The organism is Streptomyces tirandamycinicus (assembly GCF_003097515.1).
Taxonomy (GTDB): domain Bacteria; phylum Actinomycetota; class Actinomycetes; order Streptomycetales; family Streptomycetaceae; genus Streptomyces; species Streptomyces tirandamycinicus.
Genome location: NZ_CP029188.1, coordinates 5,979,360 through 6,210,045, shown reverse-complemented (window position 1 = coordinate 6,210,045; position 230,686 = coordinate 5,979,360). Strand labels below are relative to the sequence as shown.

192 protein-coding genes, 1 tRNA gene and 3 pseudogenes (1 of these 196 running past the window's edge) are annotated in these 230,686 nt (G+C 73.0%); 89 read left to right on the top strand and 107 right to left on the bottom strand.

Annotation, left to right across the window (positions count from 1 at the left end; genetic code table 11):
* Positions 1-266: the final stretch of a sphingomyelin phosphodiesterase gene (sph, locus tag DDW44_RS27110; protein WP_108908091.1), read on the top strand. It extends 736 nt beyond the left edge of the window; only the last 266 of its 1,002 coding nucleotides appear in the window; its start codon lies beyond the left edge, outside the window; the stop codon is at positions 264-266.
* Between the two features lie 92 nt (positions 267-358).
* Positions 359-1,384 carry a cation diffusion facilitator family transporter gene (locus DDW44_RS27105; RefSeq protein WP_108908090.1) on the top strand — a complete coding sequence of 342 codons (1,026 nt, stop codon included), beginning with the start codon at positions 359-361 and terminating at the stop codon, positions 1,382-1,384.
* Positions 1,385-1,625: 241 nt separating this feature from the next.
* On the opposite strand, the gene DDW44_RS27100 is transcribed toward DDW44_RS27105, so the two are convergent.
* The gene (locus DDW44_RS27100; protein WP_167455536.1) at positions 1,626-2,192 is read right to left on the bottom strand and encodes a hypothetical protein; all 567 of its coding nucleotides are present in this window, start codon (positions 2,190-2,192) and stop codon (positions 1,626-1,628) included.
* A 276-nt stretch (positions 2,193-2,468) separates the two neighbouring features.
* On the opposite strand from DDW44_RS27100, the gene DDW44_RS27095 reads away from it, so the two are divergent.
* The gene (locus DDW44_RS27095) at positions 2,469-3,224 is read left to right on the top strand and encodes a MerR family transcriptional regulator (protein ID WP_018888969.1); all 756 of its coding nucleotides are present in this window, start codon (positions 2,469-2,471) and stop codon (positions 3,222-3,224) included.
* Between the two features lie 36 nt (positions 3,225-3,260).
* Here the strand turns inward: DDW44_RS27095 and DDW44_RS27090 are convergent, their stop codons facing one another.
* The 6 genes from DDW44_RS27090 to DDW44_RS27060 form a co-directional block, all read right to left on the bottom strand.
* The gene (locus tag DDW44_RS27090) at positions 3,261-3,884 is read right to left on the bottom strand and encodes a hypothetical protein (RefSeq protein WP_244224122.1); all 624 of its coding nucleotides are present in this window, start codon (positions 3,882-3,884) and stop codon (positions 3,261-3,263) included.
* 999 nt (positions 3,885-4,883) lie between these two features.
* Positions 4,884-7,082 carry a 3-hydroxyacyl-CoA dehydrogenase NAD-binding domain-containing protein gene (locus DDW44_RS27080; protein ID WP_108908088.1) on the bottom strand — a complete coding sequence of 733 codons (2,199 nt, stop codon included), beginning with the start codon at positions 7,080-7,082 and terminating at the stop codon, positions 4,884-4,886.
* Positions 7,083-7,125: 43 nt separating this feature from the next.
* Positions 7,126-8,340, bottom strand: coding sequence for an acetyl-CoA C-acetyltransferase (locus DDW44_RS27075; RefSeq protein ID WP_108908087.1), 1,215 nt, complete (start codon positions 8,338-8,340; stop codon positions 7,126-7,128).
* A gap of 151 nt (positions 8,341-8,491) precedes the next feature.
* The gene (locus DDW44_RS27070; protein ID WP_108908086.1) at positions 8,492-9,634 is read right to left on the bottom strand and encodes an acyl-CoA dehydrogenase family protein; all 1,143 of its coding nucleotides are present in this window, start codon (positions 9,632-9,634) and stop codon (positions 8,492-8,494) included.
* Positions 9,631-10,818, bottom strand: a complete 1,188-nt coding sequence (locus DDW44_RS27065; protein ID WP_244224121.1) for a CaiB/BaiF CoA transferase family protein — start codon at positions 10,816-10,818, stop codon at positions 9,631-9,633. Before DDW44_RS27065 ends, DDW44_RS27070 begins: the two co-directional genes overlap by 4 nt.
* Before the next feature lie 567 nt (positions 10,819-11,385).
* Positions 11,386-11,769, bottom strand: a complete 384-nt coding sequence (locus DDW44_RS27060; protein WP_170814584.1) for an MmcQ/YjbR family DNA-binding protein — start codon at positions 11,767-11,769, stop codon at positions 11,386-11,388.
* 95 nt (positions 11,770-11,864) lie between these two features.
* On the opposite strand from DDW44_RS27060, the gene DDW44_RS27055 reads away from it, so the two are divergent.
* Positions 11,865-13,055: a saccharopine dehydrogenase family protein gene (locus DDW44_RS27055; RefSeq protein WP_108908083.1), complete on the top strand. Its 1,191-nt coding sequence runs from the start codon at positions 11,865-11,867 to the stop codon at positions 13,053-13,055.
* Between the two features lie 95 nt (positions 13,056-13,150).
* Here the strand turns inward: DDW44_RS27055 and DDW44_RS27050 are convergent, their stop codons facing one another.
* Complete coding sequence (locus DDW44_RS27050) at positions 13,151-13,834, bottom strand: endonuclease V (protein WP_018888963.1); 684 nt, start codon at positions 13,832-13,834, stop codon at positions 13,151-13,153.
* Positions 13,835-13,870: 36 nt separating this feature from the next.
* On the opposite strand from DDW44_RS27050, the gene DDW44_RS27045 reads away from it, so the two are divergent.
* Positions 13,871-14,170 (top strand): YciI family protein, encoded by a 300-nt coding sequence (locus DDW44_RS27045; protein ID WP_026281520.1) that lies wholly within the window; start codon positions 13,871-13,873, stop codon positions 14,168-14,170.
* 478 nt (positions 14,171-14,648) lie between these two features.
* Here the strand turns inward: DDW44_RS27045 and DDW44_RS27040 are convergent, their stop codons facing one another.
* Positions 14,649-15,746, bottom strand: coding sequence for a WD40/YVTN/BNR-like repeat-containing protein (locus DDW44_RS27040; protein WP_208648015.1), 1,098 nt, complete (start codon positions 15,744-15,746; stop codon positions 14,649-14,651).
* 307 nt (positions 15,747-16,053) lie between these two features.
* On the opposite strand from DDW44_RS27040, the gene ssgD reads away from it, so the two are divergent.
* From ssgD to DDW44_RS27010, 5 genes are all read left to right on the top strand, one after another.
* Complete coding sequence (gene ssgD, locus DDW44_RS27035) at positions 16,054-16,470, top strand: spore wall synthesis regulator SsgD (protein ID WP_017944250.1); 417 nt, start codon at positions 16,054-16,056, stop codon at positions 16,468-16,470.
* A gap of 373 nt (positions 16,471-16,843) precedes the next feature.
* Positions 16,844-18,484: an ABC-F family ATP-binding cassette domain-containing protein gene (locus DDW44_RS27025; RefSeq protein WP_206307352.1), complete on the top strand. Its 1,641-nt coding sequence runs from the start codon at positions 16,844-16,846 to the stop codon at positions 18,482-18,484.
* Between the two features lie 483 nt (positions 18,485-18,967).
* Positions 18,968-19,744: a dimethylargininase gene (gene ddaH, locus DDW44_RS27020; RefSeq protein ID WP_108908080.1), complete on the top strand. Its 777-nt coding sequence runs from the start codon at positions 18,968-18,970 to the stop codon at positions 19,742-19,744.
* A 186-nt stretch (positions 19,745-19,930) separates the two neighbouring features.
* The gene (locus DDW44_RS27015) at positions 19,931-20,905 is read left to right on the top strand and encodes an acyl-ACP desaturase (RefSeq protein WP_018888958.1); all 975 of its coding nucleotides are present in this window, start codon (positions 19,931-19,933) and stop codon (positions 20,903-20,905) included.
* A gap of 415 nt (positions 20,906-21,320) precedes the next feature.
* Entirely contained in the window at positions 21,321-22,190 is an 870-nt protein-coding gene (locus DDW44_RS27010; protein WP_037756782.1) for a chitosanase, read from the top strand.
* 94 nt (positions 22,191-22,284) lie between these two features.
* Here DDW44_RS27010 and DDW44_RS27005 read toward each other — a convergent pair whose 3' ends face one another.
* Entirely contained in the window at positions 22,285-22,551 is a 267-nt protein-coding gene (locus tag DDW44_RS27005; RefSeq protein WP_018888956.1) for a WhiB family transcriptional regulator, read from the bottom strand.
* A gap of 102 nt (positions 22,552-22,653) precedes the next feature.
* Positions 22,654-23,469 carry a VOC family protein gene (locus DDW44_RS27000; RefSeq protein ID WP_108908079.1) on the bottom strand — a complete coding sequence of 272 codons (816 nt, stop codon included), beginning with the start codon at positions 23,467-23,469 and terminating at the stop codon, positions 22,654-22,656.
* 1,024 nt (positions 23,470-24,493) lie between these two features.
* On the opposite strand from DDW44_RS27000, the gene DDW44_RS31810 reads away from it, so the two are divergent.
* Positions 24,494-24,700, top strand: a complete 207-nt coding sequence (locus DDW44_RS31810; RefSeq protein ID WP_134407154.1) for a hypothetical protein — start codon at positions 24,494-24,496, stop codon at positions 24,698-24,700.
* Positions 24,701-24,737: 37 nt separating this feature from the next.
* Here DDW44_RS31810 and DDW44_RS26990 read toward each other — a convergent pair whose 3' ends face one another.
* The gene (locus DDW44_RS26990) at positions 24,738-25,718 is read right to left on the bottom strand and encodes a DUF1214 domain-containing protein (protein ID WP_244224120.1); all 981 of its coding nucleotides are present in this window, start codon (positions 25,716-25,718) and stop codon (positions 24,738-24,740) included.
* Between the two features lie 286 nt (positions 25,719-26,004).
* A complete protein-coding gene (gene ligD, locus DDW44_RS26985; protein WP_108908077.1) occupies positions 26,005-27,126 on the bottom strand; it encodes a non-homologous end-joining DNA ligase in 1,122 nt (373 codons plus the stop codon).
* Positions 27,127-27,178: 52 nt separating this feature from the next.
* Between ligD and DDW44_RS26980 the strand changes: the two genes are divergently transcribed.
* Together DDW44_RS26980 and DDW44_RS26970 are read left to right on the top strand one after the other, a co-directional pair.
* Complete coding sequence (locus DDW44_RS26980; protein ID WP_108908076.1) at positions 27,179-28,252, top strand: ATP-dependent DNA ligase; 1,074 nt, start codon at positions 27,179-27,181, stop codon at positions 28,250-28,252.
* Between the two features lie 694 nt (positions 28,253-28,946).
* Complete coding sequence (locus DDW44_RS26970) at positions 28,947-29,201, top strand: hypothetical protein (RefSeq protein WP_017944261.1); 255 nt, start codon at positions 28,947-28,949, stop codon at positions 29,199-29,201.
* A 423-nt stretch (positions 29,202-29,624) separates the two neighbouring features.
* Here DDW44_RS26970 and DDW44_RS26965 read toward each other — a convergent pair whose 3' ends face one another.
* Positions 29,625-30,284, bottom strand: a complete 660-nt coding sequence (locus tag DDW44_RS26965) for a TetR/AcrR family transcriptional regulator (protein ID WP_108908074.1) — start codon at positions 30,282-30,284, stop codon at positions 29,625-29,627.
* A gap of 48 nt (positions 30,285-30,332) precedes the next feature.
* On the opposite strand from DDW44_RS26965, the gene DDW44_RS33255 reads away from it, so the two are divergent.
* The 3 genes from DDW44_RS33255 to betT all read left to right on the top strand — a co-directional run bounded on the left by DDW44_RS33255 (position 30,333) and on the right by betT (position 33,866).
* Positions 30,333-30,461, top strand: coding sequence for a hypothetical protein (locus tag DDW44_RS33255; RefSeq protein ID WP_279634817.1), 129 nt, complete (start codon positions 30,333-30,335; stop codon positions 30,459-30,461).
* 35 nt (positions 30,462-30,496) lie between these two features.
* The gene (locus DDW44_RS26960) at positions 30,497-31,186 is read left to right on the top strand and encodes a haloacid dehalogenase type II (RefSeq protein ID WP_108908073.1); all 690 of its coding nucleotides are present in this window, start codon (positions 30,497-30,499) and stop codon (positions 31,184-31,186) included.
* Positions 31,187-31,730: 544 nt separating this feature from the next.
* Positions 31,731-33,866, top strand: a complete 2,136-nt coding sequence (gene betT / locus DDW44_RS26955) for a choline BCCT transporter BetT (RefSeq protein WP_108908072.1) — start codon at positions 31,731-31,733, stop codon at positions 33,864-33,866.
* A gap of 211 nt (positions 33,867-34,077) precedes the next feature.
* Here the strand turns inward: betT and DDW44_RS26950 are convergent, their stop codons facing one another.
* The 3 genes from DDW44_RS26950 to DDW44_RS26940 form a co-directional block, all read right to left on the bottom strand.
* Positions 34,078-34,503 (bottom strand): YchJ family protein, encoded by a 426-nt coding sequence (locus tag DDW44_RS26950; protein ID WP_108908071.1) that lies wholly within the window; start codon positions 34,501-34,503, stop codon positions 34,078-34,080.
* 547 nt (positions 34,504-35,050) lie between these two features.
* Positions 35,051-35,464, bottom strand: a complete 414-nt coding sequence (locus DDW44_RS26945) for an RNHCP domain-containing protein (protein ID WP_108908070.1) — start codon at positions 35,462-35,464, stop codon at positions 35,051-35,053.
* Between the two features lie 26 nt (positions 35,465-35,490).
* The gene (locus DDW44_RS26940; RefSeq protein ID WP_108908069.1) at positions 35,491-35,862 is read right to left on the bottom strand and encodes an RNHCP domain-containing protein; all 372 of its coding nucleotides are present in this window, start codon (positions 35,860-35,862) and stop codon (positions 35,491-35,493) included.
* Positions 35,863-36,441: 579 nt separating this feature from the next.
* On the opposite strand from DDW44_RS26940, the gene DDW44_RS26935 reads away from it, so the two are divergent.
* Together DDW44_RS26935 and DDW44_RS26930 are read left to right on the top strand one after the other, a co-directional pair.
* Entirely contained in the window at positions 36,442-37,770 is a 1,329-nt protein-coding gene (locus tag DDW44_RS26935) for a 6-phospho-beta-glucosidase (RefSeq protein WP_108908068.1), read from the top strand.
* 10 nt (positions 37,771-37,780) lie between these two features.
* Entirely contained in the window at positions 37,781-40,912 is a 3,132-nt protein-coding gene (locus tag DDW44_RS26930) for an alpha-mannosidase (RefSeq protein ID WP_108908067.1), read from the top strand.
* A gap of 243 nt (positions 40,913-41,155) precedes the next feature.
* Here DDW44_RS26930 and DDW44_RS26925 read toward each other — a convergent pair whose 3' ends face one another.
* From DDW44_RS26925 to DDW44_RS26915, 3 genes are all read right to left on the bottom strand, one after another.
* On the bottom strand, positions 41,156-41,965 hold the full coding sequence (locus DDW44_RS26925) for an SAM-dependent methyltransferase (RefSeq protein WP_018888939.1): 810 nt from the start codon (positions 41,963-41,965) through the stop codon (positions 41,156-41,158).
* Between the two features lie 125 nt (positions 41,966-42,090).
* Positions 42,091-42,327 carry a DUF397 domain-containing protein gene (locus tag DDW44_RS26920; RefSeq protein WP_017944273.1) on the bottom strand — a complete coding sequence of 79 codons (237 nt, stop codon included), beginning with the start codon at positions 42,325-42,327 and terminating at the stop codon, positions 42,091-42,093.
* Positions 42,328-43,188: a helix-turn-helix domain-containing protein gene (locus tag DDW44_RS26915; RefSeq protein ID WP_108908066.1), complete on the bottom strand. Its 861-nt coding sequence runs from the start codon at positions 43,186-43,188 to the stop codon at positions 42,328-42,330.
* Positions 43,189-43,427: 239 nt separating this feature from the next.
* Here DDW44_RS26915 and DDW44_RS26910 point away from each other — a divergent pair, with 239 nt between their 5' ends.
* From DDW44_RS26910 to DDW44_RS26875, 8 genes are all read left to right on the top strand, one after another.
* The gene (locus tag DDW44_RS26910; protein ID WP_244224119.1) at positions 43,428-43,892 is read left to right on the top strand and encodes an ATP-binding protein; all 465 of its coding nucleotides are present in this window, start codon (positions 43,428-43,430) and stop codon (positions 43,890-43,892) included.
* A gap of 5 nt (positions 43,893-43,897) precedes the next feature.
* Complete coding sequence (locus DDW44_RS26905; protein WP_017944276.1) at positions 43,898-44,302, top strand: hypothetical protein; 405 nt, start codon at positions 43,898-43,900, stop codon at positions 44,300-44,302.
* Between the two features lie 337 nt (positions 44,303-44,639).
* Entirely contained in the window at positions 44,640-45,200 is a 561-nt protein-coding gene (locus DDW44_RS26900; protein WP_017944277.1) for a nucleotide triphosphate diphosphatase NUDT15, read from the top strand.
* Positions 45,197-46,936 (top strand): sigma-70 family RNA polymerase sigma factor, encoded by a 1,740-nt coding sequence (locus DDW44_RS26895; protein WP_108908064.1) that lies wholly within the window; start codon positions 45,197-45,199, stop codon positions 46,934-46,936. The genes DDW44_RS26900 and DDW44_RS26895 overlap by 4 nt, the downstream gene beginning before the upstream one ends.
* Before the next feature lie 548 nt (positions 46,937-47,484).
* Positions 47,485-47,712, top strand: a complete 228-nt coding sequence (locus DDW44_RS26890; RefSeq protein WP_026164727.1) for a hypothetical protein — start codon at positions 47,485-47,487, stop codon at positions 47,710-47,712.
* Between the two features lie 94 nt (positions 47,713-47,806).
* Entirely contained in the window at positions 47,807-48,745 is a 939-nt protein-coding gene (locus DDW44_RS26885; RefSeq protein WP_108908063.1) for an HlyD family efflux transporter periplasmic adaptor subunit, read from the top strand.
* A gap of 200 nt (positions 48,746-48,945) precedes the next feature.
* Positions 48,946-51,063, top strand: a complete 2,118-nt coding sequence (locus DDW44_RS26880; protein ID WP_244224118.1) for an NHLP family bacteriocin export ABC transporter peptidase/permease/ATPase subunit — start codon at positions 48,946-48,948, stop codon at positions 51,061-51,063.
* A 1-nt stretch (position 51,064) separates the two neighbouring features.
* On the top strand, positions 51,065-53,935 hold the full coding sequence (locus DDW44_RS26875; RefSeq protein ID WP_108908061.1) for an NHLP bacteriocin export ABC transporter permease/ATPase subunit: 2,871 nt from the start codon (positions 51,065-51,067) through the stop codon (positions 53,933-53,935).
* 312 nt (positions 53,936-54,247) lie between these two features.
* On the opposite strand, the gene DDW44_RS26870 is transcribed toward DDW44_RS26875, so the two are convergent.
* Positions 54,248-54,592, bottom strand: a complete 345-nt coding sequence (locus tag DDW44_RS26870) for a hypothetical protein (protein WP_108908060.1) — start codon at positions 54,590-54,592, stop codon at positions 54,248-54,250.
* Between the two features lie 118 nt (positions 54,593-54,710).
* Positions 54,711-55,145, bottom strand: a complete 435-nt coding sequence (locus DDW44_RS26865; protein WP_018888930.1) for a VOC family protein — start codon at positions 55,143-55,145, stop codon at positions 54,711-54,713.
* 204 nt (positions 55,146-55,349) lie between these two features.
* Between DDW44_RS26865 and DDW44_RS26860 the strand changes: the two genes are divergently transcribed.
* Both DDW44_RS26860 and DDW44_RS26855 read left to right on the top strand, forming a co-directional pair.
* Positions 55,350-56,669: a VWA domain-containing protein gene (locus tag DDW44_RS26860; protein ID WP_108908059.1), complete on the top strand. Its 1,320-nt coding sequence runs from the start codon at positions 55,350-55,352 to the stop codon at positions 56,667-56,669.
* Positions 56,669-57,451: a hypothetical protein gene (locus DDW44_RS26855; protein ID WP_108908058.1), complete on the top strand. Its 783-nt coding sequence runs from the start codon at positions 56,669-56,671 to the stop codon at positions 57,449-57,451. The genes DDW44_RS26860 and DDW44_RS26855 overlap by 1 nt, the downstream gene beginning before the upstream one ends.
* Before the next feature lie 478 nt (positions 57,452-57,929).
* On the opposite strand, the gene DDW44_RS26850 is transcribed toward DDW44_RS26855, so the two are convergent.
* The 4 genes from DDW44_RS26850 to DDW44_RS26835 are packed head-to-tail and all read right to left on the bottom strand — an operon-like array spanning position 57,930 to position 61,924.
* Entirely contained in the window at positions 57,930-58,490 is a 561-nt protein-coding gene (locus tag DDW44_RS26850) for a GTP-binding protein (protein ID WP_108908057.1), read from the bottom strand.
* A 16-nt stretch (positions 58,491-58,506) separates the two neighbouring features.
* Positions 58,507-58,872: a DUF742 domain-containing protein gene (locus DDW44_RS26845; protein WP_108908056.1), complete on the bottom strand. Its 366-nt coding sequence runs from the start codon at positions 58,870-58,872 to the stop codon at positions 58,507-58,509.
* A complete protein-coding gene (locus tag DDW44_RS26840; RefSeq protein ID WP_017944288.1) occupies positions 58,872-59,276 on the bottom strand; it encodes a roadblock/LC7 domain-containing protein in 405 nt (134 codons plus the stop codon). Before DDW44_RS26840 ends, DDW44_RS26845 begins: the two co-directional genes overlap by 1 nt.
* Positions 59,273-61,924, bottom strand: coding sequence for a sensor histidine kinase (locus tag DDW44_RS26835; RefSeq protein ID WP_108908055.1), 2,652 nt, complete (start codon positions 61,922-61,924; stop codon positions 59,273-59,275). Before DDW44_RS26835 ends, DDW44_RS26840 begins: the two co-directional genes overlap by 4 nt.
* Before the next feature lie 272 nt (positions 61,925-62,196).
* Between DDW44_RS26835 and DDW44_RS26830 the strand changes: the two genes are divergently transcribed.
* Together DDW44_RS26830 and DDW44_RS26825 are read left to right on the top strand one after the other, a co-directional pair.
* Positions 62,197-62,976, top strand: coding sequence for an N-formylglutamate amidohydrolase (locus tag DDW44_RS26830; protein WP_108908054.1), 780 nt, complete (start codon positions 62,197-62,199; stop codon positions 62,974-62,976).
* A gap of 287 nt (positions 62,977-63,263) precedes the next feature.
* Positions 63,264-63,611 carry a VOC family protein gene (locus DDW44_RS26825; RefSeq protein ID WP_108908053.1) on the top strand — a complete coding sequence of 116 codons (348 nt, stop codon included), beginning with the start codon at positions 63,264-63,266 and terminating at the stop codon, positions 63,609-63,611.
* Positions 63,612-63,865: 254 nt separating this feature from the next.
* Here the strand turns inward: DDW44_RS26825 and DDW44_RS26815 are convergent, their stop codons facing one another.
* From DDW44_RS26815 to DDW44_RS26790, 6 genes are all read right to left on the bottom strand, one after another.
* Entirely contained in the window at positions 63,866-65,038 is a 1,173-nt protein-coding gene (locus DDW44_RS26815; protein WP_108908051.1) for a hypothetical protein, read from the bottom strand.
* 202 nt (positions 65,039-65,240) lie between these two features.
* Positions 65,241-65,669, bottom strand: a complete 429-nt coding sequence (locus tag DDW44_RS26810; protein WP_108908050.1) for a hypothetical protein — start codon at positions 65,667-65,669, stop codon at positions 65,241-65,243.
* 305 nt (positions 65,670-65,974) lie between these two features.
* Positions 65,975-67,168, bottom strand: a complete 1,194-nt coding sequence (locus DDW44_RS26805; protein WP_108908049.1) for a globin domain-containing protein — start codon at positions 67,166-67,168, stop codon at positions 65,975-65,977.
* 102 nt (positions 67,169-67,270) lie between these two features.
* Positions 67,271-67,711 carry an RrF2 family transcriptional regulator gene (locus DDW44_RS26800; RefSeq protein ID WP_017944297.1) on the bottom strand — a complete coding sequence of 147 codons (441 nt, stop codon included), beginning with the start codon at positions 67,709-67,711 and terminating at the stop codon, positions 67,271-67,273.
* 171 nt (positions 67,712-67,882) lie between these two features.
* Positions 67,883-69,049, bottom strand: a complete 1,167-nt coding sequence (locus DDW44_RS26795) for an AI-2E family transporter (protein WP_108908048.1) — start codon at positions 69,047-69,049, stop codon at positions 67,883-67,885.
* A gap of 193 nt (positions 69,050-69,242) precedes the next feature.
* Positions 69,243-70,469 (bottom strand): DUF418 domain-containing protein, encoded by a 1,227-nt coding sequence (locus tag DDW44_RS26790; protein WP_108908047.1) that lies wholly within the window; start codon positions 70,467-70,469, stop codon positions 69,243-69,245.
* Between the two features lie 764 nt (positions 70,470-71,233).
* On the opposite strand from DDW44_RS26790, the gene DDW44_RS26785 reads away from it, so the two are divergent.
* On the top strand, positions 71,234-74,134 hold the full coding sequence (locus tag DDW44_RS26785) for a Pls/PosA family non-ribosomal peptide synthetase (protein ID WP_108908046.1): 2,901 nt from the start codon (positions 71,234-71,236) through the stop codon (positions 74,132-74,134).
* A gap of 203 nt (positions 74,135-74,337) precedes the next feature.
* On the opposite strand, the gene DDW44_RS26780 is transcribed toward DDW44_RS26785, so the two are convergent.
* Complete coding sequence (locus DDW44_RS26780; protein ID WP_167455591.1) at positions 74,338-75,585, bottom strand: cytochrome P450; 1,248 nt, start codon at positions 75,583-75,585, stop codon at positions 74,338-74,340.
* Between the two features lie 419 nt (positions 75,586-76,004).
* On the opposite strand from DDW44_RS26780, the gene DDW44_RS26775 reads away from it, so the two are divergent.
* Positions 76,005-76,634 carry a GAP family protein gene (locus DDW44_RS26775; protein WP_244224117.1) on the top strand — a complete coding sequence of 210 codons (630 nt, stop codon included), beginning with the start codon at positions 76,005-76,007 and terminating at the stop codon, positions 76,632-76,634.
* A 107-nt stretch (positions 76,635-76,741) separates the two neighbouring features.
* On the opposite strand, the gene DDW44_RS26770 is transcribed toward DDW44_RS26775, so the two are convergent.
* A complete protein-coding gene (locus tag DDW44_RS26770; protein ID WP_108908043.1) occupies positions 76,742-78,889 on the bottom strand; it encodes a SpoIIE family protein phosphatase in 2,148 nt (715 codons plus the stop codon).
* 398 nt (positions 78,890-79,287) lie between these two features.
* Between DDW44_RS26770 and DDW44_RS26765 the strand changes: the two genes are divergently transcribed.
* Complete coding sequence (locus tag DDW44_RS26765; RefSeq protein WP_017944304.1) at positions 79,288-80,190, top strand: SigB/SigF/SigG family RNA polymerase sigma factor; 903 nt, start codon at positions 79,288-79,290, stop codon at positions 80,188-80,190.
* A gap of 103 nt (positions 80,191-80,293) precedes the next feature.
* Here the strand turns inward: DDW44_RS26765 and DDW44_RS26760 are convergent, their stop codons facing one another.
* The 5 genes from DDW44_RS26760 to DDW44_RS26735 all read right to left on the bottom strand — a co-directional run bounded on the left by DDW44_RS26760 (position 80,294) and on the right by DDW44_RS26735 (position 84,653).
* Positions 80,294-81,313, bottom strand: a complete 1,020-nt coding sequence (locus DDW44_RS26760) for an SPFH domain-containing protein (protein WP_108908042.1) — start codon at positions 81,311-81,313, stop codon at positions 80,294-80,296.
* A 3-nt stretch (positions 81,314-81,316) separates the two neighbouring features.
* Positions 81,317-81,745, bottom strand: a complete 429-nt coding sequence (locus tag DDW44_RS26755) for an NfeD family protein (protein ID WP_017944306.1) — start codon at positions 81,743-81,745, stop codon at positions 81,317-81,319.
* 273 nt (positions 81,746-82,018) lie between these two features.
* Entirely contained in the window at positions 82,019-83,086 is a 1,068-nt protein-coding gene (locus DDW44_RS26750; RefSeq protein WP_108908041.1) for a cation diffusion facilitator family transporter, read from the bottom strand.
* Positions 83,087-83,452: 366 nt separating this feature from the next.
* Positions 83,453-83,818 (bottom strand): MmcQ/YjbR family DNA-binding protein, encoded by a 366-nt coding sequence (locus DDW44_RS26745; protein WP_108908040.1) that lies wholly within the window; start codon positions 83,816-83,818, stop codon positions 83,453-83,455.
* 223 nt (positions 83,819-84,041) lie between these two features.
* A complete protein-coding gene (locus tag DDW44_RS26735) occupies positions 84,042-84,653 on the bottom strand; it encodes a hypothetical protein (RefSeq protein WP_167455535.1) in 612 nt (203 codons plus the stop codon).
* A gap of 476 nt (positions 84,654-85,129) precedes the next feature.
* Here DDW44_RS26735 and DDW44_RS26730 point away from each other — a divergent pair, with 476 nt between their 5' ends.
* From DDW44_RS26730 to DDW44_RS26720, 3 genes are read left to right on the top strand one after another with little or no spacing between them, the layout of a single operon-like run.
* The gene (locus DDW44_RS26730; RefSeq protein ID WP_108908039.1) at positions 85,130-85,699 is read left to right on the top strand and encodes a 2Fe-2S iron-sulfur cluster-binding protein; all 570 of its coding nucleotides are present in this window, start codon (positions 85,130-85,132) and stop codon (positions 85,697-85,699) included.
* Positions 85,696-86,691 carry an FAD binding domain-containing protein gene (locus DDW44_RS26725; protein ID WP_108908038.1) on the top strand — a complete coding sequence of 332 codons (996 nt, stop codon included), beginning with the start codon at positions 85,696-85,698 and terminating at the stop codon, positions 86,689-86,691. The genes DDW44_RS26730 and DDW44_RS26725 overlap by 4 nt, the downstream gene beginning before the upstream one ends.
* Positions 86,688-88,913 carry a xanthine dehydrogenase family protein molybdopterin-binding subunit gene (locus DDW44_RS26720; protein WP_108908037.1) on the top strand — a complete coding sequence of 742 codons (2,226 nt, stop codon included), beginning with the start codon at positions 86,688-86,690 and terminating at the stop codon, positions 88,911-88,913. Before DDW44_RS26725 ends, DDW44_RS26720 begins: the two co-directional genes overlap by 4 nt.
* A gap of 60 nt (positions 88,914-88,973) precedes the next feature.
* Here the strand turns inward: DDW44_RS26720 and DDW44_RS26715 are convergent, their stop codons facing one another.
* Both DDW44_RS26715 and DDW44_RS33020 read right to left on the bottom strand, forming a co-directional pair.
* Complete coding sequence (locus tag DDW44_RS26715) at positions 88,974-89,258, bottom strand: YkvA family protein (RefSeq protein WP_027734871.1); 285 nt, start codon at positions 89,256-89,258, stop codon at positions 88,974-88,976.
* Between the two features lie 67 nt (positions 89,259-89,325).
* Positions 89,326-89,439 (bottom strand): annotated as a pseudogene (locus DDW44_RS33020) (DUF6086 family protein); the annotation flags it as partial.
* A 554-nt stretch (positions 89,440-89,993) separates the two neighbouring features.
* Between DDW44_RS33020 and DDW44_RS26705 the strand changes: the two are divergent.
* The 3 genes from DDW44_RS26705 to nhaA all read left to right on the top strand — a co-directional run bounded on the left by DDW44_RS26705 (position 89,994) and on the right by nhaA (position 94,995).
* Complete coding sequence (locus tag DDW44_RS26705; protein ID WP_108908035.1) at positions 89,994-91,055, top strand: PucR family transcriptional regulator; 1,062 nt, start codon at positions 89,994-89,996, stop codon at positions 91,053-91,055.
* Positions 91,056-91,916: 861 nt separating this feature from the next.
* On the top strand, positions 91,917-93,452 hold the full coding sequence (locus DDW44_RS26700; protein WP_018888904.1) for an alanine/glycine:cation symporter family protein: 1,536 nt from the start codon (positions 91,917-91,919) through the stop codon (positions 93,450-93,452).
* A 226-nt stretch (positions 93,453-93,678) separates the two neighbouring features.
* Positions 93,679-94,995 (top strand): Na+/H+ antiporter NhaA, encoded by a 1,317-nt coding sequence (nhaA, locus tag DDW44_RS26695; RefSeq protein ID WP_018888903.1) that lies wholly within the window; start codon positions 93,679-93,681, stop codon positions 94,993-94,995.
* Positions 94,996-95,292: 297 nt separating this feature from the next.
* On the opposite strand, the gene DDW44_RS26685 is transcribed toward nhaA, so the two are convergent.
* Positions 95,293-95,946: a DMT family transporter gene (locus DDW44_RS26685; RefSeq protein WP_240800692.1), complete on the bottom strand. Its 654-nt coding sequence runs from the start codon at positions 95,944-95,946 to the stop codon at positions 95,293-95,295.
* Between the two features lie 144 nt (positions 95,947-96,090).
* A complete protein-coding gene (locus tag DDW44_RS26680) occupies positions 96,091-96,996 on the bottom strand; it encodes an NADP-dependent oxidoreductase (protein ID WP_108908034.1) in 906 nt (301 codons plus the stop codon).
* Between the two features lie 200 nt (positions 96,997-97,196).
* On the opposite strand from DDW44_RS26680, the gene DDW44_RS26675 reads away from it, so the two are divergent.
* Positions 97,197-98,099, top strand: a complete 903-nt coding sequence (locus tag DDW44_RS26675; protein ID WP_108908033.1) for a helix-turn-helix transcriptional regulator — start codon at positions 97,197-97,199, stop codon at positions 98,097-98,099.
* Between the two features lie 176 nt (positions 98,100-98,275).
* On the opposite strand, the gene DDW44_RS26670 is transcribed toward DDW44_RS26675, so the two are convergent.
* Entirely contained in the window at positions 98,276-98,872 is a 597-nt protein-coding gene (locus DDW44_RS26670; protein WP_108908032.1) for a TetR/AcrR family transcriptional regulator, read from the bottom strand.
* Positions 98,869-100,002 carry a saccharopine dehydrogenase gene (locus tag DDW44_RS26665; protein ID WP_108908958.1) on the bottom strand — a complete coding sequence of 378 codons (1,134 nt, stop codon included), beginning with the start codon at positions 100,000-100,002 and terminating at the stop codon, positions 98,869-98,871. Before DDW44_RS26665 ends, DDW44_RS26670 begins: the two co-directional genes overlap by 4 nt.
* 424 nt (positions 100,003-100,426) lie before the next feature.
* Between DDW44_RS26665 and DDW44_RS26660 the strand changes: the two genes are divergently transcribed.
* The 8 genes from DDW44_RS26660 (at position 100,427) to DDW44_RS26620 (ending at position 113,278) form a co-directional block, all read left to right on the top strand.
* On the top strand, positions 100,427-102,376 hold the full coding sequence (locus DDW44_RS26660; RefSeq protein ID WP_108908031.1) for a protein-arginine deiminase domain-containing protein: 1,950 nt from the start codon (positions 100,427-100,429) through the stop codon (positions 102,374-102,376).
* Between the two features lie 237 nt (positions 102,377-102,613).
* The gene (galT, locus tag DDW44_RS26655) at positions 102,614-103,822 is read left to right on the top strand and encodes a galactose-1-phosphate uridylyltransferase (RefSeq protein WP_425275665.1); all 1,209 of its coding nucleotides are present in this window, start codon (positions 102,614-102,616) and stop codon (positions 103,820-103,822) included.
* A 112-nt stretch (positions 103,823-103,934) separates the two neighbouring features.
* Positions 103,935-105,098 (top strand): galactokinase, encoded by a 1,164-nt coding sequence (gene galK / locus DDW44_RS26650; protein WP_108908029.1) that lies wholly within the window; start codon positions 103,935-103,937, stop codon positions 105,096-105,098.
* 495 nt (positions 105,099-105,593) lie between these two features.
* On the top strand, positions 105,594-106,958 hold the full coding sequence (locus DDW44_RS26640) for an ABC transporter substrate-binding protein (protein WP_244224116.1): 1,365 nt from the start codon (positions 105,594-105,596) through the stop codon (positions 106,956-106,958).
* Between the two features lie 69 nt (positions 106,959-107,027).
* Positions 107,028-107,996, top strand: coding sequence for a carbohydrate ABC transporter permease (locus tag DDW44_RS26635; RefSeq protein WP_018888891.1), 969 nt, complete (start codon positions 107,028-107,030; stop codon positions 107,994-107,996).
* Positions 107,993-108,904 carry a carbohydrate ABC transporter permease gene (locus tag DDW44_RS26630; RefSeq protein WP_108908026.1) on the top strand — a complete coding sequence of 304 codons (912 nt, stop codon included), beginning with the start codon at positions 107,993-107,995 and terminating at the stop codon, positions 108,902-108,904. The genes DDW44_RS26635 and DDW44_RS26630 overlap by 4 nt, the downstream gene beginning before the upstream one ends.
* Positions 108,901-110,940, top strand: a complete 2,040-nt coding sequence (locus tag DDW44_RS26625; RefSeq protein WP_108908025.1) for a beta-galactosidase — start codon at positions 108,901-108,903, stop codon at positions 110,938-110,940. The genes DDW44_RS26630 and DDW44_RS26625 overlap by 4 nt, the downstream gene beginning before the upstream one ends.
* A gap of 175 nt (positions 110,941-111,115) precedes the next feature.
* Complete coding sequence (locus DDW44_RS26620) at positions 111,116-113,278, top strand: alpha-galactosidase (protein WP_108908957.1); 2,163 nt, start codon at positions 111,116-111,118, stop codon at positions 113,276-113,278.
* Positions 113,279-113,453: 175 nt separating this feature from the next.
* On the opposite strand, the gene DDW44_RS26615 is transcribed toward DDW44_RS26620, so the two are convergent.
* Positions 113,454-113,657, bottom strand: coding sequence for a DUF397 domain-containing protein (locus DDW44_RS26615; RefSeq protein WP_108908024.1), 204 nt, complete (start codon positions 113,655-113,657; stop codon positions 113,454-113,456).
* Positions 113,654-114,502, bottom strand: a complete 849-nt coding sequence (locus DDW44_RS26610) for a helix-turn-helix domain-containing protein (RefSeq protein WP_425275704.1) — start codon at positions 114,500-114,502, stop codon at positions 113,654-113,656. Before DDW44_RS26610 ends, DDW44_RS26615 begins: the two co-directional genes overlap by 4 nt.
* A 168-nt stretch (positions 114,503-114,670) precedes the next feature.
* Between DDW44_RS26610 and DDW44_RS26605 the strand changes: the two genes are divergently transcribed.
* The gene (locus tag DDW44_RS26605; protein WP_208648062.1) at positions 114,671-115,075 is read left to right on the top strand and encodes an ATP-binding protein; all 405 of its coding nucleotides are present in this window, start codon (positions 114,671-114,673) and stop codon (positions 115,073-115,075) included.
* An 87-nt stretch (positions 115,076-115,162) separates the two neighbouring features.
* Here the strand turns inward: DDW44_RS26605 and DDW44_RS26600 are convergent, their stop codons facing one another.
* From DDW44_RS26600 to DDW44_RS26590, 3 genes are all read right to left on the bottom strand, one after another.
* Complete coding sequence (locus tag DDW44_RS26600; protein WP_146207060.1) at positions 115,163-116,083, bottom strand: hypothetical protein; 921 nt, start codon at positions 116,081-116,083, stop codon at positions 115,163-115,165.
* Positions 116,084-116,158: 75 nt separating this feature from the next.
* On the bottom strand, positions 116,159-116,554 hold the full coding sequence (locus DDW44_RS26595; protein WP_134407125.1) for a hypothetical protein: 396 nt from the start codon (positions 116,552-116,554) through the stop codon (positions 116,159-116,161).
* 419 nt (positions 116,555-116,973) lie between these two features.
* Positions 116,974-117,058: transfer RNA gene (locus tag DDW44_RS26590), tRNA-Leu, on the bottom strand.
* Positions 117,059-117,268: 210 nt separating this feature from the next.
* Here DDW44_RS26590 and DDW44_RS26585 point away from each other — a divergent pair.
* Positions 117,269-118,576, top strand: coding sequence for a DUF2254 domain-containing protein (locus DDW44_RS26585; protein WP_108908019.1), 1,308 nt, complete (start codon positions 117,269-117,271; stop codon positions 118,574-118,576).
* Between the two features lie 263 nt (positions 118,577-118,839).
* On the opposite strand, the gene DDW44_RS26580 is transcribed toward DDW44_RS26585, so the two are convergent.
* The 3 genes from DDW44_RS26580 to DDW44_RS26565 all read right to left on the bottom strand — a co-directional run bounded on the left by DDW44_RS26580 (position 118,840) and on the right by DDW44_RS26565 (position 122,992).
* Positions 118,840-119,139, bottom strand: coding sequence for an antibiotic biosynthesis monooxygenase (locus DDW44_RS26580; protein WP_108908018.1), 300 nt, complete (start codon positions 119,137-119,139; stop codon positions 118,840-118,842).
* 118 nt (positions 119,140-119,257) lie between these two features.
* A complete protein-coding gene (locus tag DDW44_RS26575) occupies positions 119,258-121,846 on the bottom strand; it encodes a SpoIIE family protein phosphatase (protein ID WP_108908017.1) in 2,589 nt (862 codons plus the stop codon).
* 201 nt (positions 121,847-122,047) lie between these two features.
* The gene (locus DDW44_RS26565; RefSeq protein ID WP_017944349.1) at positions 122,048-122,992 is read right to left on the bottom strand and encodes a beta-ketoacyl-ACP synthase III; all 945 of its coding nucleotides are present in this window, start codon (positions 122,990-122,992) and stop codon (positions 122,048-122,050) included.
* A gap of 451 nt (positions 122,993-123,443) precedes the next feature.
* On the opposite strand from DDW44_RS26565, the gene fdhD reads away from it, so the two are divergent.
* The 6 genes from fdhD (at position 123,444) to DDW44_RS26535 (ending at position 131,005) form a co-directional block, all read left to right on the top strand.
* Positions 123,444-124,283: a formate dehydrogenase accessory sulfurtransferase FdhD gene (gene fdhD, locus DDW44_RS26560; RefSeq protein WP_108908016.1), complete on the top strand. Its 840-nt coding sequence runs from the start codon at positions 123,444-123,446 to the stop codon at positions 124,281-124,283.
* A 427-nt stretch (positions 124,284-124,710) separates the two neighbouring features.
* Entirely contained in the window at positions 124,711-126,510 is a 1,800-nt protein-coding gene (locus DDW44_RS26555) for an AMP-dependent synthetase/ligase (RefSeq protein WP_108908015.1), read from the top strand.
* A gap of 558 nt (positions 126,511-127,068) precedes the next feature.
* Entirely contained in the window at positions 127,069-127,905 is an 837-nt protein-coding gene (locus DDW44_RS26550) for an aldo/keto reductase (protein ID WP_108908014.1), read from the top strand.
* Between the two features lie 269 nt (positions 127,906-128,174).
* A complete protein-coding gene (locus tag DDW44_RS26545) occupies positions 128,175-129,080 on the top strand; it encodes a LysR family transcriptional regulator (RefSeq protein ID WP_026281501.1) in 906 nt (301 codons plus the stop codon).
* Positions 129,081-129,398: 318 nt separating this feature from the next.
* Positions 129,399-129,962: a cysteine dioxygenase family protein gene (locus DDW44_RS26540; protein WP_017944355.1), complete on the top strand. Its 564-nt coding sequence runs from the start codon at positions 129,399-129,401 to the stop codon at positions 129,960-129,962.
* Complete coding sequence (locus DDW44_RS26535; RefSeq protein WP_108908013.1) at positions 129,959-131,005, top strand: YeiH family protein; 1,047 nt, start codon at positions 129,959-129,961, stop codon at positions 131,003-131,005. The genes DDW44_RS26540 and DDW44_RS26535 overlap by 4 nt, the downstream gene beginning before the upstream one ends.
* An 84-nt stretch (positions 131,006-131,089) precedes the next feature.
* Here the strand turns inward: DDW44_RS26535 and DDW44_RS26530 are convergent, their stop codons facing one another.
* Positions 131,090-132,019: a class I SAM-dependent methyltransferase gene (locus DDW44_RS26530; protein ID WP_108908012.1), complete on the bottom strand. Its 930-nt coding sequence runs from the start codon at positions 132,017-132,019 to the stop codon at positions 131,090-131,092.
* A gap of 140 nt (positions 132,020-132,159) precedes the next feature.
* Positions 132,160-132,465 (bottom strand): 4a-hydroxytetrahydrobiopterin dehydratase, encoded by a 306-nt coding sequence (locus tag DDW44_RS26525; protein ID WP_108908011.1) that lies wholly within the window; start codon positions 132,463-132,465, stop codon positions 132,160-132,162.
* A 48-nt stretch (positions 132,466-132,513) separates the two neighbouring features.
* Between DDW44_RS26525 and DDW44_RS33015 the strand changes: the two are divergent.
* Positions 132,514-132,638: pseudogene (locus tag DDW44_RS33015) on the top strand (transcriptional regulator); the annotation flags it as partial.
* Positions 132,639-132,932: 294 nt separating this feature from the next.
* On the opposite strand, the gene DDW44_RS32205 reads toward DDW44_RS33015, so the two are convergent.
* The 5 genes from DDW44_RS32205 to DDW44_RS26495 form a co-directional block, all read right to left on the bottom strand.
* On the bottom strand, positions 132,933-133,097 hold the full coding sequence (locus tag DDW44_RS32205; protein ID WP_018888871.1) for a hypothetical protein: 165 nt from the start codon (positions 133,095-133,097) through the stop codon (positions 132,933-132,935).
* A gap of 128 nt (positions 133,098-133,225) precedes the next feature.
* Positions 133,226-133,570: a hypothetical protein gene (locus DDW44_RS26510; RefSeq protein ID WP_017944360.1), complete on the bottom strand. Its 345-nt coding sequence runs from the start codon at positions 133,568-133,570 to the stop codon at positions 133,226-133,228.
* A gap of 82 nt (positions 133,571-133,652) precedes the next feature.
* Positions 133,653-135,101, bottom strand: a complete 1,449-nt coding sequence (locus DDW44_RS26505) for an amino acid permease (protein WP_108908010.1) — start codon at positions 135,099-135,101, stop codon at positions 133,653-133,655.
* Positions 135,102-135,167: 66 nt separating this feature from the next.
* Entirely contained in the window at positions 135,168-137,336 is a 2,169-nt protein-coding gene (locus tag DDW44_RS26500; RefSeq protein WP_108908956.1) for a phage holin family protein, read from the bottom strand.
* Positions 137,337-137,607: 271 nt separating this feature from the next.
* Entirely contained in the window at positions 137,608-138,024 is a 417-nt protein-coding gene (locus tag DDW44_RS26495; RefSeq protein ID WP_018888868.1) for a recombinase family protein, read from the bottom strand.
* Between the two features lie 181 nt (positions 138,025-138,205).
* Between DDW44_RS26495 and DDW44_RS26490 the strand changes: the two genes are divergently transcribed.
* Complete coding sequence (locus DDW44_RS26490) at positions 138,206-138,979, top strand: MBL fold metallo-hydrolase (RefSeq protein WP_108908009.1); 774 nt, start codon at positions 138,206-138,208, stop codon at positions 138,977-138,979.
* Positions 138,976-139,614 (top strand): DedA family protein, encoded by a 639-nt coding sequence (locus DDW44_RS26485; protein WP_017944365.1) that lies wholly within the window; start codon positions 138,976-138,978, stop codon positions 139,612-139,614. Before DDW44_RS26490 ends, DDW44_RS26485 begins: the two co-directional genes overlap by 4 nt.
* On the opposite strand, the gene DDW44_RS26480 is transcribed toward DDW44_RS26485, so the two are convergent.
* The 3 genes from DDW44_RS26480 to DDW44_RS26470 form a co-directional block, all read right to left on the bottom strand.
* Positions 139,594-140,577 carry an MBL fold metallo-hydrolase gene (locus DDW44_RS26480; RefSeq protein WP_108908955.1) on the bottom strand — a complete coding sequence of 328 codons (984 nt, stop codon included), beginning with the start codon at positions 140,575-140,577 and terminating at the stop codon, positions 139,594-139,596. The genes DDW44_RS26485 and DDW44_RS26480 overlap by 21 nt on opposite strands.
* Positions 140,578-141,061: 484 nt before the next feature.
* Positions 141,062-142,279, bottom strand: a complete 1,218-nt coding sequence (locus DDW44_RS26475; RefSeq protein WP_108908008.1) for an aminotransferase class I/II-fold pyridoxal phosphate-dependent enzyme — start codon at positions 142,277-142,279, stop codon at positions 141,062-141,064.
* A gap of 546 nt (positions 142,280-142,825) precedes the next feature.
* Positions 142,826-143,398 carry a TIGR03086 family metal-binding protein gene (locus DDW44_RS26470; protein ID WP_108908007.1) on the bottom strand — a complete coding sequence of 191 codons (573 nt, stop codon included), beginning with the start codon at positions 143,396-143,398 and terminating at the stop codon, positions 142,826-142,828.
* 298 nt (positions 143,399-143,696) lie between these two features.
* On the opposite strand from DDW44_RS26470, the gene DDW44_RS26465 reads away from it, so the two are divergent.
* From DDW44_RS26465 to DDW44_RS26450, 4 genes are all read left to right on the top strand, one after another.
* Positions 143,697-145,328 carry a bifunctional phosphatase PAP2/diacylglycerol kinase family protein gene (locus DDW44_RS26465; RefSeq protein ID WP_108908006.1) on the top strand — a complete coding sequence of 544 codons (1,632 nt, stop codon included), beginning with the start codon at positions 143,697-143,699 and terminating at the stop codon, positions 145,326-145,328.
* Between the two features lie 165 nt (positions 145,329-145,493).
* Entirely contained in the window at positions 145,494-146,306 is an 813-nt protein-coding gene (locus DDW44_RS26460; protein ID WP_108908005.1) for a class I SAM-dependent methyltransferase, read from the top strand.
* 383 nt (positions 146,307-146,689) lie between these two features.
* A complete protein-coding gene (locus DDW44_RS26455; RefSeq protein WP_108908004.1) occupies positions 146,690-147,079 on the top strand; it encodes a VOC family protein in 390 nt (129 codons plus the stop codon).
* Between the two features lie 603 nt (positions 147,080-147,682).
* Positions 147,683-148,168: a DUF4232 domain-containing protein gene (locus DDW44_RS26450; protein ID WP_027732357.1), complete on the top strand. Its 486-nt coding sequence runs from the start codon at positions 147,683-147,685 to the stop codon at positions 148,166-148,168.
* A gap of 226 nt (positions 148,169-148,394) precedes the next feature.
* Here DDW44_RS26450 and DDW44_RS26445 read toward each other — a convergent pair whose 3' ends face one another.
* A complete protein-coding gene (locus DDW44_RS26445; RefSeq protein WP_208648013.1) occupies positions 148,395-149,063 on the bottom strand; it encodes a GNAT family N-acetyltransferase in 669 nt (222 codons plus the stop codon).
* Between the two features lie 534 nt (positions 149,064-149,597).
* Between DDW44_RS26445 and DDW44_RS26440 the strand changes: the two genes are divergently transcribed.
* Entirely contained in the window at positions 149,598-150,347 is a 750-nt protein-coding gene (locus tag DDW44_RS26440; RefSeq protein WP_108908001.1) for a GntR family transcriptional regulator, read from the top strand.
* 353 nt (positions 150,348-150,700) lie between these two features.
* Positions 150,701-151,807 carry an adenosine deaminase gene (locus tag DDW44_RS26435; protein WP_108908000.1) on the top strand — a complete coding sequence of 369 codons (1,107 nt, stop codon included), beginning with the start codon at positions 150,701-150,703 and terminating at the stop codon, positions 151,805-151,807.
* Between the two features lie 200 nt (positions 151,808-152,007).
* Here DDW44_RS26435 and DDW44_RS26430 read toward each other — a convergent pair whose 3' ends face one another.
* From DDW44_RS26430 to DDW44_RS26410, 5 genes are all read right to left on the bottom strand, one after another.
* Positions 152,008-152,964, bottom strand: coding sequence for a S66 peptidase family protein (locus DDW44_RS26430; RefSeq protein ID WP_208648012.1), 957 nt, complete (start codon positions 152,962-152,964; stop codon positions 152,008-152,010).
* A gap of 5 nt (positions 152,965-152,969) precedes the next feature.
* Entirely contained in the window at positions 152,970-154,970 is a 2,001-nt protein-coding gene (locus DDW44_RS26425) for a prolyl oligopeptidase family serine peptidase (protein ID WP_108907998.1), read from the bottom strand.
* Between the two features lie 11 nt (positions 154,971-154,981).
* On the bottom strand, positions 154,982-156,316 hold the full coding sequence (locus DDW44_RS26420; RefSeq protein ID WP_108908954.1) for a M20/M25/M40 family metallo-hydrolase: 1,335 nt from the start codon (positions 156,314-156,316) through the stop codon (positions 154,982-154,984).
* 76 nt (positions 156,317-156,392) lie between these two features.
* Positions 156,393-157,226 (bottom strand): M55 family metallopeptidase, encoded by an 834-nt coding sequence (locus DDW44_RS26415; RefSeq protein ID WP_018888853.1) that lies wholly within the window; start codon positions 157,224-157,226, stop codon positions 156,393-156,395.
* Between the two features lie 156 nt (positions 157,227-157,382).
* Positions 157,383-158,084, bottom strand: coding sequence for a PAS domain-containing protein (locus tag DDW44_RS26410; protein ID WP_108907997.1), 702 nt, complete (start codon positions 158,082-158,084; stop codon positions 157,383-157,385).
* A gap of 447 nt (positions 158,085-158,531) precedes the next feature.
* Between DDW44_RS26410 and DDW44_RS26405 the strand changes: the two genes are divergently transcribed.
* On the top strand, positions 158,532-159,728 hold the full coding sequence (locus tag DDW44_RS26405; protein WP_108907037.1) for an IS110 family RNA-guided transposase: 1,197 nt from the start codon (positions 158,532-158,534) through the stop codon (positions 159,726-159,728).
* 227 nt (positions 159,729-159,955) lie between these two features.
* Here DDW44_RS26405 and DDW44_RS26400 read toward each other — a convergent pair whose 3' ends face one another.
* From DDW44_RS26400 to DDW44_RS26390, 3 genes and pseudogenes are all read right to left on the bottom strand, one after another.
* A complete protein-coding gene (locus DDW44_RS26400) occupies positions 159,956-162,382 on the bottom strand; it encodes an MFS transporter (protein WP_108907996.1) in 2,427 nt (808 codons plus the stop codon).
* Between the two features lie 495 nt (positions 162,383-162,877).
* On the bottom strand, positions 162,878-163,321 hold the full coding sequence (locus DDW44_RS26395) for an SRPBCC family protein (RefSeq protein ID WP_017944381.1): 444 nt from the start codon (positions 163,319-163,321) through the stop codon (positions 162,878-162,880).
* A 219-nt stretch (positions 163,322-163,540) separates the two neighbouring features.
* Positions 163,541-163,774, bottom strand: a pseudogene (locus DDW44_RS26390) (VOC family protein); the annotation flags it as partial.
* A gap of 85 nt (positions 163,775-163,859) precedes the next feature.
* Here DDW44_RS26390 and DDW44_RS26385 point away from each other — a divergent pair.
* The 3 genes from DDW44_RS26385 (at position 163,860) to DDW44_RS26370 (ending at position 166,853) form a co-directional block, all read left to right on the top strand.
* Positions 163,860-164,189 carry an SCO4225 family membrane protein gene (locus tag DDW44_RS26385; RefSeq protein ID WP_108907995.1) on the top strand — a complete coding sequence of 110 codons (330 nt, stop codon included), beginning with the start codon at positions 163,860-163,862 and terminating at the stop codon, positions 164,187-164,189.
* A 146-nt stretch (positions 164,190-164,335) separates the two neighbouring features.
* Positions 164,336-164,794, top strand: a complete 459-nt coding sequence (locus DDW44_RS33605) for a hypothetical protein (RefSeq protein ID WP_425275703.1) — start codon at positions 164,336-164,338, stop codon at positions 164,792-164,794.
* 469 nt (positions 164,795-165,263) lie between these two features.
* Positions 165,264-166,853, top strand: a complete 1,590-nt coding sequence (locus tag DDW44_RS26370; RefSeq protein WP_108907993.1) for an alpha/beta hydrolase — start codon at positions 165,264-165,266, stop codon at positions 166,851-166,853.
* Between the two features lie 135 nt (positions 166,854-166,988).
* On the opposite strand, the gene DDW44_RS26365 is transcribed toward DDW44_RS26370, so the two are convergent.
* Positions 166,989-167,564, bottom strand: coding sequence for a HEAT repeat domain-containing protein (locus DDW44_RS26365; protein WP_017944385.1), 576 nt, complete (start codon positions 167,562-167,564; stop codon positions 166,989-166,991).
* Between the two features lie 619 nt (positions 167,565-168,183).
* Between DDW44_RS26365 and DDW44_RS26360 the strand changes: the two genes are divergently transcribed.
* From DDW44_RS26360 to pssA, 9 genes are all read left to right on the top strand, one after another.
* Positions 168,184-169,965, top strand: a complete 1,782-nt coding sequence (locus DDW44_RS26360; protein WP_018888848.1) for a 3-hydroxyacyl-CoA dehydrogenase family protein — start codon at positions 168,184-168,186, stop codon at positions 169,963-169,965.
* Between the two features lie 295 nt (positions 169,966-170,260).
* Positions 170,261-171,091, top strand: a complete 831-nt coding sequence (locus DDW44_RS26355; RefSeq protein WP_240800488.1) for a TetR family transcriptional regulator — start codon at positions 170,261-170,263, stop codon at positions 171,089-171,091.
* A gap of 950 nt (positions 171,092-172,041) precedes the next feature.
* Positions 172,042-173,379, top strand: coding sequence for a crotonyl-CoA carboxylase/reductase (ccrA, locus tag DDW44_RS26350; protein ID WP_018888846.1), 1,338 nt, complete (start codon positions 172,042-172,044; stop codon positions 173,377-173,379).
* Between the two features lie 16 nt (positions 173,380-173,395).
* Complete coding sequence (locus DDW44_RS26345; protein WP_108907991.1) at positions 173,396-175,408, top strand: protein meaA; 2,013 nt, start codon at positions 173,396-173,398, stop codon at positions 175,406-175,408.
* Entirely contained in the window at positions 175,405-176,370 is a 966-nt protein-coding gene (locus DDW44_RS26340) for an HpcH/HpaI aldolase/citrate lyase family protein (RefSeq protein WP_017944390.1), read from the top strand. Before DDW44_RS26345 ends, DDW44_RS26340 begins: the two co-directional genes overlap by 4 nt.
* A 3-nt stretch (positions 176,371-176,373) precedes the next feature.
* Positions 176,374-176,898: a MaoC family dehydratase gene (locus DDW44_RS26335; protein WP_017944391.1), complete on the top strand. Its 525-nt coding sequence runs from the start codon at positions 176,374-176,376 to the stop codon at positions 176,896-176,898.
* Between the two features lie 2 nt (positions 176,899-176,900).
* Entirely contained in the window at positions 176,901-178,115 is a 1,215-nt protein-coding gene (locus tag DDW44_RS26330; protein WP_018888843.1) for an acyl-CoA dehydrogenase family protein, read from the top strand.
* Between the two features lie 183 nt (positions 178,116-178,298).
* Positions 178,299-178,946, top strand: a complete 648-nt coding sequence (locus tag DDW44_RS26325) for a phosphatidylserine decarboxylase (RefSeq protein WP_026164739.1) — start codon at positions 178,299-178,301, stop codon at positions 178,944-178,946.
* On the top strand, positions 178,933-179,802 hold the full coding sequence (gene pssA / locus DDW44_RS26320) for a CDP-diacylglycerol--serine O-phosphatidyltransferase (RefSeq protein ID WP_170813617.1): 870 nt from the start codon (positions 178,933-178,935) through the stop codon (positions 179,800-179,802). Before DDW44_RS26325 ends, pssA begins: the two co-directional genes overlap by 14 nt.
* A gap of 414 nt (positions 179,803-180,216) precedes the next feature.
* On the opposite strand, the gene DDW44_RS26315 is transcribed toward pssA, so the two are convergent.
* Positions 180,217-180,762, bottom strand: coding sequence for an ATP-binding protein (locus DDW44_RS26315; RefSeq protein WP_108907990.1), 546 nt, complete (start codon positions 180,760-180,762; stop codon positions 180,217-180,219).
* A gap of 166 nt (positions 180,763-180,928) precedes the next feature.
* On the opposite strand from DDW44_RS26315, the gene DDW44_RS26310 reads away from it, so the two are divergent.
* A complete protein-coding gene (locus DDW44_RS26310; RefSeq protein WP_018888842.1) occupies positions 180,929-181,162 on the top strand; it encodes a DUF397 domain-containing protein in 234 nt (77 codons plus the stop codon).
* A 92-nt stretch (positions 181,163-181,254) separates the two neighbouring features.
* A complete protein-coding gene (locus DDW44_RS26305) occupies positions 181,255-182,157 on the top strand; it encodes a helix-turn-helix domain-containing protein (protein ID WP_206307287.1) in 903 nt (300 codons plus the stop codon).
* 125 nt (positions 182,158-182,282) lie between these two features.
* Here the strand turns inward: DDW44_RS26305 and DDW44_RS26300 are convergent, their stop codons facing one another.
* Both DDW44_RS26300 and DDW44_RS26295 read right to left on the bottom strand, forming a co-directional pair.
* On the bottom strand, positions 182,283-183,095 hold the full coding sequence (locus DDW44_RS26300) for an SAM-dependent methyltransferase (protein WP_108907988.1): 813 nt from the start codon (positions 183,093-183,095) through the stop codon (positions 182,283-182,285).
* A 241-nt stretch (positions 183,096-183,336) separates the two neighbouring features.
* Positions 183,337-184,470 (bottom strand): glycerate kinase, encoded by a 1,134-nt coding sequence (locus DDW44_RS26295; RefSeq protein WP_208648010.1) that lies wholly within the window; start codon positions 184,468-184,470, stop codon positions 183,337-183,339.
* Positions 184,471-184,798: 328 nt separating this feature from the next.
* Between DDW44_RS26295 and DDW44_RS26290 the strand changes: the two genes are divergently transcribed.
* The 3 genes from DDW44_RS26290 to DDW44_RS26280 all read left to right on the top strand — a co-directional run bounded on the left by DDW44_RS26290 (position 184,799) and on the right by DDW44_RS26280 (position 187,347).
* Complete coding sequence (locus DDW44_RS26290) at positions 184,799-185,875, top strand: ADP-ribosylglycohydrolase family protein (protein WP_108907986.1); 1,077 nt, start codon at positions 184,799-184,801, stop codon at positions 185,873-185,875.
* Positions 185,876-185,986: 111 nt separating this feature from the next.
* On the top strand, positions 185,987-186,478 hold the full coding sequence (locus tag DDW44_RS26285; protein ID WP_027732338.1) for an NUDIX domain-containing protein: 492 nt from the start codon (positions 185,987-185,989) through the stop codon (positions 186,476-186,478).
* 152 nt (positions 186,479-186,630) lie between these two features.
* Positions 186,631-187,347: an SIR2 family NAD-dependent protein deacylase gene (locus DDW44_RS26280; RefSeq protein ID WP_027732337.1), complete on the top strand. Its 717-nt coding sequence runs from the start codon at positions 186,631-186,633 to the stop codon at positions 187,345-187,347.
* A 108-nt stretch (positions 187,348-187,455) separates the two neighbouring features.
* Here DDW44_RS26280 and DDW44_RS26275 read toward each other — a convergent pair whose 3' ends face one another.
* The 6 genes from DDW44_RS26275 to DDW44_RS26250 all read right to left on the bottom strand — a co-directional run bounded on the left by DDW44_RS26275 (position 187,456) and on the right by DDW44_RS26250 (position 194,758).
* Positions 187,456-187,950 (bottom strand): methylated-DNA--[protein]-cysteine S-methyltransferase, encoded by a 495-nt coding sequence (locus DDW44_RS26275; RefSeq protein WP_108907985.1) that lies wholly within the window; start codon positions 187,948-187,950, stop codon positions 187,456-187,458.
* Between the two features lie 45 nt (positions 187,951-187,995).
* On the bottom strand, positions 187,996-189,477 hold the full coding sequence (locus DDW44_RS26270; protein WP_206307290.1) for an AlkA N-terminal domain-containing protein: 1,482 nt from the start codon (positions 189,475-189,477) through the stop codon (positions 187,996-187,998).
* A gap of 263 nt (positions 189,478-189,740) precedes the next feature.
* Positions 189,741-191,138 (bottom strand): LCP family protein, encoded by a 1,398-nt coding sequence (locus DDW44_RS26265; protein WP_244224115.1) that lies wholly within the window; start codon positions 191,136-191,138, stop codon positions 189,741-189,743.
* A gap of 375 nt (positions 191,139-191,513) precedes the next feature.
* The gene (locus tag DDW44_RS26260) at positions 191,514-191,897 is read right to left on the bottom strand and encodes a hypothetical protein (RefSeq protein WP_027732335.1); all 384 of its coding nucleotides are present in this window, start codon (positions 191,895-191,897) and stop codon (positions 191,514-191,516) included.
* A gap of 714 nt (positions 191,898-192,611) precedes the next feature.
* The gene (locus DDW44_RS26255) at positions 192,612-193,130 is read right to left on the bottom strand and encodes an O-acetyl-ADP-ribose deacetylase (RefSeq protein WP_108907983.1); all 519 of its coding nucleotides are present in this window, start codon (positions 193,128-193,130) and stop codon (positions 192,612-192,614) included.
* A gap of 209 nt (positions 193,131-193,339) precedes the next feature.
* Positions 193,340-194,758 carry a phytoene desaturase family protein gene (locus DDW44_RS26250; protein WP_108907982.1) on the bottom strand — a complete coding sequence of 473 codons (1,419 nt, stop codon included), beginning with the start codon at positions 194,756-194,758 and terminating at the stop codon, positions 193,340-193,342.
* A gap of 84 nt (positions 194,759-194,842) precedes the next feature.
* Between DDW44_RS26250 and DDW44_RS26245 the strand changes: the two genes are divergently transcribed.
* On the top strand, positions 194,843-195,643 hold the full coding sequence (locus DDW44_RS26245) for a nucleotidyltransferase family protein (protein WP_108907981.1): 801 nt from the start codon (positions 194,843-194,845) through the stop codon (positions 195,641-195,643).
* Positions 195,644-195,855: 212 nt separating this feature from the next.
* On the opposite strand, the gene DDW44_RS26240 is transcribed toward DDW44_RS26245, so the two are convergent.
* The 3 genes from DDW44_RS26240 to DDW44_RS26230 all read right to left on the bottom strand — a co-directional run bounded on the left by DDW44_RS26240 (position 195,856) and on the right by DDW44_RS26230 (position 198,990).
* Complete coding sequence (locus DDW44_RS26240) at positions 195,856-196,713, bottom strand: inositol monophosphatase family protein (protein ID WP_017944410.1); 858 nt, start codon at positions 196,711-196,713, stop codon at positions 195,856-195,858.
* Between the two features lie 223 nt (positions 196,714-196,936).
* Complete coding sequence (locus DDW44_RS26235; protein ID WP_108908953.1) at positions 196,937-197,557, bottom strand: TetR/AcrR family transcriptional regulator; 621 nt, start codon at positions 197,555-197,557, stop codon at positions 196,937-196,939.
* Between the two features lie 5 nt (positions 197,558-197,562).
* Complete coding sequence (locus DDW44_RS26230; protein ID WP_108907980.1) at positions 197,563-198,990, bottom strand: amidase; 1,428 nt, start codon at positions 198,988-198,990, stop codon at positions 197,563-197,565.
* A 56-nt stretch (positions 198,991-199,046) separates the two neighbouring features.
* On the opposite strand from DDW44_RS26230, the gene DDW44_RS26225 reads away from it, so the two are divergent.
* Positions 199,047-199,841: an SDR family NAD(P)-dependent oxidoreductase gene (locus DDW44_RS26225; protein WP_108907979.1), complete on the top strand. Its 795-nt coding sequence runs from the start codon at positions 199,047-199,049 to the stop codon at positions 199,839-199,841.
* A 148-nt stretch (positions 199,842-199,989) separates the two neighbouring features.
* Here the strand turns inward: DDW44_RS26225 and DDW44_RS26220 are convergent, their stop codons facing one another.
* The 8 genes from DDW44_RS26220 to DDW44_RS26185 form a co-directional block, all read right to left on the bottom strand.
* Positions 199,990-201,531, bottom strand: coding sequence for an NCS1 family nucleobase:cation symporter-1 (locus tag DDW44_RS26220; RefSeq protein WP_108908952.1), 1,542 nt, complete (start codon positions 201,529-201,531; stop codon positions 199,990-199,992).
* 56 nt (positions 201,532-201,587) lie between these two features.
* Positions 201,588-202,589: a TIGR03842 family LLM class F420-dependent oxidoreductase gene (locus DDW44_RS26215; protein WP_017944415.1), complete on the bottom strand. Its 1,002-nt coding sequence runs from the start codon at positions 202,587-202,589 to the stop codon at positions 201,588-201,590.
* 30 nt (positions 202,590-202,619) lie between these two features.
* Positions 202,620-204,023: a dihydropyrimidinase gene (gene hydA, locus DDW44_RS26210; protein ID WP_108907978.1), complete on the bottom strand. Its 1,404-nt coding sequence runs from the start codon at positions 204,021-204,023 to the stop codon at positions 202,620-202,622.
* A gap of 19 nt (positions 204,024-204,042) precedes the next feature.
* Complete coding sequence (locus tag DDW44_RS26205; RefSeq protein WP_108907977.1) at positions 204,043-205,323, bottom strand: aspartate aminotransferase family protein; 1,281 nt, start codon at positions 205,321-205,323, stop codon at positions 204,043-204,045.
* Positions 205,320-206,162, bottom strand: a complete 843-nt coding sequence (locus tag DDW44_RS26200; protein WP_018888825.1) for a nitrilase-related carbon-nitrogen hydrolase — start codon at positions 206,160-206,162, stop codon at positions 205,320-205,322. The genes DDW44_RS26205 and DDW44_RS26200 overlap by 4 nt, the downstream gene beginning before the upstream one ends.
* Before the next feature lie 167 nt (positions 206,163-206,329).
* Positions 206,330-206,782 carry a hypothetical protein gene (locus DDW44_RS33010; protein WP_341867082.1) on the bottom strand — a complete coding sequence of 151 codons (453 nt, stop codon included), beginning with the start codon at positions 206,780-206,782 and terminating at the stop codon, positions 206,330-206,332.
* Positions 206,783-208,282: 1,500 nt separating this feature from the next.
* Complete coding sequence (locus DDW44_RS26190; protein WP_017944420.1) at positions 208,283-208,672, bottom strand: PPOX class F420-dependent oxidoreductase; 390 nt, start codon at positions 208,670-208,672, stop codon at positions 208,283-208,285.
* 187 nt (positions 208,673-208,859) lie between these two features.
* Positions 208,860-209,111: a helix-turn-helix domain-containing protein gene (locus tag DDW44_RS26185; RefSeq protein ID WP_017944421.1), complete on the bottom strand. Its 252-nt coding sequence runs from the start codon at positions 209,109-209,111 to the stop codon at positions 208,860-208,862.
* 51 nt (positions 209,112-209,162) lie between these two features.
* Here DDW44_RS26185 and map point away from each other — a divergent pair, with 51 nt between their 5' ends.
* Positions 209,163-209,930 carry a type I methionyl aminopeptidase gene (map, locus tag DDW44_RS26180; protein ID WP_017944422.1) on the top strand — a complete coding sequence of 256 codons (768 nt, stop codon included), beginning with the start codon at positions 209,163-209,165 and terminating at the stop codon, positions 209,928-209,930.
* A gap of 220 nt (positions 209,931-210,150) precedes the next feature.
* On the opposite strand, the gene DDW44_RS26175 is transcribed toward map, so the two are convergent.
* The 5 genes from DDW44_RS26175 to ggt all read right to left on the bottom strand — a co-directional run bounded on the left by DDW44_RS26175 (position 210,151) and on the right by ggt (position 216,038).
* Positions 210,151-211,389, bottom strand: a complete 1,239-nt coding sequence (locus DDW44_RS26175) for a cytochrome P450 (RefSeq protein ID WP_108907976.1) — start codon at positions 211,387-211,389, stop codon at positions 210,151-210,153.
* Between the two features lie 28 nt (positions 211,390-211,417).
* The gene (locus DDW44_RS26170; RefSeq protein WP_108907975.1) at positions 211,418-212,812 is read right to left on the bottom strand and encodes an NAD(P)/FAD-dependent oxidoreductase; all 1,395 of its coding nucleotides are present in this window, start codon (positions 212,810-212,812) and stop codon (positions 211,418-211,420) included.
* The gene (locus tag DDW44_RS26165; protein ID WP_027732320.1) at positions 212,802-213,032 is read right to left on the bottom strand and encodes a ferredoxin; all 231 of its coding nucleotides are present in this window, start codon (positions 213,030-213,032) and stop codon (positions 212,802-212,804) included. Before DDW44_RS26165 ends, DDW44_RS26170 begins: the two co-directional genes overlap by 11 nt.
* Positions 213,033-213,321: 289 nt before the next feature.
* Positions 213,322-213,960, bottom strand: coding sequence for a hypothetical protein (locus DDW44_RS26160; protein WP_027732319.1), 639 nt, complete (start codon positions 213,958-213,960; stop codon positions 213,322-213,324).
* A 257-nt stretch (positions 213,961-214,217) separates the two neighbouring features.
* A complete protein-coding gene (ggt, locus tag DDW44_RS26155; RefSeq protein WP_206307315.1) occupies positions 214,218-216,038 on the bottom strand; it encodes a gamma-glutamyltransferase in 1,821 nt (606 codons plus the stop codon).
* A gap of 226 nt (positions 216,039-216,264) precedes the next feature.
* Between ggt and DDW44_RS26150 the strand changes: the two genes are divergently transcribed.
* Complete coding sequence (locus tag DDW44_RS26150) at positions 216,265-217,014, top strand: hypothetical protein (protein ID WP_017944428.1); 750 nt, start codon at positions 216,265-216,267, stop codon at positions 217,012-217,014.
* A gap of 152 nt (positions 217,015-217,166) precedes the next feature.
* On the opposite strand, the gene DDW44_RS26145 is transcribed toward DDW44_RS26150, so the two are convergent.
* Complete coding sequence (locus DDW44_RS26145) at positions 217,167-218,501, bottom strand: cytochrome P450 (protein ID WP_108907973.1); 1,335 nt, start codon at positions 218,499-218,501, stop codon at positions 217,167-217,169.
* Entirely contained in the window at positions 218,498-219,268 is a 771-nt protein-coding gene (locus DDW44_RS26140) for an alpha/beta fold hydrolase (RefSeq protein WP_108907972.1), read from the bottom strand. The genes DDW44_RS26145 and DDW44_RS26140 overlap by 4 nt, the downstream gene beginning before the upstream one ends.
* A 585-nt stretch (positions 219,269-219,853) precedes the next feature.
* On the opposite strand from DDW44_RS26140, the gene DDW44_RS26135 reads away from it, so the two are divergent.
* On the top strand, positions 219,854-221,440 hold the full coding sequence (locus DDW44_RS26135; protein ID WP_108907971.1) for a CocE/NonD family hydrolase: 1,587 nt from the start codon (positions 219,854-219,856) through the stop codon (positions 221,438-221,440).
* Between the two features lie 252 nt (positions 221,441-221,692).
* Here DDW44_RS26135 and DDW44_RS26130 read toward each other — a convergent pair whose 3' ends face one another.
* The 7 genes from DDW44_RS26130 to DDW44_RS26100 all read right to left on the bottom strand — a co-directional run bounded on the left by DDW44_RS26130 (position 221,693) and on the right by DDW44_RS26100 (position 228,679).
* On the bottom strand, positions 221,693-222,133 hold the full coding sequence (locus DDW44_RS26130; protein ID WP_026281488.1) for a DUF6278 family protein: 441 nt from the start codon (positions 222,131-222,133) through the stop codon (positions 221,693-221,695).
* 84 nt (positions 222,134-222,217) lie between these two features.
* The gene (locus DDW44_RS26125; RefSeq protein ID WP_017944434.1) at positions 222,218-222,997 is read right to left on the bottom strand and encodes an exodeoxyribonuclease III; all 780 of its coding nucleotides are present in this window, start codon (positions 222,995-222,997) and stop codon (positions 222,218-222,220) included.
* Positions 222,998-223,123: 126 nt separating this feature from the next.
* Entirely contained in the window at positions 223,124-223,756 is a 633-nt protein-coding gene (locus tag DDW44_RS26120; protein ID WP_108907970.1) for an MBL fold metallo-hydrolase, read from the bottom strand.
* A 183-nt stretch (positions 223,757-223,939) separates the two neighbouring features.
* A complete protein-coding gene (gene pcaDC / locus DDW44_RS26115; RefSeq protein WP_108907969.1) occupies positions 223,940-225,253 on the bottom strand; it encodes a bifunctional 3-oxoadipate enol-lactonase/4-carboxymuconolactone decarboxylase PcaDC in 1,314 nt (437 codons plus the stop codon).
* 28 nt (positions 225,254-225,281) lie between these two features.
* On the bottom strand, positions 225,282-225,791 hold the full coding sequence (locus DDW44_RS26110) for a hypothetical protein (protein ID WP_018888811.1): 510 nt from the start codon (positions 225,789-225,791) through the stop codon (positions 225,282-225,284).
* A 65-nt stretch (positions 225,792-225,856) separates the two neighbouring features.
* Positions 225,857-227,044, bottom strand: coding sequence for an ROK family glucokinase (locus tag DDW44_RS26105; RefSeq protein WP_018888810.1), 1,188 nt, complete (start codon positions 227,042-227,044; stop codon positions 225,857-225,859).
* Positions 227,045-227,344: 300 nt separating this feature from the next.
* Positions 227,345-228,679, bottom strand: coding sequence for a DUF2254 domain-containing protein (locus tag DDW44_RS26100; protein WP_240800509.1), 1,335 nt, complete (start codon positions 228,677-228,679; stop codon positions 227,345-227,347).
* Positions 228,680-228,791: 112 nt separating this feature from the next.
* Between DDW44_RS26100 and DDW44_RS26095 the strand changes: the two genes are divergently transcribed.
* A complete protein-coding gene (locus DDW44_RS26095) occupies positions 228,792-230,669 on the top strand; it encodes a glycoside hydrolase family 15 protein (protein WP_108907967.1) in 1,878 nt (625 codons plus the stop codon).
* Positions 230,670-230,686 lie beyond the last annotated feature (17 nt).

The following is a 230,686-nucleotide window of genomic DNA, read 5'->3' as shown; positions in this document are numbered from 1 at the left end:
GCGGGCTCGCCGGCGCGGACAGCCGGACCGGTCATGCGTACTCCTTCGACACCCGGGACAACTCGATCGCGGCCGACCGCTATCCGGGCGAGCCGCGCGAGGACCTGGACTACGTCCTGCACCGAGCGGGTCACGTCCGCCCGGCAGGCTGGCGCAACGACGTGATCAAGGAGCAGAGCGCGCCCTGGACGGTCACCAGCTGGGGCACCGCCTACACCTACACCAACCTCTCGGACCACTACCCGGTCGCCGCCTCCGGGCAGTAGCCGCGAGGAGGCAGTCGCGAGGCCTTCGCAGCTGGTCAGGACCCGCTTTTCGACAGTGGCTGCAACCCTGTCAGGCTGCCATGGTGGTGTCCATGACGAGTCAGGGACACCACCACGGGCACACGCACGGGCACGGGCACGGGCACGCGGAGGACCATGGCCGTGGACACCACCATCATCACCACCACGGTGAACGCATCGACAACGCGCTCGAAGGATCGGCCGAGGGGCTGCGGACGCTCTGGTTCTCCTTCGCCGTGCTGGCCGCGACGACCGTCGTCCAGGCGGTCATCGCGGCCCTGTCGGGGTCGGTGGCGCTGCTCGGCGACACGGTCCACAACGCCACCGACGCGCTGACCGCGCTGCCGCTGGCCCTGGCCTTCGTGCTGGGCCGCCGCGCCGCGACCCGGCGCTACACCTACGGCTTCGGCCGCGCCGAGGACCTGGCCGGGGTCTTCGTCGTCCTGGTGATCGCCGTCTCCGCCGCCTTCGCCGGGTACGAGGCAGTCAGGCGGCTGCTCGACCCGCAGGACATCACCCACCTCCCGGCGGTCGCCGCGGCCGGGCTCGTGGGGTTCGCGGGCAACGAGTGGGTGGCAAGGGCCCGGATCCGCACGGGGCGCCGCATCGGGTCCGCCGCGCTCGTGGCGGACGGACTGCACGCCCGCACCGACGGGTTCACCTCCCTCGCCGTGCTGCTCGGCGCCGGCGGCGCGGCACTGGGCTGGCGGTACGCGGACCCGCTCATCGGTCTCGTCATCACCGGGATGATCCTCCTCGTGCTGCGCGGCGCGGCGCGCGAGATCTGGCACCGGCTGATGGACGCCGTCGATCCGGCCCTGGTGGACGCGGCCGAGCAGGCGCTCTCCCGCGTCGAGGGGGTACGGAAGGTGGGTGTTGTGAGGATGCGGTGGCTCGGTCACACACTGCGTGCCGAGACCTCGGTCGAGGTCGACCCCGGCCTCACGGTCGTGCAGGCCCACGCCGTGGCGGTCGCCGCCGAGCACGCCCTGCTCCACGCGGTGCCCCGGCTGACGGGCGCGACCGTGCACATCGACCACGCGGACGCGGCCGGCCAGGACGCGCACGCCGCTCTGCACCACCACCTCGCCCGCTGACCGAAGACCCGTTGGCCGAGGTCTCGGGGGCCGAGGACCCACTGACCGAACAACCACTGGCCGAAGACCCACTGACCGATGGCCCTCGGCCCTTGAGCCCGCGGCACCGTGGACCATCGGCCCTCGAACCCGCGGCACCGTGGACCATCGGCCCCGGGCACACCGCCGGTCCCGGGACACCGCTTCACCGGTGCCGGGTTCCGGGTGCCGGGTTCCGGGTTCCGGGTTCCGGGTTCCGGGCCTACCGGTACCTGGCGGCGGCGCTCCAGGCGTACAGCGCGATGGTCGCGGCCACGCAGACGATGACCGCCCAGGAGCCGAAGCCGGTGTGCCGACCGGGACGCGAGGTCCGGGCGGGGCGCGAGGTCCGCGCCGGACGTGAGGTCCGCGCGGGACGGCCGGCGCGCGCGGGACGGGTCGGGCGCGCCGGTCGCGGGCCGCCCCCTCCGGAACGCAACGGGAAGCGCCTGGCCCGGACGGTGCGGGCGTCCGCGGAGGGCGCCGGGTGCGGCACCGGGTCCGCCGCGGTCTCGGCGAGCAGCCGACGGCAGACGGCGGCCAGTTCGGCCGTGCCCGCCGTGCCGCTCACCACCGCCTCCGAGCGTGCGGGGGCCGTCGTACCACCGTCGAGTATGCGGCCGGCGCGCAGCAGGAGCTCGCCCCGGCCACCGCTCGGCGCGAGGCTGATCCAGCGCCTTACGTGCTCGCCGCGGATGACCACGCCTCCCGCACGGTCCCGGTACACGGTGTGTTCACGCCACAGGACGTCCGCCAACTCCACAGCCGTCCCCCTGAGTTGCGCGCTCATGCTCTCCCCGTCCCGCCGTGCGCCGCTCGAACAAGCACCGCACTCTAGCGTCATCCGCCCAACCGGCCGCGCGCGGGCCGCGCTCCGGGGTCGTACTCCGGGGTCGTACGCCGTCGCGGGAGGCAGGCCCGCTCGACGGTCCGCGCCCGCACCAGCGGCTCCATCCGGGCCGGGCCCCGCGGACCGTCGGCCCCGATGCTCCCGGGTTTCACCACCCCGGTGAGACAGCAATACTGTTGCACTGGAGCCCGGTGCACGCAGGGAGCGAGGAAGACGATGGCGACCGAGACCGAGGGGCCGACGCTGACCGTCGACGAACTGGCCGCCCGCGCAGGCGTCACCGTCCGCACCATCCGGTTCTACGGCACCCGCGGGCTGTTGCCGCCCCCGCGGATCGGCCCACGCCGCGTCGGCCACTACGGCGCGGAGCACCTCTCCCGGCTGGCCCTGATCGAGGAACTCCAGCACCAGGGCATGACACTCGCGGCCATCGAACGCTACCTGGAGCAGCTGCCCCCGGGGCTGAGCGCGCAGGACCTGGCGATCCACCGGGCGCTGGTGGCCTCCTGGGCGCCCGAATCCTCGGAGGAGACCTGTCTGCGGGAGCTGGAGCGCCGGGCCGGGCGGCCTCTGTCGGAGCAGGACATCGACCGGCTCGCCGCCATGGGCGTGCTGGAACGGACCGCCGCGCCGGATGTGTTCCGGCTCGACGGCGGGCTGCTGCGGCTGGGCGTCGAGCTGCTCGACGTCCCCATCGCCCACGAGACCATCCTCGCCTCCCGCACCGTGCTGCTGGAGCATGCCCGCTCCGCCGCGCAGCAATTGACCGGGCTGTTCCGCGACGAGGTGTGGGGCCCCTACCGCGAGCGCGAGTCGGACCCGGACCATGTCGCCGCGATGAAGTCCCTCTCGGCCCATATGCAGCCCATGGTCGTCCAGGCCCTGGTCACGGCCTTCCAGCGGTCGCTGCGGGAGGAGCTCCGCGCGGCGTTCGGGTCCGGCGGCGGCATGCCCGGGTCCCGGCCCGGGTAGCGCCGGCGGACGGATCTCCACCCGGCGCGCCGCGGCTCAGCCGGGCGTCGGGCTGCCGAGGATCTCCCTGGTCCGGTCCCCCAGCTCGTCGCTCTGCGGCCGCACGGCCTCGGTGAGCTCCCGGCGCCGCTCCGGCGACGTCTTGGGATCCTCGATCCCCCGCAGGGTCCGGGTCAGCGGCTGTACGGCCTCGGTGAGCTCTCGGCGATGCTGCGGCGACGTCTTGGGACCCTCGATCAGCCGCAGCGCCACCGTCAGGCTCCGGACACTCTCCGTGTACGCGGCCCGCTGACCCGGCGGCGTCTTCCCGGCGATCTTCAACGCGCTGTTCAGCGGACGCACCACCAGCAGCAGGGCCGCGCGATGCTGCGGCGACGTCTTGGGATCCTCGATCAGCCGCAGCGCCACCGTCAGCTGCCGGGCACATGCCGTGTACGCGGCCCGCTGACCCGGCGGCGTCTTCCCGATGATCTGCAGTGAACCGGTCAGCGGACGCACCACCAGCAGCAGGGCCGCGCGTTCCTTCGGCGACGTCTTCGGATCCTCGATCAGCCGCAGCGCCATCGTCAGCTGCCCCACGCTCTTGGCGAGGGTGTGCCGGTCCTGCAGCGGTGTCTTCGGATCCTCGACCATCCGCAGGGTGGAGGGGAGCTGGTCCACGGTCTCCTCGAGCTCCGGGGGTACGTCCTGCCGCTTCGACAGCTTCGTGACGTCGTCCTTGAGTTGGGGCGTCAGCTGCCGCAGCTCTTCCTTCTGCCGGGCCGGGTCCTCGCCCTCCGGTGGGGGGTCCTGCGGCGGGGGCGGGGACTGGTCCGGAGGCGGAGGTGACTGCTGGTCCGGGGGCTCCTCGGGCTGCTCCGGGGGCGGCGGAGGAGATTCCGGAGGTGGCTCCGGCGGAGGCGGAGGAGGCTCCGGCGGCGGAGCAGGTGGCTCCGGCGGAGGCGGAGGAGGCTCGGGGGGCGGAGGTGGCGGCTCCGGCGGAGGCGGAGGGGGCTGCGGCGGAGGCTCGGGGGGCGGGGGTGGCTGGGGAGGCGGTTGCGGCGGGGGCTCGGGCTGAGCCTGGGCGTCGGCCGACGCCTGAGACCGGGCAGGGTCCGCTGCCGCGGGGCCGGTCACGCCGGCCGGTACGGTGAGCACCGCTACCATGCAGGACGCGCCGACGAAGCGGCAGATGCGGCGGCGTGCGATGTCGGCCATGGCGGCTCCAAGTGCGCTGCGCCCTTCGCGGACCGGCCTGCCGCCGCGCGCCGGAGATCGTCCCGGCGGCCACCGGAGCCTCTCGGCTCGACGGTTGCACCGGCGGCACACGTGCCAGTCTTGGAGGTCCGTCCGCGTTCCGCAACTCGGCCGTGTCTCCCCGTGATCCACGCCGGGCGGCATCTGCCGCCCCGCGGCCGGAGCGCCGCGGCCGAAGCCCCCGTACAGCGGCCGCGGCCGGTTCGCCGCCCTCGCCGTGGACGCCGGGCGGGGGCGCTGCGTGCATGTCCCGTCCGTCCGGACGGGGCCGCCGGCGGCGCGGGCCCGTCCGGATCGGGGACCCGGCCGAATCGCGGGCCCGGCCGGACGCGTCCCACCCGGATCGGGAGCCCACCCGGATCACGGGCCCGGCCGGTCCGGGCGCCGGACCGGCCGGGACGCCGGGTCAGTCCGGACGCCGGGTCACTCGTCGGTGAAGACCTCGCCGCGCTCGGCCTTCTCCACCAGGAGCGCCGGGGGCTCGAAGCGCTCGCCGTACGCCTCCGCCAGCTCGCGCGCCCGCGCGACGAAGCCGGGCAGGCCGTCGCCGATGCCGTCCCGGCCCTCGTACCCGTTGATGTACTGCAGGACGCCGCCCGTCCATGCCGGGAAGCCGATGCCCATGATGGAGCCGATGTTGGCGTCGGCGACCGACGTCAACACGCCCTCCTCCAGGCACCGGACGGTGTCCAGCGCCTCGGAGAAGAGCATCCGCTCCTTCATGTCCTCGAACGGCACGTGCACGCCGGGCTTGGCGAAGTGCTCGCGCAGACCGGGCCACAGCCCGGAGCGCCTGCCGTCGACGTAGTCGTAGAAGCCCGCGCCGCCGCTGCGGCCGGTGCGCCCGAACTCGTCGACCAGCCGGTCGACGACCGCGTCGGCGGGGTGCGGGGTCCAGGTGCCGCCGGACTCCTCCACCGCCCGCCGCGTCTCATTGCGGATCTTGCGCGGGAGGGTGAGGGTGAGCTCGTCCATCAGCGACAGCACCTTCGCCGGGTACCCGGCCTGGGCCGCGGCCTGCTCGACCGACGCGGGCTCGACGCCCTCGCCGACCATCGCCACGCCCTCGTTGATGAACTGCCCGATCACCCGCGAGGTGAAGAACCCGCGGGAGTCGTTCACCACGATCGGCGTCTTGCCGATCTGCCGGACCAGGTCGAAGGCGCGGGCCAGCGCCTCGTCACCGGTGCGCCCGCCCTTGATGATCTCGACCAGCGGCATCTTGTCCACCGGCGAGAAGAAGTGCAGACCGATGAAGTCGGCGGGCCGTTCCACCCCTTCGGCGAGCACGGTGATGGGCAGCGTCGAGGTGTTGGAGCACAGCAGCGCGTCCGGCTCGACGACGTGCTGGATCTCCTGGAACACCTTGTGCTTGAGCGCCGGGTCCTCGAAGACCGCCTCGATGACCGCGTCGCAGCCCGCGAGGTCGGCGGGGTCGGCCGTCGGAGTGATCCGGGCGAGCAGCTCGGCACGCTTGGCCTCGGTCGTCCGGCCCCGGCTCAGCGCCTTGTCCAGCAGCTTCTCGGAGTACGCCTTGCCCCGCTCGGCCGCGTCGGCGTTGACGTCCTTGAGGACCACCTCGATGCCCGCCCGGGCGCAGGAGTACGCGATGCCCGCGCCCATCATCCCGGCGCCGAGCACGGCGACCTTGCGGACCTTGCGCGGCTCGACGCCCTTGGGGCGGTTCGCGCCGGAGTTGACCGCCTGGAGGTCGAAGAAGAACGCCTGGATCATGTTCTTGGCGGTCTGGCCGGTGAGCAGCTCGGTGAAGTACCGCGCCTCGATGACCTGAGCCGTCTCGAAGTCCACCTGGGACCCCTCGACGGCGGCCGCGAGGATGTTGCGCGGCGCCGGGAACGGGGCGCCGTTCAGCTGCTTCTTGAGGTTGGCGGGGAAGGCGGGCAGGTTCGCGGCGAACTTGGGGTTCGACGGCGTACCGCCGGGAATCCGGTAGCCCTTGACGTCCCAGGGCTGCTGCGACTCGGGGTGCGCCTCGATGAAGGCGCGCGCCTTGGCCAGCATCTCCTCGGGCGTGGCGGCCACGTCGTGGACGAGCCCGTTCTCGAGGGCGCGTCGCGGGGAGTACTGGGTGCCCTGCAGAAGCACCTTCAGCAGCGCGTCGGCGATGCCCATGAGGCGCACGGTGCGGGTGACACCGCCGCCGGCGGGCAGCAGTCCCAGCGTGACCTCGGGCAGACCGATCTTGGACCCGGGGGCGTCGAGCGCGATGCGGTGGTGGCAGGCGAGGGCGATCTCGTAACCGCCGCCCAGTGCCGCGCCGTTGATGGCGGCGACGACGGGCTTGCCCAGGGTCTCGATCCGGCGCAGCGCCCGCTTGATGCCCATGCCCATGTCGAAGGCCTGCCGGGCGTGCTCGGGGCCGACCTTGATCATGTCCTTGAGGTCGCCGCCCGCGAAGAAGGTCTTCTTGGCGGACGTGAAGACGATGCCGCGGATCGAGTCCTTCTCGGCCTCGGCGCGGTCGGCGATCGCCGCGATCGACTCGCGGAAGGCCCGGTTCATGGTGTTGGCGGACTGGTCGGGGTCGTCCAGGACGAGGGTGACGATGCCGGTCTCGTCCTGCTCCCAGCGGATGGTGGTGCTCGTCGGCGTTGCGGTCATTGCTGCTTCTCCGTACGGGGGAAGGGGCGGGAGGGACGAGGGGTCAGACGCGTTCGACGATCGTGGCGATGCCCATGCCGCCGCCGACGCAGAGGGTGGCGAGGCCGTACCGCTTGTCCTGGCGCTCCAGTTCGTCGACGAGGGTGCCGAGGATCATGGCGCCGGTGGCGCCGAGCGGGTGGCCCAGCGCGATGGCTCCGCCGTTGACGTTGACCTTGTCGAGGGACAGCCCCATGTCCTTCACGAAGCGCAGGACGACGGCGGCGAACGCCTCGTTGATCTCGACGAGGTCGATGTCGTCGATGGTCAGCCCGGCCCTGGCGAGCGCCTTGCGGGTGGCGGGGGCGGGCCCGGTGAGCATGATGGTCGGCTCGGATCCGGAGACCGCCGCGGAGACGATCCGCGCGCGGGGCGCGAGCCCGTACCGCCGGCCGACCTCCTCGGAGCCGACTGCCACGAGCGAGGCGCCGTCGACGATGCCGGAGGAGTTGCCCGCATGGTGGACGTGGTCGATCCGCTCCACCCAGTGGTACGTCTGGAGCGCGACCGCGTCGAAGCCGCCCATGTCCCCGATGCCCGCGAACGACGGCTTGAGGGCGGCCAGCGAGTCCGCGGTGGTGCCCGGGCGCATGTGCTCGTCGTGGTCGAGGACGACGAGGCCGTTGCGGTCCTTCACCGGGACGACGGAGCGGTCGAAGCGGCCGTCCTTCCAGGCGGCGGCCGCCCGCTCCTGGGACAGCGCCGCGTAGTCGTCCACGTCCCGCCGGGAGAAGCCCTCGATGGTGGCGATCAGGTCGGCGCCGATGCCCTGCGGCACGAAGTGGGTGTCGAAGTTGGTCATCGGGTCGGCGAACCAGGCGCCGCCGTCGGACGCCATCGGCACGCGCGACATCGATTCGACGCCTCCGGCGAGGACCAGGTCCTCCCAGCCGGAGCGGACCTTCATGGCCGCCATGTTGACGGCCTCCAGGCCGGAGGCGCAGAAGCGGTTCTCCTGGACGCCCGCGACGGTGTCGGGCAGTCCGGCGGCGATGGCGGAGATCCGGGCGATGTCCGAGCCCTGGTCGCCGACCGGGCCCACGACCCCGAGCACGATGTCGTCGATCGCGGCCGGGTCGAGCCCCGGGAAGCGGGAGCGGATCTCGCGGATCAGGCCGACCACGAGATCGATGGGCTTGGTGCCGTGCAGGGCGCCGTCGGCCTTGCCGCGGCCGCGCGGGGTGCGGATCGCGTCGTACACATACGCTTCGGTACTCACAACAGAGCCTTTCGCATCACGGGTGAGGGTCGAGGGTGAGGCAGCGGGAGGTTCGGGGGCGGACGGCGGGCGGCCGTTGCCCGGGATGGCCCGGGATGACCCGGGATGACCCGGGAGGGAACGTCCGCCGGCCGGCCGGGAGAGCGGCCGGTCAGGAGAGCAGCGCGCGGCCGATGATCTCCTTCATGATCTCCGTGGTGCCACCGTAGATCGTCTGGATGCGGCCGTCCGTGAAGGCCCTGGCGACCCGGTACTCCGCCATGTAGCCGTAGCCGCCGTGCAGTTGAAGGCATCGGTCGGCGACCCGCTTCTGCAGTTCCGTGGCCCACCACTTGGCCATCGAGGCGTGCACCGCGTCCAGCCGCCCGTCGGAGTGGTCGACGATGCAGCGGTCGAGGAACGTCCGGGTCACGGCGCACTCGGTGGCCATCTCGGCTATCTCGAAGCGGATGTGCTGGAGCTTCGCCAGCGGCCGGCCGAACGCCTCGCGCTCCTTGACGTACCGCGTCGTGATCTCCAGCAGGTGCTCGGCGGCGGCGATGGCGGCGACGGCGATGCTCAGCCGCTCCTGGGCCAGATTCGTCATCAGGTGGCCGAACGCCCCGTCGCGCTGCCCGAGGAGGTTCTCCTTGGGGACCCGCACGTCGTCGAAGAACAACTCGGCCGTGTCCTGCGCCTTCTGACCGATCTTGTCGAGGTTGCGGCCGCGTTCGAAGCCCTCCGTGCCGCGCTCCACGACCAGCAGCGACAGCCCCTTGGCACCCCCTTCGGGGGCGGTCCTGGCGACGACGATCACCAGGTCGGCGAGGATGCCGTTGGAGATGAACGTCTTGGACCCGTTGAGCAGCCAGTGGTCGCCGCAGTCCTCGGCGGTGGTGCGGATGCCCTGGAGGTCCGAGCCCGCCCCGGGCTCGGTCATCGCGATGGCGGTGATGATCTCGCCGCTGCAGAAGCCGGGCAGCCAGCGCCTCTTCTGCTCCTCGGTGGCGAGGGAGGTGAGGTACGGGCCGATGACGTCGTTGTGCAGCCCGATCGCGAGGCCCGGGGCGCCGGCGCGGGTGAACTCCTCGGCGAGAACGGCACTGTACCGGAAGTCGGAGTTCCCGCCACCGCCGTACTCCTCGGGCACGGCGGGCCCCAGCAGGCCCTGGCGGCCGGCCGCCAGCCAGACGTCACGGGAGACGATGCCGTCCTTCTCCCACTGCTCGTAGTGGGGCAGCACCTCCTTGCCGATGAAGGAGCGGACGGTTTCGCGGAACGCCTCGTGCTCGGCGTCGAAGATCTGTCGTTTCATGTCGGAAGTCCCTTCGGGCCGGCTGCGGTCGGGTCCGGTCGGGTGGCGCAGGCGTCCAGGATGCCGGGAACGTCCCAGTCGCGGGCGATCTCCTGGGTGTCGGCGCCGGGTTGCGCGGGCGGACGGCGGACGGCGCCGGGGGTCGCGGAGAAGCGGGGAGCCGGGGACGGCTGGGTGATCCCGCCGTGGCCGGTGAAGGTGCCGCGGGCCACGAGGTGCGGATGGCCGGGCGCCTCCCGCAGCGAGAGCACCGGCGCCACGCACGCGTCGGACTCCTCGAACACCGCGGTCCACTCGTCCCGCGTCCTGGTCAGGAAGCGCTCGGCGACGGCGGCGCGCAGTTGCCCCCAGCGGGCGAAGTCCTTGCGGGCGGGCACCTCGTCCTCGATCCCGAGCAGCCGGATGAACTCGTCGTAGAACTGCTTCTCGAGCGCGCCGACCGCCATGTACCGGCCGTCGGCGGTCTCGTAGGTGCCGTAGAAGGGGCAGCCGCCGTCGAGCAGGTTGGCGCCCCGGCGGTCCTGCCAGCCGCCCGCGGCCATCATCCCGTGGATCATCGTGGCGAGGTGCGCGGCGCCGTCGACGATCGCCGCGTCCACGACCTGCCCGGTGCCGCCGGGGCCGCGGGCGTGCTGGAGTGCGGCCAGCACGCCGATGACGAGGTACAGAGATCCGCCCGCGTAGTCGCCGAGGAGGTTCGCGGGGACCACGGGCGGTTCGTCCGCCTTCCCGATCATGCCGAGCGTGCCGGTGATGGCGATGTACGCGATGTCGTGCCCGGCGCGCCCGGCGAGCGGCCCCTCCTGGCCCCAGCCGGTCATCCGGCCGTAGACCAGCCGCGGATTGCGGGCGCGGCACTCCTCGGGCCCGACCCCCAGCCGCTCGGCCACGCCGGGCCGGTAGCCCTCGATGAGTACGTCGGCGCGCTCGACCAGGTCGAGGACCCGGCCGGCACCCCCGTCGGCCTTGAGGTCGATCAGTACGGACCTCTTGTTCCGGTTCGTCAGGTCGTGCGCGGGGTCGATCGCGAGCCCGGGGCCACCGGGCCGGTCCACGCGCACGACGTCGGCTCCGAGGTCGGCCAGCAGCATGGCGGCGAACGGGCCGGGCCCGATGCCCGCCAGTTCGACCACCCGCACACCGGCCAGCGGACCGCTCGGCGGGCCGTGCCCTGTCGCTGCCATGAAGCCCCCAGCACTGTGACACAACTGATGTAACATCGGCGATGTTAAGAACACGTTCCACTCCGCACAAGCCCTTGGGGCGAGCAAGCGCCTGGTCGCCCCCGATCGGCGACGGGGTCCGCCGTCCGATCCGGGACCGGTAGTTTCCCTGCCTATACCCCGCCCCGTGCGTGCCGCGGCGCTCGTCGCACCGACGGCGGCACTGACGGCCGGGGCCGCTTCGCGCGCCGGTCGCCGTCTCCGCCGCCCGGGGCCCGTCCGCGACGGTGGGAAGCCGCGACCGTGGGAAGCCGCGACCGGTGCCGGGGCGGCGCCCGCGACGGCGGCACCGCGGCAGCAGCCCTCCGCACGCGATGTCCGCGTCCGGGGACGCCGCCACCCCCGAGGCCGGGGACACACCGCCGCCGGTGCCGGTCCGTGACCACACCGCCTGGATGCAGGACCACCCGGACGACTACCGGTGAGGCCCTGGTCCGCCCGCGCCGCCGAGGCCGCCGTACCTCCGTGGCCACCGTGCCGGCGCCGGTCGCCGCCCCTCGCCACCCTCGCCACCCTCGCCAGGGCGCGTCAGGGCGCGTCGAGTTCGGCGATCAGCTTCTTCGGGGCGACGGTGCGGTAGCTCTCCTCGACCCAGTCGCAGAGCAGCTCCGCCGCCGGGGCGCCCTTCCCGGCCAGCGGCACCCGCACCCAGCCCGCCTTGCCGAGGCCGTACCCCGACGGCTCCGCCCCGGGGCAGGACAGGGCGTGCGCATGGGACACCTCGTCCGTGAGCTTCACCCCGACTCCGAGGGGGTGGCTGCCGTCGGTGACACCCAGGAAGACGAAGATCTTCTTGTTCACCTTGACCACCGTGTCACCCCAGGGGAACTCCTCCCCCGCCCCCGGCAGGCCCAGGGCAAAGGACCGCACCTTCTCCCATTTCGCCAGAGCGGCTCTCGGCGGTGGTGCCATCCCGTCCTCCCGGTGCAGCGCGTCGTCCGGCTCCACGCTAGCCTCGGCCGGCGACAAACGGCGCGGGACAGGATTCACAACGGGGTGGAGGGCCGATGAACAGGCAGAGCGGGCCGGAGCGGCCGTACGACATCGTGCTCTTCGGCGCGACCGGATTCGTCGGCACCCTCACCGCGGAGTATCTGGCCGCCCATGCCCCCGAGGACTGCCGCTGGGCCGTCGCGGGCCGCAGCAGAGCACGGCTGGAGCAGTTGCGCGAACGGCTCACCGCGATCAACCCGGCCTGCGCCGGGCTGCCGCTCGTCGTCGCGGACGCCGACGACCCGGACGCGCTGCGCGCGCTCGCCGAGTCGACGCGCGTAGTGGCGACGACGGTCGGCCCGTACGTCTGGTACGGCGAGCCGCTGGTCGCCGCCTGCGCGGACGCCGGGACGGACTACGCCGACCTCACCGGCGAGCCGGAGTTCGTCGACTCCGTCTACATACGGCACGACGCACGGGCCCGCGAAACGGGCGCCCGGCTGGTGCACGCCTGCGGCTTCGACTCGGTGCCGCACGATCTGGGGGTCTACTTCACGGTCCAGCAGCTGCCGCGGGACGTGCCGCTGCGCATCGACGGCTTCGTGAGCGCGGGCGGGATCTTCTCCGGCGGGACGTTCGCTTCCGCCCTGACGGCGATGGGCCGGCAGCGGCAGGCCGCGCGCACGGCACGGGAGCGCAGGCTCCATGAGCCACGACTGATGGGCCGCCGTGCCAGGGCGCCGCTCGGGGCGCCCCGCTTCAGCCGGGAGACCGGTACCTGGGCGCTCCCGCTGCCGACGCTCGACCCCCGGATCGTGGCCCGCTCCGCGGCGGGCCTGGAGCGCTACGGCCCCGACTTCCAGTACCGGCACTACGCCTCGGTGCGGACGCTGCCGGTGGCGCTCGGCGGCCCCGTCGCGCTCGGCGCGCTGGCCGCGCTCGCCCAGGCAGGGCCCGCCCGCCAGTGGCTGATGAACCGTTACCAGCCCGGCCGCGGCCCCAGCGCGGAGCAGCGCGAACGCAGCTGGTTCCGGGTCCGCTTCGTCGGGGAGGGCGGCGGTCGCCGGGTCTTCACGGAGGTGTCGGGCGGCGACCCCGGCTACGGCGAGACGGCGAAGATGCTCGCGGAGTCGGTGCTCTGCCTCGCCCTGGACGAACTCCCCGCCACCGCGGGCCAGGTCACCACCGCCGTCGCGATGGGCGACGCCCTGCTGGCACGACTGCGGGCCGCGGGCGTCGTCTTCCGCGTCGCGGACGCGCGCTGAGCCCGGCCCGGTCCCGCCCGGCGGTTCCGGCCCGTTCTGTCCCGTAACGTCCTATCGCGCGGAGAAGGACCGTCCCGGTGCCCGGAGCGGGGTGGTCAGCCGCTCGTCGCCTCGCGCAGCGCCCTGCGGCAGAGGGCGTCGGCGCGGCGGGTGGACTCGGGGAGGCGGAACTCCGGGGAGAGCGCGAGGGTGTGGGCGCAGGCGTTGCCGAGCGTGACGCGGTGGCCGACGGAGACGAAGACCGGTTTGACGCCGTGCTGGGTCCGCAGCGCCCGTCCCACCACCGCGCCGTCGTCCGCGACCAGTGGTGAGCCGTCACCGCGCCGCCCGCCCGGCGGGTCGTAGGTGAACGTGAACGGGTTCTTGGCGACGCCGATCACCGGCAGGCCGGTCAGCACGCCGAGATGGCTGGCCAGACCGAAGCGCCGTGGGTGGGCGAGCCCGTAGCCGTCGCACACGACCAGACCGGGGCCGTGGCGCAGCGACTCCAGCGCGGCGAGCACGGTCGGGATCTCACGGAAGGCGAGCAGGCCCGGTACGTAGGGGAACGCGATCCGGCCGGCCGCGGTGGTCTCCTCGACGACGTCCAGCGTGGCGGCGTCGAGGACGACGGCGGCCGCGACGACGGCATCGCGCGCGTCGTCGTAGGCCACGTCGACCCCGGTGACGAGGCCCGTGCCCGGCGGCGGCCCGGGTTCGTCCAGGACGACGCGGGCCCTGAGTTCGTCCTGCACCGCACGGGCCTCGGTCTCGTCCGCGGGTGTCCTGATCACGGTCATGGTGACTCCCAGCCTAGTGCGGCTACCCTGCCGATCATGTTCGTACTGGAATTGACCTACACGGCGCCCGTCGAGCGCGTCGAGGAGCACCAGGCTGCCCATATGGCCTGGCTGGAAGCTCTTTACGGAGAGGGCGTCCTGATCGCCTCCGGCCGGAAGAACCCGCGTGACGGCGGTGTGCTGATCGCGGCGGGCGTCGACCGCGAGCAGGCCGAGGGGATCGCGGCGTCGGACCCCTACACGGCGGCGGGGGTGTGCGAGTACCGGATCACGGAGTTCGCCGCGACGAAGACGGCGCCCGCGCTGGAGCGGTACCGGGAGCAGCCCTCCGCCTGACGGTCCCGGCGAGGAGCGGGCGGGGCCCGCGCCCGGCCGAGACCGAACCGGCCGGCCGCAGTACGCAGGTGCCCGCGCGCCCGCGCGCACGTATCCGCGCGGCCGCAGTGCGCAGCTGCCCGCGCACCCGTTGCGCGGCGGTTGCCCCGTGCTCGTCGCTTCGCGCGCGACGCCGGGACGAGCGGCACCGGATGGCCGCGCGACGGACCGGCACCGGATGACCCGGGCAGGACGGGCCGGTACCGGATGCCCCGGACAGGACGGGCCGGTTGCGGATACCTCGGACAGGACGGGACCGTACCGGATGCCCCGGACACGACGGGCCGGTACCGGGTGGCTGCCCGGCACCGGCCCGTGTGCGTCACGGGGGACGCAGCGGCCCGCGGTCGGACGCTGCGCACCGGCCCGGACCCGTCCGCGTCACCAGGGCAGGGGTGGCCGGTGAATCACCGAGGGGTGCCGGACGGCCGACGGGTCGTCACCACTCCAGCCGGGCCGCGCGGCCCTTCTCCCCCGCCGCCCAGCAGCCGAGGTCCGGTGTGCAGTCCACGGTGTCGTACGAGCCGGTGTCCACGGTGCGCCAGGTGCGCCCGGCGTCGGTGGTGAGGTCGGTGCCGGTGGGGCCGACGGCGAGGGCGGCCCGGCGGCTGTGGGGCAGCCAGGCGACGCCGGAGCGGTAGGCGGGCGGCGGGGTCGCGGACTGCCGCCAGGTGCGGCCGCCGTCCCGGGTCACCGCGCCCGCCCGGGGGGACGCCTCACTCGCGCGGTAGTCGCCGCCGACCGCGAGACCGTGCACCCGGTCCCGGAAGGCGAGCGCGAAGACGCCCCGGGCGGGGTCACCGGCCGGGATCGTGGACTCGGCCACGGTCCAGTGCAGCCCTCGGTCCGCGGAGTGCAGCACACGCGCGGTCGCACCGCCGCCGGTCGCGAGCCAGACGTCCCCGGGCCCCGAGCTCACCAGGCACTGGCCGCTCGCCGCGAAGCCCGCCTCGCCCGGCTGGGCGTCCGGCATCCCCTCCGTCGGCAGCACCGTCCACGACCTGCCGCCGTCCCGGGTGGAGAGGATGCGGAACCTGCCGTCGACCGGGTCGCTCATCGCGAGCCCGTGCCGGGAGTCGAAGAAGGTCATGCAGTCGTAGAACGCCTTCGGGTCGGTATTGCGGAACGACTCCTCCCAGGTCGCTCCGCCGTCCTCGGTGCGCAGCACCCGCGACGCCTCGCCCTCGCCGATGGCCAGCACGACGGCCCTGCGCGCGTCGAACGCCTCGACGTCGCGGAACTGCAGCTCGCCGGCCCCGGGCGGTGAGACGTCGCGCCAGCTCCGGCCGCCGTCGGTGGTGCGGAGCACGGTGCCCCCGGAGCCCGCGAGCCACGCGGTGGAGCGGCTGACCGCGGCGAGACCGCGGAACCGCACGTCCGTCCCGGTCTGCTTGAGCTCCCAGTGCGGTACCCGGCCGTCCGCTTGCCCCGAGTCCGCCTGCGCTGCCGCCGAGGGGGCGGCAGCCAGAACGGCGGCCAGCGCCACCCCGCTCAACCCCGCGGACACCATTCGTCTCGACTTCCCCTTGGGTCTCATGGCGCGAGAACGTAGCGGCCCCCCGGCACCCGGTCCAGAGCGCCTCCCGTACCGCGTGCGTGGCGCGTTCACGGTCCGAGGGCCCGGACCGCGCGCCGGTGTGGCGGCCTCCCGGGGCGGGACCGGCCGCACGATCCGTACACGGCACCTCACGTATGGTTGCCTCCCGTACGGTGACGCAGCTCACGTCCCCCTCCGATGCACGGATTCCGCCGTTCTCCCGTCTTCCTCTGCGGCAGAGGACTGACGTCGTCCCCGGCCGAGCGGTGGACCGGCGTCGACAGCAGCGAGTGAGGGAGAGCGGGCCTTGTCCAGCGTCATCGAGCAGGCCGTGCAGGTCCGTCTGGTCGCCTCCGCGCCACGGATGGAGTCCGTGCCGGCGACCCTGCGCTACGACCGCCGCGACCCCTTCGCCGTGAGCATGTCGTTCCCCGCCCCGGCCACACTGGAGGGCACCGACGTGTGCTGGGCGTTCTCGCGCGAACTGCTCGTTCAGGGCGTGGACCTGCCCGCCGGGCTGGGCGACGTGCGCGTACGGCCCTACGGGTACGACAGGACCGTGCTGGAGTTCCACGCTCCCGAGGGAACCGCGATGGTGCACATCCGCACCTCCGAAGTCCGCCGCTTCCTCAAGCGGAGCCAGGGGCTCGTGCCGGCCGGCCGGGAGCACCTCCACCTCGATCTGGACGCGGACCTGGCCCAGTTGATGCGCGACGCCCACTGAGGGCCGCCGCAGCGTCCAGGCGGATCCCCGTCCCCATCCCTGTCTCCGCCTCCGTCTCCAGTCCTGTCTCCGTCCCCATCCCTGTCTCCGTCTCCAGTCCTGTCTGCGTCGCCGTCGCCGTCGCCGTCGCCGATTAATCGTTTGCCGGCCACCCCCGGCGGGCGTAGCTTCGTATCCGGCCCTGTTGTCGTCGATAGGAGAAGGACGTTGCTCGTCTGAGGTCCTGAGACACCGTGTCACGCGGCTTTCCGCCCGCGTGCCCGTGTGCGACCTCGGCGTACGAGCCGTCCCGTTCCGGACCAGGGCCCCTGTGCCGTCCGACCGGTGTCTCGCCCGTTGCCCCTTCTTCTTCCGACGCAACAGGGAGACCCGTATGTCTACCTTTCCCACCCATGTGACCTGTTCCTCGCTGTCCTTCTCCTGGCCCGACGGCACCGCGGTGCTGGAGGACTTCCAGCTCGCCGTCGGCCCCGGCAGGACGGGGCTGATCGGGCTCAACGGCTCGGGCAAGTCCACGCTGCTGCGGCTGATCGCCGGCGAGCTCGCACCCACCGAGGGCGGGGTGCGGACCGCGGGCGAGGTCGGGTACCTGCCGCAGAACGCCGTGCTCGACACGGCGTTGCGCGTCGACGAGGCGCTCGGCATCGCCGCAACCCGGGCCGCGCTGCACGCGATCGAGGCCGGCGACGTAAGGGAGGAGCACTTCACGGCGGTCGGCGACGACTGGGACGTGGAGGAGCGGGCCGTCGCCGCTCTCGCACAGCTCGGGCTCGGGCACATCGGCCTGGACCGGACCGTCGGCGAGATGTCGGGCGGGGAGTGCGTGCTGCTCAGGCTGGCGGCGCTGCTGCTGGCCCGGCCCGATGTCCTGCTGCTGGACGAGCCGACCAACAACCTGGACCTCTACGCCCGCGGGCGGCTCTACGAGGCCGTGGAGGCGTGGTCCGGGGTGATGATCGTGGTCAGCCACGACCGCGAACTCCTGGAGCGGGTCGACCAGATCGCCGACCTCCGCGACGGCGAGGTGACCTGGTACGGCGGCGCGTACTCGGCCTACGAGCAGGCGCTGGCCGTCGAGCAGGAGGCCGCCGAGCGGATGGTGCGCGTCGCGGAGGCCGATGTGCAGCGGCAGAAGCGCGAACTGGCCGAGGCACAGGTCAAACTTGCCCGCCGCAAGCGCTACGGGCAGAAGATGTTCGAGCAGAAGCGCGAGCCGAAGATCGTGATGGGCGCCCGCAAACGCGCGGCGCAGGTCTCGGCGGGCAAGCACCGCACCATGCACACGGTGAAGCTGACCGAGGCGAGAGAGCGGCTCCACGAGGCCGCGGACGCGGTGCGGGACGACGACGAGATCCGCGTCGAACTGCCGTACACCAAGGTCCATCCGGGCCGCGGCGTCCTGCGGCTGTCGGAGGTGGAGCTCCGCTACGGGGCCCGTGTGGGAGGCGAGTTCGATCTGCGCGGACCGGAGCGGATCGCTCTCGTCGGGCGCAACGGGGCCGGCAAGACGACCCTGCTCCGCACCATCGCCGGGGAGCTGCGGCCGGTCGCGGGCGAGGTGGCGGTGCAGGTGCCGCTGCGCTTCCTCCCGCAGCGGCTGGACGTGCTCGACGAGGAGCTGAGCGTGGTGCGGAACGTCGCCCGGTTCGCACCGCAGGCGACGGAGAACACGATCCGGGCGCGACTGGCCCGCTTCCTGTTCCGCGGGGAGCGGGCCGATCGAGCGGCCGGGACGCTCTCCGGAGGGGAGCGGTTCCGCGCCGCGCTGGCGGCACTGTTGCTCGCCGAGCCCGCCCCGCAGCTGCTGATGCTGGACGAGCCGACGAACAATCTCGACATGGCGAGCGTGCGGAGGCTCACGGAGGCCCTGGAGGCGTACGAGGGCGCGCTGATCGTGGCGAGCCACGACATCACGTTCCTGGAGTCGCTGGGCATCACCCGCTGGCTGCTGCTCGACGGTGGGCTTCGGCCCACGACCGCCGAGGAGGTACGGGAGGGGTTGATGGGGACGTGAGAGCGAGGGCGTGAGCCGGTGGTCGGGTGACTCCGGGTGCGCCGTCGGGCGTGCGCGGGGTGCCGGGGCCTCGGCGAGTCGCCCCCGGGGCGGCCGGAGCGGCCGCGGAGGTCCACTACGGGATGCCCCGAGACAGCCCCGGGCCGCCTGCCCCGTGGGCGGGCGGCCGCGGATCGCCGCGGTGCGTCCTGCTGCGCCTGCCGACGGCCGGGGCGGGCCCGCGGCGACGGGGTGGCCCCGTCGCCGTGGCCTGCCCCGGAGCGCGCCATGTGCACGCCCATCGCCCGCCCGGTGTGCGGCCTCGAGCGGGCCCGGTGTGCGGCCTTGAGCGGGCCCGGTGCGCGGCCATCGTCCGTCCGGTAACGCCGCCATGGGCGGGGCCGGGTGCGGGGCGGGGCGGTGTGCCGTGTGGAACGGGACGGAATGGGGCAGGTGGGGCTCATGATGGCGCTGCCACCCCCCAATTCGGTCCCTGGAGAGCCTGTGCCGAGCAGAAGAGCCCTGATCCGACGCCCCAGCCCGCGTGTGGCGGACGGCCTGGTCACCCACGTGGAGCGCCGTACCGTCGACCCGGCCTTGGCACTCGCCCAGTGGAGGGCGTACGGCGAGGCCCTCCGTGCGCACGGCTGGGAGACGGTCGAGGCCGAGCCCGCCGACGACTGCCCGGACGGGGTCTTCATCGAGGACACCGTGGTGATGTTCCGCAACGTCGCCCTCATCGCCCGTTCCGGGGCGGAGACCCGGCGCCGGGAGACGGCCGGGGTGGAGGAGGCCGTGGCGAGGCTCGGCTGCTCGGTGAACTGGGTGTGGGAGCCCGGCACGCTCGACGGGGGCGATGTGCTCAAGGTCGGCGACACCGTGTACGTGGGACGCGGCGGACGGACCAACGCGGCCGGGGTGCAGCAGCTCAGGGCGGCCTTCGAGCCGCTGGGGGCACGTGTCGTCGCGGTACCCGTGTCGCGGGTGCTCCACCTGAAGTCCGCAGTGACCGCCCTGCCCGACGGAACCGTGATCGGTTACGAGCCGCTGGTGGAGCAGCCGTCGCTGTTCCCGCGATTCCTGCCCGTCCCCGAGGAGGCAGGGGCGCACGTGGTGCTGCTCGGTGGCGCGAAACTGCTGATGGCGGCGAGCGCCCCCAAGACGGCGGAGCTGTTCACCGACCTGGGTTATGAGCCGGTTCAGGTGGACATCAGCGAGTTCGAGAAGCTCGAGGGCTGCGTGACATGCCTCTCCGTACGGCTCCGGGACCTGCACACATAACAGAGCGCATGGGGACATGACGGCCGCGCGCTTGGACGATGGCTTATCGCGCCTTTAACCTACGGTTTCGTAACCTACGAGGCCGTAGGTAGAACGCGCGCCGCGATCCGGCCGGCACCTCGCCGTCGTCGGTCGTGCGTTCCGCTCGCCGACGCCCTTGTCCCATCCGTCCCCCCAGGAGCCCCCGTGACGATCACCTCTCCCCACCTCGGCAGTTCGGAAGCGTGGACCGACGCCCGGCTGCTGTACGCGCTGGAGGAGGTCGTGGAGAAGGAGCTCAACCGCCACCTCAAGGTCGCCAAGGACTGGATGCCCCACGAGTACGTGCCGTGGACGGACGGCCGGAACTTCCCCGGCCTCTTCGAGGACGGCGAGGCCTGGGAGCCCGGCCAGTCCAAGGTCACCGACATCGGCAAGACCGCCCTCGTCGTCAATCTGCTGACCGAGGACAATCTGCCCAGCTACCACCACGAGATCGCGAGCCTCTTCGGCCGCGACGGCGCCTGGGGCACCTGGGTGCACCGGTGGACCGCGGAGGAGGGCCGGCACGGGATCGTGATGCGCGACTACCTGCTGACCTCACGAGCCGTGGACCCGGACAAGCTGGAGCAGTTCCGCATGGCGCACATGTCGGAGGGCTTCGAGTCCGACAACCGCCACTCGATGCTGCACTCCGTCGCGTACGTCGCCTTCCAGGAGCTCGCCACCCGCATCTCGCACCGCAACACCGGCCACCAGTCGGGCGACCCCGTCTGCGACCGGATGCTCGCGCGCATCGCCACCGACGAGAACCTGCACATGATCTTCTACCGGAACCTGCTCGGCGCGGCCTTCCAGATCGCGCCGGACCTGACCATGCAGGCGGTGCGGGACGTCGTGGTGAACTTCCGGATGCCCGGGCACGGGATACCGGGATTCGAGCGCGCGGCGGCGCAGATGGCGATCGGTGAGATCTACAACCTGCGGATCCACCACGACGACGTGCTGCAGCCGGTGCTGCGCTTCCTGAAGGTGATGGACATCGACGGGCTCGGCCCCGAGGGCATGAAGGCCCAGGAGGAACTGGGGCTGTACATGGGCGGACTGGACACCGAGGCCGCCAAGTTCGACGAGAGGCTCGCGGCCCGCAGGGCCCGGCAGGCCGCCCGCGCGAAGGGCTGACCCGGCACGTTGCCCGCCGGGACACCGGCGGGCAACCCACCGGCCGGGGCACCCGCGGCGGCACACCGGCGGGCCCCTGGCGGGCCGCCCCGTCTCGTGCGGGGGCGGCTGCCGCCCGATGGAGCCGCCCGCACGCGGACGTGCGGTGGCGGGCTGCCCCGCCGCGCGTTCGCTCGCCGGCCGGGTGGGCGACGGCCAGTAGCCTTCGCCCTCCGCCGCCCTCCACCGCCCTCCACCGCCTGCCGCCGCCCGCCACCGACCTCCGCCGACCGGCTTCGCCCGCCTTCGTCCGCCCGGAATGCCGTGTTCAGCGGGACGGGCGCCGGGCGGGCGGGGCGCGCACCGTAATCTGGGCGGCGTGAAACCCGCGACCCGCATCATCCTCATAGCCGCCCCGGTGGCCATAGCCGTGTCCATGATCCTCGGCGTCGGCGGCGAGGAGGAGATCCCACTCGCCGACCGGCCGCGTGAAGGCCGGAAGACAGCCGCCCCCGTGCAGAACCCGCTGACTTCGGGCACGGCCTCCGAGCGGCAGGCTCTGGAGGCCAGGATCGCGAGGATGCCCGCGGGACTCGCGGACCCCGCCAAGAAGGAGATCGCCGCCCAGCTCGTGTCCACCGCCGAGCACTCCACCCTGAACTGGCGCGGCCGGTACGGCGCCATCGAGGACCTGGGCGACGGCAACGGCTACACCGCCGGAATCATCGGCTTCTGCTCCGGGACGAACGACATGCTGCAGCTCGTCGAGTCGTACACCGCCGAGCACCCGGACAACGGGCTGGCCCGGTACCTCCCCGCCCTCAGGGAGGTGGACGGCACCGACTCGCACGACGGGCTGGACCCCGGTTTCACCGACGCGTGGGAGGCGGAGGCCGCGAAGCCCGCCTTCCGCGCCGCGCAGGACGCCGCGCGCGACCGCATCTACTTCGACCCCGCCGTCCGGCTGGCGAAGATGGACGGCCTCGGCACGCTGGGCCAGTTCATCTACTACGACGCGATGCTGCTGCACGGCCCGGGACTCGCCCCCGACGGCTTCTACGGCATCCGCCAGGCGGCCATGAAGAAGGCCAGGACGGCCGCGGAGGGCGGTGCGGAGAAGAGGTACCTGAACGTCTTCCTCGACGAGAGTCGTTCGGCCATGCGAAGCCGGACGGGCCCCGCCCAGCGCGACACCTCGCGCATCGACACGACGCAGCGGGTGTTCCTGCGCAAGGGGAACATGGGGCTCACGGCACCGCTGCAGTGGCGGATGTACGGGGAGACCTTCCGCATCCCGCCCTCCTGACGGACCGTCAGACGATCGGCTCCCCCGGCGGCGGGCGCCCACGTCCGCGGGGAACGCACCCGCACCCGCACCCGCACCCGCACCCGCGACAGCCCTACCCGCGCCGCTGGATCCGCGAGCGCCGCAGCCTGCCGCGCTCCTTCTCCGAGAGGCCGCCCCAGACACCGAAGCGCTCGTCGTTGGCGAGCGCGTACTCCAGGCACGCCATACGGCCCTCGCAGGCGCCGCACAGTTCCTTCGCCTCGCGGGTGGACGAGCCGGGGGCCGGGAAGAAGAACTCGGGGCCGACCTGGGCGCACAGGGCGGATTCCTGCCAGGAGAGTGCGCCGTCGGGCGCCGGAACGGTGCTGTTCATGGACATGGTGCACAGGGTGCCCCGTGGTGCTAAACGGTATGTCAATGAACGCTCAACATGGGTGTTCCGGCCGGCCGCGGACCCGTTCGCGACGCCCGGACGGCGTGTTCACGCCGCGCTCGCCGCCCCGCCCACGCTCCGTACCGACGTCTCGATCACCGCGAATCGGGCTCCGTACGGGTCGGCGAGTTTGGCGATGCGGCCCACATCCTCGAGGTCGATCGGCCGTGTCCGGACCGTACCGCCGAGTTCCTCCGCCTCGGCCGCGGTCGCGTCGGTGTCGGTGACCTCGAAGTAGGGCAGCCAGTACGGTCCTCCGGCGGCCTCCACCGGGTCGGTCTCCAGGGCGACGAGACCGGCGAACATGGCGTCCTCGCCGGCGCCGGCCGGGTTCACGGTCACGTACGTGTCACCGCCGGGGACGGGCACGGCGAACTCGTCCCAGCCGAAGACGGAACGGTAGAACCCGAGGGCCGCGCCCGGGTCCGGGGTCCAGAGCTCGGCCCAGCACAGCGAGCCCGTCTCGTTCACGACGTCAAGGCCCTTGTTGGTGCGCGGCTGCCAGGTGGCGAAGCCCACTCCCGCCGGGTCGGTGAAGTGTGCCATGCGGCCGAGGTCCCACACGTCCGCCGGTTCGTAGGTGACCGAGCCGCCGAGGTTCCTCACCCGTTCGGCGGTGTCGTCGGCGCTGGCCGACTGGAAGTAGAGGGTCCAGCCGGGCGCGCCCTGCTCGGGAGGCACGGCCATGCCGCCGGCCGCGGTCCTCCCGTCCAGTTCGAACATGCCGTAGCCGCCCGCCCCCGGGCCCGCGGCACGGAACGTCCAGCCGAACAGTCCGCCGTAGAACGACGCCGCGCCGGAGAGGTCGGGGGTGGCCAGATCGAGCCAGTTCGGGGAGCCGGTGAGATAGCGGGTGGTGAGCATGGGACATCGCTCCTTCCCGGGTGGCCGGACGGTCCCGGCGCGGGGCATCGCGAAACGTCGCGGGGGGTCTCACCGGTCCGGCGGTCTCGCGGGTCTCGGGGAACTCACATGTCGCGCAGGTCTTGCAGGTCTTGCAGGTCTTGGGGGTATCGACGGAGTTCGGGGGAGTTCGGGGGAACTCGACGGATCTCGCGGGTTTCGCGGGTTTCGGGATGCCGGGGCCCGTCGTCGCGCCCCACCCCCCTCGTGCGTGTGGTGCCGACCCCACCGAGTGTGCTCCCGGTGCCGGTCCCCCGCACGCGGGGACGGCCGCCGCCACACGTCCCGCTCGCACCTCCCGGTACGGGCCTGCGGGCACCGCGCCCGGGGCACGCGGGCGTGTGGCGGGGCGCCGCGTCGCCTGCCGCGGCGGCGGACCGGGCACGGCACGGCCGCGCTATGCCCCTCCCCGGCCGTTCGGGGCGTACCGGAAAGGGCCGGACTGGGTGGACTTCGCCGTGCGGTGCTCCGGGATCCGCGAGACACTGCCCCACCACCGCAGCGCGTCCGCGGGGTCCCCGGCCACCCCTCGCCGTCCGGCCACCCGTCGCCGTCCGGGCTCCCGGCTGCCCGCCGGCGTCGCCCTCCGTCCCTTGCGGTCACTCGTGCCGGTGGTCCGGCCGTGTGCCCACCGCGCAGGGGCCACGCGCTGCGGCAGGGTGGGCGAATGCACCCCCGGATCAGGCCCCTCACCCTCGCCGTACTCCTCACCGCGACCGGTCTCAGCGCGACCGGCTGCGTCTCCGTGCCCGCGACGCCGCGGCCCCCCGCGCCCGGCATCGGGCCCGCGGGTGCCCCGTCTCCGTCGCCCGCCGGCCCGGAACGCCGGGCCGAGCAGGCGCCGGCCCGCGGCGAACTCGCGTCCACGGGGCCGGAGAAGTCGCCGCGGCCCCGGACTGCCGGCGCAGTTGAGGCGGACGACGGCCGGCCGGGCGGGGCGCCCGAGCCCGGCCGGGCGGAAAACCCAGGGGCGCATGACGGGCAGGTGGCCGCACCGCAGCGGCGGGCACGCGAGCGGCGCGACACGGCCTCGGCGGAGAAGGCCGCGCTGCCGCACGGGCACGGGAAGCACCCCGCCGCCCGCGCGCCCCGGACGCGGACGGACTACGGCATGGGCGACCTGTGCAGGTTCTCGGAGGGCGTGGCGGACCCGGCCTTCGTCGCCATGTGCCGTGCGAACTACGGCCGCTGAGGCGGCTCCTCGCCGGCCTGGGCCGGCTCCCGCCGCCTCAGGATCCGGTCAGCGGGGTGATGCCCGGTGGCACGTAGCTGCCGCTGAGCGTGCCTCCCTGCGGCCCGTACGCGCGCAGCATGACGTTGAACTCGCCGTTTCCCACGGGTATCCAGTTCTCCGGGTTGACGCCGGTCGGCCGAGTGCGGGACAGGTAGATCGACAGCGACCCGTCCGGGTTCTTCTTCAGGCCCGGGGTGTAACTCGCCACCGCGTAGGTGTCGGCCGCGTTGGGAATGAGGGTCACGGCGTGCGGGGTGTACGCCGTCAGTGACCAGAACCGGCTGGTCTCCGGGAGCTTTCCGGCAGGGAAGGTGAGCACGTACCCCTTGGAGGAACCGTTCAGCGCCGTTCCGGACGTATCCTTGAAGGTGTGCCAGTAGGCCGCGGTGGGGAGACTGTTGCCCCATTGCAGAAACTCCGCAATGGAGGAACGGTCCAGATAGTCCCTGGCGGACCAGTTTCCGATGTTGCGGAAGTTCACCCAGTTGTTCTCGGTGGTGTGGCCGAGGTAATTCCTGATGATCCGGGCGTGTCCCTGCCGGACACCGCGCGCAAACTGGTCGCGCAGTTCGGAGGGCAGGTTCCGGCCCTTTCCGAAGATCTTGTCGAACTCCTCGGCGACTGCCTTGTCCTGCCGGGTCAGCGGGGCCGTCTCCGGATCGTTCACGGCTGTCTGGAGTTGGCGCAGGAAGGCGACCGGGGCTCGGGCGACCATGTTGTCGGCGACCACCTTGTAGCGGATGCCGAACGTCGCCTCGGGCACGACATGAGTTTGCCCCGCGTCCGGGTTAGCCACATAGTCGGACAGGGTGGCCATGCGCAGGTTTCGCCGGAATTGCTCAGCCCTGGCGACCGTGTTCCGGCCATCGCTGTACTCCTGCATTGCCGCCCCGCTCACCGGGTCGCCGTGCGAATGCGGTATCCATCTGGAGAAGGCCTGATGGCCCAGGACTGCGAAAGCGAAGTCGTCATCCACGGCCAGGGCCCGTGAGCCGCACGACCGCCGGACCGCCGCCGCCGACGCCGACGCCCTATGGCACCGCCACCGACGCCCACACCGACCCCGCACCCCGCACCCCACACCCCGCACCCCGCACCCCACACGCCGGGCAACGGTGCGCCGACGGCGGTGTGTTCCGGCGCTTCCCGTGGGCGCACGGGCCCCGGAGAACCCCCGCCCGGCGGTGGGGCGCCCGCGTGCCCGCCAGTCCGCCCCTCCGGTTCAGCGGCTCCCCGGTGGAGGCCCCTCGCCCGGTCCCGCGCTACCCGGTCCCGTCGTGCCCGCCCGGCCCCGTCTGGCCCGGCGCCCCTTCCCCGGAACCGTCTCTCGCCTTACCGGGCCCCGGCCCGGTCCTCTTGGCGGTGCGGCCGGACGGTGCGTCCTTCTTCGCGCGGCTGGGCTGGACGCGCTTCGGCTCGCCGGGCATCTTCGGGTACTCCGGCGGATAGGGCAGATCGCCCAGCCCGTGCTCCGCCTCGTCGCGGCGGGCGAGCTCCAGCAGCCCTTCCAGGCCGAAGCGGTGGTCGTCCATGTCGGCGTGCACGTCGCCCGCTTCGGCGTAGCGCGTCCGCATCGTCACGATGTCGAAGTCCTCGGGTACGGCTTCGTCGATCTCCTCCCAGCGCAGCGGGGCGGAGACCGGGGCGTGGGGGCGGGGCCGTACGGAGTAGGCGGAGGCGATGGTGCGGTCGCGGGCGGTCTGGTTGTAGTCGACGAAGATCCGCGCGCCGCGTTCCTCCTTCCACCACTTGATGGTGACGTGGTCCGGCATCCTGCGTTCCAGTTGCCGTCCGCAGGCGATGGCGGCGCGCCGGACCTGGGTGAACGTCCAGCGCGGTTCGATGGGGACGAACACATGGAGACCGCGTCCGCCGGACGTCTTGGGCCAGCCGCGCAGCCCGGCCCCGTCGAGGACGTCCCGGAGCTCGTGGGCGGCGCGGACGGCATCGGCGTAGTCGGTGCCGGGCTGCGGGTCGAGGTCGATGCGCAGTTCGTCGGGGTGGTCGGTGTCCTCCCGGCGGACCGGCCACGGGTGGAAGGTGACGGCGCCGAGGTTGGCGGCCCAGGCCACCGCCGCGGGTTCGGTCGGGCACATCTCGTCGGCCGACCGGCCGCTGGGGAACGTGATGTGGGCGGTGGGGATCCACTCGGGCAGGTTCTTGGGGGCGCGCTTCTGGAAGAAGGACTCGCCGGTCACCCCGTCGGGGTAGCGCTCGAGGGTGGTGGGCCGGTCCCGCAGTGCCCGGGTGATCCCGTCGCCGACGGCGAGGTAGTACTGGACCATGTCCAATTTGGTGTACCCGCGTTCGGGGAAGTAGATCTTGTCCGGGTTGGACACACGGACGGTACGCCCACCCACTTCCACTTCCACCGCTCCGGCCATGCCCGTCAGCGTAGGCCGCGCCGACATTCCTCGCATACCGGACAATCGACACATGGATCTGCCGGTGATGCCGCCCGTGAAACCGATGCTCGCCAAGTCCGTGGCGACGATCCCGGCCGGGATGCAGTACGAGGCCAAGTGGGACGGCTTCCGTGCGATCGTCCATCGGGACGGCGACGAGGTGGTGATCGGCAGCCGCACCGGGAAACCGCTGACCCGCTACTTCCCGGAGCTGGTGACGGCCCTGCGGGGCAATCTGCCGGAGCGCTGCGTCGTGGACGGCGAGATCGTGATCGTCCACGAGGGCCGCCTGGACTTCGACCGGCTCACCGAGCGCATCCATCCGGCGGACTCACGGGTGCGGACGCTCGCCGAGCGCACCCCGGCGAGCTTCGTGGCGTTCGACCTCCTCGCCCTCGGCGACGAGGCACTCCTGGACACCCCGCTGGCGCAGCGGCGCGCGCTGCTCGTCGAGGCACTCGCGGGGGCGCGCGAGCCGGTGCACATCGCCCCGGCGACGACGGACGCCGCCGTGGCCCGGGAGTGGTTCGAGCAGTACGAGGGGGCGGGGCTGGACGGGGTGATCGCCAAGCCGCTGGACCTTCCGTACCGCCCCGACGCCCGGCTGATGTACAAGGTGAAGCACGAGCGGACGGCCGACGTGGTCGTGGCCGGCTACCGCTTCCACAAGAGCGGACCGGTCGTCGGTTCGCTGCTGCTCGGACTGTACGACGGCGAGGGGGCCCTCCAGCACGTCGGCGTCTGCGCGGCGTTCTCCATGAAGCGACGCGAGGAACTGGTGGCGGAGCTGGAGCCGCTGCGCCTGGCGGACGTCTCGCAGCACCCCTGGGCGCGCTGGGCCGAGGAGGGGGCGCACGAGTCGGCCCGGCTGCCCGGCGCGCCGAGCCGGTGGTCGGGCAAGAAGGACCTGTCGTGGGTGGCGCTGCGGCCCGATCGGGTGCTGGAGGTCGCGTACGACCACATGGAGGGCGACCGGTTCCGGCACACGGCGCAGTTCCGGCGCTGGCGGCCCGACCGCACCCCGGAGAGCTGCACGTACACCCAACTGGAGGAACCGGTGCGCTACGACCTCGCCGAGGTGCTGTCGGGGCCGCCGTCCGGGTGACCCCGGGGCGCGGCGGCTTCCCCCGTACGGGCCCCGGCACGCGGGTCCGGCCCCGCCGGGCAGCGGCACCCCACCGGCACCGGCACCCGATCGAGCGCAGGACCCGATCGATGGCAGGACCCGATCGATGGCAGGACCCGATCAATGGCACGGCCCGGATCGATGGCACGGGCCGGATCGGCGGTGCACATCTCGAACCGCTCGAACCGCTCGAACCGCTCGGTCCACACGGCCTGCTCGGTCCACACGGCCTGCTCGGTCCGCACGGTCCGCACGGTCGGCTCGACCTGCTCGACCGGCTCGGTCCGCACGGGGTACGCATTGCACCGCCGCGGGCCGCGCCCGAACCGCGGCGTCGTCGGCGGCTCAGTCACCTCCCGGTGAACACGCCGACGAGGAGGAGGAGTTCACGACGGCGCTCCGCTCGCGAGAGGGGCTCGGCCCCTCCGGCAATGGTCGCCGGCTCGCCTTCGGCACCAGGGACGCGGGGGACACGAGGGATGCGGTGATGGCGGGGGCCGGGCTGCGGTGCACGTCAACCCGCCTCCGTACAGGGAGACATCATCGGTCGCGACCGAACGGTTTCCGCACAGGGACCGCCCGGCTGACGAACCGTGAAGCGCATCAGGTACGTATAGAGGAGAACACCGCCCATGCCCGGCACCCCCGGAGCAACATCAGCAAAGGACTTCACGTGACCGCGTCCAACCTCGTCCCCGTCCCGATTCCCGACGGCGTGGCCGCCCTGATCGGGTCCTGCATGCCGCTCGGCGTGCTCGAGGCGGAGATCGACGCCGAGTGCGCGGCACGCGAGGCCATGCGGTTCAGGGCGCCGTTCTGCTCCGAGGACCGCGCGGACCGCGAGCACGCCCTGGCCGCACTGGCCCGGGCGAACAAGGTCCTCGCCGCCTACAACCCCGGCTTGGTGGTGCGTCCGGGCCGGCGCTAGCCGTACGGCGGGGCCGCGCACGGCGAGGTCACCCCTGCGCGCGGAAGGAAACAAAGGACCCGGCCCCGGATCCGTGGCGGAGGGGCAGACCCAGTCCCGAGGACCCAGTCCCGAGGACCCACTCCCGAGGACCCGGCCCCGCGCAGGCCGTCCGGCCCTGAGGCCGTACCCGCTGCCGTACCCGCTGCCGGCACCGCCACCGGCCCGGTGCGCGCCCCGCTTCCGCAGGGACGCGTCCCGCCAAGGGCGGGCACATCCGCCCCGGCCTTCCGGTGGATCACCGCCGGGTGATCCCGCACCCCGCGCCGCACTCCGGCCGAACGACCCCGCACACGCGCCTGCCTCGTCGCACTGCCCCTGCAACCTGCGCAGCACGGGGAACGACCCGTGCACGCGCTCCGGACCCACCGGGCTCCCGGCGGGTCAGAGCCCGTCGCCGCCGGGGGCGGCGGCCGGTGCCGCCGCCCACTGGCCGACCTGGCCTTCCAGCGCACCGAGCGTGGCGAGGGCCTCCTCCGTCGCGCCACTGCGCGCGGCCACCTGAACACCGAACAGAGCGGCCTGCACGATCCTCGCCCGCCCCAGGGTCTCCTGGGCCCCCGCGGGCGGGACCTCCCCCAAGGCGGCGGCCCGCGTGAGGGCTGAGGCGATGGCGTCACGGACGCGGTCGCGGTAGCGGTTCGCGTGCGCGGCGATCCGCTCGTCGCGCGAGGCCACCTCGGTGGCGGTGTTCACCATGAAGCAGCCCGGAGCGCCGGGCCGGGTCAGGCTGGTGCGCACGGACGCGAAGAAGAGACGGAGGTCCTCCAGGCCGGCCTCGCCGCACTCCAGCGGGGCGAGCAGGTCCTCGCGGTCGCGGTCGTAGCGGGCCAGCGACGCCTCCAGCACCCCGTGCTTGCTGCCGAACGCGGCATACAGGCTCGATGGGGCGAGCCCCGTGGCCTCCACCAGGTCCTCGACCGTCGTCGCCCCGTATCCCCGGGTCCACAACGCGTGCAGCGCCGCGGCGGTGGCCGCGTCCAGGTCGTACGAACGCGGCCTTCCCCGGCGCGGGGCCCGGCCCGGCTTCCGATCATCTTGCATTTCTGAAGCATATGCTCCAATAATCATTCAGGAGCATCCGCTCCAAAAATGAGATCCGTCGTGGCCCGCACGGAACGCCCGCTGTCCCTGCCCGCTCGCACCGAGACCGACCCGGATCCCGCCGTCGCCGCCGCGCCGGCCACGGCCAAGGCGCAGACCCGCGCCTGGGACGAGTGACCGGCGCCGACCCGCAACCGCGCGAAAGGAGACCCATGTCAGGGGACCGGCTGCCGCTGCTCGTCTTCGACGTGAACGAGACCCTCAGCGACATGACACCGCTGGGCCGGCGATTCGAGGACGTGGGGGTCGCCGCCGACCTGATGCCGCTGTGGTTCGCCGGCGTGCTCCGCGACGGGTTCGCCCTCACCGCGGCCGGTGCCTACGCGGACTTCGCGGACGTGGCCCGCGACGGCCTGCGCCGGCTGCTGGCATCGGCGGCACCGGCAGCGGAGCACACCGGCCCGGACGACCCGGCCGGCCATGTGCTGGCCGGGTTCTCCGAGCTGAACGTCCACCCCGATGTCGCGGACGGGGTGCGGGCACTGCGCGCCGCCGGGTACCGGCTGGTGACGATGACCAACGGCAACGCCGCCCTCACCGACGGCCTCCTGACCCGGGCCGGCGTGCGGGACTGCTTCGAAGCGCTGTGGGACGTCACCGGCCCCCGCCACTGGAAGCCGGACCCCCGCTCCTACGCCTACGTGACCCGGCAGGCCGGCGTCCGCCCCGCGGAAGCCATGCTGGTCGCCGTCCATCCGTGGGACATCGACGGGGCCCGGCGCGCAGGGCTGGCCGGAGCATGGCTGCGACGCGGTGTCGGCGCCGACGCCTACCCGCGCACCATGACCGCCCCCACGCTCACCGCGGAAGACCTCGGCGAACTGGCGCAGTTGCTCGGCTGAGCCTACGCGCCCGCGCGGCTCACCGCACCGGCAACCCGCACCGGCAACTCGTACTCGTCGGGGGCCGGGCAGCGCCTGCCGGGGACCGGAGAACGCCCGCCGGTCACCCGCCACCCTCGACGGCTTCATCAGCCGTACCTCCCAACGGGAGCTTCCGCAAGCGCAGTTGCGCGATGACCGCCCGGCCCGCGACCAGGGGCCCGCGCCGTGAGCACCGCCGTCCCCTGCGGACCGCGGCCCGGCCCGCCTCCCGCACCTCCGCCACTCCCCCGCCACTCCCCATCCGCACCTCCGCCACTCCGCTGTCCGCCCGTCGTCCACACCTGGCCACTCCCCCGGCGGCCACCGTGCGTCCGCGGTGCGCGCCCGAGCCGCGAGGCCGGTGCAACCGATGCACATCGCAAGCCGTGTCGATGCCGGGCGGGTGGGACCGGGAGCGGGAGCCTTGACCACAGGGTTTTGACCACAGGGTTGACCTGTCGCATTCGTACAGCCGCCGGACTCCGCGGAGCCGTCGGCCCGGTGGATCAGGGAGGGCTGGACCGTGGCGTCCAACGGAAAGGGCGGCGGCAACGCCGAAACCGAAGCGGACGGCGGGACGGGGCAGATCACCGCGTCCGAGGACATCCGGATCAAACCGGTCGTCTTCTTCGGCTCCGCCGGGCTGGTCCTCGCGATCTCGATCTGGGCGATCATCACCCCGAGCGGCGCCCAGGACGTCATCGGCGTGGTGGTCGGCTGGATCTCCACCGGTCTCGGCTGGTACTACTTCCTCGCCGCCACCCTGTACCTCGCCTTCGTGGTGTTCATCGGCGCCTCCCGCTACGGCAATCTCAAGCTGGGGCCGAAGCACTCCACGCCCGACTTCGGCCTGTTCGCCTGGGGGGCGATGCTCTTCGCCGCGGGCATCGGGATCGACCTGATGTTCTTCGCCGTCTCAGGGCCCGTCAGCCACTACCTCGCGCCCCCCGAAGGCAGAGGGCAGACCGTGGAGGCGGCCCGTCAGGCCGTCGTGTGGACACTGTTCCACTACGGCATCACCGGGTGGGCGATGTACGCGCTGATGGGCATGGCGCTGGGCTACTTCGCCTTCCGCTACCGTCTGCCGCTCGCCATCCGCTCGGCGCTCTACCCCATCATCGGCCGGCGCATCCACGGCCGGATCGGTGACGCCGTGGACCTCGCGGCCATCCTCGGCACCGTGTTCGGCATCTCGGTGTCACTCGGCATCGGGGTGGTGCAGCTGAACTTCGGCCTCGGCTTCCTCTTCGACGTACCCGAGGGCGTCGCCGCGCAGATCGGCCTGATCTTCGTCGCGGTGCTCATGGCCACGGTGTCCGCGGCGGCCGGCGTCGACCGCGGCATCCGCAGGCTCTCCGAGCTCAACGTCGTACTCGCCCTCGTACTGCTGCTCTACATGCTGATCGTCACCGGCCCCATCCAACTCCTCAACCAACTCATCCTCAACATCGGCGACTACGTCAGCCGCTTCCCCTCGATGACGCTGAACACCTTCGGCTACGAGCCGCCGACGGATTGGCTCAACGCCTGGACGCTCTTCTTCTGGGCGTGGTGGGTCGCGTGGGCGCCCTTCGTCGGGCTGTTCCTGGCGAGGATCTCCCGCGGCCGCTCGCTCCGGCAGTTCGTGCTGGCGACCCTGGTCATCCCGTTCGTGTTCACGCTGATCTTCCTCTCCGTCTTCGGCAACAGCGCGCTGCAGGTGATCCGCGGCGGCAACGTCCGGTTCGGCGAGACCGCCATGGAGTTCCCCGAGCAGGGCTTCTACGGGCTGCTCGCGCAGTATCCGGGGGCGGCGTTCAGCGCCGGGCTCGCCACCGTCGTCGGGCTGCTGCTCTACGTCACCTCGGCGGACTCCGGCGCACTGGTGATGGGCAACCTCTGCTCGCACCTGCCCACCCCCGTGAGCGACTCGGCTCCTTGGCTCCGGGTCTTCTGGGCCGCCGCCACGGGGCTGCTGACCCTGGCCATGCTCCTCGTCGGCGGCGTGGAGGCGCTCACCAGTGCGACGATCGTCATGGGGCTGCCGTTCTCGTTCGTGATGTTCCTCATCATCGCCGGCCTGTACAAGGCCCTCCGCCTGGAGCGGATGCGGGAGGACGCGCTGATCGCCGCCCTGCCCGGGTCGCTGTCGGGACGCACGATCCGCGGGCCGGTCGCCGAGCGGACCTGGCGGCGGCGGATCGCGAGGGCGATGTCGTTCCCCGGCCCGCGGGCCGCCACCCGGTTCGTGGACGAGGTGTGCCGGCCGGCGCTCGGGAAGGTGGCCGACGAACTGCGGGCTCAGGGTGCGCGGACATCCGTCACCGAGGAGACCGACGAGACGAGCGGCGTCCCCCGCCTGGCGCTGCAGGTCGGGATCGGCGACGGAGAGCAGTTCGTCTACGGGCTGGAGCCGGTGGAGACGCCCACCCCCCAGTTCGCGACGCGTTCGGTCCCCGCGCACGACACGTATCTGAGGTTCGAGGTGCGGCTCGCCGAAGGCAACCAGGGCTACGACGTGATGGGGTACACCGAGGAGCAGCTCATCGCCGACGTGCTCGACCAGTACGAGCGGCACTTCGAGTTCCTGCGGCTGCACCACGAGGCCACCGCCGGCTCGTCGCTGCCGGGCCACCGGCCGGACACCGCCGAAACGGGTCCGGACGAGCGCGAGGACTGAAGTCCAGCCGGCCGGCGCATGCGGGTGGGGGCGCTTGAGCCGGGGCGGGCCTCGCCCCGCGGGCTCCGCCCAGCCGGTGCGTGTCCCGCCGGTGCGTGTCCCGCCGGTGCGCCTGGCCGCCGCTCTCCGGGCCGCCGTACGGACGGCTCCCGCCGCGCCCCGCGCTGCCGCCCGGCCGTCGACGCGCCACCCGGGCGCGCAGCGGGGCCCGTCAATCCATGAAGGTGCCGTTCACGTACACCCAGGCGCCGTCGTGCCGCTCGAAGTGACTGCGCTCGTGCAGCTGGCCGGGCTCCCCGCCGAGGGTATAGCGGGCGACGAAGGTGACCGTGCCGGTGGAATGGAACATGCTGCCCTCGCTCGTGTCCCGGATCTCCAGGCCCGTCCAGCGCATCGCGGGATCGAAGTCCACACCGCCCGGCCGGTAGTCGGGGTGCCAGGTGCGCAGCAGGTAGCCCTCGTCGCCGACGACGAAGGCGCTGTAGCGGGACCGCATCAGCAGTTCGGCCGTGGGTGCGGCGGACCGACCGGTGTGGAACCTGCCGCAGCAGGCTCCGTAGGCGGCGGGCAGTCCGCAGGGACAGGGGGATCCCTCGGTGACGGAGGGCCGCGGAGGGCGGGGGGTACGTCGGGCCATGCATCCATTGTGTCGCGCCCGGTGCCGCACCAGGCGAGGGGCCGGCGCGGCACCTCCGGGGTGCGCGACCGACTTCAGGCTCTTCGTGCCGTCGCCCGACGGCGTTGCCGTGACGCCCCCGACCCCCGCACGGCCTTCCGGTGCCGGGAGCAGCACGTCCCGCGTCCCGCCCCTTCCCCTACCCGGGGACGGTTGCGGTTGCGGTTGCGGTGCGTTCGCCCGTGGCGCGGGCGCCGCCGATGCAGGCGCGGGTGGACGGGATGTGGGCGATGGCGCTCCCCTTCCCGCCCTCGGCGACGAGGGCGGGGGCGGGGCTCCTGTACGTGTCAGCCGCAGGGCGCCCGCGAGGTCGCCGCCCTCGGGAAGCCGAGGGTGGCGGTGATCACCTCGGGTACGCGATCGGTGCCGCGCGGGATTCCGGACCCGACCTCCACTGCCGGGCTGTTCCTCTTTCCGTGGTGGTGATGTCCGTGGGCGGGGGTCGTGGGCGGGGGTCGTGGGCGGGGACGGCTGCGGATGTGGTCCGCCGGGGTACGCCGCGGCCGGGTCACAGGGCGAACAGGGCGCGGCCGGCGTGCGTGGGATCGGCGAGTGGTCTGAGGGCGAGGCGGACCAGGGCGTAGGGGTTGTCGTCGCCGGCGATGCGGTTGGCGCTGAGCTCGCCGCAGGAGGCGCACTGGTGAATGATCATCCATTCGCCGTCGGGGCGGACGGACATGCCCAGCGCCTCCATCCGACCGCGGCAGTCAGCGTCGCGGTCGCCGGGGAGCTTCCGGTCGATATGCAGGCTGGCCAGGCAGTGGGGGCAGTGGTTTCGGTGCGCGGTGCCGGGTGCGTCCACCGGCACATCGAGCCGGCAGGACGCGCACCGGAAGTCGTTCGCCCGGTGCCCGCCCCGGGTGTGCAGGACGTCCTTGTGCCGCTGTGGACGGCGCCGCCGCCTTCGGTTGTTGCGTGACATGGCGATGCTCCTTCCCTGCCGGGCGATCAGAGGGTTCCGAACGCTTCGAGCGGGAAGGGCGGTTGGGCCAGCGGGCGGACCGCCATGCGCATCAGGATGAGCTGGTTGTCGTCGGCGCAGACCGGGTTCGAGGTGAGCTCGTCGCAGCGCACGCACCGGTGGATGACCATCCAGTCACCGGTGCGGAGCACGGCGATGGCGATGGGGGACATCCGGCCCTCGCAGTCGCTCGGACCGCCCTCGACGTGGTCGAGAACGTGCCGGGAGTGCAGGCAGGACGGGCAGTGGTTGCGTGGCGCGCCGTCGGCACTGTACGCGGATACGGTCAGCCCGCACCGGGCGCAGCTGAAGGTGCCGAGGCTGAGGATGTGGTTGTTGTTGGTGGTGTGGCTGGACACCCGGATGCTCCTTGCTGGGAAGTCGGTCGTGACAGCAAGAGCAGGCCGAGTGGCCTCGTCAGAATGCCCGAGAAAACCGCGGAGCGGCGGACGGGCAGGGCAGAGCACCGGAGGACGCGTCCGGCAGCCGCCCGCACGAGCGGGCAGCGAAAGGCAGCGGACGGTTACGCGGTGCGGCGAGGCGCACTCGGCGCGGGCCGGGACATGAACACCCTTTTCCAGGGCACACAGGCCCAGAACGAAGCAGAAGGACTCCTGGAGGCTAACAGGAGGCCTTCCGGGTACGTCAACGCATTATTCGACGCACCGCCCCGCTCCCGGGAACCCGTTTCCTGGGGCTCCCCGCGAGGCACCCACCGGACGCCCGCCGGAAACCCATGGTTTCCGATGGAATCCGACAGGATGGCCCGGGACGCGATACCGCCGGAACACCGCATGGTTCTCGCGCGGACGCCGCCGAGGTGACAGCGTTGTGGCAGGACGGAACCGGGCAAGACGGACCGGGAAGACCGGCGGGGGACGCCGGCGCTCCGCAGGCGCCCAGGGCGAGGAAGGTCGCGGGATGAGGAAGGTCGCGGGATGAGACTGGCGATTCTGGGCGGCGGAGGCTTCCGCGTACCGCTGGTGTACGGCGCGCTCCTCGGCGACCGCGACGAGGGCCGGGTCACCCGGGTCACCCTCCACGACGTCGACGGCTCCCGTCTGCGTGCCGTCGCCACCGTCCTCGCAGAGCAGGCCGCGGGAGTGCCGGACGCACCGGTCGTCGAGGCCACGACCGATCTCGACGAGGCGCTGCGCGGGGCCGACTTCGTGTTCTCCGCGATCCGGGTCGGGGGGCTGGAGGGGCGTGCCGCCGACGAGCGGGTGGCGCTCGCCGAGGGCGTGCTGGGGCAGGAGACGGTGGGGGCCGGCGGCATCGCCTACGGCCTGCGGACCGTGCCGGTCGCCACGGACATCGCCCGCAGGGTCGCCGCGCTCGCGCCCGACGCGTGGGTCATCAACTTCACCAATCCCGCGGGGCTCGTCACCGAGGCGATGTCCCGGGTGCTCGGTGACCGGGTCGTCGGGATCTGCGACTCACCGGTGGGGCTGGGGCGGCGGGTCGCGCGGGCGCTCGGCGCCGACCCCGCCCGGGTGTGGATGGACTACGTGGGCCTCAACCACCTGGGCTGGCTCCGCGGGGTGCGGGTGAGGGGGCGGGACGAGCTGCCCCGGCTCCTCGCCGACCGGGAGGCGCTCGGCTCCCTGGAGGAGGGCAGGCTGTTCGGCGCGGACTGGCTGCGCTCGCTCGGCGCGATCCCCAACGAGTATCTGCACTACTACTACTTCAACCGCGAGACCGTGCGGGCGTACCGGCGGGCGGAACGCACCCGCGGGGCGTTCCTCCGCGACCAGCAGGCCGGCTTCTACGCGGAGCCCTCCCTCCGGCGCTGGCGGTCCGCGCTCGCCGAGCGCGAGGCCACCTACATGGCCGGCAGCCGGGAGGCGTCGGGTGCGGGTGAACGGGCGGGTACGGACCTGGAGTCGGGCGGGTACGAGAAGGTGGCGCTGGCCCTGATGCGCGCCGTCGCCCGCGACGAGCGCACCACGCTGATCCTCAACGTCCGCAACGGTACGGCGCTCTCCGTGCTCGACGCCGACGCCGTGATCGAGGTGCCGTGCCTGGTGGACGCGAGCGGCGCCCACCCGTACGCCGTCGACCCGCTGCCGGGCCACGCCACCGGTCTGGTCACCGCGGTGAAGGCCGTCGAGCGGGAGGTCATGACGGCCGCGGAGAGCGGGTCGCGCGCCGCCGCCGTGCGGGCCTTCGCCCTGCACCCGCTGGTCGACTCCGTCACCGTGGCCCGCCGCCTGCTGGACGGGTACACCGCCGTACACCCCGGTCTCGCCCACCTCAACCGGAAGTAGGTGCTCTCGGATGCACGACGAACGGCGCAGGATCGAGCAGCGCGTCGCACGGGTACTGGAGCAGCGCGTCCGGCCCGTGATCCACCCGGAGTCCGTGCCGCTGACCGTGGCGGCCTGGCAGGTGCCCGACGAGCCGGTGCCGTTCGAGGAGGCCCGGGAGGCCGCGTACGAGCCGTTCGCCACGGGCACCGCGTGGGGTCCGCCGTGGGGCACCACCTGGTTCCGGGTGGCCGGCGAGGTGCCCGCGGCCTGGGCGGGCAGGCGCGTGGAGGCGTGGTTCGACCTGGGGTTCACCGGCGGCTGGCCGGGGAACCAGGCCGAGGCGCTGGTCCACCTGCCGGACGGCACTCCCGTGAAGGCCGTCAACCCGCAGAACCAGTACGTGCCGATCGCCTCCCCCGCGGCGGGTGGCGAGCGGGTCGCCTTCCTGATCGAGGCCGCCTCCAACCCCGACATCCTCAAGGACCACTTCCGCTCCCCGACGCCGATGGGCGACAAGCGCACCGCGGGCAGTGCGCCGCTCTACACCTTCGCCCGGGCCGATCTCACCGTGCTCGACGAGGACGTCTGGCATCTGTCGCTCGACCTGCAGGTGCTGCAGGAGCTGATGCTGGAACTCGGCGAGCACGAGCCGCGCCGGCACGAGATCATGTACACCCTGGAACGGGCGCTGGACGTGCTCGACCTCGACGACGTGCCGGGGACGGCGGCCGGTGCCCGGGGTGTCCTCGCCGAGGCCCTCGCCCGGCCCGCCCACGCCAGCGCGCACACCCTGTCCGCGGTCGGGCACGCCCATATCGACACCGCCTGGCTGTGGCCGATCCGGGAGACCGAGCGCAAGGCGGCCCGCACGTTCGCCAATGTGCTCTCGCTGGCCGGGGAGTACCCCGAGCTCGTCTTCGCCTGCTCGCAGGCCCAGCAGTACGCGTGGGTGCGGGACAACCGCCCGCAGGTGTGGGCCGGGATCAAGGAGGCGGTGGCGCACGGGCAGTGGGCTCCCGTCGGGGGCATGTGGGTGGAGGCGGACGGCAACCTCCCGGGCGGCGAGGCGCTGGCCCGGCAGCTGGTGCACGGAAAGCGCTTCTTCCTCGACGAGTTCGGCATCGAGACGCACGGGGTGTGGCTTCCGGACTCCTTCGGCTACACGGCGGCCTACCCGCAGATCGCGAAGCTCGCCGGGATGAGCTGGTTCCTGACCCAGAAGCTGTCCTGGAACCAGACCAACAGGCTGCCCCACCACACGTTCTGGTGGGAGGGCATCGACGGATCGCGGATCTTCACCCACTTCCCGCCCGTCGACACCTACAACGCCGTCCTCTCCGGGCGCGAGGTGGCGCACGCGGTGCGCAACTACGCGGACAAGGGGCTCGGCACCCGGTCGCTGGCGCCGTTCGGGCACGGCGACGGCGGCGGCGGGCCCACCCGGGAGATGCTGGAGCGGGCCCGCCGGCTGGCCGACCTGGAGGGTTCGGCGAAGGTGGTCGTCGAGCACCCGGACGCCTTCTTCGAGGCGGCGCGGGAGGAGTACGCGGGCCGCGCGGACGCCCCGGTGTGGTCGGGTGAGCTGTACCTGGAGCTGCACCGCGCCACCTACACCTCGCAGGCCCGCACCAAGCAGGGCAACCGGCGCAGCGAACACGCCCTGCGGGAGGCCGAGTTGTGGGCGACGGCGGCAGCCCTGCACGTGCCCGGGTACGCCTACCCGCACGGGGAGCTGGACCGGTTGTGGAAGACGGTGCTGCTGCACCAGTTCCACGACATCCTGCCGGGTTCGTCGATCACCTGGGTCCACCGGGAGGCCGAGGCGGAGTACGCCCGGGTCACGAAGGAGCTGGAGGCGCTCACCGCGCAGGCCCTGGAGGCGGTGAGCGGGGCGGGGCGGGTCGAGCCGTGGGTCTACAACGCGGGCCCCCGGGACCGGGCCGAGGTGGTACGGGTGCCGCCGCTGCTGGCCGACGTGCTCGACCCGGGGCTGCCGAGGCTCTCCGACGGCTCGGCGCCCGTCGCCGTGGAGGTCCCGGCCTGCGGCTCGGCCCGGGTCGTGCCGCAGGCTCCGGCCCAACCGCCGGTCAGGGTGACCAACCGGGCGCTGGACAACGGGCTCGTACGGGTCGAGCTGGCCGACGACGGCACCTTCGGCTCCGTACGGGACCTGGTCGCCGGCCGCGAGGTGCTGGCGCCCGGCGGCAAGGGCAATCTGCTGCGGCTGCACGGCGATCTGCCGAACCACTGGGACGCCTGGGACCTCGACCGGCACTACCTGCACCGGTACACCGACCTGCTGGAGGGGGCGACCATCAGGATCGCCGACGACAGCCCGCTGCTCGGCGCGCTGCGCGTGGAGCGGACCTTCGGCCGGGGCTCGCGGATCGTGCAGACGGTCACGGTGCGCTGCGGCAGCCGCCGCGTCGACGTCGTCACCGAGATCGACTGGCATGAGACGGAGAAGATCCTGAAGGCCGCGTTCCCGGTCGACGTGCATGCCGAGCGCTCCACCGCCGAGATCCAGTTCGGCCACGTCCACCGGCCCACCCACACCAACACCAGCTGGGAGGCCGCGCGTTTCGAGGTCTACGGGCACCGCTGGGTGCACGTCGGCGAGAACGGCTACGGCGTCGCGATCCTCAACGACTCGTCGTACGGGCACGACGTTTCCCGTACGACGCGCGCGGAGGACGGCGGCACGACGACGACCGTCCGGCTGAGCCTGGTCCGCGCCCCCCGCATCCCCGACCCCCGGGCGGACCAGGGCCCGCACCGCTTCACCTACGCGCTGCTGCCCGGCGCGACGGTGGAGGACGCCGTCGCGGAGGGATACGCGCTGAACCTGCCGCTGCGCATCGGCCCGGGCGGCGCCGGAGTGCCGCCGGTGGTGACGACGGACGGCCCCGCCGCCGTGGTGGAGGCGGTGAAGCTCGCCGACGACGGTTCGGGCGACGTCGTCGTCCGGCTCTACGAGTCGCTCGGCGGCCGCACGGCGACGGTGCTGCGTCCGGGCTTCCCGGCGGCCGGCGCGGTACTGGCGGACCTGCTGGAGCGGCCCCTGGAGGGTCCGCCTCTGGTGGTGGAGGACGGCGGAGTACCGCTGGCGCTGCGGCCGTTCCAGATCGTGACGGTGCGGCTGAGGCGCGGAGGCGGCTGAGACGGGGGTGGGAGACGGCGGCGTCCGCGGCCGCGTCGCCGGAGCCCGCCCGGCCCGGGCGCGCCGTACCGGGCGGTCCTCGGAGCGCGGGGCGGGACGCGAGGGGCGACCGGGGCGGGGTGATGCTCCGCCGCCCCGCCGACCCCGTTGCCCCTCCGGCCGCCCCGCCCACATCACCCCTGCCGTCGCGCCGTCCCGCCGTCCGCCGCCGGACGGCAGGCGAGACCTCCGTGGCGGGAGCGGCTAGCGCACGCGCGCGAGGCCCGCGTAGCCGGGGATGGGGTCGTCGCCCGTGACGGCGACGGCCTCACCGAGTTCGGGGTGCCATTCGGCGGTCAGCGACACCCCGGGGTCGACGAGGTCGAGGCCGTCGAAGAACCGGGTGAACTCGTCGCGGGAGCGGGGGCGCAGGGTGAGCCCCCGTTCCCTGTACATCGCGCGGGCCAGGGCGGCCTTCTCGGGGTCGAAGTCGCCGGTGGTGTGGGACAGCACGAGGTAGCTGCCGGGGGCGAGCCGCCCCACGAGCCGGTTCACCAGCTCGTAGGCGCCGTCCTCGTCGTCCACGAAGTGCAGCAGCGCGAGCAGCGACAGGGCGACGGGGCGGTCGAAGTCGAGGACCTTGCCGGCCGCCTCGATGATGGCCGCGGGGCGGCGGGCGTCGGCCTGGATGTACTCGGTCGCGCCCTCGGGGGTGCTGCGCAGCAGGGCTTCCGCGTGGGCGAGGACGATCGGGTCGTTGTCGCAGTAGACGACACGGGAGTCGGGCGCGACCTGCTGGGCTATCTGGTGCAGGTTGGGCTCCGTGGGGATGCCGGTGCCGATGTCGAGGTACTGGCGGATGCCGTTGCCGCCGAGCCAGCGGGTGGCGCGGTGCATGAAGGCGCGGTTGACCCGGGCCATGTCGCGGCCGCGGGCGTCGAGTTGGAGGAGCTGCTTGGCCATCTCCTCGTCGACCGGGTAGTTGTCCTTGCCGCCGAGGAACCAGTCGTACATCCGGGCCGGGTGCGGCTTGCTGGTGTCGATGTGTACGGCGGCGGGGTCCTGCCCGGTCATCTGGCGCCTCCTGAGGTCGGGGGGTGGGCGGTGTGCGGCGGAACCGCACGTACGGCGGCGGTCGCCGATCGGGGGTCGGGCCGGTCGAGCCCGCCCCCGGCCGTCGGGGGTCGGTGGCCGGCCGTTCACGTCAGGAGGAAGTCTGCCTGACCGGCCTTGGCTCCCTGGATGAAAGCGGCGATCTCACCGTGCGTGTAGATGAGCGCGGGGCCGTCGGGATCGGCGGACTGGCGCACGGCGACCCTGCCGTCGGCCAGCTTCATGGCCTCGATGCAGTTGCCGCCGTTGCCGCCGCTCCACGGCTTGTGCCAGCCCTCCGAGCCGAGCTCCCGGGCGGGCATGCCGTTGTAGATGCGGTCCATTCACAGCTCCTTGCGGACGCTCCTGAGGAGGTCCTTCGTGCGTTGTGCGGTGGCGGCATGGGCCGCCATGCGGTCCATGACCTCCAGATGCGAGGCCACCTCGGGGCGGGCGTCGAGGTAGACCGCGCCGGTGAGGTACTCGCTGTAGACCATGTCCGGCAGTTCGGGCACGGCGAAGCGGAAGAGGACGAACGGGCCGTAGGTGCCGGCGTGCGGTCCGGTCGCGAACTCCGCGACCTGGAGGGTGACGTTGGGCCGCTCGGCGGCCTGGAGGAGCCGGTCGAGCTGGGCCCGCATCACCTTCGAACCGCCCACCGGGCGGCGGATCACCGTCTCGTCCATGATCACCCAGAATCGGGGTGCGTCGGACCGGCTGAGCAGCCCCTGGCGTTCCATGCGCAGCGCCACGTGCCGCTCGATGTCCTCGGCGCTGGTGGCGCCGAGGGCCCCGCTGCGCATGACGGCGCGGGCGTAGTCCTCGGTCTGGAGAAGGCCGGGGACGAAGTGCGGTTCGTACGCGCGGATGAGGGCGGCCGCTCCCTCCAGGCTGACGTACATGCTGAACCAGCCGGGGAGGACGTCGTGGAAACGCTGCCACCAGCCGGGCCGGTTGGCGTCCTCGGCGAGCCGTACGAAGCCCTCGGCCTCCTCCTCGGGGACGCCGTAGGCCCTCAGGAGCAGCTGGACGTAGGGGATTTTGAGGGCGACCTCCGCCGTCTCCATCCGGCGGACGGTCGCGGGGGCCACATGGAGCACCCTGGCGGCCTCTTCGCGTCGCAGGCCGGCCCGCTCCCGCAGATCCTGCAGTCGCCTGCCCAGTACGACCTGCCCCACGGTGGGGGCGGACCGCGGCTCGCTCACTACCGACCTCCCCGGCGCCCTGTTCTGTATGTGCCCGCCCCGACGCCGTGATCCGGTGTCACGCCGAGTGTGCCATGCCACTGTCTCCCAGAACTCGACACTCTGCAATTTCCAGAGTGCCCCTTGCCAAGTGTCGGGTTCGAGGGGAGAGTGACTCGGTGAACCAGTTCACGAGGCTGCCGCGCCGTGCCCGGGAAGAGGCATGTACGGCACTGCTTCCCCACCGTTAAGGATTGGTCGTGGCTCCTGGCAACACGCTCAGGCCCGTACTCGCGGTGCCGCGCCGGCCGGATTCCCCGGTGCCGGCGATCCGCCGCTTCGGGTTCGAGCTCCCGGGCCGCGCCGACTCGGTCGGGCGCGCCCGGCACCTGATCCAGGACCGCATGACACGCTGGGGCATCGACGAGAGCCACTTCGACACGATGACGCTCGTCGCCTCCGAACTGTTCACCAACGCCGTGGTGCACACCGCGAGCCGGCGCGTCCTGTGCGAACTGCACGACGTGCCGGGCCAGTTGCGGATAGCGGTGCAGGACGAGGGCTGCCCGCCGGGCGAACCGCGGCTGCGCCGGGTCTCCGCCGAGGAGGGCGGCCGCGGGCTGCTGCTGGTGGACGCGGTCAGCAGCGCCTGGGGCGCGCACGACGCGCACCCCGGGCCCGGCCGCGTCGTCTGGGCCGAGTTGGCACTGGGGCGGCAGTGCTGAGGTCGATGGCCGGCCTGCTCTCCCGCGTACGCGACGAGACCCGCGGACAGTCCCGCCTCGACGTCCCGCCGGAACTGCCGGCCACCCTCGGCCACGACGCCGTCGGCCTGCCCGCCCGGCACGGCAGGCGGCTGCTGTCCCGCCTCCCGCACACGGGCTGTGTCTACGCGGACACGGACTGGATGTGGTGGATCGTCCCGGCGGGCTCCGACCAGGACCTGGAATGGCCGCTGCCCGCGTACTACTCGCGCGGGGCGTATGTGCCGGCCGCGGGCGCCCGGCTGATCCACTGGCCGGAGGACTCCAGCCCGTACACCCCGCCCATCCCGCTGTACCTCATGGTCTGCCAGATCACCGGCGTGGCGCCCGCGTGGGCACGCTGCGGAGCCAGAAGCACCCAGGGCGTCTGAGCCCCTCCCGGGCGCGACCCCGCGCCGAGCGGAGGCCCCTGGAATCCGCCGCCGTACCCGGGGCCTCCGCGCCCCGCGCCCCGGGCCTCCCGTGCCCCGGACCGCCGCACCCGGGCCTCCGTGCCCCGCGAGCCCTCCCACGGACGGCTCCCGCGGTCCCTCCCGTAGCCCTCCCTCGGTCGGCCCCCGGGGCTCCCGCCGCGGCGGCGGCCCCGGGCGGCGGGGCACGGCCCGGCGCGGGCCGCACGCACGGCGCCCGTCCGGCGCCCCGCACCGCCACCGGCGCCCCGCAGCGGCGCCGCCACGGGCGGGATTCGCAACCTCGTACGATCCCCGCATGACGACCCACTCCCCCGCCCCCGGCGAGCGGCCGGCACGCGCGTTCCCCGCACCCAACGGCCTGACCGGCGTCGGCATGATCGTCCTCGAGCCCGGTGGACGCGTCCTGCTCGGCCTGGACCACAGCGGGCGCTGGGAGCTGCCCGGTGGCAAGGTCGACCCCGGGGAGAGTTTCGAGCGGGCGGGCGCCAGGGAGCTGGCCGAGGAGACGGGGCTGCGGGTCCGCGAGGAGGACGTGACCGTCGTCGCCGTGGTCGTGGACGGCAAGCGCGGACTGACCCGGATCTCGGCGGCCGCCCTGGTGACGGGGGTGGCGGGCGAACCGGAGGTCACCGAGCCGGACAAGATCGTGCGCTGGGAGTGGCACGAGCCGGCCCGCATTCCGGGCGAACTGTTCGAACCCTCCGCCGCGGTCCTGCGCGCCTGGCGTGCGGATCTAACACTCCCGGCTGTTTCTGCGTACTCCTATCCGATTTCCGTTATCGGGGCGGAGGCAGCACGTCTCCCAACTGTCGGGGGAGACACGCCACAGCGCAGGAAGAGAGTGGACACAGCGTGAGCAGCGAACGCGAAGCCGCGGTGATCATGGCGGCGCAGGCCGGTGACCAGCACGCCCAGGACCGGCTCGTGGCCGAGTACCTTCCGCTGGTCTACAACATCGTCGGCCGCGCCATGAACGGGCACGCGGACGTGGACGACGTGGTGCAGGAGACCATGCTCCGCGTCCTCGGCGGCCTGGACGGACTGCGCAGCCCGGACAGCTTCCGCAGCTGGCTGGTCGCCATCACCATGAACCAGATACGCGGCCACTGGCGTGAGCGCCGCACGGGCGCGATACCCGGCGCCGGCGGGCTGGAGGAGGCGTACGACGTCGTCGACCCCGGCGCGGACTTCGTGGACCTGACCATCACCCGCCTCGGCCTCTCCGGTCAGCGCAGGGAGACCGCCGAGGCGACGCGCTGGCTGGACGAGGACGACCGCGCTCTGCTGTCGCTGTGGTGGCTGGAGGCCGCCGGGGAGCTGTCCCGCGAGGAGGTCGCCGCCGCGCTGGAGCTGTCCCCACAGCACACCGCGGTACGGGTGCAGCGGATGAAGGCCCAGCTGGAGACGGCCCGCGTGGTGGTCCGCGCGCTGGCCGCGGAGCCCCGGTGCGTGCTGCTGGAGCCGATCGTCGCGAGCTGGGACGCTCTGCCCTCCGCCCTGTGGCGCAAGCGGATCGCCCGGCACGCCCGGGGCTGCACGGTCTGTGCGGGGCACTGGTCGGGGCTGGTGCCCGCCGAGGGGCTGCTCGTGGGCCTCGCCCTGGTGCCGGTGGCCGCGTCGGCGGCGGCCTTCGCCCCGCACACCCTGCACATGACGGACACGGCGGCCACCGCGGCCACGGCGTCGTTCGGCAGCGCGGCGCACCCGGGCGGCGCTCCGGCAGACGGTCACGCCCAGGGCGCCCCGTACGCCTCCCATGCCCCCGGCGCGGGCGGCGCCGGGGCCGGGGGCCGGTCGGGGGATCCGGCCGGCTCCGGCGAGGCGGCGGGCGCCGGTTCGGCCCGTACCCAGGCCCGACTGGACCGAGCCCGGCGGCGGCGCCGCACCACGGCCGTGGCCGCCGCGGTCGCCGCACTGGTCGTCGCGGGCGGCACGGCCCATCTCCTGCTCGGCCCCGACGAGTCCGAGGAGCCGGCCTCCACCGTGGCCGCCCCGGCCGCCACCGAGCGGCCGACGCCCTCGCCGTCCACCACGGCCTCCGCCTCCCCGTCGCCCTCCGCCTCCGCCTCTGGCTCCGTCTCGGCCTCACCCAGCCCGAGCGTGAGCGCGAGCCCCAGCAGCACGGTGAAGCCGAAGCCCAAGCCGAGCACGGCGAAGCCCCGGCCGACGCCCACCCGCGAGGCGCCGGCCCCGGAGCCCGAGCTGCCGAGCGGGGACGCCGAGCAGGTCGTCGCCCTGGTCAACGCCGAGCGCGCCAAGGCCGGATGCGGGCCGGTACGCAGCAACGACAAGCTCGAGACCGCCGCACGGCGCCACTCCGAGGACATGGCGGCCCGCGGCTACTTCGACCACACCAGCCCGGACGGCACCGATCCCGGAGACCGCATCACCGCCGCCGGCTACCAGTGGAGCACCTACGGGGAGAACATCGCGCGGGGTCAGCAGAGCCCGTCGTCGGTGATGACCTCGTGGATGAACAGCCCGGGCCACCGGGCCAACATCCTCAACTGCTCGTTCAAGGAGCTGGGCGTCGGCATCCACGACGGCTCCGGCGGGCCCTGGTGGACGCAGGCGTTCGGCACCTCCCGCTGACAGCCGCGTGGGCCGCCCCCGGGGGCGGCCCACCCGTCCGCCGGACCCGTGCGGGCCCGTGCGGGCCCGTGGCCGCCGGCCGGCCGCGGTGCCCGGCCCGGCCGCCGCCCATGCCCCTGCCCGCCGCCCGGAACCGAGTCTTCCGAAAATCTGCACACCGAACACGCGGCCGGTGCAACGCCATTGCCGCTCCCCGCTCCGTCCGGCCGGTACCGGTGGCAGGCTGATCCATTGGGACCGGAGTGTCCGATTCCGCGACGGACCGTCATCCGGAACGGACGGAGTCGAGCCGGTGGAACATGTGAAGAAGTCGCCACCACCTCGTGGACGCGCCTGCACGTCACGTTAATGGCCCGGCGGATCGGGCCCCGGCCCGGCGCCGGGGGATTGGCTGTCGGGTCCGCAGCCGTGCTTTGATCCTGCGCACTGCGGGAGTTGCACTCGGTTTCCGGTTTCGGAGGCCCGCACGCCCGCCGACGCGGCCGGTACGTAATCCGGCGGGGCCGGCCGTGGCCCTGAGAAACATCCACATGAAGGGAAGCTTCCTCATGAACTTCACCCCCCAGGTCGAGACCGCTGAGATCTCGGACGCCGACCTCGACAACGTCTCCGGTGGTCTGCACAGCGCCGTCGCCTCGGCCGCGGTCGCCGGCCTGACCTCCACCGTCGACTCCGTCGCCCCGGTCTCCGAGGTCGCCGGTGGCGGTCTCGCCGCCGTCGAGTCGTTCGCGGGTCTCAACTCCGCCGCCCTCACGGGCTACGCCGCCTCCCTCTGAGCCGGCAACGCGTGAGCCCCGGAACGGTCAAGGTTCCGGGGCTCACGCGTCAGCATACCCCTGGCACGGATCGTCGCAGTCGAGGAAGAGTGTCGTGCAGTTCCGCCATAAGGCCCTTTCCAAGCTGCAGTCGCCGGAGGAGATCGACCTGCCGGTGCGGTTCGCCCGCCCGCAGGGATGGCTCGTCCTGACCACCACGGTGGTCGCGATGGCGGCGGGTGCCCTCTGGGCGACCACCGGCACCGTTTCGCCCACGGTCCGCGCGCCGGGCATTCTCACCCACGCCCAGGGCAGTTACGTGCTGCAGAGCCCCGTCGCGGGTCAGGTCACCGAAGTACTCGCCGAGGAGGGCAAGAGCCTCCCGGCCGGCGCCCCGCTGCTGCGGGTGCGCACCGCCGACGCCCGGAGCGGGAGCGGCGGCGAGTCCACCGGAAGCGGCAGCACGGGCGGCCCCGGATCGGGCACCGCCACCGGCGGCGGAGAAGGCGAGAGCGACGAAGGCAGAGAGAAGGACGCAGGCGACGGCAAGCAGGGCGGCACCCTCGTGCGCACCCTCGCCCCGGGTCGCGTCACGTCCCTCGCCGCCACCATCGGCGCCGTCGTCACCACCGGCTCGGACGTCGCCGTGCTGGAACGCGTCGACGGCACCGGCGCCCCGCTGAAGGCGGTGCTCTACCTCCCCGCCGACAACGGCACGGCCGTCCCCGTCGGCGCCCGGGTCGACCTCACCGTGCAGTCGGTGCCGTCGCAGCAGTACGGAGTGCTGCGCGGCCGGGTCGAGGCCGTCGGCCGCGCCCCGCAGAGCCGGCAGCAGATCGCCGGCTTCCTCGGCGACGCCCAGCTCGCCGAGCAGTTCACCCGCCAGGGCCGGCCCGTCGCCGTTCTGGTGGAGCTCGACCGCTCCGCCCGCACCAAATCCGGGTACGCATGGTCGACCGCGGGCGGGCCGCCGTACGCCGTCGCGTCCATGACCCCGGCCGGCGGCGCGATCCGCCTGGCCTCCCAGCGCCCGATCGATTGGCTGCTCCCGTGACGGCTCCCTCCCCCACTCCCGGTAGCACCACTCCCGGTAGCACCACTCCCCGTAGCACCGGCCGTACCACCGCCCGAACCGCCGCACGAACCGCGGGCGGACGGCGCGGCGGCGATCAGCGGCGGGCGAACCCGCGCCGCGCCCGCAGGCCCGCCGCGCCCGCGAGGCAGAAGAGCGTCCGCACCCCCACCGTGCTCCAGATGGAGGCCGTGGAGTGCGGTGCCGCCGCACTCGCCATGGTGCTCGCCCACTACGGCCGGCACGTGCCCCTGGAGGAGCTGCGGATCGCCTGCGGTGTCTCCCGCGACGGCTCCCGTGCCAGCAACATCCTCAAGGCGGCCCGCGGTTACGGCCTCCAGGCCAAGGGCATGCAGATGGAACCGGCGGCGCTCGCCGGGGTCCGGCCGCCCGCCATCCTGTTCTGGGAGTTCAACCACTACGTCGTCCACGACGGCATGGGCCACCGTCTCGGCCGCCGCGGGGTGCACATCAACGACCCCGACAAGGGCCGCCGGTTCGTGTCCATGGAGGACTTCGACACCAGCTTCACCGGGGTGGTGCTGGTCTTCGAGCCCGGTGACGGCTTCCGACGGGGCGGCCGCAGGCCCGGCGTGCTGCGCTCGGTGCCCGCCCGGCTGCGCGGCACCACCGGCACCATGCTCGCCGCGCTGCTCGCCAGCCTGCTGCTGGTCGCGGTCGGCGCGGCGCTGCCCGCGCTGAGCCGCACCTATATCGACATGTACCTGGTGGGCCGTCAGACCTCGCTGCTGGGTGTGCTGTTCGCCTCGATGGCGGCGATGGTCGCACTGACCGCCGTGCTGACCGGCCTGCAGCAGGCGAACCTGCTGCGCGGCCGCGTCATCTCCTCCACGCTGAGCAGCGCCCGGTTCTTCCGGCACCTGCTCAGACTGCCCGTGACGTTCTTCGGCCAGCGCAGTCCCGCCGACCTCGTCCAGCGGCTGCAGTCGAACGACGCGGTCGCCGAGACCCTCGCCCGCGATCTCACCGCCTTCGCCGTCGACGGCGTCGTCGTCCTCCTCTACGCGCTGCTGCTGTGGACCTACGACCCCCAGCTCACCGTCGTCGGGGTGCTCATCGCGCTGCTCAACGTGGTCGCCATGCGGATCGTGGTACGTCTGCGGGCGACCCGCACCCAGAAGCTGCGCGCGGACAGCGCCCGGCTGACCAACACCTCGTACACCGGCATCCAGCTCATCGAGACGATGAAGGCGACCGGCGGCGAGAACGGCTACTTCCGCCGCTGGGCCGGGCAGCACGCCATCACCCTGGAGGAGCAGCAGCGGCTCGGTGTGCCGAGCGCCGCGCTCGCCGTCGTGGCGCCCGCCCTGGCCACGCTGAACAGCGGGCTCATCCTGTGGATCGGCGGGATGCGGGCGGTCGAGGGCCATATCTCCATCGGTCTGCTGGTGGCCTTCCAGGCCCTGGTGACACGGTTCACCGCGCCGATCACCCGCCTCAACGGGATGGCGTCCCGCATCCAGGACTTCGCCGCCGACGTGGCCCGGTTGAAGGACGTGGAGAACTTCCCCGCCGACGGGCTGTACACCCGCCCCGAGCCCCCCGCGAGCACCCGCAGGCTGCGCGGGCACGTCACGCTGGAGAACATCGCCTTCGGCTACAGCCCGCTGGACAAGCCGCTGCTCACCGGCTTCTCGCTGTCGGTGGGGCCGGGCAGCCAGGTCGCGCTCGTCGGCGGCTCCGGCAGCGGCAAGTCGACCGTGTCCCGGCTCATCGCGGGCCTCTACAGTCCGTGGGAGGGCGTCATCCGCATCGACGGACGGCGGCTGGACGAGATCCCGCGCGGCGCGCTGGCCGCATCCGTCTCCTTCGTCGACCAGGAGGTGTTCCTGTTCGAGGGGACGGTACGCGACAACGTGGCCCTGTGGGACCCCTCGATCACCGACGAGGCCGTCGCCGACGCGCTGAGGGACGCCGAGTTGTACGACGTGGTCGCCCGGCGGCCCGGCGGCGTCCACGGCCGGGTCGAGCAGGACGGCCGCAACTTCTCCGGTGGGCAGCGGCAGCGGCTGGAGATCGCCCGGGCACTGGTGCGCCGCCCCAGTGTGCTGGTGCTGGACGAGGTGACCAGTGCGCTGGACGCCGAGACCGAGCAGCTGATCATCGACAATCTGCGCCGCCGCGGCTGCGCCTGCGTGGTGATCGCGCACCGGCTGAGCACCGTCCGCGACAGCGACGAGATCGTGGTCCTCGACCACGGCACGGTCGTGGAGCGCGGCCGGCACGAGGAACTGCTCGCGCGCGGGGGCGCGTACGCCGAACTGGTCAAGGAGCACTGACGTGATCCCCGTACAGCCCGGCCACCACGCCGGGTCCGCGCGTCCCGACGACGCGGTGCTCGCCGCGTTCGGCGGTCTCGGGCAGCACGTCGACTGCGCCGGGCTGCGCAGTCTGCCGCTGGAGGGCCCGCAGGTGCTGTGGCTGCTGGTCGACGGCGCGCTCGACCTGTTCGCGGTCGACGCGGCCCGGCAGGGGCAATGGCACTTCCTCGGGCGGCTGGAGCAGGGCACACTGCTCCTCGGCCCGGTGGAGGGCCCCCAGCACACCCTGGTCGGCCGCCCGCTGCAGGGATGCGTACTGCGCCGCATCCCGCTGCTGGAGCTCCGGCCGCAGTCAGGGTACGGCGACGCCTGGTCGTACCAGAGCCCCTATCAGAGCGGGTACGACAGCCAGGACGGCACTCTCAGCCTGCTGGAGCACGCGTTCGCGCTCGGCGTCGGGCGCGGTCAGCGGGTGCTGTTCGAGGCGCCGCTGGACGGGCGGACGGCGGACGACGACGCGGTGACCGACGACGACGTCCTGTGGCTGCCGGTGTTCCCCGGCAGTGTGCAGTACGGCGCCGCGTTCAGCGCCGAGGCCGCGACCGGTCTGCTCGTCGACGGCGCCCTGTGGCAGCAGATGGTCAACCAGCAGTACCGGCTGCTGTCGGGGCTCGACCGCTGGATCGAGCGCATGGAGCAGGCCCACGAGGACCGGGCGGCGGCGGGGATCAAGGCCGGCGAAGCGGTGCGCGCCGGTGCCGACCAGGCGCTGCTGGCGTCCATCGGCCGCTCCCGCGGGGCCTCTTCGGCGCGCTCCCGGAACGCCGTGTCCGACGACGCCGCCTACGCGGTGTGCCGGCTCGTCGCCTCGACGGCCGGTATCACGCTCACCGAACCGCCCCGGGGCGGACCGGTCGACGAGCGGACCGGCCCGGTGGAGCGGATCGCGCTGGCCTCCCGGGTGCGCACCCGGGCCGTCCGGCTCGACGGCCGCTGGTGGCGGGAGGACTGCGGCCCGCTGGTGGGCCACCGGGCCAAGTCCGGGGCGCCGGTCGCGCTGCTGTGGCGGCGCGGCGGGTACCGGGCGGTGAACCCGGCCACCGGCAGCCGTATCCGCGTGGACGAGGAGAACGCCGAGGAGTTCGAGCCTCGGGCCGTGATGTTCTACCGGCCGCTGCCCGAGCGGCCGATGAGCCTGTGGCGGCTGACGGTCTTCAGCCTGCGCGGCTCGCGCACGGACGTGCGGAACCTGGCCGTCGCGGGACTGGTCGCGGTCCTCCTCGGTGCCGTGGTGCCCGTCGCCACCGGCAAGGTGCTCGGGGAGTACGTGCCCGGGGCCCGAACCGACCTGATCGTCCAGGTGTCGGTGGCCGTGATGGTCGCGGGCGGCGTGTCGGCGGTGTTCATGCTGATGCAGAACCTCACCGTGCTGCGCCTGGAGGGACGCATCGAGAGCACGCTGCAGCCCGCGGTGTGGGACCGGTTGCTGCGGCTGCCGACGAAGTTCTTCGCGGAGCGCTCCACCGGTGAGCTGGCGAGCGCGGCCATGGGCATCAGCGCCATCCGGCGGCTGCTGTCGGGGGTGGGGCCGGTCGTCGTCCAGGCGAGCACGGTCGGCGCGATGAACATGGTGCTGCTGCTCGTCTACAGCGTGCCGCTGGCGCTGGCGGCGATCGGCATGCTGCTGGTGATCGGCACGGTGTTCCTCGGCATGGGGCTGTGGCAGCTGCGCTGGCAGCGCCGGCTGGTCGAACTGAACAACAAGCTCAACAACCAGGCCTTCCAGACCCTGCGGGGACTGCCCAAGCTGCGGGTCGCGGCGGCGGAGAGCTTCGCGTACGCGGCCTGGGCGAAGCAGTTCGCGCGCAGCCGGGAGCTGCACCGGCGGGCCGGCCGGATCCGCAATCTGACGACCGTTCTGGACGCGGTCTATCTGCCGCTGAGCGCGCTGATCATGTTCATGCTGCTGGCGGGCCCGGCGAGCGGCAGCCTGAGCGCGGGCGAGTTCCTCACGTTCCACACGGCCGTCACGATGATGCTGACGTCCGTGACCCAGCTGACCGGCGCGCTGGTCTCGGCCGCCGCCGTACTGCCCATGTTCGAGCAGGTCAAGCCGGTACTGGACGAGGCTCCGGAGGTACGGGGCACCAGCACCCAGCCGGGCGGGCTGTCGGGTGCGATCGAGACCCGCAAGGTGTCCTTCCGCTACACCGACGACGGGCCCCTCGTCCTCGACGGCGTGTCCTTCAGCGTGGAGCCCGGGGAGTTCGTCGCGATCGTCGGGCCCAGCGGCTGCGGGAAGTCGACCCTGCTGCGCATGCTCATCGGCTTCGACCGTCCCGCCTCCGGCAGCGTGCTGTACGACGGCCAGGACCTCGCCGCCCTGGACCAGGCGGCGGTCCGCCGCCAGTGCGGTGTCGTCCTGCAGAACTCCCAGCCGTTCACCGGCTCGATCCTGGACTGCATCCGGGGCGCGGAGCCGTTCACCGAGGAAGAGGCCTGGGCGGCGGCCGAGATGGCGGGGCTCGCGGAGGACATCCGCCGGATGCCCATGGGCATGCAGACCATGATCTCCGGCAGCGGCGCGATCTCCGGCGGTCAGCGGCAGCGGCTGATGATCGCCCAGGCCCTGGTGCGCCGTCCGCGGGTGCTGTTCTTCGACGAGGCGACCAGCGCCCTGGACAACGCGACCCAGCGGATCGTCACCGAGAGCACGCGGGCGCTGCGCGCCACCCGGGTCGTCATCGCGCACCGGCTGTCCACGGTGATGGACGCCGACCGCGTGATCGTCATGTCCGAGGGCCGGGTGGTGCAGCAGGGCCCGCCCGCCCGGCTGCTGGCCGAGGTGGGCGGACGGCTGCACGAGCTGGTGCGGCGGCAGTTGATGTGAGGGCGCGACGCCCGGGTCCGGTACCGCCGACGGTACGGCCCCCCGGGCCGCGTCGGCCGGTCCGGCCCCCGCGGTGCGGCCGGCGGCGGTACCGAACGGGGCGTCGGCACACCCCGAGGGTGTGGGCGACGTGTGGTCGTGCCGCTGCTGCGTCGCGAGTCCCGTATGAAGACGTGTCCAGGGCTTCGCGGCGCGAAGCGCCGACGCCCGGGCTCGATGCCCCGGAGGATCCACTCCGCACCAGGTCGCTGGTGCCGAGGAGGGAAGGAGCCAGGTAGAGCGCCATCCGCGGCCCCAAGACCGCCGGGGAGCTCAGTGCCCTGCGTCGGCGAACCTCTCCGCGAGTTCCCGGTGCCTGTCCGCGGCCTGCTGTGCCTGGGCGCGGCTGACGGTCGAGCCCGGCACGGTGCCGAGGCGTTCGACCCACTCCGCGGAGCGCAGGTGCTGGCGCCGGGCGTACTCCCGGCAGGGAAGACAGGTGACCCTGTCCGGACGCGGCGACGTCATCGCGAAGGGCACCCGCGTGCCGCATCCGGTGGTAACGGCGCTCGGCGGGTCACCCGCCAGACCGAAGGTGGACGCGACCACGTTGCGGACGGCGGCGGAGTCGTGGGCCACCTTCGACTCGACATGGATGTGCGGATCGTCCACGTCCACGCGTCCTCCTTGCCGGGTCGGCCGGTCCGGCCGGTAGCAGCTGGATCAGGGCCGGCTGCGAGCCGCATGGCGGCGGACCGTCCCGGCCGCCTCGCGCAGGCGCCTCGCTCGCGGCCACTCAGTCGAGACAGAACTCGTTGCCCTCGACGTCCTGCATCACGAGGCACGACTCGTTGACGCCGTCGGCGCGCAGCAGTCGCACCCGTACCGCGCCGAGCGCGACCAGTCGTGCGCATTCGGCCTCGAGCACGGCCAGGCGCTCCTCACCGACGAGCCCGGTGCCGACCCGCACATCCAGATGCAGCCGGTTCTTGACGGTCTTCCCTTCCGGGACGCGCTGGAAGAACAGCCGGGGGCCCACGCCCGAGGGATCGACGCATGCGAACCAGCAACCCCGGCGCTCCGGCGGCAGGGTGCGGTCGAACTCGTCCCAGTCGGCGAACCCCTTCGGTGGCGGTGGTACGACGTACCCCAGCACCTCGCACCAGAAGCGGGCGACGCGCTCGGGATTCGCGCAGTCGAAGGTGACTTGGAACTGCCGGATCGACGCCATCGGCCCATCATAGGGGCGACGCGTCCGCCGGTTCCGCGAGCCCGCCCGGGACAGGTCGGGCCGTGGGCAGGGCCGTTGGGCAGGGCCGTTGGGCAGGCGGCGGCCGGGGGCCACCGCCAACCGGCGTGCATGTCACCGCAGTTGCCCGGGCCGCGCCCCGGAGCCGAATTGGGCCGGACCGGACCCGCTCACTATGATCCGCCGATGATCATACGAAAGCGACTGGCGGCCGTCCTGGGCGGCGCGTTGCTGGTCACCCTCACCGGCGGACTCCTCCCCTCCGCCGCCTCCGCCGACTCCGGCGGCACGGCCGACCGGGCCGCCGCTAAGGAACCCCCCAAGGTCGAACTCGTCCTCGACGTCAGCGGTTCGATGCGGGCCCGCGACATCGACGGGCAGTCCCGGATGTCCGCGGCCAAGCAGGCGTTCAACGAGGTGCTGGACGCGGTGCCGGAGGACGTACGGCTCGGCATCCGCACCCTCGGCGCCGACTACCCGGGCAAGGACCGCAAGGAGGGCTGCAAGGACACCCGGCAGCTCTACCCGGTGGGCGAGCTGGACCGGACCGAGGCGAAGGCGGCCGTGGCGACGCTCGTCCCGACCGGCTGGACCCCGATCGGCCCCGCCCTGCTCGGCGCCGCCGACGATCTGGAGGGCGGCGACGCCACCCGGCGGATCGTGCTCATCACGGACGGCGAGGACACCTGCGCCCCGCTCGACCCGTGCGAGGTGGCGCGCGAGATCGCCGCCAAGGGCGTCGGCATCACCATCGACACCCTCGGCCTCGTCCCCAACGCCAGGATGCGCGCCCAGCTGATGTGCATCGCCGAGGCAACGGGCGGCACCTACTCCTCCGTGCAGCACAAGAAGGAACTGTCCGAGCGGGTGGGCCAGCTGGTGGACCGCGCCGCGGAGCCCGTCGTCACCCCGGTGGCCACCCAGGGCGGCGACCGCTGTGCGGACGCGCCGCGGCTGAAGGCCGGTCTGTACGCCGACCGCGAGGCCTTCGGCCAGCACCGCTGGTACCGGGTGGACCTGCTCCCCGGCCAGGAGCTGCGCGCCTCGGTCAGCATCTCCGTCGACCGCCCCGTGAACCGCGACCACGGTGTGCTGCTGCGCGCCTCGACCCTGGCGGGCCGCGAGATCGTGCGCGGGGAGTCCACGGGTGACGGGCGCACCGACGTCGTCTCCACGGGCCTCCGCTACCCCAAGGCGGACACCGGCGACTCCGGCGACGCCGACGACTCCGGCGACTCCGGCGACTCCGGACCCGCCGCCGAGACCGTCTGCCTGCGCGTGAGCAACTCCTTCTCCGCCCCCGCGTCGGTCCGGACGTCCCCCGGCCTGCCCCTCGAGCTGACCATCGACATCACCGGCGGCCCCCGGGACGCCGGCGACGCGGCGTTCCTCGGCCTCGGCCACGGCTGGTGGCTGCTCGGCCTGCTGACGCTCGCCGGCTTCGCCGCGGGGGCGCTCTGGGGCTGGATCTCTCGCTGGCGCATCGCCGTCTGGAGGAGCAACTGATGCGAACCGTACGAGTTCTCACGGCCGGACTGCTCGCCGCAGCCGCGCTGTTCACGCTGCCGTTCCCGGGCGTCGCCGCCGCCGACTCGCCGTCGCCGAGTGCGAGCACGGGGGACGAGGGCGCCGCGCCGACCGAGGCCGGAACGTCGTTCCGCACGGCAACCGTGATACGCCCCGGGCAGCGGGCCACCGCGCAGGCGTCCACCGGTGACTACCTGTACTGGCAGTTCCCGGCCGACGCCGGGCAGCGGGCCACCGTCCGGGCCACGGTGGAACTGCCCCGCTCCACGGCGGGCCGCGGCACCCGGACATGGCGGCTCGACGTGTACGACGGGCTGCGGCGCCGCCAGGCCTGCCGGTACGGCAGCGACACCCGGGCCGTCCCGGCGGGGGCGTCGTCGGTCGAGCTGAGCTGCGCGCTGCGGACGGTCCGGGCCTGGTCCGAGCCCTGGGCGAACGACCCGCTGCCCGGGGCCTACTACGTACGGCTGACCGTCGTCACGGCGCCCGCCGAGGACCTGGGCGAACCGGCCGAGGCCGCGGTGGAGGTCGTCACCGCGGACTCCGGCGGCGCCACGGCCGTGGACGGCCGGCTCGCCGCCCCGCTGGTCCCCGCCTCGGGCCGGGACGTCGAGCCGGACGGCGGCTGGGCGTCGGGCTGGTGGTCCTCGCGCATCCTCTGGACGGCGTGCGGAGCGGTGCTCGCCGCGCTGGCCGGTATCTGGGGCCATCGGCTCACCCGCGGCGGTGGCCGCCCGGCACACGTGCCGCCGGGGGCCTGAGGGCGCGTGGGCGCCGCTCGTCCGGGGTCTGCCGGCCCCGGCGCGGACGGCGCCCCCGCCTCCGTTTCTGACGGTCCGCCAGCCAGGCCGGGTGACCTGCCACGCCGGCGCGCAACCGGCGCTGTTGAGCGCGCAGTGCAGCGCGGCGGGCGCGAGCAGGCTCCCGGAGCGGCGGCGCAGCCGGGCACCTGGAGCGCGGGCCGGACACGGTTGATCAGCGCATGCGCGACGCCGAGCACCGCGACGGCGAGAGCGGCATCCCCATGGGGACGGCAGCATGGCCAGGGCCCGCTTCGGGGTGGGACAACGCGCCGCGGTGGCTGCGCCGCGCTCTGCCGGCCGCCGGGGGCCCGGGCCGGGGCGTGAACCGCGGCGCCGGGCGTGCCGCACTCGGCCGCGCGTCAGGCCCCGGGTGCCGGTTTCCCGTAGGCGGGGCCGCCGCCGGACTCCCCCGGTGGCGAGGCCCGGCGATCCGCCGTCAGACCCGGGCCACCGTCCCGGCCTTGGCGATCAGCATGTCGAGGAGGGCGAGCAGCGCCGCGCGTACGTCCGCGCGCATGCGGGCGTCGAGCATCAGGACGGGCGTGTCCGGGTCGCGGAGGTGCAGGGCCGACCTGATCTCATCGGGGCTGTAGAGCTGTTCGCCGTGGAAGCAGTTGGCGCCGACCACGAACGGGAGCCCCCGGCTTTCGAAGAAGTCCACCGCGGGGAAACTGCGGTCGAGCCGGCGGGTGTCGACCAGCACGATCGCTCCCAGGGCGCCGTTGAGCAGGTCGTCCCACATGAACCAGAAGCGCTCCTGGCCCGGCGTCCCGAACAGGTAGAGGACGACACCGGCGTCGGTGAGGGTGATGCGGCCGAAGTCCATGGCCACGGTGGTCAACGACTTGGACTCGATCCCCCGCAGGTCGTCGACGCCGACGCCGGCGGCCGTCAGCCGCTCCTCCGTGCGCAGGGGCTCGATCTCGGAGATCGTCTCGACCAGAGTCGTCTTGCCGACGCCGAATCCCCCGGCCACGAGGATCTTGACGGGGGCCACTTCCTGGGCAGAGGTGTCATATCCGGGCAAGGTTGTCCCTGATTCTCATGAGCAGGTTGACATTGGTGGTCTCGGTCTCCTCCAGGGGCGACCGGTGCCGGACCAGCCCACGGTCCTCCAGCTCGCCGAGGAGGAGGATCGTGGGCGTCAGGCGCATGTGCATACGGGCGGCGATCTCCGCGACCGCCAGGCCGTTCGGCGGCACGCACAGGGACAGGACGGCCTGCCACTCGCTGGGCAGGCCGTCGTAGGCGTCCGCGGAGACCGCTGCCATGACCGTCGTGTCCATGGTCAGCGAGGCGGGCGGAGCGGTCGTACGCCCGTCGGTCAGGGCGTACAGGCGCGTCCGGCGACCGCCTTCGCGGCGCGGCGCTTCGCTCATTACGACGTCGGCGCCTGACCGCGTCCGGGTGTGCTCAGCCATTCCCCGAGCGCCTGCGCCGTGCGTACGGCCTCGCCGCCCAGTTCGCCGAGCCGGGCCTTGCGGGACGTCACGACGATGAGGGTGCTGCCCTCCCCGCATCCGACGATGCAGAGGTACCGGTCCTCCATCTCGACCAGTTGGCGGATCACCCGGCCCCCGTCGACATCCCCGGAAATCGCCTTCATCGTGGACGCGATCCCGGAGGACGCCGCGGCGATGCGCTCCCCCTGGGGGCGGTCCAGCAAGTAGGAGCTGAGCATGATCCCGTCATTGGACAGCAGAACGGCGCCCTTGATGTCCGCGATCCTGCTGAGGTTGTTGTCCAGGACGCTGTAGATCATGTCGTTGGATGTCGTCGTCATCGCTGATCCTGTCGGAGCTCGTCTTCCACCGTCTGGGTTCCCTGCTCGTAGTCCGCCCAGGCGTCGGCCACCTCTTCGGGGGTGTCCGCTTCCCGTACTGCCGCCGCCTCGGTCGCGCGGCGCGGCCCCAGGAGCTGCTCGGCCATGTGCGTCTGCGGGACCCGCTCGGGGAGGGCCGGACGCACGTCACGGGCGGGCCCGACGGGGCGGACGGGCCGAGCCGGGGGCGGGGGCGGCCGCCGGTGCGGCGGCTCGGCGGTCCGGTCGCCGGACGGCTCGGCCGCGCGCTCGGGCAGCGCCGCGCGGGGCCGGCCCGGCGGCTTCCCTCCCGGCTGCCTCGGCACCAGCCCGTACGGCCTGCCCGGCGAGACCGCGTCCAGTGCGGTCGGCTCCCCGTCCGGCTCGGGCGGCTCACCGGCGGACCGGCCAGGCGACTCCCCGTCCGGCCGATCGGGCGTCCGCCCGTGGGACCCGCGGACGGGGAGACCGGCGTCCGTGCGCCGGACAGGTTCGGCCCCGACCTCGCCCTCGCCGCGGCCGTCCGTCGCGAGCGCGGGCTCCGCGCGTACGGACCGCACCCCGGCGTCCTCCGCACTCGGCGGCAGCTCATGGACGGCGTCCGCCGGGAACTCCCCGCGAACCGGCGCGTCCGCCGGGGACTCCCCACGCACCGGCGCGTCCGGCGCGCCACCCGTCTCGTTCCGGGTCGGTACGAGCAGTTCCCGGGGGAGGATCACCACGGCCGACGTCCCGCCGTACACCGATCTGCGCAGCGTGACCGTGGCGCCGAGCCCGTCGGCGAGGTGGCCGACCACGAAGAGACCCAGCCGGTGGGCGTTCTCCGCCAGGACCGCGTACGGCGGTGCCGAGTGCAGGCGCCCGTTCATCTCCTCGTAGGTCGCGGGGGCCACCCGCGGACCGCGGTCCTCGATCTCGACCGACATTCCGTCGGCCACCAGCTCGGCCCGGATGACGACCTTGGACCTCGGCGGCGAGAACCGCGTGGCGTTGTCCAGCAGCTCCGCCAGCAGGTGGCTGACCTGGCTGATCACGGCGGCTTCGATACTGATCTCGTCCAGCGCCTGGCGCTCGATCCGCCGGAAGTCCTCGACCTCCGCGGCCGCTTCGCGCAGCAGGTCGGCGATGCGCATGGGTTCGGTATGGGGGTCGGGGATCTCGCCGCCCGAGAGGATGAGCAGGTTCTCGATCTGCCGGCGCATGCCGACCGTGAGCTGGTCGGCCCGCATCAGCTGGGCCAGGAGCGCCTCGTCGTGGCCGAAGGCGTCCTGGAGCTCCTCGGTGAGGCTCAGCTGACGGCTGACCAGGTTCCCGGTCCGTGAGGCGATGCCCGCGGCGAACATGCCGAAGCCCTGCCGCTCGGCCGCGAGCTGTGTGTGGCCGTCCACCGACACGGCGACCACCCGGGCGAACGCGTCGTTGACTCGCCCCACTTCGTCCTTCTCGCCCCGGACCGTGGGCAGTGCGGCGGTGTCGACGGGCCTGCCGCTCTGCAGCCGGTCGACGACGTCCGGCAGGACGCGCTCGGCGATGGTCACCGTCCGGTGGTGCAGCCGGCTCAGCCGGCGCAGCACCGACCCCGTGGTGAGGGCGACGACGGCGGCGACGGCCAGCAGTGCGGCGATGCTCCCGGCGATCAGCCACGCGACGTCCGTCTCCAGGTCGGTCGCCCGGGCGTCGGCGAGGTCCAGCAGGGCCTGCGACCGGTCGGCGTTCAGGGTGGTCAGCTGCGGCCCCCACTGCTGCTGCGCGGCCCGCCAGCCGTTGACGTCCCGCGGCAGCTTCACCCCGTCGTCGGTGATCGTCTGCTCGGACAGGACCGCGCTCTCGATGCGCGTCTTGGTCTGCCACGCCCCCGATCTGACCATCTGCGCGTAGAGGTCGTTCTGCGCGTCCGGCAGGTACGGCACGACCCATGTGTCGTACAGGTACCGCTGCGCCCCGACGGCGTTGACGAGGTCGGCGAACCTGGAGGGGGTCAGCGTCCTGGAGGGGCCGGCCTGCGCGATGATCATATCCTCCTGGGCGACCATCTCGGAGGCGGCGAACATGGCGCTGACCACGCGGGTGTCCTCGATGAGCCCGCCGTCCTCGGTGTGGCTCAGCTCGTCCTGGTAGAAGCGGATCATCTGGCCGATCACGCCGGTGTAGAACACGAGCGTGCTGTCGGCGTTCCCGGATCCGCTGTCGGTGCGCTCGCGGTAGGCGTCCAGCTCGCCCAGGCCCTCGGCGACCTCCAGCAGCCGCCGGTCCGCCACCTCGGACACCGCGGTCCCGGGCTCCCAGGAACGGCGGAAGGCGGTCGCGGCCTGGTCGGTGGCCGCGCGCCGTTCCCGCATCAGGTCCTCGGGCACCCCGGTGCCGGCCCAGCGTGCGGCGGTCAGCGTCCGCTCGGACTGCATCGCGACCATGAGCCGGTACAGGGGTATGCCGATCCGTTCACCGGACTCCACGTCGGCGCGCAGGTGCCCCGACTGTTCCAGCAACCGGTTCGCGGCCAGGACGGATTGCGCGCCCAGGGCCACGATGGGAACGACCGCGAGCCAGATGAGCAGCGTACGCAGGCGCAGCGTGCGCCGCCGGCGCTTCGCCGACGGGCCTCGCGACCCGATGCGTTGTATCGGTGACATCAGTCCTCAGGAGCGGGGGACAGCGTGACGGACCGTCGACCGGGCCGGGGCGCTGCCCCGGGGCACTCGGGAAACACCGTTCCGGCCAGGTCGGGACCAGGGATGAGGAGGCCGATCATAACCAGCCACACCCAGAAAAAAGAGAGGTTGCGTCAGAAATCAGTTCGATGTTAATGGAGCGAACGGGGCTCTCCGGAGCGGGGGCCGGGAGATGGCGTCGGCCGCCGGTGCCAGACACCAGGCACCAGGCACCGGCCGTAGGATCGTTGTCCGTGTCCTCCTTCCGTCTCGTTCCGGGCGCCGGCGACTCCCCCGTCGTGCTCCACGTCCCGCACTCCTCGCGGGAGATTCCCGAACCGGTGCGGCGCGGCATCGAGCTGGACGACGCCGCGCTGACGATCGAGCTCGATCACATCACCGATGCCCACACCGCCGCCCTCTCCGCCGCGGCGGCGGACGCGGCCGCGCTCAGGCCGTGGCAGTTCGTCAACGGGCTCTCCCGGCTGGTGGTCGACCCGGAGCGATTCCCCGACGGGCGCGAGGAGATGGTCGCCGCGGGCATGGGCGCGGTCTACACCAGGACCACGCACCGCGAGCGGCTCCGGCCGGAGGACACCGACCCGCAGCCGCTCCTCGACCGGTACTTCCACCCGTATGCACGGGCCATGACCGCCGTCGTGGCCGACCGCCTCGCGGCCGCCGGACGGGCGGTCGTCATCGACGTGCACTCGTACCCCACGGCCCCGCTGCCCTACGAGCTGCACGGCGACGGGCCCCGGCCGCCGGTCTGCCTGGGCACGGACGCCTTCCACACCCCGCCCGGGCTCCTCGCCGCCGCCGAGCGGGCGTTCGCGGGCTTCGGCGGCACCGGGCGCGACAGCCCCTTCGCGGGTACGTACGTCCCACTCGACTTCCACCGCAGGGACCCTCGCGTGAGCGCCCTGATGATCGAGATCCGCCGCGACGTCTACATGACCGAACCCGGGGGGCCCGCGGGCCCGGGACTGGACCGGCTGGGCGCCGCCCTGGCGCAGCTGGTCGACTCGCTCTGAGCGGCGTCCGGACCGGCCCGCGGCCCCGCGGGCGCCGAGGCCGGCGGTGCGGCATCCTCGACTCGGCTCATCACGCACCATCATCGGTTCGCGGCGTGCGGCCGCGGCCTACGGAAGCCGCCTCGATTCCGGGTGCCGCCGACTGTCCGAGCGGCGCCATCACCGCAGGTCCAGCCCACCTGACGCAGTCCTCTTGGAGCGCGCAAACGAATGTGTGCGGCGACGGACCTGCCGTAGCATGCCGGGTGAGGCATGGAGACAGATCCGTTCCCACCCTGGAGTCGTCGATGGCCGTTCGCCGTGTCATGCCCATCATCCGGTCGGAGGCCGTGCCGGAGAGTCGGGCGTTCTACGGACTGCTGGGCTTCGAGGAGGTCATGAACCACGGCTGGATCATGACGCTCGCTGCCCCATCCACCCCAGCAGCGCAGATCAGCGTCATGACCGGCGACAAGTCCGCGCCTGTCTCGCCCGACATGAGCATCGAGGTGGACGACGTGGATGCGGCTTACGCGGTCATGCGGGAGAGCGGTGCGGAGATCGTTCACCCCTTGCAGGACGAGGAGTGGGGCGTGCGGCGGTTCTTTGTCCGCGACCCCAGCGGACGGGTGGTCAACGTGCTGAGCCACCGCTGACGACCTCTACCGCACCTTTGGGTCGCACACCCGGCCCCGGGGCCCGTACCCCTCCGAGGCATCCCCCACGGCGTCCCGGTGAGGGCGCCACCGTATGCCGTCGACCATCTGCCGGCGCGTCTCCACCCGCGGCCCGCCCGGCTTCCTGCCCTCGGTGGACAGCGGCTCCGACCGGGCCCACTGCCTGTCCGTCAGATCTCCACGCGCCACAAATCAAGATCACCCCACGTGATGAGCCACTCACGGCACACGCCTTATGCGCCGATCTGACCGTGCACCAGAATCGGCAGATACCCGGCCAGGTGGGCAGCGGGGACCCGGACCTCGAACGCCGTCTTCCACGTCCACACGGGCAGCACGTAGAAGTCGGCTTCCCTCTCGATCCGGCCGTTGACGGCGATGATGTGCTCGCCTTCGGGCTCCACGCGACCCCAGACGGGGGCCGGAGGGCTCGGCGGGTTCGGGAAGGTGCGCGCGGAGGCCTCCCACTTCGCCCGCTGCCAGTCGTCGAAGCTGCGGACGAGTCCGTAGACGTACGGTGTGGGGCCGGTCAGTTGGGCGTTCACCACATCGACCGCCGCCTGCGGGGCCAGAGGGTCGATCCGTGTGATGGTGGCGGTGGAGGCGGCAGCGACATGGAGCATGAGATGTCCGAGGCCATCGGAGTCGAGCCCGAGATCGCCCTGGTCACGAAAGGCCGACTCGCTGCCGTGCACGTCGACGGCGACCTGGAGCGGTCCGGCAGCGGTCCGCAGGACCCGGAGGGCCCGTTCACGGCCACCGGCGTTGAACCTGAGCACCCAGTGGTCCCCCGGCGTCCTGGTCTCGATCTTCGTGGTGGGCAGGTCGACGGTGAAGCCCGCAACCTGCCCCAGCCGCCAGCCCTTGATCCTCAACTCGCAGCTGAGGCGGGTGTCGAGCTTGGCCGCGTTCAGGGTGGGGATGTGCTCGGGGTCCAGCGTGAACGCGTCCAGGAAAGGCTCCCGAACGTTGAACAGCCGGGCGATCTCCTCCGAGAAGAGCTTCTGTGCCGCATACATCTGCGGCGAGCGGATCTTCAGCAGCTTGCCCAGGCTTCGGGCCAGCACGAAGTCCAGGTCGAACAGCGGTATGTACGCCGTGTTCAGCTGCGCCGCCTTCGCGTCGCGCTGCTTCAGGCGCCCCTGCAGAAGCACGCCCGGACCGGTGGGGATCCTGTTGAAGTCCGCACCCGCATAGACCGCTTGGAGCAGGTTCACGAATCGGGCCCGGTCGTGCTGGAGGAAGCTGCGGACGACGGCGGCCATACCACAGGTGCCGTAGAAGCCCTGGTCCAGGGCGTCCGGGTTACCGATAAGCGTGTTCGCCCGAGCGGCGTCCGGCCCGGTGAATGACGGCTGGGCCGCCCTGAGGTCACTGACGGCCTGCCTGGCCTCTGCGATCTCCATGGTCGCCCCCCATTTCTCCACGGCTGCCTGCGGCGCACCGCAGGCCGCGATTCTGGCGGATAGGACACAAAGGCGATAGTCACTTTACGGCCATCGTTGCGTCGACAAGTCCACTGATTCAGGTTTCGTCAGAGTTCATCAGAGTTAGTCAGACCTCATCAGTGTCTTCGCCTCGGTTACGACCCCCGCCGTGTCGGCGCGTTCAGACCGACAGCGCGGCGACGCCCAGCGCCGGCAGGAGGAGCGCCTTGGCCGACTCGCAGGCGATGTAGACGAGATGGGCGCGGGAGCGCGGGACGTCCTCCCCGGTCAGCACCCGGTCCGAGCGGCGGTTGAGGACGGGCCGGACGGCGAGGAGTTGCACGAGCAGCAGCCCGACGACGAGGACCGCCGGGACCACGACGGGGGCGGGGAGGCCGCCGGCGGCGACCGCCACGACCAGCACGGCGGACAGGACGGCTTCGGCGCGATTGAGCGCGCGGAAGACGAGTCGGCCGATGCCGAGACCGATCCGCAGGGTCACGTCCGGGGCCCGGAACTTGAGGGGCGCCTCGATGAACGAGATGGCGAGCACCATCCCGAACCAGACGAAGGCGGTCGCGGCGGCCACGGCCGCCCAGGGGGTGTTCATCCGCGGTGTACCTCTTCCTCGTGCGGGGGGATTCCTCGTGCGGGCGCTTTCCTCGCTGCGGGGGCGGGGGGACTCCTCGTGCGGGGGCATTCCTCGAGCGGGCACTTCCCGGCGCGCCAGGGCGCCTCTTCGGATCCGGCGCACCGAGACCGGTGCGCCCGGCGCTGTTCGATGCCCTCGACGGCCTCCGAGGCGTCTCGACGCCCGACTCCACCGGTCGGCCGACCCGTTCCCGGTGCGGCGCCGACCGCACCGGGGAAGCGCGCACCCCCGCCGCCCCGGTGCCATCGCTCGGACCGACGCTCCTACCGGCCTAGCCACAGGTCCGGTCCGAAGACCTCGTAGTGGATCCTCTCGGCGGGTATGCCCCTGCGGAGCAGGTCACTTCGCACCGTACGCATGAAGGGCAGTGGACCGCACAGATACGCGGTCAGGTCCTCCGGGAGGTCCAGGCCGTCCAGGTCGGCCCGGCCCGCCGGGACGTCCGGGGCGTCGTGGCCGGGCGACGCGTACCACAGGTGGAGCCGGCCGCCCGGCAGCGCGCGCGCCAGGGCGAGGTGCTCCTCGCGATGGGCGTGGTCGGCGGGGGTGCGGTCGGCGTGGACCGTGACGACGGTGCGGTCCGAGCCGGTGGACACCAGGTGGTCGAGCAGGGCCAGTACGGGCGTGTTCCCGATCCCCGCGGACGCCAGCAGCAGCGGTTCGCCGCCCTCAGGCAGGACGAGGTCGCCGAAGGGCACCGACACCGTCAGCACGTCGCCCGGGTGCGCGTGCTCGTGGAGCCAGGACGACACCTCGCCCTCCGGGCCGGTCGCGCCGCGGACCCTCTTGACGCTGATCCGCCACTCCGGCCGGCCGGGGGCGGTGGACAGGCTGTACTGGCGGATCTGCCGGGCGCCGTCGGCCAGTTCGGCTCGCACGCCGACGTACTGGCCCGCCCGGAAGGTTCCGGCGGGCCGGCCGTCTCGGGGCCGCAGCAGGAAGGAGACGACATCGGGCGTCTCCTGACGCCGTCCGGCGATCTCCATGGTCCGCCAGACCTCGCCCTCGGTGGCGCCGGCCTCCTGGTAGAGGCGCGTCTCGACGGCGATCAGGGCGTTGGCCATCAGCCAGTACACCTCGTCCCAGGCCGCGGCGACCTCGTCCGTGACCGCGTCACCGAGCACCTCCGCTATCGCCGCGAACAGATGGCGATGAACGATCTTGTACTGGCCGGAGGTGACGCCGAGTGAGGCGTGCTTGTGCGCGATCCGGGCGAGCATCGCGTCCGGGCGGGTGCCGGGCTGCTCCAGCAGCATTCCGGCGAAGGCGGCGATCGAACCGGCCAGCGCCTTCCGCTGCTCCCCGTTCGCCTGGTTGCCGCGGTTGAACAGGTCTCTCAGCAGCTCGGGGTGGGCGTCGAACAGCTTGCGGTAGAAGAGCTCGGTGATGTCCCCCAGGGCGGCCCCGACGATCGGAAGCGTGGCCCGGACGACGGGAGTGGCCTTTTCGGAGAGCAAGGATGACTCCTAATAGGTAAATGATCTTCGTGTTTTAAGAGATCCGCATACCCCCGGCCCGGGAGTCCTTTTCGTGCGGGGCCGGGGCTACCGGAGGCGGGGCTACCGGGGCGGCGGACCGCCGAGGGCGACGAGGACGGGCCCGGTGGGCGAGGCCACCAGATCGGCGACACTCAGCGGGTCGAGCGTGGCATGGAAGGCCGCTTGGGCGTCGCGCAGCGCACTCCGCAGACGGCAGGCGCCGCGCAGGGGGCAGGGCGGGTCGTCGCAGCTCACGACCTCCTCCTCACCCTCGAGTTCCCGCACCAGCCAGCCCACCGAGGCCCGCCTGCCGAAGTCGGTCACCACGAGTCCGCCCCCGCGGCCGCGACGGGCCTCAACCACTCCCAGGTGCTGCAGGCGGGTGATCGCCTTGGCGGCGTGGGTCTGCCGCACACCCATGGCCTCGGCCACCTCGCGGGTGGTCAGCACCTCATCGTCGGCGCAGACCGCGAGGCGCATCACGGAGCGGAGGGCCAGGTCGGTGAACTTGGTGAGTCGCACGGCCAGGACGCTATCAAATACACATTCAAGATTCCCATTAAGGGGGACAGTTGCGCCTGTGGCGTGGGTCACCGGCCGCGTGCCCCCAGGCGCCTGGCCGCCCGGGGCGGGACGGCGGCAGCGACGAGCGGCCCGGCGCACGCACCGCTCGGGCCGGCCCCGCCGCAGGCGCTACGAAACGGCGGCGGCGGCACCGGTGGAGGGCTCGCCGGCCTCCGTTTCGGGCACGGATTCGGGCGCCGGTTCGGGCGCCCGTTCGGGCTCTTGTTCAGGCTCCGGGTCTCCGAGCTGCTCACGCAGGTAGTTCCACACCACCGCGATCACTGCCGCCGCCGGTACCGCCAGCAGACTGCCCACGATGCCCGCCAGGCTGCCGCCCAACGTCACCGCCAGCAGGATCACCGCCGCATGGAGGCCGAGGCCCCGGCCCTGGATCATCGGCTGGAACACATTGCCCTCGAGCTGCTGCACGACGACGATGATCGCCAGCACGATCAGCGCGTCCGCCAGGCCGTTCGACACCAGTGCGATGAGCACCGCGACGAGGCCGGCGAACAGGGCACCCACGATCGGGACGAACGCGGACACGAAGGTCAGTACGGCGAGCGGGAGCACCAGGGGTACGCCCAGGATCCACAGGCCGATGCCGATGAAGACCGCGTCGATCAGCCCGACGAACGCCTGCGAGCGTACGAACGCGCCCAGCGTGTTCCAGCCGCGCGCGGCCACCGCCGGGACGTGGACGGCGAGCGAGCCGGGCAGTTGGCGGGAGAGCCACGGCAGGAACCGGGGGCCGTCCTTGAGGAAGAAGAACATCAGGAAGAGCGCGAGGACGGCCGTCACGACACCGTTGACCACCGTGCCCACGCCGGTGACGACCGCGGTCACCATGCTGCCCGCGCTGTCCTGTATGCGCTCCACCGCGGTGCCGAAAGCACCCGTGATCTGGTCGTCCCCGATGTTCAGCGGAGGTCCGGCAGCCCACTCGCGCACCTGCTGGATGCCCTGGACGACACCGTCGGACAGTTCGCCGGACTGGGATGCCACCGGCACGGCGATCAGCGCCACGACGCCCGAGGCGACCAGCAGGAACAGTACGGTCACCGCCGACGCGGCGAGGGCGGGCGGCCATCCGCGCCCGCGCAGCCGCCGGGTCAGCGGCCAGGTCAGCGTGGTGAGGAGCAGGCCCACGATCAGGGGCCAGACGACCGGCCACATCCGACCCAGCAGCCACAGGGCCACCGCGACCATCACGAAGACCAGCAGCAACTCGGCCGACACACGCGCCGATGTGCCGAGCGCGGCGCGGGTCCTCGTGGAACTCAACCTGGTGGGCATGGGGGTCACCCTATGGGTACGCGCGAGGCGCAGCCGCCGCCTCCGGGCGCGGCGGTCCGGAATCATCGCCGCGCCGGCGGGTCCACTCCTCCCCGCCGGCACGGAGCGTGCCGATGATCGCCCGGACGGCACGCCACCCGGCCGGTCCGGTCCGCCGGTCAGGCCAGGTCGGGTCAGGTCAGGTCAGGTCAGGTCAGGTGATCCAACGGGCGGGCCGGGTGGCCCCGTGCAGCAGGTGCTCCAGCGGACCGCGCCGGAAGCAGCGGGTCCAGAGGACGGCTGCCGCCATGGCCACCACCGCGAACCCGAGGAGGACCGGCAGCGCCGGCCACTCCTCGCCGCCGACCGAGCCCAGCAGCCGGATGGCGAGGATGTGGGCCACATAGGCCGTCAGGGAGATCGAACCGACCGCGGCGAGGGGTGCGAGCAGCCGGGCCCTGGGGCCGGCGAGCCGCACGGCGAGGAGGCAGCCGGCCAGCACGGCCAGCGCGACGCCGGTGTTGCCGACGATCGACAAGGTGGTCTGGCTGTGCGGGGAGGCCACCAGCAGCCAGGCCGGGTGCCCGGAGGCGAACTCCTCGCCGACGGCGTCGGACCACCACGCCGAGGCCGCGGGGCCTCCGCCGGTGGCGGCGCTCACTCCCGCCAGGGCGCCCGGGACGAGGTGCAGGGCCAGCCACGACCCCCCGTATCCGATCACGGCCAGTGCCGCTCCGGTGATCGCGAGCTTCGGGGGCATGTCACGGCGCGAGAGGTCGAGCCTGGCCACCGCCATTCCGGCCACGATGAAGGGGAACCACGTCAGCGCCGGGTACTCGCCGGTGACGAACAGTTCGAGGAAGCCGTCCGAGCCGGTGACACGTGCCAGCGGATCGAGTCCTACGACGGCGTCGGCGAGTTCCCCGCCGTCGATCGCGGCTCGCAGCAGGTAGAGCAGCTGGGGCAGGACCAGGGCGGTCGAGAGCGCGATGAGGGCGAGCGTCCGCGCGCTCAGCCGGTAGAGCGGGAGGGCGAGCACGAAGAGCAGGCCGTAGAAGGACAGGATGACGTCGACGTCGGTGTCCAGGAGGACGAGTGCGTATCCGAGCGCCATCAGGAGCGCGGCGCGGATCAGTACGCGCCCGGCCGCCTGGCGGCCGGCCCGCCCCGTGTGCGGCCGGGGCCGGCCCATCAGGATCACCAGGGTGAAACCGGCGAGCAGCGCGAACAGGGCGGACGACCGGCCGCGGGCCACCTCCATGAGCCAGCCCACGGGCCCGCCCACCGAGGGATCGGGACCGACGTGCGCGGCGAACATGCCCATGATCGCCACACCCCGTGCCAGATCGAGGCCGACCAGCCGGCCCGTTGACGGCGCGCGGTGGGCCGTACCGTCCGCGGTCGTCGCGGACGGTACGGCGGAAGCGAAGACGTGTCCCATCGGTCACCACGATTCGAGAAACATGCCGGTTCAACCACCCGGCAGGCGGCCGGACCACCCCCGCCGAGCGGCGGGTGCTGCCGCATTGCGGGCCCTGCTCCCTGCGCGCCGGCGGGGCGGTCCGAAGGACACCAGTGGACCCCGCGGCGCTCCTGGTGTCACCCCACAGCGATTCGGGACTTGCCGAAGCCGCGGCACGCTGATAGCGGAGCGCGAATGAGGCAGCATTGACCTGAGGGGCGCTGTCCCCCGAACCGCGCCGCCGGCCGAGGAGGCGTCGTTGCCCGATGAGGCGGTACTGGCCGCCGACAAGACGTCGTAGCTCGATGAGGCGGTACTGCCCGCCCACAAGGCGTCGTAGCCCGATGAGGCGGCGTCGGCTGCGGCACGGCCGACACGGACTCGCTGCCGCCCCGTGCGGCCCTGCAGATCCGGCCGCCCGGGTCAAGCCCCGAGCTCCAGTAACAGGACAGAAACCGCCCGATCGGGCCTACTGGAACAAGAGGCGATTGAAACCAGAACCGTGGTGCCCTCCCCCGCCGCCTCCGGCGTGAATCCGATATGAGCGCACCCTGAACACACCAGGGTGAGGGCCGCACGACCGCAGGTGAACGACTCATGCATCCATGGACATACGACCGCAAAGCATCTGCTGACCTTGGGACCATCGGGTCGCGGGCATGCGTTCACGGTCGCGGCAGGGACAGCCGCGATACGGCGGCGCTCCTGGCCGACGAGGGCCGCCCCCTCCGGGAGGAACTGTCGTGACCTGCAACAGCTTCCAACGACCCGCCCCCGCGGAGAGCGATGCGGCGGTCCGGGCGAGCACGGCCACGGCGGGCAGCACCGAGACCCTCCTCGCCGAGGTGCTCGCGGGCGTCCTGCGCACCGAGCAGGTACCCGCCGACAGCCACTTCTTCACCGACCTCGGCGCCGACTCCATGATCATGGCCCAGTTCTGCGCCCGCGTCCGCAAACGCGACGACCTCCCCACCGTGTCGATGAAGGACGTCTACCAGCACCCCACCCTGCAGAGCCTGGCCGCCTCACTGGCCCCCGCGGCCCCGCAGCCACCGGCCTCCCCGCCGGCCGACGGCCCGGCGCGGCAGGACGACACCGAGACCCTCCTCGCCGAGGTCCTCGCGGGCGTCCTGCGCACCGAGCAGGTACCCGCCGACAGCCACTTCTTCACCGACCTCGGCGCCGACTCCATGATCATGGCCCAGTTCTGCGCCCGCGTCCGCAAACGCGACGACCTCCCCACCGTGTCGATGAAGGACGTCTATCGCTATCCGACCATGCGGGAACTGGCCTCGGCACTCGGCTCTCCGCAGGCCGGACCGCAGAGCACGGCCGTACCCGGCGAGGCCGACGCGTCCGCCGGGGCAACGCCCCTCACGGCATCGGAGCCGGCATCGGTCAGGACGCCGGGAGCGGCATCCGGGGCTTCCGAGCTGCCCGCCAGGGCGCGCACCCGGCAGTACCTGCTGTGCGGCGCACTGCAGTTCCTGTTCTTCCTGGGCCTGTCCTTCGTCGCGGCCATCGTCCTGACCAGCGGATACGAGTGGATCAGGGGCGGCTCGGGGCCCGTCGGCGTCTACGTCAGGTCGGCGCTGTTCGCGGCCGCGGCATTCACGGCCCTGTCCGCACTCCCCGTCGTCGCCAAGTGGCTGCTGGTCGGGCGCTTCCGGCCCCGGCGGCTCACCGTGTGGAGCCTCGGCTATCTGCGCTTCTGGTGCGTGAAGACCCTGATCCGCCTCAGCCCGATGCGCCTGTTCGTCGGCACCCCGCTGTACCTGCTGTACCTGCGGGCGCTGGGCGCGAAGATCGGCCGGAACGTCTCGGTCTTCTCCCGTACCGTCCCGGTGTGCACGGACCTGCTCACGATCGGCGAGGGCACCGTCATCCGCAAGGACGTGCTGTTCGCCTGCTACCGCGCCAACGACGGCATGATCGAGATCGGCCCCGTGGCGCTCGGCCGCGACGTGACCGTCAGCGAGCAGACGGTCCTCGACATCGGTACGTCGATGGGCGACGGCGCCCAGCTCGGCCACGCCTCCGCGCTGCACAGCGGTCAGGCCGTCCCCGCGGGCGAGTCCTGGCACGGATCCCCCGCGCAGCCGACCACCACGGACTTCCGCGCCGTCGAGGCCGCCCCCTGCGGCGGACTGCGCAAGACCCTCTACACGGCGGCTCAGCTCCTGCTGCTGCTCGGGGTGTACCTGCCCCTCGCGCTGGGCGGCATCGGCCTGCTGTTCGCCGTACTGCCGCAGCTCGGCGAGCTGCTGCGTCCCGAGCTGGCCCTGACCAGCCCCGGGTTCTACCTCGATGTGCTGATCGCCTCGCTCGTCGCCTTCTTCGGCGGTCTGCTGGTGGGTCTGGTCACCGTGAACGCCGTGCCCCGGCTGCTGCGCCTGGCGATCAAGCCGGGCCGGGTCTACCCGCTGTTCGGAGTCCACCACGGCCTCCAGCGAGCCCTCACCCGGATGACCAACGTCAGGTTCTTCGTCCTGCTCTTCGGCGACAGCTCCGCCATCGTCCACTACCTGCGCTGCCTCGGCTACGACCTGGGCCGGGTCCAGCAGACGGGGTCGAACTTCGGCTCGCTGGTCAAGCACGACACCCCGTACCTGAGCCGGGTCGGCACCGGAACGATGGTCGCCGACGGCCTCTCGGTCATCAACGCCGACTTCTCCAGCACCACGTTCCGCTTCTCCCCGGCGTCGATCGGGGCGAGCAGCTTCCTCGGCAACAACGTCGTCTACCCCGCCCGCAGCCGCATCGGGGACAACTGCCTGCTCGCGACGAAGGTCATGGTGCCCGTCGACGGCCCGGTCCGCGAGGGTGTGGGCCTGCTGGGCTCGCCCAGTTTCGAGATACCCCGCACCGTCCGGCGCGACCAGCGCTTCGACCACCTCGCCACCGGCGACGAACTGCGCCGCCGCCTGGGCGGGAAGAACCGCCACAACGCCTTCACGGCGGCCCTGTACCTGCTGGTGCGCTGGTTCCACTTCTACGTCGTCGCACTCATCGCGATGACCGCGGTGGATCTCTACCACGCCCACGGTGTGGCGTGGGTCGCGCTGTTCAGCCTGATCACCCTGATGTTCACCGTCGCCTACTTCGCGCTGGTCGAGCGCGTCGTGATCCGCGTCCAGCCGCTGAGGCCGCTGTACTGCTCGATCTACGACCTGTCCTTCTGGCGGCACGAACGCTTCTGGAAGCTGACGACCCATCGCTATATGCAGCTCTTCAACGGCACACCGTTCAAGAACGTCGTCTGGCGGCTGCTGGGGGTCCGGATCGGCCGGCAGGTCTTCGACGACGGCTGCACGCTGATCGAACGCTCCCTCGTCAGCATCGGCGACGGCTGCACGCTCAACACCGGCACCGTCATCCAGTGCCACTCCCAGGAGGACGGCGCCTTCAAGTCCGACCAGGCCACCCTCGGCGCGCACGTGACCCTGGGCGTCGGCGCCTTCGTCCACTACGGAACGACGGTCGGCGACCACGCCCGGCTCGCCGCCGACTCCTTCCTGATGAAGGGCGAGGAGGTGCCCGCCCGGGAGGACTGGGGCGGAAACCCGGCCCGGGAGGGCATCGCCGTTCGGCGGGTGCCCGTCTGCCGTGAACCGGCGGACGGCAGGTCGTCGGTGCTCCGCTGACGCGCGGCGAGGGCAGCGGGCATCCCGCCGGCGCGGGGGCGCCCGCACGGTGGCGCCGACAGCCGGCACGGATGCGGCGGGGCGCCATCGCGCGGCGGATGGTCCCGCGACGGCCCGTTCAGGGCCGGGGCCGGGCCGGTTCGGGGCCAGGCCGGTTCGGGGCCGGGGACGATCGCCGGCTCCGGGTAGCCGGGGCTGCGATGTCAGGCCAGCACCCGGTCGAAGCCGATCGTCAGGTGCCGCGGCCCGCGCAGCACCGCACTGCTGCGATACGGCGGAGGGTCCTGGAGCAGACGGGCGTTGTCGAGCCGGCGGACCAGTTCGGTGAGGGCGATCTGGGCCTCCAGGCGGGCCAGTGGCGCGCCGAAGCAACTGTGGATGCCGCTGCCGAAGCCGAGGTGCTCGATGTCGGGGCGGTCCGGATCGAAGGTGTCCGGGTCGGTGAAGCGCTTCGGGTCCCGGTTGCCCGATGCCAGGACCAGGGCGACCACCGATCCCTCCGGAATGGTGACGTCGCCGATCTCGATGTCCGCCAGCGCGCCCCGCTGCGGAATGATCTGTACCGGCGGCTCGAACCGGAGCAGTTCCTCGACGAGCCGGGGAGCGATCTCCGGCTCCCGGCGCAGCCGTTCCCACTGCTCCGGGCGGCGCAGCAGGGTGAGCATACCGTTGGTGATGAGGTTGACCGTCGTCTCGTGGCCCGCGATCAGCAGCAGGACCGCGGTGACGAGGAGCTCCAGACGGCTGAGCGGTCCGCCCTCGGCGTCGTGGTCGTCCGCGAGCCGGAAGAGCATTCCGTCCCCGGAGCCGTCACCGGAGCCGTCCCCGGCCCCGTCCCCGGACCCGTGGGCGCCCTTCTCCACGAGGTCGTTGAGGTAGAGGGCGAGTTCCCGTCTGGTCTCGGCCCCCTCCCGCAGCCTGATGGCCGGGTCCTCGCCGGGCCGCGGGTCGATGGAGGCGACCAGCTTGTCGGCCCAGGTCCTGAAGCGCGGCTCGTCCTCGTGCGGCACCCCCAGCAGCCGGCAGATGACGGTCACGGGGAACGGGTAGGCGAAGGCGTCCACCAGGTCGACCTCTCCCCCCTCGGGGAAGGCGTCGATCAGTTTCCGGACCGTGCTCTCGAGTTCCCCGCGCATGTCCTGGATGCGGCTCGGCGAGTGCGGGGGCCCGAACTGCCGCATCGCCAGGGACCGGACCCGGTCGTGCTCGGGCGGGTCCATGCCGAGGAAGCTGGGCGGGAGCTGCCCGCCGTCGGCCGCCTCCCGCTCGGCGTGGGTGGAGGTGAGGCGGGGGTCGTGGAGCAGGGCCAGGAGTTCGTGGTAGGTGCTGACGGCGTAGCTGCCGTCCTCCTGTCTGCACACCGGCGTCCTGCGCAGCTCGGTGTACAGCGGATAGGGGTCGGCCCGGCTCCCGTGGTCGAGGATCCGTCGCATCAGGGTCTCGCCGTTCATGCCGCCCATGCCGCCCGTCCTTCCGATTCGCAGCAGTTCCCGCGCGCCGGCGGGCCGTCCGGCATTCTGACCCGGATCGATCGCCGCTCGGCCCACCCGTGCCCGGACCCGCCAGGACGTCCCCTGACCGGCTCACTCGGTGTACGGGCCGCGTCCGGCGCCCTCGGGGACGCCGACGGCGCCCGAGGCCGGGCGCGCTTCCGAAGAGCGGAGGGCGCGCCGAAACGTCCCCGGGTGGTCGCTGCCCCCCGATGCGCCGGACCGTGTGACATCCTCGGCAGGGTCACCGTGCCCCCCGGACTCCCGGTGCGGCACGGGCGGGTCGCGTACGCGGGTGCGGGCGGCCGTGCGCGCACGCGCGATACGACGTGGGCGACAGAGGGCGGCAGAGGGCGGTGCCGGTGTCATTCGGTGAGGTCGTGTTCTTCGCAGTGGTGATCGCCGTTTCGCCGTTCACTCTCATCCCCGCGCTCTTCATGCAGTTCACCCCGCGGCCCCGAGCCACCAGCAGCGCCTTTCTGGCCGGCTGGGTCATCGGGATCCTCGTCCCCGCGACCGCCTGCGCCGCCCTGGCCTCCGTCGTCCACCGCCCCGAGGAGGGTCCCCCCTGGGTCGCCTGGGCCAGGGTGGGCCTGGGATCGCTCCTCATCGCCTTCGGCCTCCGCCAGTGGCTGACCCGGCATGGCAGGCCGGCGCCGGGCTGGATGCGGATGCTCACCGGCGCGCACCCTGCCAGGGCGTTCCGGCTCGGGCTGCTGCTGTCGCTCGCCAACCCGAAGATCCTGCTGCTGTCCGCCGCCGCCGGTCTCGCGATCGGGTCCGGCGCGCACGCCACCACGAGCGGAGTGTCGGCCCTCGCCGTGTTCGCCGCCTGCGCGGCCAGCACCGTGGCCCTGCCCGTGGCGCTCCACGTGGTCATGGGGGAGCGGGTCCTCGCCCCCCTGACCAGGGTCAGACGGTGGCTGGAGGGCCATGCTGCGGGAGTGATGGCGGTGGTGATCGCCGCGGTGGGCGTTCTCGTCGTCTTCGAAGGGGCCGTCAGGCTCTGAGCGCCCGCTTCGAGGCGGGCACAAGGCTCCCCGTACCGTTCCGGCCCGGTGGTGCGGTGGGCGGGTCCCGCTGCCACCCGGCGCGGAGCGGTGGCCGTGCGCCGCGCTCAGCGGGGCTGCCCCGGCGTGCCGGATGCGTGGCGGATGAGCAGCAGCGCGACGTCGTCGCTGCGCGTCGCGGCTCGCGTGGCGTGGCGGACGAGGGCGTCGGCGTGCTCGTCCGCGGTGCGGTCCGGGGCGCGGGCGAGGCAGTCGCGTACGGCCGCGGTGGCCTCGTCGATGCCGGTGCCGGCGGTCTCGACGAGACCGTCGGTGTGGAGCAGCAGCAGGGTGCCGGGTGGGAAGGGGACCTCGACCGTGCTGTAGGCGGAGTGCGGGTCGATGCCGAGGAGGAGACCAGGGGGCAGCTCGACGGCTTCGGTACGGCCGTCCGGGTGCAGGATCAGCGGCGGTGGATGTCCGGCGGTGGCCATCCGGGCCCTGTGCCCGGCGAGGTCGAGCCGGGCGAACAGGCAGCTGGTGAACAGGTCCGGTTCGAGGTCGGAGAGGAGGCGGTTGGTCCGGGCCAGGACGTCCGAGGGGGCCGCCCCCGCGGTCGCGTGGGCGTGGACGGCCGTACGCACCTGCCCCATGAGGGCGGCGGCCTGGATGTTGTGGCCCTGGACGTCGCCGATCGTGGCGGCGGCGGTGGTGTCGTCGCAGCGGATCAGGTCGTAGAAGTCGCCGCCGATCTCCATGCCGTGCCCGGCCGGGAGGTAGCGGGCGGCCACGTCCAGCCCGGGCACCCCCGGGAGGGAGCGGGGCAGCAGCGCGGTCTGCAGGGTGTGGGCGAGCTGGTGCTTGGTGTCGTAGAGCCGTGCCCGGTCGAGTGCCTGGGCTATCAGCCCGGCCAGTGAGGTCAGGATGGCCCGCTCGGCCGGTGGGAAGGGCCGGGCGTGGTCGTACGAGAGCACCATGGACCCCACGGGGCGCCCGGACGCGATGAGGGGGAGGAAGGCCCAGGCGTCCCGCTCCGCGTAGCGCACGGCACCCGGATAGGCGCTCCTGAGTTCCTCGAAGGAGCCGAAGAAGCTGGGGACGCCGTCCGTCAGCGTGTGCACGTTCGGCGTCTGCGCGGTCAGCGGTGAGCCGTCCACGCTGTCCATGAACTCGCTGCTGTAGCCGCGGTGGCCGATGACCCGCAGGCGGCCTTCCTCCACGGTCAGCAGCGCCAGGCCACTGGGGCCGAAGGCGGGGACGAGCTGGTCGGCGACGGCCTCGACCACGTCGCCCACCCCGGCGGTCTCGGTGAGGGCCGCCGCCAGGTGGGTCAGGTGGTACAGCGCGCCCGCCCCGCCGGGCCCGACGGAGGGCAGCCGCTCCGGCTCCGCGACTTCCCGGCCGGGGTCGCCGGTCAGCGGGGTGATCTGGACGCTGATGCCGCGGTCGTCGGGGTAGAGGTGGAACGCCAGCCACCGGTCCGGTGGGCGCAGTGCGGTGAAGGCCGTGGGCCGGCGGGAGACCACGGCCGCCCGGTAACGGTCCTCGAAGAGGGGGTCGTTCATCCAGAGCAGGGCCTCCCAGGGCCGGGCGCCGAGCAGGGCAGCGCCTCCCGCACCGACCAGGTCGGCCGCCGCGGAGTTGATGAACGTGATCCGGCCGTCCAGGTCGAGTGCGCAGCAGCCCACCGGGATGCGCCGGGCGAAGTCGAGGGCGGCCCGCGCCTCCTCCGGTTCGGGCTCGGGCGCATCCGGCGGCGGGAGGACCCTCGGCTCGTCACCGGTCGACAGCCGTGCGCCGCGTCCGGCGGCCTCGTGCAGCAGTGCTCCCCCGCGCACGCAGCAGACGTCGATCACCCCCCGCTCCTGCGGGCTCAGCTCGGGCGGGTGCCATGTGGGCCACAGCAGCACCAAGCCGCCCCACACCCGGGTGCCGTGCGGGAACGGTGCGGCAGCCAGCATGAAGTCGTAGGGAAGCACGACGCCGAGGCGTGGATAGCGCCGTGCCACGTCCTCCTGGCTGGACAGCCACACCAGGCGGCGTTCCCGCACCGCGTCCGCCACCGGGATCGGGTCGTCCAGCGAGATCCGCGCCCAGGGAGCGGCGATCTGGGGCACCACCCCCGACACCACGGCGATCTCCAGCGCGCGTTCGCCCGGGGGCAGGACGTAGACGAGGCCCACCGAGGCTCCGGTACCCCGGACGGCCTCGGCCAGCACCGCGTCGAGCTCAGGTCCCGGGGCGGGGCCGGCCATGGAGGGACCGGGCCGGTGCATGACCTCACCTCGTCTCCGCCGACGTGCTGTGCGCCGCTACCGGTACCCGGGCGAGGGCGCCACCGGCAGACGGCCACAGCATCTCACTGAAGATCACCCATAATCGGACGATACGCCCTGCTCGCCGTGGCCGCGGCCGCCGCCGTGCCATGCCGCCCGCCGCGGCCCACGTCGCCGGCCCGGCCGCGGTTCGCTGCTCTCCGGTCGGCCCCAGCCCATCCGTCGCCGGTCGGCCGCAGCTCGCTCTTCGCCGGCCCGGCCGCAGCCTGCCCGTCCCGGACCCGAAAAGAGCGGTTCACCCTTCCTCAACATTTGCCGCACAACAACAATGCATGAGCGGCAACCGACAGGGAAGGCGCTCTGAGCCAGCCCAGTGCCTTCGCGAGGAGTGCCCGCTCATGACGACGCCCACCACCCGCCTGGACTCCGCTTCTCCCGCCGGAGCGCCGGACCCCGGCCGGAGGGACTGCGGTTTCGCCGGGCTTCCCCCCGTCGGCCGCGCCACCGAGGTCTCGCCGGAGGACGCCCGGGAGCTGACCCTGCTGTTCCTCCGGCGGCTGGGAGAACTGGAGGAGGGCACCCGGGACCACCAGTACGTCCGCAACACCCTCATCGAGATGAACCTCTCCCTGGTGAGGTTTGTGGCGAACCGCTTCCGCAACCGCGGTGAGGGGGAGATGGAGGACATCGTGCAGGTCGGGACCGTCGGGCTGATCAAGGCCATCGACCGCTTCGACCTCAGCCGCGAGGTCGCCTTCACCTCCTTCGCCATCCCGTACGTCCAGGGCGAGATCATGAGGTACTTCCGCGACACCTCGTGGGCCGTGCACGTACCCCGCCGGCTGCAGGAACTGCGCGTCGAACTCGCCAGGGCCAGGGAGCACCTCGCCGCCACACTGGACCGCGACCCCGGTGTGGAGGACCTCGCCGAACACCTCGGACGCAGCAAGGACGAGGTGGTCGAGGGCATGGTGGCCGCCGCCGGGTACCGGGCCGGTTCGCTCGACACCCCGAACACCGACAGCGACGACGAGCACGCGGCCCTGGCGAGCGGCCGCTCCCACCCCGAGCGGATCGGCATCGACGACCCCGGCATGCAACTCGTCGAGGACATCCGCGCCCTGGCGCCCCACATGGCCGAGCTCGACGACCGCGAACGCACCATCCTGGAACTCCGCTTCGGCCGTGAGATGACGCAGAGCCGGATAGGTGCCGAGCTCGGCATCTCCCAGATGCACGTCTCCCGGCTGCTGGCGGGCACCCTGGCCAAGCTGCGCACCCGCATGCTCGCCGACGACTGACCGGGCGCGGCGGTCCGCGGGCGCACCGACCCCTCGCGCAGCCCCGGCGCGAGGGGTCGGGCCGGTCGGCGGACGGGTCGAGCCGGTGAGCGCAGGGGCCGGGTCAGCGAGTGTGGGTACCGCTGTCGACCTGGACCGCGTCGGCGACGGCCTCGGCGGCGGCCTCCGCGGCCTGCGCCGCGTCGTCCGCGGCCTTCCGGTCCGCCGCGCCGCCGGAGGACTCCTCCCGGGTCGCCGGCGACGGGGGCAGCGCCTCGCTGAACGCCCGGGACACGCCCTGGAGTGCGGAGGTGACCTCTCCCGGGATGACCCAGAACGTGCTGCCCGGCCCCTGCGCCAGCTGGGGCAGCACCTGGAGGTACTGGTACGCGAGCAGTTTGGGGTCCGGGTCGTTGCGGTGCACCGCCTGGAACACCTCGTCGATGGCCCGGGACTGCCCCTCGGCCTTGAGGATCTCCGCGGTCCGGTTGCCCTCCGCCCGGAGCACGGCGGACTGCTTCTCCCCCTCGGCGGTGAGGATCTGGGCTTGCCGCTGCCCCTCGGCCCCGAGGATCGCGGCCCGCTTGTCCCGCTCGGCCCGCATCTGCTTCTCCATCGCGTCCTTGATGGACTGCGGAGGGTCGATGGCCTTGATCTCCACGCGGTTGACCCGCAGCCCCCACTTTCCGGTCGCCTCGTCCAGCACGCCGCGCAGCTGGTTGTTGATGGTGTCGCGTGACGTGAGGGTCTGCTCCAGGTCCATCGAGCCCACGACGTTGCGCAGGGTGGTCACGGTGAGCTGCTCGACGGCCTGCAGATAGCTGGCGATCTCGTACGCGGCGGCACGCGGGTCGGTGACCTGGAAGTACACCACGGTGTCGATCTCCACCACCAGGTTGTCCTCGGTGATCACCGGCTGCGGCCGGAAGGAGACGACCTGCTCGCGAAGGTCGATCACGGGATACACCCGGTCGACGTACGGGATGACCACATTGAGCCCCGGTTGCAGCGTGCGGTGGTACCGGCCGAGCCGTTCGACGTTGCGGGCACGCGCCTGGGGTACGACGCGTACCGCCCGGAGGACGGTGACGACCGCCAAAAGCGCGATGATCACGCCGACGAAGAGGAACGCCGTGGCTTCCATGACTCACTCCCGGGGGTAGACGACTGCGGTGGCGCCGCTGATCTCCATGACGTCCACTTCCGCTCCCGCGGGGATCACCAGCGTCTCGTCGTACGCGCGGGCCGTCCACTCCTCCCCGCCGATGCGGACCCTGCCGCCCGTGCCCGTCACCTCGGAGACCACATGGGCGGTGCTGCCGACCAGCGCGTCCACGCCGAACCGTTCACCCCGCGGTTCGAGCGCGCGCCGTACACGGGGTCGCACGAAGACCACACTGACGACGGCGACGACGGTGAAGACCAGAAGCTGGAAGGGCAGCGGCACTCCCGCCGCGGCGACTGCCGCCGTGACGAGGGCCGCGCCGCCCAGCATTCCCAGTGCGGCGGTCAGGGTGGCGATCTCCGCGGCCACCAGCACCGCAGCGATGATCAGCCAGATCGCCCAGAGGTCCATCGCGCCCTCCTGACTGACGCGGGTGCACGGAAATCCAGGGCGACATCCCGTCATCCCTCCCGCTCGGGCCCGGGAGGTCCGAGCCCCGGCTGCCCGGGGCCTTGGCCGCCCGGTCCCGATTCAGCCCTTTCGTCTCCTATCTACCCATCCCAAAATCACAGAAATCCCATGTTCTCCGCGATTCCGTCGGGTCCCTCAGTCCCTCCCGGTCCAATCCGGTCCATCCGGTCCGCCTGATCCGTCCGGTCCGTCCGGTCCGCTCGGCACCGGTCGTCACGGCCGGAGTGCGCGTACCGTCCCGTGACCGCGCGGCTCGTCCTCGTGATCGAGCGGACCGGCCACGTGATCGCACGAGCCGTCGAGGTGGACCGGACCGCGCGGGTCCGCCCGGTGCGCCACCGCGCCCGGCACGCGGTCACGTCCGCCGATCTGGAGGAGGGCCTCCGGACGGTGGTCCACCTGGAGGGTGGTGTGCGTGATGCCGAAGTCGCGGCGCAGCAGTTCCTCGAGGCCTCGCCGCACGGCGTGGCAGTCCCCGCCGGGCTCGACGAGCACATGCGCGGACAGGGCGATCTCCGCGGACGCGATCTGCCAGACGTGCAGGTCGTGGATCTCCCGGATACCCGGCTCCGCCGCCAGCCGCTCACCGAGCCGGTCGGGTTCGACGTGGGCGGGCGCGGCCTCGAGGAAGATCCTCCCCGAGTCGCGGAGCAGGCCGTAACCGGCCTTGAACATCAGGGCGACGACGACGAGCGTCGCGATGCCGTCGGCGCGGGCGAAGCCCGTGGTGAGGACGACCAAGGCCGCGACCGCCGTGCCGATGAAGGCGAACAGGTCGTTCAGGATGTGCTGGTAGGCGCCCTCGACATTGAGCGAGGAGCGGTTGGCACGGGAGATGCACCAGGTGGCGGCCACGTTGACCGCGATCCCCGCGAGGGCGGTGGCGAGCATGAGCCCGCCCTTGACCTCGGGAGGGTCGATGAGTCGCTCGACGGCCTCGACGGTGAGCCAGCCGCCCAGCAGGATCAGGGACAGGCCGTTCACCTGGGCGGAGAGGATCTCCACCCGCTTCAGGCCGTAGGTGTAGCTGCCCCTGGGGGGCCGCTTGGCTATCCGCATCGCCGCGAGGGCGAGGACGATGGCCACGGCGTCGGTCAGCATGTGCGCCGCGTCGGAGATCAGGGCCAGCGACTCCGCCACCACACCGATGACGACCTCGACCGACATGAACCCGACGATCAGGACCAGGGCGATCGAGAGCCATTTCTTGTCGGAGTCCCCTGTCACGCCGTGAGCGTGATCGTGGCCGTGCGAACCACCGTGACCGTGTCCCGAGCCCATCGCTTCCCCCTCTGATGTGAGATCGAGTGCCTTTCAGCCGTGCAGTGAAACGCACGGAGGGAGTTGATGCAAAGGCTGCAACGATGGTGGTAATCGCTGTCGTTAACACTCCTCTGACCTGCGCTTTCACAAGCAGTAGGGCAGATTCCTGAAAGAATCGACAGTCGTTGTCGAGTTCACCGCGTGAACACGGCTTCCCCGGGCGCCCTTGCGCCGGCCCGACGCGCCGTCGCCTCCCCGCCCCGGACCGAGGCGCGCCCGCGGCGCTCGCGCGATCGCCGCGGGCGTACTCCGTCCACCGGTCGGTGCGGTGGCCGGTTCGCTGGTCGGTTCACTGGCCAGTCATTGGGCGGTGCATCGGCCGGTTCAGTGGGCGGTGCCCTCGCCCGGCCGCAGTTCGGGGTGCCGCTCCGCCAGCCGGTCCGGAGCCGCCTGTCGCCAGGAGTCGACGAGGATGTCGCGCAGTTCGTCCAGATCCTCCAGCGCCTTGAGCCGCACCCGGACCCAGGCCGAACTCGCCTCGTGCGGCGGCACCCAGAACTTCTCGGGCTCTGCGGCGATCAGTTCGGTCCGCTCGTGCTTCGGGCAGCGCACGGCGAACGACGTCTGGTCGTCGGGCATCGTGATGTACATCTTTCCGGCGACACGGAACGTCGGCATGCTCCATGCCTCCTTCTCCACCGTCTCGGGAAGGGACAGCGCGATACGGCGGATTTCCTCGGCCTCGATCATGTGCCCACCGTAGCCAGCGCCGCTGACACCCTGCCGGGCACGGACGCCGCCCCGGCGTCGGCGCCCATGGCCTGCCGGGACCGGCGCGGGAGGCCCGCCGTACGTCCGGGTCGGCAGCGAGGAGCCGGGCCTCAGGCATAAGGCGTCCGGCATCCGGCATCCGGGGGCCTGGGGCCAGGCGTCAAGCGTCAAGCGTCAAGCGTCAAGCGTCAAGCGTCAGGCGTCAGGCAGACCGCACGCCGTTCAGTCCCACCGTCGTGGTGACCCGTACGGCAGCCGGTTTCCGGGGGACGGAGCCGAACCCGAAGCGCACGGGAGGTTCGACGGGCGCGAGAGGCCCCAGTTCCGCCCCCTCGAAGACGGCACGGGCACTCACGATCGGCAGGAGATCCCGCGCGCCGTACCACTCACGGCGCCCGGTCCCGCTCCTGCCGCGGGTTCGCACGCCGGGCATCACCCGCGCCGGAAGATCGACCAGAGCGCTCCAGGCGGGCCGTTTCGCGAGCGAGCCGGGCACCGCCCGCAGCAGCCACCCCAGCATCCCCCGCCCACCGGTGACGAAGCGCAGCTCCAGGGACGGCGCGGTGACGGCCCAGGCCGTCCCCGTCGACCGTACCCGCACCGGACCTACCCGCACCTCCTCGAAGGCGTAGGTGGAGGCGATGAAGTCGGCGACCTCCCGCGTGGGGGCCAGCAGCAGGCGCTCCCCGTCCTCGCGCTCGATCATGACGTCAGCGAACGCCCCGAACGGCGACCGCGCCCAGTGGCCCACCACGAGGCGAACGCCGGACCGGGTACCGACCCCGGCGATCCAGCCCTCGAATCGAAGTCGCACGCCCGTCGCCGCCTCTCTCCGCACCCCACCGCCTCTACCGGCGCACCCGGCACACCGCTGCTTCTCTCCGCGCCACGCTTCTCTCCGCACCACCGCCGCGTCCCCCGCGCCACGACCTTCCGCCCTCATCCTGCCGGAGGGGCCCGCGGACCGGGGAGCAACTCGCCCCCCCGCCCGGCACCGCGACCGCGCGCACGGCCGGGCCGGCGCGGCCGTACGAGCACGACGGCAGACGCGAGGCCGCGACGCGTGGTGCACGGCGCGGGCCGCCGACCGCCGGCGCCGGACGGCACCGCGACTGCCCGCACGGCCGAGCCGGCGCCATGAATCGCGATGCGACCGCTTGTGCGAGACGCTGGGTGGGAAGCGCGCCCCGCAGTGGCGAGGGGCCGCGCGGGAAGCGCGCCGCGTCCGCGACGACGGCCCCGCCCGGCACCCGCACCACCACCCACGACCAGGGAGGAAGGCGGGCTGTGATGAGCGATCCGGATACGGGCCCCGACGGGCCGGGCCCGGGCGGAATGGACCGGCTCTCGTCGATCCGGCTGAACGTCAACGATCAGCCGCGGCGGCTCGAGGTGGATCCGCGGACGTCGCTGCTCGACGCGCTGCGCGAGCATCTGCGCCTGAGCGGAACCAAGAAGGGGTGCGACCACGGTCAGTGCGGCGCCTGCACCGTCCTGGTCAACGGCCGGCGCGTCAACTCGTGCCTGACGCTCGCCGTGATGCACGAGGACGACGAGATCGTCACGATCGAAGGCCTGGGCGACCCCGACGGCCTGCACCCACTGCAACGCGCCTTCGTCGAGAACGACGGCTTCCAGTGCGGCTACTGCACACCGGGCCAGATCTGCTCGGCCGTCGGCATGCTCGCCGAAGTGGCGGCGGGCTGGCCCAGCCACGCCACCACCGACGTGACCGCGCCGCGCATCGCGCTGACCGACGAGGAGATCCGCGAGCGGATGAGCGGCAACATCTGCCGGTGCGCCGCCTATCCGAACATCGTCGCGGCCATCCGCGACACGGCGGAAGGCGGCACGGGATGAGGTCCTTCACCTACGAGCGGGCGACGGACGTACGGTCCGCGGTCGCCGCGGCGTCCAGGGACGGAGCCAAGTTCATCAGCGGCGGCACCAATCTGCTCGACCTGATGAAGCTGGACATCGAGAAGCCGAGCCATCTGGTCGACATCAGCAGGCTCCCCCTGCGGGACATCGAGGAACTCCCGGACGGCGGACTGCGCATCGGGGCCCAGGCGGCGAACTCCGAGGTCGCCGCGGACGCCGCGGTGCGCACCCGCTATCCGGTGCTGTCCCAGGCGCTGGTGTCCGGTGCCTCGGGCCAGTTGCGCAACAAGGCGTCCACCGGTGGAAACCTGCTGCAGCGCACACGGTGCCCGTACTTCTACGACACCGCCGCGGGCTGCAACAAGCGTGATCCCGGCTCGGGTTGCTCGGCCGTCGGCGGGTTCAACCGGATACACGCGATCCTGGGAGCCGGGGACTCCTGCATCGCCACCCACCCCTCGGACATGGCCGTCGCCCTGGCCGCCCTGGACGCGGAGATCGAGCTGCTCGCCGCCGATCAGGCGGTACGCCGCGTCGCCGTCACCGACTTCTACCGGCTGCCGGGCGACACACCGCACATCGACACCGTGCTGGGCCCCGGCGAGATGATCACGGCCGTGGTGCTGCCACCGCCCCCGCCTGGGCGGCAGCGGTACCGCAAGGTGCGCGACCGGGCGTCCTACGAGTTCGCGCTGGTCTCCGTGGCGGCCGTCGTCTCGGCCGACCGGGGGACGATCGGCGGGGCGCGGGTGGCGCTCGGCGGCGTGGCGCACAAGCCCTGGCGGTCCGCCGAGGCGGAGGCCGCGCTGGCCGGCCGCCCGGCCACGATGGACACGTATCGCGCCGCCGCCGAGGCGGCGATGCGGGACGCGGTCGGACGGGGACACAACGACTTCAAGATCGAGCTGGCCCGGCGCACGCTGTGCCGCACCCTGGCGCAGGTGGCCGGACCGGCCGAGGAGGCACGATGATCGGGGAGCCCGTGAACCGTGTCGACGGCCCTCTGAAGGCCACCGGCCGGGCCGCCTACGCCTACGAGCACTGGGAAGCGGGCCAACCGCTCTACGGCTTCATCGTCGGCGCGACGATCGGCAAGGGCCGCATCACCCGGATCGGCACCGAGAGCGCCGAGAGCACACCGGGCGTGCACCTCGTGCTCACCCATCTCAACGCGCCGGAGCAGGGCCCCCGCGACGAGTCCGCGATCTTCGAGTACTGGTGTGCCCAGCCGGTCCTGACGGGCCCCGACATCCACCATTTCGGCGAGCCGGTGGCACTGGTCGTCGCCGAGACCCTGGAGCAGGCCCGGGACGCGGCCGCCCGCGTCGAGGTCGAGTACAGCGCCGGCCGGGGACGTTTCGACTTCGCCGAGTACGAGGACGAGGTGTACATCCCGAAAGTGGTCAACGCCGGTCTCCCCACGGACACCGAGGTCGGCGACTTCGACGCCGGGTTCGACAGCGCCGAGGTCAGGGTCGACCAGCTCTACACGACCCCGTACGAGCTCTCGCTGCCGATCGAGCCGAACGCGTGCCTGGCGGAGCCTCGCGGCGAGGAGCTGGTCCTCTACGTCAGCTGCCAGATCGTCAACGCGGCGCAGGCCTCGGTCGCCGGCACGCTGCGGATGGACCCCGAGCGGGTGCACGTCGTCGCCCCCTTCGTCGGCGGTGGGTTCGGCTCCAAGCTGGGCATCCACTCCGAGACCATCCTGGCCGCGATGGCCGCCCGCACCCTCCGCCGGCCGGTCAAGGTCGCGTTGACCCGGCAGCAGGTCTTCCAGCTCGTGGGCATGCGCCCCATGTCCAGCCAGCGGGTCCGGCTGGGAGCGGCGCGCGACGGACGGCTGACGGCGATCGCCCACGACGTCACCATGCACACCAATCCCGACATCGAGTACGCCGAGCAGACCGCCGCCACGACCCGCAGCCTCTACGCCGCGCCCCACCGGTTGACCAGCCACCGGCTGACGGCACTCGACCTGCCGCGCGGGACGGACGTCCGCGCGCCGGGTGAGGCACCCGGCATGCTGGCGGTCGAGTCGGCGATGGACGAGCTGGCCGACGCGCTCGGGATGGACCCGGTCGAACTGCGGATACGCAACGAGCCCGGCGTCGATCCCGAGCGGGGCGTGCCGTACAGCGACCGGCATCTGGTCGACTGCCTGCGCGAGGGTGCGCGCCGCTTCGGGTGGGAGGACCGCCCCGCCGCCCCCGCGAGTGTGCGCGAGGGGCGGTGGCTGGTCGGCTACGGCATGTCGGCCGCCATCCGGGGGCACTTCCAGGGGCCGACGGCGGTACGGGTGCGGCTGGAGCCGGACGGCACCGCCGTCGTCCGGTCCGACATGACCGACATCGGCACGGGCACGTACACCATCCTGACCCAGGTCGCGGCCGAGGGACTCGGGCTCCCGCCCGAACGGGTGCGGATCGAGCTGGGGCGCTCCGAACTCCCCACCAGCTGGGGGTCCGGAGGCTCGTGGGGCGCCACCAACTCGTGCACCGCGGCGCACCGGGCGTGCATCGCCCTCCGCGCGAAGCTGCTGGAAGCGGCCTGTGGCGACACCCGCTCCCCGCTGCACGGCCTGGACCCGGCCGGCGCCGTGCTCGCCGACGGCGGTGTGCGCATCGGCGAGGTGTCCGAGGACGTGGGAGCGATCGTCGCGCGCTGTTCGGAGGAGATGGAGGCGGAAGGCCGGGTCCGGTACATGGCCGACGATCCGCACTACTCCGACTACTCGATCAACTCCTACGGGGCCCACTTCGCCGAGGTGGGGGTGGACGCGGACACCGCCGAGATCCGTCTGCGGCGGATGCTCGGCGTGTTCTCGGTGGGCCGTGTGTTCAACCCGAAGACGACCCGCTCGCAGCTGATCGGCGGCATGGTCTGGGGAGTGGGCGCGGCCCTCGAGGAGGAGGCCGTCGTGGACCCGCGGTCCGGCGCCTTCGTCAACCGGGACCTCGCGGGGTACCTGGTGCCGGTCCACGCCGACATCACCGACGTCGATGCCGTCGTGCTCGACTCGTTCGACGGCAAGGCCAACGTCCTCGGCGCGAAGGGGGTCGGTGAGCTGGGCGTCTGCGGGTCCGGTGCCGCCGTCGTGAACGCGGTGTTCAACGCCACCGGTGTGCGTGTGCGCGACTTCCCCGTCACCATCGAGAAGGTGCTGCCCGGCCTGCCGCCGATGGCCGCCTGATCCGGCGCCGTACTCCGTGGGGCCCGGCCCTCCGGAGCCCGCCGAACCACCCCGGCACGGTCATCCGGGCCGCTGCCGTGCCGCCCCCTGGGCAGCCGTCTGCAGCGCGCGGAGCGCCAGTACCAGGACGCCGATGTCGTCGAGGTACACCGGGTCCGGCAGCAGGTCGACGGGCGACACGGTGTAGAGCACGGCGCCCCAGAACAGGGCCTTGTCCCGCAGGGGCACCCCGGCCTCGCGGAGCGCCCGGCGCGCCCTGACCACACGGAGGAGCATCCATCCGGCGCCGACTGCCGTAGCCAGGGCGGTCACGCCGAGGCCCCACCAGAGAACCTTGTCATCCACGGCTTTCGTCTACCCCGGCCGGGCACGGTGAGTCGGGCTCCGTGCCGCCCGTCGGCGAGCGTCACGCCGACGGGAGTCCCGGCTCCGCCTCGAAGACCGCCACCTGGCGCCGGAACATGCGGGAAGCCCCGTTGGACGGGTTCCACAGGGTCTCGTCACCCATGTCGAAGTTCTGGCTCAGGGCGGCGCCTCTCCGGTTGCTCGGGACAGGGAGCGTAGAGAGCCGGACCGCCGCCGTCACCATGGATTCCGCTCCGTGGGCCCGCGGAGGGGCTCGTACGTCCCCTACGTCCCCGGAACGCCATCCGCCATGGTGGTCACGGTGGTGCCTGTGCCTGTGCCTGGGGCGGGAGGCCGCCTTCGTTCCGGGGTCCGGCAGCCGACGCGGCGACCGTGCGGCCCGTTGCCGCCTCGCCCGCCATCGGTACTGCCGCCTCCCGGCAATCTTTACGTATCCTTGACGCGTCCGGGGCCCGCTCCGTGCCGCCCGCGGACCGGCCCGGCTGGTACGGACGGCCGACCGGCACCCGCGCACGACGGCAACGGGAGCGCGCGCGAGCACGGGGAGCACGCGAACGGGCGGCAGCGCCACAAGCACGGCAAGAGCCACAAGCGCCACAGGCGCCACGAGCACCGCAAGCGCGGCGAGCACCGGAGACACCGCGAGCACCGCAGGCACACCGCAGGCACCGGATGGCGGCGGGGACGGCGGACACAGCGGGGACAGGAGAGCGCATGCCGGACCGGACATCGCCCGAGCACTACGTGGCGGGGTACGACGCGATCCTGGTCGCCGCCTGCTCCACGGGACGCAGGCTGAAGCGTGACGAGCTCGAGGCGCTGCGGCTCCAGGGCGAGCGCGCCGCCGAGGCGGGCGTCGGCCTGCGGGCGCTGGTGCGGGTCCATCTCGCCGCCGCACGGTCGGTCCGCGCGTCGCTGGCGCCCGGCGCCGCCGACCATCTGCTCTCCGTCGTGGAGCAGGCGATCGACGCCTTCGCGGAAGGTCACGAGCGGGCGCAGCGCCTGGCCGTGCGGCAGGAGGAAGCGGCACGCCGCGAGTTCATCGACGACCTGCTCTACGGGCGCAGCGACCTCGGACGCCTGGCCGGGCGCGCCGAGCGCTTCGGGCTGCTCCTCTCCCACGCGCACGCCGTCGCCGCCGCGCAGGGTCCGGAACCGTTCGGCGACGGCTCTCCCGTGACCCGGCGCATCGAGTCGGCGCTGCTGGCGCGCTTCGGCGACCGCCGCATCCTGCTCACCACCAAGGACGGCCGGCTGGTCTGCATCGCGCCCGGGGACCAGTCCGACGTCCTGGCGTTCTTCGCCAAGCAGGCGTACGCGGCCGCGGAAGGCGGCCGGGTGGCCATCGGACGCGCCCATCCGGGCGCGGGGGGCGTGGTGCACTCCTACGAGGAGGCGCTCAACGCGCTGGACCTGGCGGAGCGCATGAACCTGGAGGATCCGGTGCTCAGGGCCGCGGACCTGCTGGTGTACCCGGTACTCACCCGCGACCGGCAGGCCATGGCCGACCTGGTGGAGAGCGTCCTCGGCCCGCTGCGGGAGGCCCGTGGGGGCCCCCGGCCGCTGATCCGGACGCTCGCGGCCTACTTCGACAGCGGCTGCGTCGCGGCCGAGGCGGCGCGCAGGCTGTCCCTCAGCGTGCGGGCCATGACCTACCGGCTCGACCGCATCCGCAGACTGACGGGAGCCGATCCGGCGGACCCCGGGCACCGCTACACGCTCCAGACGGCGGTCATCGGTGCGCGCTTCCTGGACTGGCCGGAGCGGGATTCGTGAACCCGTACCCGATGCGCCCACGACGGCCCGAGGACGGCACCCGGCACCCGGCGCCCGGCAGCCCATGCACGACGCCCGATGTCCGGCACACCGCACCCCGCACCCGCACCCGCACCCGCACCCGCACCCGGTGCACGGTGCACGGTGCACGACGCCCGAGGTTCGGGTTCGGCGTCCGCATTCCGGTGTCCGGCCGCTCGGGCCGGGCGGCACCACCCGGGGCCACTCGGCTCCGGCGGACGGTTCCGTCGGGGGCCGCTCGGGGACGACTCGGGCCACCCGGCGCCGCCGGGGGTCGTCGGGGGCCGCTCGGCTCGGGGCGGGCGGATTGTGCCGCCCCTGCCCCGGGCCGTCACTGCCCGGGTACGGCAACCTCCGCGCCGGAACTCTGCCGGGAGCGGGAATCGAGCGGACGCCAGAACGGTATCCGCCGTGCTCACGGCCGCCCCGGCCCCCGCACCGCCCCGGAGCGACGATCCTTTCCGCAGGTCAGCACCTCACCACCGGCCTCCCGCGAGCACACACAGCCAGCCCTCATGGACGTTCGGTGAACGGAGACCCGCTTCCGAATAACGGTCTTGTCACACTCCCAGGCACTTCCCCTGGTTACTGGCCGTTATGTGATTCCCGTCACCCAGAGGGTCGTAAAAAACGTGTTAGAACTGCGCAACTCCGCAGTCGGCCTCGTGCCGTGATGCGGGGCGCGCCGGTCCGCCGGCGCAGCACGACCAGGGCGATCGGGTTCGAGTCCGCGGACCGGACGCCCAGGGTCGCCGATCGGACAACGGCGTTCGCTCCAAGACCGCACACCATCCGGCGCACACCTCCCATGCGCCGGTCCTGCGCCACGAGGTAGCCACTGTGTCACTCGAGTCCATGACCGAATCCGTCGACAAGGCTGTCAGCGGATTGTTCGAGCCCATCGCCAGCTGGCTCGGAGAAGTCGTCTTCTACTCCGTCCCCGTAGGCGGGACGGCTGTCCCCCTCATCGTCGCCTGGCTGGTCGTCGCCGGTCTGGTCTTCTCCGCCTGGTTCGGGCTGATCCAGATTCGCAAGTTCCGCCTCGCCGTCGACGTGGTGCGCGGGAAGTACGACGAGAAGGGGTCGGCCGGTGAGGTCAACCACTTCCAGGCCCTGACCGCGGCCGTCTCCGGCACCGTCGGTCTCGGCAACATCGCGGGTGTCGCCGTCGCCGTCTCCATCGGTGGTCCGGGCGCGACCTTCTGGATGATCCTCTGCGGTCTGCTCGGCATGGCCACGAAGTTCGTCGAGGTCACCCTCGGTGTGAAGTACCGCGAGGTCCACGCCGACGGCACCGTCTCCGGCGGGCCGATGCACTACCTCCCCAAGGGCCTGGTCGACCGCTTCGGCAAGAACGGCAAGACCCTCGGCAAGGTGCTCGCCGTCCTCGCCTCCTTCATGATCCTGTTCTTCGGCCTCTTCGGCGGCAACCTCTTCCAGGTCAACCAGAGCTACGCGCAGCTGGTCTCCGTCACCGGCGGCGAGGGCGGTGCCGTCGGCTCCTCCTCCGGCGCGCTCTTCTTCGGCATCCTCATCGCCGCGCTCGTCGGCATCGTGCTGCTCGGCGGCATCCGCTCCATCGCCAACGTCACCAGCAGGCTGGTGCCGGCCATGGCGGGCATCTACATCGCCGCCTGCCTGGTCGTCATCCTGGTGAACGTCACGGCCGTGCCCGACGCGCTCGTCACCATCGTCGAGGGCGCGTTCAACCCCGAGGGCGTCGCCGGTGGTGTCCTCGGTGCGCTGATCATCGGCTTCAAGCGCGCGGCGTTCTCCAACGAGGCCGGTCTGGGCTCCGCCCCGATCGCGCACTCCGCGGTGAAGACCAAGCACCCCGCGAGCGAGGGCCTGGTCGCCCTGCTGGAGCCCTTCATCGACACGGTGATCATCTGCACCATGACGGCCCTCACCATCGTGATCGCCAACCCGGCGAGCTGGGCCGAGGCACGGGCCGGCGAGTCCATCGGCGGTGTCACCATCACCTCCGACGCCTTCGCCACGGTGCTGCCCTGGTTCCCGTACATCCTGACCATCGCGGTGATGCTCTTCGCCATCTCGACGGTGCTGACGTGGGGCTACTACTGCCTCAAGGCATGGACGTACCTGTTCGGCCGCAGCAAGGCCAGCGAGATCACCTTCAAGGTGCTCTACACGCTGTTCGCCGTCGCCGGCGCCCTGCTCACCCTGCAGACGCTGATCGACATGGCCGACGCGGTCCTGTTCATGCTGGCGGTCATCAACATCATCGGTCTGTACCTCCTCGCCCCCGTCGTCAAGCGGGAACTGGACTCCTTCCTGGAGTTCGTCCGGTCCCGCAAGGCCGGCGGGGCGGACGACGCCGACGAGGACCCGGAGCCGGTGAAGACCACCGTCTGACCGCCCGCGCGGTCCGGCTCAGGGGAGGGGTCCGCATGCGCCCGCGCCTTGCGCATGCGGACCCCTCCGCACGTTCCCGCAGGTGGAGTGCTGTCTGGTGGCGGCGCCCGCCTTCTGGTTAGGGTGTGAGGAACGCGTCAAGATGACGCGGGGTGTGCCGGGAAGTCTGGTCGGCGTCAAAGGGTGCAGTGTGCCCGCTCCAATCGACGGCCCGGAGGCCTTACCCATGTCAGACGCCCCGCGTCAGCGCACCACCTTCCTCGGCCTGCTGCCTCTGCCCGAGCGCAACGCCGTGGCCGAGGCACTGCGCACCGAGACCATCGGCGGACTCGTTCTGCTGGCCGCGGCGGTGGTGGCACTCATATGGGCGAACAGCCCGTGGAGCGGCGTCTACGAGCAGATACGGGACTTCCACTTCGGCATACCCGCCCTCGGTCTCGACCTCTCGGTCGGGCACTGGACCGCCGACGGCCTGCTCGCCGTCTTCTTCCTCGTCGCCGGGATCGAGCTCAAACGAGAACTCGTCGTCGGCGAGCTGCGCAACCCCGCCACCGCCGCACTGCCGGTCATCGCCGCGGTGTGCGGCATGGTCGTGCCCGCCGCGCTGTACGTCGCGGTCGCCGCGCCCGCCGGGGGCGGACTGGGCGGATGGGCCGTACCGATGGCCACCGACATCGCCTTCGCGCTCGCGGTCCTGGCCGTCCTCAGCACCCATCTCCCTGCGGCGCTGCGCGCCTTCCTGCTGACCCTCGCCGTCGTCGACGACCTCGGCGCCATCCTGATCATCGCGATCTTCTTCACCAGCGACCTCAACTACCCGGCTCTGGCGGGGGCCTTCGCGGGCCTGGTCGTCTTCTACGTCCTCCAGCGCCTGCGGGTGAGGGGCTGGTGGTGGTACGCGCCGCTCGGCATCGCCATCTGGGCGCTGATGTACAACGGCGGAGTCCACGCCACCGTCGCGGGCGTCGCGATGGGCCTGATCCTGCGCACCACCCGCGACGAGGGCGAGAAGGCCTCGCCCGCCGAACGGACCTCGCATCTGCTGCACCCGGTCTCGGCAGGGGTGGCGGTGCCGCTGTTCGCCCTGTTCGCCGCCGGTGTGGGCGTCTCCGCGGCCGCCCTCGGTGAGGTCTTCACCCGGCCCGAACCACTCGGCGTCGTCATCGGCCTCGTCGTCGGCAAGACCGTCGGCATATTCGCCGGCACCTATCTCGCCGCCCGCTACACCCGTGCCCGCCTCAACCCCGACCTGGAGTGGGCTGACGTCTTCTCCCTGGCCGTACTGGCCGGAATAGGCTTCACCGTCGCCCTCCTCATCGGAGAGCTCGCCTTCTCCGACCCGGCCCAGGCCGAGCAGGTGAAGGCCGCCGTCCTCCTCGGGTCGCTGATCGCCGCGGTCCTGGCCGCCGTGCTGATCAAGCGCCGCAACGCGGTCTACCGCCGCCTGTACGAGGAGGAGAACATCGACGAGGACGCCGACGGCATCCCCGACATCTACCAGCGTGCGGACTCCGGCACCGGCGGCTCCCGCGCGGAGGGGTGAGGCGGCCCGGCGGCGGGCTTCCCCGGTCGCACCGGACGCCGCCCCCGCGACGTGCGTCCAGGCGGGGTGCGTGGGGTGCCGTCGCCACCTCGGCGGGGGCCTGCCGGCCCCCGGCGACGGCGGTGGGAGCGCCGTGACGCCCTCCTCGTCAAACCAGGCGACGGTCTCGACGTGGTTCGCCATCGGGTGGTCGTGCTCGTGCAGGGTACGGAGCACCTCCATGGCCGCGATCACGCCGTACGCGCCGTCGAGATGCCCCGCGGCGGGAACCGTGTCGGAGGGAGGGGAGGCCGGCGGTCAGCACCTGGCGGAGGAGAGGGCGACTCCGGCGATGACCAGGCCCGTGCAGGCGAACTGCGCCGGGGTCGAACTCTCTCCGAGACTCAGCGAAGCCGGTACCGCGACGCACACCGGCTGCAGGTAGGAGACGACCCCGGCGCGGGTGGCGCCGATCGTCTCGACTGCCCTGTTCCACACGAAGAACGCCAGTGCCGACGAGGCCACACCGATGTACACCAGGGCTGCCAGGTTGCCGCCCGTGGGTGTGAAGCCGCCCTGCACGCCGAGCGAGACGGCCTGCGCGGGAACCAGCATCACCAGGCCGAACAGCACCGTGGCGGCCAGGAGCACCACCGCCGGTATCTGCTTCGGCTTGCGCTTGAGCAGGGCGGAGCATCCGGCGAAGGCGCACATCGCGGCGACCATCCACAGGTCGCCGACGGCGAATCCCAGGTGCAGCAGCACCGCGAGGCTGCCCTTGGCCACCAGCGCCACCACGCCCACCAGGGCGAGCAGCATGCCGAGGATCCTCGGGCGGGAGAGGCGCTCGCCTCCGGCACGGGCGAGCAGCGCGATGCCCACCGGGGACGCCGCGGCGATCAGTGCGAGGTTGGTGGCCGAGGTGGTACGCCCGGCGACGTAGATGAGGGTGTGGAACAAAGCACCGCCCACGAGGTGACGGACCGCGCACTCGGCCAGGCGCCGGTTCTCCGGGGCTGGCGGCGGATCGGCACACGCCCGTCCGGGAACTGAAGGCCGCGGCCGGCCGGGCCCGGGCCCGCCGTGCGGCCCCGCGCGGCGTCCGCCGGCCGGGCGTCACAGGGCGAGGACGAGCTTGCCGCGCACCCGGCCCTCCCGGCTGATCCGGTGCGCCGTCGCCGCCTGCTCCAGGGAAAGCACGGACTGCACCTCGACCTGCACGGCCCCGGAGTCGAGGAGCGCGGCGATCGTGCGCAGCGCTCCGCCGTCGGGGGCGACGACGACGCGGCGGGCCGTGACGCCGGGGAGGCGGTGCGCCTCGTCCAGGGGTTCCGGAAGCGTGATGAGGGTGCCGCCGGGCCGCAGGAGCCGCCAGGACGCGTGCTGCACGGGGCCGCCGACGGTGTCCAGGACGATGTCGAACGGGCCCTGGGCGGACGGGTCCGCGGTCGCGCGGTCGACCGGCTCGTCGACGCCCAGCCGGCGCAGGAAGTCCAGGTTGTGAGCGGAGGCGGTGGCCGTGACATGTGCCCCGAGGTGCCGGGCGAACTGTACGGCGAAGTGGCCGACGCCGCCCGCCCCCGCGTGCACCAGGACCCGCACCCCCGCGCCCGCCCCGGCCGCCTCCAGTGCCTGCCACGCCGTCAGGGCGGCCAGCGGGACGGCGGCGGCCTGCGCGAAGGTCAGCCGCCGCGGCTTGGGCGCCACCGCGGATGCGGGCAGCACGGCCAGCTCCTGGTAGGCGCCCCCGTACGGCAGCGGCAGCATCCCGTACACCGGCTCGCCGACGGCCGGGCCGCCCGGCACCGTGGCCCGTACCACTCCCGCCACGTCCCAGCCCAGCCCCAGCGGGAAGGGGCGGTCGTTGCGGACCGCCCCCTCGCGGTGCTTCCAGTCGACCGGGTTCACCCCGGCGGCCTTCACCTCCACGAGGATCTCGCCGTCCGCGGGTGCCGGTTCCGGTAGCCGGGCGAGCTCCAGAACGCTCTCGTCGCCGTACCGGGAGAACACCACTGCGCGCATCGAATCCACTCCTGTCACCGCGGGTCCCGGTCGTGCGGGCCCGTCACGTTCGTCCTGTCGCGTTCGTCCTGTCGCGTCGGGTCCACCCTGCGGGACCTCCGGCGGACACAGCCACCACCCCGCGAGTACCGGGCAGATCGAGGCCGGGGGGTACTGGCAGGGTCAGGTTGCCGGCAGCCTGCCGGCGGATACTGGCGTACATGGACGCGGACAACGCCTTCGGCGACTTCCTGATGTCACGGCGTGCCCGGGTGGCTCCGGCGGCCGTCGGGCTCACCGGCCACGGCCGGCGCCGGGTCCCGGGGCTGCGGAGGGAGGAGGTCGCCGAACTCGCGGGCGTCAGCGTGGTCTACTACACGCGTCTGGAGCAGGGGCGTGCCCTGCACCCCTCCGGCGCCGTGCTCGACGCACTGGCGCGGGTGCTCCGGCTGGATGCCACCGAGCGCGCGCACCTGTACGACCTGGTGCGCCGGACCCGGGCCCGGAGCTCGGCCGGGGCCGCGGCCGGCACCGGAGAGCCGGTGGCGGACGAGCCCGTACGGGACGGGCTGCGGCGTCTGGTGACCGCGGTGGGCGCGGTCCCGGCGTACGTACTGAGCCCGGCGATGGACGTCCTCGACGCCAACGACCTGGCCCGCGCGCTCGTCGGCGCTCCGGGCCCGGCTTCCGGTGGGCGGCTCAACCTCGCGCGTCACGTCTTCGCCGACCCCGCCGCGCGGGAGCTCTATCCGCAGTGGGAGGACGTGGCCCGCCAGACCGTCGGCTTCCTGCGCTTCTCCGGCGGACGGCGTCCCGGTGACCTGCCCCTCGCCCGGCTGGTGGCCGAACTGTCCCGCCACAGCGCGGAGTTCCGTTCCCTCTGGGCGATGCGGGAGGTGCGGGAGAAGTCGTACGGCACCAAGAGCTTCCGGCACCCGGTGGTCGGCACCTTCCCCCTCACGTACGAGACGCTCACACTGCCCGGAGACGAGCAGCGGTCCCTGGTCGTCTTCACCGCTCCCGACGCCCGCGCGGAAGCCGCGCTGCGCCTCCTCGGCAGCTGGACCGCACCCGCCCCGGCCGGTGCGCGCACCGGCAACACCGGTCACGGATCGGCGGGTTGAAGCCCCCGGCCGGCCGGCACGCCCACCCCGAGCCGGCTTCCGGTGCACGCCGTCGGCACCCCAGCGTCCGTCCGGGTCCGTCGCGTCCGTCCCCGTCCCCAGCGTCCGTCCGTCCGGGGGCGGGCGCCGATCGGGGCGGCACCGGCCGGGTGGGGGCCTGCCAGGTGGGCCGTGTCTCAGTCCCCGTCCCCTCCTCCCTCCAGGAGGCCCAGGAGGACGCGGCGCAGGTGGGCGTCCGTCTCCGCGCTGCGCCGTCCGGCGACGCCGGAGCGGAACAGTGCGGCTCCCTCCATGAGCATCACGAAGACCTCGGCCCGTTGCCGGGCAGCGGCCGCGGACGTACCGGGCTCATGGCCGCGGAGGAAGCCGGCCACATGGGCGGCGTACCGGTCGTAGAACGCGCGGACGGCCGCGGCGGCCTCCGGGTCGTGTGCGGCCATCGCCCAGACCTCCGTGAACAGCCGGACGAGATCCGGGTCGTCGTGGTCGGAGAGGACGCCGTCGAGCAGGGCGCCGGCGCTGTCGCCGTCCGGGCGGCCGGTGAGGCGGGCGACCCGGTCGAGTGAGGAGGTGAGGACGCGGTCGAGGAGCGCGGCCAGCAGCGCGGAGCGGGACGGGAAGTAGTACTGGAGGTGGCCCAGCCGCACGCCGGCCGCGTCGGCGACCGCGCGCAGCGTGAGTTCGGAGCCACCGGACGAGGTGAGGATGCGCTCGGCGGCGTCCAGCAGTGCCGTGCGCCGCTGCCTGCCCTTGGGCGTGGGGCCGGCGGTCACGCGGCGGCCCCGCCCTGAGTCCGGTCGGTGCCCCCGCCGGTGCCCCCGCCGGCGTCCCGGTCGGCCTCCCGGTCGAGGACGAGGTCGAGGTCGACGCCGAAGGCGGCGAGCGCCTCGACCGCTCGGGCGGGAGCGGGGTGCTGCTCGGGGAAGACCGGGCCCCGGGGGGCGGGTGAGCCGTCGGTACCGAGGACGCGGCGCAGGCCCAGTACCGCCCCGACCGCGGTCAGATGGTGCTGTCCGCGCGGGTCGGTGACGGTCGCGGTGCGGACGCGCCCCGCGTGGGAGACGTCGACGCGCAGCCGGGCCGTGCCGCCCCCGCCGGGTGAGTGGAGGAGGGCACGCCGCAGCGGGGTCCAGCGTTCCCCGGCGGCCCAGCGGAAGAACCCGGTGCCCCGCAGCGCCAGAAGTGCCCGGGTGGTGCCCGGCGAGCTGAACCCGATGCGGGTGGCCGCCGTGGTGGTGCCGAGGGTCAGGGGGAGGGTGAACTGCTCCGGGGTGTCGATGCGCGCGACCCGTACCGGGGTACCGCCGATGCCCACGGTCCGCGCTTCGGTCAGCGGCGAGGCGAGCCGCCGCGCGCCGTCGTCGACCACCTCGAAGTCCACGCCCAGCCGGTCCATGAACTCGACGGAGTCCGCGCCGGCGCGGTCGGCCGTGTCCCAGCGCACGGCGATCTCGACCCGCTCGGCGCCGCCCAGGTCCGCCGCCAGCGCCGCCGCCACCAGGCTGCTGACGCCGCCCATCCAGGCCGAGGAGAACAGCACGGGTGAGTCAGGGCGCAGCAGGGCGGCGAGGGCGGCGGCCCGCTGCAGCCTGCTGGTCCACCGGGTGATGTCGACGTAGGGGACGCCCGCGGACACCGCGGCGCGCAGCACTCGGTCGTCGGGGTCGTTGACGGAGCTGATGACGGCCCGTACGTCCGCCCGGAAGGCGGCCGGGTCCGCCAGGTCCCAGGCGCGCACCTCGCCCTCGACGGCGTCCGCCAGTGCCCGGCCCCGCTCGGGGGAGCGCCCGGTGAGCAGGACCGGGGCGTCCACGGCGACCATCCGGGAGATCTCGGCTCCCACGGTGCCGTACCCACCGGTGACCAGTACGGGGCCGGACGGGTCCAGGCGCAGTTCGTCCATCGACTGAGTGATCATGCGAGCCACTATAGGTCATGCGACCTAAAAAATCTGTCCCGGATGGCGCCGGACGACCAGGCGATCGGGCCCATGAACGATCGTGCGCGCGGACCAGCGGCTGCCCAGCGGTCCGACGATCGGGCGCACGGACCGGCGGGCGCCCGGCGGTCCGACGATCGGGCGCTGTACGGCGCGGAGACCGGCACCAGGCGCCCGGCCGCGCGTTCCCCCGCGGGGACGGCACCGGACGCCCGCCCGCGCCTTGGCCCGCACACCCCGGTCATCCCCGAGTCTGACGCCGCCTCCTCCTCCGGTCGCGACCTCCCGCCACCCGGATGCTCCCGCCCGCCCCCAGGCAACGCACCGCGCTCCCCCGCCCTCCTCCCTGGCGAGAGTCCACTCCCAACTCACAGAGAAGGAATGCGTCTTGGGTACGCGACGCCACCCCCAGCACTCAGGAAGCACACGCACCACCGCACTCGCCCTCACGGTCATCGGTGCGGTCATGGCCCCCGCCGCGCCGGCCTTCGCCGCCGGGCCGCCCGTCGTCGATCTGCGGGCCGACGTCAACCGGGACGGGAAGGTCGACGTCAGCGGCACCTCCGACAACGCCGGGGAGGACACCTGGACCCCCGCCCGGGGCGCGGTGTTCCTCCCCAACATCGACGACGACACCAGGCGGTGCCCGGTCAAGACCCCGACCGGCAAACCGCTCTCCGACGCCAAGCTCGCCGCCTGCAACGACGGCTCCGACAACATCGTCAACGGCTCCGCCGACCTCGCCGACCTCGCGCGCGTACGGTCCCTCCCCATGGCCGCCGTGCCCGCCGGAGCGACCGGGACCGTGCGGGTCGACGGCGGGCGCAGGACACGCGTCTTCGTCAAGCGCCCCGGGGGCTGGGCCATGGTCACCCCCGCCACCCGCCTCACCGCCGCCGAACTGCGCGCGGGCGTCGAGTTCGGGGTCGAGGGCAACGACGTCATACGCGACACCAGGGTCTGGGACGGGCGTGCCGTCATACGCCTGACCGTGACGGCGGGCGGCAGGAGCACCTCCGACGAGATCACCCTGCGGGTCGCCCCGCTCCTCACCCACCACCACCTGCAGAACGCGCAGCAGGTCATGGTCACCAAGGTGCCCGGCAACGACGACTGGGCCCGCCGCCAGCAGGCGTTCGTCAAGGGGCTCGGAACCGAGGCCAGAGCCGCGGGGATCGGCACCCCGCTGATCACCTTCGACAGGTACCAGGACATCTGGGCACAGGACTTCGTCGAGCCCGCCTATGTGAGCATGACGGGCCCCGGCGGACGCCGTCACGTCATGCGGGTGATGCTGCGCAGCGCCCAGCCCGACCGCGAGGCGGGCCGCGAACTGTTCGAGAAGCTGCGCGGCAGCGGCGTGGGCGTGGTCCAGGTCTCCGGCGTCCGGGACTCGGAGGAGTGGACCCTCAACTCCATGGGGAACCTGGAGACCATCCCCCCGTACACCCATGGGGGCCGCTCCTATCCGGCCGGCCGGATCATCCAGGGCGAGCGCAAGGACATCGGATCCAAGCCCGCGCGGGCGATGCGCACGCTCCTGAAGTCCCAGGGCCTGCAGGACCCGCTGCTCCTGGACACCTCGTGGCTGCACGTGGGGCATGTGGACGAGTTCGTGCAGTTCCTGCCCGCGGACACCCCGCGCGGCTGGCGGATCGGTGTCGCCGACCCGGAGGCCGGGCTGCGCCTGCTGCGCGAGGCCCGGGAGGCAGGGCACGGCGGCACGAGGATGTTCTCGGTGCCGGGCAGCAAGGACGTGCCCGCCCCCAGGGAGACCATCGACCAGGCGCTCGCCTCCCGCTACCTGGTGCAGGACAACCAAATGGCCGCGCAGCGGATCAGGGCGAACCTGGAGATCCTCAAGCGCGAGACCGGGGTGACCGACGCCGAGGTCGTACGGGTGCCGGCCCTCTATACGCGCGGTTCGGAGGAGGGTGAGCGCGGCGACACGATGATGCCACGGCTGAAGCGGATGGGCGCCGGGGAGATTCCGGTACCCGACTCGGTGCGCGAGTACGGGCAGCAGAAGGAACTGAGGCTGCACCGCGACGGGCGGCGCGCCGCGGGCCCGGAACCGGTCATGACCAGTGCGTACGTCCCGGGCGCGGTCAACGGCGTCCTGCTGGGGCGCGACCGCTACCTGGCCCCCCGGCAGTGGGGCCCGGTGATCAACGGCAGGGACGTGTTCACGGAGTCGGTGACCGCCGCGTACGCGCAGGCCGGCATGAAGGTCTCGTACATCGACGACTGGTACACGTACCACCTCGGCGCGGGCGAGGTGCACTGCGGTACGAACACGCTGCGGGACGCCTCCACCGCCTGGTGGCGGTCCTCGTAGGCCTTCGCCGGGCCCGGCGAAGGCGGACGGGCCTTCGGCGGGCCCGGCTCGGCCGGACGGGGCTTCGCCGCAACGGAATCGGGACGAGTGGCGCGGCGGCGGGCACCCTGGTGCTCTTTGTTTGGTTGTGATGGTGACTGTTGCGCGCACCTGTGCTTTGATGTGTTTGGTTTTGTTTGAAGAGTCCGGGTGAATGGTCGCTGACCACTTCGACGGCTCGACGCTTGAGTTGCAGGGATGGGCAGGGATGGGGAGTCCGGCGTGAAGAAGACCTCGACCCGGCTGGCCGACGGTCGTGAGCTGATCTACTACGACCTCCGCGACGAGGCGGTGCGCGACGCGGAGGACAGGCGCCCGCTGGAGCGGACGGTCACCACGTCGGAGGTGCGCCGCGACCCGCTGCTCGGCGACTCGGTCGCCGTCGCCTCGCACCGCCAGGGCCGCACCTACCATCCCCCGGCGGACGAGTGCCCCCTGTGCCCGTCCGAAGGCGGCCGGCTCAGCGAGATCCCGGACTCCTCGTACGACGTGGTCGTGTTCGAGAACCGCTTCCCCTCGCTCGCCGGGGACTCCGGCCGCTGCGAGGTCGTCTGCTTCACCCCGGACCACAGCGCTTCGTTCAAGGACCTCACCGAGGAGCACGCGCGCCTCGTACTGGAGGCGTGGACCGACCGCACCGCCGAGCTGTCCCTCCTCCCGTCCGTCGAGCAGGTGTTCTGCTTCGAGAACCGCGGTGCCGAGATCGGTGTGACGCTCGGGCACCCGCACGGGCAGATCTACGCCTATCCGTTCACCACCCCCCGCACCGCGCTGATGCTGCGTTCCCTCGCGGCGCACAAGGAGGCGACCGGCGGGGGGAACCTCTTCGACGACCTCCTGGCCCGCGAACTGGCCGGCGAGCGGCTGGTCCTGGAGGCGGAGCACTGGGCGGCCTTCGTGCCGTACGCGGCGCACTGGCCGTACGAGGTGCACCTCTACCCGCGGCGCCGGGTCCCCGACCTGCTGGGGCTCGACGAGGAGGCGCGCGCGGAGTTCCCCCGGGTGTACCTGGAACTCCTGAGGCGCTTCGACCGGATCTTCGACGGACACGGCGACTCCCCGAGCACACCGAGTTCCCCGAGCGCACCGAGCGCACCGAGTTCCCGAGGCTCCTCGACCGCCCCGACCGCCCCGGGCTCCTCCGGCTCCCCGACCGCCTCCGGCTCCCCGGGTGAGCCGCCGACGCCGTACATCGCGGCCTGGCACCAGGCCCCGTTCGGCATGCTGGAGGAGTTCGACGGAGTGGTGCGGGAGGACTTCGCGCTGCACCTCGAGCTCTTCACCGTCCGCCGGACTTCCGGGAAGCTGAAGTTCCTCGCGGGTTCCGAGTCCGGTATGGGCGTGTTCGTCAACGACGTTCCCCCGGAGCACGCGGCCGGGCGGCTGCGGGAGGTGGCGGGTTCATGAGCGGCACGTACCTGCTCACCGGCGGTGTCGTGGCGACGCACCGGATCGGGGCGGGCCACGAGTGGTACCGGCCCCGTTCGGGCCGGGCAGACGGAGACCAGGGGAGCAGGAGATGAGCGAGGCTGTCGCGGAACGGGTCTCGGAGGACTTCCGCCGGCTGTACGGGACCGGGCCGGAGGGAGTGTGGGCGGCGCCCGGCCGGGTCAACCTGATCGGCGAGCACACCGACTACAACGACGGCTTCGTCATGCCCTTCGCGCTGCCGCACACCGCGGTCGCCGCGGTCTCCCGCCGCACCGACGGGGTACTGCGCCTGCACTCCGGCGACGTCGAGGGCGGGCCCGTGGAGCTGGCCGTGCCGGAGCTGGCCCCGGGGTCCGACCACGGCTGGACCGCGTACCCGGCGGGTGTCGTGTGGGCGCTGCGCGAGGCGGGCCACGAGATCACCGGCGCGGACGTCCATCTGAGCTCCACGGTCCCCGCGGGTGCGGGCCTGTCGTCCTCGGCGGCCCTGGAGGTCGTGGTCGCGCTGGCGCTGAACGACCTGTTCGCACTCGGCCTGGGGGGCCTGCGGCTGGCCCGGCTGTGCAGGCGAGCGGAGAACGTCTACGTCGGCGCACCCACCGGGATCATGGACCAGACGGCCGCCGCATGCTGCGCGGAGGGCCACGCCATGCTCCTCGACACCCGGGACCTCACCCGGCGGCAGCTCCCCTTCGACCTGGCCGCCGAGGGCATGCGTCTGCTCGTCGTCGACACACAGGTCAAGCACGCCCACAGTGACGGCGAGTACGGCAACCGCCGCGCCGGATGCGAAAGGGGCGCCGCGCTGCTGGGCGTCGACACCCTCCGCGACATCCCGTACGGCGACCTGGACGCTCTGCTCGCCCGCCTCGGCGGCGAGGAGGAGGTCCGCCGCCTGGTCCGCCATGTGGTGACGGAGAACCACCGCGTGGAGACGGTGGCCGCCCTGCTGGAGTCGGGCACCACCCGCGCCATCGGCCCCGTCCTCGTCGAAGGGCACGCCTCGCTCCGAGACGACTTCCGCGTCTCCTGCCCCGAGCTGGACCTGGTCGTCGACACGGCGGTACGGGCGGGCGCCCTGGGCGCCCGGATGACCGGCGGCGGCTTCGGCGGCTCGGCGATCGTCCTGATCGAGGCGGCGGACGCGGACACGGTGACGAAGGCGGTGGTGGAAGCCTTCGCGGCGGCGGGCTTCGCGACTCCGCGGGTCTTCACGGCGGCGCCTTCCCCCGGGGCGCGCCGACTCGCCTGAACCGCGCCGGGTGGTGCGCGGACCCCGAGACGGCGGCACACCGCGCGCCGCCGGCCGGCTCCCCCGTCGGGCCGCCCTGCCGTGCCCTCCTGGCGGGCTCCTCCGCCGGGCGCTCCCGGCGGGCTCGCGCGGTGTACGGAGCCTCCGCCGTGGCGAGCACCACCGCGACACGTATCCGGCTGCGCGCTCGGCGGACGCGCACCACGCGCACGCACACGCCACGCACGCCACGCACGCCACGCACGCCACGCACGCGAACGCCAGAAGGCCCCCGTCGGCAGCGGCCGGCAGCGGCCGGCCGCGCCGTCCCGGGGCCCTGAAGATCGCGTTCCGCAGCCTGAGATCCTGTCGGCACCCCGCCCGCACATATCGATCCATGTTGGATTTCGAGATTTTCCGATGGAACATGTTGACTTAACGCTCGGTTAGCGGTCAATGTGTGCGCACCCCGCCGCTCACTGGGACGACAGTGCGGCATCCACCCGAGGAGACGCCATGTCACTGCCGACACGACGCCCCATGCTGCGCCGAGCCCTGGCCGCTCTCACCGTGCTCCCCGTCCTCGCCGCAGCCGCCTGTGGCAGCCCGGACACCGGCGGCAGCGCCTCGGGCGACGCGGCCGCGTGCGAGAAGAGCAAGGGCAAGGTCGAACTGTCCTACTGGTCCTGGATACCCGGTGTGGACAAGGCGGTGGCGGAGTGGAACCGCCAGAACCCGGACATCAAGGTGAACGTCAAGTCCACCCCCGCGGGCAACGCCGGGACGTACCAGAACATGTCGAACGCCCTCAAGGCCGGCAACGCACCCGACCTCGGTCAGATCGAGTACGACTCCCTGGCGAGCTTCCGTCTCCAGGACGGCCTCACCGACATCGCGGCCTGCGCGGGGGTCGAGGGCGCCAAGGCCGACTTCGCCGACTGGACCTGGTCGCAGGTGACCTTCGGCGCGGGCGGCGAGGACGGCGTCTGGGCGGTGCCGCAGGACACCGGGCCGATGGCGCTCTTCTACCGCAAGGACCTGTTCGAGAAGCACGACATCGCCGTCCCCCAGACCTGGGAGCAGTACTACGAGGCGGCCAAGCAGCTCAAGAAGGCCGACCCGAAGGCGTACATCACGCACTTCTCGCAGACCGACCCGAACTGGTTCAGCGGCCTCCTCTGGCAGAAGGGGGCGAACATGTTCGGACAGGACGGCGACACCTGGAAGGTCGACGTCGGCAGCCCGGCCGGCGGAGAGGTGGCGGACTACTGGCAGAAGATGATCGACGAGAAGCTGGTCGCCACCAACCTGCAGGGCTTCTCCCCGGCGCTCTACAAGGCGTGGAACAACGGTGAGGTCGCGACCTGGGTGAGCGCCGCCTGGGGCTACTCCACCATCCGCGACAACGCCAAGTCGACCTCCGGCAAGTGGGCCGTCGCACCCATGCCGCAGTGGTCCGCCGGCGACAGGAAGGCGGGCAACTGGGGCGGCTCGACGACCGCCGTCCTCAAGGGCAGCGAGCACCCCTACGAGGCGGCCAAGTTCGCGCTGTGGCTGAACACGGACCCGAAGGCGCTGGAGATCCTCAACCGGGAGGGCGGCCTCTACCCGGCCGCCACCGCCGGCCTCCGGCTGGAGGCGCTGCAGCAGCCCGTGGACTTCTACGGCGGGCAGAAGGTCTTCGACACCTTCGCGGAGGCGTCCCGGAACGTGAACACGGACTGGACCTTCGGCCCGACCATGACCGACACCTACCGCTTCATGGGTGACGGCATCGCGGGAGCGCTCGGAGGCAAGGGCACGCTGAGGGACGCGCTCCAGGCGGCGGACGCCAAGACCGTGGACTCCCTGGGGAAGCAGTCGCTCGAGGTCGCCAAGTAGCCGACGCGGGGTCGGCGGCCGCCGGGCCGCTGCCACGCTCGTTCCCGCACGCTCAGGAGAAGCCAGGACATGACCGCCGACCACACAGCGGCGACAGCGGTGACAGCCGTACCAGCGGCACCGCAGGCGACGACCGCGCCCCGGCCCGCGCCACCACCCCCTCGGAGGCGCAACCCGGCCCCGCTGCTGTTCCTGCTGCCGTTCTTCGTCCCGTTCGTCCTGTTCACCCTGGTGCCGGTCGGCTACGCCTTCTACCAGAGCCTGCTGCGCACCGAGCGGACCGGCGGGACCTTCGGCCGCAAGACGACCGTTTTCGCCGGGTTCGGGCAGTACGCGGAGGTCCTCGGGGACCCCGAGTTCCTCGGCAGCGCGGGGCGCGTGCTGCTGTTCGGGCTCGTCCAGATCCCCGTGATGCTGCTCCTGGCGCTGGTGCTCGCGCTGCTGCTGGACTCGACGGTGGCGCGCCTCAAGCGCTTCTTCCGCATCGCCTACTTCGTGCCGTACGGCATTCCCGGCGTGATCGCCGCGCTGATGTGGGCGTTCCTGTACGACCCGCGGCTCTCGCCGATCGTGGAACTCCTCGACCGGGCCGGGGCACAACCGGACTTCCTCGGCTCGTCGATGATCCTGTGGTCCATCGGCAACATCGTGACCTGGACGTACACCGGCTACAACATGCTGATCATCTACGCCGCGCTGCAGGCGGTACCGGCCGACATCTACGAGGCGGCGCGGATGGACGGGGCGAGCGAGGCGAAGATCGCCTGGCGGATCAAGGTCCCCATCCTGCGTCCCGCCCTGATCCTCACCGGGGTCTTCTCGATCATCGGAACCCTGCAGCTGTTCACCGAACCCCAGGTGCTGCGCTCCATCTCCACCAGTGTGACCAGCACCTACACCCCGAACCTGGCGGCGTACTCGCTGGCCTCGTCGAACAACTACCACGAGGCGGCCGCCATGTCGGTGACGCTGGCCCTCGCCACGTTCGTCCTGTCGTTCGGATTCCTCAAGCTCACGGGTCGAAAGGCCGAGTCATGAGCCTCCTCACGGACACCACCGGTGCCCACCCGTCCCAGCCGGCCGCAGGGACGCGGCCGCGCGGCCCCAGGGAGAGCCGTCTGTCGGTGGCCGTCGCCACCGGATTCCTGGTCGTGATCGCCGTCTACATGCTGCTCCCCGTGTTCTGGCTGATCGTGTCGGCCACCAAGAGCCAGGGCGACCTGGTGGACTCCTTCGGGCTGTGGTTCTCCGACTTCCACCTGACCGACAACCTCCGGGCGCTGTTCGCCCGCCAGGAAGGGGTCTACCTGCCCTGGCTGCTCAACAGCCTCCTGTACGCGGGGGCCGGGGCCGCCGTCGGTACCCTGCTGTCCGCCATGGCCGGCTACGCCCTGGCCAAGTACCGCTTCCGCGGGCGGGAGCTGCTGTTCTCGGTCGTCCTGGGCGGGGTGCTCGTCCCGGCCACGGCCCTGGCCCTGCCGCTGTTCCTGCTGTTCGCGAAGTTCGGGGCCACCAACACGTTCTGGTCGGTGTTCCTGCCCAGCATCGTGAGCCCCTTCGGGGTCTACCTCTCGCGCATCTTCGCCGCCGCGTCGGTACCGGACGAACTGCTGGAGGCGGCGCGCATCGACGGCTCCGGCGAACTGCGGACCTTCTTCACCATGTCGCTCAGGCTGATGTCACCGGCCATGGTGACGATCTTCCTCTTCCAGTTCGTGGTGATCTGGAACAACTTCCTGCTGCCGCTGGTGATGCTCCAGGACGACCGCCTCTACCCCGTCACCCTGGGGCTGTTCACCTGGCAGTCCCAGGTCAGCCGGGACCCGTCGCTGCAGATCCTCAGTCTCACCGGCTCGCTCGTCTCGGTCGTACCGATCGTGATCACCTTCCTGGTGCTCCAGCGCTACTGGAAAGCCGGTCTGGCGGCGGGAGCGGTGAAGTCGTGAACGACGCACTCCACCGGCTGACCGAACGCCTCGGGGGCGTCGCCTACGGCGGTGACTACAACCCCGAGCAGTGGCCGCGCGAGGTGTGGGACGAGGACATGCGCCTGATGCGGCAGGCCGGGGTCAACCTGGTCACCGTCGGGGTCTTCTCCTGGGCACTCCTCGAACCGCGCCCCGGGGAGTACACGTTCGGCCTGCTCGACGAGGTCATGGACCTGCTGCACGCCAACGGGATCGCGGTCGACCTCGCCACCGGCACCGCCTCTCCCCCGCCGTGGTTCTCCCTGCAGCACCCGCGGTCACTCCCCGTCGACCGCGACGGCGTCCGGCGGTGGCACGGGTCGCGGCAGACGTTCTGCCCGAGCAGCCCCGACTACGCCGAGGCCGCCGGCCGACTGGTCGAACGGGTGGTGGACCGCTACCGCGACCACCCCGCGCTGGTCCTGTGGCACCTCCACAACGAGTGGGGGAACCACAACGCGCACTGCTTCTGCGACACCAGCGCGGCGGCCTTCCGCGGCTGGCTCCAGGAGCGGTACGGCGATCTCCGGGGCCTCAACGACGCCTGGGGCACCGCCTTCTGGAGCCAGCGGTACGGCGACTGGGCCGAGGTGATGCCGCCGCGGGCCACCACCGCCGTCGCCAACCCGACCCAGCAGCTCGACTTCTGGCGCTTCTCCTCCGACGCGCTGCTGGCACTGCACCGGCGGGAGGCGGAGATCGTCCGCCGGCTGTCACCGGAGGTTCCGCTCACCACCAACCTCCTGGTGACCCTGGAGAAGAAGGTCGACGGATTCTCCTTCGCGAGCGAGTGCGACCTGGTCTCGGTGGACCAGTACCTCACCGCCGCCGACCCGGAGGCGCACATCGGCCTGTCCCTGGACGCCGATCTCGCGCGCGGCATGGCCGGCGGCGCGCCCTGGCTGCTGATGGAGCACTCCACGTCGGCGGTGAACTGGCAGCCGCGCAACGTCGCCAAGACGCCGGGGCAGATGCGGCGCAACAGCCTCGCGCACCTCGCGCGGGGCGCGGACGGCATCCTGTACTTCCAGTGGCGGCAGTCGAAGGCCGGTGCCGAGAAGTGGCATTCGGCGATGCTTCCGCACGGCGGCACCGACACCAGGACATGGCGCGAGGTCACCGCTCTCGGCCGGGACCTCGGGGCGCTGGCCGGGGTACGGGGCAGCCGGGTGGCGTCGGACGTGGCCGTCCTCTTCGACTGGAACGCCTGGTGGGCGCTGGAGATGGACGCGACGCCGTCGGTGGACCTGCGCTACCTGGACCTGGTCCGCGGCTGGTACCAGGCCCTCTGGTCGCTCGGCGTCACCTGCGACCTGGTGCACCCGGGCAGCGATCTGAGCGGCTACCGGCTGGTCCTCGTACCCAGCCTGCCGCTGACGTCGGACGGCGACGCGACGTCGCTGACGGACTTCGTCGCCGCGGGCGGGCACGCCGCCGTCGGCTTCTTCAGCGGCGTGGTCGACGAGAACGACCAGGTACGCCTCGGCGGCCATCCCGGTGCGTACCGGGAGCTGCTCGGCGTCCGGGTCGACGAGTTCCTCCCGCTGCGCGAGGCCGAGTCGGTGCGGCTCTCCGACGACTCGGCGGCGGCGCTGTGGACGGAACTCGTCGAGCTTCGCGGAGCCGAGGCGTTCCTCTCCTTCCACCGGGACCCCTCCCTCGGCGGCCCGGTCGCGGGGCATCCGGCGATCACCCGGCACCGCTTCGGCGACGGCGTGTCCTGGTACGTCGCGACCCGCCCGGACGGCGGTGCGCTGCGGGCGCTGCTGGCCCGCATCTGCCGTGAGGCCGGAGTGCGCGCGGCGGCCGAGGTGCCGGCCGGGGTCGAGGCGGTGTGCCGGCGCGGCCCGGACGCGGGCTATCTGTTCCTGATCAACCACACGGACGCCGACGTGTCCGTCCCGGCCGACGGCGTGGACCTGCTGAGCGGCACCCCGGTCAGCGGGACGGTTACGGTGCGCGCCGGCGATGTCGTCGTGGTCCGGGAAGCGGGCGACCGTCCGCCGGTGCGGTGACGCATGCGTGGCGGGCGGCGGCGGGAGGGGATCGCGGAACGCGTCCAGCGCGCCGGCGCGACACCGGTGAGCACGGCGAACGGCCGGTTCCCCGCCGGCCGCGCCACCCCTCCCGCACCCGGCTTCCCGACCGCCCCGAATCCCCTCCCCCACCCACCACCAGAGGCCTTTGCACGTGACCACTGACCGACCGCCCGCGCTGCTGCACTTCCGTGCCGCCGGGACAAGCGTCCTCGTCGACTGCTCCGGGACCCGCCTGCCGCGGATCCTCCACTGGGGAGCGGACCTGGGGGAACACCCCGGCGCCGCGTCCGGCGGGGACGACCTGGCCGCACTCGCCGTGGCCGGCCTCGCCCAGCTGGTCACCAGCGTCCCCGACGTACCCGTGCCCGTCGCCGTGCTGCCCGAGCAGTCGGCCGGGTGGCTGGGCACACCCGGCCTGTCGGGCCATCGCGCGGGCGCCGGGTTCTCCCCCTCCTTCACCGTCCGCGCGCTGGACACCCCCGCCCCGCGGCAGCTCACCGTGCAGGCCCACGACGCGCGGACGGGACTCGGCCTCCGGCTGGAGCTGGAGCTCACCCCCTCGGGCCTCGTCCGGCAGCGCGCGGCGCTCACCAACGACGGGGACACCCCCTACACGCTCGACGCACTGCAGCTCACGCTGCCGGTACCGGCCCACGCCACGGAACTGCTCGACCTGACCGGGCGCCATCTGCGTGAACGCTCCCCGCAGCGGCACGCCTTCACGCTGGGAACCCATCTGCGGGAGAACCGCCGGGGCCGCACGGGCCTGGACGCCACGCTCGTCCACGTCGCGGGCGAACAGGGCTTCGGTTTCCGCGGCGGCGAGGTGTGGGGTGTGCACATCGCGTGGAGCGGCAACCACCGCAGCTTCGCCGAGCGGACCAACTCCGGGGTGTCACTCCTCGGGGGCGGCGAACTGCTGCTCCCCGGCGAGGTGGTCCTGGAGCCGGGCGCCACCTACCGCACCCCCTGGCTCCTCGGTTCGTACGGCCGCGGCCTGGACGAGATGGCGGGCCGCTTCCACACCCATCTGCGGCAGCGGCCCCACCATCCCGCCGGACCCCGCCCGGTCACCCTCAACACCTGGGAGGCGGTGTACTTCCGTCATGAGCTGACCACGCTCACCGCGCTCGCGGACGCCGCGGCCGAGGTGGGGGCCGAGCGGTTCGTCCTCGACGACGGCTGGTTCCGCGGGCGCAGGGACGACCGGGCCGGACTGGGCGACTGGTGGGTCGACCCGGCGGTGTGGCCGAAGGGGCTGCACCCGCTGGTACGTCATGTCCGGTCCCGGGGCTTGCAGTTCGGTCTCTGGGTGGAGCCGGAGATGGTCAACCCCGACTCCGACCTGGCCCGGGCCCATCCCGAGTGGATCCTCTCCGCGGCCGGCCGGATGCCCCCGGAGGCACGGCACCAGCAGGTGCTGAACCTGGCGGACCCGGACGCGTACGCCCATGTCCTGGACCGGCTGGACTCCCTGGTCGGCGAGTACGCGATCGACTACCTGAAGTGGGACCACAACCGCGACCTCGTCGACGCCGGGGCGGGCTCCCGAGGGTCGGCCGGGGTGCACGCCCAGACCAACGCCGTCTACGCCCTGATGGACGAACTGCGCCGCCGCCACCCGGCGCTGGAGATCGAGTCCTGCTCCTCGGGCGGCGCCCGGGTCGACCTTGGCATCCTGGAGCGGGCCGACCGCGTGTGGACGAGCGACTGCAACGACGCGCTCGAACGGCAGCGGATCCAGCGCTGGACGGGTCTGCTGCTGCCCCCGGAGCTGATGGGCGCGCATGTGGGGCCCCCGGTCACCCACACCACGGGGCGCACCCACGGCCTGGACTTCCGCGCCGGCACGGCCTTCTTCGGCCATCTGGGAATCGAGTGGGACCTCACCCGGGCGACCGCGGAGGAACGGAGCCGGCTCGCCGAGTGGATCGCCGCGCACAAGCGGCTCCGGCCCCTGCTGCACACCGGGACGGTCGTGCACGCGGACCACCCGGACCCGGCCCTGCTGGTGCACGGCGTGGTCGCGCCCGACCGCTCCCACGCCGTCTACGCCCTGGCTCAGACCGCGACGAGCGTCCAGGCACCGGCGGGCCGGGTACGCCTGCCCGGCCTGGCGGGGGACGCCCACTACGCCGTCGGTCCGCTCGCCCCGGGAGACGTACTGCAGGGACCGGTCACCGGCCCGCTGACCTGGTGGGACTCGGGCGGCGTCGAACTCTCGGGCCGGGCCCTGGACGTCCTCGGCGTCCAGGCGCCGACCCTGGACCCGGAACGCCTGGTGCTGATCGAGGCCCGCCGGGTCGGCCCCTGACGGGGCGGCGTCAGGCAGCGTTGCGCGCGGGCGACTTCACGTCCGGCCTCGACCGCAGCGCGCTCAGGACCGCCTGGCGGACGATCCGCGGGGAGGAGGGGCTGGGCGACTTCTGACGCGAGCGGGGCCCGGTGCGGATGCGCGCACCGGCCCCGACCGTCGTATGTCCGCCGGTTCAGCGTCCGGTGGCCATCTCCACGAACCCGGCCCATGCCTCCGCACCGATGGCCACTCGGTCACCTTCCGGCCGCGTGGAGTCCCGGACCAGGACGGCTCCCGGAACGGCAGCCACTTCTACGCACTCGCCGCCGCCACCTGTGCTGTAGCTGCTCTTGCGCCAGGTGGCTTCTGGCACGGCGTGCGCTATGCGAACGCTCATGGCTCTCCCAACAGTCTCTCGATGAAGGCGGATGACTCGCTCGGCGTCAAGGCCTGTGACCGGAGGATGCCATACCTGGCCTCCAACTCACGCAGCTTGGTCGCGTCGGTGTACAACCGACTGTCGTCCTGCACTTCCGCGTACGCGACGCGCTGGCCCTTGTCCGTGTCGATGAGCGTGAACGGGCCGCCCAACGCAGCGTTGTCCTCCCGATCGATGGGCATGACCTGCACCTCGACGTGCCTCAACTGTGCTGTCAGCAGGATCCGTTCCAGCGATTCCCGCATCACCTTCCGACCGCCCAACGGTCGCCGCAGCACTGCCTCTTCGATCACGAAACTCATCAACGGCGCGGGCTTCCGACTGAACACTTGCTGTCGAGCCAGGCGAGCGTCGAGGCGCTGCTCGATGATCTCGTCGGGCAGCAAGGGGCGCTGCATCTGGAAGACAGCCCGCGCGTAGTCCTCCGTCTGCAACAGGCCCGGCACCGCGAAGACCGCGTACAGGTTCAGCGCCGTAGCTCTTGCCTCCAAGCGAGCCGCGTCCCGGAAGTAGGCGGGGTACTGAGCCCTCCCCACCTCTTCCTTCAACGCCGTCAGCAACCCCCCGGCCCCCAGCACCTCATCCGCCCTCTCGATGAAGCGGGCCTGTGGAATCCGCCTCCCCTGCTCGATGGACGCCACCGTCTCCGCCGAGTAGCCGAGCCGCCTGCCGAACTCGGTTCGCTCCAGCCCCGCCCGCGTCCGCAACAGCTTCAACTGCCGTCCGAACGCCGTCACCACACCCGCCCCCGGCTCGTCCTCCGGCCGCTGCCGCGACCGCCCCGCTTCCTCGTCCCTCGCCACGGTCACCGACTTGCCGCCTCTCCCCACGTACCGCCACGTACAGCGCCCGCGCCCGCCCCGTACCAAAGATCGACGTCAGCGCGTCACCACTGGTCACGCTACGCCACGAAGCGCCACCGTGAGTGCGTGACCGAAACACAACCACCCCTCACCGCCCACCGGTTCGCGATGTGCTTCAGCTCGACCCCGCGCGGTGCCCGCCTCGCCCGGCGGCTGTGCGGAACCCGGCTCGACGCCTGGGGCGTCCCGTACGGCAGCGACGCGCACGACACCGTCACCGCCGTCGCGGCGGAGCTGTGCGCGAACGCCGTACGGCACGGGCACGTCCCCGGCCGGGATTTCCACGTCCTGCTCACCGCGGACCCCGCCACCGGCACCGTGCGGATCGAGGTCAGCGACACCCTCACGGAACGCCAACCCCGCCTCCCCGCGGCCACAGCACCGGACGGCGAGGGCGGACGCGGGCTGCTCCTCACCGAGGCACTGGCCGACCGCTGGGGGTGGTCGCCCCGCGCCGGGGGCGGGCCCGGCAAGACCGTGTGGGCGGAGTGCACCGCCCCCTGCCCGGACTGATCGCCTGTCTTGATCACACAGCCCAGGGGCGCCCCGCCGACCCCGGTGAAGGCCCGAGAGCAGCGGGGCGTGTCCAGCAGACCATGGTCAGGGCTCGATCTCCCGGTAAGCACTGAGGGCACTGCGTTCCACTTTGGCGAGCAGACCCTGCTGCGTCTGCTCGTCCACCTTCCGCTGCTGCGCCCACAGGCGGGTCATCTCGACGCCTTGAGCCCGCAGGCTCTCGTAGCGCTCTTCCTCCGGGGTGCTCCGGAGGTCCCGGAGCCAGGCCGGCGCCGGGCCGTCCGTCGCCGTGACCTGGTCGTCCGTGAGCCCGTCGAGAACGGCCGCACGCCATGTCCGTGCCTGGCTCGGGTCCAGGTCACGGGTGACGGCGTCGGCGATGCCGTCAAGTACGCCTAGGGCGCGCGCGCTCTCGGTCGGCGGCACGCTGAGGCCGAAGCCCTCGGCGTCGGCGGGGACGGCGGCGAGGCTCTGCCCCGCGGTCCGGGTCTCCGCGAGCCGCAGCAGCGCGTAGGAGTGGGGGTCCTGTGCGATCGCGCGCAGAACGTCCCTGAGGGTGTCCGTGAGGACCGTCAGGTGGTACGTGCCGTCGCCGGACTTCCACGGTGGCGTTGCGGGGGCGGCCTTGGTGGCGAAGTCCTGGATGCCGATGCCGCCGAGCATCGCGTGGAGATCCGGGGCGTAGTCGGCCAGGGCGGTGGCGAGGGGGCGGCGCAGCGCTGGATCGAGGGTGAGTCGACCCGGGCCCTGGGCTCCGAGTGCCGTCAGCACGTCCTTGAGCGCTTGGGCCTGCGCGAGGCTGTGCCGCCCGCGGGTGTCTCCGGCGGATGCCTTCACGATGGCTTCGCCGAGGGCCTGGCAGCCCATGCCGGGACGTACGTCCTGCCCGACCGAGCTGCGCACGCCGTCGTTCTCGGTCAGGCCGTTGCACGGAGGCGTCGTGTCCCGGCCGAGCAGCAGCCATGCCCCGATCCCGCCCAGCAATGCCAGGCATACTCCGAGCACGATCACCACCGTGGCCGTTCTCGGTCGTCGGGGCGTCTCGTTCGGCATGGCTGATTCCCTCCGGGCGGGCCGGTGTCAGTTGGTGGTGTCGGTCAGATACTTCTGGGTGACGCCGGCGCCTCGATCGTGGCCGTCGAGGATCTCGCCCTTGAGCCCGGCCCGGGTGTCCGCGTCGATGTCCCGCCGGTCGTCGGCCCATGCGTCGACCACGAGGTTCATCTGGTTGGTGGCGTTCAGGTAGTGGTCGGCGATGCCCGCGTTGGCTGTGGTGTCGGCTTCGGCCTTGAGGTTGTTTCCCATGACCCACGCCCACGTGTCGACGCCGCGCTGAATCGAGTCCCCGAACGCGATGGATGCGCCGCCGGCCGTGGTGAAGTACAGCGGAGTCACGGCGCCGCCGATGACGTGGTAGGCCATCTTCGACTTCCAGTCCGCCGCGGTGTAGGCGCTCATGCGCTCGTCGTTGATCACGTCCTCCCTTATGGCACTGTATGACCCCAGAGCCGCGCCGGCGTTGCTGAGGGGGTTGCTCTGGGTGAAGCCGGTCGCCCCTTGGGGGATCTTCTCCATCTCCAGACTTGGACGCAGGAACGCAACCCTCGACGCGACAGGCCGTGCAGGGATGTCCCCGCCCACGGTACGGACCGGGGCGATGTCCCCGGGCCGGGGCAACGCGGCGCTGCCGTGAGATGGCGTCACGGGCCGACCCGACTCGACGCGGCAGCAGGCCATCGCCGAGCCCCGCGACCCACTCCGTCGCCACCAGCCTCTCGGATGTCCGTCGCATCCTTGCCGCCGACCCGAAGCACGCTTCCACCATCGACCGGGGCAACGAAACGAGGACCGCGACCGTAAGGTCGAGGCCCTCGCATCCGTACCGATATAGCGAGTGTCCGAGGGGGGACTTGAACCCCCACGCCCGATAAAGGGCACTAGCACCTCAAGCTAGCGCGTCTGCCATTCCGCCACCCGGACCAGGTGTTGTGTCGACCCCGGGGCGTTCCCCGCGGCGACATGGATAACTCTACCAGGGGATCGAACGTCCCCAGAACCACGTTTCCCGTGGTCAGTGCGGTCCCCCGTGGGGCGGGCTCCCCGCGGGCGGCTCGCGCGGCCCACTCGGACCCGGAACACGGAACGTGACCGTACGAGTGCGGAAGGTCGCCGGTCGGCTAGCCTCACGGCGTGAGCCGTGAACTTGGTTATCGCAGGCCGCGTGCGCTGTCGCCGCTGCGGGAGCATCTGCGCGACACCTTCTGGTTCGCGCCCACCGTGGCCCTGGTGCTCGTCTGCCTGCTCTGGTTCGCCGCCGACAGCGTCGACGTCGCGATCGTGGAGACCCTGCGGCAGAACGGGGACGTCCAGGGCATCCGCGACCTCATGGGCGTCGCCGAGGACACCCGCACCATCATCACCACCGTCAGCGCGGCGATGATGACCTTCATCGGTGTCGTCTTCAGCATCTCGCTGGTCGCCGTCCAGATGGCCGCGGGGAACCTCACACCCCGTATCGTGCGGATCTTCATCCGGAGCAGGATCAGCAAGCTCACCTTCTCGGTCTTCCTGGCGACGTTCCTGCTGTCGCTGCTGGTCCTCACCTCGTACGACAGTGAGGCGGACCCGCGTGACGTGGTGACCGTACCGCTCGTGCAGAGCGCGCTGACCGTCGTCATGGTCGGGGTCAGCCTGGTGCTGTTCATCGCGTACGTCACGCAGACCCTGCAGCTGATGAAGATCGGGCCGGTCGTCGAGCGGATCAACAAGGAGTCGCTCGAGGGTGTGGCGAGGATTCCGGTCCAGGGGCCCGACGGGGAACCACTCGCCCCCGAGACCGCGCGCATGAGCCACCAGGGCGACGCCGGAGTCCTCCGGGACGTGCACATCGCACGGCTGGTGCGCGTCGCGCGGCGGAACGGGGTGGTGCTGCGACTCATCCCCCGGATCGGGGATCACGTGGTGCCCGGCACCCCCGTGCTCGCGGTGCACGGGGCGCGCGTGCCCGCACGGTCGGCGCTGCGGCACAGCGTGTCGATCGGGATCGAGCGCACCTTCCACCAGGACCTCGGGTTCGGGCTGCGGCAACTGTCCGACATCGCGCTGCGTGCGCTCTCGCCCGCCGTCAACGACCCGACCACCGCGGTGCAGTGCCTGGACCGGATCGTGGAGTTCCTGGCCGCGGTCGCCGCACGTCCCCTGGGTGCGGTGCACCACCGGGACCGCAAGGGAGCGGTGCGGCTGGTGCAGGACGTTCCCGGATGGACCGACCTGGTCGATCTCGGTTTCACCGAGATCCGCAGGTCCGCTCCGGCGAGTCCGCAGGTGTCCCGGCGCATGCTGGCCGGCATCGACGACCTGCTGCGCCTTGTGCCGGACGAACGGCGCACACCACTGGAACGGCACCGGGAGCTCCTGGTGCAGGCCGTGGAACGGACACTGCCCGAGGCGGCCGAGCGCGCGTTCGCGCTGCGGCCCGACCGCCAGGGCATCGGCTGAGCGGCGCAGGAGCACCGGCGGTGTTCGCCGCGCCGGGTGATCAGCCCGCCGTCAGGCCGGTGGGCTCCGGCGAGGACCAGGCCGGGAGGACCCGGCCGGGCGGATCAGGCCGGGGAGAACGGGCCGGGGAGAACAGGTGCTGAATGGGGGGAAGTTGAACAGCGATCCAGTACGGCTTACGCCACACCCGGGACAAAGCCGGGGACGTGGCCGGTCGGGGCGCGGGCGGGGGGCTCGCGGGGCCCGGGCTCGGGATGGCGCCGTCAGGTCTCCACGTGGCCGAAGCCGACTTCGTAGCGATCGACGGAGACGATCCGCTGGCCCTCCCTGCGGGCCGTGTCCACGCGGATCCGGTCGGCCTTCTCCTCGCTCGCCCTCATGGTCTCCTCGTCCTCCCAGAGGGTCAGCGAGACGGCCTTCCCCGTGGCCCGGTCGACAAGCCAGTACACGCCGAGGAAGCCGGGAAGTCCCCGGACCTGCTGGACGATCGTCTCCGCGTGGGCGGAGAGATCACCCTCGGGCGGCACCGGCGACCCCTCGTACCTGCTCAGTCTCGCGAACATCGCAGCTTCCCTTCCTCCGCGGCCGTGGCCGGGCGGTCGGCAGCCCCAGGACCAGGGTGCCCCGTCCACCGTCCGCCCGCACGCCACGGCCCCGACCACCGTCCGCCCGGGAGCGCGGTCACGACCGGCCCGGCCCCGCCAGCGTGCGATCGGTCTCCCGCCCCGGCCAGCGGGCGGTGAGCAGCAGCGCGATGTCGTCCGGCCGGTCCGTGGCCTGGCGGGCCTCGCGGATCAGCCGGTCGGCGGTCTCGGCGATCGTGATGCCGTCGACCCCGCCGAGGGTGGCACGCAGCCGCTCGACGCCGGCGTCGATGTCGGCGCCGGCCTCCTCGATCAGCCCATCGGTGAAGAGGGCCAGCACCGCGCCGGGTTCGAGGGCGAGTTGGGAGACCGGGTAGCGCTCCTGCGCGGCGACTCCGAGCATCAGCCCGCCGGGCAGGTCGAGCACCTCGGTCGTTCCGTCGGGCCTGCGCAGCAGCGGCTGGGGATGCCCGGCGCGTACGGCCTGGGCGGTGCCGGTGTCCGGGTCGAGGAGTACGTAGCAGCAGGTGGCGAACTGTGCCGGGTCCAGGTCGATGAGGAGCCGGTTGGTGCCGCTCATCACCTCGTCGGGCTCCAGGTCGGCGAGGGCGAACGCCCGTACCGCGCTGCGCAGCTGGCCCATGATGGCGGCGGCGGGCACCCCGTGCCCCTGGACGTCGCCGATGACGAGGGCGAGGCCGCGGTCCGTCTCGATGACGTCGTACCAGTCGCCGCCGACGTCCATGCCCTGGGTGCCGGGGAGGTAGCGGCCGACGGTCTCCACGTCCCCGACGACGGGCAGCCGGTGCGGCAGCAGGGCGTCCTGCAGGCCGCGGGCGAGCGCGAACTCGCTGTCGTAGCGCTGGGCGCGTTCGAGGGCCTGGGCGATGAGCCCGGCGAGGGCGGTGAGGACGGTGCGCTCCTCGGGCGCGAATCCCCGCGGGTGGTCGAAGCCGAGGATGCAGGAGCCCACGGGCCGGCCGGAGGCGATCAGCGGCAGGAAGGCGCGGGCGCCGACGGATGCGTCGATCGCGAGCCCGGGGTAGGCCGCCGCGAGCATGTCCATCGACTCGAAGAAGATGGGGCGGCCGGTGGTGAGGGTCTCCACGCCGGGGATGCGGGCGTCGAGCCCGACCCCCTCGAAGGGCGCGAGGAATCCCGCCGGGAAGCCGGTCTCCCAGGCGAGATAGAGATGGCGTTCGTGGAGGACGTAGATGGCCAGTTGCCTGCCGCCGAACGCGGGCAGCAGCTCCTCGGTGACGACCTCCGAGACCTGGCGCGCGGTGACGGCCTCGGTGAGGGCGATGGCGAGGGCGACCGGCCGGTACAGGGCGCTGGACCGGTCGGCGGAGGAGGTGAAGGTGCCCGGTGCGGCGCCGGGGAAGCTGATCGGGCCCGGCGCGTGGTCGGGGTGTTCGGACGCGGCGACCCTCCCCGTGACCCCGTCCCGGCCCGGGAAGAGGGACACCGTGACCCAGTCCTCCTTCTCGCGGTCGGCCCGGAACTGGACGGGGGTGCGCGCGAGCAGCGCCGCACGGTACTGGTCCCAGTAGCCGGCCCGGTCGAGCCAGGGCACGGCCTCCCAGAGCACCCGGCCGACGAGCAGGTCGCGGGGCGTCCCGATCAGTTCCGCCGCGCTGCGGTTGACGTAGGTGATGCGGCAGGAGAGATCGAGGGAGAAGAGCCCGTCGGGGAGCCGGTCGCCGGCCTCGTGGGGGACCACTCCGGCGCCGAGGTCGATGACGGACCCGGAGACGCGGCGCGTCCCGATGCCGGTGGACGAGCGGACCGGGCGGCCGGTCAGTTCCACCAGGGACGGCGGGTCGCCGTCCCGGCGAATGCGGATCCGGCGCACCACCGCCCGGCCCGTCTGGCCCGCCTCCCTGGCCACGGCGTACAGCTGGTACGCGTCCTCGGGCGTGACCCGGGCGGTGAGCGCTTCGATGGTGCCGGGGAAACCGGCGGGGTCGACGCCGAGGATGGCGCAGAGTTCCTCGTCGGCGGTCAGCGCTCCGCTGCCGAGGTCCCAGTCGAACGTGCCGATGCGGACCGGTCGGGCGTTCGAGTCGGGGACCTGGACGGCGAAGGGCTCGCCGTCCCAGCGGATGGGGGTGCCGTCGTGGTGGAGTTCGCCGAGGGCGGCGGCGAGCCGGCTGCCCGCGTCGGTGAAGCGCCGCTGGTCGGCCTCGGCGACCGGGCGTCCGGGGACGGCGGGGCGGAGGGCCGCGAGGACGCCAAAGCGTTCGTCACCGTTGGTGACCGGTGCGTACAGGGAGCTCAGGGAGAACGGCAGACCCGCCATGAGCTGCGGAAAGCGCTGCATGGCCTCCTCACCGTCGGCGAGGTGGATGGCCTGGGAGCGGCGGTAGCACTCGGCCACCGGGAAGGGCCTGTTGACGTGCATGCGCCACCAGGGGCGCATCAGCTCGGCGGGGAGCCCGACGGCCACGGCGAGGCGCAGCAGGCCCGATGTACCCGACCGCAGATACACCCCGCCGGCGTGGCCCCCTACCGCGCCGATCGAGTGAACCGCGGCCTCGGCGAGCACCAGTCCGAGCTCGTCCAGGGGGTGGACCGCGCCACCGCTCGTCTCGCGCTGCGACCCGCGCTCGGTGCGCGCGCCGGGCCTGGCCGCGCCGTACCAGGTCACATAGACAGGATGCGACAGGGCCGCGGTGGCCCGCACCTCCGGCCGCGAGGGGCGGTCCGCGGTCCGGGCTCGGGCCGGGCTCAGAGGGCAGCGGGTTCGGGCTCGGGGGCGGGCTCAGAGGGCAGGGGCTCCGGCTCGGGGGAGGCCGGGGTCGGGCTCCGGGCTCGCGGGGCATGGGTCCGAGCCCGGACTCGGAGGTCCGGGCTCGGGGGCTGCGTCGCTCAGGGGCAGCGTCGCTCAGGGGCAGCGCACGACCTGTCCGGCATACGACAGGTTTCCGCCGAACCCGAAGAGCAGCGCGGGCGCACCGGACGGCACGTCGCCGCGCTCCACCAGCCGGGACAGGGCCATCGGGATCGAGGCTGCCGAGGTGTTGCCGGATTCCACCACGTCACGGGCCACGACGGCGTTGACCGCGCCGATTCGCTCCGCCACGGGCTCGATGATCCGCAGGTTCGCCTGGTGCAGTACGACCGCGGCGAGCTCCTCGGGCGCGACCGACGCGCGTTCGCAGACCCCGCGCGCGATGGCCGGGAGCCGGGTGGTGGCCCAGCGGTAGACGGACTGGCCCTCCTGCGCGAACCGGGGCGGTGTGCCCTCGATCCTCACCGCGTGCCCCATCTCCGGCACCGACCCCCACAGCACCGGGCCGATGCCCGCGTCGCGCTCGTCGCACACCTCGACCACCGCGGCGCCGGCCCCGTCGCCGACCAGGACGCAGGTGGTGCGGTCGGTCCAGTCGGTGACGGCGGACATCTTGTCGGCGCCGATGACGAGGGCGCGGACGGCGGAGCCGGCCCGGATCGCGTGGTCGGCGGTGGCGAGAGCGTGGGTGAAGCCCGCGCAGACGACGTTGAGGTCCATCACCGCCGGGGAGGCCATCCCGAGCCGGGCGGCCACCCGGGCCGCGGTGTTCGGGGAGCGGTCGGTCGCGGTCGAGGTGGCGACGAGGACGAGATCGATGTCGCCGGGGGTGAGTCCGGCGGCGGCCAGGGCCTTGCCGGCGGCATGGGCGGCCAGCTCGTCCACCGGTTCGTCGGGGCCCGCGATGTGACGCGTCCGGATCCCGACCCTGCTGGTGATCCACTCGTCGCTGGTGTCGACGATCCGCGCCAGGTCGTCATTGGTGAGTACCCGGGCGGGCCGGTGGTAACCGAGCGCGGCGATACGAGTGCCGGTCATTGCCCGGGCACCCCCTTCGTGTCGAGGTCAGGAGCCATCCAGTCTCGTCAGCGACCGGCGGGTACGAGGGCAGGCGAACCCACAGGATTCACCCGCCCGTGTTGGAGGCTCCACCCAGTCGGAGCCCCCGAGGGCGGCAACCGGGGCCATCTGCCGGGGCAGCGACCGGGAGCGGCGACCGGAGGGCCGCCGCCCTGAGGGGAGCCTCGCCGGTGCCCGCGGGCGCGCCCGCCGCCGTGCGGGAGCCGCGATGACCACCCCCCACCCCACCGCCCGTGGACCACGTCCGGACGGGGAGCGCGGCATCAGGACGGTGCCGGTGCCCTTCGCCCGTGCCGGACGCGGCGGACCGTGCAGGACCATGACATCGTCGGGCACGCCTCGCCGCACCCGCCCGAGGCCGTGCGCGGCACCGCGCACGTTCCCACGCACAGATTCGGGGCTGATCACCATGGGACGGGCCACCGAGCGCCGCCGCACCATCCGGATCAGGAACGGAGCGGTCACCGCCCGGCCGGACACCCTCGTCGCCGAGGAACCTCTGGAGATCCGGCTGAACGGCCGCCCGCTGGCGATCACCATGCGGACGCCGGGCGACGACTTCGCGCTCGCGGCAGGTTTCCTGGTCAGCGAGGGTGTCATCGGCTCCGCGTCGGAGCTGCGGTCGATCGTGTACTGCTCCGGCGCCCGGGACGACGGCACCAACACCTACAACGTGGTCGACGTGCGGCTCGCGCCCGGTGTCCCCGTCCCCGACATCACGCTCGAACGCAACGTCTACACCACGTCGTCGTGCGGACTGTGCGGCAAGGCCAGCCTCGACGCGGTGCGCACCCGCACCCGCTTCCCCGTCGCCGGCACTCCCCCGGTCCGGATCGAACCCGGACTGCTCACCGGCCTCCCCGACCGGCTGCGTGCCGCACAGCGGGTCTTCGACCGCACCGGGGGCCTGCACGCCGCGGCGCTGTTCTCGGAGGAGGGGGAGCTGCTCGACGTACGCGAGGACGTCGGCCGGCACAACGCCGTGGACAAGCTGATCGGCCGCGCGGTGCGGGAGGACCGGCTGCCGCTGTCGCGGGCGATCCTGCTGGTGTCGGGGCGGGCGTCGTTCGAGCTGGTGCAGAAGGCGGTGATGGCGGGGATCCCGGTGCTCGCCGCGGTCTCCGCACCGTCCTCGCTGGCCGTCGACCTGGCGGCCGAGACCGGGCTGACCCTGGTCGGCTTCCTGCGCGGCCCGGACATGAACGTGTACGCGGGCGAGGAACGGATCGCCCTTCACTCCGGGGTGTGACACCCCGGCCACCGAGCAGCCAGGCGGCCACCGGCCACCGGTCACCAAGCACCGAGCACCGAGCACCGAGCACCGAGCACCGAGCACCGAGCGGGAACTCCGTGACTCCGCGCGGGATCATCCGAAGGCATCCAAGAGGCACCGAGAGGGCATCCATATGGCACCCGAACCGGACAGGGAAGGCCGACCAGGGCGTGCTCACCGCGTACAGATTCGGTGCAGATTCGCCGGGCTCCGCTCACTCTCCGGCCGGAACCAGGCCCGGCCGCACCGATGTTGGCCGGATTCATGCGACTGACCAGCATGGATGCGAAATGTGCGGAGTTGCTCGAGGCTCTCCCGCACGAACGCCCGGTGGGGTACCGTCACCGGCGCTGTGCGGAGCGCCACAAGGAGCAGGTCATTGCGTGAGTTCACGGTTCCCCCCTTGGCGACGGCACCCCCTGTCGGCGGGCTGGCGGATGCCGTGTTCGACCACGCCGAGTCCGACCCCGGCCGGGTCGCCCTCGGCCGGAGGAACGACGACGGCGAATGGCGCGATGTGACGTCCGCCGAGTTCCGTGACGAGGTGCTCGCGCTCGCCAAGGGACTGCTCGCGCGCGGTGTGCGCTTCGGCGACCGCGTCGCGATCATGTGCCGTACCCGGTACGAGTGGACGCTCGTCGACTTCGCGCTGTGGACGGTGGGCGCCCAGTCCGTACCCGTCTACCCCACCTCATCCGCGGAGCAGGTCCTGTGGATGCTGCACGACGCCGAGGTCTCGGCCTGCGTGGTCGAGCACGAGGACCACGCCATGACGGTCGGCTCGGTCATCGACCGGCTGCCGCACCTCAAGCGGCTGTGGCAGCTCGACCAGGGGGCGGTCGACGAACTCGTCGCCGCGGGCGCGCACATCGACGACGACGTGGTGCACCGGCACCGCAGGGCCGTGACCCCGGAGTCCGTCGCCACGGTGCTCTACACCTCGGGCACCACCGGCCGGCCCAAAGGGTGCGTGCTCACGCACGCCAACTTCATGTACGAGGCCGGGACACTCGTCGGCCGCTGGGAGCCGGTGTTCCATTCCAAGCCGGGAGACGAGGCGGCGACGCTGCTCTTCCTGCCGCTCGCGCACGTCTTCGGCCGGATGGTGGAGGTCGCCGCGATCCTCGGGCGGGTCAAACTGGGCCATCAGCCGGTACTCCAGGCCACCGCCCTGATCTCCGACCTCGCCTCGTTCCGGCCGACGTTCATCCTGGCCGTCCCGTACATCTTCGAGAAGGTCTTCGGCACCGCCCGCCGCAAGGCGGAGGCCGCGGGCAAGGCGGCGTTGTTCGACAGGGCCGTCGACGTGGCGGTGCGGTACGCGGAGGCCGTGGAGCACCGGGCCTTCGGGCTCGGGCCCGGCCCCTCGGCGGGCCTGCGCCTGCAGCACCAGTTCTTCGAGAAGGCCGTCTACGTCAAGGTCCGCGAGGCCATGGGCGGCCGGGTACGGCACGCGATGTCCGGCGGTTCCGCCATGGACCGCGGACTCGGGCTGTTCTTCGCGGGCGCCGGCATCACGATCTTCGAGGGCTTCGGGCTGACGGAGTCCACCGGCGCGGTCACCGCCAACCCCCCGGAGCGCACCAGGTACGGCACGGTCGGGCAGCCGATCCCCGGCACGACGGTGCACATCGCCGAGGACGGCGAGGTCTGGCTGCACGGTCCGCAGGTGTTCTCCGGCTACCTCAACGACCCCAAGGCCACGGACGCCGTCCTCAGGGACGGCTGGCTGGCCACCGGGGACCTGGGGGCGCTGGACGAGGACGGCTATTTGACGATCACCGGGCGGAAGAAGGAGATCCTGGTGACCTCGGGCGGCAAGAGCGTGTCCCCGATCGGTCTGGAGGAGCGGGTACGGGCGCACCCGCTGGTGGCCCAGTGCCTTGTCGTCGGCAACGACCGCCCCTACATCGCGGCGCTGGTCACCGTGGACCAGGAGGCCGTCGAGCACTGGCTCGCGATGCGGAACCGGCAGCCGATGAGACCGGCCGACCTGGTGCGCGACCCCGACCTGGAGAGGGAGATCCGGCGGGCGGTGGTGGCCGCCAACACCCTGGTGTCCCAGGCCGAGTCCATCCGCACCTTCCGGATACTGGCGCATCCGTTCAGCGAGGAGCACGGGTTGCTGACGCCGTCGCTGAAGCTGAAGCGCAAGGCGATCGAGACGGCGTACGCGAACGAGGTGGACGCGCTGTACCGCTGAGGCGCGCCGGGCGTGCGGACGCTCCCCGGGGCGCCGGGGCGTGCGTACCGGCGCCCCGCAGCGGGGCGCCCTCCCACCGTGTCCGGACGGGCCCGCCTGGTACGGGGGCGCCCCGTGCGACGGCCTGCGGGGCGCGGCGCCCGGCGCGGGGGCGGCACCCGGTGCGCGGGCTGGGGCGGGGACGAGGCCCGCCCGGTACCGCCGTGCCGGCTCTGGGGGACCGCCGCGCCCGCACGGGGTCCGGCAGGCCCGCACGTGGTCCGGCAGGCCCGCACGGGGTCCGGCAGGCCCGCTGGCGGCCCGACGGTCCCGATGGACGGGACAGACGGGACGGACGGCGCGGACGCGGCCGACCCCCCGGGGCCGCGTTCGTATGCATGCCCCACGTTCAGCACCGTGGCGTAGAGTCGCGGCAGGCGGGCCGCCGGGTAGTGGTTCCGTCCGATCCCTCGGGGGGAGGCGGCCGGATCGAGGGCCGTTCCGCCATCGGGAATGCGTCCGCCGGACCGATCGTTGACCATGGGAGCATCACCCGACCGACGTAAGGATCGACCGCTCGTGAGCAAGGTCCCCTCCATCACCCTCAACAACGGCGTCGCCATGCCGCAGCTCGGCTTCGGCGTGTGGCAGGTGCCGGACGACGAGGCGGCGAAGGCCGTCGGCACCGCCCTGGAGGCCGGCTACCGCAGCATCGACACGGCAGCCGTGTACGAGAACGAGAAGGGAACCGGGCAGGCCGTCGCGGCCTCCGGCATCCCCCGCGAGGAGCTGTTCGTCACCACCAAGCTGTGGAACAGCGACCAGGGCTACGACTCGACGCTCCGCGCCTTCGACGCCTCCCTCACCCGGCTCGGCCTCGACTACGTGGACCTCTACCTGATCCACTGGCCGTTGCCGGCCCGGAACGCGTACGTGGACACGTACAAGGCGTTCGAGACCATCCTCGCCCAAGGCCGCGCCCGGGCCATCGGCGTCTCCAACTTCCTTCCCGAGCATCTGGAGCGGCTGCTCGGCGAGACCTCGGCCGTCCCGGCGGTGAACCAGATCGAGCTGCATCCGCAGTTGCAGCAGACGGAGTCGCGGGCCTTCCACGCCAAGCACGGCATCGCCACCGAGGCGTGGTCGCCGCTGGGCTCGGGCCGCGGGCTGCTGGAGGTCCCGACGATCGTCGCCGTCGCGCAGAAGCACGGGAAGACCCCGGCGCAGGTCGTGCTCCGCTGGCAGGTGCAGTTGGGCAACGTCGTGATCCCCAAGTCCGTGACGCCGTCGCGGATCCGGGAGAACATCGACGTCTTCGGCTTCGAACTGGACGACGACGACCTGGCGGCGTTCGCTGCCCTGGACGAGGGCCGGCGCCTCGGCCCGGACCCGGCGACCTTCGACATGGGCGCCTGACACAGCGGCGCGGCCGGCTCCGGGCCCGGCTCGGCTCGGCTCGCAACCCGGTCCCGGTCCCGGCATGGTCCCGGGCCCGGCGCGGCGCGGCCGCCGTGGAGGCGGCCGCGCCGCTGTGCTCCCCTTCGGCCGGGAGCCCGCGCCCTCCCCTCCCTGCCCCGCCCCGTCCCTTGGAGACACCGGCGCACCGGCGCGCGCGGAGCCCGACCCCGCCCCGGACGACCGGCGTTCACCGCTGCGGGCCCCCAAATTCTGCTTATGCTTCTGCCGTGTTCGATTCCCGGTACATCAGGACTTTCCATGAGGTGGTCAGAGCCGGCTCGTACTCGGCAGCCGCCCGTTCGCTCGGCTACACCCAGCCCGCCGTCAGCCAGCAGATGAAGGCACTGGAGCGGGACGTCGGCACTCCCCTGTTCACCCGGGTCGGCCGCGGCATCAGGCTCACCGAGGCCGGGGAGGCGCTGACCCGGCACGCGGGGGCGATACTCGACAGCCTGGCGGCGGCACAGCAGCAGATCGACGCCATCGCCCGGCTGCGCGCCGGAAGGGTGCACGTGAGCGCCTTCCCCAGCGCCTGCGCCACCCTCATCCCGGAGATGATGGCCTCCCTCGCGGCCGAACACCCGGGCATCCGCATCGAGTTGACCGAGAGCGAACCACCCGAGTCCCTGCGGCTGGTGGCCCGGGGCGACTGCGACATCGCCCTGTCCTTCAGCTACCCGGGCCACCCCGCCGCGGTGCCGGACGAACTGGCCGACGTGCCGCTGCTGGAGGACCCCCTGACGGTGCTGCTGCCCACCGGGCACCCGCTGGCCAGACGGCGGGCCGTGCGGCTGGCGGATCTCGCCGGCGAGCGGTGGATCGCGGGATGCCTGCGCTGCCGCGCCAACTTCCTGCACGCCTGCGCCGAGGAGGGGTTCGCGCCGGACATCGCCTGCACCACGGACGACAACCTCGTGATGCAGAGCCTCGTGGCGTCGGGGGTGGGCATCGCCATGGTGCCGCAGCTGGTGCTGTCGTTCCTGTGCCACGGCAAGGTGACGGGGCGGATCGTGGAGCCGCACACCCGCCGCCGGGTCGGCGCGTACGTACTCCGGGAGCAGCTCCGCGTCCCCGCCGTCGCGCTGGTGCTGGACCGTCTCGTCGCGGCGGCCCAGCGCCGCGTCGGCTGCTGAGCCGTCGGGGCACCGCCCGGCCGCTTCGCGCGGCACCCCACCACTGCCGCCGAACGCCCCCGCTGCCGCCGGATCTCCTCGCACGAAGCCGGGCTTCCCCGCGCGCCGCCGGACTTCCTCGCGTGCCGCCGGACCTCCCGCGAGCCGCCGTACTCCCTCGCACGCGGCCGGATCTCACCGCACGCCGCCGGACATCCTGGCGCGCCGCCGGATCCCCCGTACACCGCCGGAGCCTTCTCCCCATCCATAAGCGACCGTTGAGGACCCCTCAAGCGATCGTGCCTGGACGCCCCGGGACGACGGGCGGACGCTGCGGAGATGACGACTGCGAACACGGCCACCGCCGCGCCCCCCGCGACCGTCCGGCTCCGCTCCCTGGTGGCGGAGATCCGGGAGACCGTGAACCGCGGCCTGCCTCCCGAGCCCACGGCGTACATGGTGGCGGAGAGGCTCCTGCCGCACCTGGGCCAACCCGATCTGCTCACCGCCGCGCAGTGCGAGGGCGACCCCGCGTGCTACCGCCAGCACGTCCTGCACGCCGAGCACGACGGCAGCTTCTCCGTGGTGGCCCTGGTCTGGCTGCCCGGCCAGTGCACCCCCGTGCACGACCACGTGTCGTGGTGCGTGACGGGCGTGGACCGGGGAGAGGAGCACGAGCGGCGCTACCGGCTGGTGCCGCACGGTGGGACCTCACGGCTCGTCGCCACGGGCGACGTGGTGAACCCGGCGGGGACCGTCGCCGCCTTCGCCCCGCCCGGCGACATCCATCTGGTACGCAACGCGGGGACCGGTACGGCCGTGTCCCTGCACGTGTACGGCGCCGACATCGCCCGCCTCGGCACCAGCATCCGGCGCGTCTACGACCTGCCCGCCGACCGGTGACGGCCCTCACGGGCCCCCGGGCCCGGCGCGTCACCGCCCGGAAGCCGCCGGCTGGACGAGCCGGGGCCGTGCCGGGGCTGGCGCTCGCCGCGGCCGGGGTGTCCGCGGCCTGGCTGGCACACCGTGCCGTGCCCGGCCTTCCGATGCTCACCGCGGCCGTCGTCCTGGGCGTCGCCGCCGCACACACCCCGTGGCTGGCCGCGCGGGTACGGGGCAGCTGCCGCGGCGGCCTGACCCTGGCCGCGAGGCGCCTGATGCGCGCCGGGATCGTGCTGCTCGGGCTCAAGCTGAGCCTCGCGGACGTGCTGGGGCTGGGGTGGGCGACGGTCGTGATGGTGCTGGCCGTGGTCGCGGCCACCTTCGGCGGCACCTGGTGGCTCGGGCGGAGGCTGGGGCTGCCTGGTGACCAGCCGCTGCTGATCGCCGCGGGCTACTCCATCTGCGGGGCCTCCGCCATCGGGGCCGTGGGCTCGGTGCACGACAGCGATGACGAGGACATGGTCACGTCCGTCGCGCTGGTGACGCTCTGCGGCACCCTCGCCATCGCCGTACTGCCCCTGCTGCACGGACCGCTGGGACTCACCGCCGCCGAGTTCGGGCGGTGGGTGGGCGCCGGCGTCCACGACGTGGGCCAGGTGGTGGCCACCGCCCAGACGGCCGGACCGGCGGCGCTGGGCGAGGCCGTCCTGGTGAAGCTCCTCCGGGTGGCGCTGCTGGCACCGCTGGTCGCCGTGCTCGTCGTCGCGGCCCGGCGCCGCGGCCGCCGCACCGCCGGGTCCGGACGGCCTCCGCTCGTCCCGCTGTTCGTCGTGGGCTTCCTCGCCCTGGTGGTCCTGCGCAGCACGGGGCTGCTCCCGCCGCAGGTCCTCGCCACGGCCGGTACTGCCCAGGAACTGCTGCTCGCGGCCGCGCTGTTCGGCCTGGGCAGCGCGGTCCATCTGCCGTCCCTGGCCCGCACCGGCCCGCGGGTGGCCCTGCTCGGGCTGACCTCCTGGGTGCTGATCGCGACGGCGGCGTACGCCGGGGTGCGGCTGACGGGCTGACCCCCGGGGAGACGCCGGGCTCGCCGCCGGCCGGACCGTACGCTACCCGCGCCCGACCGCCCGCTGCCCGTGCCGAGCCGTCCACTACCCGCGCCGGGCCGTGTGCACCGTGCGGGCCGCGAGCATGAAGCAGTCCGGCCGGCGCATCAGGCCCTCCTCGTCGTCCGGGTCCAGCAGCCGGTCGAGTACGGCGGCGTCGTCCGCGTCGAGCCGTCCCTCCAGGGACCTGCGCTGCCAGGAGAGGCCGGAGACCAGACCCTCGCGCACGGCGTCGGTGACCGGTGCGGGCAGGTCGAGAAGGAAGGAACGGGTGAGGGTCGGGGTGAGTCCGGCGGCGGCGAGCAGGGCGCGCCAGTTCTCCACCTCCGGCTTCGCACCGGGGAGGACCGCGCGCATGTCGGCGAACCATCCGGCCGTGGCGGCTTCGAGCCGGCTCTCCAGGCCGGGCCGTCCGATGCCGATGTCGCGCGGCAGATGGCGTGCCGGCAGTCCGCCCTCGAGGAGGGCGAGCAGCCCGCCGGGGCGGAGCAGCCCGGCGAGTCCGGTGAGGGCGGCACGCTGGTCTCCCACATGGTGCAGGGAGCCGCTCGCCCACACCAGGTCCGCCGGGCCCAGCTCGGCGATTCCGTCGGGCAGTTCGGCGACATGGGTGCTGAACCGGTCGGCGATTCCGGCGCGGTCGGCGCGGGCCCGGGCGAGCTCCAGCAGGCCGGGGGTGGCGTCGACGGCGACGACCTCGGCCTGCGGGAAGACCTCGGCGAGCAGGCAGCTGACCGTTCCGGGGCCGCTGCCGACATCGAGGACGCGCCGCACGGATCCGTGCGGGAGTTGCTCCCGCACCCAGTGCGCGACCTGCTCGTACAGCGGGAGGTTGAGTGCGGCCTCGCGTTCGAGCAGCGCGGCGAACTCCTCCCAGTCGATGTGTGTCGTGTCGTGCCCGTGGTGCCCGTGGTGGCCGTGGTGGGCATGGTTGCCGGGGTCGCCGGCGGGGACGGTGTGCTCGTGAGGACTCATGGCGTCAGAGTGCGCGTGAAGGGTCCGAAACGGCGAGTCTTCTTGCCGTTCCGGCAAATCGGTGCGTGGCCCGGCCGAACCGGGTGTCACGGCCGGCATCCGCGGATCCGGCCGTGAGCCCGGTTCGTCGCGCAGCACGGTCAGCGCACGCCGTGGCCCGCCGCCACGGCCTCGACCCGATGGGCCAGCTCGAAGTCGTGTTCGGTGATCGCGCCACCCGCGGCGTGCGTGTTCACCGTGAGGTTGACCGTGTTGTACCCGAGGAGGAGATCGGAGTGGTGGTTCAGCTCCTCCTGGATGCGGGCGATGTGGACGACCAGCGCGGTGGCCGCGAAATGGCCGTCGAGCCGGTAGGTACGGGCGATCCGGTCGCCTTCCTGGGACCAGCCCGGCAGTTCGCGCAGCCGGTCCTCGATCTCCTTCTGCGACAGTGGCTCTGTGGGCATGGGCGAGCTCCCTCCGGATGGGTCTGCCTGTGACGTTACGGTGCCGTCTTGACAACTGTCGCGCCCGACACGGGAGTAGGGCCACTGCTGCGCGGCCGGCGGGAGCGGCGCGCGCTGAGCCGGCTGGAGCCGGCGCTGCGCGCGGGTCCTCGGCCCGTCACATCAGCTTCGTGGGCCGGTGGTGCGGGCGAGTCCGGCGAGCAGGGCCTGGGACACGGGGGGTCAGCCTCCGTCGAGGTCGAGTTCGAGGTCGAATTCGAGGTCGAATTCGAGGTCGAGGTCGAGGTCGTGGGCACGGGCCGGGGCCGGGGCCGGGTACCGGGCGGAGTGCGCCGCCCGGTGCCCGGTGCCCTCACGATGCCGGTGCGACCGCGGAGGGGGCGATTACCCCGGAGGTCATGACGGCGGGCGTCCCGCCGCGGCCGGGCACGGGGCGTACCCGCCCGGTGCGCGGCCGCCGCGGAGGGTCAGTGGGCGTCCTGCGCCCCGGTGTCGCCGCCGCGGGCATCGGCGGGCTCGGGAGGTTCGGGTTCTCGTGCGGCCGCTCCGGGGGCGTGGTGGTCGTCCGGTCCGGTGCGGACGACCTCGGCACGGATGAGGGCGTTCACGGCGGCGAGGGGGTCGATGGGCATGGCTGTCTCCTTGCGCTTGACGGGTGGGGGTCTCGCATGGGGGTGCGGGTCCGCATGGCGTGCGGGTCTGCATGGGGCGGACGTCCGCGCGGGGCGGGCACGACGAGATGCCGTCCCCGTACGGGTCCTCAGCAGCGCAGGACCACGGACCTCGTGGCCGGGGGCTGAGGTGGAGCGGCGGGCTCGGCGATCCCGCGGGGGCGGGGGCGGGGGTCTTCGCCGCCCGCCGTCCCGTCCTCGGCCGGTGCGCAGGCCCGTGCGGTCCGCCGCTCCGCACGGGCGGGCGGGGACTGTTCCGAGACCGAGGTGTCCGGCGGCGCCTCTCCCGCCGGTTCGGCGGGCGATGAGGCCGGTGGGCGATCCATGCCGGCCGGGTCGACGGCCGTGGCGCCCGCCCGGGTCCCGAGTACGGCGACGAGCGCCATCAGGACGGCGAGCACGACACGGTCGGCACAGCGCACGGGTCGGTTCACGGGCACAACCTCCTGGACATGCCAGCTGTGCCCGTGATCGGGCCCCGACGCGCCGTCGCCGCCCGGAATCCGCCCTATCGGGCTACGCCCGGTCGGCCGAATCCTCCGCCGTCGGCGCCGTACGGCGGTTCCGGGCGGACATCCACGCGTACACGAGCACCCCGGCGAACAGGAACAGCACCCCCTGGTAGACGGCGGCGTGACCGGAGCCCGCCACGAGCCACAGCGAGAACGCGGCGGCGACCGCAGTGAGGACCCCGTCGCGCACGAGCCGGGCCCGGCTGACGCGGTCCGCCCGGCCCGAGGCCAGGTGGTGGATCTGCGCCGCGGTCGACAGCAGGTAGGGCACCGTCGCGGTGAAGGTGGTGACCAGGACGAGGGTCTCGAACACCGCGCCGGAGCCCGCCGTGTAGTTGTAGACCGTCAGAAGCGAGGCCAGGACGACGGTGACGAGGACGCCCGCGGTGGGCACTCCGCGCCGCCTGCGGGCGAAGAACGCCGGGAAGAGGCCGTCCCGGGCGGCGGCGTACGGCGTCTGGGCGCTGAGCAGGGTCCAGCCGTTGAGCGCGCCGGCCATGGAGACGAGCGCCATGGCCGCCACCGCCGTGCCTCCCCAGGCGCCGCCGAACATGGCGTCGACGGCGTCGGAGAACGGCGCGGTGGATTCGGTGAGCTCGTCGTGGGCGACGGTGCCGAAGACCGCGAGGGTGCCGAGGAGGTAGACGACGGCGGCGGCCGCGGTGCCGAGTACGGTGGCGCGCCCGACGTTGCGGCGCGGGTCGCGGACCTCGCCGGCGCTGACCGCGGCGGACTCCACGCCGAGGTAGCTGAACAGCAGGATCGCGGCGGAGGCGGAGATCGCGCCGAGGGTGCCGGAGCCGCCGGCGTCGAACGGCCCGAGATTGTCCGCGTCGAAGAAGAACAGTCCGCCGACGGCGACGAGCAGCAGCGGCACGAACTTCAGGACGGTGGCGACGAGCTGCACGGCTCCGACGTAGCGGGTGCCGGCGAGATTGGCCAGGGCGGGCAGCCACTGGAGCAGCAGGGCCGCCGCCATGGCCGCCGGTTCGGAGCCGTCCAGCGGTACCAGGACGCCGAGGTAGCCGACGGCCGCCACGGCGAGCGCGGCGTTCGACACCCAGGCGGTGATCCAGTAGGACCAGGCGGCGAGGAATCCGGCGAAGTCCCCGAACGCCTCGCGGGCGTACACATAGGGTCCGCCGGTGCGCGGATGGCGTGCGGCCAGGCGGCCGAAGACCAGGGCGAGCGCGATCGCGCCCACGGTGAGGACCGCGAAGGCGACGAGGCTGACCGTGCCGAAGGGGGCGACCGCCGCGGGCAGCAGGAAGATGCCCCCGCCGATGATGTTGCCCATGACCAGGGCGGTGGCGACGGGGAGTCCGAAGCTCCGGGTGTGCCTGCCGCGCCCGGCCGCGCCTTCCCCGGCGCCCTGCCCGGCGGGCTCCCCCGCCGGCTCCCCGGTGGCGCTGGCGGTGGCGGTGGGTTCGGCCCGGGGAACTGTGGTGGTCATGCGGGTGGTGCGCCTTTCTCCGTGCAAACCCGGCCATGGTCGGTGACGGTTGCGCACCCCGCAAAATCAGTCCGCTTTGTCCGGCAGGTCGGGGCCCGTCACGGGAAAAGCTTCGCCCGGAGCACCCGGCTGCCGGGGATCCTCCACCTGATGCGGCGGTACCTGACGCAGCGGCACCTGCGGGCCGAAGGGCTCCCCGCGGCACTCGTCCAGCCAGCGCTGCAGCACCGTGTGCACCTGTTCGGCGCCCGTCGGCTCGCCACCGCCCGGGACGGGCTCCGACAGCTCGACCGGCGACAGCAGGAAGGCGTGGGACTGCTCTCCGCCGAGCCCGCCGTGCGAACCGATCTGCGCCTCGAAGGCGTGCACCCGGCCGGTATCCGGGTCGTACATCGAGTTGACCATGATGTCGGCGACGTGCGGGAACGAATCGGTGCGCCGGACGGCGTCGGCGGCACCCGGCCCGAACACCGCCAGCGGGCCCCGCCCGTCGAGGCCGGCCAGCGGCAGCTCCACGGTCCCGTCCCCGTCCCGGGCGACCACCACCGAGCCGTGCCGCTCGCTGCGCACCAGGAGGAAGCCGATGCCGGGGTGCCCGGCGAGGGTGTGCAGCAGCGCCGGGTGGCGGCGGTCGATCTCCTCGCGGCTGAGCCGTCCCGGGAGGTCCGGGAAGGAGATCAGCGCCAGGTTCCCCGAGGCGAGGACGATCGGCTCCGGGCCGGGCGAGGGCTGCTCCTCGGCCGGGTCCTCGCCGCCCCGCCGGTGCAGCGCGCCGAGCAGTGCGTGCCGGGCGGCGTCCCGGGCCTCCGCCCCGCTCCTGGTGCGTCCCGCGCGGCGGGAGACGGGCAGTCCGCACCCGGCGCGGACGAGGTCCTTCAGGGTCAGCCCGTAGGCGCCCTCGAAGGTCTCGCCGGGGCTCTGGCCGTGGTCGGACAGGAGCACGATCCGGTACGTGCGGGGCGCGTGCTCGGCGACCTTCGCCATCAGCGCGACGGCGCGGTCGATCCGTTCGAGGACCTTCGCGGCGTCGCGGCTGTGCGGTCCGGAGTGGTGGGCCACCTCGTCGTAGCCGACGAGGTCGGCGTAGACGGCGGTACGCCCGGCGAGCATGTCGCCCATCACGGCGGCGACCACCACGTCCCGTTCGACGACGGTCGCGAAGGCCCGGATCAAGGGGTACAGCCCGCCGCGGCGGGTGCGCGGACGGTCGCCGCGCACCCGTGAGCGGACGGACTGGCCGATCTCGCGGCCGACCTCCGCCACGAACGACACCGCGGTCCGGACGGCGTTGGCGGGATCGGAGAAGTAGGCGAAGTAGCCGGCCCTGGAGCGGTTGCCGCGGCCACGGCGGGCGGCCGCGGACAGGACCAGGGCGAGCTGCTCGGCGCCGCCGGTGAAGAGGTTCCCGCGGCTGGCCCCGTCGAGGCTGAGGAGCCCGGCGTCCCTGGTCCGCAGGGCGGCGCGGCGCTGGAGCTCCACGGCGCTGGCGGGCCGGTTGCTGACCATGATGCGGCCGGTGTCCTTCTCGTACCAGCGGAAGCCGGGCACGTCGTGGTTGGAGCCGTGCAGGATGCCGAGCTGGCTGGCGCCCGTCTGGCTGGACCAGTCGGTGCGCCAGCGGGTGAGACGGTGCGAGGTGTCGAGCCATCTCGCGACGGTCGGCATCAGCCCGTCCTTCACGGCCTGGACGAGCACGGCGTGCCCCACCCCGTCGAGTTGCAGGAACACCGTCCCCGGAGGCGCGTCGCCGTCCGCCGGCCGGCCGCGTCTGCGGCGCCGGCGGGTGGCCAGGCGGGACAGCCGCCGGCGGTAGGCGTTGTCGTCCCGGACGGCCAGCGCGGTGGAGGTGGCCGAGGCGACGGCGGACATCACGGCGGCGACCACCACCGCGGTCTCGGGCGCGGCGGCACCGCCCCCGTCGGGGATGAGCCTCAGGGCGAGCAGCAGCAGGGAGCCGTTCAGGAAGAACACCAGCAGGCCCAGCACCAGCGCGGGCACCAGCAGGAACGCGCGCACGACCAGGGGCCAGACCAGCGCGCTGAGCAGACCGAACGCGCCCGCTCCCCAGGCCGCGGTGACGGCGGTCCGGGTGATGCTCTCCCCGTTGTCCGAACGGAGCTGAAAGTCGGGCAGGATCCCGGCGAGTGCGAGCAGCGTCAGGGTGGACACCGCCCACACCACGACTACCCTCAGCAGCGCTCCCCCGGCGGACCTCCACCGCCACCCCTCGCCCACCCTCGGCAGGCCCACGCGCGTCACCTCTCTCGGCTCGCCTGCGTCCAGCGTGTCACGCGGACCGGCCGTCCGGTCTCCGGAGCCTCCCGGACCCCCCGCGGGGGGGGGTACCGGCCCGCGGCCCGGGGCCGCCCGTCGCGACCGCCCTGTCGCGACCGCGGGGCGGGCCGGGGCCGGTGAGCGGGCGCCCGGGGGCCGGAGGCCGGTGAGCGGAGGCCGGTGAGCGGACTGCGGGCGGGCCCGCGCGCACCGGCCCCCGCTCGACCCGCGGTCAGCAGCCGTTGTAGCCCGCGGTCGGCATCGAGAGCCGCCGGTGCACGCTCGCCTTCATGGCGGCGTCGTACGCGGGCTCGTCCAGACCGGCCGTCGCCAGCCGGACACCGCGGCGCTCGCACTCGGCGGAGAACTCGCGGACGGAGGTCAGCGCACGCGCCAGCACGCGCTCGTTCGGGGCGACGAAGAGATCGACCAGGCCCGCCTCGACATCGGCCCACAGGACGCAGTGGTCGGGGCGCAGTCCGTAGAACAGCAGCTCGCGGGCGACCACGTAGCCCCGGTCCGCCGCCCAGCGGGCGCACATCGCGTGCTGGCTGCGCGTGTCGACGAGGAAGGGGTCGCTGTCGAGCTCCTCCAGCGGCGTCAGGCTCGCGATGGCCGCCACCCGCACACCGTCCCCGGCGCCTGTCATGGACCGTCCCCCCGCGTCGGCTGTCGTGGCCCGACCCTACTCGGGCGCGGACCGCGCGGGGGAGGCGCACTTCGGGGCGCTCGGGAGACCACCGGCACCCGAGCGCCTACGCTCGTACCGACACGGCGGCCTGACCGGCCGTGGTCCGGGCGGAGCCGGGTCGCCGGCGAGGAGGCGCTGCGTGGCGGTCGAGGTCACCTGGTGGGGTCATGCCACCTGCACGGTCGAGGACTCGGGGGTCCGGGTGCTCACCGACCCGCTGTTCGCCGGCCGGCTCGCGCACCTGCGCCGCAGGCGGGGTGAACTGCCGCCGCCCGCGGCCGCCGTCGCCGACGCCGTGGTCGTCTCCCATCTGCACTCCGACCATCTGCATCTGCCCTCCCTCGCCCGGCTCGCCCCCGGCACCCGGCTGATCGTGCCCCGGGGCGCCCTCCGGGCGGTCCCCGGGCTGCGCAGGCTGACCGGGCTGCGGATCGTGGAGGTGGCACCGGGTGACGAGGTGGCGGTGGCGGACGTGCGCGTACGGGCCGTCCCGGCGGCGCACGACGGGCGGCGGCTGCCGGTGGGGCCGCACCGCTCCCCCGCGCTGGGCTTCGTCGTCCACGGCGGCGCGCGCACCTACTTCGCCGGGGACACCGGGCTGTTCGACGGCATGGCGGCCGCGGTCGGTCCGGTCGACGTGGCGCTGCTGCCGGTCGGCGGCTGGGGGCCGTTCCTGGGGCACGGCCATCTCGACCCGGACCGCGCGGCCCGTGCTCTCGAGGCGCTCGGGCCCCGCTCGGCGGTGCCGGTGCACTACGGCACGTACTGGCCGATCGGGATGGACGCGGTCAGGCCGCACGAGTTCCACTCGCCGGGCGACGAGTTCGTGCGCAAGGCGGCCCGCCGGGCGCCGAAGGTGGCGGTGCACCGGCTGGTCCACGGCCAGAGCGTGCGGCCGGAGGTCTTCCGGTGAGGCTCCAGGACGTGGTCGGTCAGCTCCCGCCGGAGTCGACCCAGCAGGCCGTCGGCTATCCGACGCTGTTCCTGCTGGTGGCGCTGGGCGCGCTGGTACCGGTGGTGCCGACGGGCGCGCTGGTGAGCACGGCGGCGGTGGTGGCGCTCCATCAGACGGCGCCGTTCGCCGTGCTCCTCGTGTTCGTGGTGGCCGCGACCGCCGCGTTCCTCGGTGACATCACGCTGTACTGGCTCGGCAGGCGTGGCGTCGGGTCGAGGAACGGCTCGAGGCGGCTGGAGGCGCTGCGGGCCCGCGCGGACCCGGAACGGCTGGCGCGGGCACAGCGCAGACTCGCCGACCACAGCGGGACCGTGCTCGTACTGTCCCGGCTGGTACCGGCCGGACGGATTCCGGTGATGCTCGCGTGCCTGATGGCGCGGATGCCGCTGGCGCGCTTCGCGCGCGGCGACGCGCCCGCGTGCCTGGCGTGGGCCGCCGCGTACGGGGCGATCGGGATCCTCGGCGGCTCGCTGTTCGACGAGCCCTGGCAGGGGGTGCTGGCGGCCGTGGGGCTGACGCTGGTGCTGAGCGGAGTGCCCGCGCTGTGGCGCAGACTCCGCCGGGGGCGGCCGTCAGGCGGTGAGCACGCGTGAGCCGCCGACCGGCAGGTCCCACAGGCGGTCACGCGGCAGGCCCGTCTGCTCCCAGGCGGCCAGCAGCCGGCGGATGGGCTCCATCACCGGCTCGGACGACAGCACGAAGGTGGCCCAGTGCATCGGGGCCAGGTTCCTGGCGCCCACGTCCTGGAACGCCTGCACCGCCTCCTCCGGGTCGGTGTGCACCGAACTGAGCCACCAGCGGGGTGCGTACGCGCCGATCGGCAGCAGCGCCAGGTCGATGTCCGGGTGGCGCCGGCCGATCTCCTTGAACCAGTGGCCGTAGCCGGTGTCCCCCGAGAAGTACACCTGGCGGCCGCGCTGATCGGTGAGGATCCAGCCGCCCCACAGCGAGCGGCAGGTGTCGGTGAGGGTCCGCTTGGACCAGTGGTGCGCGGGCACGAACTCGAACCGCACCGAGCCGACCCCGCTGCCGGCGGGCAGTTCCGCCGTCTCCCACCAGTCGAGTTCGGTCACCCGGGTGAAGCGCCGGCGCCGGAACCAGCCGCCGAGCCCCGCGGGCACGAACATCGGGGTGCGCCGGGGCAGCCGGGCGATGGTGGGCGCGTCCAGGTGGTCGTAGTGGTTGTGGCTGATGACGACGGCGTCGACGGGCGGCAGGTCCTCCCAGCGGACGCCCACCGGAGTGAGCCGGGCGGGTGTGCCCAGGATCCTGCGGGACCAGACGGGGTCGGTGAGCACCGTGAGCTCGCCGATCGCGACGACCCAGCTCGCGTGGCCCGCCCAGGTCACGGCGACGGTGCCCGGTTCCGCGTCCGGCAGCGTCCCCGGGGCGAAGGGCAGCCGGGGGACGTCCCTGAGCCCGGCGGCCGCGGGCCGGAGCGCGCCCTCCCGCGCCAGCCGCGCCATCGCCCGTACACCGGGCAGCGGCGCGGTGAGCCGGTCGGCGAAGGACCGCGGCCACCGCCGGGTGAGCCCCAGCGGCCGCAGCCCGGTCACCGCCGCGGGGCCCGCCGGCCTCGCGGCGGCGCGGTCCCGGCGTCCGCACGGCCGCGCGGGTGCGGTGGCGGCGCCGGCGTGCCCGGGCGGTCCCCGGGGGGCTCCTCCGGACGCCTCGCCGCCGTCCGCCCCGCCGTCCGGCGGGGACGGCTCCGGCGGGGACGGCTCCGGCGACACGGCTCCGGCGGACACGGCTCCGGCGGGAACGGCTCGAACCGGGCCGGATCCACCGGGACCTGATCCACCGGGGCCGCCCGGTGGGGCGCCGTCCGTCGCGCCGGGGCGGTGCGGCGCGGACCGGTCTGCCGGGGTCGGGGCCGGAGTCGGGGCGTGGGTGATGGCCGGGGCCATGGCCGGGGCCTCTCCCGTGGTGCGGCGGGTGGGGGCCGCCGGGGAGGCGGGAGGCGGCTGGTCCGTCTGTTCCGTCATCTGCGGCTCCGTTCATCGCGGTGGGGGCTCGCGGGCCGGGGTCTCCGGGGCCTGGTCATCGCAGTTCCCGGAAGGCCGATCCGAGGGAGTTCAGCGCCTTGGCGACATGCGGCAGGGCGAGCGGGGCGTCGGACTCGAGGGCTTCGAGGCGCTCCTCCGGGCTCGCGCCCAGGAAGGGGCCGGTGTCGATACGGACGCGCAGGGCGCCCAGTTCGTCGCCGAAACGGTGGCCGCCGGGGACCGGCGTGCCCAGGCGCTCGCTGAGGTAGTCCTCCAGCTCCATCGAATCGGTGACGCCGAGACCGGCGAGCCGGGCGCGCAACGGTCCCAGGTCGGCGTAGAGATGACGGCCCGCCTGGGCCGGACCCGCGAGGCAACCGGAGGTGAGGATCAGGGAGCGGACCGCCTGCGCGACCGCCGCGTGCAGGGCGTTCGCCCGGCCGCGCCGGGCGGCGACCGGGCCCGGCTCGTCCAGGGCGTGCGCCGCGGCCGCGGCCACCGGGCCGGCGACGAAACCCCCGAGGGCGGTGAGGATGTCGAGCACCCGGGCCCGGCGGCCGGCGCCGGGCCCCGTGGTCGGGAACCGGGCCGCGGCGACCGGCCATGCGGCCGGCAGCAGGGCGCCGGACAGATCGCTGATGACGGTCACCTCGTCCGGGCACATCTCGGCGGGGCTGAGCAGGGGGCGGTCGAGCGGCTCGTGCACCGTGTCGCGCCACGTCTCGTCGCTGACGATGTGCAGCCCCTCGCCGACCGCCGCCTCGCAGGCCTCCCGGACGAGTTCGGGAGGAGCGACGGTGGCGGTGGGGTCGTCCGCGACCGACAGCAGCATGACGTGCGGACTGCCGCCCTCCGCCCGGATCCGTCGCACGGTCTCCAGCAGGGCGTACGGATCGGGGACACCGCCGCTCTCGGCGGAGGTGGGCACATGGAACGCGGGCCTGCCGAGGAGCCGGGCCTGCGGTGTCCACCACGCGGGGCAGGGCCGCGGCATGAGGACGTCACCTCCGTGCGCGGCGAGCAGCGCGAGCAGCAGCGGCTGGGCTCCGGGTGCGGCGGCGACGTCCTCGGGGTGGCTGCGCAGTCCGCGCCGCCACCAGTAGCCGGCGGCGGCCTCGCGCAGTATCGGTCCCCCTCCCGGCGGTTCGGGGGAGGTGCGCCCGGCGGCGGACGCGAGCACGTCGGCGAGTTCGGGCAGCACGGGCAGACCGGGGTCCGGTGCGGGCGGGCCGTAGCGGACCGGGCCGTGGCCTTCCGGCTCGGACTGCCGCATGCGCCCACCTCCCGTACTCCCGGGCCGGCGAACCCGGTCCGGCCCACGAGGCCTTTATACGGAGGTTCGGGCCCGCCCGCCGCTCCGGGCGGGCCGTTCGGCAGTCCCCGGGGCACCGCGGAACGCGGCCGAGGCCGTGGCCCGGCCGTCGCAGGGGCCTGGCTGTCGGCCGCCCCGTGGCCGTCGCCGTCGCCGTGGCCGTGGCCGTCGCCGTGACCGTCGTTCACGGCGTCGGCGGGTGGCCCGCCCGGACCGCGTCACCTGTCGAACGGATGACCTGGGGGGTGGTGGCACCGGGCCCGAGGGGTGCCGTCGGGCCGGCGGCACGGGTCCTGGCCTCGGTGCCTTCGGGGAGCCGCCCGCCACGCCCCGCCGTCGCGACCCGGGGTGGCACGGGGTGGCACGGGGTGTCCCGACGCGGTGACCGGGCGTACGGCTCCGCTTCCGTAGCGGCTTCCGTACCGGCGCGGCGGGAAGCGGTACAGCGGTTCAGGGGTTCAGCGGTTTCGGGGGTTCAGGGCTTCAGCAGTACAGCGGTGCAGCGGTTCAGGGGCGCCGCCCCAGCAGGCAGAGCAGCCGTGTCTGCGGGTCCGCGCCCTCCGGCGGTTCCACCGGGGGTGCGAACAGACCGCTCCCGGAGAGCTCGGCGGCGTACGGCTCCACTTCCCCGGCGGCGAACTCGACGAGTTCGCCCGGAAGGGTGTCGTCGGCGCCGATCGCCCGTGAGAGGTCCCACGCGTGCACGATCATGTCGGTCGTCATCTGCGAGCAGTAGGCGGCCGCGGTGCTCTCGCCGTACGACAGCCCGACGGCGCGGTCCAGGGCACCCGGTTCGTGGAAGGCCGCCTTGGCGCCGGAGGCGGCCCGGTCCCAGCTGACGGCCGGGTGCCCGCCCAGCACGTCGCCGTCGTAGGAGTCCCCGACGTCGGCGACCGAACGGCCCTCCCCCACCAGGGCCGGCACCCAAAGCTGCTCGGCGGTCACATGGTTGACCAGATCCCGGACGGACCATCCGGTGCAGGGTGTCGGCGCCTCCCACTGCTCCGGGCGGACGGCGTGCACCCGGTCCGTGAAGAGCGCCAGGGCCTCGGCATGCCGTTCCAGCAGGCGACTGTCCATGGGGTCCACTGTGCTCCGGCCGTCCGGCGATGCCAACTCGCGAGCGCACCCGCGCCGCCGGCCCGCCGCGGCAGGGCCACGGACCGTGACGGCCCGCCGGTGCGCTCCCGGGAGGACCGGCGCGCTCACAGTGGAACCGGTGCACCGCCGGGATGGATGGGCGGCAGGTCCGTGGCCGTGGCCGTGGCAGGACCGGGCCCAACCGGCCCGGCCCAACCGGCCCGGCACGTTCCGCGCGGCGGGGTGGCAAGTGCGCGGGGCCCGCTTGGATCGCGAGGACCCGGGGTAACCGCGTTCCATGCCGGCCTTCCATCGAGACAGCGCGACGCGCTCCGCCGCGCAGCTGCTCCCGCAGTCCTTCACCCGCGCCGCGGCCCGCCTCGTGACGGCCCCCGAGGGGCTGTCGCCGCGCTCGCCGCGCGCCAGGCGGATCGCCTCGACCCTCACGGGGTGGGACCGCGGGGTCCTCCACGCGGTCGCGACCCGTCACTGGCCGGGCGCCGACCCCGTGCTGCCCAGGCTCAGCAGGGCCGCCGACCACGGCCTTCTGTGGTTCGGCACGGCCGCCGGAATGGCCGTCTTCGGCCGCGGCGCACGGTCGCGGAGGGCCGCCGTCCGAGGTGTGGCCTCGCTGGCGCTCGCCTCGGCGACGATCAACACCGTGGCCAAGCGTTCGGTGCGCAGGGCTCGCCCGGTAATCGACGCCGTGCCGCTCGTCCGGCAACTCAAGCGGCAGCCGTTCACCACGTCCTTCCCCTCGGGCCACTCGGCGTCGGCGGCGGCCTTCGCCGCGGGCGTGGCGATGGAGTCGAAGGGCTGGGGTGCGGTGGTGGCCCCGGTCGCGGCCGCGGTCGCGCTGTCGCGCGTGTACACCGGGGTCCACTACCCGAGCGATGTGCTCGTGGGAGCGGCTCTCGGGGTCGGCGCGGCGTTCGCGGTGCGCGGGCTGGTGCCCACCCGTGACCAACTGCCGCCGGCCGGGCGGCCGCACACCCAGGCACCCCCGCTGACGGCGGGCAAGGACCTGGTCGTGGTCGTCAACCGCTCCTCCGGTGCGGGCAACGGCCCCCTCGGTGCGCTCGCGCCCGGGGACGACGCCACGGCGCTGGTACGCGACGCGCTGCCGCTGGCGCGGATCGTCGAGTGCGCGCCGCAGGAGATCGCGAGCGCCCTGGAGGAGGCGGCCACGAGCGGCTGCCGGGCCCTCGGCGTGCTCGGCGGCGACGGCACGGTCAACCTCGCCGCGACCACCGCGGTCCGGCACGGGCTCCCGCTCGCCGTGTTCCCCGGGGGGACCCTGAACCACTTCGCGTACGACCTGGGCCTGGAGACGGTCCACGACACCTGCCGGGCACTGGCGTCGGGCGATGCCGTACGGGTCGACCTGGGCCGGTTCACGCCGGGCCCGGGCGGTGCGCCCGAGGGCCACTTCGTCAACACCTTCTCCCTCGGCGTGTACCCGGAGATGGTGCGTATCCGGGAACGGTGGTCGCCGCGGATCGGCGGCTGGCCCGCCGGAGTGCTGGCCGCGCTGCGGACCCTGCGCGGGGAGCACCCGCTGGAGGCCGAGATCGCCGGGCGCAGGAGGCCGCTCTGGCTGCTGTTCGCCGGGAACGGCAGCTACCAGCGCCTCGGCCCCACTCCCGGACGGCGCTACGACCTCGCCGACGGACTGCTCGACGTCCGCGTGGTGCACGGCGGCCGCTTTCCGGGCGTGCGGCTGCTCGCCGCGGCCCTCTCGGGTCCACTGAGCCGGTCCGCGTTCCATGCGGCCGGCCGGCTGCGCAAACTGCGCGTCTCCGGCCTGGCTCCGGGCTCACTGCTCGCGTACGACGGGGAGATCGCGCAGGCGCCGAAGGACCTGACGGTGGACAAGCTCTCGGAGGCACTGGTCGTCTACCGCCCGTCGCCGACCGCACCGCTGCTCTGAGAGGTCCCGAGGGTCCGCGGTTCGCCCCGGTACGGGCACACACGCCCGGTCCGGGGCACCGGCTCCTCGACCTCCACACCTGTCCGTATGACAAGACACTGGTCTCGAAATATGGAGCACCGGGAGTACGGTGGCCGCACCACGTCTCGAGAGGAGTGCGGCCGCATGACGAGGAAGACCGCCGTCTACACCCACGGCCACCACGAGTCGGTGCTGCGCTCGCACCGCTGGCGCACGGCCGCCAACTCCGCCGCCCACCTGGTGCCCGAACTGCGGCCGGGGGCGGACGTCCTGGACGTCGGATGCGGTCCCGGCACGATCACCGCCGATCTGGCGTCCCTCATCCCCGGCGGCACGGTCACGGCCGTCGACGCCGCCGCGGACGTCCTGGAGGAGGCACGGCAGGCGGTGGCAGCCCGCGGGCTGGGCAATGTCCGCTTCGCGGTCGCCGACGTCCACGCACTGGACTTCCCCGACGACTCCTTCGACGTCGTCCACGCCCACCAGGTGCTACAGCACGTCGGCGACCCCGTGACGGCGCTCCGCGAGATGCGGCGGGTGTGCCGGCCCGGTGGCGTCGTCGCCGTCCGCGACAGCGACTACGGCGCCTTCGCCTGGTTCCCCGAAGTCCCGGGGCTGGATGCCTGGCTGGACCTCTACCGCCGCGTGGCCCGGGCGAACGGCGGCGAACCGGACGCCGGCCGCAGGCTGTACGCGTGGGCACGCGCCGCGGGCTTCAGCGACATCACGGCGACCGCCTCCGCCTGGTGTTTCACGACTCCGGACGAACGCGCCTGGTGGAGCGGGCTGTGGGCGGACCGTACGACGGCCTCGGCCTACGCCGCCCTCGCCCTCGAGGGCGGCCACACCCGCCCGGACGAACTCGACGGCATCGCCGCGGCCTGGCGCGCCTGGGGGCACGAGGAGGACGGCTGGTTCATGGTCCCGCACGGCGAACTGCTCTGCCGGGTGCCCTGACGCGTACTCGGTCACCGACATCGGCCAGGTTGCCGACGGGACCGACGGGTCGACGTGGACGTGCGCCGGGAGCGACGGGGCCGACGGGGCCGGCGTGGACGTGCACCAGGGCCGACGCGGCCGGCGTGGACGTGCGCCGGAGCCGAAGGGGCCGAAGGGCCGAAGGGGCCGACGTGGACATGTGCCAGGACCGCCCGCCCGGGTGAGGAGCACCTCGGCGCGGGCGTCGGGCTTCGCCATGCGGCCCTTCGCCCCCGGCGGGCCCCGTCCGCGCTCGCCGCGCACTCACGCGCCGCCCGTGCCTCACGGGCCCGGCGGCGACCACGACCGGGCCGCGACGGAACCGATCTCGCGGTTCCGCGCCGCCAACTACCCTCGCCGGTATGGAGATCCTCGGAACCACGCTGCGTATCTGCGTCGACGACATCGAGGCCGCGTCCGGCTTCTACGAACGCCTCACCGGCACGCGTGCGCTCCGCTTCGAGCGCGGCGGAGTATCGGTGGCGGCTGTGGGCTGCTTCCTGCTGATGAGCGGGCCCGAGGCCGAGTTGGAGATCCTCCGCAAGGTCTCCGCGACCATCGCGGTCGAGGACGTGGACACGGCGTTCGCGACGCTCACCGAGGTCGGCGCCACGGTGGTGGCGGGGCCGGTGCCGACGCCGGCGGGCCGCAATCTCATCGCGGTGCACCCGGACGGTTCGGTGTTCGAGTACGTCGACCGGAAGGCCGCCGTCAGCAACTCCCCGGGCACCCCGGGTACGGCGGGCCGCTGAGGGCCGGTCGGGGTTCCGCGGACCGGAATGCGCGTGCCACCGGCGCCCGGCGGCACGGACACGGACACGGACACGGACAGGGACACGGACACGGACACGGACACGGCACCAGCGCGAGCACGAGTGCGGCAGGAGAATCGTCCGGATGCATCACCCTAATGGCTGGTTTAGGGTGAGATCGATTGTGCTCGTGAGCATCCGAGCCGCGCCTGGGCCCACCGGAAGAGCCGGGGCAGGCCGTGTGCTCGGGCAGTGCACCCCGGCGCCGCGCCGAGGGTGCCCGCACTCCGCCGGCCCGGCCCGTCGTGAGCCGCTCGGCCCGGGAGCCTTGCCACCCGAGGAGCCGTCCTGGCGGCGTGCCGCGAGCGGAGGCCCAGCAGCCGAATACGGAGGTACCGCATGTCATGGCCGATACGCACCCGCACGGGCAGCCGCACGGAACGGAGCTCTCACATCCCTGACCCGGCCGCCGTGGGTGGCCGTGCGTCCCGTGCCCATGCGTCCCGTGCCCGTGCCATCCGTGCCTGTGCGTCACGTCTCCGTACGGCCGTTCGCGCCCGTAACGCGGTCCCCGCTCGCGCGCGGCTCCTGGGCGCCCTGGCCGTGGCGGCCATCGCCGCGCCGGTGGTGCCGGCCGCACCCGCGGTGGCGGTGCCGCCCCCGCCGTGTCTGACCTCGGACCTGGCGCTCTCCTGGGCTCCCGGGGGTACCGCGGTCGCCGGCGGGGCCGAGCCGGGCAGCAGCCGGACCGCTGTCGTCGACCTCCGGAACGCGGGGAGCGGCACATGCCTGCTGGACGGGTTCCCGAAGGTGGCGCTCGCCCGCGGAGGCACGACGGAGAGCTTCGAGAACCAGCAGTCGGTGTCGCACTCGGCCGTCACCCTGGAGCCCGGGGCGAGCGCCCGGTTCACCCTCACGTTCCGGCAGGGGCAGCCGGGCGAGGGCGGAGTGATCGAGCCGGTGACCGCGATCGTGACCCCGCCGAACAACACCGCGTCCGCGAACATGCGCTGGCGCTGGGGGCCGGTCGCCGAGCAGGAGTCGGGCGCCCCGCCGCGCAACTTCGTGGGTCCCGTAGTGGCCGCCTGAGCCCCTTTCAGCCCCTGAGCCCCCGTCACCACGGGGGTACGGGGGCTCAGGTTCATCCGTACGCCGCCTCGCGGTTCCGGGGACCCCGGCCCGTACCGCGCCGGTCCGGCGTCCCAGCCCGCTTCCCTTGCCGGGGCCGCCCCCGCACGGGCCCACCCTGCGGGAGTGGCCGTACGGCCGGGGCGGACGTACGGCCGGGGCGGACGGTCCACGCGGTTTCCGGGGGTCAGTCCGGCCTGACGGCACCGGGGTGCGGCTGCGGCGCACGGAGTTCCATCTCCGCGGTGATGGCCCAGCGCTCATGGTCGCGCCAGGCACCGTCGATGAAGAGGAAGTCCGGGGAGAAGCCCTCCAGACGGAAGCCGAGCCGCCGCACGAGGGCGACGGAAGGCCCGTTGCCGGGCTGGATGTTGGCTTCGAGCCGGTGCAGTCCCAGCGGTCCGAAGGCATGGCGGACGACGAGCCCGAGCCCCTCCGCCATCAGTCCGCGACCCGCGGCGTGGGCGAACGCCCCGTAACCGACTGCTCCGCTGAGGAAGGCTCCCTGGACCATGTTGTTGATGGTGACGAATCCGGCGATCCGCCCGTCCGCACGGTCGCAGACGAGATAGCCGGTCCTCGTCGGGTCCTCCAGGAGCCGCCGGGCGTAGGCGGCGTACTCGGCGCCGGTCCGGGGCGGGAAGAGCCAGGGCCTGTGCAGCCGGGTGCTTTCGCGGGCGAGTGCCGTGTACTCGGCGGCGTCGTCGAGGCGGTAGTGGCGGATGAAGGTCCTCGGGCCCACCGCGACCGCGACGGGGAGAGCGCCGGAGCCAGCCCCCCTGCCGCCGTGCGCCTCGGCGCCGGAGGCGCCCTGGGGGTCGCATGGGCCGGGAGGGGGGCTCGGTGCTGCGGACATGGCGCCAGGCTAACGCCGGCCTCGGGTCGTGTGCTGCGGCAGCGAACGCGGGAGCACCGCGGGGACCGGCGACGACCCCGCGTCCCCCGGCAGCGCGGGGGCGACGTCGCAGAGGCACCCTCGGGGGCGGCCTGCCGTCCCCTGCCGGAATGTCGCCTGCCGAGCTCCACCCATGGGTTCGCCGACACGACGACGGCCCGGCGGGTCCCAGCACATCTCGCACATCTCAGCAGAACTCGCAGCACTCGCAGAACTCGGCAAGACTCAGCAGACTCCGGCAGTCCTGTCTGACAAGCTCGTCCAGCCGGACGGGAAACCTCTGCGCGGAGCGTCGCGGCCTTCCCGCGGTGAACTACGGTGGACGGCGGAACGTGAGGGGGCGCCACGACTCCGATCGCCCAGAGGAGCGCTGGTCCGGGACCCGGCGCAGCGGTGTTCCGGCCGGCGCCCGACTCGCCCCCACCACCGCCTGCAGGGCCTCGTGGAGGACGAGCGCCCTGGAGCGCAGCCTGACAAGTGAGCCGAGGAGGGTTCGTGGCAGTCAGCGGACAGCAGCGGAGGCCGGTCGTCGTCCTGTACGAGCGGATCGCCGACGCCATCCACGACGGCACCTATCCGCCGGGCTGCACCCTGCCGTCCGAGCCCAGGCTGGCGGCCGACCTGGGCGTCAGCCGGCCCGCACTGCGCGAGGCGCTGCTGCTGCTGCAGGAGGACGGGCTGCTGACGGTGCGGCGCGGGGTCGGCAGGACCGTCAACGACAGCCCTCCCCGCCGTGGCTTCGAGCACGTCCGCCCGCTGGAGGAACAGCTCTCGGCGGGTACGCCGCTGCGGGTGCGGGCGCTGCTGCGGACGGTCGAGGAGCCGACGGACTTCACCACCCAGCACCTGCTCGCGCCCGCACGGGCCGAGCTGCGGTTCTGGGAGTCGCTGCTGTCCGGCGAGGGCGCCGCGGCGGCGCTCAGCCAGGAGTGGGCGGCGGGCGACGACGTCCTGGAGGGGGCGCATCCGGCTTTCGCGCGGGCTCTGCGGGATACGGGGGACGGCACGGGGACGTCGATGCTCGCCGTGCTGACCGGGGCCTCCCGCGGAGTGCCGCTGTCGGCGCACTCGGGTATCACGGCGACGCTGCTCGGGCGGCGTCGCGGAGCCCAGCTGAACCGTCCCGCCGACACCCCCGCGGTACTGGTCACCCAGGTCGTGCGGTCCGGTGGCGTCCCGGTGCTGGCCGCCAAGCACATGCTTCCGACGGGCGCCCCGGCCCTGCCCGTTCTCCAGTCGAACTGACGGCGGCCGGCCGGGGCCCGCGGGCCCGGGGACCGGCTTCCCGAGCGGGCACGGCCTGCAGAGGCGCCCGGCCGGGGCCGGTGCGCGGCCGGTGCACGGCCACTGCGCCTCAGGAGACCGGCCACTGCCGGGGCGGGAGCCGGGCCGGAGCCGGCCGGGAGGGTGATCGACTACAGAGTCGCGGGCCTGTCCGGGAGGGTCGAATCGGCCTCGGCGCACCCGTCGCTGCCGGGGCGGGAGCGAATGGCGGGCAGGGGCGGGAACGGATGGCGGCCACCCGTGACACCCGGCCCGGCCGGGCACAAGACGGCCGCGGGGGCGCCCGGCCGCCGTGTGGCGTACACTCCCGCTGCATGCACTTGTCTGACAACTCCGCCGCAGAGCCGGCAGCCGCCCCCGTCGCCGACTGGATCCGCCGCGCACCGAAGGCCGTCCTCCACGACCACCTGGACGGCGGCCTGCGCCCCGCCACGATCATCGAGCTGGCCCGTGACTGCGGCTACGGCGAGCTGCCCACCGAGGACCCCGACGCCCTCGCCGTATGGTTCCGTGACGCGGCGGACTCCGGGTCGCTGGAACGCTACCTGGAGACCTTCGCCCACACCTGCGCGGTGATGCAGACCCGCGACGCCCTCTTCCGGGTCGCGGCCGAGTGCGCCGAGGACCTGGCGGCGGACGGCGTCGTGTACGCCGAGGTGCGCTACGCGCCCGAGCAGCACCAGGAGCGCGGGCTGGGCCTCGACGAGGTCGTGGACGCCGTCAACGAGGGGCTGCGCGAGGGCGAGCGCCGGGCGGGGGGCCGGATCACCGTCCGGGCCCTGCTCACCGGCATGCGGCACACCCGGCGTTCGCTGGAGATAGCCGAGCTGACCGTCGCGCACCGGGACCGCGGTGTCGCGGGCTTCGACATCGCGGGCGGCGAGATCGGCAATCCGCCGGCCAACCACCTGCCCGCCTTCCAGCACCTGAAGCGGCACAACTGCCACTTCACCATCCACGCCGGCGAGGCCGTCGGCGCGGAGTCCGTCCACGAGGCGGTCCAGGTCTGCGGTGCCGAGCGCATCGGCCACGGTGTGCGGATCACCGACGACATCCAGGTCCACGACGACGGCACGGCCACCCTCGGCCACCTCGCCGCCTACGTCCGGGACAACCGCATCGCGCTGGAGATCTGTCCGACGTCCAACCTGCAGACCGGGGCGGCGAAGGACTACGCGTCCCACCCGATCGACCTGCTGCACCGTCTGGGCTTCCGGGTGACGCTCAACACCGACAACCGCCTGGTCTCGGGCACGACCATGAGCCGCGAGTTCCAGCACATGGCCGATGCCTTCGGCTACGGGCCGGAGGTCTTCCAGCGGTTCACGGTCGCGGCCGTCGAGTCCGCGTTCCTGCCGCTCCCGGAGCGCCGCCGCATCATCGACGAGGTCATCCGGCCGGGGTACGCGGCACTCGGCTGACGGTGACGTCACGATGCTCGCGGTGACGCCGCGGGCGGGTACGGCCCTCGGCTGACCGCGGCGCGCCGCCGGTGCGCCGTGGGCCGCCGGTGCGCCGTGGGCCGCCGGTGCGCCGTGGGTCGGCAGACGTCCGGGCGTCCGGCGCGGCGGCGGCGCGGGGCTGCGTACGGGTCGCGCCCGGGAACCGGCGTCGGCCGGCGTCAGCTCAGGGCCGGGACGTTCAGCGTCAGGGTCCCCGCGTCGGCGTCCAGCACCGCCGGCAGCCCGAGCGGCACGGTGGGGCTGCCGGGGCCGTGGCCGAAGCCCAGCTTCTCGGCGACCGGCACCCCGAGTCCGGAGAGCCGGTCCAGGAGCAGCGCCCGGACCTCCTCGTAGGGTCCGCAGTCCTCCCAGGAGCCGAGGCCGACGCCCGCCACCCCGTCCAGCCACCCGGAGCGCAGCAGCTGGGTGAGGATCCGGTCCAGGCGGTACGCCTCCTCCCCCACGTCCTCGATCAGCAGCAGTCCGCCGCGTGCCGAGGGTCGTGCCTGCGGGGTGCCGAGGCCGGCCGCGAGCAGGCTGACGCAGCCGCCGAGGGTGATGCCGCTCGCACGCCCCGGGAGCAGCGCGCCGCCGCCCGCGCCCGGTCCGAGGGTCATCACCGACTCGGGCTCGAACAGCGTGGCGCGGAGGGACTCCTGGGCTGCGGTGTCCTTGAGGAACGCCGCCGTGGCCGGCATGGGGCCGTGCAGGGTGGACAGTCCGGTCCGGACCGCGAAGGCCTCGTGGAGCGCGGTCACGTCGCTGTAGCCGACGAACACCTTCGGCCCGGCCGCGCGTATCGCGGCCCAGTCGACGAGGTCCACCATGCGCTGTGCGCCGTAGCCGCCGCGGGCGCAGATCACCGCGGAGACCGCGGGATCGCACCAGGCCCGTTCCAGGTCTCCCGCGCGGGCCTCGTCCGTGCCCGCGAGATGCCCGAAGGCCGGGTGCTCGTCGAGTACATGGGGCATGACGACGGGGTCCAGGTCCCATCCGCGCAGAACCTCCAGCCCCGATTCGAGTGTCCCGGGCGGGACGGGCCCGCTTGTCGCGACGACGGCCACCCTGGCGCCTGGGGTGAGGCGCGGCGGCCGGGTCAGGGCGGCCGCGGCGGCCGTGCCGGAGTGCTGGTCCATGCCGTTCACTTCTTCAGCTCCAGCCGGGGGATGTCGGTGCGCGGGATGCCGAAGGTCTGGGAGTACAGCGAGAGTTCGGCCTCCAGTGCGCGGATCATGGTGTCCGCGCGGCGGAAGCCATGGCTCTCTCCTTCGAAGGCGATGTAGGCGTGCGCTATGCCGCGCCCCGCCGTCTGGGCGACGAACCGCTCGCTCTGGACCGGCGGGCAGATCGGGTCGTCCAGTCCCTGGAGCAGCAGGAACGGCACGGAGATCCGGTCGACGTGCTCGATCGGCGACCGCTCCCGGTAGCGGCCGGGTACTTCGGCGAGCGGACCGACCAGCGACTCCAGGTACCGGGATTCGAAGTCGTGCGTCCCGTCGGTGGCCCAGCCCATCAGATCCAGGATGGGATAGATGATCGTGCCGCAGGCGTACACGTCCGTGCTGGTGAGCGACGCCGCGGCGGTCCAGCCGCCGGCGCTGCCGCCGCGGATGGCCAGCCGGTCCGGGTCGGCGGTGCCCTCGGAGGCGAGGGCCTCGGCGACCGCCGCGCAGTCCTCGACGTCGACGACGCCCCACTGCTCGCGCAACCGGTTGCGGTACTCGCGGCCGTAGCCGGTGGAGCCGCCGTAGTTGACCTCGGCTACGCCGATGCCGCGTGAGGTGAAGTAGGCGATCTCCAGGTCCAGGACGAGGGGGGCGTGGCCGGTGGGACCGCCGTGCGCCCAGACCACGAAAGGCGGCAGCTCGTCGTCGGGGGCGACCCGGTCCGGGTTGTGCGGCGGGTAGATGTGCGCGTGGATCTCCCGGTTGTCCGGCCCGGTGAAGGTCCGGATCTGGGGCTCGGGATAGTAGGCGGGGTCCACGGCGTCGACGTGTGCGGCGCCGATGACGCGGGTCCGGCCGGTGCGGGTGTCGAGTTCCACGACCTCGTAGCCGGTGCGGGGGCTGGCCGCGACGCCGACGACCCTGGTGCCGTGCGCCGCGAGCGTCGGGGCCCATTCCGTCCAGGGGCCCGCCGCGTCGACCAGTTCGCCCGTCTCCGGGTCGAGTATGCCGAGGGCGGTGGAGCCCCTGCCGTGGATGACCGCGATCAGTCCGCTGTCGAGCGGCTGGAACCACTGCAGGCCGATCTTCCAGAGCGGGCCGCCGAACTCCTCGTGCCGACCGTCGCACAGTCCGGCCGCGGCGGGCTCGCCCCGGTCGAGGGCGTCCGGCCGGATTCGGCGCAGCTCCCACCAGTTGCCCGGGTCGGAGACGAAGAGCAGCGAACCGTCCGGGGCCCAGTCGGCCTGGGCGACCGACTCGTCGGGGCCTCCGGCGACGGAACGCACCGCGGTGAACGGTCCGGTGCCGGAGACCTCGCCCACCATGACTTCGGTGCCGTCCCAGGGCATCCGTGGATGGTCCCAGGCGATCCAGGCGGCATGGCGCCCGTCGGGCGACAGCCGGGGGCCGGTGACGAACCGGTGCCGGCCGTCGGTGAGTTCCCGGACGGCGGCGCGGTCGTCGGCCGCCGAACCGTCCAGCGGGACGGCCGCCACGACACGCCGTACATCGGTGGGAGCCTCGCCGGTGAACTCCTCCAGCACGCACCAGACCTCCCCCCGCTCGACATGGAGCACCGGATCGGCCCAGCGCAGTCCGCCGCCGACCCCGGACACCGGTGTGAGCGGCCGCGGTTCGGCGGCGCCGTCCGGTTCGAAGGCGTACAGCCGCTGGTCGGGCAGGTGGACGAAGACGGCGAGCGGGCCGCCCTCGGGGCGGGTCGCGGCAGCCCACGGCCGGCCGCCGTACTCGATGACCCGGCTGCGCACGTTCCACGGAGCGGGCAGGACGGGCTCCTCGGCTCCGCCGGCTCTGCGGCGCACCAGCTCTCGGCGCCCGCCCTCGGTGGGACGCGGCGCGGTCCACCACACCTCGTCACCGACGACGCCGACGAAATCGGGTCGCCCGTCGTTCGAGGCCGCCAGCGCGGCGTCGATCGGCGACGGCCAGGTGCCGTAGGCCCCCATGGGTACCATGCCAACTCCCCCTATGCGGACTTCAGGTAGTGGTCGAGGACGCGGACGCCGAAGTGCAGGGCTTCGACGGGGACGCGCTCGTCGACGCCGTGGAACATCGCCGCGTAGTCGTAGCCCTCCGGCAGCTTCAGCGGTGAGAAGCCGTACCCGGTGATGCCGAGGCGCGAGAACTGCTTGGCGTCGGTGCCGCCCGACATGCAGAACGGGACGACGTGCCCGTCGGGGTCGAATCGCTCGATCGCCGCGCGCAGCTTGGCGAAGGTCGGGGAGTCGACGGGTGCCTCCAGGGCGACCTCCCGGTGGTGGAACTCCCAGTCGACGTCGGGTCCGGTGAGCCGGTCGAGGGTCTCCCGGAACTCCTCCTCGCCGCCGGGCACCGTCCGCCCGTCGACGAAGGCTCCGGCCTGGCCGGGGATCACGTTGACCTTGTATCCGGCGTCCAGCATCGTCGGGTTGCTGCTGTTGCGCACGACCGGTTCGACGAGCTTGGCGGCGGGGCCGAGCTTGGCCAGCAGGGCGTCCACGTCGAAGTCCGGCGCGTCGAGGTCCGCGGCGATGCCCTGGAGGGCCGCCAGTTCCGACAGGGCGGCGCGTACCGTCGGGGTGAGCCGGACCGGCCACTCGTACTCACCGATCCGGCTGACCGCCGCGGCCAGCCTGGTGACGGCGTTGGACGTGTTGACCTTGGAGCCGTGGCCCGCCCGGCCGTGGGCGGTGAGCCTCAGCCAGGCCGTGCCGCGTTCACCGGCGCCGACCGGGTACAGCGCCATGCCGGGGCCGGCGTGGAAGGTGAAGGCCCCGGATTCGCTGATGCCCTCGGTGCAGCCCTCGAAGAGGCCGGGGTGCCGGTCGGCGAGGAAGCCCGCGCCGTCTTCCGCGCTGGCCTCCTCGTCCGCCGTGTAGGCGATGACGATGTCCCGGCGCGGCCGGACGCCCGTGCGGTGCCACGCCCGGACGACGGCCAGGATCATCGCGTCCATGTTCTTCATGTCGACGGCGCCGCGCCCCCAGACGACGCCGTCGCGGACCTCGCCGGAGAACGGGTGGACGGTCCAGTCCCCGGGCTCGGCCGGGACCACGTCGAGATGGCCGTGGACGAGCAGGGCGTCAGCCGAGGGGTCGGTGCCCTCGATCCTGGCGACGACGTTGGTGCGGCCAGGGGTGCGCTCCAGCAGTACGGGGTCGAGGCCGGCGGCGGCGAGACGCTCGGCCGCGTACTCGGCGGCGGGGCGCTCGCGGCAGTCGCCGCCGCCGCGGTTGGTGGTGTCGATGCGGATGAGCTCGGAGGTGAAGGTCACCACCTCGTCGAGGGCGGTGTCGTCGACGGGTGCGGCGGCCGTTGTCATGTCGTGGGACCTGTCCGTGTGCGGGATGCCGGGTGGTGCGGCAGGCGTGGCGGTGTCGGTGGGGCGGCGGGTCACGTCAGCCATACTCCTCCTCCACCGCGGCGGAGACGATCGTCGTGACGGCCTTGAAGGTGCGAATGGCCTCATACATCGTCTCGCTGGTGTAGACGGTGCGGCGCTCGCCGCCGCGGGCCGTGCCCGGTACGACGGTGGCCGCCGCCGCCAGGTGCTCCGCGTCGAACTCCAGCTCCACCGTGAACGGTCCGCCGTTGACCGGCTCGTGGCGGACCGCGAGGGCCGTGGCCTCCTTGGCGGCTGCGCGGATGTCGGCTGCCGTGCGCGCGGGCGTGCGGCACACCGCCGCGTACCGCGAGACATGGTCCTTGACCGCGACCCTGCGGGCCGACGGGGCGTACCCCAGGGCGTCCTCGCAGGTCAGGTCGTCGCCGGTGACGAGGACCACCGGAACCCCGTACTCGGCGACGACATGGGCGTTGAGCAGTCCCTCGCTCGCCCGGGTGCCGTTCAGCCAGACGCCTGTGATCGAGTTCGCCAGGTAGGTGTGCGCGAGCACCCCTTCGGTGCCCGCCCCCGTGTGGTATCCGACGAAGGCGATGCCGTCCACGTCCCCGCGCTGCACGCCCTCCACCATGGACAGCGACTTGTGTCGCCCCGTCAGCATCTCGGCGCGGTCGTCCAGACGCTCCAGCAGAAGGTTGCGCATGGTCCAGTGCGCCTCGTTGACGAGCACCTCGTCGGCACCGCCGTCGAAGAACCCCTGCACCGCCGCGTTCACGTCCGAGGTGAAGAGGGACCTGCAGCGCTCCCACTGGGGAGTGCCGGGCAGCACGTCGGCCGGCCAGGTGACACCGGTGGCGCCTTCCATGTCGGCACTGATCAGGATCTTCATGCCAGGAACCGTACGCGCCGCCCGCCGCGCCTACCAGCCCTGTGGATAACTCGGGGTGGTGCAGACCGGAGCCTTCACCCGATTCGGCCCCCGACCAGCCCCTTCACCCTCAGGCCGGCCGTTTCGGGCCATCCCGTCAAGCCCCTTCCTGCGCGCTCACCCGACGCCGCCGGGGGCGAACGACCGGCACCTCGGCACGCCCCGGCCGGAGGCGACCGGCACTCGCTCGTGGTGCCCGAACTCGACGACGGGGCAGCCCAGTTCCCGTACCCGGTCGACGATTCCGACCGGGTCGCACACCCCGAGGCCCGGAAGGATCCCGGTGAGCCTGCGGACCAGTTCGCCGGAGCCGGGAAGCCGCGCGTGCAGGGCGAATCCGGGGGCGATGCGCTCCCCGCCGCCACGGCCGCCCGCGCCTGACGGGTCGCCGGAGCCGAACCGTCCGGCGTCCGCTGCCAGGACGAGCAGCCGTTCCGGTCCCGGCCCCGCGAGCGGATACGCCCACCACAGGACGTCGATCCGGTCCTCGTGCGGCCGCCCTCCGCCCGCCCCCAGCCGGGCGCGCCCCGCCGCCGGACGGAACACGGGGGCCTCGCAGAGGGACGCCGGTGCGGTGCCGGAACCGTCGCCGAGCCGCGACCCGAACCCCGAGGCCCCGGCCACCCGAGCGCCGGCGACGGGCAGCAGTTCCTCGGCGGGCTGACCGACGGCCGCCTCCTCCTCGTGGCCGAACAGCGCCCGCGCACCCGCGGACCAGTGCGAGACGCAGCCGTCGCCGTCGGCGACGACCACGGCCAGGCCCGTCGGGCCCACCGCCGCCGACCGCCGCCGCAGGACCGGCGGAACGCCAACGTCCATTGCTGACGGGCTCCTTCCTCTGACGCGGGATTCGCGGCAAGTGACTCCACAGTAGGCCCCTGCGAGGGCGGCCCGCCGGTCATCGCGCGAATCGGCCGGTTGCCCGCGTACGGCGAGACAGAACGGCGCATTCCGCCCCGGCGTCCCGCCCTGCCCGGCCTCCCGTTCCGCACTGCCTCCCGTCCCCGTCCAGCCGTCACCAGGCCGCCTTCAGGCTGCTCTACCTTTCGGCAGCGGGTTGCTCCTCCCATTCGTAGGGTGAGGACGCCCAGGGGAGCCGGGTGTGGCTATCAGGCAGCTGCCGATCGTGGCTTTGAAGGCTTGGCCGCCCGGCTCCCCACGACGACTCGGCCGCCGATTAGGAAGTGCGAACAAGTCGCTGTGTAGAGCAATGCCGGCGAGGTCGTCCGTGGCACGAACAGAACGAATACGTACGTCAGGAGCACGATGAGCCGGATATGGGTGGGGATCGACAGCGGCAAGGGCCACCATCACGGCCTCGCCCTGGACACGGACGGCAAGACGCTGCTGTCGCGCCGGGTGGCCAACGACGAGCCCGAGCTGCTGAAGCTGATCGGAGACGTCCTGGACCTCGCCGACGGCCGCCACGTCACCTGGGCCATCGACATGACCGGCGGGGAACCGGCCCTGCTGCTGGCCCTGCTGGTCAGCCACGGCCAGGAAATCCTCTACATGTCCGGCAGGCTGGTCAACCGAGCGTCCGACGGCTACCGCGGCGAGGGCAAGACCGACGCCCGCGACGCCTACGTCATCGCCGACCAGGCCAGAATGCGCCGCGACCTGCGCCCCATCCGCCCAGGCGACGAAGCCACGATCGAGCTGAAGCTGCTGACCGGACGCAGAGCTGACCTGGTCGAGGACCGGACCCGCTCCGTCAACCGCCTGCGCGGCACCCTGCTGAGCATGTTCCCGGCCCTGGAACGGGCCCTGGACCTGACCAACACGGGCCCGTTGAAGCTGCTGACGGGCTACCAGACCCCTGCCGCGATCCGCCGCACCGGAACCGCACGGCTGACGACGTGGCTGGCCAACCGCAAGGTCCGAAACGCCAGAGCCCTGGCCGAAGCCGCCGTGGAGGCCGCCGAACGCCAGCACACCGCCGTCCCCGGGGAGAAGACCATCGCGAAGCTGGTCCACACCCTGGCCGGGGAGGTGATGACCCTCAACGAGCAGATCTCGGAACTGGACAAGCTCATCGAGGGCCGGTTTCGCGAGCACGAACTCGCCGACATCCTCCTGAGCGTCCCCGGCATCGGCGCGACCCTCGGCGCCGAGTTCCTCGCCGCCATCGGCGGCGGCCTGGACGAGTTCGACTCCCCTGACTCCTTGGCGGCCTTCGCCGGCGTTGCCCCCGCGCCTCACGACTCGGGCAAGGTCAGCGGCAACCTCCACCGGCCCATGACCTATCACCGAAGACTCCAGCGCGTCTTCTACACCTCCGCGCTCGTCAGCGTCCGCTACGACCCGAACTCGCGGAAGTTCTACGACCGCAAACGCGCCGAGGGCAAGAAACACATCCAGTCCGTGCTGGCCCTGGCCCGCCGACGCGTCAACGTCATCTGGGCACTGATCCGTGACCGACGGTGCTACGAGGTGACACCACCAGTCACTAACGCTGCTTGACAACACCATTAGGAAGCCTTCAGTTCGCCTTCAGGTCGTCAGCCAGACCCATCGAGGCCTCATCGCGCCGTCATCGAACCCTCATTGCGCCCTGCCGTGCCCGCCGTGCCGCGCCCGCCCCGGCGCCGGGGCCGCCACCGGTCCCGGGGGTGTTCACGGCCCGGGGGTGTTCACGGCCCGGGGGTCCGGATCGGGTTCCGGAACGGGAGCCGCCCGCCCGCGTCCGCTCAGGAGTACGGGTCCTCGTGCCCCAGTTGGAGTTCGCGCTCCGTGCGCCCCCCGGCCGCCACCCTCAGCACCGTCGCCACGGGCGGATAGCCCGCCGCGATGACCGTGTACTCGCCGGACGACAGATCGACGAAGCGGAAGGTGCCCTCGGGGCCCGTGGTGAGGGTGTCGACGACGTTCCCGGCGGCGTCGAGCAGGGTCACCCGGGCGTCCTCGACGGGCCGCCCGCCACCCGCACGCACCGTCCCCCGCAGGACCGCGCCGCCGGCGAGTTCGATGTCCTGGCGGGTCTCCCGGGACGCCTGCACGCTGACGGGCAGGGCCGCGGGGCGGAAGGCCGGGGCGCTCGCCGCGAGGGTGTACTCCCCCGCCACCAGGTCGCCGATCGCGTAGCCGCCCTCCCGGCCGCTGCGGGTGGACGCGACGACTTCGCCCCGCACGTCGGTCAGCGTCACGGCGGCGTCTCGCACGGGGCTGCCGTCGGCGGTGACCACGTTTCCGGCGAGCCGGCCGGCGCCGCCCAGGACGACGTCCAGGTCGACCGGCCGTTCTCCGACGGTGACGGACACGGCCTGCGGCTGGTGCCCGCCGGCCGCGGCGATGAGAACGTACGAGCCGGCCCCGGGAACGCTGAGGGCGTAGCGCCCGTCCTCCCCGCTCGCCCCGCGTCCGACCTGCTGTCCGCGGACGTCGATGAGGGTGAGCGCGGCGCGGGGCACCGTACTGCCGTCGTGGTGCTGGACCGTGCCGCAGACCGGCACGCCCGCGCAGGATGCCGGCGCGGGCGCCGGGGCGCCGGCCGCCGCGCGGGCGCGGGGTACGGACGTGGGCTCGGCGGCCGTGGGGGCGTTGTGGGTCACCAGCGGTTTCTCCTTGAGGAAGAAGGCGAGGATCAGGCCGAGGAGCAGCACCGGCACGAGGTAGAGGAAGATCCGCGGCATCGCGTCGGCGTACGCCTGGATGTATCCGTCCCTGAGGGCGGGCGGCATCGCGTGCACGAGCTGCGGGGTGATGGCCTCGGCCTCCGGCACGCCCTCGGTGGTCGCGGGGACGCGGACGGGCAGGGTGTCGGCCAGCCGGTCGGCGAGGAGCGTGCCGAAGACGGCCGCGCCGACGCTGCCACCGATCTGGCGGAAGTAGTTGCCGGCGCTGGTGGCCGTGCCGAGGTCGGCGGGCGGCACCGAGTTCTGCACCGCCAGGACCAGCACCGGGAGCACCATGCCCAGCCCGATGCCGAGGACCGCCTGCCAGACCGAGTACGTGAAACGGGAGGTGCCGGTCTCCAGACCCGACAGCAGCCACATGCCGACGGCCGCGAGGGCGGTGCCGGCGACCGGATGGAACTTGTAGCGACCGGTGCGGCTGATGAGCTGCCCGGACACGAGCGAGGCGACCACGATGCCGCCCATCATGGGCAGCATCAGCAGCCCGGACTCGGTGGCTCCGGCGCCGTCGACCATCTGCAGGAACGTGGGCAGGTAGCCGGCGGCGCCGAAGAGGGCGACACCCACCACGGCCCCCACGAGACCGGTGACGTTGAAGACGGAGTCGCGGAACAGCCGCAGCGGAAGCACGGGTTCGGGCGCGTGGTGCTCGACGACCAGGAACAGCAGGGCCGTTCCGGCGGCACCCGCGGCGAGGCCGAGGATGACGCGCGAGTCCCAGGCGTACTCGGTCCCGCCCCAGCTGGTCAGCAGGACCAGGCAGGTGGAGGCGGCGGCCAGCAGCAGGGCGCCCAGGATGTCGAACCGGGCCCGCGTGGGCGGCTTGGGCAGTTTCAGCACCACGGCGACCACGGCGAGCGTGACCAGGCCGAAGGGAACGTTGAAGTAGAAGCACCAGCGCCAGGAGAGGTGGTCGGTGAAGAATCCACCGAGGAGCGGCCCGGCGACCGAGGCGAGGCCGAAGGCGGCGCCGATGAGACCCATGTACCGGGCGCGCTCCCTGGCCGGGACGATGTCGGCGATGATCGCCTGCACACCGATGATCAGTCCGCCGGCGCCGATTCCCTGGACGGCCCGGAAGGCGATGAGCTCGTCCATCGTGCGCGACCAGCCGGCCAGTGCCGAGCCGATGACGAACACGACGATGGCGAACTGGAAGACGCCCTTGCGGCCGTAGAGGTCGCCGAGTTTCCCGTACACCGGCAGTCCGACGGTGGCGGTGAGCAGATAGGCGGTGATGGCCCAGGACATCCGGTCCACGCCGCGGAGTTCGCCCACGATCCCCGGCAGCGCGGTCGCCACGATCATCTGCTCCAGGGCGGCGAGGAGCAGGGCGAGCAGCAGACCGAAGAACACCAGCCGGACCCGCCGGGGGCTGAGCGGGGCGGACTCCCCGGCTCCGGCGGCCGGGGGTGCGGGGTGCTCGGGAAGACCGGTCGTCCCGGCGGTCTTCCCGTCCTCCGCCAGAGTGATCCCGCCCACGTACTCTCCCCTCGTCGCGGCTGCGCGGCGCCGTTCTGCGCATTACACGCCAGGAAGGATCAAGCGGGACGCTGGTCGCGAGGAGGGGGCGCAGTGCCGGCGGACGGGGGACCGGGGCGCACAACAGCGGCCCATCAGGCGCTATTCATCGTCCTTGGTGCGCCGGGGGTTTGGCGGAACCGCGGGGAGAACCACTCGATTCGGTGACCCCGCGGGGGCCTGGTCGGAGGGGGAGTTCGCTTCCGGACACGGAAACGCCCCTCCGGAATCCGGCGCGTCGAGGAACACCCGGCCGCTGGGCGCGGCGGCCGCCCCTCGGGCGGGCCCGGCTTGCGGAGGCGCAACGCGTTGGGGGGACGGGCGTACGGAGGAGCACCGGCACCGGCACCGGAAGCGCAGCGTGCGGAGCCACCGGCACGAGGAGGAGCACCGGCACCGGCACCCGGAGGGGTCAGCGCTCTCGGCGCCGACCCCTCCGGACGGTGCCGGCGGAACTCACTTCTCCACTTCGGCGGCCAGCTTCGCGAGGACCTCGTCGTAGATACGGGCGAGGCCCTTGGGGGCGAAGGTGCGCTCGAAGAACCCGCCGATGCCGCCCGCGCCGTTCCAGACGCTGGTCACCACGACCCGGGAGCGGCCCTCGCCGGCAGGCGTCACGGTCCAGGTGGTGACCATCGAGGAGTTGCGGTCCTTCTCGACGAGCTGACCGTCCGTCGGTTCGGTCACCTCGAGGAGGCAGTCACGGACGCGCTTGCTGGTGGCCTGGAGCTTCCAGTGGACCAGGGTGCCCTCGCCGTCGCCGCCCTCGCGCACCTGGTACTCGCTGAAGTGCCCGGGCAGGAGCTTCGCGCGGGTGTCCTTGTAGTCGGCCAGCGCATCGAACACCTTCTCCGCGTCCGCCGCGACGATCCGCTCCGTCGTGGCCTCGACCTGCGCCATCGCTTCTCCTTCAGCACTCGGTTCCTGCGGTGCCGCCAAGCCAACCACCTCCGCCGCGGTCGCCCAAAACCGGGGTCGCCGTGTCACGCGTCAGCCGGCCGGTGCGGTTCGAACCCGACCGGATCGCCGTTCTTCATCTTCGAAGCGGCTCGCTTTTCGTCGTATGAGCAGAGCACGGCCCGGCACCGGCAGCCGGACCGCACGGTACGCGTCCACCGATCAGGGGTGGCGCCCGGCGAGGACGCAGAACTCGTTCCCCTCCGGGTCGACGAGTACGATCCAGCTCTCCTCGCCCTGGCCGACGTCGGCGCGCCGGGCACCGAGGTCGAGCAGGCGACGGACCTCTTCGTCCTGCTCCCTGTCGGCCGGGGAGACGTCCAGATGGAGCCTGTTCTTGACCGTCTTGCCCTCGGGTACGCGGGCGAACGTCAGCGTCGGTGGCACCGGACCAGGCCCGCGGCCCCTTCACGGGGCCGCTGGCCTCTCCGTACCCTCAGTACCACCCCCAAGCCGTTCCACCGAAAGACGGACCACTGCGATGAGCCCGACCGCCCGCCCCTTGCACACCGCGCGTACCCCGCGGAACCTGGCCCTCGGCTACCTGGCCCTGATGGCCGCCGCCGGCGTGGCCCGCGGCATCGCCGGCGCCTCCGGCGACGGCTACCTGGCAGTGCTCTACTTCCTGTCCTTCCCGGGCTCGCTACTGGTCACGGTGTTCGCGATCCTTCCCCTGAACGCCCTCCTCGGGACCTCGGCCCCGGAGACCGCGAACTCCTTCGGCCCGATGGTCTACCTTGTGGGCGGTGCCGCAGTGAACGTCCTCCTGCTGTGGGGCGCGGCGAAGGCAGTACGCCGCCTGCGCCGCTGACGGGAGCCTCGGCCCGAGCGTGGACCTTTCCCGCGCACTTCCCGGACGCGTCCGTCGAGGGCTCGCCGGTATGTGAGCTGGTATCGACGCATCACCCTCGCCATGCTCGCGCACGTCTTCCTGGACGTCGATGACGATGTGCAGGCATCGTCGACCACAACGCTGATGTCGTGCTCGTGTTCTCGCCACCGGACGTTGCCCACGAGCAAGTCCAGTGGTGCATCAAGCAAGGCAAACACGTGGTGGTGGGGACATCCGGCTCCGACGAGCGGTCGCGCTCGCGCCGAAGCGGGTTGCGCCCCTCACCCGATGCCACCTACCGCGACCCACATGGCCTGCGGGGCGGGCGGATCGAGGGAGTCTCCGTACACTCGGTCTTAGTCCGTGGGTTCATGTCATCGCAAGAGGTGCTCAGCAGCCGGCGGGTGACGGCCCCTTCGACGTCCTCGCCGCCAGCCTCCAGTTCGCCGACATCCTCGAACCCCATGGCTTCACATTCGTCGGCACCAACAGCGAAGGCCGCCAGATATCGAAGCGGCCGACCGCAGACGGCGACTCCTCAAGCAGCGCCTACAGCCTGCTCTGTGACGACCACGCGACTGTGAACTGGTCCGAACGCTCCGATCTTCCCGTCGGTGCCCAGCCGTCCAAGCGGAAGCTGACCATCGGCAACCTGCGGGCCCTGCGAATCAACGGTCACACAGGGGCGAGCGACGTCCGACCTAAGGGTGCGCGTTGAACCCGCACCCCTTTGCGCGGGCTGCTCCGCCCGCGCAATCAGCCCATCCCCTGGAGCGGCTCGGTCCGTACCGATCGCGGATCGAGCGGCGCTCTGCCCGGCCGGGCAGAGCGTTACCGGGGCCAGCGTCTACAGGTGCGTGTACTGCTTCGCCCGCAAGACCCACAGCTATCCGGACCTCGACACCGGGCACGGTTTCGACAGCCAGACCCTCCGCCTGCCGCGGATGGCCAAACGGGGGTTTTGACCAACAAAAACGTCAAAAGCGGGTGGCATTGGGGAAACCTGCCCGGGGGCTCTGCCGCCCGGGCGCGCCCCGCCATCCGGGAGGACATGTGAACAGACGGGCAGGAGTGCTGATCACCGTGGGGGCGACGGTGGCCGCACTGGCGACCGGTGTGCCGTCGGCCGCGGACGCGGGCCCCGTGGCCACGCGCTCCGCTGCGCTGGAATGGGCCGGCTGCGCGACCGAGGAGCACCCGAGGCTGGAATGCGCCTCGCTCCAAGTGCCGTTGGACCACGACGCCCCTCAGGGCACGAAGATCACGCTCGCGCTGTCGCGGATCCGGCACACGGCGAAGACCTTCCAGGGCCCCCTGCTGGTCAATCCCGGCGGCCCGGGCGCGTCCGGGCTGAAGACCGCGGGCTTCGTTGCCGCATCCCTGCCCGCCGGCCTGGCGGCGCAGTACGACGTGATCGGCTTCGACCCCCGCGGTGTGGGCAGGTCGCGGCCGGCGCTCGACTGCCGCCCCGGGCACTTCGCACCGGTGCGCCCCGACTCGCTGCCGCGCGACCGGAGGACCGAGTTGGCGAACCTCTCCAGGGCCCGCTCCTTCGCGCTGGGCTGCGCGACCCGGCACCCCGAACTGCTGCCGCATGTGAACACGGTCAGCATGGCGAAGGACCTCGACCTCGTCCGGCAAGCCCTGGGGGCCGCCAGGATCAACTACCTCGGGTACTCCTACGGCACCTACCTCGGCGCCGTGTACGCGAAGTACTTCCCCGGCCGCGTGCGGCGCGCGGTGCTCGACTCCGTGGTCGACCCCGACGCGGTCTGGTACCGCGCCAACCTTGCCCAGAACCCGGGCTTCGACGCACGCCACAAGGCGTTCGCCGCGTGGGTGGCGAAGCACCACACGACGTACCGGCTCGGCAGTGACCCGGCCCAGGTGGAAGCCGCCTGGTACGCGATGCGCGCGGCCCTCGCCGAGACGCCCGTGGGAGGCGAGATCGGCCCGGCCGAACTCGAGGACACGTTCCTGCCGGGCGGCTACTACAACGGCTTCTGGCCGCACCTCGCCGACGCGTTCTCGGCCTTCGCGCGCGGCAGGGACAGCAGGCCGCTCCTGGAGGTGTACCGGGCCTTCGCCGCGGTCGACCGGGAGGGCGACAACGCCTACTCCGTGTACGCGGCCGTACAGTGCCGGGACGCCGCCTGGCCCCGCAGCTGGGAGACCTGGCGCCTGGACAACCGGGCGGCCCACGCCAAGGCCCCGTTCTCCACCTGGAACAACGTCTGGTACAACGCTCCGTGCCTGTTCTGGCCGGTCGCGCCCCTCGGACCGACGGACGTCACCAACGACAAGGTGCCGCCGGTGCTGATCCTCCAGGCCACGGACGACGCGGCGACCCCGTACGAGGGGGCCGTCACCGTCCACCGCAAGCTGCGCGGCTCCCGGCTCGTCGTCGAGCGGGGCGGTGGCAACCACGCCACCTCGCTGAGCGGCAACGCCTGCATGGACCGCCATGTGACGGACTATCTGGCCACCGGGAAACTCCCTCCGGCCGCCCCCACGGGCGAGGTGGACGCCTCCTGCGCGACGGGGAAGGAACCGAGGCCCCTGAAGGAGGGCGTCCGTACCGGAGCGCCGGAGACCGCCAGGGCCGGCGCCGCGCCGTACCGGATCCTCGGTCACCGCGGCTGATGTGACGGGGCACCACCCGGCCCACCTCGATGCCGGGCCGTCGCGGGCCCGGCACCACGAGGGCAACCGGGAGGCGCGCGTCGTGGTGCCCGGGGTGCGCTCGATGCCCGGGACGCGTCAGGCGCCCGGAACGCGTCACGGCAGGCGGCTGAGCGCCGCGGAGGCGGCGGCGGTCAGGCGTGGGTGGGCCAGGGCCGCCTCCAGGACCGGGCGTCCACGCCGGTCGGCGAGTGCGCCCAGCCCTTCCACGCACGCGAGGGCGACGCGCCAGTGCGGATCGCCGGGGGCGAGCCTCCTGCGGAGGACCGTGATGAGCGCCGGGGCGGACTCGGGTGCGCGCAGGGTGGTGAGGAGCCGTACAGGGGTGAGGGCGTAGGCGACGCGCAGTTCGTTGGTGGCGAGCGCGGCGGCGGCCGCGGCGGTACGGGGGTCACCGAGCCTGCTCAGAGCGTACGAGGCGGAAAGGCAGCGGTCCGGGTCGCGGTGGTTGAGCAGCAGTACGAGAGGCTCGAAGGAACGGCGGTCCCCTGCGCAGCCGAGCCGGAAGGCGGCTATCTCCCGTGCCCACAGGGGCAGCTGTGACTGGGTCAGCACGGTGGCCAGTGCGTCGGGATCCGCGATGGCGGTCAGCCGCCGGTGCAGTTCCTCGTCCGCCGGCCCGGCCAGCTCCCGGCGTGTACGGCGGGTCAGATCCTCGAGATCCGCTTCCATGCGAGCAGCCTATGGGGCGCGCCCGGGGCCGGTGGAGCTCTTCGCGGAACGCCGCCCCCGCGGAGGCGGGCGCGGCCGAGGCGGTGCCGGGGACCGACCCGCCGCCCGGTCGGGGCCCGCCCCCCCGTCGCACCGCGGAGCCGGGAGCGCACCGGGACCGCGGCCCATCCCCGGCAGAGCCCGTCGCGTGTGCCCGCCGCGCGCCGAAGGCGCCCGCCGCCCGCCCGCCACCTCGCCACCGTGCGCGTGCCGCGCCCGCCCGCCGCCTCGTCTTCGCCCGGCGCGGTCCGCCGGGAGGCGGCGCACATCACATCCACAGAGGGCTGGCGCGCTCGTTACCCGCGAGTTAATCTCAAGTGAGCGGGCAACACCCGCTCTGCTCTCGGCGGCCTGGTGACGCAGCCGCCGAGGGGTGGCTCCCAGGCCGTACGGCCGGGGAGAGCCGGTCGGTTCGGCAGTTCAGTACGGCGTGACTCCGGGACAGGGTCCGTCGCCAGCTTCATCGCGACACGCATGCCGCCGTCGCCGCGCATCCCTCCGGTCCGCTCCCGCGGGCCGCGCGCCGGCGCCCCGCGGCGCACGCCCTCCCTCAGTCGTCACTCACTCCTGGAGTCCCGTGATGGACACCTCTCTCTCCACCATCGCCGTCGTCGGTCTCGGCACCATGGGCACCGGTATCGCCGAGGTGCTCGCCCGCGCCGGGCGCGAGGTCATCGGCATCGACGTCAGCGAGACCGCGGCACGCCACGCCGTCACCGCCCTCGAAGCGTCCACCGCCCGCGCCGTGCAGCGCGAGCGCCTCACCGAGGAGGAGCGGCGGAACGTCCTGGCCCGCTTCCGTACCTTCTCCGAGCTCCGGGCTGCGGCCGAGGCCGACCTCGTGATCGAGGTCGTGCCCGAGTCGTACGAGCTGAAGCAGCAGGTCTTCCGGGAGCTCGACGCCGTCGTCCGCCCCGGGGCGATCCTCGCCACCGGCACCAACGCGCTGTCCGTGACCCGGCTCGCCGCCGACTCGGCGCACCCCGAGCGGGTCCTCGGCATGCACTTCTTCAACCCGGCCCCCGCGATGCGCCTGGTCGAGGTGGTCTCCTCGGTGCTGACCGCCCCGCAGGCGGTGGAGGCCGTCACCGCGCTCGCCCGGGACCTCGGCAAGGAACCCGTCGCCGTCGGCGACCGGCCCGGCTTCGTCGCGGACGGGCTGCTCTTCGGCTACCTCAACCAGGCAGCCGCCATGTACGAGTCGAAGTACGCCTCCCGCGAGGACATCGACGCCGCGATGAGGCTGGGCTGCGGGCTGCCGATGGGCCCGCTGGCGCTGCTCGACCTGATCGGCGTCGACACGGCCCGGACCGTCCTCGAGGCCATGTACGCCGAGTCCCACGACCGGCTGCATGCCCCCGCGCCGATCCTGAAGCAGCTCAGCGAGGCGGGGCTGACCGGCCGCAAGTCGGGCCGCGGCTTCTACACCTACGAGGCACCGGACAGCGGCACCGTCGTCGCCGACGCGCTGACGCCTCCGGAGGCCGCCTCCTCCGCGGGCGGCCGCCCGGTGGGATCGGTCGGTGTGGCCGGTTCCGGCACGATGGCGAGCGGCATCGCGGAGGTGTTCGCGAAGGCCGGGTACGACGTGGTCCTCGCCGCCCGCGGCCAGGAGAAGGCCGAGAACGCCAAGTCCCGTATCGCCAAGTCGCTTTCGCGCTCCGTCGACAAGGGCCGGATGACCGCCGAGGCCAGGGAGGAGACGCTGGCGCGGATCACGCCGGCCGGCTCGCTGGACGCGTTCGCCGAGGTCGATCTGGCCCTGGAGGCCGTCGCGGAGGACCTGGAGGTCAAGCAGCAGCTGTTCGCGACGCTCGACAAGGTGTGCAAGCCGGGAGCGGTCCTCGCCACCACGACGTCCTCGCTGCCCGTCGTCGCCTGTGCCCGCGCCACCTCGCGGCCCCAGGACGTCATCGGGATGCACTTCTTCAACCCGGCCCCGGCGATGAAGCTGGTCGAGGTGGTCCGTACGGTCCTGACCTCGGACGACGTCCACGCCACGGTCCGCGCGGTGACGGAGAGGATCAGGAAGCACCCGGTGGACTGCGGCGACCGCGCGGGCTTCATCGTGAACGCGCTGCTGTTCCCGTACCTCAACAACGCGATCAAGATGGTGCAGGAGCACTACGCGACCCTCGACGACATCGACGCGGCGATGAAGCTCGGCGGCGGATACCCGATGGGGCCCTTCGAACTGCTCGACGTGGTCGGTCTCGATGTCTCCCTGGCCATCGAGAACGTGCTGCACCGGGAGTTCCGCGACCCGGGTCTGGCCCCGGCACCGCTGCTCGAGCACCTCGTGGCCGCCGGGTGCCTCGGCCGCAAGACGGGGCGCGGCTTCCGCGAATATGCCCGGCGCTGATTCCGGCCGCGCGCACGGAGCGGGCGGCCGGAAGCCGGGAGCGCGGGGCACGGAGCGGGGCGAGGGCGGATCCCGGCAGGGCGGCGGAGGAGCGTTCCGGGAGCCCCTCCCCCGCCCGAAGGGCCCCGAGGGAGGCGCCGCGTCCGGCGACGGGAACGCGGCCGGACGGCAGTCACCGGCCCGCGGACCCGCGGACCCCGGCGTCGGCCGCCCGGCGTGGGGCGGGCTGTTGGACGGAGTGGGCGGCCCGCCCCCTAAGGCGCAGTCCCCTGCTCAGATGCAGTACGTTCAGGGCATGCCCCAGCCCGCTGACGCCCGCCGACCCACCGCCCGGACCTCCTCCGCGCCCGCCACGTCCGACGCCCCCGAGAGCGCCGCGGGCGGCCGCGCAGCCGCCCAGCGGCTCAAGATGCGCCGGGAACTGGCCGCCGCGGCGATGGAACTGTTCGCGACCAAGGGGTACGAGGCGACGACCGTCGACGAGATCGCCGCGGCGGCCGGGGTCGCCCGGCGCACCTTCTTCCGGCACTTCCGTTCCAAGGAAGAGGCGATCTTCCCCGACCACGACGACACGCTGGTGCGGGCCGAGGCGGTGCTCAACGCCGCTCCGGCCCATGAGCACCCGCTGGACACCGTGTGCCGGGGCATCAAGGAAGTCATGAAGATGTACGCGGCGTCGCCCGCGGTGTCCGTCGAGCGGTACCGCCTGACCCGCGAGGTGCCGACGCTGCGGGAGCGGGAGATCGCCTCGGTGGCCCGCTACGAACGCCTGTTCACCCGCTATCTGCTGGGCCACTTCGACGAGCGCGACCACCACGACGGCAACGACGATCCGCTGCTGGCGGAGGTGGCGGCGTCCGCGGTGGTCACCGCCCACAACCACGTGCTGAGGCGCTGGCTGCGGGCGGGGGGCCAGGGCGACGTGGAGGCCCAGCTCGACCACGCCTTCGCCATCGTCCGTGAGACGTTCGGCTCCAACATCGGTGCGGGGCGCGCCGGGGCGGAGCAGTCGCCCGCCACCGGTGAGCCGCGGACGGGCGACGGGGTCCTGGTGGCGGTCGCCCGCACGGACGCCCCGCTGCCCGAGGTGATGCGCACGATCGAGGAGGCTCTGCGCCGCCGCTGACACACCGTCGATCGGGCCGGGGCCGACAGGCGGTGGGCCGAGGCGGGCAGGCGGTGGGCCGGGGCCGACAGGCGGTGGGCCGAGGCGGGCAGGCGGTCGGCCGGGGCAGGCAGACGCTCGGCTGGGGGCGGGCAGACGCTCGGCCGGTCCCGGGCATCCGACGGCACATCGCGGACGTACGCTCCCCGCACACCTCCACGGGGCTCACGGGGCCCCTCGGATGAAGCGGGCGCGGACCAGGCCGGGCGGGAGCCCGTGAAGGTGGTCCGGGCCATGGCCCGCCGCGGCAGGGCCGGGCCGCACCGTACGTCCCGCCCGCGGCGGCGCGTGGGACGGCGGCGTCGCCCAGCGACCCGACCCGCCACCCGACCCGCCCGCGACCCGCGCGCCGCCCCGGCGCGTTCGCGCGTGACCGCGGCGAACCGGCCCGGGCCCCGAACGGGCACCGAGGCCCGGCGGTCGTACCCCGGGGCCGCTCTCACCCGCCCGCCCCGGCCCTCACGTCCATGACACATCCCACACGCCCGTCACCGGGCGAACGCAGCCGGCTGCCCCGAGCGATCAACGCCATCGGCGAGCCGCTGTTTCCGCAGCTCAGCCATCCATTCGATCGATCATCGCTCATCTGTTACGGCGAGATGGCATGTGAGTGAAATTGTTGGCACGCAGTGTCTTGCGGGCTGGCACGGCGTGCCATACGTTGATGTTGTCCGGGCGGCCGGCGTGCAGAGAAGCACCGTACGCCGGCTGTCCCCGCAAGCCTCCCGCTCGCGCGCCCGGACGCCTGCGTCACAGGCAACCTCCCGCGCACACCAGCGCAGCCAGCACCACCCGCCGAACCGACGGCACACCTCCACAGAAGCAGCACTTCCCCTACCTGCCCCTCAGCGCTCTCGCCCGCGAGACGCACTCCCGGCCCCGGGCCGGGGACCATTCGCCGGAGGCACACCGTGAAGGAAATCCTGGACGCGATCCAGTCGCCGGACACCACGTCCGCCGACTTCGCCGCACTGCCGCTCCCCGAGTCGTACCGTGCGGTGACCGTGCACAAGGACGAGACCGAGATGTTCGCGGGACTCACCACGCGCGAGAAGGACCCGCGCAAGTCCCTGCACCTCGACGAGGTCCCGCTTCCCGAGCTCGGGCCGGGTGAGGCCCTGGTGGCCGTGATGGCCAGCTCGGTGAACTACAACTCCGTGTGGACCTCGATCTTCGAGCCTCTGTCGACCTTCGGCTTCCTCGAGCGCTACGGCCGGCTCTCCGAGCTCACCAAGCGCCACGACCTGCCGTACCACATCATCGGCTCCGACCTCGCGGGTGTCGTGCTGCGCACCGGCCCCGGAGTCAACGCCTGGACCCCCGGCGACGAGGTGGTCGCCCACTGCCTCTCCGTCGAGCTGGAGTCCTCGGACGGCCACAACGACACTATGCTCGACCCCGAGCAGCGCATCTGGGGCTTCGAGACCAACTTCGGCGGCCTCGCCGAGATCGCGCTGGTGAAGTCCAACCAGCTGATGCCGAAGCCCAGGCACCTCAGCTGGGAGGAGGCCGCCGCCCCCGGCCTGGTCAACTCGACCGCCTACCGCCAGCTCGTCTCGCAGAACGGCGCGGCGATGAAGCAGGGCGACAACGTCCTGATCTGGGGCGCCAGCGGCGGTCTCGGCAGCTACGCCACCCAGTTCGCGCTGGCCGGCGGCGCCAACCCGATCTGCGTGGTCTCCTCGCCGCAGAAGGCCGACATCTGCCGGTCGATGGGCGCGGAGGCGATCATCGACCGCAACGCCGAGGGCTACAGGTTCTGGAAGGACGAGCGCACCCAGGACCCGAAGGAGTGGAAGCGCTTCGGCAAGCGCATCCGCGAGTTCACCGGCGGCGAGGACATCGACATCGTCTTCGAGCACCCGGGACGCGAGACCTTCGGCGCCTCCGTCTACGTCACCCGCAAGGGCGGCACCATCACCACCTGCGCCTCGACCTCGGGCTACATGCACGAGTACGACAACCGCTACCTGTGGATGTCGCTGAAGCGCATCATCGGCTCCCACTTCGCCAACTACCGCGAGGCCTGGGAGGCCAACCGCCTCATCGCCAAGGGCAAGATCCACCCCACCCTGTCGAAGGTGTACCCGCTGGAGGAGACCGGCCAGGCCGCCCACGACGTCCACCGCAACGCGCACCAAGGCAAGGTCGGCGTCCTCTGCCTGGCGCCCGAGGAGGGCCTGGGCGTGCACGACGAGGAGATGCGCGCCAGGCACCTCGACGCCATCAACCGCTTCCGGAACATCTGAGTCAGAGGTCCGTCAGATGACAGAGCGTCAGAAGGACCGGCCGTGGCTCATGCGCACATACGCCGGTCACTCCACGGCCGAGGCGTCCAACGAGCTGTACCGGCGGAACCTGGCCAAGGGCCAGACCGGTCTGTCGGTCGCGTTCGACCTGCCGACGCAGACCGGCTACGACCCCGACCACGTCCTCGCCCGCGGCGAGGTCGGCCGGGTCGGGGTGCCGGTCTCGCACCTCGGTGACATGCGGCGGCTGTTCCAGGGCATCCCCCTGGAGCAGATGAACACCTCCATGACCATCAACGCCACCGCCATGTGGCTGCTGGCGCTCTACCAGGTGGTCGCGGAGGAGCAGGGCGCCGACGTCACCAGGCTCCAGGGGACGACGCAGAACGACATCGTCAAGGAGTACCTGTCGCGCGGGACGCACGTCTTCCCGCCCGGTCCGTCGCTGCGGCTGACCACCGACATGATCACCTACACGGTGGCGAACATCCCCAAGTGGAACCCGATCAACATCTGCAGCTACCACCTGCAGGAGGCCGGGGCCACCCCCGTCCAGGAGATCGCCTACGCGATGTCCACGGCGGTGGCCGTCCTGGACGCGGTGCGCGACTCCGGCCAGGTGCCGCCGGAGAAGTTCGGCGATGTCGTCGCCCGGATCTCCTTCTTCGTGAACGCGGGCGTCCGCTTCGTCGAGGAGATGTGCAAGATGCGCGCCTTCGGCCGCATCTGGGAGAAGATCACCAGCGAGCGCTACGGCATCGAGAACCCCAAGCAGCGGCGCTTCCGCTACGGGGTCCAGGTCAACTCGCTCGGGCTGACCGAGGCCCAGCCGGAGAACAACGTCCAGCGCATCGTCCTCGAGATGCTGGCCGTGACGCTCTCCAAGGACGCCCGTGCCCGCGCCGTCCAGCTCCCCGCGTGGAACGAGGCGCTCGGCCTGCCCCGCCCCTGGGACCAGCAGTGGTCGCTGCGCATCCAGCAGGTCCTCGCCCACGAGAGCGACCTGCTGGAGTACGAGGACATCTTCGCCGGCTCGCACGTGATCGAGGCCAAGGTGGACGCCCTCGTCGGGGACTCGCTCGCGGAGATCGAGCGCATCCAGGAGATGGGCGGCGCCATGGCCGCCGTCGAGTCCGGCTATCTGAAGTCGCATTTGGTGGCCTCGCACGCGGAGCGGCGGGCCCGGATCGAGGCCGGCGACGAGAAGATCGTCGGGGTCAACATCTTCGAGACCACCGAGCCCAACCCGCTCACCGCGGACCTCGACACCGCGATCATGACGGTGGACCCGGCGAACGAGGCCCGGGTCGTGGCCGCGCTCCACGAGTGGCGCGACAACCGGGACGAGAGCCGGGCCCAGGACGCCCTGGCGGCGCTCAAGGCCGCGGCGGCGGGCGACGCGAACCTGATGGCCGCCACGGTCGAGTGCGCCCGCGCCGGCGTCACCACCGGCGAGTGGGCGTGGGCGCTCCGGGACGTCTTCGGCGAGTTCCGCGCCCCCACCGGCGTGTCGTCGGCACCGGTGGCCGTGGCCGCCGAGCAGGGCACCCCGCTCGCCCTCGTCCGCGAGAAGGTGTCCCGCACCGCCGACGAACTCGGCTCGGGCCGGCTGCGGCTGCTGGTCGGCAAGCCGGGACTGGACGGGCACTCCAACGGCGCCGAGCAGATCGCCGTGCGGGCGCGCGACGCCGGCTTCGAGGTGGTCTACCAGGGCATCCGGCTCACGCCGGAGCAGATCGTCAGCGCCGCCCTCGCGGAGGACGTGCACTGCGTCGGCCTGTCGATCCTGTCCGGGTCCCACGCCGAGCTGGTGCCCGACGTGCTGGAGCGTCTGCGAGAGGCGGGCGCCGCCGACATCCCGGTGATCGTCGGCGGGATCATCCCGAACGGCGACGCCGAGGACCTGAGGCGTGCGGGTGTGGCCGCCGTCTTCACCCCGAAGGACTTCGGCATCACGGAGATCATCGGCCGTATCGTCGACGAGATCCGCCAAGCGAACAAGCTCGACCCCCTGGAGGTCCCCGCATGACAAGCCCCGTCAACCGGCTGCGCCCGCGCCGTTCCTGCCTCGCGGTGCCCGGTTCGAACCCGCGTTTCCTGGAGAAGGCCCAGGGGCTGCCTGCCGACCAGGTCTTCCTGGACCTCGAGGACGCCTGCGCCCCGCTCGCCAAGCCGGAGGCCCGGCACACCGTCGTGAAGTTCCTGAACGAGGGCGACTGGACGGGCAAGACGCGCGTCGTGCGGGTCAACGACTGGACGACCCACTGGACGTACCGGGACGTGGTCACGGTCGTCGAGGGCGCGGGCCAGAACCTCGACTGCATCATGCTGCCGAAGGTCCAGGACGCCCAGCAGATCGTCGCGCTCGACCTGCTGCTGACGCAGATCGAGAAGACGATGGGCTTCGAGGTCGGCAAGATCGGCATCGAGGCGCAGATCGAGAACGCCCAGGGCCTCAACAACGTCAACGCGATCGCCCAGGCGTCGCCGCGCGTCGAGACGATCATCTTCGGCCCCGCCGACTTCATGGCCTCCATCAACATGAAGTCGCTGGTCGTCGGGGAGCAGCCGCCCGGCTACCCGGCGGACGCCTACCACTACATCCTGATGAAGATCCTCATGGCCGCCCGCGCCAACGACCTGCAGGCGATCGACGGCCCCTACCTCCAGATCCGCAACATCGACGGCTACCGCGAGGTCGCGCGGCGTGCCGCGGCGCTGGGCTTCGACGGCAAGTGGGTGCTCCACCCGGGCCAGGTCGAGGCGTCCAACGAGATCTTCTCCCCCTCCCAGGAGGACTACGACCACGCGGAGCTGATCCTGGACGCGTACGACTACTACACGTCCGAGGCCGGCGGGAAGAAGGGCTCCGCGATGCTCGGCGACGAGATGATCGACGAGGCCAGCCGCAAGATGGCCCTGGTGATCTCCGGCAAGGGCCGGGCCGCCGGGATGACCCGTACCTCGAAGTTCGAAGCCCCGGAGGCCTGAGCGATGCAGTTCGGACGCACCTACGAGGAGTTCGAGGTCGGGGCGGTCTACAAGCACTGGCCCGGGAAGACGGTCACCGAGTACGACGACCACCTCTTCTGCCTCCTGACGATGAACCACCACCCCCTCCACATGGACGCGAACTATGCGGAGCGGACGACGGACTTCGGGAAGAACGTCGTCGTGGGCAACTACGTGTACTCGCTGCTGCTCGGCATGTCCGTGCCGGACGTGTCGGGCAAGGCCATCGCCAACCTGGAGATCGAGTCGCTGCGGCACGTGGCGCCGACCTTCCACGGCGACACGATCTACGGCGAGACGACCGTCCTCGACAAGACCCCGTCGAGGTCGAAGAACGACCGCGGGATCGTCTACGTCGAGACCAAGGGCTACAAGCAGGACGGCACGCTGGTGTGCGTGTTCCGCCGCAAGGTGATGGTCCCCACCGAGACGTACATCAAGGAGCGCGGCGGAGAGCAGCCCGGCCGCCCGGAGCTGATCGAGCCCACGAAGAAGGCGGAGAAGTAGCCATGGCACGACTCGCCCAGACCCCCGGTCTGACCGACGTCCAGCAGGAGATCCTGTCGACGGTCCGCGCGTTCGTCGACAAGGAGATCATCCCGGTCGCCACCGAGCTGGAGCACCGCGACGAGTACCCGCAGCAGATCGTCGACGGCCTGAAGGAGCTCGGCCTCTTCGGCCTGATGATCCCCGAGGAGTACGGGGGGCTGGGCGAGTCCCTGCTGACGTACGCGCTGTGCGTGGAGGAGATCGCCCGGGGATGGATGTCCGTGTCGGGCATCATCAACACGCACTTCATCGTGGCGTACATGCTGAAGCAGCACGGCACGCCGGAGCAGAAGGAGTACTTCCTCCCCCGGATGGCGGCCGGCGAGGTGCGCGGCGCGTTCTCGATGTCCGAGCCGGGGCTCGGCTCGGATGTGTCGGCCATCACGTCCAAGGCGGTGAAGGACGGCGACGAGTACGTCCTCACCGGCCAGAAGATGTGGCTGACCAACGGCGGCACGTCGACGCTGGTGGCCGTGCTGGTCCGGAGTGACGAAGGACACGACCCCTCGGAGACGGCGGCGGCCCCGCACCGGTCGATGACGACCTTCCTCGTCGAGAAGGAGCCCGGCTTCGGGGAGGTGCGGCCCGGCCTGACCATCCCCGGGAAGATCGACAAGATGGGCTACAAGGGCGTCGACACGACCGAGCTCATCATGGACGGACTGCGCGTTCCGGCCGATCGCGTCCTCGGCGGCACGACCGGCCGAGGGTTTTACCAAATGATGGACGGAGTCGAGGTCGGCCGCGTCAATGTGGCGGCGCGTGGCTGCGGCGTCGCTCAGCGCGCCTTCGAGCTGGGCATCGGATACGCCCAGCAGCGTCACACGTTCGGAAAGCCGATCGCCCAGCACCAGGCCATCCAGTTCAAACTCGCCGAGATGGCCACCAAGGTCGAGGCGGCCCATGCGATGATGGTGAGCGCGGCCCGCAAAAAGGACTCCGGGGAGCGAAACGACCTGGAGGCGGGGATGGCGAAGTACCTCGCCTCCGAGTACTGCAAGGAAGTCGTCGAGGACGCCTTCCGGATCCACGGCGGTTACGGCTTCTCCAAGGAGTACGAGATCGAGCGCCTCTACCGGGAGGCCCCGATGCTGCTGATCGGCGAAGGTACCGCCGAGATCCAGAAAATGATCATCGGGCGCCGGCTCCTCGAGGAATACCGGCTCCAGGGCTGAATCGAGGCTTTTGAGTCGGTTCGGCCGCGAAGAAGATCACATTCCGGCAGCCTTTGCCGAAGGCTTCCGGCCGACCGACTCGGCTTCTGGCTTTCCCAGTTGCGCCCCGCAACCGATAGCATCGCCAGAAAGCCGCCGTCCTCCTTGTTGCCAGCGCGGCATCATCCGCTACGAAGGTCATCCATGCCCCACAGCCAAACCTCTGCACCTCGCGGCCGCGTCCGCCTCGCGCGCGGAGCATCGCCGTGGCTCCTGCCGACCGTCGCGACCGCGGCGCTCAGCCTGGCGCGTGCGCGCCGGTCGAGGCGCGCCGCGGCCATCGCCGTGCCCACCACCGCACTCGCGGCGGGCATGCTGTGGTTCTTCCGCGACCCCGAGCGCGAGATCGCCCAGGGCCGGGTCATCTCCCCGGCCGACGGTGTGGTGCAGAGCATCATGCCGTGGAAGGACGGGCGCACCCGTGTCGCCATCTTCATGAGCCCGCTGAACGTCCACGTCAACCGTGCTCCGCTCGCCGGCACGGTGACCTCCGTCGAGCATGTGCCCGGCGGCTTCGTTCCGGCGTTCAACAAGGAGAGCGAGAACAACGAGCGCGTCGTCTGGCACTTCGACACCGAGCTCGGTGACATCGAGATGATCCAGATCGCCGGCGCCGTCGCGCGCCGCATCGTTCCGTACATCCCGCAGGGCACCAAGGTCGAGCAGGGCGAGCGCATCGGCCTCATCCGCTTCGGCTCGCGCGTCGACATCTACCTCCCGGAGGGTGTCGAGCCCGGCGTCGAAGTCGGCCAGGTCACGACCGCGGGGGTGACTCGCATTGACCGTGATTGATCCCGACGCACAGGCGGGCTGGGCCGACGGGGCCGAGCCCCGGTCCGGCGCGGCCGACGAGGCGGAGGAGATGCCCCTCTCGCTGCGACTGTCGATAGCGGACACCCTCACTCTCGGTAACGCCACCTGCGGATTCATGGCGGTGTACTTCACCACCACCGGAATCCTGATCCCGCACCTCGTCGGCAGCGGCGAGAGCGGCATGGCGCGGCACTCCGCCGCGACCGCGGTGATCCTCATGCTGTGCGCCGCGGTCTTCGACCTGTTCGACGGGCTGGTGGCGCGCAAGCTGCGCAGCAGCCCGATGGGCGCGGAGCTGGACAACCTCTCGGACCTGATCAGCTTCGGGCTGGCCCCGGCGTACTTCGTGCTGGTCTACGGCATGGTCGCCGACGACGCCCACCAGAAGGTCTCGGCGGTGGCCGCGATCGTGGTCCTGCTGGCGGTCGTGCTGCGCCTGGCCAGGTTCTCGTGCGTGACGATGAAGGACGGCATGTTCCAGGGCATGCCGAGCCCCTTCGGCGCGCTGACGGTCGTGTCGATCGTGCTGCTGGAGCTTCCCTTCATCCCGACGCTGCTCGCGATCATCGGCGCGGCCTGGCTGATGGTGAGCCGGGTCGAGTACCCGAAGCCGCGCGGCAAGCTGGCGGTCGCGATGCTCAGCTGGATCGTGGGGGCGATGGGGCTGCTGGCCGCGTGGGCCTTCGACGCGCCGGGCGGCCAGCTGCTGCTGCAGACCGGCTGCGCGCTGCAGATCGTGCTGGCTGCGACGATTCCGCTGTTCGCGACCGCCCGGCGGGTGAACACCTTCCGGGACAACCGGCGCGAGGCACGGGCTTCGGCACAGCTTCCGTAGCCATCCTTCCCAGGGCATGACACAGGGGCCCGGGGCGCATGCGACGCATGCGCCCCGGGCCCCTCGCCGTGCGGAGCGGCGGTGACCGCCACGGGGGCGGGCGACGGCCGCCGTGGACGGGGACGGCATCGCCGTAGCCGTAGCCGGGGCCGGGGCCGGGGTCACCGTGGACGGGGCCGGGGCCGGGCCGGGGCCGGGGACGGGCCACCGCGGCCGGGGCCGGGGAACGACGGACGGTCCGGACGGGTACGGGAGCTCCGGGCCGGCCCCGGCTCCCCCTCGGTGACGGGATGGAGGGAAGCGTGAGCGGGGGCCGTGACGGGCCCCTCCTGGGCGGGCGCATGCCGACCCACGCACGCAGCGCAGGGACCCGGCGGACCGGCCGATGAGGGGGCCCGGCGGTGCGCCGCGGGCTCAGTCCCGGCCGGGCAGGGCCAGGCTCGCCCACACGGTCTTGCCCCTGGGCTCGGTGAGCGACCAGGACCAGCTCTCGCTCAGCGCGCCGACCAGTTCGAGGCCGAAGCCGCCGAGGTCGGCGGAGTCGGCGTCGCTCCGGCCGGGCGGTTCCGGGCTCGGGTCCGCGACCGAGCAGACGACATGGCTCGGGTGGCGGACGAGCCCCAGCCACAGGGGGTAGTCGACGGGGGGCTCCTGGGGTTCGGCGGCGAGCGCGTGCCGGACGGCACCGGTCACCAGCTCGCTGACGACCAGCGTCATGTCCGCCACCAGGAGCGGCAGTTCCCAGGAGTGCAGGGTGTGGGCGGCGAACCGCCGGGCCTGGCACGGATTCCGGAGGCTGCCGTCCAGCCCGCAGGCGGCGAAACCGCCGAGCGGCGGAAGTCCCTCCAGGACGGGATCCTGGGGTGTGGCACGAGGGCTGTCGGGCAGCGGTTTCGCGCCGAATCGCTGGATCGCGCGCCGACTCCCGTGCCCGGCCGTCGTGGTGGAGATGGTTGACACGTGAATCGTCACTGGTCATGTCCCCCTGCAGGCCTGGGTGTTCAACGCTGCGGCAACCGGTGCCGACCGAGTATTGTCGAGCCGCCCCCGGAAATGCAATTGCATCTGGGATTGCACTGACCGATACGGGCCGAACGCGCGTGCGAACGAAGAGGGGTTGTTGGGGATGGAGTTCACCAATGGCATGCCGGCGGGGCAGCTCGGCTCGGTGACATGGATCAAGAGCAGCCACAGCAATGCCACCGGCAACTGCGTGGAACTGGCAGCACTCCCCGGTGGACGGGTGGCCGTACGCAACTCCCGTGACCCGCACGGGCCCGCCCTCGTCTATACGCGGGACGAGGTGGAGGCCTTCGTCGCCGGGGCACGTGGCGGCGAGTTCGATGACGTGATTGGCTGAAAACGAGGCGCTCACCGTGCAGTTGGCCGTGGCTCACACCCGGATGTACGGGATAGTCTCGACGTCTTCTCAAGAGTCCGCAGGAGCGCACGATGGCTGCAGCAGAACCGAGCCCGTCGTTGTTCGCCGGGCCGCTGGGAGCGGTCGAGAGCAACCCGACCGCCCTCAAGGTGATCCTGGGTGGCAAGCTGCGCGAGCTGCGCACGGCCGCCGGGCTCGACCCCTCCGCCGTCGACGAGCGCCTGGGCTTCTCCCGTTCCAAGACCAGCCGCATCGAACTGGGCAGGCACGGCTGCAAGCCGGCCGACGCCGTCGCCCTGCTGTCGCTCTACGGGGTCGACGGGGAGGAGAGCGTCGCCGAGTTCCTGCGGCTCGTGGAGCAGTCGCGGCGCAGTGACTGGTGGCGCAGCTTCAGCGACGTCCTGTCGGACTTCTTCGCCCCGCTGGTCGCCCTGGAGGGCGCGGCGGCGACCATCCGCACCTACGAGCCCTTCTACGTGCCCGGGCTGCTGCAGACCTCCGCCTACGCCCGCGCGGTCGTCGAGTCGGGGCCCGCTCGGCTCTACGCCCACGACGTGGACCGCCGGGTCGAGCTGCGCCAGGCACGGCAGCGCCAGCTCGACCAGCCCGACGCGCCCCGGCTGTGGGCGGTGATCGACGAGTCCGTGCTGCTGCGCACGGTCGGCGGCCCGAAGGTGATGCGCGAGCAGCTCGAGCATCTGATCGCGGCGATGCGGGAGCCCCGGATCACGCTGCAGATCGCACCCCTGGACGTGACGGCCTCGGTGGGCGTCGGCACGGGAGTGACCTATCTGCGCTTCGCGCTGAACGATCTGAAGGACGCCGTCTACATCGAGCACCTGACCGACAGCACCTTCAGCCAGAAGCCCCATGTCGTGGAGCAGTACCGGGACATGCTGGACCGCCTCGGCGCCTGCGCGCTCACCCCGAAGCGGTCGCTGGCCCTCATCGAGGAGCGGCTGAACGCGCTCTGAGGGTTCCTCCCGCCCACGGACCCGGGCGCGCGGCCCCCGGCGAACCGCCCACCGCCGTCGCCCCGTCGGGCGGGGGCCGCGGGCCGGAACGCCGCGGCCGCCGCCCGGCCGGTACGGGGCGGGGGTCAGACCAGGCGGCCGACGCCGCCCCACTCGATCCACTCGTCGGTCTGCTGCACCGGGGCGAGTTCGGTGTCCGGCCGCCAGGTGGAGACCTCCACCAGACCCGGCTCCAGGATCTGCAGGCCGTGGAAGAACTCCGTCACCTCGCGCTCCTCACGGACCCGGCCCCAGTGCCCGCCGGTGGCCTCCGCCATGAAGTCCGTGACGAATTTGCGGATCTCGGGGCGATCGCTGACCAACTGACAGACCACCAGGAAGCTTCCCGGCACCAGGCGTTCGGCGACCCGGCGGACGAGACCGGCCGGATCGTCCTCGTCCGGGATGCAGTGCAGCACCGACACGAACAGGGCGGCGACCGGCTTGCCGAAGTCGATCAGCCGGGTGGTCTCCTCGTGGCCGAGGATGCCGTCGGTGTCCCGCATGTCGGCCTGGATGACCGCGGTGCGGTCGTTCTCCTCCAGCAGCGCCCTGCCGTGCGCCAGCACGATGGGGTCGTTGTCGACGTACACCACCCTCGACTCCGGGTCGACGGCCTGGGCTATCTGGTGGACGTTGTTCTGGGTCGGCAGGCCCGACCCGTGGTCGACGAACTGCCGGATGCCGTAGTCGTCGGCGAGCGTGCGCACGACGCGCTGCAGGAAGCGCCGGTTGTTCACGGCGAGCACCTTGCTGCTCGGCACCTGCTTCAGCAGCTGCTCGCAGGCGTCGCGGTCGGACTGGTAGTTGTCGTCGCCCCCCAGGAGGTAGTCGTACATGCGCGCCACGCTGGGCACCTTGGTGTCGATGGCGTCGGGGCTCCACGACTCGCCGTGCATCCAGTCCTCATTCACGTCATCGGGAAATCGGGTCGGGTAGGACGCACATGCTAGGGAGCGGTGGGGGACGGGTACAGGGCCGTACGAGCGACCCGGACCGGCGACAGCCGTCTTTCGGCCACTCGCCGTGCGCTCCCCCTCCTCCCCCGGGCCCCGACGCCCCGGTGACGGGCGGCCCCACGGAACGGTCGGGGGCCTCAAGGGCCCCCGCGGGCCGCCCCGACCGGCCGCCGGGACGCGGTCAGGAGAGGAAGTCCCTCGCGACCGACTCCGCGACCCGCTCCAGCAGGGGGCCCGCCTGGGCCATACAGGCAGCCGGGTCGGGCTCCAGCTCCAGCAGCGCGTAGGCGCGGGCGATACCGGCGCCGGTGAGCGCGTCCTCGGTGAGCGCCAGCCGCCCGCAGACCGCGACGACGTCGACGCCCTTCGCGCGGGCCGCCGCGGCGACACCGGCCGGGGCCTTGCCGTGCAGGGTCTGCTCGTCCAGGGAGCCTTCACCGGTGACGACCAGGGTCGCCCGGGACAGCGCGTCGGCGAAGCCGAGGATGTCGAGCATCACCTCGATACCCGGCCGGAAGACCGCGCCGAGGGCGACCAGCGCGCCGTAGCCGATACCGCCGGCCGCGCCCGCGCCCGGCAGCTCGGCCTGCTCGGGGCCGAGAACCGAGGCGTACCGGGCGAGTGCGGCGTCCAGGGCGGCCACGTCCTCGGCGGAGGCGCCCTTCTGCGGCCCGAAGACGGCGGGCGCGCCCTTCGGGCCGGTCAACGGGTTGTCGACGTCGCTGGCGAGGATCAGCTCCACGTCCTCGAAGCGGGCGTCCAGCCCGGACAGGTCCGCGGTCGCCACGCCGATCAGCGCGCCGCCGCCGGGCCCGACCGGTTCGCCGTCCGCATCCAGGAATCGTGCGCCCAGCGCGGCCAGCATCCCCGCGCCACCGTCCGTCGTGGCACTGCCGCCGACGCCGAACACGATCGTCCGCGCGCCCGCGTCCAGGGCGGCGCGCAGCAGCTCACCCGTGCCGTGGGTGGTCGCCGTGAGCGGCGCGAAGACGCCGTCGGGCAGGTGCCGCAGGCCGGAGGCCTCGGCCATCTCCACCACGGCGGTGGTGCCGCGCAGGGCGTACGCAGCCGTCACGGGCTCGCCGAGCGGGCCGGTCACCTCGGCCCGGCGGCGTTCGAACCCGGCCGCCACGGCCGCGGCGACGGTGCCGTCACCGCCGTCGGCGACCGGCAGGGTCTCCACCTCGAGCCCCGGGAGGGCCCGCCGCAGCCCCGCGGTCACCCGCTCCGCGACCTGCCCGGCCGTGAGCGAGCCCTTGAACTTGTCCGCCGCCACGAGCACCCGTGGGGCCTTAACTGCTCCGTCCGCCACCATCAATCCCTTGCTTTCGAACAGGCAGTCGCGCCGCCTCGACCCTATCCGCAGCGGACACCTTTGGAAAGCGGACAGTATTGGACCTATTCCACTTCCGGTCCACGACACGGCGGGGAAGCCCGCCGGGAAGCCGTGGAGCGCCCCGGTCCCGAGTCGGCCCCTCCCCCGCAGGGCAGGCGCCCGGGCCCGACGGCGCGACCGTCCACCGGGCGCACCGGCGATCCCGGCTGCCGGACGGCGGCGGGAGAAGGCCCGCTCCGGCGCCGCCGCGGCGACCCGCGGACGGGCCTCCCCGGTCCACGGGCCGCGAGGGGGTAGAACCCGGGTCATGACGCCTCCAGGCACCCCCCAGGGCCCCACGACGGCCGACCGCATCCTCGGCGGCTGGCTGGGCCGGATCGCGGGCAACATGCTCGGCAAGCCGGTCGAGCGCGGCGACTACTGGACGCGTGACCGGATCGACCGCTATCTGAGGGTCACCGGCGCGCTGCCGCTCACCGACTACCTCCCCGAGCCGCCTCCCGGCACGTCCGCGGAGTTCGAGCTGCGCCCGGAGTGGCGGGAGTGCGTGCGCGGCCGGATCCACGGCAGCTGCCGCGACGACGACGTGGACTACGCGATCCTCGGCCTGCACCTGCTGGAGACCCACGGCTTCGCCTTCACCACCGAGCAGGTCGGCGAGCTGTGGCTGCTGCGGATGCCCTACCTGCAGACCTTCACGGCCGAGCGGGCCGCGTACCGGAACCTGACCGCCGGGCTGAAGCCGCCGCTGACGGCCACCTACGACAACCCGTACCAGGAGTGGATCGGCGCGCTGATCCGCGCCGACGTGTTCGGCTGGACCAGTCCCGGCGACCCGGTGCGCGCCGCTTCGCTCGCCCGCCGGGACGCCGTGCTGTCGCACACGGGCAACGGGGTGTACGCAGCGATGTGGGCGGCGGCGCTGGTCGCCGCGGCCTTCACCGCCGCCGACGCGCGGGAGGCGATCGAGGCCGCCCTCGCCGGGATTCCGGCGAGCAGCAGGTTCGCCCGTGCCGTCCGCAGGACGACGGCCCTGTACGACGCGGGCGTGCCCTGGTCCGCCGCCCTGGACGAACTCGACCGGGAGGCCGGGCGCCTCGGCTGGATCCACGCCGTGCCGAACGCCGGTGTCATCACGGCCGGACTGCTCTACGGCGAGGGGGACTTCACCTCCACCATCGCACTGACCGTGCGCGGCGGGCTGGACACCGACTCCAACGGGGCGACGGCGGGCTCGGTGGCCGGGGTGCTGTGCGGTGCCGCCGCCATTCCCCCGCAGTGGACGCATCCGCTGGAGGACCGGGTGCGCAGCGCCGTGTTCGGTTTCGACGGCACCCGCATCGGTGAACTCGCGGACCGGACCGCTCGGCTGGCCTCGGCCTGACCGGACGGCACCTCCCGGCGCTCCCGCCGGCCGGAGACCCGATACCGGACACCGGCCCGGACTCCGCCGGTGCCCGACGGCGGCCCTCGCGCGCCCACTACGCTTCCCCGGGTGACCACCGACACATACGCTGCCTACGTCGCCGCCCTGCCCCGTGTTCTCTCCGGGGCAGCGACCCTCTTCCGGGACGCCGGCGGGCGGGTTCTGCTCGTGGAGCCCAACTACCGTGCCGGGTGGGGTCTTCCGGGCGGGACGATCGAGTCCGACGCCGGGGAGACGCCCCGGGAGGCCGCACGGCGGGAGACGCTGGAGGAGATCGGCCTGGACATCGAGCCGGGGCGGCTGCTCGCCGTCGACTGGGTCCGTGGCCCCGGGCGGCCGCCGATCGTCGCGTACGTCTACGACGGCGGGGTGCTCGACGACGAGCGGTTCTCGGCGATCCGGCTCCAGGAGGAGGAACTGGTCGCCTGGAAGCTGGTGCCGCGGGAGGAGCTCACCCGGTATCTCCTCGGTTCGCTCGGCCCGCGCGTACTGGCCGCGCTGGACGTCCTGACGGCGGGAACCGCTCCGGCGGAACTGGTCGACGGCAGCCCGGTGAGCTGAACCGCACCGATCGGGGCGGCCGCGGCAGGCCGGGCTGCCCGAACCGGGCCCGGGCCGGGCGCCGCACCGCGACTCCGCGGCGGCGGGCACAGCCGCGGGGGCGGGCCGAAACCGGGTCGCCCGTCCCGCGATCCGCTGCGTACGCTCGCGACATGACCATGGTCGCGATTCTCAGCGGAGCCGGCATCTCCACCGACTCCGGCATCCCCGACTACCGCGGGCCCAACGGACTGTGGCGACGCGACCCGGAGGCCGAGAAGCTGGTCACCTACGAGCACTACATGTCCGATCGGGACATCCGCCGGCGCTCATGGCGCATGCGCCTCGACGGCCCCGTCCTGCACGCCGAGCCGAACGCCGCGCACCTCGCCGTCGCCGAGTTCGAGCGCAGCGGGCACGCGCTCCGGGTGATCACGCAGAACGTGGACGGACTGCACCAGAGGGCGGGTGTGCCGGACCGCAAGGTGCTCGAACTGCACGGCACCGCGCGAACGGTGGTGTGCACCGGCTGCCAGGCCCGCTCGCCCATGGCGGACGCTCTGGAGCGGGTGAGGGCCGGTGAGGCCGATCCCGCCTGCACCTCCTGTGGGGGGATCCTGAAGTCGGCGACCGTCATGTTCGGCCAGAGCCTCGACCCGGTGGTGCTCGGCGAGGCCATGGGCATCGCCAAGGCCTCCGAGGTGTTCATCGCGGTGGGCTCCAGCCTCCAGGTGCAGCCCGCCGCGTCGCTGGCCGGGATCGCGGCCGAGCACGGAGCGCGGCTGATCGTCATGAACGCGGAGCCGACGCCGTACGACGAACTCGCCGACGAGGTCGTCCGCGAGCCGATCGGCACCGCCCTGCCGGAGTTGCTGCGGCGGCTGCGCTGACCGCCTGCCGCGGGTGGCGCGGGCGGAGCAGGTGGCGCAGGTGGGGCCTTCACGGCAGGAGCTGCCGGGCCGGACATGCAGGAGTGGCCCCGCCGCCGCGGCCGCCCCTCAGAACAGCCCGTCGTCGGGCACACCCCGCTCGAAGGCCAGCAGCCGCTGCTTGCGGTCCAGCCCGCCGCCGTAACCCGTCAGACTGCCGGAAGCCCCGACCACCCGGTGGCAGGGGACGATGATCCCGATGGGGTTCCTGCCGTTGGCGAGGCCGACGGCGCGTGAGGCGCCGGGGTTGCCGAGCGCCCCGGCGAGCTCGCCGTAGGTCCGGGTCTCGCCGTAGGGGATCAGCAGCAGCTGCTCCCAGACGGTGCGCTGGAAGGGCGTGCCCGCGAGATGAAGCGGCAGGTCGAAGCGCTTCAGTTCGCCGGTGAAGTAGGCGTCGAGCTGGCGGATCACCTCGCGGAAGGGGCGGGGATCGGGGTCGCCGAAGGTCTCCTCGCCGGGGCGGTGCCGCTGCCGGGTCATGTACAGGCCGCTGAGGACGGAGTCGGTGGCGACGAGGGTGAGCGGGCCGTAGGGACTGTCGGTGACGGTGTGGGTGCGGTTCATTAGAGTTCCTCGGCTTGCTGGGCTTGCTGGGCCTGCTCGGCTTGCTCAGACAGGGAGTCGGTTGATCGGGTGGTCGCCGGTGGCCCAGAGGTACTGGACGGCGTAGGCGCGCCAGGGGCGCCAGGCGGCGGCGCGGGCGGTGAGTGCGGCGGGCGTCGACGGCAGGCCGAGGCCTGCGGCGGCGTGCCGGACGCCGAGGTCTGTGGGCAGGAACGCGTCGGGGTCGCCGAGTGCCCGCATGGCGATGACCTCCACGGTCCAGGGGCCGAAGCCGGGCAGCTCGGAGAGCCGGGCGCGGGCCTCGTCCCAGTCGCTGCCGGGACCGAGGCGGAGCGTGCCGTCGGCGAGCGCCCCGAAGAGTGTGGTGAGGGCGGTCCGCCGGCTGCGCGGGAACGCGAGGCGCTCCGGGTCGACGGCGGCCAGCGCCCCGGGTTCGGGGAAGAGGTGGGTGAGGCCGCCCTCGGGGTCCTGCACGGGCGTGCCGTGGGCGGTGACCAGCCGGGCGGCGTGGGTGCGGGCGGCCGCGGTGGAGACCTGCTGGCCGAGGACGGCCCGTACCGCGAACTCCGCGGCGTCGGCGGTGCGCGGCACGCGCCGCCCCGGCGCCTTGTCGACGAGCGGCGCGAGCAGCGGGTCGGTGCGGAGCTGGTCGTCCACGGCGACGGGGTCGGCGTCCAGGTCGAGCATCCGCCGGCAGACGCTGATGGCGAAGGTGAGGTCGCGGTGGTCGGTGAGGGACAGCCGGCATCCGATGTGGTCCGGCCGCGGGGTCAGGGACACGATGCCGGGGCCGTTCGGCAGCGTGAGTGTGCGGCGGTACGCGCCGTCCCGCCACTCCTCCACCCCGGGTACGGCGGTCGCGGCCAGATGCCCGAAGAGGTTGTCGGGGTTCAGCGGCGTGCGGAACGGCAGGCGCAGCGTGATGACGCCCGGTGCCGCCGGGAGCGGCGCTCCGCCGCGCCGGGTCGCGGCGCGGTTCCGCAGCTCGCTCGGGGCCAGCGCGAACACCTCGCGGACGGTGTCGTTGAAGGTCCGGATGGAGGAGAAGCCCGCGGCGAACGCCACGTCGGCCATGGGCAGCGCGGTCGTCTCCGCGAGGATCCGGGCGGTCTGCGCGCGCTGTGCCCGGGCCAGTGCGAGCGGTCCCGCGCCGACCTCGGCGAGGAGCTGCCGCTCGATCTGCCGGGTCGAGTACCCCAGGCGGGCCGCGAGGCCGGTCACGCCCTCCCGGTCGACGACCCCGTCCTGGATCAGGCGCATCGCGCGGGCGACGGCGTCGGCGCGGGCGTTCCACTCCGGCGATCCGGGGCTGGTGTCCGGGCGGCACCGCTTGCAGGCCCGGAACCCGGCCTGCTGGCAGGCCGCCGCACTGGGGTAGAAGGTCATGTTCTCGGCGCGCGGGGGAACGGCGGGGCAGCTGGGCCGGCAGTAGATGCGGGTCGTCAGCACGGCGGTGAAGAACCACCCGTCGAACCGCGCGTCCCTGGACCGTACGGCCCGTACGCAGCGCTCGGTGTCGGTGTGCATGGACGGGTGCACGTCGGAAGGCATGGCTCCAGCATCGGCCATGGTGGGAGCGGGCGCTGGCGAGAAAGCGACATCACGGCGGGGAGGGGGTGCGCCCCCGCTCCCCGCCCGGCCCGGTGCGCGTTCCCGGCGCCCGGGCACGCGCCGGGGCCGGGAGCCGTGGGGCCGACGCGGCTCCACGGCCCGCCGCTCGTGCCCCGGCAGACGTCCCCCGTCCCCCGTCCCCGCAGGTCGTGCCCCGTCGTATCCGTCAGCCGTACCCGTCAGCCGTCCATCGCCGTCCCTGCCGAAGTCGAAGTCGGCGTCGGCTTCGGCTTCGGCTCTGGCGTCGGCTCCGGCTCCGGCTCCGGCGAACCCGAGCACCGGAGCCGGTCCGCGGTGACCGGGGCGCCCTCGGCGAAGTTGCGGTCGTAGGTGACCGTCTTGACCAGGACGGGGTCGGAGCCGACGGTGACGTCGAAGACGGCGTCGGGGCGGGTTTCGGCCCGAAGGCGGGCACCCGGGAGGGCTGCGGCCAGGGTCGCCGCGTCGGCTTGGCGCCCCTCCGGGAAGGTGATCAGCGGCGGGCCCGCGGGCCGCTCGGCGGGAGCGGAGGCCGAGGTGTCCGTCACCGCGAACCCGCTGCGCCGCAGCGCGGTGGCGACCTTCGCGTCGTCGACGCGCACCGCGATCCGGACGGGGTCGGTCTCGGCGCGGGTCTCCGGTACGGGGAGGATGCGGCTGTCGCCGGTGATCGGGCGGTCGGCGCGCAGCGCGTCCCACAGGGCCCGGGAGCGCGACTCGTGCCAGAGCAGCGTGGAGCCGACGCCCGGCACACGGTGGTCGAAGTGGGAGATCGGCACGGTGGCGAACTCCATCCGGCCGGCCGGAAGCCGCCCCAGGGTCCAGCCGATGCCGATGAGGTCGTTCATGCCGGTACGGTCGTCCGTTCGAACGGACCTGAGCAGTCGGCGTGCCGTGTCCGCCGCCTTCACGGGGTCGGCCAGCGCTCCACGGGCGGTCAGCCCTTCGAGCATCTCGGCGAGCATGCGCTGCTGGCGGCGGACCCGGCCGAGGTCCCCCGGCGGGTCCAGGTGCCGCGCCCGGGCGTAGCCGAGGGCCCTGTTCCCGTCGAGGTGATGCGTGCCCGTGGAGATGTCGAGGCCCGATTTCCCGTCCTTCAGCGGCTTGTCGGTGCACACGGTGGCGCCGCCCAGGTCGTTGACGGCCTGTTCGAATCCGGTGAAGCCGGTCTCCAGGTAGTGGTCGATGCTCAGGCCGGTGGCCTGCTCGACGGTGCGCACGGCCAGCGGACCGCGCCCGATCCTGAAGGCTCCGTTGATCTTCCCTCGGGGGGCCGCCCCGGTCGTGCCCTCGGGCGCGGCGTACTCGACGTAGCTGTCCCGTGGGATGGAGACGACGCTCGCGCGCCGCCGGTCCTCGGAGAGGTGGACGAGCATCATCACGTCGGTGCAGTCGCAGCCTTCCCCGCCGACGTGCAGACGACGCTTCTCGGCCTTCGACAGTCCGGTGCGGCTGTCGATGCCGACGATCAGGATGTTGGTGCCGCGGCCGGTGTCCCGTGCGGCGGGCACCCCCGCGGCGGGGTCGGCCTGGGCACCGAGCCAGGGCCAGGAGGCGAGGCCGGCCAGCACGGTCAGTCCTGCGGTCAGACGGCGCATCAGACACCCCCGGGAGGAATATCGTTGAATACGCGTGACGTTAACCGGACGATCGGCGGGGTCGGGGTCGGGCAGCGGGGGCGCGCCGACCCGAGGGGCTGCGGTCACCCACGTTGGCCAACGGGACGGGCCCGTACGCCGTCCGCGCTCGCCCCCGAACGGCAACGTCGGCCTCCAGGACCCGATCGTGGTCCTGGAGGCCGACGTCACGCGAGGCCCCGGATTGGCCGGCAGCATCCGGATGCGGTCGGGGCCGTCAGCGTGTTCCGCGGGGCGGAGGACCTACGCGTCGCCGCGTGGGCCTCGGCCCCCGGTGCGCACCGGGCTGCTCCGGGCAGCGAGCCGGAGCAGCCCGGCTACCGGGTACGGCCGATGTCAGACGCAGATACTGCCGGCGCAGACGTTGACGTTCGTGGGCAGTACGGTCCTGCCGTAGCGCGCCAGGGTCGTGATGGCCGTGGTCTCCAGCGCGCCGATCTGGACGGTGACGGGCGCGTTGACGTTGTTGTTCGCGACGTTGGCCAGCGCGGCCTGGAGACCGTTGATCTGGGTGCCGTTGAGGGCGCTGATGCCGCCGATGTTGATGGTGGTGCCGTTGAGTACGTCGTTGACGGTGATGACACCGGAGCAGTTCACCCCGATGCTCTGGTTGGCGCAGGTGTACGGGTGCGATGAGGATGCGGACGCGGCCGGAGCGAACAGTCCGCCGGCCAGGACGGCGGCTGCGGCGGCTGCGGCGACGCGAGCGATCTTCGGCACAAGCACTCCTTTCGTCTTCGCCGTTCGTCGGCGAAGGAACCAATGGGTATGGGCTCCGACCGGGGGAATCCGGCGGGCCGCGGAAAACTCTGGCAGAGCCTCGACCAGAATTCAGCACCCGCTCGCCGCCTTCTCACCGGTAAAGGCTTTGATATTCATGTGACAGGATTTTCGAACAAAACGCCGTGAATGACGGGCGACTCCAAACACGATTGCGGGCGTGGACACGACGGTTTCGCTCTGCGTCTCCCGGCAGACGCCGCGACTCGCTCGCATCAGGGCATGTCGTGGGCATGCCCTGCCTGGCGGCAGCACCCGCGCGCGTCGCCGGGGTTTCGAGAACGCCGCCGCCGAAATGCGGCGCCGACCCGGAATAGGCGCCGGAACCGCGGACGGAAAACCCGAGGCCCGGCCAATCACCGCACGGTCCGCAATGGCGCCGGGTGACCATGCGCGGTATAGGTGCCGGTCGACCGTACGGAATATCCGCCGGACCAAAATTCATCGCCGCCTCGCCCCGTAATGCGAGGCCCTCTCGCCGTTTTGAAGCCGCGGTTCACATCGCCCCGATCGACGCCCTCGCCGAGCCCGTGACCGGCGGGAATCTCCATCCGGCAAGGCACCCGCCGAGGGCACCCTCGGCGGTGCCGCCGCCCCCGGAAGCCCGCTGGCGGTGAGTCAGGCGCAGTCGGCCGATCCCACCGCGGTCCCGGGTCAGCCGAGGTGCCGGGCGAACGCCTGGTACGCCGGGTCGTCGAACAGGACGAACCTCACCTCTTCCACGGCGGTCGGGGTGCCGCGTACCGTCTCCAGCGCGATGCGAGCCGCGTCGTCCATCGGCCACCGGTACACGCCGGTGGAGATCGCCGGGAACGCGACCGTACGGGCGCCCAGTTCGTCGGCGACGCGCAGGGACTCCCGGTAGCAGGAGGCGAGCAGGGCACCGCGGTCCTCCGTTGCGCTGTGGACCGGGCCCACGGTGTGGATGACCCACCGGGCCGGCAGCCTCCCGGCGGTGGTCGCGACCGCCTGGCCGGTCGGCAGGCCGCTGCCGTAGTGGGAGGCCCGCAGCCTCCGGCACTCCTCCAGGATCTCCGGCCCGCCGCGCCGGTGGATCGCCCCGTCCACCCCTCCGCCGCCGAGGAGGGAGGAGTTCGCCGCGTTGACGACGGCGTCGGCGTCCTGCTCGGTGATGTCACCGCGGACGAGTGTGATCGCGAACCGGCCGGTCATGGTCCCATCATGCCGCTGCCCGCCGTCCGCCGCCGACCGGCAGAAGCGGGAGGGGGAAGGAGGAAGGCGGGCACCGGCGGGACGGACGACGAGGTCGGACCGGAGGGCGGCACGGACGGGAAGACGGCACGGACGGCACCGGCAGGACTGGCGGAACCCGCGAGACTCACCGCACCAACGGGACTCACGGCACTCGCATGACTCGCGGCTCAGCCTTCGCCGCGCAGCTGCCGCCACACCGCCTTGGCGGCGTTGTGCCCCGACATCCCGTGCACACCCGGGCCGGGCGGGGTCGCGGACGAGCACAGGAACACCGCGGGGTGCGGGGTCCGGTACGGGAACAGCGTCGCCTTGGGGCGCAGCAGCAGCTGGAGGCCGTTCGCCGCGCCGCAGGCGATGTCGCCGCCGACGTAGTTGGCGTTGCGCGCGGCCAGTTGCGGCGGCCCGGCGACGGCGCGGGCGAGCACCAGATCGCGGAAGCCGGGGGCGAAGCGCTCGATCTGCCGCTCCATCGTGTCCGTGAGGTCGCCCTCCCAGCCGTGCGGGACGTGGCCGTAGGCCCAGAAGACGTGCTTGCCCTCGGGGGCCCGGGCGGGGTCGACCAGGGTGGGCTGCGCGGTGATCAGGAACGGTGTCCCGGGGACGCGGCCGCCGGATGCCCGGCGGAGCGCGGTGTCGATCTCCCGGCTGCTGGGGCCGATCTGGACCGTCCCGGCGCGGCGGGGCTCCTCGGCGGTCCACGGCACCGGCCCGTCCAGAGCGTAATCGATCTTGAACACGCTCGCGCCGTACCGGTAGCCGTCGTAGGCCCTGCCCAGGCCCGCGATCCGGGCGAGTGCCGTGGGAGAGGTGTCGAACACATAGGCGCGGGCGGGCGGCAGATCGTCGAGGCGCTTGATCTCGGTCCCGGTGTGGATCGTGCCGCCGCAGTCGCGTACGTACGCGGCGAGGGCGTCGGAGATCGACTGCGAGCCGCCGCGGGCCAACGGCCAGCCGACGGCGTGCGCGGCCAGGGCGAAGACCAGGCCGACCGCGCCGGTGCCGATGCCGGTCAACGGGCCGATCACATGGGCGACGAGCCCGGCGAACAGGGCACGGGCCCGATCGTCGCGGAACCGGCGCATCAGCCATGTGGAGGGAGGGAGCCCGTCGAGGCCGAAGCGGGCCAGGGTGAGCGGATCGCGCGGCAGGGCGCTGAGCGGCAGGGACATGAAGTCCCGTACGAGGGTGTCCCATCTGCGGACGTACGGCGTGACCAGCCGGCGGTACGCGCCCGCGTCACGGGGCCCGAAGGATGCCGCGGTCTCCGCGACCGAGCGGGAGAGGACGGCGGCGGTGCCGTCGTCGAACGGGTGGGCCATGGGCAGCGGCGGCTGGAGCCACTGAAGCCCGTACCGGGCGAGGGGCATGGCGTTGAAGGCGGGCGAGCCCGCACCCAGGGGGTGCACCGCCGAGCAGGGGTCGTGCCGGAAGCCCGGGAGCGTGAGCTCCTCGGTCCGGGCGCCGCCGCCGACGGTGTCCAGGGCCTCGAAGACGGCGACCGAGAACCCGCGGCGCGCCAGCTCGGCGGCTGCGGTCAGTCCGTTGGGCCCCGCCCCCACGACGACGGCATCGAGCATCGACGGCACCTTGGGACTCCTTCGTCAGCCGGTGGCCAGGGGATCCAGGATATTCGTCCGGACCGGCACCGGCGCCGGAGGTAGCCTTCCGGGATGGACGAGGTGGTCGCGGCGATGGCGGTCCGGCTGGCGGAGGTGCGGGGCGTGCGCGCGGTCGTCCTCGGCGGCAGCCGGGCCCGCGGGGCGCACCGGCCCGATGCGGACTGGGACCTGGGCGTCTACTACCGCGGCGGCGTCGACGTCGCGGGCCTCGCCCGGCTCGCGGGCGAGCTGACCGGCGGGCCCGTGGAGGTCGCCGGGCCCGGCGGCTGGGGGCCGTGGGTGAACGGCGGTGCCTGGCTGACCGTGGAGGGGCGCCGGGTCGACTGGATCCTGCGCGATCTGGACCGGGTGGAGCGGGTCTGGGCGGACTGCCGGGCAGGGCGGTACGAGGTCGGTGTGCAGGCCGGGCACCCGCTGGGGTTCTGGTCGCCCGCGTACGCCGGGGAGGTGGCCCTGTGCCGGGTCCTCGCCGACCCCGCGGGCGAGGTGACGGCGCTTCGGGCGGAGACGGCGGTGTACCCGGAGCCGCTGCGTGCGGCGCTGGTCGGCGCCGCGTGGGAGGCGGACTTCTCGGTGGCCGCCGCGGCGAAGTCCGCGCCCGGCGGCGACGTGCTGCACGTCGGGCTGTGTCTGTCGAGGGCGTTCGGCGTGCTGGTGCAGTCCCTGCACGCCCACCACCGTCTGTGGTGCCTCAACGAGAAGGGCGCGCTGGCCGCCGCCGCGGCCCTGCCCGCGGCCCCGCCGGACCTCGTCGGCCGGGTCGCGACGGCGCTGCGCGACCTCGGCCCCGAGGCGGTCGCCTCGGCCGCGGACCTGACGGCGGAGATCCGCGGGGCCCTGGCCGCGCCGTGACCGGCGGACCGGGGCCCGGGCACACCCTCCCCGTGTCTCCCGCCCCTGCTCCGTCCCCTCGCTCCGTCCCTCGCCCGTCCCTCCCTCTCGCTCTTCCGCCGGGGCCCCTCCCGCCGGAGCCCCTCCCGCTTCACGCCGGAGCCGGTCACCGGAAAGGGGCAGGGGATCCGGGCACGGGAGAGGCACGGGATCCGGGCCCGGGAGAGGGAGTGCTACTGGGCGCCGGAGGCGAGGAGTTGGTGGACGAACCGTGCCGTCGCCGCGTCCCGCGCGGCCGTGAACGGCAGCGCGTTGCCGCCCGTGACGCGGAAGCGCTCGCCGGTCAGCGTCAGGTCGGTGCCGCCGGCCTCCTCCACGAGGAGCAGCCCCGCCGCGTGGTCCCACGCGTTCTCCCACGAGAAGGCGATGGCGTCGAGCTCGCCGCGGGCCACCGCGAGGTACTCCAGACCGGCGGAGCCGCACGGCCGGGAGTGGACGCCCTCGGCACGGAGCGCGAGCAGGGCGGCCTTCTCCTGGGGGGTCGTGAAGTCCGGGTGGGACATGGCCACCTGGAGGACCTGGCCGGGCTCCGGCGCGCCCGACCGTATCTCCGTGCCGTCGACGCGGGCGCCGTGGCCGCGCACCGCGACCGCCATCTCGTCGAGCGCCGGCGCGTACGTCCACGACGCGAGCACCTCGCCGTGCCGGGCCAGCGCGACGAGCGTGCAGAAGCCCGGGTCGCCGTGGACGAACTGGCGGGTGCCGTCGACGGGGTCGACGATCCACACCGGTGCGTCGCCCCGGAGCGCCTCGCACACCGCCGGGTCCGCGTGAACGGCCTCCTCGCCCACGACCACCGAGCCGGGCAGCAGGGCCGTCAGGGAAGCCGTCAGATGCTCCTCGGCGCTGCGGTCGGCGACGGTCACCAGGTCGTGCGGACCGTTCTTCTCGACGATCTCGTGCACGGCGAGCTGGCGGAAGCGCGGCATGATCTCGGAGGCGGCCGCCTTGCGCACCGCCTCCTCGACCAGGGCGAGGTGTGCGGACTCCCAGGGGTTACCCGTCGTCCCGGACAGAAACTCTTCGCTCATACGTCCAGCTAAGCACGCCGGACCGACATTCCCGCCGCCGCCCGGTGACCGGTCGGCGCACACCTGGCCGACTCCCGTCGACACCGGGGTGAACGCGGGGTGCCGGTGAGGAGGGTCACGCGGTCCGGGACCGGGCGTGGCCCCGCCGCGCCGGCCCGGCCGCGGTTCCGGGCGGGCCGCGATTCCGGGCGGGCCGCGTCACGGCGCGACCGCCCGCACCGGGTCAGCCGGCCCGCTCCGCCTCCTCGCTCAGCGCGCCCCGGACGAGCAGGAGCAGCGCGTCGGTGAGTTCCTCGGCCGGCGAACCGGTGGCGAGGCGGCGGAGCTGGAGTCCGGTGACCAGGGCGACGGTGTGGGCGGCGAGACGGCCGGGCTCCGGGACGCCGAGAGCCGTGAGGATCTGCACGGCGAGGCGGTCGTACGCGGCGAAGCACTCGGCCGCCGCCTCGCGCAGCCGTTCGTCGCGGCCCGCCTGGATGTAGAGCTCGAAGGGCGCGATGTGCTCGCTGTCGAAGACCGTGCCGTCCGCGACCTGGGCGGCCAGCGCCGCCGCGCCGTCCACGTCGACGCCCTCCGCCTCGCCCGCGTCGGCGAGTTCGGTGAAGCGCCGGGTCTCCTCGCGGACGAAGTGCAGCAGCGCCTCGCGCAGCAGTTCGTGCTGGCTGGAGAAGTGGTAGGTGACCGAACCGAGGGAGACCCCGGCCTCCCTGGCGATCCGCCGATTGGTGACCGCGGCGATGCCGTCCTGGCCGATGATGCGCAGGACGGCCCGGATGATGCGCTGCCGGGTCGGGGGTATGGCGGCTGCGGCGGGCTCCGCGGAGGCGCTGGTCTGGCTGGGCATGCGCGTCATTGTTCCACCGGGGCGCTCCACGTCCTCAGCGGGTCGGGGCGGTGCTCGTACCATCGCCGGTCGGCCTCCAACTGCGCGGCGAGCGAGATCAGCAGCTCCTCCGTGCCCTCCGGGCCGAGCAGCTGCGCCCCGACGGGAAGACCGTCGGAGGTGAAGCCCGCGGGGACGTTGACGCCCGGCCAGCCGAGCACGTTCCAGGGCCAGGCGTAGGGGCAGACCGCGGCCATGGCGGCGTTGGTGCGCCAGGCGCCGAGGCCGTCGAAGGTGCCGATGCGGGGCGGTGGTGCGGCGGTGGTCGGGGTCAGCAGCACGTCGTAGGTCTCGAACAGCGCGCCGACCCGGCGGTGCTGGTGTGCCTCGCGGGCGCGGGCGGCCCGCACGATCGGCCCGCCGAGCAGCCTGCCGTTGCGCAGAGCGGTACGGGTACGCGGGTCGAGCAGCGCCGGTTCGGGGTGGCGGGCGGCGAACTCGGCCACTCCCGCCGTTCCCCGGGAGACGAAGCCGAGGCCGATGAGCCCGTAGCGGGGCCGGGCCTCCTCGACGTCGTGGCCCAGCCGGGCGAGCGTCTCGGCGAGACCGGCGACGGCCCGCCGCACCTCGGGGTGGGGCCTGGCACGGCTGAGGGTGAACGGCGGCCGCCAGGCGAGGGCGATGCGCAGCCGGCCGGGTTCGCGGCGGGCGGCGGCCGAGGCGTCCACGGCGCCGGGCCGGTGCGGGTCCCGCGGGTGGGAGCCCTGGACCGCGTCGAGCAGCAGCGCCGCGTCGGCGACGGTACGGGCCAGCGGCCCGTTGACCGTGAGTCCGTGGAAGGCGTCGCTCTGGGGGTGCAGCGAGACGCGGCCGCGCTGCGGCTTGATGCCGACGAGATGGGTCCAGGCGGCGGGGATGCGGATGGAGCCGCCGCCGTCCGAGCCGAGGGCCGCGGGCACCAGCCCCGCCGCGACGGCGGCCGCGGAGCCGCCCGAGGAGCCGCCGGGGGTGTGGTCGGTGGACCAGGGGTTGCGGGTGGCGCCGAAGGCGGGGCCCTCGGTGAACGGCCACTGCCCGAACTCGCAGGAGTTGGTCTTGCCGACGATGACGGCGCCGGCCGCGCGCAGCCGCCGTACCGCCTCGCCGTCCGCGGCGGCCGGGGCCCGCTCTCCGCGGCAGCCGAAGTGGGTGGGCAGCCCGGCCACGTCCGTGTCGTCCTTGACGGCGAGCGGTACGCCGAGCAGCGGTGCGGCCTCCCCCGCGGCGAGCCGCCGGTCGGCGTGTTCGGCCTCGGCGAGGGCGGCTTCGGTGCGGACGTGCCGGAAGGCGTTGAGGGTGTGCCGGCCGGCCTCGATGCGGCCGAGCGCCGCCCGCACCAGCTCCACCGAGGTGGTCTGGCCTTCCTTCAGTTTCCGGGCCTGCTCGGCGAGTCCGGAAAAATCCGCTGTGGACATGACCACCCTGGGCTCCTTATCGTTCGTTCGAACGAACAGAACTGGAGGGTAACCAGATGCGCATCAACGGATCAACCGTTCTCCTCACCGGTGTCACCGGCGGCATCGGCACCGCGCTGGCCACCGAACTCTCCCGGCGCGGTGCGCGGTTGATCCTGACGGGGCGCCGGCGCGACGCCGTGGAGCCGCTGGCGGAGCAGTACGGTGCCCGCGCGGTCGTCGCCGATCTGGCCGACGCCGGCGACGTGGAGCGCCTCGCCGAGGAAGCGGCCGGTACCGAGATCCTCCTGGCCAACGCGGCGCTGCCGTCCAGCGGCGAACTGCTCGACTACACCCCCGAGCAGATCGACCGCGCGCTGGCCGTCAACCTCCGCGCCCCGGCCGTGCTGGCCCGGCTGCTCGCCCCGGCCATGGTCGAGGCACGCCGCGGCCACCTGGTGTTCGTGGGCTCGATCTCGGGCAAGACGGCCACCAAGCACTCAGCGCTGTACAACGCGACCAAGTTCGGACTGCGGGGCCTCGCGCTCGGCCTGAGGCAGGACCTGTACGAGCACGGCGTCGGGGTGTCGCTGGTGCAGCCCGGATTCGTGCGGGACGCCGGGATGTTCGCGGCGACCGGTGCCGAGCCGCCCGCGGGGATGCGCACCGTCTCGCCGCGCCAGGTCGTCATGGGGGTGGTGCGCGCCGTCGAGCGCAACCGGGCCGAAGTGAACGTCGCACCCCCGGAGATGAGGCTGCTCAGCGCGATCGGCGGCCAGTTCCCCGGCTTCTCCGAGCGGGTCCAGCGACGCTCGGGAGGAGCGGACCGCACGGTCCGCACGGTCGTGGCGGCCCAGCGCGGCAGGCGCTGAGGACCGCCACCGGGCCCACCCCGTATTCCACCCCCGTACGGGGCGGGCCCTTTCGACGCCCGGGGGCCCGGACCGCTGGGGAGCGGTCCGGGTCCCCGGGTCCCCGCCACGCCGGTGTTGCGGGTGGCCCCCTCGGCGGGCGGCCCGGTCAGCGGCGTCCTTCGCGCTCCGGCAGCATCAGCACGGTGTACAGCAGCAGCGAGACCGCGAGCCCCACCGCCCAGCCGTAGTCCGCGAGCGGTTTCAGCAGGGGGATCAGGCCGTCCTCGGGGAACGGGCCCTTCCCGGGCGCGGAATGGGAGCCGCCCACCGCCAGCACCCCGCCGGCCGTGAACGCCGCGACGGCACGCCAGTTCCAGCCGGACGAGTACCAGTAGCGGCCCTCCGGGCGGTAGAGGTCCGCCAGTTCCAGGCGGGTGCGGCGGACGATCCAGTAGTCGGCGATCAGGATGCCTGCGACCGTGCCGAGCAGGCCGCCCACCAGCCCGAGCCAGGTGAAGATGTACAGCTCCGGGGTCTCGGTCAGCTTCCACGGCATGATGAGGACACCGACCACTCCGGTGATCAGCGCCCCGGTGCGGAAGTCGACGAACCGCGGGGCGAGGTTCGCGAGATCGTACGCCGGGGACACGACGTTCGCCGCGATGTTCACGGAGATCGTCGCGATCAGCACGGTCACCAGGGCGAACAGCAGACCGAAGACGTTGTCCGTCTTCGCGGCGAGCTGCACCGGGTCCCAGATCGGCACGCCGTACACGGCCTGGGAACCGGAGGTGACGAACACCGACAGCAGCGCGAACAGGGTCATGGTCGTCGGCAGTCCCAGCGTCTGGCCCCAGACCTGGGCGCGCTGGCCGGCACCGAACCGGGTGAAGTCCGGGATGTTCAGCGACAGTGTGGACCAGAAGGCGATCATCCCCATGAGGGAGGGGAAGAACACCGGCCAGAAGTCCTCGCCCCAGCCGAGCCTGGACGGCTGGTCGAGCAGCGGGCCGAAGCCGCCCGCCTTCATCGCGATCCAGACCAGCAGCACCAGTGCGCCGACGATGACGAACGGCGCCGCCCAGTTCTCGAAGCGGCGCAGCGTCTCCATGCCCCGGTAGATGATGGCGAGTTCCACCGCCCAGAACACGATGAAGCAGAGCCACAGCGTCCAGGGCTGGCCGGCGATCCGGGACGCGTCCGCCCAGCCTCCGAAGAGGGTGCCGAGCAGGACGAAGATGCCCTGGCCGCCGATCCAGGTCTGGATGCCGAACCAGGCGCAGGCCACCGCCGCCCGGATCAGCGCCGGGAGGTTGGCGCCACGCAGCCCGAACGAGGCGCGGGCCAGCACCGGGAAGGGGATGCCGTACTTCGGGCCGGCGTGACCGGTGAGAAGCATCGGCAAGAGCACGATCACATTCGCCAGCGCGATCGTGAACACCGCCTGCTTCCAGTCCATGCCGAGCGCGACGAGCCCGGAGGCGAGCAGCCAGGACGGGATGTTGTGGGCCATCCCGATCCACAGCGCGGCGAAGTTGTACGTGGTCCAGCGACGTTCGGCGAGCGGGACGGGCAGCAGGTCGTCGTTGACGAACCGGCCGCCGGCGGGCACCGCGCCGGGGGCGAGTTCCACCCGGTCCTGCGTGTCGGTGGGCCGGCCGGGATCGGAGGGGGACGGGGAGGATGCCGGGGGGACGATCGCGGTCATGGCCATGACCCTTCAGCGGAGGTCGGGCGGTCGCGTGGGGGGTGTCCGGTGCCGGTTCAGTCGTCGAGTGCGGGGATGATCTCCGCGCCGTAGGCGTCGATCGTCGCCTCCTGCGCGTCGTGCATGTTGTAGACGGCGAACTGGTCCACTCCCAGCTCGCGCAGCGCCCGCAGCTTCTCGATGTGCGCGGAGGGCGGGCCCAGCAGGCAGAAGCGGTCGACGATCTCGTCGGGCACGAAGTCCGTCGACGGGTTCCCGGCCCGGCCGTGGTGGCTGTAGTCGTACCCCTGCCGCTCCTTGATGTACGCGGTCAGCGCCTCCGGCACCATGGCCGAGTGCTCCCCGTAGCGCGAGACCAGGTCGGCGACGTGGTTGCCGACCATCCCGCCGAACCAGCGGCACTGGTCGCGGGCGTGCGCGAGGTCGTCGCCCACATACGCCGGCGCGGCCACGCAGATCGTGATCGCCTCCGGGTCGCGGCCCGCGTCGGCCGCGGCCTCGCGGACCGCCCTGACCATCCACTCGGTCAGGTAGAGGTCGGCGAGCTGGAGGATGAACCCGTCGGCCTTCTGCCCGGCGAGGGCCAGGGCCTTCGGCCCGTACGCCGCCATCCACACGGGCAGTCTGCCGTCCCGCACCCAGGGAATGCGGATCGGGTTGCCGTCGACGACGGCCTCGCGGCCCTCGGCGAGATCGCGGATGACGTCGATCGCCTCGCCGAGCCGGGCCAGGGTGTTGGGCCTGCGGCCGGCCACCCGCATCGCCGAGTCGCCGCGGCCGATGCCGCAGACGGTGCGGTTGCCGAACATGTCGTTCAGGGTGGCGAAGGTCGAGGCCGTGACCTCCCACGTCCGGGTCCCGGGGTTGGTGACCATGGGACCGACGTGCATCTTGCCGGTGTGCTCGAGGATCTGACTGTAGATGACGAACGGCTCCTGCCACAGCACCGCCGAGTCGAACGTCCAGCCGTAGCGGAAGCCGTTGCGTTCCGCGCGCCGCATCAGGCCGACGACCGCCGAGGCGGGCGGGTCCGTCTGCAGGACGAGTCCGAAGTCCACGGGGACCTCCTGGGTCGGGTTCCGCTGGTTCTAGTTCAGGTACTGGCAGGTCGAGCGGGGGGTGAACACGCCGTGGCCGGACCGGCCGGTGAACTCCCGGCGGTCGATGACGACTTCACCGCGCGACAGCACGGTCTCGACCCGTCCGGTGATCCGCTTGCCCTCGTAGGCCGAGTAGTCGACGTTCATGTGGTGGGTCTCGGCGGAGAGGACCTGCTCCGCGCGCGGGTCGTACACGACGATGTCGGCGTCGGCGCCCGGCGCGATGGTGCCCTTCTTCGGGTAGAGGCCGAACATCCGGGCGGGCGCGGCGCAGGCGATCTCGATCCAGCGGCGGCGGGAGATGTGGCCGTCGAGGACCGCCTGATGCAGCAGGTCCATCCGGTTCTCCACGCCCGGCAGCCCGTTGGGGATCTTGGAGAAGTCTCCGCGGCCGAGGTCCTTCTGGCCGGAGAAGCAGAACGGGCAGTGGTCGGTGGAGACGACCTGGAGGTCGTCGGTCCGCAGCCCGCGCCACAGCGCGGCCTGGTGCTCCCTGGGCCGCAGCGGTGTGCTGCAGACGTACTTGGCGCCCTCGAAGCCCGGTTCGGCGAGGTTGTCGGTGGACAGGAACAGGTACTGCGGGCAGGTCTCGCCGAAGACCGGCAGTCCCTTGTCCCGGGCGGCGGCCAGTTCGGCGACGGCCTCCTCGGCCGAGACGTGCACGACGTACAGCGGCGCCCCCGCGACCCGGGCGAGCTGGACGGCCCGGTGGGTGGCCTCGGCCTCCAGCAGCACCTTGCGGACCTCGCCGTGGTGGCGGGGGTCGGTCTCGCCGCGGGCCAGGGCCTGTTCGACGAGGACGTCGATCGCGATGCCGTTCTCCGCGTGCATCATGATCAGCCCGCCGTTGGCGGTGCCGCGCTGCATGGCGCGCAGGATCTGGCCGTCGTCGCTGTAGAAGACGCCGGGGTAGGCCATGAACAGCTTGAAGGAGGTGACGCCCTCCTCGACGAGCAGGTCCATCTCCTTCAGGGAGGACTCGTTGACGTCGGAGAGGATCATGTGGAAGCCGTAGTCGATGGCGCAGTTGCCGTCGGCCTTGGCGTACCACGCGTCGAGTCCCTCGCGCAGGCTCTGGCCCTTGGCCTGGACGGCGAAGTCCACGATGGTGGTGGTGCCGCCCCAGGCGGCGGCCCGGGTGCCCGTCTCGAAGGTGTCGGACGCGAAGGTGCCGCCGAAGGGCAGCTCCATGTGGGTGTGGGCGTCGACTCCGCCCGGGATGACGTACTTCCCGGTGGCGTCGATGGTGCGGTCGGCGGTCCAGCTCCCGGCGGCGGCCGAGCCGTGGGCGGCGAGGGCGGCGACGCGGCCGTCCTCGACCAGGACGTCGGCGTGGGTCTCGTCGGCGGCGGTCAGGACGAGTCCGCCTCGGATCAGGGTGCGGTGGCTCATGGTCTTCCCCTCGCGTGGACTAGAGGCTGCGCAGGGTGCGTTCGAGGATCGAGGCGCCCTCTTCCGCCTCGGCGACGGTGAGGGACATCGGTGGCGCGATCCGCAGGACGCTGGTGTTGTGTCCGCCGCCCTTGCCGATGAGCAGTCCGCCTTCGCGGGCGGCCTCGAGCGCGGCGGCGGCCGCCTCCGGGGACGCCTCGTCCGTGCCGGGCCGGACCAGTTCGACGCCGATCATCAGTCCCCGTCCGCGTACCTCGCGCACGGCGGGGATCCCGGCGGCGACGGCGCGGAGCCGCTCGATGAGCAGTCCGCCGACCCGCCGCGCGTTGCCCTGCAGATCGTGCTCCAGGAGGTACGAGAGGTTCGCGAGGCCCGCGGCCGCGGTGACGGGTGAACCGCCGAACGTGGAGATGGAGTTGGCGTCGATGCAGTTCATCACCTCGGCCCGGGCGACGACGCCGCCGAGGGACATGCCGTTGCCGATGCCCTTGGCGAAGGTGAGGATGTCCGGCGGGCCGTTCTCGGCGTGCGCCTGCCAGCCCCAGAAGTGCTCTCCCGTCCGGCCCCAGCCGGTCTGCACCTCGTCGGCGATCCACAGGATCCCGTGCCGGTCGAGGACTTCGCGGAAGGCCGCGTAGAGCCCGTCCGGCGGGGAGGTGAAGCCGCCGACGCCCTGGATGGGCTCGGCGATCAGCGCGGCCACGTCGTGGGTGTGGCCGAGCAGGTCCTCCAGGTCGGCGACGCACGCCTCGATGAACTGGGCGTCGGAGAGCCCTGCGTAGGGGCCGCGGGTGCGCATGCCCCCGTGCACGTACAGGGTCTGCACCGGGGAGAGGGCCGTCGGTGACCAGGAGCGGTTGCCGGTGATGGACACGGCCGAGAAGGAACGGCCGTGGTAGCTGTTGCGCATCGCCAGGATCTGCCCGGACCTGCGGTAGGCGGTGGCCAGCAGCAGGGCGGTGTCGTTGGCCTCGGTGCCGGAGGTGGTGAAGAAGACCCGGGGGTCGGGGATATGGGACAGGGCGGCGATCCGCTCGGCCAGCTCCACCATGGGGCGGTTGAGGTAGAGGGTCGAGGAGTGGATGATCCGGCCGGCCTGCTCGCTGACCGCCTTGGTGACCTCGGGCAGGGCGTGGGCGGTCATGGTGGTCAGGATGCCGCCGAAGAAGTCGAGGTAGCGGTTGCCGTCCGCGTCCCAGACGTGCCGGCCCTCCCCGTGGGTGATCTCGACGGGCTGCCGGTAGTAGAGCACGACCCAGTCGGGGATGACGGCGCGGTGCCGCCCGTACAGGTCGTTCACGGCTTGACCAGCCCCTCGTAGGCGTCGGGCCGCCGGTCGCGGTAGAAGGCCCACTGCTGCCGCACCTCGTCGATGAGGCCGAAGTCGAGGTCCCTGACGACCAGTTCCTCCTGCTTGTCGCTGGCGACGTCGCCGACGAACTGTCCGCGCGGGTCGACGAAGTAGCTGGTGCCGTAGAAGTCGTTGTCGCCGTACTCCTCCTGGCCGACCCGGTTGATGGCGGCGATGAAGTACTCGTTGGCGACGGCCGCGGCGGGCTGCTCCAGCTGCCAGAGGTAGGCGGACAGGCCCCGGGAGGTGGCCGACGGGTTGTAGACCAACTGGGCTCCGGCGAGGCCGAGTTGGCGCCAGCCCTCCGGGAAGTGGCGGTCGTAGCAGATGTAGACGCCGACCTTGCCGACGGAGGTGTCGAAGACCGGCCAGCCGGCGTTGCCGGGCCTGAAGTAGTACTTCTCCCAGAATCCCTTGACCTGGGGGATGTGGTGCTTGCGGTACTTGCCGAGATAGCTGCCGTCGGCGTCGATCACCGCGGCGGTGTTGTAGTAGAAGCCGGAGCCCTCCACCTCGAAGACGGGGACGACGATCACCATTCCGGTCTCCCGGGCGAGGTCCCGCATGCGGAGCACGGTGGGGCCGTCCGGGACGGGTTCGGCCCAGCGGTAGTGCTCCGGATCCTGCACCTGGCAGAAGTACGGGGCGTTGAAGACCTCCTGGAAACCGATGACCTTGGCGCCCTGCCGGGCCGCCTCACGGGCGTGCTCCTCATGCTTGGCGATCATGGATTCGGTGTCGCCGGTCCAGGTGGCCTGAACGAGTGCGGCGCGAACGACGTTGGTCATGAGCTGCTCCTTCGACAAGACGTCAGAGCCTCTACGCCCGTAGACGCGATGCGTAGGAGGAGAAGGTAAGCCCCGTCACACACGGGGGCAAGACCATCGTCGTGAACCCGCAGTGTCGATCATGTTTCGCACCCGAGCGGTCGGCATACAGCCTATACCGTATTTTTTCAGGCGCTGATGAGACCGGCGACGCGCAGCGCATGGACCAGATCGCGTTCCCGCCCGGGCGACACCGCGCGGGCGGCGGAGAGCAGTTGTGGGACGAGGCGGCGGGGGTCGGCGGCGGCGATCCGCGCGCCTTCCTCCGGGGTGCGGACCCGGAGGAAGGCCGCGAGCAGCGCGTCCGCCTCGCGGCGGCCCCCCGCGTCGGCGAGGGCGAGAACGGCGTCCGCGATCTCGTCGGTGGGGCGGGCGACGCCCTGGCGGAGCAGTCGGCCGCAGTCCTCGTCGCGGCCCGCCTCGGCGAGTGCGGCGGCGGCCTCGGCGAGCCGATCCGGCGGCAGCGAGGCCACCTCCCAGAGGAGGGTGGGCCAGTCGGCGGCCAGCCCCGAGCGGTGCAGCTCGGCGGCGAGCACCGGCAGCCGGGCGGCGGGCCCCGACGCGGCCTCGCACAGCAGCACATGGGCCTCTCCGCCGCGGCCCTCCGCGCGCAGCCGGCTGAGCGTGGCGACGGTCGCCAGGGCCGCGCGGCGATCGTCCTCGCCGCGCGGCGGCGCGCCGCCGCGCCGTCGCGCCGGCCGGCCTCCGCGTCCGCTCCCCCGCCGAAGCGTGCGCCGCGCGGCCGCGCGTCGGCGACGGGCAGCTCGGGCACGCCGGGCACCGGGACGGGCTCGCCCCCGCCGTCGTCCGCCCCGCCGTCGAGCCAGGCGTAGCGCGCCCCGCGCGGCCGCCGCCTGCTCCCTCGGTGCGCTTCACGCCCGGCGCCGGGCGGTCCGCTTCCGGGTGAACGGCTTCCGGGCGCGCCGCTGCCGGGCGGCCGCGGGCTCTCGCCCCCGCCCGCCTCGGCGGCGCCCCTGGCCCCGGCGTCAGCGGGCATTGAGGGCGCCGGGGGTGCTGCGGGCGCCGCGGGCGCCGCGGACGTTCCGTCCCATCCCGGTCCTGCCCCGCCGGTCGCGGCGGGCCTTCGCCGCCCGTCGTCCGCCGCCTCGGCGTCCGCCGTGGGACGGAACCACGCACCGGCGCCCCCGAACCCGGCGTCCGCTCCGCCCCGCTCCGGCCCCGCCGCGTGATCGGAAGCGCCCCGGGCAGCGGCGCCGCCACCGGCCGCGGCCGGTGCCCGCCACCCGCCGTCCGCCGACTCGGCGCCGGCCTCCGGCGCTTCGGCCGGGACCTCCGCGTCGACGGGCGCCGGGCGATGCCCACGCCCCGCCCACGCCACCGGTTCACCGTCCGCGGCTCCCGACGCCGCGCCCCGATCGGCGCCGTGGCCCCGGTCCGGTGCCGAGGCGTGCGCGCCGAACGCTCCGGCTGCCGACGTGCGATGGGCCTGATGCGGGTCCCGGTCGTGGGGTGCCGGGCCGGAGGGAGGCCCGGGAGGGGATGCGAGCGCGGCGATCCGGGTGGCGAGTTCGGCGCAGCGCGAGGTCGCGCGGGTGTGGTCGTCGTTGGCCCAGGAGAGGTCGTGGGCGAGGTCCCGGTACGCGGCGGAGTGCTCGGGCACGGCGGCCAGCCGGCGCATCAGCTCCCGGCCGCGCACCGCCACCCGGGCCTGTTCGCGGCGCATCAGGTCCAGCCGCTCCCGCAGGGCTTCGGCGCCGCCCGGGCGGCGGTCGTGGGCGGCCGCCGCCGCGGCGTGCAGCCGGCGGGCGTGCGCCGTCTCCGCGTCGTCCGCCGCGAGGTCCTGGAGGAGCGACTCCACCACGTCCCACGGCGGGACCTCGGTGCCCCGCAGACAGGCCGTCAGCCCGTCGGGGTCGCGGCGCCAGAACACCGCGCACCAGCCGCTCTCCGGGTCCAGCCGTTCCGTCACCGTTCCGAGATATCGCGCGAAGTCGCCTACCCGGTCCGGGAGTTGCTGCGCCGCCATCGTCTGCCCGCCCTCCGACTCGGGTTCGCAGGCATTCGACCTCAGCCGTGTTACGGGACGGCTACGCGCAGTTTTCGGGGACGGTGCGGATCGCTCAACGTGTCCGCAGCGTCACTGCGATGCCGGTGTGCGGACGCCGGCCCAGACGCACGACCGCGGCGGGCACGTCGACGAGCCAGAACCGCCAGGTGTACTTGCGGCTCAGCAGCTTCCTGACCTTGCCGAGGTCGGCCCCCTCGATCAGACGCGCCGTACCCTCCGCGGTCGCGGCGCCCTCCGCGACCCTGCCGCGCACGTCGCAGGGGGCCACCGTGACCCGGTCGTCCCTGCGCAGACGCTTGACCTTCCACGAGTCGGAGCGGGTCCAGACGTACAACTCACCACCCTCGACGGCGAACCACACGGGTGTGGCGACACCCGTCCCGTCCTTCCGGAAGGTCGTGAGGCTGATGTACTGGGCGCGGTCGAGCTCCTGGAGGTCCACGGGCGCGAGACTACGCCCCGCGACGCCGCGCGGGCGCCCCGGGGCCGGTGCCGACGGCCCGCCCCCGGGCCGGTGCCGACGGCCCGGTCGCGGAGCCGGGTACGGAGCCCGATACGGAGCCGGGTGGCACCTCCGGGCCTCCCGGAGCCCCCGGGGCCGGGCTGCCCGGGCCGGGCACGGGGGCGGTTCACACGGGGACGAGTGCGCAGCGCGCCGCCAGGTCGTCCAGGGACAGGCCGAGCACGCCGGCCAGGGCCGCCACGGTGAAGAACGCGGGCGTCGGGGCGCGGCCCGTCTCGATCTTGCGCAGCGTCTCGGCGGAGATCCCGGCGGCGGCGGCGATCTCCACCATGCTCCGCGGGCCGCGGGCCTCGCGCAGCAACCGCCCGAGCCGCTCGCCGCGTTCGCGTTCCTCGGGAGTCAGGGGGGTACGAACCATGGCGTCATTCTAATACCGGCGCACACCCTCGCGACCGGTATAGTAATTGGTATGGTGGAGATCAAGACCGATACCTCGCTGGACGCCATGCGTGCCGCCGGCCGGGTCGTGGCCCGGGCCCTCGCCGCCGTGCGCGAGACGGCCGCGGTGGGCGTCACGGCGCGCGCCCTGGACGAGACCGCACGGGCGGTGCTGCGCGAGGCCGGCGCGGCCTCGCCGTTCCTCGGCTACCGCCCGTCCTGGGCCCCGGCGCCCTTCCCCGCGGTCGTCTGCGTGTCCGTCAACGACGCGATCGTGCACGGCATCCCGGACGGCTACCGGCTGCGCGACGGCGACCTCGTGAGTGTGGACTGCGGCGCGGTCCTGGACGGCTGGGTCGGCGACTCGGCCGTCAGTTTCACCGTGGGCCGGGCCCGTCCCGCGGACGTGCGCCTGACGGAGACCGCGTACGAGGCCCTGGAGGCCGGCATCGCCGCGGCGGTCGTCGGCCATCGCATCGGCGACATCGCCCACGCGATCGGCCGCGTCTGCCGGGCCGCGGGCTACGGCATCCCGAGCGGCTACGGCGGCCACGGCGTGGGCCGTGCGATGCACGAGGCCCCCGACGTCCCGAACGAGGGCCGCCCCGGGCGCGGCATGCCGCTGCGCCACGGCATGGTGCTCGCGATCGAGCCGATGCTCATCGGCGGCGGCGGCGACGGGCACCGGACGGACCGCGACGGCTGGACGGTGCGCACCGCGGACGGCTCCCGCGCGGCCCACGCGGAACACACGGTGGCCGTCACGGACCAGGGCCCCCGCATCCTGACCGCACCGTGACCCGGACCGCCCGACGGACCACGTCACGCCGCTCCGGGCCCACGCCCGGATGCCACCCCTGCCAACCCGGATGCCACCCCGACCGCCCCTGACACGCCCCGGGCCCACGACCCGACGCCAACCCGACCGCCTTACGGCGCGCCCCCGGGCCCACGGCCCGGCGGACCCCCGCCCCACGCCCCCGTGCCGGCCCGGCTCACGGCCTCGTGCCGGCCCGGGCTCACGGCCTGATGTCGTCGCAGGCGATCGGCAGATGACGGGGCCCGCGCAGCACCGCGTTCCGCCGGTACTCGGGCGGGTCCTCCAGCAGCCGCGGGTTGACCAGCCGGCGCGCGAGTTCGCTCAGCGCGACCTGGGCCTCCAGCCGGGCCAGAGGCGCACCGAAGCAGCTGTGGACGCCGCTGCCGAAGCCCAGGTGCCGGACGTCCTCGCGGTCGGGGTCGAAGCGGTCCGGGTCCTCAAAGCGCAGCGGGTCGCGGTTGCCCGCGGCCACCACCAGCCACAGGGAGGCGCCCTTCGGGATGGTGACCCCGGCGATCTCGATGTCCGCGAGGGTCGTGCGGTTCGGCACCAGCTGTACCGGCGGCTCGAAGCGCAGCAGTTCCTCGACGAGCGGGACGGACAGGTCCGGGTCGGTACGCAGGCGCTCCAGCACCTGCGGGTTGCGCAGCAGCGTCAGCATGCCGTTGGTGATCAGGTTCACGGTGGTCTCGTGACCGGCGACCAGCAGCAGCGCGGCGGTGCTGAGCAGCTCCATCGTGGTCATGGAACCGTCCGGCCCCTTGTGCACGGCCAGTTCGGAGAGCATGTCCTTCTGCGGGTTCTTGCGCCGTTCCTCGATCAGCCCGGCCAGATACATGCCGAGCTCGGTACGGGCCTTCTGGGTGAGCTTGTCCCGCTCGGTCGGATCCTCGCCGGGCATCGGGTCCAGGCTGGCCGCCAGGGTGTCGGCCCAGCCGTGGAAGCGCGGCTCGTCCTCGCGCGGCACACCGAGCAGACGGCAGATCACGGTCACCGGGAACGGGTACGAGAACTGCTCGACCAGGTCGATCCGGCCCGAGTCGCCGATGCCGCCGATCAGATCCGAGACGATCCCGCCCAGTTCACCGCGCATCTCGTGCACCCGGCGCGGCTCGTGCGGCGGGCCGAAGGAGGTGTTCGTCAGGCGGCGCAGCCGGTCGTGCTCCGGCGGGTCGAGCCGGATGAAGCTGGGCGGCAGCGTCGTCTCCTCCTCCTGCTGGTCCTGCAGGTCGATGCCGGCCGACTGGGTCATGTTGCGGGAGTCGGAGCTGACCCTCGGGTCGTGCAGCAGGCTCAGGACCTCGTGGTAGGTGCTCACGACGTACGCGCCGTCGTCCTCGTTCAGCACGGGCGTCTTGCGGAGCTCCGCGTACAGCGGGTACGGGTCGTGCCGGTTCTCGTACTCGAGGATCTGCCGCAGGAGGCTGCCTTGGGTCATGGCGGGTTCCTTGTGCTCGCTCAGGGCGTCAGTGCCGGCCGGGGGTGAAGGTCATGCGCCGGTCGGCCGGCGAGTAGCCGCTGAGGGTGACGGTGGGTCCGTGGGTGGGCACCGACGGGTCGGGGAAGTCGGCCGGTACGGGCCGTGCTCCCTCGGGGCGGCGGTCCACCGTCGGGAACGGCGGCGGGAACGGCGCCGTCGTCTGGATCAGATGCTCGTAGAACGGCAGCCAGCGCGCCTGGTCGAAGGTGACCGCACCGATGACGCGGTCCTGGTACCCGTACACCCCCACGAACCGCCGTTCGGCGAGCGAACCCTGGGAGATCAGGAGTTCGGTGCCCATGGACGGCACGCCCACCGACTTGATGTTCACGCCGAACTGGGAGGACCAGAAGGCCGGGACCCACATGTGGGGGCGGCGGTCGACGCTCTCGCAGAGCATGTTGTGCGCGGCGGTCTCTGCCTGGCTGACGGCGTTGCCCCAGTGCTCCAGCGACAGGAACTGGTAGCCGAAGAGCGGGTGCGGCGACCGCGCCACGTCACCGGCGACGAAGACGTCGTCGGTGACGATGCCCCGGATGTCGAACGCGCGGCAGCCGGCGTCACAGGCGATGCCCCGGGGACCGGCTCCGAGCCCCGATCCGGCGAGCCACTCCGTGTTGCGCGTCGCGCCGAGCGCGACGACCACGATGTCGGTCTCGACGGAGGACCCGTCGGAGAGATGGGCGGCACGCACCCGCCCGGCCGAGTCGCCCTCGAGCCCGGTCACCATCACGCCGGTGCGCAGATCCACCCCGTGCTCGCGCTGCAGCTCGGCGGCCACCTGGCCGATGACCCCGCCGAGCGCGCCCACCAGGGGCGAGGCTCCGCGTTCCGCGACCGTCACGGGGATGTCCCGCTCCCGGCAGGCGGAGGCGATCTCCGAGCCGGTGAAGCCCGCGCCGATGACGACCACCCGGCGGGGCCCGTCGGCGAGGCGCTTCTGCAGCGCGGTCGCGTCGTCCCGGGTCCGCAGCACGAAGACCCCGTCGAGTCCGGCCTCGCCGTCGTGCGGCCACGGCCGGGCGCGGACACCGGTGGTGATCAGCAGCCGGTCGTACTCGACCTCCTCGCCGTCGTCCAGCCGGACGCGTTTGGCGGCCATGTCCAGCCCGGTCGCGGCCGTGCCGAGCCGCCAGTCGGCCTCCAGGGCCCGGCGCCGCGGCAGGGCGGTGTGGTCCGGCGTGGTCCTGCCGAGCAGGACGCCCTTGGAGAGCGGGGGCCGGTCGTACGGTTCGTAGGGCTCGTCGCCGACCATCGTGAGCGTGCCGGCGAAGCCCTCCGTCCGCAGGGTCTCGGCGGCCCTGAGACCGGCCAGGGACGCGCCGACGACGACGATGCGCCCTTCGCGCTTGAGCCGTTCGAGGTATCCGTCAGCGGGCATCGGAGGCCTCCCGGGCGGTCACGGTCTCGTCGGACCGGTCCACGAGGATGGCCTGGACGGGGCAGGCGGCCACGGCCCGGGCCACCTCCTCCCGGAACGCCTCGTCGGGCCGGGGCTTGTACAGCAGCGCTTCCTCGCCGTGCATTTCGAAGACGTCCGGGGCGAGGAAGGCGCACTGCGCGTACCCCTGGCACCGGTTGAGATCGACGACAACTCTCACGACGGATCAGCCCTTCCCGTTGCCTCGTCACTCCCCCCGCACCAGCATGCGGGCCCCGGGGCGGTCCCGCTCGCCGGGGCGGGCCGAAGGGGTGAGCGGACGGGGCGGGGACCAGGCGATACCGCCGAGGGGCGGCGCGGGGCGCCGGGCGCGGGCGGGACGAGACGGCCGACACGCAGGGCCGGGACCGCGCCGCGCACCGCCGCAACCCCCGTGCCGGTACGGCGCCGCTCACCGCCGTGACCCGGCGGCTCCCGGCCGGCGCGCGGAACCGCCCGCCGCGGCGGGTTCAGTGCACGTCGGCCGGCTGCGGCCGGGACTTCATCCGGACCCGGAGCAGATGCAGGCCGATCAACGCGGACCAGGCCGGGAAGACCAGCTCCGACCACGGGAAGCTGGGGCCCGCGAACAGCAGCACCAGGCCGGCCGCGTACCCGACGACGGTGAGCGGCCGGGGAATCACCCCGAGCCGGTGGCCGATCATCGAGGTCGCGAAGATGAAGACGGCGGCCATCCGCATCGAGTACGTGGTGAGCAGCGTGTACGCGAAGTTGCGGCCGAACTCCGAGGGCTGCTGGTCTTCGAGGATGCTGCCCGCCGCGGACGCGGCGCCGAACATGGTGGCCACGAAGACCAGGCCGCTGCCGAGGAACACCGTCGCGACGAGCTTGTCCTCCCGCTCCCCCACCTGGGCCCGCAGGGCGCCCATGAACCACAGGAAGAAGATCCCGGCGAACGGCACCAGCTCCAGGGCCATGCGCACCGCGCGCCGCCGGTCGGGGCTGAGCGCGTCGCCGCCCGCGTCGGTGACACCCTCGGGGATCGCCAGCCGCATCAGCACGATCGCGGCGGCCAGCAGCACCGCGAACGCGATCCCCGCCAGTCCCGCGGCGCGGGGCGTGCGCAGTCGGTCCCTGCTCGGTTCCATGGGCTGCTCGCTTTCTGTCCCCTCCAGCAAGCAGCGGAAGGGCGGCGGAGCGCCACCGGGGCCGCCCGTGAGGGTGAACCCGGTGACCCGCCCCGGCCGCCAGCCGCGCGCCCTCCGTCACGGGCCCGCGCTACGAACCCACGCCGAGGACCGCAGTACGACTCCGCGCCACGAACCCGCGCCGAGGACCGCATCACGGCTCCGCGCCAGGAGCCCGCGTCACGAGCCCGAGCCGAGGACCGCGCCGCGAGCCCGTGCTACGGCCCCGCCGGGCGCACCACCATCGCCGAGCCGCCACCGCGCCGCTCCTTCTCCGCCGCGGCCACCCAGCGGCCGTCCGGCAGGCGCTGCACCGCGGTCGCGGCCCCGATCTCCGGGTTCTGGCGGAAGGCGTGGCCCAGGGCTTCGAGCTCCGCCCTGAGCGGACTGCTCCACAGCCCCGGTTCGAGCTCGGTGGTGGTCTGGTTGCGCTGGCTGGCACGCGGGGCGGCGATCGCGTCGACCAGGGGCAGGCCGCGGTCGACGACACCGGTGAGCGTCTGCAGGGCCGTGGTGATGATCGTCGCGCCGCCCGGGGAGCCGAGTGCCAGCACGGGCCGGGCGCGGTCGTCCAGGACGATCGTCGGGGACATCGAGGAGCGCGGCCGCTTGCCGGGACCGGGGAGGTTCGGGTCGTGGACGGCCGGGTCGGCGGGGGCGAAGGAGAAGTCCGTCAGCTCGTTGTTCAGGAGGAAGCCCCGGCCGGGCACGGTGATGGCGCTGCCACCGGTCGACTCGATCGTCAGGGTGTAGGCGACGACGTTGCCCCACCGGTCGGCGACGGTGAGGTGGGTCGTGCTCTCCCCCTCGTACGTCGTCGGGGCGGCCCGGCCCGACGACGAGCACGGCCGGGGGGCGCGGGGGTCGCCTGGCGGGAGGGGGCTGGTGAGGACGGCGTCGTCGCGGATGAGGCAGGCCCGGCTGTCCGCGTACCGCTGCGAGAGCAACTCCCGTACCGGCACGTCCTCGAAGGCCGGGTCGCCCACCCAGCGCCCGCGGTCGGCGAAGGCGATACGGCTCGCCTCGATGAAGCGGTGCAGGTACTTCGCCTCGGACAGCCCGGTGAGGTCGGTGCCCTCCAGGATGTTCAGCGCCTCGCCGACGGTGGTGCCGCCGGACGACGAAGGGGCCATGCCGTAGACGTCGAGCCCCCGGTACGACACCCTCGTCGGCTGCCTGCGGATCGTGTCGTACGAGGCGAGGTCACGGAGCGTCAGGTCGCCGGGCCGGACGATTCGGGTGGCGCCCTCGCGCACCTCCGGGGCCCGTACGGTGTCGACGATGTCGCGGGCGACGGCTCCCCGGTACATCACCCGGGTGCCCTTGCGGGCGATCTCCGCGTAGGTGCGGGCCAGGTCGGGGTTCCTGAAGACCGAGCCGGTCTCCGGCAGCCGGCCGCCGGGCAGGAACAGCTCGGCGCTGGCCGGGAAGTCCCGGAACCGGGCCTCGTTCGCCCGGGTCTGGCTGCGGAAGGTCTCGTCGACGGTGAAGCCGTTCCTCGCCAGCCGTTCCGCGGGCTTCAGCAGCTGCGCCAGCGGGCGGCTGCCCCAGGCGGCGAGCGCCGCGTCCCAGGTCGCGGGGGTGCCGGGGGTGCCGACGCTCAGACCGCTGGTGACGCCCTCCGCGAAGGGGATGGGCTTGCCGTTCTCCTGGAACAGCGCGGCGTCGGCCGAGCGCGGGGCGGTCTCCCGCCCGTCGATGGTGTGGACCTTGCGCGTCCGGGAGTCGTAGTAGACGAAGTAGCCGCCACCGCCGATGCCGGCGGAGTACGGCTCGGTGACCCCGAGTGCCGCGGCGGTGGCGACGGCCGCGTCCACGGCGTTCCCGCCGCGCCTCAGCACCTCGATACCCGCCGCCGAGGCGTCGGGGTCGACGCTCGCGACGGCTCCGCCGTACCCGGTGGCCACGGGCTCCTTCACCGGTGCGGCCGCCGGGTCGGGCGCCTGCGTCGGCGGCGCGGCGGCACCGGCCGTCAGCACGGCCAGCAGGGTGGTGAAGACGACGGTGAGCGGAGCGTGACGGGCGACTCGGCGACCCATGCGTACCTCCATCCGGCGGACGTCCGCGCAGCGTAACGTCACCGCGCACCGGCCGTCAGGACCGCCTCGGGACCGTCTCGGGACGGCGTCACGACCATCTCGGGACCCGCTCGGGACGGGGCCACGACCGTCTCGGGACCGCCTCGGGACCGGTTCAGGGCCGCATCGAGACCGGATCGGATCGACATCGACCATTGTCCCGCCCCGGCCGCTACCATGCGCGCCCATGAACGAAGACCTGCGCAACATCGTGCTCGGTGTGGTGGCCGCCGGCGTCAGCGCCGCCCTCGGCTGGGCGTTCCGGACCTACCTGTGGCGCCGCAAGCTGCGCCGGAAGCAGGCCTTCTTCGGGCTCCCCGGGAACTCCGAGTGCCTGCTCGTGGTCAACCGCGACGCCGACGCCGACGGGGCCGTGCACCGCTTCGACGTGTTCGCGCTGCTGGAGCTCTCCGCGCTGATCAAGGACTGCGGGGCGCGAGCGCAGATACTCCGGCACGACGTCGCCCAGCTCGGCTTCGGCGAGCGCACCGAGTTCTGCGTCGGCGGGCCCTTCTCCAATCGCCGGACGGCCGCTCACCTGGGGAGTCTGCTGCCGGGGGTGAGGATCGACACGGAGACGGCGACGGGCCCGGAACGCGCCGCCTTCCGGATCGGTGCCGAGCACTACCGGCTGGAGGCGGGCAGCACCGAGTACGTGCTCCTGGCCCGGCTGACCGCGGGCGAGGGCGGTCGCCCGGTCTTCCTCTTCTGCGGCCAGCGCGCCGTCACCAACCAGGCGGCCACCCGCTATCTGGCCCGCCACCACGAGAAACTCGCCCGCAAGCACGGCTCGGGCTCCTTCGTCCTGCTGCTGAAGGTCGTCAACACCCAGGCGTACGGGCCCGATGTCGTCGAACTGGTCGCCGACGTGACCCGAACCGCGCAGACACCGGCCCCGGCCGACGAGCCGGACCCGGCACCCGCGCCGGCGCAGTGACGCACAGCCCGCGGGCGGGCGGCAGGGCGGCGGGCGGACCGCCGCGCCGGGGCGGGCCGCATCGGCGCCGTGGCGCTGCCCCGGCGGGTACGGATTCGCGGCCGTCCCGGCGCGTACGGAACCGCGGCGGCCCCGGCGCCCACCGAACCGCCTCACCCCCCTCTCGACAGGTCCAGCGGCAGCGACTTCACACCGTTGACGAAGTTGGACACCAGCCGCCGGGGCTCCGCGGCGAGGGTGAAGGGCGGCAGCAGGGCACGCGCCTCCTCGTGGAGCACCCGGAGCTGAAGGCGGGCGAAGTGCGCGCCGAGGCACACGTGCGGGCCCTCGCCGAACGAGACATGGGGGTTGGGGGCGCGCGTCAGGTCCAGGCGGTGGGGGGCGTCGAAGACGCGGTCGTCGTAGTTGGCCGAGGCGTGGAAGACGACGACCTTGTCCCCGGCGCGGACGTCCTGGCCGGCGAGGGTCGTGTCGCGGGTCGCCGTGCGGCGGAACGAGAGCACGGGCGGGTGCCAGCGCAGCAGTTCCTCGACCGCGGTGTCCGGTGCGGCCTCGCCGGAGCGCAGGCGCCGCTGCTGGTCGGGGTGGACGGCGAGGGCGAGGAGGCCGCCGGGCGCGGCACTGCGGACGGTGTCGTTCCCGGCGACGGTGAGGAGGAAGAAGAACATCTCCAGTTCGCCGTCGTGGAGTCCGCTGCCGGCGAGCGCGGTCATGACGTCGTCGCCGGGGGCGCGCCTCTTGTACGCCGCCAGCTCGCGGGCGTAGTCGAACATCTCCTTGAGCATCGCGGGCGAGCGCGGGTTGACGGGTCTGCCGTCCGCGTCGAGCACGGGTGGCTCGTCCGGGTCCTGGTAGCCGATGACGCGCTCCGTCCACGTCAGCAGCAGCCCCCGGTCGCTCTCCGGGACGCCCAGCAGGTCGGCGAGGTTGAGGAGTGCGTAGTCGTCGGTGACGGCGGTGACGAGGTCGACGACGGGCCCGGTCGCGCGGGCGGCGCCGAGCAGTTCCCGGGCGCGGGCGCGGGCGGCGCCGGTGAACCGGGCGACGCGGCCGGGGGTGAAGGCCCGGCTGACGAGGCGCCGGAGCCGGCCGTGGCCGGAGCGGCCCTCCCCCGCCGCGCCGTCCCCCTGCCCGGGTCCTGCCGGGCCGCGGGGACCCGGGTCCTGGTTGAGCATCATGCGGCGGATGAAGGGCAGATCGGCCGGGTCGGGGTCGCGGATCTGGGTGGCACCGGCCCAGGACGAGTACGTTCCGTGGTCCCTGAGGACGTGCACGACGTCGGCGTGCCGGGTCACGGCCCAGAATCCGGGCCCCGGGGGCCAGCCCAGCACCTCGTACTCGGCCTGCCAGGAGACGGGGTGTCGGTCGCGCAGCTCCCGGAAGGCGGCGTGCGGCAGTCCGGCCGCGTACCGGCGCGGGTCGAATACATCGGGGACGCCGGGAACGCCGGGGGCCCCGGGGCCGCCGGGGACGGGCCCCGGGCTCATCCGTCCGCCCGGAGGAAGTCCTCGACGATGCGGATGAGCTGGAGCGGGGTCTCGTCCATGGCGTAGTGGCCGGCGTGGGCCAGTTCGGCGAGTTCGCCGTTCGGGTACGAGCGCATCCAGGTGTCCCGCAGCAGCCGGGCGGTGATGGCCGGGTCGAGCGCACCGGTGACGGCGAGCGCGGGGACGGCCGATCCGTCGACCTCGGTGTGGAAGTCCTCGCCGGCCCATGAGTCCAGCCAGGCGCGGAACGCCTTGGGGTCGCTGCGCTCCAGGGATCTGCGGACCATGCGGTCCAGCCAGGCGCCGGGCCGTACCGAGCCGGTGCTGAGGTCGACGATGACACGGCGGTTCTCGGGGTGCTCGGCGGCGTCGGCGAAGAGGGCCCACTGTTCCGGTGGCATCGGCAGCCCGTTCGCCGGGACCGGGGAGATGCCGACGATCCGCCGTACCCGGTCCGGTGCGAGGGCGGCGGCGCGCTGTGCCACGGCTCCCCCCATGGAGTGCCCGACCAGCGAGAAGCGGTCCCAGCAGAGCCGGCCCGCGAGGGAGAGGACGTCGGCGGCGCCCTCGCCGGTGGTGTGGCTGCCCGGTGTGCCCATGGCCTCGCCGTAGCCGCGCAGATCGGCGAACGCGTAGGTGAACGACTCCAGGTCGAGGTCGGGGCGCACGGTGGCGAAGGCGTCGCGGTCGGCGAGCCAGCCGTGGACGGCCACGACCCGGTGCGGGCCGTCGCCGAGGAGCGTGTGCGGGAGCACGAAGGGTGTCACGTCTTCTCCGTTCGCGGGGCAGCGGAGGGCGGGCCCCGGCGGGTGAGCCGGGGCCGCAGGCCACCACGGTGTACCGGTGCGCGGGGAATCGCCAGGGTGCGCGACCGGCGCACTGTCGGACATGCCGCACCGGGAGGGAGCGGAAACCACCTCGACGTGCGAACGGCCCGTCCGTCCGCCCGTCGCTCCCCGCCGGGCAGAGGGCGTCATGCACTCGGCCGCTGAGCCGCGGCCGTGCCGTCGGCCGCGTCACCGCGCACCCAGGGGCCCGCCACCCTCCGGCGCCGCGGGGCCCGCGCCGCCGCGACGGCTGGGGCCGCGTGCGCCGCGGTCGCTGCGCCGGTACCGCCGGGGCGTTCCGTGCCGCGCCGGTACCGCCGGGGCGTTCCGGTCGCGGCGGCGCGGAGCCGCCCTTCTGATGCCTCGTCAGTGACCGCTTCCGGCCGTGGGCACCTGCTGACACCACGTCAACAATTGTTACCCTCGCGTAACTTACCCAGCGGTTACCAGAGGTAAGGACGGGAGGTTACCGTCGGGTCACTTTGCGGCCGGCACAAGCCGGCCCGCACGAATCAGGAGTGAGCGATGGGACACCCCCACAAGGCCCTGCGCACCTCGATGACCGGCGCCGTCTCCGCGGCGCTGCTGGCCGGGGCCGCCGTCGGGCTCGCCCCGGCCGCTCCCGCGGCGGCCGCCGGGACCCCGGCCGCACCCGGTATACGGTTCGTCGACATCCACGGTGACGGCGGCACCGTCCTCAAGGCCAACGTCGTCACCCCGGCCGGCGCCGGCGGTTCCCGCACGTACCCGGTGGTCGTCCTCCCCACCAGCTGGGCCACGCCCCAGGTCGAGTACCTCGCGCAGGCCAGGAAACTCGCCGGCGCCGGCTTCGTCGTGGTCACCTACAACGTCCGCGGCTTCTGGCAGTCCGGCGGGAACATCGAGGTCGCCGGGCCGCCGGACATCGCCGACGCGCGCAAGGTCGTCGACTGGGCGCTCGCCAACACCCCGGCCGACCCGTCCAGGGTGGGCATGGCGGGCATGTCGTACGCGGCCGGCATCAGCCTGCTCGCCGCCGCGCACGACGACCGGATCAGGGCCGTGGCGGCGCTCAGCGGCTGGGCCGACCTCACCGACTCCATCTACAGCGGCCGCACCCAGCACCGCCAGGCCGCCGGCCTGCTGCTGGGCACGGGCTACCTCACGGGGCGCCCCGGCCCCGAGCTCCGGCAGTTCGCCAAGGACTTCCTCGGTGCGAACCTGGAGAAGGAGGACGAGATGCTGGCGTGGGGGGAGAAGCGCTCCCCCTCCGCCCATGTCGACCGGATCAACCGGAACGGCACGGCCGTCATGCTGGCGAACGCCTGGGGCGACACCGTCTTCCCGCCGAACCAGTACGCCGAGTTCTACGAGCGGCTCACCGTGCCCAAGCGCCTGGAGTTCCGCCCGGGCGACCACGCGACCGCCGAGGCGCCGGGTCTCCTCGGCCTGCCCAACGACGTCTGGGACGGCGCCCGCCGGTGGCTGGACCACCATCTCAAGGGCACCGACAACGGAGTGGACCGCGAACCGCCCGTACGCATCATGTCGCGCTCCGGCGGGGCGTACGAGACCTACCCGGACTGGAAGTCGGTGGGCGCCGACGCCCGCAAGATCGCCCTGGGCGGCACGGAGACGATCCGCGCGAACGTCGACTCGGGAGCCAACGGCGGCATCGCGATGCTCTCCGGCACCCTGGACCAGTTCGCGAAGCTGCCCCCCACCGCCTCGATCCCGCTGCTCCCCCGGTGGTTCGCCGCGGTCTGGCGGTCCGAACGCCACGGCTCCCCCCAGCGGATCAGGGGTACGGCGAAGCTCCACACCACGGTCACCAGCACCAAGGAGAGCGGCACCCTCGTCGCGTACCTCTACGACGTGGGGCCGCTCGGCCTCGGCAAGCTGGTCAGCCATGCGCCCTACACGTTCCACGGCCGGACGCCGGGCAAGCCGTTCCCCGTAGACCTGGAGCTGTTCTCCACCGCCTACGACGTCCCGGCCGGCCACCGTCTGGCCCTGGTCGTCGACACAGTCGACCCGCTCTACATCGAGCACAACCCGTCCGGCGCACGGCTGACCTTCTCCTCACCCGCGACCGACCCCTCGTACGTGTCGGTCCCGTTGCGCGAGCAGTGATCTCCGGCCGGCGCCGAGCCGGGCACGGCTCTACGAGCTACCGCCCGGCTCCGGGGGACGCGCGACGCACACGCGCTCCATGACGACATCACTCAACTCGATCAGCGGATCGACGGCCATACGCTGCTCTGCCCCAATCTCGGTGGTGTCGAGGTCAGCGCAAACTATCCAGCCCGGCAAGGCACTTCACGACCCGACACGCACCGGATAGGACAAAAGCGGTAATAGCCATCTAAAGGGATCGAAGCCGGATCAGGCTTCGGCCGCCTCCGCGTACACCTGGGACAGCTCGGGCGATCCGTGCATCGCCCAGTCGAGTCCCGCCTCCACCACGTTGACCTCGCGCCCGGAGGCGAGCCGGACCACGGGGTGGCCGCCCGGCCAGACGTGCCAGGCGGCGCCCCGCACGGTACGGACGATCACCGTGCCCAGGTAGAGCCCCGCGTCGTTCCCCAGCCAGGGAAGCTCCTCCGGGTCGTCCCGCCAGCGCGGCGGCAACTGGTCGAGCGCCTCCAACGAGGCCGGGGTGTCGTCCAGTTCGAGCCCCTGCCGGCCCACCCTGGCCCGCAGCAGCTCGCACTCGGACAGCAGCTCCGCCACGCCCTCCGGGTCGCCCCCGGCCGTGGACGCCGGCGACTGGCTGCGGGCACCGTCATGCCTTCTGCGCCAGCTGTCCAAGAATGGGATGTTCATACCGATCAGCCTCGCATTCCCGTGGACGGGCGCACCACTGGGCGCGCGGACGCCGGCCGAGGGAGCGCGGCCCCGGGCCGGCGGTCAGAGGTCCAGATCGACCACGACGGGGGCATGGTCCGAGGCGCCCTTGCCCTTGCGCTCCTCGCGGTCGACATAGCTGTCCTTGACGGCCTTGGCGAACGGCTCGTTGCCGTACACCAGGTCGATGCGCATACCCCGGTTCTTGGGGAAGCACAGCTGGCGGTAGTCCCAGTACGTGAACGGGTGGTCGTACTTCAGCGGGCGCGGCACCACGTCGGCGAGGCCCGCCTCGCGCAGTCCGGCCAGGGCGGCACGCTCCGGCTCGGTCACATGGGTCATACCCTCGAAGAAGGACCTGTCCCACACGTCGTCGTCGGTCGGCGCGATGTTGTAGTCGCCGAGCACCGCGAACGGCCGGCCGGCCGCCGCGTCCTCCGCGACCGCGGACCTCAGCGCCTCCAGCCAGGCCAGCTTGTAGGTGTAGTGCTCGTGGGCGACCTCGCGGCCGTTCGGCACGTACACCGACCAGACGCGGACCGGGCCGCAGGTGGCGCTCAGCGCCCGCGGCTCCTGCACGCCGCCGTACTCCGGGCCGCCGGGCAGACCCTTCACGACGTCGTCGAGGCCCACCCGGGAGACCACCGCCACGCCGTTCCACCTGCCGTCGGCGTTGACCGCGGACTCGTAGCCGAGCTCTTTCAGGGCGTCCACCGGGAACTGCTCGGCGGTGCACTTGGTCTCCTGGATGCACAGCACGTCCGTGCCGCTGCTCTCCAGCCAGGCGAGCAGCCGCGGCAGGCGGGCGGTGATCGAATTGACGTTGAAGGTGGCGATGCGCATGCCGCCAAGCGTAGCCGCGGGGTCGGACGGTCACGGGTGGGCCCGGGATCCCCCACAGGAACGGGCCGGACCCGGTCCGGGGCGGGTACGCGGCCGCCCTCAGAGCTCGGCGGTACGCGGCCGCCCTCAGAGCTCGGTGGACTCCCCGGAGGCGAGCCGGCGGTGCTCGGCGCCGCCCAGGTTCCGGATGTGGGTGTCGTAGACGGGGCGGGCGAGGTCGGTGAGCAGGGCGTCGTGAATGTCGATCGCCCGCCGCGGTCCCACCTCACGGACGTAGTCGATGACCTCCGCGACCTTGTTCCACGGGGCCATCACCGGGAGCATCAGCGTCTCCACCGGCTCTCCGGGGACGGTGAGGGCGTCGCCGGGGTGGAAGACCGCGCCGTCCACGAGGAACCCGACATTGGTGATCCGCGGCAGGTCCGGGTGGATCACGGCGTGCAGTTCGCCGTGTACCCGCACGTCGAAGCCGGCCGCGGTGAAGACGTCGCCGTCGCCGACGGTGTGCACCCTGCCGGGGAAGGCGGCCGAGAGCTGCCCGGCGACGCTGCGGAGGGTCCAGACCTCGACGGCGGGGTCGGCGTCGAGCGCGACCCGGAGCCGCCCCTCGTCGAAGTGGTCCGGGTGCTCGTGCGTGACGAGCAGCGCGTCGGCCCCGGCGGCGGCGTCGGGCTCGCTGAAGACCCCGGGGTCGATCACGAGGGTCCGGCCGGCCTTCTCGAGGCGGATGCAGGCGTGCGACTTCTTGGTGAGCTTCACGGGGACGACCTTCCTCTTGCGTCCGGGCCCCGCACGGCGCGGCGCGCCCGTTCCCCGGGCCGATCCTTCCCCGCCCGGTCCCTTCCCGAACCGCGGGCCCGGCCTCGGGCGAGGGCCGGGCACGAGAGCGGTCCCGGCGCCGGGCCGGACGCGGGACAGCCGGGGCGCGGGACAGCCGGCCGCTCAGTCGCGCGGAGTGGTCTCCTCCAGGATCACCGAACGGGCGACCCGGAAGGCGGCGTTCGCCGCCGGGACGCCGCAGTAGACGCCCGCGTGGATGAGGATCTCGCGGATCTCCGTCGGGGTGAGGCCGTTGCGGAGGGCCGCGCGGGTGTGGAAGGCCAGCTCCTCCAGGTGACCGCCCGCCACCAGGGCCGTGAGGGTCACCGCGCTGCGGGTCCGCCGGTCCAGGCCCTCCCGGGTCCAGACCTCGCCCCAGGCGTAGCGCGTGATCAGCTCCTGGAAGTCCGCGGTGAACTCGTCCGCCGCCGCCATCGCCCGGTCGACGTGCGCGTCCCCCAGCACCGCGCGGCGGACCCGCATGCCCGCCTCGTACGGGTCGGGCCGTACCGCACCCTCGGGGTGCGGCTGCTCGGCGGCCGGGGCGATCTCGGCGACCGGGGCCACGGGCGCGGAGACGGAGGGTACGGAGGAGGCGGACGGGGCGGACGGCGGCGCGGGGATCGCGTGGAGGGTGTCCTGCCAGGCCAGGCAGAAGTGCCGGACGAGCAGATCGGTCACCGCCGCCGGCTGCTCCACGGGCGCGAGGTGCGAGGCGCCGGGGACCAGGGCGAGCCGTGCGTCCGGTATCCCGGCGACCAGGGTGCGCGCCTCGGCGGGCCCGGTCAGCTGGTCGTCGGAGCCGACCAGGACCAGCGTCGGCACGCCGACCCGCGCCAGGTCGGCCCGTACGTCGAAGGCGGCCAGCGCTTCGCAGGCGGCGATGTAGCAGCCGGGGTCGGTGGTGCGCACCATCTGGACGGCCCACTCGACGATGGCGGGCTGGGCGGCGGCGAAGCCCGGGGTGAACCAGTTGTCGGGCGCCGTGCGCGCCATCGGGTCGAGGCCGTTGGTACGGACGATCACCCCGCGCTGGCGGAACTCGTCCGCCGTGCCGAACCTCGGCGACGCGGCCACCAGGGCGAGCGAGGCGATGCGGTGCGGGATCCGCAGCGCCAGGTCGATGCCGACGGCGCCGCCGACGGAGCAGCCCGCGTAGCCGAAGCGCTGGACGCCGAGTTCGTCCAGCGTGGCGACGAGCCGGTCCGCGAGTTCGGTGACCGACCCGGCCGGGTGCGCCGGGGCGCCGCCGTGCCCCGGCAGGTCGAAACGCAGCACCCGCCACCGCCGCGAGAGCTCGGGCACCTGCCGGTCCCACATGTGCCAGGTCGTTCCGAGGGACGGTCCGAGGATGAGGACGGGCGCGTCGTCCGGACCGTCGATCCGGTACTGCAGGGTCTTCGGGGGCGTCTGCGTCTGCTCGCTCACCCGCTCCACAGTAGCGAGCGGAGGGAGTGATTCCGGATCAGGGGGTGGCGGTCGAGACCACAAACACCATGGGTGCGGACGGATCGGTCAGATCCACGGCGATGTCCTGACTGGGGCGGGGACCGGGCTGCCGGTGCGACGCCCCGGCCCACGCCGCCTCGGGCCGGAAGACCCAGCCGACGGTGGCGGCGTCGCGCGCGCCGACGGTGACCTCGCCGGTCTTCAGCCGCGCACGGCTGGTGCCGACGTCGTTGAGGAACGCGTCGAGTCCGCCGGCGGTCGTACGGAACTTGACGTACAGCCGGCTGGACTTCCAGTTGCTGGTCTCGTAGTAGGCGACCTCGGTGGACCGGGGCGGGATGGGCACCTCGAAGACGCGGCGCTTCATCTTGGACGGCCAGTTCTCGCGCAGCCCGGTCGCCGACGACTCGGCCTCCTTGTCCCGGCCGCTGTCCCGGCTCTGCTCGGCGGAGATCACCAGGTACCCGGCGGGGATGCCGATGAGCAGCACGATGACGGCCGCGGTCAGCGCGCGGCGCCAGATCATGTGCCATCGCCCCTCGGGGGGACGCACGTTCTCTTCCACGGGTGCCGTCGGTCGGGGCAAGGTCTTCACTCGGGGTCCTGGTGGGTGGGGCGGTCGCTGTCGCCGGTGTCGCCGAGTCCTCCGGCGCCGCGGAGGACCTGGGCGTAGCGCTCGAATCTCTCGTGCCGCTCGACGCGGCGCCGATTGGCACGGCGGAACCGGCGCGCGACGAGCCGCGCGAGGTCGGCCGCGCCGACCATACCCGCCTCCGGGCCGAGCTGGGCCTTGGCGATGCGGGCCTCCGGCCGGTAGCCGCGGCCGGTGAGATGGCGGCGGAACGCATCCCGGGCGGGGCCGATGAGGAGGTCGTCGGCGGCGCTGACGCCACCGCCGATGACGAAGCAGGACGGGTCGAGGGCGGCGGCGAGATTGGCGATGCCGACGCCGAGCCACTGCCCGATGTCCTGGAGGAGCTCGACGCACATGGCGTCGCCCTCCCGGGCCAGCTCGGTGATCAGCGGGCCGGTGATGTCGGGGACGTTGCCCTTGACCCGCTCGATGATGCCGTACGCCACCGGCGAGTCGGCGGCCGCCAGCTCGCGCGCCTCGCGGACCAGGGCGTTTCCGGAGCTGTACTGCTCCCAGCAGCCGCGGTTCCCGCACGGGCAGCGGTGCCCGCCGGGCACGACCTGCATATGGCCGAACTCGCCGGCGACGCCGAACTTGCCGCGCTTGACCCGGCCGTCCTCCAGGATCGCCCCGCCGATCCCGGTACCGAGCGTGATCATCACGAGGTGGTCCTCGCCGCGGCCGGCGCCGAAGCGCCACTCGGCCCAGGCGGCGGTGTTCGCGTCGTTGTCGACCATGACGGGGACGGCGAGACGGTTCTGCAGCGAGTCCCGCAGCGGCTCGTTGCGCCAGGCCAGGTGCGGGGCGAAGAGCACCGTGGAGCGGTCGGCGTCCACCCAGCCGGCCGCGCCGATGCCGACCGCGTGCACGTCGTGCCGGTCGGAGAGGTCGAGGACCAGCTCCACGATGGTGTCCTCGACGACCTTCGGGCTCTTGGACCGGTCCGGGGTCTCGGTGCGGATCTTCTCCAGGATGAGCCCGTCGGCGTCCACCACACCGGCCATCACCTTGGTGCCGCCGATGTCGATGCCCACCGTGGGGACGCGGGGCGCGGTGAGGTGCGAGCGCCGCTCCCGGGGGCCGACGGTCCGCAGGACGGTGGCCCGGGCGGAGCCCCGGTGGGCGAAGTCGCGGTACGTGCTCAAGGCGTCCCTGCGGGTCGTGGGGCGGGTCCGGATCACCGGAGGCGGGCGGCGCCCGCCGTGCCCGATTGTGCCATCCGGGGCCCGCCCCGGCCCGGGGCGCTCCCCGGCGGGCGGCCGGAGCGGACGCCGGCAGGCCCCGGCCGGGCGGCGGCGCGGAGCGCGTTCAGGGCCCCCGGCGGGACCGCGGGCACGGACCGGGGCCGGCACGGACCGCGGACACGGACCGAGGCCGGCACGGACCGCGGGCACGGACCGGGGCAGCAGGAGCCGGGATCCCCGGCAGGCCCCCGCCGGCCGCGCTCAGGCCCGCGTGCCCGCGCCGCCCCCGATGCCCTGGCGGTCCGGGGTCAGCGCGGCGGCCCGGCGGGCCGGGTCGGGGTACCGGCCGCCGACGGCCGCGTCGAGCAGGCGCAGCTCGGCCCGTACCGCCTCCCGGTTCCGTTCGGGCAGCCCGGCGGCCAGGAGCCCGTCGAACAGCGCCCTCAGCCGCCGGCAGACCTGCAGGGAGCCGGCGCCGTACTCGCGGATCTCGGTGACGGCGAGCTGGAGGAAGTCCTCCCAGGAGCGGCCGGGGACCTGGAGCCGGGGCACGCCCCGGGCGTCGCGGAGGGTGTAGCGTCCGCTCAGCTCCAGCCGCCCGAGGGTGTGCAGGAACGCCTCGATGTGGTTGAGGACCTGTACCGCCGTCGTGGGGTCGTTCACCGCCGGGGAGAGCGCCCTGATGGCGATGTCCACGAGGATGCGCAACCCGAAGGCGGGATCCTGTTCGATGGTCCGTTCGACGCCGAGCGCGACGAGCCCGGTCAGCTCGCGCGGCGGGGGCGGAGTGGCGCCGTGCACCTCGAAGAGCGTCACCCCGGGCGGTACGAAGTCGCCGACGGGGTGGGTGAGCACCACGAAGCAGTCGTACCGCTCGGCGAGCGCGGCGAGCCGCTCGGGGGCGAACCCCTGGAGCGCACCGCCCGTCCCGCAGAGCACCCGGGTCACCGGCCCCCGGGGCGCCCCGGGGGGTTCCGCACGGTCGAGGGCGCCGCTTTCGACCATCAGCGCCCCCTGGCGGATCACGCGCCGTCCGGCCCGTGCGACCAGGGCGGCGATGGCCACCGGCCGCAGGTTGTGGATGAAGCGGTTGAGGTACATGAGCAGCAGCACCAGGCTCACGGCGACCGCCGCGCCGGCGAGGGTGACGCCGAGGTCGGGCACGAAGTCGGTCTCGATGCTGCGCAGCAGCGAGAAGGCGAAGGAGAAGGTCCCGGTGAAGGTCGCGAGCACGGCCTTCTGGAGCCGGTCCCGGTACCACAGCCGCATGTAGCGCGGCGACAGCGTCCCGGTGGCCTGCTGGACCACGAGGATGCCGATGGTCACGACGAAGCCGAGCAGGGCGACCATCGCTCCGACGATGGAGCTGAGGACGCTGCTCGCGGTGGACGGGGAGTACCGCCACTCCTGCGGCACCCGGACGGCGCCGTCGAGCGCCACCGCGGCCTCCGCGAGGAGCGAGCCGAGGACGATCCCGGCCAGCGGGACGATCCAGAGGCATGCGATGGCGTACTGGCGCAGCGCGAAGGCCGTCGCCCAGGACACGGGCGCGGGGACCCGGCGGCCCTTCTTCCGTCGTGCGCTTCTCGCCTCCACGTCAGAGCCCTTCCCCGCACCGGGCATATTTTCCCGAAAAGCCCGGAATGAAGGTATTACCTAAGCTGATGGGGCGGCATCCGCTCGCGACCCAGGGCGAAAGGGGCTCGGGATGGGCGACTACCCCCTCATCGAGGACCACGGGCTGATCGGTGACCTGCAGACGGCGGCACTGGTGAGCACTCAGGGGACGATCGACTGGTACTGCACACCGCGCTTCGACTCGCCGAGCATCTTCGGCTCGCTGCTGGACTCCGAGAACGGCGGGCACTTCAAGGTCGCGCCCGTGGACCGGACGTACGCCACCAAGCAGCTGTACCTTCCCGACACCGCGGTCCTGGTCACCCGCTTCATGACCGAGGCGGGCGCGGGCGAGGTCATCGACTTCATGCCGGTCACGGGCTCCACGGCCACCCAGCGGCACCGGCTGGTGCGGTTGCTGCGCTGTGTCCGCGGCAGCCTCACCTTCAAGGTCGACATCGCTCCGCGGTTCGACTACGGCCGCTCCCCCCACAAGCTGCACTACACCGAGCGCGGGGCGGTGTTCGCCGCCGACGGCCTGGAGCTGACGGTCCACGCGGTCCGCGAGCCCGGCGACGACCGGCTGGCCCCCCTCGACCTCGGCGACCACGACATGCACTTCAGCATCACCCTGGAGGCCGGCCAGGAGCGCGGCGTGGTGCTGGAGACCTTCGCCGACGGCCCGCCGCGGCACGTCCACCACACCGAGTTCATGCAGCTCTTCGACGAGACCGTGCAGTTCTGGCGCGGCTGGCTCGGCCAGTCCCGCTACTCGGGCCGCTGGCGGGAGGCGGTGGAGCGGTCGGCGATCACGCTGAAGCTGATGACGTACGCGCCGAGCGGCGCGATCGTGGCGGCCCCGACCGCCGGGCTGCCCGAGCAGCTGGGCGGCGAGCGGAACTGGGACTACCGGTTCACCTGGATCCGCGACGCCTCCTTCTCCGTGTACGCGCTGCTGGGACTCGGCTTCACCGACGAGGCCCAGGCCTTCATCGGCTGGCTGCGCGACCGCGTCCACGAGAAGGCCGGCCGCGACGGCGACTCTGGACCGCTGAACATCATGTACCGGGTCGACGGCTCCTCCGACCTCCAAGAGGAGATCCTCGGCAACTGGGAGGGCTACGAGGGCTCCAGCCCCGTCCGGATCGGCAACGGCGCCGCCTCCCAGCTCCAGCTCGACATCTACGGCGAGGCACTGGACAGCATCTTCTTCGCGCACGAGCGGGGCATCCGGCTCGACCACCGCGGCTGGACCTCGCTGCGTACGCTCCTGGACTGGCTCAGCGACCACTGGGACCAGCCCGACGAGGGGCTCTGGGAGACCCGGGGCGGGCGCCGGGACTTCACCTACGGACGGGTGATGTCCTGGGTCGCCTTCGACCGGGCCCTGCGGCTGGCGGCGGCGAGCGGCCGCCCGGCCTCCCTCGAACGCTGGGCCCGCGAGCGGGACAGGCTGTACGCCCAGGTCCTCACCAGGGGCTGGAACGAGCAGCGGCAGGCGTTCGTCCAGCACTACGACACCGATGTGCTCGACTCGTCGCTGGTACGGATGTCCACGGTCGGCTTCATCACCCCCGACGACCCGATGTGGACCTCCACGCTGGACGCCATGGACCGCGAACTGGTGAACGACAGCCTGGTCTACCGGTACAACCCCGAGGCCTCCCCCGACGGCCTGCGCGGCTCCGAGGGCACCTTCTCGCTGTGCACGTTCATGTACGTCGACGCGCTGGCGCGGGCCGGCCGGCTGAACCAGTCGAGACTGGTGCTGGAGAAGATGCTCACCTACGCCAACCACCTCGGGCTGTACTCGGAGGAGATCGCCCTGACGGGGCGGCAGCTGGGCAACTTCCCGCAGGCGTTCACCCATCTGGCGTTCATCGACACGGCACTCACCCTGGACGCGGAACTGAACCGCGCACGGGGGGAGGGCCGAGCGCCCGGCGCCCCGGCGGAGTCCAACCTCTGAGCAGCCTCCTCCGAGCA

What these genes read in the sequence shown, in the direction of transcription:
- DDW44_RS26270 (WP_206307290.1), bottom strand. Translation starts at nt 189,477, where the DNA reads ATGCACACCGACACCGAGCGCTGCGTACGGGCCGTACGGTCCAGGGAC.
- DDW44_RS32205 (WP_018888871.1), bottom strand. Translation starts at nt 133,097, where the DNA reads ATGCCCATCGACCCCCTCGCCGCCGTGAACGCCCTCATCCGTGCCGAG.
- DDW44_RS26465 (WP_108908006.1), top strand. Translation starts at nt 143,697, where the DNA reads ATGCCGGCCTTCCATCGAGACAGCGCGACGCGCTCCGCCGCGCAGCTG.
- DDW44_RS26340 (WP_017944390.1), top strand. Translation starts at nt 175,405, where the DNA reads ATGACAAGCCCCGTCAACCGGCTGCGCCCGCGCCGTTCCTGCCTCGCG.
- DDW44_RS27105 (WP_108908090.1), top strand. Translation starts at nt 359, where the DNA reads ATGACGAGTCAGGGACACCACCACGGGCACACGCACGGGCACGGGCAC.
- DDW44_RS26300 (WP_108907988.1), bottom strand. Translation starts at nt 183,095, where the DNA reads ATGCACGGCGAGTCGTGGAGCCCCGACGCCATCGACACCAAGGTGCCC.
- DDW44_RS26860 (WP_108908059.1), top strand. Translation starts at nt 55,350, where the DNA reads ATGATCATACGAAAGCGACTGGCGGCCGTCCTGGGCGGCGCGTTGCTG.
- DDW44_RS26845 (WP_108908056.1), bottom strand. Translation starts at nt 58,872, where the DNA reads ATGAGCGAAGCGCCGCGCCGCGAAGGCGGTCGCCGGACGCGCCTGTAC.
- DDW44_RS27045 (WP_026281520.1), top strand. Translation starts at nt 13,871, where the DNA reads ATGTTCGTACTGGAATTGACCTACACGGCGCCCGTCGAGCGCGTCGAG.
- DDW44_RS26525 (WP_108908011.1), bottom strand. Translation starts at nt 132,465, where the DNA reads ATGCCCACAGAGCCACTGTCGCAGAAGGAGATCGAGGACCGGCTGCGC.
- DDW44_RS26305 (WP_206307287.1), top strand. Translation starts at nt 181,255, where the DNA reads ATGGCTGCAGCAGAACCGAGCCCGTCGTTGTTCGCCGGGCCGCTGGGA.
- DDW44_RS26865 (WP_018888930.1), bottom strand. Translation starts at nt 55,145, where the DNA reads ATGGCGTCGATCCGGCAGTTCCAAGTCACCTTCGACTGCGCGAATCCC.
- DDW44_RS26355 (WP_240800488.1), top strand. Translation starts at nt 170,261, where the DNA reads ATGCCCCAGCCCGCTGACGCCCGCCGACCCACCGCCCGGACCTCCTCC.
- DDW44_RS26125 (WP_017944434.1), bottom strand. Translation starts at nt 222,997, where the DNA reads ATGCGCATCGCCACCTTCAACGTCAATTCGATCACCGCCCGCCTGCCG.
- DDW44_RS26750 (WP_108908041.1), bottom strand. Translation starts at nt 83,086, where the DNA reads ATGGGCTCGGGACACGGTCACGGTGGTTCGCACGGCCACGATCACGCT.
- galK (WP_108908029.1), top strand. Translation starts at nt 103,935, where the DNA reads ATGAGCGAGGCTGTCGCGGAACGGGTCTCGGAGGACTTCCGCCGGCTG.
- DDW44_RS26430 (WP_208648012.1), bottom strand. Translation starts at nt 152,964, where the DNA reads ATGGACCAGCACTCCGGCACGGCCGCCGCGGCCGCCCTGACCCGGCCG.
- map (WP_017944422.1), top strand. Translation starts at nt 209,163, where the DNA reads ATGGTGGAGATCAAGACCGATACCTCGCTGGACGCCATGCGTGCCGCC.
- DDW44_RS27050 (WP_018888963.1), bottom strand. Translation starts at nt 13,834, where the DNA reads ATGACCGTGATCAGGACACCCGCGGACGAGACCGAGGCCCGTGCGGTG.
- DDW44_RS26345 (WP_108907991.1), top strand. Translation starts at nt 173,396, where the DNA reads ATGACAGAGCGTCAGAAGGACCGGCCGTGGCTCATGCGCACATACGCC.
- DDW44_RS33255 (WP_279634817.1), top strand. Translation starts at nt 30,333, where the DNA reads ATGAGATCCGTCGTGGCCCGCACGGAACGCCCGCTGTCCCTGCCCGCT.
- DDW44_RS26815 (WP_108908051.1), bottom strand. Translation starts at nt 65,038, where the DNA reads ATGGAGATCGCAGAGGCCAGGCAGGCCGTCAGTGACCTCAGGGCGGCC.
- DDW44_RS26890 (WP_026164727.1), top strand. Translation starts at nt 47,485, where the DNA reads ATGAACTTCACCCCCCAGGTCGAGACCGCTGAGATCTCGGACGCCGAC.
- DDW44_RS26720 (WP_108908037.1), top strand. Translation starts at nt 86,688, where the DNA reads ATGATCGGGGAGCCCGTGAACCGTGTCGACGGCCCTCTGAAGGCCACC.
- DDW44_RS26170 (WP_108907975.1), bottom strand. Translation starts at nt 212,812, where the DNA reads ATGCCCGCTGACGGATACCTCGAACGGCTCAAGCGCGAAGGGCGCATC.
- DDW44_RS26760 (WP_108908042.1), bottom strand. Translation starts at nt 81,313, where the DNA reads ATGGAAGCCACGGCGTTCCTCTTCGTCGGCGTGATCATCGCGCTTTTG.
- DDW44_RS26960 (WP_108908073.1), top strand. Translation starts at nt 30,497, where the DNA reads ATGTCAGGGGACCGGCTGCCGCTGCTCGTCTTCGACGTGAACGAGACC.
- DDW44_RS26265 (WP_244224115.1), bottom strand. Translation starts at nt 191,138, where the DNA reads ATGCGCCGTCTGACCGCAGGACTGACCGTGCTGGCCGGCCTCGCCTCC.
- DDW44_RS26765 (WP_017944304.1), top strand. Translation starts at nt 79,288, where the DNA reads ATGACGACGCCCACCACCCGCCTGGACTCCGCTTCTCCCGCCGGAGCG.
- DDW44_RS26235 (WP_108908953.1), bottom strand. Translation starts at nt 197,557, where the DNA reads ATGCCCAGCCAGACCAGCGCCTCCGCGGAGCCCGCCGCAGCCGCCATA.
- DDW44_RS26905 (WP_017944276.1), top strand. Translation starts at nt 43,898, where the DNA reads ATGGCCGGCCTGCTCTCCCGCGTACGCGACGAGACCCGCGGACAGTCC.
- DDW44_RS26925 (WP_018888939.1), bottom strand. Translation starts at nt 41,965, where the DNA reads ATGACCGGGCAGGACCCCGCCGCCGTACACATCGACACCAGCAAGCCG.
- DDW44_RS26295 (WP_208648010.1), bottom strand. Translation starts at nt 184,470, where the DNA reads ATGGTGGCGGACGGAGCAGTTAAGGCCCCACGGGTGCTCGTGGCGGCG.
- DDW44_RS26665 (WP_108908958.1), bottom strand. Translation starts at nt 100,002, where the DNA reads ATGGACGAACTGCGCCTGGACCCGTCCGGCCCCGTACTGGTCACCGGT.
- DDW44_RS26755 (WP_017944306.1), bottom strand. Translation starts at nt 81,745, where the DNA reads ATGGACCTCTGGGCGATCTGGCTGATCATCGCTGCGGTGCTGGTGGCC.
- hydA (WP_108907978.1), bottom strand. Translation starts at nt 204,023, where the DNA reads ATGAGCCACCGCACCCTGATCCGAGGCGGACTCGTCCTGACCGCCGCC.
- DDW44_RS27025 (WP_206307352.1), top strand. Translation starts at nt 16,844, where the DNA reads ATGTCTACCTTTCCCACCCATGTGACCTGTTCCTCGCTGTCCTTCTCC.
- DDW44_RS26395 (WP_017944381.1), bottom strand. Translation starts at nt 163,321, where the DNA reads ATGGCGCAGGTCGAGGCCACGACGGAGCGGATCGTCGCGGCGGACGCG.
- DDW44_RS26935 (WP_108908068.1), top strand. Translation starts at nt 36,442, where the DNA reads ATGAGACTGGCGATTCTGGGCGGCGGAGGCTTCCGCGTACCGCTGGTG.
- DDW44_RS26425 (WP_108907998.1), bottom strand. Translation starts at nt 154,970, where the DNA reads ATGGTACCCATGGGGGCCTACGGCACCTGGCCGTCGCCGATCGACGCC.
- DDW44_RS26255 (WP_108907983.1), bottom strand. Translation starts at nt 193,130, where the DNA reads ATGACCGGCCGGTTCGCGATCACACTCGTCCGCGGTGACATCACCGAG.
- DDW44_RS26880 (WP_244224118.1), top strand. Translation starts at nt 48,946, where the DNA reads ATGGAGGCCGTGGAGTGCGGTGCCGCCGCACTCGCCATGGTGCTCGCC.
- DDW44_RS26225 (WP_108907979.1), top strand. Translation starts at nt 199,047, where the DNA reads ATGCGCATCAACGGATCAACCGTTCTCCTCACCGGTGTCACCGGCGGC.
- DDW44_RS26950 (WP_108908071.1), bottom strand. Translation starts at nt 34,503, where the DNA reads ATGGCCCGACGTACCCCCCGCCCTCCGCGGCCCTCCGTCACCGAGGGA.
- DDW44_RS26795 (WP_108908048.1), bottom strand. Translation starts at nt 69,049, where the DNA reads ATGCCCACCAGGTTGAGTTCCACGAGGACCCGCGCCGCGCTCGGCACA.
- DDW44_RS26615 (WP_108908024.1), bottom strand. Translation starts at nt 113,657, where the DNA reads ATGAGCGTTCGCATAGCGCACGCCGTGCCAGAAGCCACCTGGCGCAAG.
- DDW44_RS27010 (WP_037756782.1), top strand. Translation starts at nt 21,321, where the DNA reads ATGATCCTCGGCGTCGGCGGCGAGGAGGAGATCCCACTCGCCGACCGG.
- DDW44_RS26745 (WP_108908040.1), bottom strand. Translation starts at nt 83,818, where the DNA reads ATGATCGAGGCCGAGGAAATCCGCCGTATCGCGCTGTCCCTTCCCGAG.
- DDW44_RS26240 (WP_017944410.1), bottom strand. Translation starts at nt 196,713, where the DNA reads ATGAGCGAAGAGTTTCTGTCCGGGACGACGGGTAACCCCTGGGAGTCC.
- DDW44_RS26770 (WP_108908043.1), bottom strand. Translation starts at nt 78,889, where the DNA reads ATGCACCGGCCCGGTCCCTCCATGGCCGGCCCCGCCCCGGGACCTGAG.
- DDW44_RS26435 (WP_108908000.1), top strand. Translation starts at nt 150,701, where the DNA reads ATGCACTTGTCTGACAACTCCGCCGCAGAGCCGGCAGCCGCCCCCGTC.
- DDW44_RS27100 (WP_167455536.1), bottom strand. Translation starts at nt 2,192, where the DNA reads ATGAGCGCGCAACTCAGGGGGACGGCTGTGGAGTTGGCGGACGTCCTG.
- DDW44_RS26275 (WP_108907985.1), bottom strand. Translation starts at nt 187,950, where the DNA reads ATGAACCGCACCCACACCGTCACCGACAGTCCCTACGGCCCGCTCACC.
- DDW44_RS27000 (WP_108908079.1), bottom strand. Translation starts at nt 23,469, where the DNA reads ATGCTCACCACCCGCTATCTCACCGGCTCCCCGAACTGGCTCGATCTG.
- nhaA (WP_018888903.1), top strand. Translation starts at nt 93,679, where the DNA reads ATGTCAGACGCCCCGCGTCAGCGCACCACCTTCCTCGGCCTGCTGCCT.
- DDW44_RS26410 (WP_108907997.1), bottom strand. Translation starts at nt 158,084, where the DNA reads ATGGACGTTGGCGTTCCGCCGGTCCTGCGGCGGCGGTCGGCGGCGGTG.
- DDW44_RS26470 (WP_108908007.1), bottom strand. Translation starts at nt 143,398, where the DNA reads ATGGACAGTCGCCTGCTGGAACGGCATGCCGAGGCCCTGGCGCTCTTC.
- DDW44_RS26835 (WP_108908055.1), bottom strand. Translation starts at nt 61,924, where the DNA reads ATGTCACCGATACAACGCATCGGGTCGCGAGGCCCGTCGGCGAAGCGC.
- DDW44_RS26135 (WP_108907971.1), top strand. Translation starts at nt 219,854, where the DNA reads ATGGGACACCCCCACAAGGCCCTGCGCACCTCGATGACCGGCGCCGTC.
- DDW44_RS26635 (WP_018888891.1), top strand. Translation starts at nt 107,028, where the DNA reads ATGACCGCCGACCACACAGCGGCGACAGCGGTGACAGCCGTACCAGCG.
- DDW44_RS26230 (WP_108907980.1), bottom strand. Translation starts at nt 198,990, where the DNA reads ATGTCCACAGCGGATTTTTCCGGACTCGCCGAGCAGGCCCGGAAACTG.
- DDW44_RS26630 (WP_108908026.1), top strand. Translation starts at nt 107,993, where the DNA reads ATGAGCCTCCTCACGGACACCACCGGTGCCCACCCGTCCCAGCCGGCC.
- DDW44_RS26965 (WP_108908074.1), bottom strand. Translation starts at nt 30,284, where the DNA reads ATGCAAGATGATCGGAAGCCGGGCCGGGCCCCGCGCCGGGGAAGGCCG.
- DDW44_RS27055 (WP_108908083.1), top strand. Translation starts at nt 11,865, where the DNA reads ATGAACAGGCAGAGCGGGCCGGAGCGGCCGTACGACATCGTGCTCTTC.
- DDW44_RS26565 (WP_017944349.1), bottom strand. Translation starts at nt 122,992, where the DNA reads ATGACCGGCACTCGTATCGCCGCGCTCGGTTACCACCGGCCCGCCCGG.
- DDW44_RS26900 (WP_017944277.1), top strand. Translation starts at nt 44,640, where the DNA reads ATGACGACCCACTCCCCCGCCCCCGGCGAGCGGCCGGCACGCGCGTTC.
- DDW44_RS26980 (WP_108908076.1), top strand. Translation starts at nt 27,179, where the DNA reads ATGGATCTGCCGGTGATGCCGCCCGTGAAACCGATGCTCGCCAAGTCC.
- DDW44_RS26780 (WP_167455591.1), bottom strand. Translation starts at nt 75,585, where the DNA reads ATGAACGGCGAGACCCTGATGCGACGGATCCTCGACCACGGGAGCCGG.
- DDW44_RS26540 (WP_017944355.1), top strand. Translation starts at nt 129,399, where the DNA reads ATGACGACTGCGAACACGGCCACCGCCGCGCCCCCCGCGACCGTCCGG.
- DDW44_RS26415 (WP_018888853.1), bottom strand. Translation starts at nt 157,226, where the DNA reads ATGAAGATCCTGATCAGTGCCGACATGGAAGGCGCCACCGGTGTCACC.
- DDW44_RS26580 (WP_108908018.1), bottom strand. Translation starts at nt 119,139, where the DNA reads ATGTTCGCGAGACTGAGCAGGTACGAGGGGTCGCCGGTGCCGCCCGAG.
- DDW44_RS26280 (WP_027732337.1), top strand. Translation starts at nt 186,631, where the DNA reads ATGACCATGGTCGCGATTCTCAGCGGAGCCGGCATCTCCACCGACTCC.
- galT (WP_425275665.1), top strand. Translation starts at nt 102,614, where the DNA reads ATGGGCAGGGATGGGGAGTCCGGCGTGAAGAAGACCTCGACCCGGCTG.
- DDW44_RS26840 (WP_017944288.1), bottom strand. Translation starts at nt 59,276, where the DNA reads ATGACGACGACATCCAACGACATGATCTACAGCGTCCTGGACAACAAC.
- ggt (WP_206307315.1), bottom strand. Translation starts at nt 216,038, where the DNA reads ATGGGTCGCCGAGTCGCCCGTCACGCTCCGCTCACCGTCGTCTTCACC.
- DDW44_RS26705 (WP_108908035.1), top strand. Translation starts at nt 89,994, where the DNA reads ATGCCGGACCGGACATCGCCCGAGCACTACGTGGCGGGGTACGACGCG.
- DDW44_RS26420 (WP_108908954.1), bottom strand. Translation starts at nt 156,316, where the DNA reads ATGACAACGGCCGCCGCACCCGTCGACGACACCGCCCTCGACGAGGTG.
- ligD (WP_108908077.1), bottom strand. Translation starts at nt 27,126, where the DNA reads ATGGCCGGAGCGGTGGAAGTGGAAGTGGGTGGGCGTACCGTCCGTGTG.
- DDW44_RS26335 (WP_017944391.1), top strand. Translation starts at nt 176,374, where the DNA reads ATGCAGTTCGGACGCACCTACGAGGAGTTCGAGGTCGGGGCGGTCTAC.
- DDW44_RS26810 (WP_108908050.1), bottom strand. Translation starts at nt 65,669, where the DNA reads ATGAACACCCCCTGGGCGGCCGTGGCCGCCGCGACCGCCTTCGTCTGG.
- DDW44_RS27070 (WP_108908086.1), bottom strand. Translation starts at nt 9,634, where the DNA reads ATGAAACGACAGATCTTCGACGCCGAGCACGAGGCGTTCCGCGAAACC.
- DDW44_RS26185 (WP_017944421.1), bottom strand. Translation starts at nt 209,111, where the DNA reads ATGGTTCGTACCCCCCTGACTCCCGAGGAACGCGAACGCGGCGAGCGG.
- DDW44_RS26530 (WP_108908012.1), bottom strand. Translation starts at nt 132,019, where the DNA reads ATGAGTCCTCACGAGCACACCGTCCCCGCCGGCGACCCCGGCAACCAT.
- DDW44_RS26150 (WP_017944428.1), top strand. Translation starts at nt 216,265, where the DNA reads ATGAACGAAGACCTGCGCAACATCGTGCTCGGTGTGGTGGCCGCCGGC.
- DDW44_RS27080 (WP_108908088.1), bottom strand. Translation starts at nt 7,082, where the DNA reads ATGACCGCAACGCCGACGAGCACCACCATCCGCTGGGAGCAGGACGAG.
- DDW44_RS26495 (WP_018888868.1), bottom strand. Translation starts at nt 138,024, where the DNA reads ATGACAGGCGCCGGGGACGGTGTGCGGGTGGCGGCCATCGCGAGCCTG.
- DDW44_RS27040 (WP_208648015.1), bottom strand. Translation starts at nt 15,746, where the DNA reads ATGAGACCCAAGGGGAAGTCGAGACGAATGGTGTCCGCGGGGTTGAGC.
- DDW44_RS26160 (WP_027732319.1), bottom strand. Translation starts at nt 213,960, where the DNA reads ATGGAACCGAGCAGGGACCGACTGCGCACGCCCCGCGCCGCGGGACTG.
- DDW44_RS26325 (WP_026164739.1), top strand. Translation starts at nt 178,299, where the DNA reads ATGCCCCACAGCCAAACCTCTGCACCTCGCGGCCGCGTCCGCCTCGCG.
- DDW44_RS26175 (WP_108907976.1), bottom strand. Translation starts at nt 211,389, where the DNA reads ATGACCCAAGGCAGCCTCCTGCGGCAGATCCTCGAGTACGAGAACCGG.
- DDW44_RS26455 (WP_108908004.1), top strand. Translation starts at nt 146,690, where the DNA reads ATGGAGATCCTCGGAACCACGCTGCGTATCTGCGTCGACGACATCGAG.
- DDW44_RS26855 (WP_108908058.1), top strand. Translation starts at nt 56,669, where the DNA reads ATGCGAACCGTACGAGTTCTCACGGCCGGACTGCTCGCCGCAGCCGCG.
- DDW44_RS26145 (WP_108907973.1), bottom strand. Translation starts at nt 218,501, where the DNA reads ATGAGCCCGGGGCCCGTCCCCGGCGGCCCCGGGGCCCCCGGCGTTCCC.
- DDW44_RS26130 (WP_026281488.1), bottom strand. Translation starts at nt 222,133, where the DNA reads ATGAACATCCCATTCTTGGACAGCTGGCGCAGAAGGCATGACGGTGCC.
- DDW44_RS26930 (WP_108908067.1), top strand. Translation starts at nt 37,781, where the DNA reads ATGCACGACGAACGGCGCAGGATCGAGCAGCGCGTCGCACGGGTACTG.
- DDW44_RS26505 (WP_108908010.1), bottom strand. Translation starts at nt 135,101, where the DNA reads ATGACCACCACAGTTCCCCGGGCCGAACCCACCGCCACCGCCAGCGCC.
- DDW44_RS26605 (WP_208648062.1), top strand. Translation starts at nt 114,671, where the DNA reads ATGTGCTTCAGCTCGACCCCGCGCGGTGCCCGCCTCGCCCGGCGGCTG.
- DDW44_RS26385 (WP_108907995.1), top strand. Translation starts at nt 163,860, where the DNA reads ATGAGCCCGACCGCCCGCCCCTTGCACACCGCGCGTACCCCGCGGAAC.
- DDW44_RS26330 (WP_018888843.1), top strand. Translation starts at nt 176,901, where the DNA reads ATGGCACGACTCGCCCAGACCCCCGGTCTGACCGACGTCCAGCAGGAG.
- DDW44_RS26290 (WP_108907986.1), top strand. Translation starts at nt 184,799, where the DNA reads ATGACGCCTCCAGGCACCCCCCAGGGCCCCACGACGGCCGACCGCATC.
- DDW44_RS27060 (WP_170814584.1), bottom strand. Translation starts at nt 11,769, where the DNA reads ATGGCACCACCGCCGAGAGCCGCTCTGGCGAAATGGGAGAAGGTGCGG.
- DDW44_RS26680 (WP_108908034.1), bottom strand. Translation starts at nt 96,996, where the DNA reads ATGCGCGCAGTGGTGTTCTCCCGGTACGGCGACGAGAGCGTTCTGGAG.
- DDW44_RS26200 (WP_018888825.1), bottom strand. Translation starts at nt 206,162, where the DNA reads ATGACCAACGTCGTTCGCGCCGCACTCGTTCAGGCCACCTGGACCGGC.
- DDW44_RS26725 (WP_108908038.1), top strand. Translation starts at nt 85,696, where the DNA reads ATGAGGTCCTTCACCTACGAGCGGGCGACGGACGTACGGTCCGCGGTC.
- DDW44_RS26475 (WP_108908008.1), bottom strand. Translation starts at nt 142,279, where the DNA reads ATGCGGCAGTCCGAGCCGGAAGGCCACGGCCCGGTCCGCTACGGCCCG.
- DDW44_RS27065 (WP_244224121.1), bottom strand. Translation starts at nt 10,818, where the DNA reads ATGGCAGCGACAGGGCACGGCCCGCCGAGCGGTCCGCTGGCCGGTGTG.
- DDW44_RS27005 (WP_018888956.1), bottom strand. Translation starts at nt 22,551, where the DNA reads ATGTCCATGAACAGCACCGTTCCGGCGCCCGACGGCGCACTCTCCTGG.
- DDW44_RS26825 (WP_108908053.1), top strand. Translation starts at nt 63,264, where the DNA reads ATGGCCGTTCGCCGTGTCATGCCCATCATCCGGTCGGAGGCCGTGCCG.
- DDW44_RS26365 (WP_017944385.1), bottom strand. Translation starts at nt 167,564, where the DNA reads ATGGAAGCGGATCTCGAGGATCTGACCCGCCGTACACGCCGGGAGCTG.
- DDW44_RS26945 (WP_108908070.1), bottom strand. Translation starts at nt 35,464, where the DNA reads ATGTCACGCAACAACCGAAGGCGGCGGCGCCGTCCACAGCGGCACAAG.
- DDW44_RS26405 (WP_108907037.1), top strand. Translation starts at nt 158,532, where the DNA reads ATGAGCCGGATATGGGTGGGGATCGACAGCGGCAAGGGCCACCATCAC.
- DDW44_RS26920 (WP_017944273.1), bottom strand. Translation starts at nt 42,327, where the DNA reads ATGGACCGCATCTACAACGGCATGCCCGCCCGGGAGCTCGGCTCGGAG.
- DDW44_RS26640 (WP_244224116.1), top strand. Translation starts at nt 105,594, where the DNA reads ATGTCACTGCCGACACGACGCCCCATGCTGCGCCGAGCCCTGGCCGCT.
- DDW44_RS27095 (WP_018888969.1), top strand. Translation starts at nt 2,469, where the DNA reads ATGGCGACCGAGACCGAGGGGCCGACGCTGACCGTCGACGAACTGGCC.
- fdhD (WP_108908016.1), top strand. Translation starts at nt 123,444, where the DNA reads ATGGGACGGGCCACCGAGCGCCGCCGCACCATCCGGATCAGGAACGGA.
- DDW44_RS26790 (WP_108908047.1), bottom strand. Translation starts at nt 70,469, where the DNA reads ATGGGACACGTCTTCGCTTCCGCCGTACCGTCCGCGACGACCGCGGAC.
- DDW44_RS26110 (WP_018888811.1), bottom strand. Translation starts at nt 225,791, where the DNA reads ATGATCTGGCGCCGCGCGCTGACCGCGGCCGTCATCGTGCTGCTCATC.
- DDW44_RS26095 (WP_108907967.1), top strand. Translation starts at nt 228,792, where the DNA reads ATGGGCGACTACCCCCTCATCGAGGACCACGGGCTGATCGGTGACCTG.
- DDW44_RS26310 (WP_018888842.1), top strand. Translation starts at nt 180,929, where the DNA reads ATGGAGTTCACCAATGGCATGCCGGCGGGGCAGCTCGGCTCGGTGACA.
- DDW44_RS26245 (WP_108907981.1), top strand. Translation starts at nt 194,843, where the DNA reads ATGGACGAGGTGGTCGCGGCGATGGCGGTCCGGCTGGCGGAGGTGCGG.
- DDW44_RS26220 (WP_108908952.1), bottom strand. Translation starts at nt 201,531, where the DNA reads ATGACCGCGATCGTCCCCCCGGCATCCTCCCCGTCCCCCTCCGATCCC.
- DDW44_RS26730 (WP_108908039.1), top strand. Translation starts at nt 85,130, where the DNA reads ATGAGCGATCCGGATACGGGCCCCGACGGGCCGGGCCCGGGCGGAATG.
- DDW44_RS26460 (WP_108908005.1), top strand. Translation starts at nt 145,494, where the DNA reads ATGACGAGGAAGACCGCCGTCTACACCCACGGCCACCACGAGTCGGTG.
- DDW44_RS26360 (WP_018888848.1), top strand. Translation starts at nt 168,184, where the DNA reads ATGGACACCTCTCTCTCCACCATCGCCGTCGTCGGTCTCGGCACCATG.
- DDW44_RS26675 (WP_108908033.1), top strand. Translation starts at nt 97,197, where the DNA reads ATGGACGCGGACAACGCCTTCGGCGACTTCCTGATGTCACGGCGTGCC.
- DDW44_RS26445 (WP_208648013.1), bottom strand. Translation starts at nt 149,063, where the DNA reads ATGTCCGCAGCACCGAGCCCCCCTCCCGGCCCATGCGACCCCCAGGGC.